This window comes from Enterobacter sp. SGAir0187 (assembly GCF_002952735.2).
Classification (GTDB): domain Bacteria; phylum Pseudomonadota; class Gammaproteobacteria; order Enterobacterales; family Enterobacteriaceae; genus Enterobacter; species Enterobacter quasiroggenkampii.
The window spans coordinates 1,651,170-1,881,855 of sequence record NZ_CP025034.2 but is presented as its reverse complement, the minus strand read 5'-3'; the positions used below and the strand labels follow the sequence as shown (position 1 = coordinate 1,881,855).

Annotated in this window: 202 protein-coding genes, 2 pseudogenes, 1 riboswitch and 1 other annotated feature (2 of these 206 only partly in view); of the genes and pseudogenes, 124 read left to right on the top strand and 80 right to left on the bottom strand. The window is 55.8% G+C overall.

The window, feature by feature from the left end; all coding sequences use genetic code 11:
- Window positions 1-347, bottom strand: partial view of a 16S rRNA (guanine(1207)-N(2))-methyltransferase RsmC gene (rsmC, locus tag CWR52_RS09030; RefSeq protein WP_104949442.1) — the 5' portion only. It extends 682 nt beyond the left edge of the window; only the first 347 of its 1,029 coding nucleotides appear in the window; it begins with the start codon at window positions 345-347; its stop codon lies beyond the left edge, outside the window.
- Window positions 348-449: 102 nt separating this feature from the next.
- Between rsmC and CWR52_RS09025 the strand changes: the two genes are divergently transcribed.
- The 8 genes from CWR52_RS09025 to CWR52_RS08990 all read left to right on the top strand — a co-directional run bounded on the left by CWR52_RS09025 (window position 450) and on the right by CWR52_RS08990 (window position 6,812).
- A complete protein-coding gene (locus CWR52_RS09025; RefSeq protein WP_024908270.1) occupies window positions 450-863 on the top strand; it encodes a DNA polymerase III subunit psi in 414 nt (137 codons plus the stop codon).
- Window positions 832-1,275 carry a ribosomal protein S18-alanine N-acetyltransferase gene (rimI, locus tag CWR52_RS09020; protein WP_008502078.1) on the top strand — a complete coding sequence of 148 codons (444 nt, stop codon included), beginning with the start codon at window positions 832-834 and terminating at the stop codon, window positions 1,273-1,275. Before CWR52_RS09025 ends, rimI begins: the two co-directional genes overlap by 32 nt.
- Before the next feature lie 20 nt (window positions 1,276-1,295).
- Window positions 1,296-1,973 (top strand): pyrimidine 5'-nucleotidase, encoded by a 678-nt coding sequence (yjjG, locus tag CWR52_RS09015; protein WP_045907737.1) that lies wholly within the window; start codon window positions 1,296-1,298, stop codon window positions 1,971-1,973.
- A 91-nt stretch (window positions 1,974-2,064) separates the two neighbouring features.
- Complete coding sequence (prfC, locus tag CWR52_RS09010; protein ID WP_008502076.1) at window positions 2,065-3,654, top strand: peptide chain release factor 3; 1,590 nt, start codon at window positions 2,065-2,067, stop codon at window positions 3,652-3,654.
- Window positions 3,655-3,953: 299 nt separating this feature from the next.
- The gene (gene osmY, locus CWR52_RS09005) at window positions 3,954-4,571 is read left to right on the top strand and encodes a molecular chaperone OsmY (protein ID WP_008502075.1); all 618 of its coding nucleotides are present in this window, start codon (window positions 3,954-3,956) and stop codon (window positions 4,569-4,571) included.
- 127 nt (window positions 4,572-4,698) lie between these two features.
- Window positions 4,699-4,860: a DUF1328 domain-containing protein gene (locus tag CWR52_RS09000; RefSeq protein WP_003856556.1), complete on the top strand. Its 162-nt coding sequence runs from the start codon at window positions 4,699-4,701 to the stop codon at window positions 4,858-4,860.
- Window positions 4,861-4,980: 120 nt separating this feature from the next.
- On the top strand, window positions 4,981-6,033 hold the full coding sequence (locus CWR52_RS08995) for a patatin-like phospholipase family protein (RefSeq protein ID WP_008502074.1): 1,053 nt from the start codon (window positions 4,981-4,983) through the stop codon (window positions 6,031-6,033).
- Entirely contained in the window at window positions 6,030-6,812 is a 783-nt protein-coding gene (locus CWR52_RS08990; protein WP_104949441.1) for a TatD family hydrolase, read from the top strand. Before CWR52_RS08995 ends, CWR52_RS08990 begins: the two co-directional genes overlap by 4 nt.
- Here CWR52_RS08990 and CWR52_RS08985 read toward each other — a convergent pair.
- Complete coding sequence (locus tag CWR52_RS08985) at window positions 6,807-7,667, bottom strand: YjjW family glycine radical enzyme activase (protein ID WP_104949440.1); 861 nt, start codon at window positions 7,665-7,667, stop codon at window positions 6,807-6,809. The genes CWR52_RS08990 and CWR52_RS08985 overlap by 6 nt on opposite strands.
- The gene (locus tag CWR52_RS08980) at window positions 7,642-9,189 is read right to left on the bottom strand and encodes a YjjI family glycine radical enzyme (protein ID WP_104949439.1); all 1,548 of its coding nucleotides are present in this window, start codon (window positions 9,187-9,189) and stop codon (window positions 7,642-7,644) included. The genes CWR52_RS08985 and CWR52_RS08980 overlap by 26 nt, the downstream gene beginning before the upstream one ends.
- A 262-nt stretch (window positions 9,190-9,451) precedes the next feature.
- Here CWR52_RS08980 and deoC point away from each other — a divergent pair, with 262 nt between their 5' ends.
- The 4 genes from deoC to deoD all read left to right on the top strand — a co-directional run bounded on the left by deoC (window position 9,452) and on the right by deoD (window position 13,766).
- Complete coding sequence (deoC, locus tag CWR52_RS08975; protein WP_003856543.1) at window positions 9,452-10,231, top strand: deoxyribose-phosphate aldolase; 780 nt, start codon at window positions 9,452-9,454, stop codon at window positions 10,229-10,231.
- A 109-nt stretch (window positions 10,232-10,340) separates the two neighbouring features.
- Window positions 10,341-11,663 (top strand): thymidine phosphorylase, encoded by a 1,323-nt coding sequence (deoA, locus tag CWR52_RS08970; protein ID WP_104949438.1) that lies wholly within the window; start codon window positions 10,341-10,343, stop codon window positions 11,661-11,663.
- Window positions 11,664-11,716: 53 nt separating this feature from the next.
- Window positions 11,717-12,940 carry a phosphopentomutase gene (gene deoB / locus CWR52_RS08965; RefSeq protein ID WP_014882457.1) on the top strand — a complete coding sequence of 408 codons (1,224 nt, stop codon included), beginning with the start codon at window positions 11,717-11,719 and terminating at the stop codon, window positions 12,938-12,940.
- Between the two features lie 103 nt (window positions 12,941-13,043).
- Window positions 13,044-13,766 (top strand): purine-nucleoside phosphorylase, encoded by a 723-nt coding sequence (gene deoD, locus CWR52_RS08960; RefSeq protein WP_045907741.1) that lies wholly within the window; start codon window positions 13,044-13,046, stop codon window positions 13,764-13,766.
- Window positions 13,767-13,849: 83 nt separating this feature from the next.
- Here the strand turns inward: deoD and CWR52_RS08955 are convergent.
- The 3 genes and pseudogenes from CWR52_RS08955 to CWR52_RS08945 all read right to left on the bottom strand — a co-directional run bounded on the left by CWR52_RS08955 (window position 13,850) and on the right by CWR52_RS08945 (window position 16,771).
- Window positions 13,850-14,945, bottom strand: a pseudogene (locus tag CWR52_RS08955) (integrase core domain-containing protein).
- Window positions 14,946-15,070: 125 nt separating this feature from the next.
- Complete coding sequence (gene lplA / locus CWR52_RS08950) at window positions 15,071-16,087, bottom strand: lipoate--protein ligase LplA (protein WP_104949437.1); 1,017 nt, start codon at window positions 16,085-16,087, stop codon at window positions 15,071-15,073.
- A gap of 39 nt (window positions 16,088-16,126) precedes the next feature.
- A complete protein-coding gene (locus CWR52_RS08945) occupies window positions 16,127-16,771 on the bottom strand; it encodes a YtjB family periplasmic protein (RefSeq protein WP_061715993.1) in 645 nt (214 codons plus the stop codon).
- A 117-nt stretch (window positions 16,772-16,888) separates the two neighbouring features.
- On the opposite strand from CWR52_RS08945, the gene serB reads away from it, so the two are divergent.
- From serB to nadR, 3 genes are all read left to right on the top strand, one after another.
- Complete coding sequence (gene serB, locus CWR52_RS08940; protein ID WP_008502066.1) at window positions 16,889-17,857, top strand: phosphoserine phosphatase; 969 nt, start codon at window positions 16,889-16,891, stop codon at window positions 17,855-17,857.
- A 74-nt stretch (window positions 17,858-17,931) separates the two neighbouring features.
- Complete coding sequence (gene radA / locus CWR52_RS08935) at window positions 17,932-19,317, top strand: DNA repair protein RadA (RefSeq protein ID WP_023293325.1); 1,386 nt, start codon at window positions 17,932-17,934, stop codon at window positions 19,315-19,317.
- A 35-nt stretch (window positions 19,318-19,352) separates the two neighbouring features.
- Entirely contained in the window at window positions 19,353-20,585 is a 1,233-nt protein-coding gene (nadR, locus tag CWR52_RS08930) for a multifunctional transcriptional regulator/nicotinamide-nucleotide adenylyltransferase/ribosylnicotinamide kinase NadR (protein ID WP_104949436.1), read from the top strand.
- A 42-nt stretch (window positions 20,586-20,627) separates the two neighbouring features.
- Here nadR and CWR52_RS08925 read toward each other — a convergent pair whose 3' ends face one another.
- Window positions 20,628-21,629 carry a zinc-binding alcohol dehydrogenase family protein gene (locus CWR52_RS08925; RefSeq protein WP_104949435.1) on the bottom strand — a complete coding sequence of 334 codons (1,002 nt, stop codon included), beginning with the start codon at window positions 21,627-21,629 and terminating at the stop codon, window positions 20,628-20,630.
- Window positions 21,630-21,737: 108 nt separating this feature from the next.
- Here CWR52_RS08925 and CWR52_RS08920 point away from each other — a divergent pair, with 108 nt between their 5' ends.
- A complete protein-coding gene (locus CWR52_RS08920; protein ID WP_104949434.1) occupies window positions 21,738-22,637 on the top strand; it encodes a LysR family transcriptional regulator in 900 nt (299 codons plus the stop codon).
- A 128-nt stretch (window positions 22,638-22,765) separates the two neighbouring features.
- On the opposite strand, the gene ettA is transcribed toward CWR52_RS08920, so the two are convergent.
- Window positions 22,766-24,433 carry an energy-dependent translational throttle protein EttA gene (gene ettA, locus CWR52_RS08915; protein WP_104949433.1) on the bottom strand — a complete coding sequence of 556 codons (1,668 nt, stop codon included), beginning with the start codon at window positions 24,431-24,433 and terminating at the stop codon, window positions 22,766-22,768.
- Between the two features lie 227 nt (window positions 24,434-24,660).
- Between ettA and sltY the strand changes: the two genes are divergently transcribed.
- Window positions 24,661-26,598 (top strand): murein transglycosylase, encoded by a 1,938-nt coding sequence (sltY, locus tag CWR52_RS08910; RefSeq protein ID WP_104949432.1) that lies wholly within the window; start codon window positions 24,661-24,663, stop codon window positions 26,596-26,598.
- A gap of 55 nt (window positions 26,599-26,653) precedes the next feature.
- On the top strand, window positions 26,654-26,980 hold the full coding sequence (trpR, locus tag CWR52_RS08905; RefSeq protein ID WP_047747961.1) for a trp operon repressor: 327 nt from the start codon (window positions 26,654-26,656) through the stop codon (window positions 26,978-26,980).
- Here trpR and yjjX read toward each other — a convergent pair.
- On the bottom strand, window positions 26,977-27,492 hold the full coding sequence (yjjX, locus tag CWR52_RS08900) for an inosine/xanthosine triphosphatase (RefSeq protein WP_008502058.1): 516 nt from the start codon (window positions 27,490-27,492) through the stop codon (window positions 26,977-26,979). The genes trpR and yjjX overlap by 4 nt on opposite strands.
- Before the next feature lie 50 nt (window positions 27,493-27,542).
- On the opposite strand from yjjX, the gene gpmB reads away from it, so the two are divergent.
- Complete coding sequence (gpmB, locus tag CWR52_RS08895; protein WP_104949431.1) at window positions 27,543-28,190, top strand: 2,3-diphosphoglycerate-dependent phosphoglycerate mutase GpmB; 648 nt, start codon at window positions 27,543-27,545, stop codon at window positions 28,188-28,190.
- On the opposite strand, the gene robA is transcribed toward gpmB, so the two are convergent.
- A complete protein-coding gene (gene robA / locus CWR52_RS08890) occupies window positions 28,187-29,056 on the bottom strand; it encodes an MDR efflux pump AcrAB transcriptional activator RobA (RefSeq protein WP_024907406.1) in 870 nt (289 codons plus the stop codon). The two genes, gpmB and robA, sit on opposite strands and share 4 nt — an antisense overlap.
- Window positions 29,057-29,267: 211 nt before the next feature.
- On the opposite strand from robA, the gene creA reads away from it, so the two are divergent.
- Window positions 29,268-29,741, top strand: coding sequence for a protein CreA (creA, locus tag CWR52_RS08885; RefSeq protein WP_104949430.1), 474 nt, complete (start codon window positions 29,268-29,270; stop codon window positions 29,739-29,741).
- 46 nt (window positions 29,742-29,787) lie between these two features.
- Here creA and arcA read toward each other — a convergent pair whose 3' ends face one another.
- Window positions 29,788-30,504 carry a two-component system response regulator ArcA gene (gene arcA, locus CWR52_RS08880; RefSeq protein WP_003856501.1) on the bottom strand — a complete coding sequence of 239 codons (717 nt, stop codon included), beginning with the start codon at window positions 30,502-30,504 and terminating at the stop codon, window positions 29,788-29,790.
- A 95-nt stretch (window positions 30,505-30,599) separates the two neighbouring features.
- Between arcA and yjjY the strand changes: the two genes are divergently transcribed.
- The 7 genes from yjjY to CWR52_RS08840 all read left to right on the top strand — a co-directional run bounded on the left by yjjY (window position 30,600) and on the right by CWR52_RS08840 (window position 37,422).
- Window positions 30,600-30,740, top strand: coding sequence for a protein YjjY (yjjY, locus tag CWR52_RS08875; protein WP_085928893.1), 141 nt, complete (start codon window positions 30,600-30,602; stop codon window positions 30,738-30,740).
- Between the two features lie 399 nt (window positions 30,741-31,139).
- Entirely contained in the window at window positions 31,140-31,826 is a 687-nt protein-coding gene (locus CWR52_RS08870) for a tRNA/rRNA methyltransferase (RefSeq protein WP_104949429.1), read from the top strand.
- A 211-nt stretch (window positions 31,827-32,037) separates the two neighbouring features.
- Entirely contained in the window at window positions 32,038-32,106 is a 69-nt protein-coding gene (gene thrL, locus CWR52_RS08865; RefSeq protein WP_015572623.1) for a thr operon leader peptide, read from the top strand.
- Window positions 32,045-32,162 (top strand) — a sequence feature (Thr leader region). Its footprint overlaps the gene before it by 62 nt.
- 24 nt (window positions 32,163-32,186) lie before the next feature.
- Window positions 32,187-34,649, top strand: a complete 2,463-nt coding sequence (thrA, locus tag CWR52_RS08860; RefSeq protein ID WP_104949428.1) for a bifunctional aspartate kinase/homoserine dehydrogenase I — start codon at window positions 32,187-32,189, stop codon at window positions 34,647-34,649.
- Window position 34,650: 1 nt separating this feature from the next.
- Window positions 34,651-35,580: a homoserine kinase gene (thrB, locus tag CWR52_RS08855; protein ID WP_045907756.1), complete on the top strand. Its 930-nt coding sequence runs from the start codon at window positions 34,651-34,653 to the stop codon at window positions 35,578-35,580.
- 3 nt (window positions 35,581-35,583) lie between these two features.
- Window positions 35,584-36,870, top strand: a complete 1,287-nt coding sequence (thrC, locus tag CWR52_RS08850; RefSeq protein WP_104949427.1) for a threonine synthase — start codon at window positions 35,584-35,586, stop codon at window positions 36,868-36,870.
- A gap of 249 nt (window positions 36,871-37,119) precedes the next feature.
- Complete coding sequence (locus tag CWR52_RS08840; protein WP_104949426.1) at window positions 37,120-37,422, top strand: DUF2502 domain-containing protein; 303 nt, start codon at window positions 37,120-37,122, stop codon at window positions 37,420-37,422.
- A 32-nt stretch (window positions 37,423-37,454) separates the two neighbouring features.
- Here the strand turns inward: CWR52_RS08840 and yaaA are convergent, their stop codons facing one another.
- Together yaaA and CWR52_RS08830 are read right to left on the bottom strand one after the other, a co-directional pair.
- The gene (gene yaaA / locus CWR52_RS08835; RefSeq protein ID WP_023334456.1) at window positions 37,455-38,228 is read right to left on the bottom strand and encodes a peroxide stress protein YaaA; all 774 of its coding nucleotides are present in this window, start codon (window positions 38,226-38,228) and stop codon (window positions 37,455-37,457) included.
- 66 nt (window positions 38,229-38,294) lie between these two features.
- Complete coding sequence (locus CWR52_RS08830) at window positions 38,295-39,725, bottom strand: alanine/glycine:cation symporter family protein (protein ID WP_104949425.1); 1,431 nt, start codon at window positions 39,723-39,725, stop codon at window positions 38,295-38,297.
- Window positions 39,726-39,987: 262 nt separating this feature from the next.
- Between CWR52_RS08830 and tal the strand changes: the two genes are divergently transcribed.
- The 3 genes from tal (at window position 39,988) to CWR52_RS08815 (ending at window position 43,084) form a co-directional block, all read left to right on the top strand.
- Window positions 39,988-40,941 carry a transaldolase gene (gene tal, locus CWR52_RS08825; RefSeq protein WP_104949424.1) on the top strand — a complete coding sequence of 318 codons (954 nt, stop codon included), beginning with the start codon at window positions 39,988-39,990 and terminating at the stop codon, window positions 40,939-40,941.
- A 110-nt stretch (window positions 40,942-41,051) separates the two neighbouring features.
- A complete protein-coding gene (gene mog, locus CWR52_RS08820; protein ID WP_008502044.1) occupies window positions 41,052-41,639 on the top strand; it encodes a molybdopterin adenylyltransferase in 588 nt (195 codons plus the stop codon).
- A 122-nt stretch (window positions 41,640-41,761) separates the two neighbouring features.
- Window positions 41,762-43,084 carry an MFS transporter gene (locus CWR52_RS08815; protein WP_048028554.1) on the top strand — a complete coding sequence of 441 codons (1,323 nt, stop codon included), beginning with the start codon at window positions 41,762-41,764 and terminating at the stop codon, window positions 43,082-43,084.
- Here the strand turns inward: CWR52_RS08815 and satP are convergent.
- Complete coding sequence (gene satP / locus CWR52_RS08810) at window positions 43,061-43,627, bottom strand: acetate uptake transporter (protein ID WP_104949423.1); 567 nt, start codon at window positions 43,625-43,627, stop codon at window positions 43,061-43,063. The genes CWR52_RS08815 and satP overlap by 24 nt on opposite strands.
- 296 nt (window positions 43,628-43,923) lie before the next feature.
- Between satP and dnaK the strand changes: the two genes are divergently transcribed.
- From dnaK to nhaR, 4 genes are all read left to right on the top strand, one after another.
- On the top strand, window positions 43,924-45,837 hold the full coding sequence (gene dnaK, locus CWR52_RS08805) for a molecular chaperone DnaK (RefSeq protein WP_045907761.1): 1,914 nt from the start codon (window positions 43,924-43,926) through the stop codon (window positions 45,835-45,837).
- A gap of 87 nt (window positions 45,838-45,924) precedes the next feature.
- A complete protein-coding gene (dnaJ, locus tag CWR52_RS08800) occupies window positions 45,925-47,070 on the top strand; it encodes a molecular chaperone DnaJ (RefSeq protein ID WP_008502040.1) in 1,146 nt (381 codons plus the stop codon).
- Between the two features lie 172 nt (window positions 47,071-47,242).
- Entirely contained in the window at window positions 47,243-48,418 is a 1,176-nt protein-coding gene (gene nhaA / locus CWR52_RS08795) for a Na+/H+ antiporter NhaA (protein ID WP_104949422.1), read from the top strand.
- Between the two features lie 58 nt (window positions 48,419-48,476).
- A complete protein-coding gene (nhaR, locus tag CWR52_RS08790) occupies window positions 48,477-49,376 on the top strand; it encodes a transcriptional activator NhaR (RefSeq protein WP_032660752.1) in 900 nt (299 codons plus the stop codon).
- A 59-nt stretch (window positions 49,377-49,435) separates the two neighbouring features.
- Here the strand turns inward: nhaR and rpsT are convergent, their stop codons facing one another.
- Complete coding sequence (gene rpsT / locus CWR52_RS08785) at window positions 49,436-49,699, bottom strand: 30S ribosomal protein S20 (protein ID WP_003856458.1); 264 nt, start codon at window positions 49,697-49,699, stop codon at window positions 49,436-49,438.
- Window positions 49,700-49,814: 115 nt separating this feature from the next.
- Between rpsT and CWR52_RS23415 the strand changes: the two are divergent.
- From CWR52_RS23415 to folA, 13 genes and pseudogenes are all read left to right on the top strand, one after another.
- Window positions 49,815-50,021, top strand: a pseudogene (locus CWR52_RS23415) (DUF2575 domain-containing protein); the annotation flags it as partial.
- 7 nt (window positions 50,022-50,028) lie between these two features.
- Window positions 50,029-50,955 carry a bifunctional riboflavin kinase/FAD synthetase gene (gene ribF, locus CWR52_RS08770; protein WP_104949421.1) on the top strand — a complete coding sequence of 309 codons (927 nt, stop codon included), beginning with the start codon at window positions 50,029-50,031 and terminating at the stop codon, window positions 50,953-50,955.
- Between the two features lie 45 nt (window positions 50,956-51,000).
- Window positions 51,001-53,817 carry an isoleucine--tRNA ligase gene (gene ileS, locus CWR52_RS08765; protein ID WP_104949420.1) on the top strand — a complete coding sequence of 939 codons (2,817 nt, stop codon included), beginning with the start codon at window positions 51,001-51,003 and terminating at the stop codon, window positions 53,815-53,817.
- Entirely contained in the window at window positions 53,817-54,317 is a 501-nt protein-coding gene (lspA, locus tag CWR52_RS08760; protein ID WP_008502034.1) for a signal peptidase II, read from the top strand. Before ileS ends, lspA begins: the two co-directional genes overlap by 1 nt.
- Before the next feature lie 117 nt (window positions 54,318-54,434).
- A complete protein-coding gene (gene fkpB, locus CWR52_RS08755; protein ID WP_003856450.1) occupies window positions 54,435-54,884 on the top strand; it encodes an FKBP-type peptidyl-prolyl cis-trans isomerase in 450 nt (149 codons plus the stop codon).
- A gap of 1 nt (window position 54,885) precedes the next feature.
- Window positions 54,886-55,836, top strand: a complete 951-nt coding sequence (ispH, locus tag CWR52_RS08750) for a 4-hydroxy-3-methylbut-2-enyl diphosphate reductase (protein WP_104949419.1) — start codon at window positions 54,886-54,888, stop codon at window positions 55,834-55,836.
- Between the two features lie 205 nt (window positions 55,837-56,041).
- Window positions 56,042-56,863, top strand: a complete 822-nt coding sequence (gene dapB, locus CWR52_RS08745; RefSeq protein WP_045907766.1) for a 4-hydroxy-tetrahydrodipicolinate reductase — start codon at window positions 56,042-56,044, stop codon at window positions 56,861-56,863.
- A 454-nt stretch (window positions 56,864-57,317) separates the two neighbouring features.
- A complete protein-coding gene (gene carA, locus CWR52_RS08740; RefSeq protein ID WP_104949418.1) occupies window positions 57,318-58,466 on the top strand; it encodes a glutamine-hydrolyzing carbamoyl-phosphate synthase small subunit in 1,149 nt (382 codons plus the stop codon).
- 18 nt (window positions 58,467-58,484) lie between these two features.
- Window positions 58,485-61,709, top strand: a complete 3,225-nt coding sequence (gene carB, locus CWR52_RS08735) for a carbamoyl-phosphate synthase large subunit (RefSeq protein ID WP_008502028.1) — start codon at window positions 58,485-58,487, stop codon at window positions 61,707-61,709.
- Between the two features lie 182 nt (window positions 61,710-61,891).
- On the top strand, window positions 61,892-62,125 hold the full coding sequence (locus CWR52_RS08730; RefSeq protein WP_104949417.1) for a YgdI/YgdR family lipoprotein: 234 nt from the start codon (window positions 61,892-61,894) through the stop codon (window positions 62,123-62,125).
- A gap of 103 nt (window positions 62,126-62,228) precedes the next feature.
- A complete protein-coding gene (gene kefF, locus CWR52_RS08725) occupies window positions 62,229-62,759 on the top strand; it encodes a glutathione-regulated potassium-efflux system oxidoreductase KefF (RefSeq protein WP_104949416.1) in 531 nt (176 codons plus the stop codon).
- Window positions 62,752-64,617 (top strand): glutathione-regulated potassium-efflux system protein KefC, encoded by a 1,866-nt coding sequence (gene kefC / locus CWR52_RS08720; RefSeq protein WP_104949415.1) that lies wholly within the window; start codon window positions 62,752-62,754, stop codon window positions 64,615-64,617. The genes kefF and kefC overlap by 8 nt, the downstream gene beginning before the upstream one ends.
- 114 nt (window positions 64,618-64,731) lie before the next feature.
- Window positions 64,732-65,211 (top strand): type 3 dihydrofolate reductase, encoded by a 480-nt coding sequence (gene folA / locus CWR52_RS08715; RefSeq protein ID WP_008502023.1) that lies wholly within the window; start codon window positions 64,732-64,734, stop codon window positions 65,209-65,211.
- A 36-nt stretch (window positions 65,212-65,247) separates the two neighbouring features.
- Here the strand turns inward: folA and apaH are convergent, their stop codons facing one another.
- The 6 genes from apaH to lptD are packed head-to-tail and all read right to left on the bottom strand — an operon-like array spanning window position 65,248 to window position 72,001.
- Window positions 65,248-66,096: a bis(5'-nucleosyl)-tetraphosphatase (symmetrical) ApaH gene (gene apaH, locus CWR52_RS08710; RefSeq protein WP_045907773.1), complete on the bottom strand. Its 849-nt coding sequence runs from the start codon at window positions 66,094-66,096 to the stop codon at window positions 65,248-65,250.
- Between the two features lie 4 nt (window positions 66,097-66,100).
- Window positions 66,101-66,478 carry a Co2+/Mg2+ efflux protein ApaG gene (apaG, locus tag CWR52_RS08705; protein WP_032644031.1) on the bottom strand — a complete coding sequence of 126 codons (378 nt, stop codon included), beginning with the start codon at window positions 66,476-66,478 and terminating at the stop codon, window positions 66,101-66,103.
- 3 nt (window positions 66,479-66,481) lie between these two features.
- Window positions 66,482-67,303 (bottom strand): 16S rRNA (adenine(1518)-N(6)/adenine(1519)-N(6))-dimethyltransferase RsmA, encoded by an 822-nt coding sequence (gene rsmA, locus CWR52_RS08700; RefSeq protein WP_008502020.1) that lies wholly within the window; start codon window positions 67,301-67,303, stop codon window positions 66,482-66,484.
- Window positions 67,300-68,286: a 4-hydroxythreonine-4-phosphate dehydrogenase PdxA gene (gene pdxA / locus CWR52_RS08695; protein ID WP_104949413.1), complete on the bottom strand. Its 987-nt coding sequence runs from the start codon at window positions 68,284-68,286 to the stop codon at window positions 67,300-67,302. The genes rsmA and pdxA overlap by 4 nt, the downstream gene beginning before the upstream one ends.
- Complete coding sequence (gene surA / locus CWR52_RS08690; protein WP_045907775.1) at window positions 68,286-69,572, bottom strand: peptidylprolyl isomerase SurA; 1,287 nt, start codon at window positions 69,570-69,572, stop codon at window positions 68,286-68,288. Before surA ends, pdxA begins: the two co-directional genes overlap by 1 nt.
- Window positions 69,573-69,625: 53 nt before the next feature.
- Complete coding sequence (lptD, locus tag CWR52_RS08685; RefSeq protein WP_104949412.1) at window positions 69,626-72,001, bottom strand: LPS assembly protein LptD; 2,376 nt, start codon at window positions 71,999-72,001, stop codon at window positions 69,626-69,628.
- 239 nt (window positions 72,002-72,240) lie between these two features.
- On the opposite strand from lptD, the gene djlA reads away from it, so the two are divergent.
- A complete protein-coding gene (gene djlA, locus CWR52_RS08680; RefSeq protein WP_023310366.1) occupies window positions 72,241-73,056 on the top strand; it encodes a co-chaperone DjlA in 816 nt (271 codons plus the stop codon).
- Between the two features lie 29 nt (window positions 73,057-73,085).
- Here djlA and rluA read toward each other — a convergent pair whose 3' ends face one another.
- The 6 genes from rluA to araB all read right to left on the bottom strand — a co-directional run bounded on the left by rluA (window position 73,086) and on the right by araB (window position 83,271).
- Window positions 73,086-73,745, bottom strand: a complete 660-nt coding sequence (gene rluA, locus CWR52_RS08675; protein WP_008502014.1) for a bifunctional tRNA pseudouridine(32) synthase/23S rRNA pseudouridine(746) synthase RluA — start codon at window positions 73,743-73,745, stop codon at window positions 73,086-73,088.
- Between the two features lie 12 nt (window positions 73,746-73,757).
- A complete protein-coding gene (rapA, locus tag CWR52_RS08670) occupies window positions 73,758-76,664 on the bottom strand; it encodes an RNA polymerase-associated protein RapA (protein ID WP_104949411.1) in 2,907 nt (968 codons plus the stop codon).
- A 128-nt stretch (window positions 76,665-76,792) separates the two neighbouring features.
- On the bottom strand, window positions 76,793-79,150 hold the full coding sequence (gene polB, locus CWR52_RS08665) for a DNA polymerase II (RefSeq protein WP_104949410.1): 2,358 nt from the start codon (window positions 79,148-79,150) through the stop codon (window positions 76,793-76,795).
- 116 nt (window positions 79,151-79,266) lie between these two features.
- Entirely contained in the window at window positions 79,267-79,962 is a 696-nt protein-coding gene (gene araD, locus CWR52_RS08660; protein ID WP_104949409.1) for an L-ribulose-5-phosphate 4-epimerase, read from the bottom strand.
- An 86-nt stretch (window positions 79,963-80,048) separates the two neighbouring features.
- Window positions 80,049-81,551, bottom strand: a complete 1,503-nt coding sequence (gene araA, locus CWR52_RS08655) for an L-arabinose isomerase (RefSeq protein WP_032649842.1) — start codon at window positions 81,549-81,551, stop codon at window positions 80,049-80,051.
- Between the two features lie 10 nt (window positions 81,552-81,561).
- A complete protein-coding gene (gene araB / locus CWR52_RS08650) occupies window positions 81,562-83,271 on the bottom strand; it encodes a ribulokinase (protein ID WP_104949408.1) in 1,710 nt (569 codons plus the stop codon).
- A gap of 337 nt (window positions 83,272-83,608) precedes the next feature.
- Here araB and araC point away from each other — a divergent pair, with 337 nt between their 5' ends.
- Both araC and CWR52_RS08640 read left to right on the top strand, forming a co-directional pair.
- On the top strand, window positions 83,609-84,454 hold the full coding sequence (gene araC / locus CWR52_RS08645) for an arabinose operon transcriptional regulator AraC (RefSeq protein ID WP_047346332.1): 846 nt from the start codon (window positions 83,609-83,611) through the stop codon (window positions 84,452-84,454).
- 128 nt (window positions 84,455-84,582) lie between these two features.
- The gene (locus tag CWR52_RS08640; RefSeq protein WP_104949407.1) at window positions 84,583-85,350 is read left to right on the top strand and encodes a DedA family protein; all 768 of its coding nucleotides are present in this window, start codon (window positions 84,583-84,585) and stop codon (window positions 85,348-85,350) included.
- Between the two features lie 28 nt (window positions 85,351-85,378).
- Here the strand turns inward: CWR52_RS08640 and thiQ are convergent, their stop codons facing one another.
- From thiQ to sgrR, 4 genes are all read right to left on the bottom strand, one after another.
- Window positions 85,379-86,077 (bottom strand): thiamine ABC transporter ATP-binding protein ThiQ, encoded by a 699-nt coding sequence (gene thiQ / locus CWR52_RS08635; protein ID WP_104949406.1) that lies wholly within the window; start codon window positions 86,075-86,077, stop codon window positions 85,379-85,381.
- The gene (gene thiP / locus CWR52_RS08630) at window positions 86,061-87,671 is read right to left on the bottom strand and encodes a thiamine/thiamine pyrophosphate ABC transporter permease ThiP (protein ID WP_104949405.1); all 1,611 of its coding nucleotides are present in this window, start codon (window positions 87,669-87,671) and stop codon (window positions 86,061-86,063) included. The genes thiQ and thiP overlap by 17 nt, the downstream gene beginning before the upstream one ends.
- Window positions 87,647-88,630, bottom strand: coding sequence for a thiamine ABC transporter substrate binding subunit (gene thiB / locus CWR52_RS08625; protein ID WP_104949404.1), 984 nt, complete (start codon window positions 88,628-88,630; stop codon window positions 87,647-87,649). Before thiB ends, thiP begins: the two co-directional genes overlap by 25 nt.
- 31 nt (window positions 88,631-88,661) lie before the next feature.
- Window positions 88,662-88,762: riboswitch (TPP riboswitch) on the bottom strand.
- 36 nt (window positions 88,763-88,798) lie between these two features.
- Window positions 88,799-90,454, bottom strand: a complete 1,656-nt coding sequence (gene sgrR / locus CWR52_RS08620; RefSeq protein ID WP_104949403.1) for an HTH-type transcriptional regulator SgrR — start codon at window positions 90,452-90,454, stop codon at window positions 88,799-88,801.
- Window positions 90,455-90,542: 88 nt separating this feature from the next.
- On the opposite strand from sgrR, the gene sgrT reads away from it, so the two are divergent.
- From sgrT to CWR52_RS08605, 3 genes are all read left to right on the top strand, one after another.
- The gene (gene sgrT, locus CWR52_RS08615; protein WP_104950902.1) at window positions 90,543-90,695 is read left to right on the top strand and encodes a glucose uptake inhibitor SgrT; all 153 of its coding nucleotides are present in this window, start codon (window positions 90,543-90,545) and stop codon (window positions 90,693-90,695) included.
- Window positions 90,696-90,815: 120 nt separating this feature from the next.
- Window positions 90,816-91,994, top strand: a complete 1,179-nt coding sequence (locus tag CWR52_RS08610) for a sugar efflux transporter (protein WP_104949402.1) — start codon at window positions 90,816-90,818, stop codon at window positions 91,992-91,994.
- A 217-nt stretch (window positions 91,995-92,211) separates the two neighbouring features.
- Window positions 92,212-92,364, top strand: a complete 153-nt coding sequence (locus CWR52_RS08605) for a Hok/Gef family protein (RefSeq protein WP_045907789.1) — start codon at window positions 92,212-92,214, stop codon at window positions 92,362-92,364.
- A gap of 91 nt (window positions 92,365-92,455) precedes the next feature.
- Here the strand turns inward: CWR52_RS08605 and leuD are convergent, their stop codons facing one another.
- The 5 genes from leuD to leuL all read right to left on the bottom strand — a co-directional run bounded on the left by leuD (window position 92,456) and on the right by leuL (window position 97,315).
- Window positions 92,456-93,061: a 3-isopropylmalate dehydratase small subunit gene (leuD, locus tag CWR52_RS08600; RefSeq protein WP_023616037.1), complete on the bottom strand. Its 606-nt coding sequence runs from the start codon at window positions 93,059-93,061 to the stop codon at window positions 92,456-92,458.
- Window positions 93,062-93,071: 10 nt separating this feature from the next.
- Window positions 93,072-94,472 (bottom strand): 3-isopropylmalate dehydratase large subunit, encoded by a 1,401-nt coding sequence (leuC, locus tag CWR52_RS08595; protein WP_008501999.1) that lies wholly within the window; start codon window positions 94,470-94,472, stop codon window positions 93,072-93,074.
- A gap of 2 nt (window positions 94,473-94,474) precedes the next feature.
- Window positions 94,475-95,566, bottom strand: coding sequence for a 3-isopropylmalate dehydrogenase (gene leuB / locus CWR52_RS08590; RefSeq protein WP_023310385.1), 1,092 nt, complete (start codon window positions 95,564-95,566; stop codon window positions 94,475-94,477).
- Window positions 95,566-97,137: a 2-isopropylmalate synthase gene (gene leuA, locus CWR52_RS08585; RefSeq protein ID WP_008501997.1), complete on the bottom strand. Its 1,572-nt coding sequence runs from the start codon at window positions 97,135-97,137 to the stop codon at window positions 95,566-95,568. The genes leuB and leuA overlap by 1 nt, the downstream gene beginning before the upstream one ends.
- Window positions 97,138-97,228: 91 nt before the next feature.
- Window positions 97,229-97,315: a leu operon leader peptide gene (leuL, locus tag CWR52_RS23585; protein ID WP_071530973.1), complete on the bottom strand. Its 87-nt coding sequence runs from the start codon at window positions 97,313-97,315 to the stop codon at window positions 97,229-97,231.
- 604 nt (window positions 97,316-97,919) lie between these two features.
- On the opposite strand from leuL, the gene leuO reads away from it, so the two are divergent.
- The 23 genes from leuO to mutT all read left to right on the top strand — a co-directional run bounded on the left by leuO (window position 97,920) and on the right by mutT (window position 125,107).
- On the top strand, window positions 97,920-98,864 hold the full coding sequence (gene leuO / locus CWR52_RS08575) for a transcriptional regulator LeuO (protein ID WP_104949401.1): 945 nt from the start codon (window positions 97,920-97,922) through the stop codon (window positions 98,862-98,864).
- A gap of 380 nt (window positions 98,865-99,244) precedes the next feature.
- A complete protein-coding gene (ilvI, locus tag CWR52_RS08570; RefSeq protein ID WP_104949400.1) occupies window positions 99,245-100,969 on the top strand; it encodes an acetolactate synthase 3 large subunit in 1,725 nt (574 codons plus the stop codon).
- Window position 100,970: 1 nt separating this feature from the next.
- Window positions 100,971-101,462, top strand: a complete 492-nt coding sequence (ilvN, locus tag CWR52_RS08565; protein ID WP_045907792.1) for an acetolactate synthase small subunit — start codon at window positions 100,971-100,973, stop codon at window positions 101,460-101,462.
- Window positions 101,463-101,641: 179 nt separating this feature from the next.
- Window positions 101,642-102,649, top strand: a complete 1,008-nt coding sequence (gene cra / locus CWR52_RS08560; protein ID WP_032644059.1) for a catabolite repressor/activator — start codon at window positions 101,642-101,644, stop codon at window positions 102,647-102,649.
- A gap of 600 nt (window positions 102,650-103,249) precedes the next feature.
- Complete coding sequence (gene mraZ / locus CWR52_RS08555) at window positions 103,250-103,708, top strand: division/cell wall cluster transcriptional repressor MraZ (RefSeq protein WP_047743407.1); 459 nt, start codon at window positions 103,250-103,252, stop codon at window positions 103,706-103,708.
- Between the two features lie 2 nt (window positions 103,709-103,710).
- Window positions 103,711-104,652: a 16S rRNA (cytosine(1402)-N(4))-methyltransferase RsmH gene (rsmH, locus tag CWR52_RS08550; RefSeq protein ID WP_104949399.1), complete on the top strand. Its 942-nt coding sequence runs from the start codon at window positions 103,711-103,713 to the stop codon at window positions 104,650-104,652.
- Window positions 104,649-105,014: a cell division protein FtsL gene (ftsL, locus tag CWR52_RS08545; RefSeq protein WP_008501989.1), complete on the top strand. Its 366-nt coding sequence runs from the start codon at window positions 104,649-104,651 to the stop codon at window positions 105,012-105,014. The genes rsmH and ftsL overlap by 4 nt, the downstream gene beginning before the upstream one ends.
- 15 nt (window positions 105,015-105,029) lie before the next feature.
- Window positions 105,030-106,796: a peptidoglycan glycosyltransferase FtsI gene (locus CWR52_RS08540; RefSeq protein ID WP_045907793.1), complete on the top strand. Its 1,767-nt coding sequence runs from the start codon at window positions 105,030-105,032 to the stop codon at window positions 106,794-106,796.
- Window positions 106,783-108,270: a UDP-N-acetylmuramoyl-L-alanyl-D-glutamate--2,6-diaminopimelate ligase gene (gene murE / locus CWR52_RS08535; RefSeq protein WP_104949398.1), complete on the top strand. Its 1,488-nt coding sequence runs from the start codon at window positions 106,783-106,785 to the stop codon at window positions 108,268-108,270. Before CWR52_RS08540 ends, murE begins: the two co-directional genes overlap by 14 nt.
- A complete protein-coding gene (gene murF / locus CWR52_RS08530) occupies window positions 108,267-109,625 on the top strand; it encodes a UDP-N-acetylmuramoyl-tripeptide--D-alanyl-D-alanine ligase (RefSeq protein WP_104949397.1) in 1,359 nt (452 codons plus the stop codon). Before murE ends, murF begins: the two co-directional genes overlap by 4 nt.
- Complete coding sequence (gene mraY / locus CWR52_RS08525; RefSeq protein ID WP_008501985.1) at window positions 109,619-110,701, top strand: phospho-N-acetylmuramoyl-pentapeptide-transferase; 1,083 nt, start codon at window positions 109,619-109,621, stop codon at window positions 110,699-110,701. The genes murF and mraY overlap by 7 nt, the downstream gene beginning before the upstream one ends.
- A gap of 2 nt (window positions 110,702-110,703) precedes the next feature.
- Window positions 110,704-112,020, top strand: coding sequence for a UDP-N-acetylmuramoyl-L-alanine--D-glutamate ligase (gene murD / locus CWR52_RS08520; protein WP_063620777.1), 1,317 nt, complete (start codon window positions 110,704-110,706; stop codon window positions 112,018-112,020).
- Window positions 112,020-113,264, top strand: a complete 1,245-nt coding sequence (gene ftsW / locus CWR52_RS08515; RefSeq protein WP_008501983.1) for a cell division protein FtsW — start codon at window positions 112,020-112,022, stop codon at window positions 113,262-113,264. Before murD ends, ftsW begins: the two co-directional genes overlap by 1 nt.
- Window positions 113,261-114,325, top strand: coding sequence for an undecaprenyldiphospho-muramoylpentapeptide beta-N-acetylglucosaminyltransferase (murG, locus tag CWR52_RS08510; protein ID WP_104949396.1), 1,065 nt, complete (start codon window positions 113,261-113,263; stop codon window positions 114,323-114,325). Before ftsW ends, murG begins: the two co-directional genes overlap by 4 nt.
- Before the next feature lie 56 nt (window positions 114,326-114,381).
- Window positions 114,382-115,857, top strand: a complete 1,476-nt coding sequence (gene murC, locus CWR52_RS08505; RefSeq protein ID WP_104949395.1) for a UDP-N-acetylmuramate--L-alanine ligase — start codon at window positions 114,382-114,384, stop codon at window positions 115,855-115,857.
- Entirely contained in the window at window positions 115,850-116,770 is a 921-nt protein-coding gene (locus tag CWR52_RS08500) for a D-alanine--D-alanine ligase (RefSeq protein ID WP_104949394.1), read from the top strand. Before murC ends, CWR52_RS08500 begins: the two co-directional genes overlap by 8 nt.
- Before the next feature lies 1 nt (window position 116,771).
- Window positions 116,772-117,614: a cell division protein FtsQ gene (ftsQ, locus tag CWR52_RS08495; protein ID WP_023293285.1), complete on the top strand. Its 843-nt coding sequence runs from the start codon at window positions 116,772-116,774 to the stop codon at window positions 117,612-117,614.
- The gene (gene ftsA, locus CWR52_RS08490) at window positions 117,611-118,867 is read left to right on the top strand and encodes a cell division protein FtsA (RefSeq protein ID WP_006173845.1); all 1,257 of its coding nucleotides are present in this window, start codon (window positions 117,611-117,613) and stop codon (window positions 118,865-118,867) included. The genes ftsQ and ftsA overlap by 4 nt, the downstream gene beginning before the upstream one ends.
- Before the next feature lie 63 nt (window positions 118,868-118,930).
- Window positions 118,931-120,082: a cell division protein FtsZ gene (gene ftsZ, locus CWR52_RS08485; protein ID WP_008501978.1), complete on the top strand. Its 1,152-nt coding sequence runs from the start codon at window positions 118,931-118,933 to the stop codon at window positions 120,080-120,082.
- Between the two features lie 101 nt (window positions 120,083-120,183).
- Window positions 120,184-121,101 carry a UDP-3-O-acyl-N-acetylglucosamine deacetylase gene (lpxC, locus tag CWR52_RS08480; RefSeq protein WP_010426966.1) on the top strand — a complete coding sequence of 306 codons (918 nt, stop codon included), beginning with the start codon at window positions 120,184-120,186 and terminating at the stop codon, window positions 121,099-121,101.
- Between the two features lie 279 nt (window positions 121,102-121,380).
- Window positions 121,381-121,884 (top strand): secA translation cis-regulator SecM, encoded by a 504-nt coding sequence (gene secM / locus CWR52_RS08475; protein WP_167213990.1) that lies wholly within the window; start codon window positions 121,381-121,383, stop codon window positions 121,882-121,884.
- Window positions 121,885-121,942: 58 nt separating this feature from the next.
- Complete coding sequence (gene secA / locus CWR52_RS08470; RefSeq protein WP_104949393.1) at window positions 121,943-124,648, top strand: preprotein translocase subunit SecA; 2,706 nt, start codon at window positions 121,943-121,945, stop codon at window positions 124,646-124,648.
- Between the two features lie 57 nt (window positions 124,649-124,705).
- Window positions 124,706-125,107, top strand: a complete 402-nt coding sequence (gene mutT, locus CWR52_RS08465) for an 8-oxo-dGTP diphosphatase MutT (protein ID WP_104949392.1) — start codon at window positions 124,706-124,708, stop codon at window positions 125,105-125,107.
- A 25-nt stretch (window positions 125,108-125,132) separates the two neighbouring features.
- On the opposite strand, the gene yacG is transcribed toward mutT, so the two are convergent.
- The 3 genes from yacG to coaE are packed head-to-tail and all read right to left on the bottom strand — an operon-like array spanning window position 125,133 to window position 126,700.
- Window positions 125,133-125,327, bottom strand: a complete 195-nt coding sequence (gene yacG / locus CWR52_RS08460; protein WP_023615920.1) for a DNA gyrase inhibitor YacG — start codon at window positions 125,325-125,327, stop codon at window positions 125,133-125,135.
- 9 nt (window positions 125,328-125,336) lie between these two features.
- Window positions 125,337-126,080 (bottom strand): cell division protein ZapD, encoded by a 744-nt coding sequence (zapD, locus tag CWR52_RS08455; protein WP_008501972.1) that lies wholly within the window; start codon window positions 126,078-126,080, stop codon window positions 125,337-125,339.
- The gene (gene coaE / locus CWR52_RS08450; RefSeq protein ID WP_104949391.1) at window positions 126,080-126,700 is read right to left on the bottom strand and encodes a dephospho-CoA kinase; all 621 of its coding nucleotides are present in this window, start codon (window positions 126,698-126,700) and stop codon (window positions 126,080-126,082) included. Before coaE ends, zapD begins: the two co-directional genes overlap by 1 nt.
- Before the next feature lie 228 nt (window positions 126,701-126,928).
- Here coaE and CWR52_RS08445 point away from each other — a divergent pair, with 228 nt between their 5' ends.
- Window positions 126,929-127,972: a GMP reductase gene (locus CWR52_RS08445; protein ID WP_008501970.1), complete on the top strand. Its 1,044-nt coding sequence runs from the start codon at window positions 126,929-126,931 to the stop codon at window positions 127,970-127,972.
- Window positions 127,973-128,013: 41 nt separating this feature from the next.
- Here the strand turns inward: CWR52_RS08445 and hofC are convergent, their stop codons facing one another.
- From hofC to nadC, 4 genes are all read right to left on the bottom strand, one after another.
- A complete protein-coding gene (gene hofC / locus CWR52_RS08440; RefSeq protein ID WP_104949390.1) occupies window positions 128,014-129,198 on the bottom strand; it encodes a protein transport protein HofC in 1,185 nt (394 codons plus the stop codon).
- Window positions 129,188-130,570, bottom strand: a complete 1,383-nt coding sequence (gspE, locus tag CWR52_RS08435; RefSeq protein WP_104949389.1) for a type II secretion system protein GspE — start codon at window positions 130,568-130,570, stop codon at window positions 129,188-129,190. The genes hofC and gspE overlap by 11 nt, the downstream gene beginning before the upstream one ends.
- 10 nt (window positions 130,571-130,580) lie before the next feature.
- Window positions 130,581-131,018, bottom strand: coding sequence for a prepilin peptidase-dependent pilin (gene ppdD / locus CWR52_RS08430; protein ID WP_104949388.1), 438 nt, complete (start codon window positions 131,016-131,018; stop codon window positions 130,581-130,583).
- Between the two features lie 174 nt (window positions 131,019-131,192).
- Window positions 131,193-132,086, bottom strand: coding sequence for a carboxylating nicotinate-nucleotide diphosphorylase (gene nadC / locus CWR52_RS08425; protein WP_104949387.1), 894 nt, complete (start codon window positions 132,084-132,086; stop codon window positions 131,193-131,195).
- An 87-nt stretch (window positions 132,087-132,173) separates the two neighbouring features.
- Between nadC and ampD the strand changes: the two genes are divergently transcribed.
- Together ampD and ampE are read left to right on the top strand one after the other, a co-directional pair.
- Window positions 132,174-132,725 carry a 1,6-anhydro-N-acetylmuramyl-L-alanine amidase AmpD gene (gene ampD, locus CWR52_RS08420; RefSeq protein WP_104949386.1) on the top strand — a complete coding sequence of 184 codons (552 nt, stop codon included), beginning with the start codon at window positions 132,174-132,176 and terminating at the stop codon, window positions 132,723-132,725.
- A 9-nt stretch (window positions 132,726-132,734) separates the two neighbouring features.
- Window positions 132,735-133,589 carry a beta-lactamase regulator AmpE gene (gene ampE / locus CWR52_RS08415; RefSeq protein WP_028015525.1) on the top strand — a complete coding sequence of 285 codons (855 nt, stop codon included), beginning with the start codon at window positions 132,735-132,737 and terminating at the stop codon, window positions 133,587-133,589.
- Window positions 133,590-133,607: 18 nt separating this feature from the next.
- Here the strand turns inward: ampE and CWR52_RS08410 are convergent, their stop codons facing one another.
- From CWR52_RS08410 to CWR52_RS08395, 4 genes are all read right to left on the bottom strand, one after another.
- Window positions 133,608-134,558, bottom strand: coding sequence for a family 43 glycosylhydrolase (locus CWR52_RS08410; RefSeq protein WP_104949385.1), 951 nt, complete (start codon window positions 134,556-134,558; stop codon window positions 133,608-133,610).
- Between the two features lie 10 nt (window positions 134,559-134,568).
- A complete protein-coding gene (locus tag CWR52_RS08405) occupies window positions 134,569-135,966 on the bottom strand; it encodes a glycoside-pentoside-hexuronide (GPH):cation symporter (protein ID WP_104949384.1) in 1,398 nt (465 codons plus the stop codon).
- Window positions 135,967-136,130: 164 nt separating this feature from the next.
- The gene (aroP, locus tag CWR52_RS08400; RefSeq protein WP_024907477.1) at window positions 136,131-137,501 is read right to left on the bottom strand and encodes an aromatic amino acid transporter AroP; all 1,371 of its coding nucleotides are present in this window, start codon (window positions 137,499-137,501) and stop codon (window positions 136,131-136,133) included.
- Window positions 137,502-137,547: 46 nt separating this feature from the next.
- Window positions 137,548-137,775 (bottom strand): hypothetical protein, encoded by a 228-nt coding sequence (locus tag CWR52_RS08395; RefSeq protein ID WP_104949383.1) that lies wholly within the window; start codon window positions 137,773-137,775, stop codon window positions 137,548-137,550.
- 263 nt (window positions 137,776-138,038) lie between these two features.
- On the opposite strand from CWR52_RS08395, the gene pdhR reads away from it, so the two are divergent.
- The 5 genes from pdhR to traT all read left to right on the top strand — a co-directional run bounded on the left by pdhR (window position 138,039) and on the right by traT (window position 146,027).
- Window positions 138,039-138,803: a pyruvate dehydrogenase complex transcriptional repressor PdhR gene (pdhR, locus tag CWR52_RS08390; RefSeq protein WP_008501960.1), complete on the top strand. Its 765-nt coding sequence runs from the start codon at window positions 138,039-138,041 to the stop codon at window positions 138,801-138,803.
- A 123-nt stretch (window positions 138,804-138,926) separates the two neighbouring features.
- Window positions 138,927-141,590 (top strand): pyruvate dehydrogenase (acetyl-transferring), homodimeric type, encoded by a 2,664-nt coding sequence (gene aceE / locus CWR52_RS08385; RefSeq protein ID WP_028015529.1) that lies wholly within the window; start codon window positions 138,927-138,929, stop codon window positions 141,588-141,590.
- A 14-nt stretch (window positions 141,591-141,604) separates the two neighbouring features.
- On the top strand, window positions 141,605-143,500 hold the full coding sequence (gene aceF, locus CWR52_RS08380) for a pyruvate dehydrogenase complex dihydrolipoyllysine-residue acetyltransferase (RefSeq protein ID WP_104949382.1): 1,896 nt from the start codon (window positions 141,605-141,607) through the stop codon (window positions 143,498-143,500).
- A gap of 175 nt (window positions 143,501-143,675) precedes the next feature.
- Window positions 143,676-145,100, top strand: coding sequence for a dihydrolipoyl dehydrogenase (gene lpdA / locus CWR52_RS08375; RefSeq protein ID WP_003856313.1), 1,425 nt, complete (start codon window positions 143,676-143,678; stop codon window positions 145,098-145,100).
- 195 nt (window positions 145,101-145,295) lie between these two features.
- Window positions 145,296-146,027 (top strand): conjugal transfer complement resistance protein TraT, encoded by a 732-nt coding sequence (gene traT / locus CWR52_RS08370; protein WP_048225655.1) that lies wholly within the window; start codon window positions 145,296-145,298, stop codon window positions 146,025-146,027.
- 55 nt (window positions 146,028-146,082) lie between these two features.
- Here traT and CWR52_RS08365 read toward each other — a convergent pair whose 3' ends face one another.
- Window positions 146,083-146,874, bottom strand: coding sequence for a DUF2950 family protein (locus CWR52_RS08365; protein ID WP_104949381.1), 792 nt, complete (start codon window positions 146,872-146,874; stop codon window positions 146,083-146,085).
- 10 nt (window positions 146,875-146,884) lie between these two features.
- Window positions 146,885-148,447: a DUF3300 domain-containing protein gene (locus CWR52_RS08360; RefSeq protein ID WP_104949380.1), complete on the bottom strand. Its 1,563-nt coding sequence runs from the start codon at window positions 148,445-148,447 to the stop codon at window positions 146,885-146,887.
- Window positions 148,448-149,340: 893 nt separating this feature from the next.
- On the opposite strand from CWR52_RS08360, the gene acnB reads away from it, so the two are divergent.
- Both acnB and yacL read left to right on the top strand, forming a co-directional pair.
- Window positions 149,341-151,938: a bifunctional aconitate hydratase 2/2-methylisocitrate dehydratase gene (gene acnB / locus CWR52_RS08355; protein WP_032645211.1), complete on the top strand. Its 2,598-nt coding sequence runs from the start codon at window positions 149,341-149,343 to the stop codon at window positions 151,936-151,938.
- Between the two features lie 190 nt (window positions 151,939-152,128).
- On the top strand, window positions 152,129-152,491 hold the full coding sequence (gene yacL / locus CWR52_RS08350; RefSeq protein ID WP_039024350.1) for a protein YacL: 363 nt from the start codon (window positions 152,129-152,131) through the stop codon (window positions 152,489-152,491).
- Window positions 152,492-152,522: 31 nt separating this feature from the next.
- Here the strand turns inward: yacL and speD are convergent, their stop codons facing one another.
- From speD to CWR52_RS08335, 3 genes are all read right to left on the bottom strand, one after another.
- Window positions 152,523-153,317, bottom strand: a complete 795-nt coding sequence (gene speD, locus CWR52_RS08345) for an adenosylmethionine decarboxylase (RefSeq protein WP_008501953.1) — start codon at window positions 153,315-153,317, stop codon at window positions 152,523-152,525.
- A complete protein-coding gene (gene speE, locus CWR52_RS08340) occupies window positions 153,318-154,187 on the bottom strand; it encodes a polyamine aminopropyltransferase (protein ID WP_104949379.1) in 870 nt (289 codons plus the stop codon).
- A 115-nt stretch (window positions 154,188-154,302) separates the two neighbouring features.
- Window positions 154,303-154,650, bottom strand: coding sequence for a YacC family pilotin-like protein (locus CWR52_RS08335; RefSeq protein ID WP_045327862.1), 348 nt, complete (start codon window positions 154,648-154,650; stop codon window positions 154,303-154,305).
- A 145-nt stretch (window positions 154,651-154,795) separates the two neighbouring features.
- Here CWR52_RS08335 and cueO point away from each other — a divergent pair, with 145 nt between their 5' ends.
- The gene (gene cueO / locus CWR52_RS08330; RefSeq protein ID WP_104949378.1) at window positions 154,796-156,364 is read left to right on the top strand and encodes a multicopper oxidase CueO; all 1,569 of its coding nucleotides are present in this window, start codon (window positions 154,796-154,798) and stop codon (window positions 156,362-156,364) included.
- A 136-nt stretch (window positions 156,365-156,500) separates the two neighbouring features.
- Here the strand turns inward: cueO and CWR52_RS08325 are convergent, their stop codons facing one another.
- Window positions 156,501-158,891 (bottom strand): glucose/quinate/shikimate family membrane-bound PQQ-dependent dehydrogenase, encoded by a 2,391-nt coding sequence (locus tag CWR52_RS08325; RefSeq protein WP_104949377.1) that lies wholly within the window; start codon window positions 158,889-158,891, stop codon window positions 156,501-156,503.
- Between the two features lie 208 nt (window positions 158,892-159,099).
- On the opposite strand from CWR52_RS08325, the gene hpt reads away from it, so the two are divergent.
- On the top strand, window positions 159,100-159,636 hold the full coding sequence (gene hpt, locus CWR52_RS08320; protein WP_008501948.1) for a hypoxanthine phosphoribosyltransferase: 537 nt from the start codon (window positions 159,100-159,102) through the stop codon (window positions 159,634-159,636).
- Between the two features lie 497 nt (window positions 159,637-160,133).
- Here the strand turns inward: hpt and can are convergent, their stop codons facing one another.
- On the bottom strand, window positions 160,134-160,796 hold the full coding sequence (gene can / locus CWR52_RS08315) for a carbonate dehydratase (protein WP_014882586.1): 663 nt from the start codon (window positions 160,794-160,796) through the stop codon (window positions 160,134-160,136).
- A 107-nt stretch (window positions 160,797-160,903) separates the two neighbouring features.
- Here can and CWR52_RS08310 point away from each other — a divergent pair, with 107 nt between their 5' ends.
- Window positions 160,904-161,830: an ABC transporter ATP-binding protein gene (locus CWR52_RS08310; protein WP_104949376.1), complete on the top strand. Its 927-nt coding sequence runs from the start codon at window positions 160,904-160,906 to the stop codon at window positions 161,828-161,830.
- Window positions 161,827-162,597: an ABC transporter permease gene (locus CWR52_RS08305; RefSeq protein WP_032675960.1), complete on the top strand. Its 771-nt coding sequence runs from the start codon at window positions 161,827-161,829 to the stop codon at window positions 162,595-162,597. The genes CWR52_RS08310 and CWR52_RS08305 overlap by 4 nt, the downstream gene beginning before the upstream one ends.
- Before the next feature lie 38 nt (window positions 162,598-162,635).
- Here CWR52_RS08305 and CWR52_RS08300 read toward each other — a convergent pair whose 3' ends face one another.
- The gene (locus tag CWR52_RS08300; RefSeq protein WP_104949375.1) at window positions 162,636-164,021 is read right to left on the bottom strand and encodes an RCC1 domain-containing protein; all 1,386 of its coding nucleotides are present in this window, start codon (window positions 164,019-164,021) and stop codon (window positions 162,636-162,638) included.
- 171 nt (window positions 164,022-164,192) lie between these two features.
- Between CWR52_RS08300 and CWR52_RS08295 the strand changes: the two genes are divergently transcribed.
- Together CWR52_RS08295 and CWR52_RS08290 are read left to right on the top strand one after the other, a co-directional pair.
- Entirely contained in the window at window positions 164,193-164,633 is a 441-nt protein-coding gene (locus CWR52_RS08295; protein WP_104949374.1) for a PTS sugar transporter subunit IIA, read from the top strand.
- Window positions 164,634-164,696: 63 nt separating this feature from the next.
- Window positions 164,697-165,944: a polysaccharide deacetylase family protein gene (locus CWR52_RS08290; RefSeq protein WP_104949373.1), complete on the top strand. Its 1,248-nt coding sequence runs from the start codon at window positions 164,697-164,699 to the stop codon at window positions 165,942-165,944.
- Between the two features lies 1 nt (window position 165,945).
- Here CWR52_RS08290 and CWR52_RS08285 read toward each other — a convergent pair whose 3' ends face one another.
- The 17 genes from CWR52_RS08285 to thpR all read right to left on the bottom strand — a co-directional run bounded on the left by CWR52_RS08285 (window position 165,946) and on the right by thpR (window position 180,248).
- Window positions 165,946-167,070: a fimbrial protein gene (locus CWR52_RS08285; RefSeq protein WP_161566064.1), complete on the bottom strand. Its 1,125-nt coding sequence runs from the start codon at window positions 167,068-167,070 to the stop codon at window positions 165,946-165,948.
- Window positions 167,071-167,094: 24 nt separating this feature from the next.
- Window positions 167,095-167,385, bottom strand: coding sequence for a hypothetical protein (locus CWR52_RS23410; RefSeq protein ID WP_252152187.1), 291 nt, complete (start codon window positions 167,383-167,385; stop codon window positions 167,095-167,097).
- Window positions 167,386-167,418: 33 nt separating this feature from the next.
- Window positions 167,419-167,697 carry a hypothetical protein gene (locus CWR52_RS23405; RefSeq protein WP_252152186.1) on the bottom strand — a complete coding sequence of 93 codons (279 nt, stop codon included), beginning with the start codon at window positions 167,695-167,697 and terminating at the stop codon, window positions 167,419-167,421.
- A gap of 23 nt (window positions 167,698-167,720) precedes the next feature.
- Window positions 167,721-168,290 carry a fimbrial protein gene (locus tag CWR52_RS08275; protein ID WP_104949371.1) on the bottom strand — a complete coding sequence of 190 codons (570 nt, stop codon included), beginning with the start codon at window positions 168,288-168,290 and terminating at the stop codon, window positions 167,721-167,723.
- An 18-nt stretch (window positions 168,291-168,308) separates the two neighbouring features.
- Window positions 168,309-168,884 (bottom strand): fimbrial protein, encoded by a 576-nt coding sequence (locus CWR52_RS08270; RefSeq protein WP_104949370.1) that lies wholly within the window; start codon window positions 168,882-168,884, stop codon window positions 168,309-168,311.
- Between the two features lie 27 nt (window positions 168,885-168,911).
- The gene (locus CWR52_RS08265; RefSeq protein ID WP_104949369.1) at window positions 168,912-171,518 is read right to left on the bottom strand and encodes an outer membrane usher protein; all 2,607 of its coding nucleotides are present in this window, start codon (window positions 171,516-171,518) and stop codon (window positions 168,912-168,914) included.
- A 63-nt stretch (window positions 171,519-171,581) separates the two neighbouring features.
- Entirely contained in the window at window positions 171,582-172,280 is a 699-nt protein-coding gene (locus CWR52_RS08260) for a fimbrial chaperone (RefSeq protein WP_414650401.1), read from the bottom strand.
- 83 nt (window positions 172,281-172,363) lie between these two features.
- A complete protein-coding gene (locus CWR52_RS08255; protein WP_104949367.1) occupies window positions 172,364-172,948 on the bottom strand; it encodes a fimbrial protein in 585 nt (194 codons plus the stop codon).
- Between the two features lie 339 nt (window positions 172,949-173,287).
- Complete coding sequence (gene panD / locus CWR52_RS08250; RefSeq protein WP_003856284.1) at window positions 173,288-173,668, bottom strand: aspartate 1-decarboxylase; 381 nt, start codon at window positions 173,666-173,668, stop codon at window positions 173,288-173,290.
- 57 nt (window positions 173,669-173,725) lie between these two features.
- Window positions 173,726-174,577, bottom strand: a complete 852-nt coding sequence (gene panC, locus CWR52_RS08245) for a pantoate--beta-alanine ligase (protein WP_104949366.1) — start codon at window positions 174,575-174,577, stop codon at window positions 173,726-173,728.
- Window positions 174,578-174,588: 11 nt separating this feature from the next.
- Complete coding sequence (gene panB / locus CWR52_RS08240) at window positions 174,589-175,380, bottom strand: 3-methyl-2-oxobutanoate hydroxymethyltransferase (RefSeq protein WP_104949365.1); 792 nt, start codon at window positions 175,378-175,380, stop codon at window positions 174,589-174,591.
- Between the two features lie 121 nt (window positions 175,381-175,501).
- Window positions 175,502-175,981, bottom strand: a complete 480-nt coding sequence (gene folK / locus CWR52_RS08235; RefSeq protein ID WP_104949364.1) for a 2-amino-4-hydroxy-6-hydroxymethyldihydropteridine diphosphokinase — start codon at window positions 175,979-175,981, stop codon at window positions 175,502-175,504.
- Window positions 175,978-177,375 carry a polynucleotide adenylyltransferase PcnB gene (pcnB, locus tag CWR52_RS08230; RefSeq protein WP_080347332.1) on the bottom strand — a complete coding sequence of 466 codons (1,398 nt, stop codon included), beginning with the start codon at window positions 177,373-177,375 and terminating at the stop codon, window positions 175,978-175,980. The genes folK and pcnB overlap by 4 nt, the downstream gene beginning before the upstream one ends.
- A 42-nt stretch (window positions 177,376-177,417) precedes the next feature.
- Window positions 177,418-178,308: a tRNA glutamyl-Q(34) synthetase GluQRS gene (gene gluQRS, locus CWR52_RS08225; RefSeq protein WP_104949363.1), complete on the bottom strand. Its 891-nt coding sequence runs from the start codon at window positions 178,306-178,308 to the stop codon at window positions 177,418-177,420.
- A gap of 59 nt (window positions 178,309-178,367) precedes the next feature.
- Complete coding sequence (gene dksA, locus CWR52_RS08220) at window positions 178,368-178,823, bottom strand: RNA polymerase-binding protein DksA (protein ID WP_001155232.1); 456 nt, start codon at window positions 178,821-178,823, stop codon at window positions 178,368-178,370.
- A gap of 176 nt (window positions 178,824-178,999) precedes the next feature.
- A complete protein-coding gene (gene sfsA / locus CWR52_RS08215) occupies window positions 179,000-179,704 on the bottom strand; it encodes a DNA/RNA nuclease SfsA (RefSeq protein WP_104949362.1) in 705 nt (234 codons plus the stop codon).
- The gene (thpR, locus tag CWR52_RS08210; RefSeq protein ID WP_104949361.1) at window positions 179,694-180,248 is read right to left on the bottom strand and encodes an RNA 2',3'-cyclic phosphodiesterase; all 555 of its coding nucleotides are present in this window, start codon (window positions 180,246-180,248) and stop codon (window positions 179,694-179,696) included. The genes sfsA and thpR overlap by 11 nt, the downstream gene beginning before the upstream one ends.
- A 73-nt stretch (window positions 180,249-180,321) precedes the next feature.
- Here thpR and hrpB point away from each other — a divergent pair, with 73 nt between their 5' ends.
- The 10 genes from hrpB (at window position 180,322) to fhuB (ending at window position 196,820) form a co-directional block, all read left to right on the top strand.
- Complete coding sequence (gene hrpB, locus CWR52_RS08205; RefSeq protein WP_104949360.1) at window positions 180,322-182,751, top strand: ATP-dependent helicase HrpB; 2,430 nt, start codon at window positions 180,322-180,324, stop codon at window positions 182,749-182,751.
- A gap of 192 nt (window positions 182,752-182,943) precedes the next feature.
- Complete coding sequence (mrcB, locus tag CWR52_RS08200; protein WP_104949358.1) at window positions 182,944-185,469, top strand: bifunctional glycosyl transferase/transpeptidase; 2,526 nt, start codon at window positions 182,944-182,946, stop codon at window positions 185,467-185,469.
- A gap of 330 nt (window positions 185,470-185,799) precedes the next feature.
- Entirely contained in the window at window positions 185,800-186,372 is a 573-nt protein-coding gene (locus tag CWR52_RS08195) for a fimbrial protein (RefSeq protein ID WP_167467777.1), read from the top strand.
- 42 nt (window positions 186,373-186,414) lie between these two features.
- On the top strand, window positions 186,415-187,128 hold the full coding sequence (locus CWR52_RS08190; protein WP_104949356.1) for a fimbrial biogenesis chaperone: 714 nt from the start codon (window positions 186,415-186,417) through the stop codon (window positions 187,126-187,128).
- 20 nt (window positions 187,129-187,148) lie between these two features.
- The gene (locus tag CWR52_RS08185; protein ID WP_104949355.1) at window positions 187,149-189,626 is read left to right on the top strand and encodes a fimbria/pilus outer membrane usher protein; all 2,478 of its coding nucleotides are present in this window, start codon (window positions 187,149-187,151) and stop codon (window positions 189,624-189,626) included.
- Between the two features lie 12 nt (window positions 189,627-189,638).
- Window positions 189,639-190,643 (top strand): fimbrial protein, encoded by a 1,005-nt coding sequence (locus CWR52_RS08180; protein ID WP_104949354.1) that lies wholly within the window; start codon window positions 189,639-189,641, stop codon window positions 190,641-190,643.
- Between the two features lie 204 nt (window positions 190,644-190,847).
- On the top strand, window positions 190,848-193,103 hold the full coding sequence (gene fhuA, locus CWR52_RS08175; protein ID WP_104949353.1) for a ferrichrome porin FhuA: 2,256 nt from the start codon (window positions 190,848-190,850) through the stop codon (window positions 193,101-193,103).
- Between the two features lie 50 nt (window positions 193,104-193,153).
- A complete protein-coding gene (gene fhuC, locus CWR52_RS08170; RefSeq protein WP_047346397.1) occupies window positions 193,154-193,951 on the top strand; it encodes a Fe3+-hydroxamate ABC transporter ATP-binding protein FhuC in 798 nt (265 codons plus the stop codon).
- Entirely contained in the window at window positions 193,951-194,841 is an 891-nt protein-coding gene (gene fhuD, locus CWR52_RS08165; RefSeq protein ID WP_104949352.1) for a Fe(3+)-hydroxamate ABC transporter substrate-binding protein FhuD, read from the top strand. Before fhuC ends, fhuD begins: the two co-directional genes overlap by 1 nt.
- Entirely contained in the window at window positions 194,838-196,820 is a 1,983-nt protein-coding gene (fhuB, locus tag CWR52_RS08160) for a Fe(3+)-hydroxamate ABC transporter permease FhuB (RefSeq protein ID WP_104949351.1), read from the top strand. Before fhuD ends, fhuB begins: the two co-directional genes overlap by 4 nt.
- A gap of 93 nt (window positions 196,821-196,913) precedes the next feature.
- Here the strand turns inward: fhuB and hemL are convergent, their stop codons facing one another.
- Window positions 196,914-198,194, bottom strand: a complete 1,281-nt coding sequence (gene hemL / locus CWR52_RS08155) for a glutamate-1-semialdehyde 2,1-aminomutase (protein WP_104949350.1) — start codon at window positions 198,192-198,194, stop codon at window positions 196,914-196,916.
- A 177-nt stretch (window positions 198,195-198,371) separates the two neighbouring features.
- On the opposite strand from hemL, the gene clcA reads away from it, so the two are divergent.
- Both clcA and erpA read left to right on the top strand, forming a co-directional pair.
- Window positions 198,372-199,772 (top strand): H(+)/Cl(-) exchange transporter ClcA, encoded by a 1,401-nt coding sequence (clcA, locus tag CWR52_RS08150; RefSeq protein WP_021240492.1) that lies wholly within the window; start codon window positions 198,372-198,374, stop codon window positions 199,770-199,772.
- A 79-nt stretch (window positions 199,773-199,851) separates the two neighbouring features.
- Complete coding sequence (gene erpA / locus CWR52_RS08145; protein ID WP_008501923.1) at window positions 199,852-200,196, top strand: iron-sulfur cluster insertion protein ErpA; 345 nt, start codon at window positions 199,852-199,854, stop codon at window positions 200,194-200,196.
- Window positions 200,197-200,254: 58 nt separating this feature from the next.
- On the opposite strand, the gene CWR52_RS08140 is transcribed toward erpA, so the two are convergent.
- From CWR52_RS08140 to mtnN, 3 genes are read right to left on the bottom strand one after another with little or no spacing between them, the layout of a single operon-like run.
- On the bottom strand, window positions 200,255-200,878 hold the full coding sequence (locus CWR52_RS08140; protein WP_045907828.1) for a TRIC cation channel family protein: 624 nt from the start codon (window positions 200,876-200,878) through the stop codon (window positions 200,255-200,257).
- A gap of 27 nt (window positions 200,879-200,905) precedes the next feature.
- Window positions 200,906-201,706, bottom strand: coding sequence for a vitamin B12 ABC transporter substrate-binding protein BtuF (gene btuF / locus CWR52_RS08135; protein WP_104949349.1), 801 nt, complete (start codon window positions 201,704-201,706; stop codon window positions 200,906-200,908).
- Window positions 201,699-202,397: a 5'-methylthioadenosine/S-adenosylhomocysteine nucleosidase gene (gene mtnN / locus CWR52_RS08130; RefSeq protein WP_008501920.1), complete on the bottom strand. Its 699-nt coding sequence runs from the start codon at window positions 202,395-202,397 to the stop codon at window positions 201,699-201,701. The genes btuF and mtnN overlap by 8 nt, the downstream gene beginning before the upstream one ends.
- A gap of 82 nt (window positions 202,398-202,479) precedes the next feature.
- Here mtnN and dgt point away from each other — a divergent pair, with 82 nt between their 5' ends.
- From dgt to cdaR, 3 genes are all read left to right on the top strand, one after another.
- On the top strand, window positions 202,480-203,994 hold the full coding sequence (dgt, locus tag CWR52_RS08125; protein WP_104949348.1) for a dGTPase: 1,515 nt from the start codon (window positions 202,480-202,482) through the stop codon (window positions 203,992-203,994).
- 131 nt (window positions 203,995-204,125) lie between these two features.
- Window positions 204,126-205,562 (top strand): serine endoprotease DegP, encoded by a 1,437-nt coding sequence (degP, locus tag CWR52_RS08120; RefSeq protein WP_104949347.1) that lies wholly within the window; start codon window positions 204,126-204,128, stop codon window positions 205,560-205,562.
- 146 nt (window positions 205,563-205,708) lie between these two features.
- On the top strand, window positions 205,709-206,866 hold the full coding sequence (cdaR, locus tag CWR52_RS08115) for a DNA-binding transcriptional regulator CdaR (protein ID WP_045907831.1): 1,158 nt from the start codon (window positions 205,709-205,711) through the stop codon (window positions 206,864-206,866).
- Between the two features lie 92 nt (window positions 206,867-206,958).
- Here cdaR and CWR52_RS08110 read toward each other — a convergent pair whose 3' ends face one another.
- The 4 genes from CWR52_RS08110 to map all read right to left on the bottom strand — a co-directional run bounded on the left by CWR52_RS08110 (window position 206,959) and on the right by map (window position 211,847).
- Window positions 206,959-207,345, bottom strand: a complete 387-nt coding sequence (locus tag CWR52_RS08110) for a DUF3461 family protein (protein WP_014168696.1) — start codon at window positions 207,343-207,345, stop codon at window positions 206,959-206,961.
- A gap of 111 nt (window positions 207,346-207,456) precedes the next feature.
- Window positions 207,457-208,281 (bottom strand): 2,3,4,5-tetrahydropyridine-2,6-dicarboxylate N-succinyltransferase, encoded by an 825-nt coding sequence (gene dapD / locus CWR52_RS08105; protein ID WP_008501915.1) that lies wholly within the window; start codon window positions 208,279-208,281, stop codon window positions 207,457-207,459.
- Window positions 208,282-208,313: 32 nt separating this feature from the next.
- A complete protein-coding gene (glnD, locus tag CWR52_RS08100; RefSeq protein WP_104949346.1) occupies window positions 208,314-210,989 on the bottom strand; it encodes a bifunctional uridylyltransferase/uridylyl-removing protein GlnD in 2,676 nt (891 codons plus the stop codon).
- A gap of 63 nt (window positions 210,990-211,052) precedes the next feature.
- A complete protein-coding gene (map, locus tag CWR52_RS08095) occupies window positions 211,053-211,847 on the bottom strand; it encodes a type I methionyl aminopeptidase (protein WP_045907833.1) in 795 nt (264 codons plus the stop codon).
- Between the two features lie 322 nt (window positions 211,848-212,169).
- Between map and rpsB the strand changes: the two genes are divergently transcribed.
- The 17 genes from rpsB to accA all read left to right on the top strand — a co-directional run.
- Window positions 212,170-212,895 (top strand): 30S ribosomal protein S2, encoded by a 726-nt coding sequence (rpsB, locus tag CWR52_RS08090; RefSeq protein ID WP_013095653.1) that lies wholly within the window; start codon window positions 212,170-212,172, stop codon window positions 212,893-212,895.
- Window positions 212,896-213,012: 117 nt separating this feature from the next.
- Window positions 213,013-213,864 carry a translation elongation factor Ts gene (gene tsf / locus CWR52_RS08085; RefSeq protein ID WP_014830708.1) on the top strand — a complete coding sequence of 284 codons (852 nt, stop codon included), beginning with the start codon at window positions 213,013-213,015 and terminating at the stop codon, window positions 213,862-213,864.
- Between the two features lie 149 nt (window positions 213,865-214,013).
- Complete coding sequence (gene pyrH / locus CWR52_RS08080) at window positions 214,014-214,739, top strand: UMP kinase (RefSeq protein WP_008501910.1); 726 nt, start codon at window positions 214,014-214,016, stop codon at window positions 214,737-214,739.
- A 167-nt stretch (window positions 214,740-214,906) separates the two neighbouring features.
- Entirely contained in the window at window positions 214,907-215,464 is a 558-nt protein-coding gene (frr, locus tag CWR52_RS08075) for a ribosome recycling factor (protein ID WP_008501909.1), read from the top strand.
- 93 nt (window positions 215,465-215,557) lie between these two features.
- Window positions 215,558-216,757 carry a 1-deoxy-D-xylulose-5-phosphate reductoisomerase gene (ispC, locus tag CWR52_RS08070; RefSeq protein WP_104949345.1) on the top strand — a complete coding sequence of 400 codons (1,200 nt, stop codon included), beginning with the start codon at window positions 215,558-215,560 and terminating at the stop codon, window positions 216,755-216,757.
- A gap of 186 nt (window positions 216,758-216,943) precedes the next feature.
- On the top strand, window positions 216,944-217,702 hold the full coding sequence (gene ispU, locus CWR52_RS08065; RefSeq protein ID WP_047651476.1) for a (2E,6E)-farnesyl-diphosphate-specific ditrans,polycis-undecaprenyl-diphosphate synthase: 759 nt from the start codon (window positions 216,944-216,946) through the stop codon (window positions 217,700-217,702).
- 12 nt (window positions 217,703-217,714) lie between these two features.
- A complete protein-coding gene (gene cdsA / locus CWR52_RS08060; protein ID WP_063620841.1) occupies window positions 217,715-218,572 on the top strand; it encodes a phosphatidate cytidylyltransferase in 858 nt (285 codons plus the stop codon).
- A gap of 11 nt (window positions 218,573-218,583) precedes the next feature.
- Window positions 218,584-219,936, top strand: a complete 1,353-nt coding sequence (gene rseP, locus CWR52_RS08055) for a sigma E protease regulator RseP (protein WP_024907524.1) — start codon at window positions 218,584-218,586, stop codon at window positions 219,934-219,936.
- 31 nt (window positions 219,937-219,967) lie between these two features.
- A complete protein-coding gene (gene bamA, locus CWR52_RS08050; protein ID WP_104949344.1) occupies window positions 219,968-222,385 on the top strand; it encodes an outer membrane protein assembly factor BamA in 2,418 nt (805 codons plus the stop codon).
- A 122-nt stretch (window positions 222,386-222,507) separates the two neighbouring features.
- The gene (gene skp / locus CWR52_RS08045; protein ID WP_023334576.1) at window positions 222,508-223,002 is read left to right on the top strand and encodes a molecular chaperone Skp; all 495 of its coding nucleotides are present in this window, start codon (window positions 222,508-222,510) and stop codon (window positions 223,000-223,002) included.
- 3 nt (window positions 223,003-223,005) lie between these two features.
- Entirely contained in the window at window positions 223,006-224,031 is a 1,026-nt protein-coding gene (lpxD, locus tag CWR52_RS08040; RefSeq protein WP_104949343.1) for a UDP-3-O-(3-hydroxymyristoyl)glucosamine N-acyltransferase, read from the top strand.
- 102 nt (window positions 224,032-224,133) lie between these two features.
- Complete coding sequence (gene fabZ, locus CWR52_RS08035; RefSeq protein WP_010426706.1) at window positions 224,134-224,589, top strand: 3-hydroxyacyl-ACP dehydratase FabZ; 456 nt, start codon at window positions 224,134-224,136, stop codon at window positions 224,587-224,589.
- 3 nt (window positions 224,590-224,592) lie between these two features.
- Window positions 224,593-225,381 (top strand): acyl-ACP--UDP-N-acetylglucosamine O-acyltransferase, encoded by a 789-nt coding sequence (gene lpxA, locus CWR52_RS08030; RefSeq protein WP_045907839.1) that lies wholly within the window; start codon window positions 224,593-224,595, stop codon window positions 225,379-225,381.
- Window positions 225,381-226,529 (top strand): lipid-A-disaccharide synthase, encoded by a 1,149-nt coding sequence (gene lpxB / locus CWR52_RS08025; protein WP_104949342.1) that lies wholly within the window; start codon window positions 225,381-225,383, stop codon window positions 226,527-226,529. Before lpxA ends, lpxB begins: the two co-directional genes overlap by 1 nt.
- The gene (gene rnhB / locus CWR52_RS08020) at window positions 226,526-227,122 is read left to right on the top strand and encodes a ribonuclease HII (protein WP_045907841.1); all 597 of its coding nucleotides are present in this window, start codon (window positions 226,526-226,528) and stop codon (window positions 227,120-227,122) included. The genes lpxB and rnhB overlap by 4 nt, the downstream gene beginning before the upstream one ends.
- Window positions 227,123-227,160: 38 nt before the next feature.
- Complete coding sequence (gene dnaE / locus CWR52_RS08015) at window positions 227,161-230,643, top strand: DNA polymerase III subunit alpha (RefSeq protein ID WP_045355195.1); 3,483 nt, start codon at window positions 227,161-227,163, stop codon at window positions 230,641-230,643.
- Between the two features lie 12 nt (window positions 230,644-230,655).
- Window positions 230,656-230,686 carry the start of an acetyl-CoA carboxylase carboxyl transferase subunit alpha gene (accA, locus tag CWR52_RS08010; RefSeq protein WP_008501895.1) on the top strand. The gene runs 929 nt beyond the window's last position, so 31 of the gene's 960 nt are visible here — the first part of the coding sequence; the start codon lies at window positions 230,656-230,658; the stop codon falls past the right edge of the window.

Sequence of the window (230,686 nt, the reverse complement as noted above, 5' to 3'; positions counted from 1 at the left end):
CTGCGGTTTTCACCGACCACGAAAATATCGCAGCCGACCGGCAGCAGGGAGAGCAGGTTCATCAGCTGGAACTGGGCTTCCGGTTTATTCTTCGGCCAGTAGTAGATCAGCGTATCGCAGTCGGCGATATCGCTCTGCTCTGCCACCAGGCTAAAGCGCGCGCGCTCGCCCATCTGGCGGCTCAGCACCTGCCAGTGGTGGTAGTATTGGGTGTGGGCACGGCTTTCAGCACAGTCGAAACGCGCGGGCAGGTCATCCTGCATATCTCCGGCAAACAGAATACGGCTTTCTTCGAAATCATCACTGTGACGCAGCAAGACTTCACTTGCCGGGGTAAATGCAGACATGAATTGTTCCTCAATAAACTCAGGCGGGGATTATAGTAGGTAGATGGCGCACTTTCGACACATTTGCTATATTTGCGCGCCTGAGAGACAGGAGTTTTCCCTATGACATCCCGACGAGACTGGCAGTTGCAGCAACTGGGCATCACCCAGTGGGCTTTGCGTCGCCCGACGGCGTTGCAGGGCGAAATCGCCATCTCCATCCCGGCGCACGTTCGTCTGGTGATGGTGGCGGAAGAACTGCCTGCCCTGAATGAACCCCTGATCGATGATGTCCTTCGCAGCCTGAAGCTGACGGCCGACCAGGTTTTACCGCTGACGCCAGAGCGTGTCGCGATGCTGCCTCCTGATAGCCGCTGTAACAGCTGGCGTATCGGAGAGACAAATGAGATCCCTCTCCAGGGGAGCCAGATCTGCTCGCCAGCGCTGGACGAACTGAAAGCCAACCCAAAAGCGCGCAGCGCGCTATGGCAACAAATCTGCGAATATGAACACGATTTCTTCCCTCACGACGCCTGACCTGTCCACAGCGTTCGCGATTGAAACACGCGCCCACGCGTTTCCGTGGAGCGAAAAAACCTTCGCCAGCAATCAGGGCGAACGGTATCTGAACTACCGCCTGGACGTTGACGGCACCATGGCCGCTTTCGCGATCACGCAGGTTGTTCTTGATGAGGCGACGCTGTTTAATATCGCGGTTGATCCCGCGTTTCAGCGCCGTGGGCTGGGAAGAGAACTGCTTGAGCACCTCATCCGTGAGCTCGAAACCCGTGACGTTTTCACCCTGTGGCTGGAGGTGCGCGCGTCGAATGTCGCCGCCATCGCGCTCTATGAAAGCTTAGGCTTTAACGAGGCGACAATCCGCCGTAACTACTACCCCACCGCAGAGGGACGTGAAGACGCCATCATAATGGCTCTGCCGATTGGATAATAAAAAATAAGGTTGTAACGATGAAATGGGACTGGATTTTCTTTGATGCCGACGAAACGCTGTTTACGTTCGACTCGTTCGGTGGCCTGCAGCGGATGTTTCTCGACTATAGCGTAACCTTCACCGCTGAAGATTTTCAGGACTATCAGGCGGTCAACAAACCGCTGTGGGTGGATTACCAGAACGGTGCCATCACCGCGTTACAGCTTCAGCACCAGCGCTTTGACGTCTGGGCGGAACGCTTAAAGGTCAGTCCGGGAACGCTGAACGAGGCTTTCCTCAACGCCATGGCCGATATTTGTGCGCCGCTGCCGGGCGCGGTTTCCCTGCTGAATGCATTGAAAGGTAAGGTGAAACTGGGGATCATCACTAACGGTTTTACCGCCCTGCAGCAGATCCGCCTTGAGCGTACCGGCCTGCGCGATCATTTTGACGCGCTGGTGATCTCGGAAGAGGTTGGCGTGCCGAAGCCGGATCCGCGAATTTTCGACTACGCGCTGGCGCAGGCCGGCAATCCCGACCGCGATCGTGTCCTGATGGTGGGGGATACGGCAGAGTCAGATATTCTGGGCGGCATGAAGGCCGGTCTGTCGACCGTGTGGCTCAATGCGCATGGCCGTGAGAAGCCTGACGGCATCGAGCCGACCTGGACCGTGACGTCGTTGAACGAACTGGAGCAACTCCTGTGTAAACAATGATTGCCTGCCCCCCGTTGATGGGTAAAATAGCCGCAATTTTGTATTCCATGATGCGTGGCGTGCTGCCGCGCTTATAAAAGAAGATTTAATTATGACGTTGTCTCCTTATCTGCAAGAGGTGGCCAAGCGCCGCACTTTTGCCATTATCTCGCACCCCGATGCCGGTAAAACGACCATCACTGAGAAGGTGTTGCTGTTCGGACAGGCGATCCAGACTGCGGGTACCGTTAAAGGCCGTGGCTCCAGCCAGCATGCAAAATCCGACTGGATGGAGATGGAAAAGCAGCGTGGTATTTCGATTACCACCTCCGTGATGCAGTTCCCGTATCACGACTGCCTGGTGAACCTGCTGGACACCCCGGGTCACGAAGACTTCTCCGAAGATACCTACCGTACCCTGACGGCGGTGGACTGCTGTCTGATGGTGATCGACGCCGCGAAAGGTGTAGAAGACAGGACCCGTAAGCTGATGGAAGTCACCCGTCTGCGCGATACGCCGATCCTCACCTTTATGAACAAACTCGACCGTGACATCCGCGATCCGATGGAGCTGATGGATGAAGTGGAAAACGAGCTGAAGATCGCCTGTGCGCCAATCACCTGGCCGATTGGCTGCGGTAAGCTGTTCAAAGGGGTGTATCACCTTTATAAAGACGAAACCTACCTGTATCAGACCGGTAAAGGCCACACCATCCAGGAAGTGCGCATTGTTAAAGGTCTGGACAACCCGGATCTGGACGCGGCGGTCGGGGAAGAGCTGGCCGCGCAGCTGCGCGACGAGCTGGAGCTGGTCAAGGGCGCGTCTCACGAATTCGACAAAGAGCTGTTCCTGAGCGGCGAAATTACCCCGGTCTTCTTCGGTACCGCGCTGGGTAACTTCGGCGTTGACCACATGCTGGACGGTCTGGTGGAGTGGGCACCTCAGCCGATGCCGCGCAAAACCGACACCCGCGAAGTGGAAGCGAAGGAAGAGAAGTTCACCGGCTTCGTCTTTAAAATTCAGGCCAACATGGACCCGAAACACCGCGACCGCGTGGCCTTTATGCGCGTGGTGTCCGGTAAGTATGAGAAGGGCATGAAGCTGCGCCAGGTGCGCATCGGTAAAGATGTCGTGATTTCCGACGCGCTGACCTTTATGGCGGGCGACCGTTCGCACGTTGAAGAAGCCTATCCGGGCGACATCATCGGTCTGCACAACCACGGTACGATCCAGATCGGCGATACCTTCACCCAGGGCGAGATGATGAAGTTCACCGGTATTCCGAACTTCGCGCCGGAACTGTTCCGTCGCATTCGTCTGCGCGATCCGCTTAAGCAGAAACAGCTGCTGAAAGGCCTGGTTCAGCTCTCCGAAGAGGGCGCCGTGCAGGTGTTCCGCCCGATTGCGAACAACGATCTGATCGTTGGCGCGGTCGGTGTGCTGCAGTTCGACGTGGTGGTTGCGCGCCTGAAGAGCGAATACAACGTGGAAGCGATTTACGAATCGGTGAACGTCGCGACCGCGCGCTGGGTTGAGTGTTCTGACGTGAAGAAATTCGAAGAATTTAAGCGTAAGAATGAAGTTCAGCTGGCGCTGGATGGCGGCGATAACCTGACCTATATTGCGCCAACAATGGTCAACCTGAACCTGACGCAGGAACGTTATCCGGACGTTCAGTTCCGCAAAACGCGCGAGCACTAATCCCCTCTCAGAGCACGGTATTCGCCGTGCTCTTCTTTTATTCCTGTCTTATTAATCCCTTGCGGAATGTTCTTAATTCAACGCAATTTCACGCTATTCGTCCATTTTTTACCCAATTCTGAAAGCGGCTCTGTGAGAGTGATCTATATTTAACTCAGTGTTTAACACCGGGTGTGGATAAATTAACTGTTCAATGCATGGCTTTAGGTTATCCATTTTGTCCGCGTGTTTATTCGCAATATATATCACTACTAAGGAAGTACGTAGCCCGAATAACGGGTCAACACAGGAATAGATCGATGAATATGACAAGACTGAAGATTTCTAAAACTCTGCTGGCTGTAACACTGGGTAGCGTTCTGGTGAGCGGCTCCGCCCTGGCGGAAAGCAGCACCATGGATAAAGCACAATCCACGGCTGACAGCGCAGGGCAAAAAATCGATAGCTCTATGAATAAAGTCGGCAATTTCATGGATGACAGCTCAATCACAGCAAAAGTGAAAGCCGCACTGGTGGATGATGAAGCCATCAAGAGCACCGATATTTCCGTTAAGACCGACAAAAAAGTGGTCACCCTGAGCGGCTTTGTTGAAAGCCAGGCTCAGGCAGAGCAGGCGGTGAAAGTGGCGAAAGGCGTCGAAGGCGTTGCCTCCGTTAGCGATAAACTGCACGTCCGTGACGGCAAAAACGCGTCGGTGAAAGGTTATGCCGGTGATGCAGCCACCACCAGCGAAATCAAAGCTAAACTTTTAGCAGATGACATCGTGCCGTCCCGTAAGGTGAAAGTGGAAACCACCGATGGTGTGGTTCAGCTTTCCGGTACGGTAGATTCGCAGGCGCAAAGTGAACGTGCCGAGTCCATTGCGAAAGCGATTGATGGTGTGAAAAGCGTTAAAAACGATCTGAAAACGAAGTAAATCTGGACCATTCGCCCGTCTGGCTAAAACCTGCGGGCGATATAAGAACGACTCTGGAAAAACGCCGGTGAGTGACCTGAGCGCTCACGTTTAGCGGCCGACATTAACTATGGTAAAGGAGAAGCTTATGTTTCGTTGGGGCATTATATTTCTGGTTATCGCGTTAATTGCCGCCGCATTGGGCTTTGGTGGACTGGCAGGTACAGCGGCATGGGCAGCTAAAATTGTCTTCGTTGTCGGTATTATTCTGTTCCTGGTCAGCCTGTTTACGGGGCGTCGACGTCCGTAGCAAACGCAATATTCCGTCAACAAAATAAAGCCAGTCACTGTGACTGGCTTTTTCTTATTTGCGTAACAGGTCGGGTGCGTTACTGTGGTGTTATAAAATAATCAAAACAGGAAAGCAGAGGTGGGGCAACGAATTCCCGTTACGCTCGGCAACATTGCGCCGCTGACGTTAAAACCGTTTCGCGCAGGTCAACTCGCGCTGGTCTGCGAGGGTGGCGGACAGCGCGGCATTTTCACCGCTGGCGTGCTGGACGAATTTATGCGCGCGCAGTTCAACCCGTTTGACCTTTACTTCGGCACGTCCGCCGGGGCGCAGAATCTCTCTGCCTATGTCTGTAACCAGCCCGGCTACGCGCGAAAGGTCATCATGCGCTACACCACGGCGAAAGAATTTTTTAATCCGGTGCGCTTTGTGCGCGGCGGTAACCTGATCGACCTCGACTGGCTGCTGGAATCAACTTCCAGCCAGATGCCGCTGGCCATGGACACCGCGGCCCGCCTGTTTGATAGCGGTAAAGAATTCTGGATGTGCGCCAGCCGGGGGGATGACTATTCGCCGGGCTATTTTTCTCCGCAGAAGGAGAACTGGCTGGACATCATCCGCGCCTCCAGCGCCATTCCCGGTTTTTATCGTACCGGTGCGCTGCTGGACGGCATTAGCTATCTGGACGGCGGGATCAGTGACGCGGTGCCGGTGCAGGAAGCCGCCCGTCGCGGGGCGAAAACCATTGTGGTGATCCGTACCGTACCGTCGCAAATGTATTACACCCCACAGTGGTTTAAGCGGATGGAGCGCTGGCTGGGCGACAGCAGCCTGCAGCCGCTGGTGAACATCGCGAAGCAGCATGAAACCACCTACGGCGCAATGCAGCGCTTCATTGAAAAACCGCCGGGTAAGCTGCGTATTTTTGAAATTTATCCGCCTAAGCCGCTGCTGAGCATGGCCCTGGGCAGCCGCGTCCCAGCGCTGCGCATGGATTACAAAACGGGACGGCTGTGCGGGCGCTACTTCCTGGCAACGGTAGGGAAAATGCTGGCAGAGCAGCCGCCGCTTCATCGCCATAAACGCATTATTACGCCGCCTGCGATTGTCGCCAACGATGCTCTGACGGTGCCCCTGGTAGACATTCCGCAGGCGAATGACGCTTTACTGGATAACGAGGATCTGGCGTGATGCACCGCTTTATCGATACCCACTGCCACTTTGATTTCCCACCGTTTACGGGAGATGAAGAACACAGTATTGCGAAAGCGGCTGACGCAGGCGTTCAGGCCATTATTGTGCCGTCAGTGGAAGCGGCTTACTTTTCCCGCGTGCTGGATCTTTCCACGCGTCACCCTGCGCTCTATGCGGCGCTCGGCCTGCATCCGATCGTGATTGAGCGGCATCGTGATGAGCACATTGAGAGACTTGATGAGATCCTGCAGACCGCAGGGGACAAGCTTGTCGCCATCGGGGAGATCGGCCTCGATCTTTATCGCGAGGATCCGCATTTTGAGCGCCAGCAGACGATCCTCGACGCGCAGCTCAGGCTGGCGAAGCGTCACGATCTGCCGGTGATCCTCCACTCCAGACGCACGCACGATAAGCTGGCGATGCACCTGAAACGCATCGATCTGCCGCGCAGGGGCGTCGTGCACGGTTTCTCCGGCAGCCTGCAGCAGGCGCAGCGTTTCATTGAACTGGGCTACAAAATTGGTGTGGGTGGCACCATCACCTATCCGCGCGCCAGTAAAACCCGTGACGTGATGGCACAGTTGCCGCTGTCGGCGCTTCTGCTGGAAACTGACGCGCCGGATATGCCGCTAAATGGTTTTCAGGGACAGCCGAATCGCCCGGAACAGGCGGCGCGCGTGTTCACCATCCTGTGTGAACTGCGACAGGAGCCGGAAGAGGTGATTGCCGATGCGCTGCTGGAAAATACGCGGTCGGTATTTGGCATCACGCTATAGATAAAGCGCCGGGCGGATCACCGTTATCCTATGTTTTTCCAGCGCCCGCGCCAGCGGTTCAACGTCTTCCGGCGTGGCGCTGCGCCATGACGCTGCCTCACCGTACACGCCATGCGCATGAAACGCGTTGAGGCGTACCGGCACGTTTCCCAGCCCGTGGATAAACGCCGTCAGCGGCTTCAGATGTTCCAGGTAATCACACTGCCCCGGAATGACCAGCAGGCGGAGCTCCGTTAAACGATTACGATCTGCCAGCCAGCGGATGCTCTGCTTGATCTGCGGATTGTCGCGCCCGGTCAGGAAGCGGTGGTGTTCGTTCCCCCATGCTTTCAGGTCCAGCATCGCGCCATCCAGTACCGGCAGCAGCTTTTGCCAGCCGGCTTCGCTTAACAAACCGTTGCTGTCGACCAGACAGGTTAGATGACGCAGGGCGGGATCGGTTTTGATCGCGGTGAACAGCGTCACTAAAAACGGTAATTGCGTTGTGGCTTCACCGCCGCTTACGGTGATCCCCTCGATAAACGGTGCGGATTTGCGGACCTGGGTGAGGATCTCCTCCACGCTGAAGCGGTGCGCCATAGGCGTTGCCTGCTGCTGACACAGGTGCAGGCAGGTGTCGCACTGCTGGCAGTCGCTCTCCTGCCACCAGACGCGCCCGGCCTGAATGGTCAGCGCGTCGTGCGGGCAGTGAGGCACGCAGTCCCCGCAGTCGTTGCAGCGGCCGATCGTCCACGGGTTGTGGCAGGTTTTACAGCGCAGGTTGCAGCCCTGCAGGAACAGGGCCAGGCGGCTGCCCGGCCCGTCCACGCAGGAAAAAGGAATGACCTGACTAACTAAAGCGCATCTGCTGTTCATGGCTAATCACGCGCGGTTGACGTTCCAGAATGCGGGTATTGCGTGCGGCTTCTTCCCCCAGCCACGTGGTGTTCGTTCTCGACCCTGCTTCCCGGTATTTCTCCAGATCCGATAGCCGCACCATATACCCGGTGACGCGCACCAGATCGTTACCCGCGACGTTGGCGGTAAACTCGCGCATCCCCGCCTGGAACGCACCCAGGCAGAGCTGGACCACCGCCTGCGGGTTACGTTTTACCGTCTCATCCAGCGTTAAAATATCGCTGATCCCAGAGTGATAGTGTTTATGGTGTGGTGCAACGGCCAGCAGATGGCTGATGGGATCCGGCTCATCGCCGTAGGGCAGGCGTGCGCCCGGTGTGGTGCCTGAATCAGAGCTGATCCCCGACTGCGCGTGGAGCATCGCGCGCTGCTTCCAGCCGTGCTTCACCGGCGTGTTTTCGACAAACGCCGCAAGCTGTTCGCTGATGCGATACCCCAGCGCGTTAGCTTGTTCATCCTTTCCGTAACGCCCAGACATCCCTGCTTTCTCACAGAGCACATTTACCGCTTCTGCCAGGCCGTACATGCCAAACATCGGCACAAACCGATCGGCATCTATCAGCCCCTCTTTCACCAGGAAGCTATTCTCAAAGAAGCCGGATTGTTGATACAGGAAATCGCAGCGGGCATTGATGATGGCGATTTGCTGCTGGCAGTAGTGCGAGAGCGTGCGGGTGAAGAAATCGTCAATGGATGTGCTGCGTTCAGCAATGGCCTTGAGGTTAAGGCGTACCAGCGTGCTGCCTCCGCCAGCCAGCGGCAGGGAGTTGTAACAGCTCACCACGCCATAACGGCCTTTTGTGAAAATTTTATCATTCACCGGGCCATTAGAAATATGCGGTTTGCTGCATTCACATATGTTTTTCGCCACCTCGAGCAGTAAATCATCCGGGGTGATCTCTGGATCATAAATAAAGGTCAGGTTCGGCGCGACCTGCTTCAGCTCTGCATCGGCACGCAGAATGGCACGAGTGATGGGCGTATCTTCCGGCCCGATATTGGCATGCATAAAGGCATCCGGCAGCGTACGGTCAAGATAGCGCCAGAAACGTTTTATTCGGCTATTGATTTCTTCTTGTGTTAGAATTCTAACATATGGTTGCAGCAGCGCATCAAGCTGGCCGAGATAGACCGGCATCGATGTGACGGACGGAACATGATGATAGAGGATGGTTAACAGCGAGAGGGCATCGTCGAGATCTTTTGCCCCCCCCAGCTCCAGCCATTCTGAACCGTTAGCCAGAAATTTTGCGTAATCCGGCAGAACGTAACGGGGTTTGTAAGGCGCATGGCCTTCGAACATGTCACAGATAAACCCCTCGTCCAGCGCGGCGCGCGCAGCGTCAGGAAGTGCCGGATACGGCAGGTTGTTTTCCGCTTCCAGCGCCAGAAAATGACGTTTTTGTTCCGGGGTTAACACCGGGCTTATCACAATCTGCTGGCAACGTTGCTGCAGGGCGTCGGGGCTGGAGTGAGGCATATTCGCTTCCTTGAATGTTCTGCGGATGATGAACGGATTGTAGAAAGCCTGCCTGTTGGCGCATTTGATCCCACAGGGGGTATTGCTGCTTTAGTCGGCAATGTGCGCGCTAAAGTTTGAAGAAGATCTCATTACAGTAATGCAAATTTGTACGCAGTTTTCATTAACTGTGATGAATGTCGAAGTGTGGATGCGGGTGGATGTTAGAATACTCACAGACCCGCAAGGTAAAATTTATACGGCACTGCCGTTGGAGAATGTTATGACCGATTTAACTGCAAGCAGCCTGCGCGCGTTGAAACTGATGGACCTGACTACCCTGAACGATGACGACACCAATGAGAAAGTCATCGCCCTGTGCCATCAGGCGAAAACGCCAGTGGGTAATACCGCAGCCGTTTGTATCTACCCGCGCTTTATCCCGATTGCCCGTAAGACGCTGAAAGAGCAGGGCACCCCGGACGTGCGCATTGCAACCGTCACTAACTTCCCGCACGGCAACGACGATATCGAGATTGCGCTGGCAGAAACCCGCGCGGCGATTGCCTACGGTGCAGACGAAGTTGACGTGGTGTTCCCGTACCGCGCGCTGATCGCCGGCAACGAGCAGGTCGGTTTTGACCTGGTGAAGGCCTGTAAAGACGCGTGTGCGGCGGCAAACGTGCTGCTGAAAGTGATCATCGAAACCGGCGAGCTGAAAGAAGAGGCGCTGATTCGTAAAGCCTCTGAAATCTCCATCAAAGCCGGTGCGGATTTCATTAAAACCTCTACCGGCAAAGTACCGGTAAATGCGACCCCGGAAAGCGCGCGCATTATGATGGAAGTCATCCGTGATATGGGCGTGTCCAAAACCGTTGGTTTCAAACCTGCGGGCGGCGTGCGTACCGCCGAAGACGCGCAGCAGTTCCTGGCGATTGCCGACGAACTGTTCGGCGCCGACTGGGCCGATTCCCGTCACTACCGCTTCGGTGCGTCCAGCCTGCTGGCCAGCCTGCTGAAGGCGCTGGGTCACGGCGACGGTAAGAGCGCAAGCAGCTACTGATTGCCAGACAACGCCGGATGACGCTTCGCTTATCCGGCCTACAGGATCGTAGGGCGGGTAAGCGTTGCGCCACCCGCCACAACTCCCCCGATTCCGCATGGAGGTTACCGTGTTTCTCGCACAAGAAATTATTCGTAAAAAACGTGATGGTCATGCATTAAGCGACGAAGAGATCCGCTTCTTCATCAACGGCATTCGTGATAACACCGTCTCAGAAGGGCAGATTGCGGCTCTGGCGATGACCATTTTCTTCCACGATATGTCGATGCCTGAGCGCGTGTCGCTGACCATGGCGATGCGAGATTCAGGAACCGTTCTGGACTGGAAAAGCCTCAACCTTAACGGCCCGATTGTGGATAAACACTCCACCGGCGGCGTGGGTGACGTGACCTCCCTGATGCTCGGCCCAATGGTGGCAGCCTGTGGCGGTTACATCCCGATGATCTCCGGGCGCGGCCTGGGCCACACTGGCGGTACGCTCGACAAACTGGAAGCCATTCCGGGCTTCGATATCTTCCCGGATGACAACCGCTTCCGCGACATTATTAAAGACGTTGGTGTGGCGATTATCGGCCAGACCAGCTCTCTTGCTCCGGCAGACAAGCGTTTCTACGCGACCCGCGATATCACCGCGACCGTTGACTCCATCCCGCTGATCACCGCCTCTATCCTGGCGAAGAAGCTGGCAGAAGGGCTGGACGCGCTGGTGATGGACGTGAAGGTAGGCAGCGGCGCGTTTATGCCAACCTATGAACTCTCTGAGGCGCTGGCCGAAGCGATCGTTGGCGTCTCCAACGGCGCGGGCGTGCGCACTACCGCACTACTCACCGACATGAACCAGGTGCTGGCCTCCAGCGCCGGTAACGCCGTCGAAGTGCGTGAAGCCATCCAGTTCCTCACCGGGGAATACCGTAACCCGCGCCTGTTCGACGTCACCATGGCGCTGTGCGTTGAGATGTTAATCTCCGGCAAGCTCGCCAAAGACGACGCCGACGCCCGCGCGAAGCTGCAGGCGGTGCTGGACAACGGCAAAGCGGCGGAGATCTTCGGCCGCATGGTCGCGGCGCAAAAAGGCCCGACCGATTTCGTCGAAAATTACGCGAAGTACCTGCCAACCGCGACGCTCAGCAAAGCGGTGTATGCCGATAGCGAAGGGTTTGTCTCCGCCATGGACACCCGTGCCCTCGGCATGGCGGTGGTCTCAATGGGCGGCGGTCGTCGTCAGGCCTCAGACACCATTGATTACAGCGTCGGCTTTACCGATATGGCCCGTCTGGGCGACAGCGTTGACGGCCAACGTCCGCTGGCGGTGATCCACGCCAAAGATGAAGCCAGCTGGCAGGAAGCGGCGAAAGCGGTGAAAGCGGCCATCACGCTTGACGATAAAGCACCGGAAACCACACCGACTGTCTATCGCCGTATCACCGAATAGCGGTATACTGATCTGATCGATAATTTTTGAAGCACTACGTACGGAGAACAATTATGAAACGTGCATTTATTATGGTGCTGGACTCATTCGGCATCGGCGCAACCGAAGATGCAGAACGTTTTGGTGACGTGGGTTCCGATACCATGGGTCACATCGCGGAAGCCTGTGCGAAAGGCGAAGCGGATAACGGTCGTAAAGGCCCTCTGACTCTACCCAACCTGACCCGCCTTGGTCTGGTGAAAGCGCATGAAGGCTCTACCGGTAAAATCGCAGCCGGTATGGACGGCAACGCGGAAGTCGTGGGCGCCTATGCCTGGGCGCACGAGCTCTCCTCCGGTAAAGACACCCCGTCTGGGCACTGGGAAATCGCCGGTGTGCCGGTGCTGTTCGACTGGGGCTACTTCTCCGATCACGAGAACAGCTTCCCGCAGGAGCTGCTCGATAAGTTGGTGAAGCGTGCCAACCTGCCGGGCTACCTCGGCAACTGCCACTCTTCCGGTACCGTGATTCTGGACCAGCTCGGCGAAGAGCATATGAAAACCGGCAAGCCGATTTTCTACACTTCTGCTGACTCCGTGTTCCAGATTGCCTGCCACGAAGAGACGTTTGGTCTGGATAAACTCTACGAGCTGTGCGAAATCGCCCGCGAAGAGCTGACCGAAGGCGGCTACAACATCGGCCGCGTGATCGCGCGTCCGTTTATTGGTGACAAAGCGGGTAACTTCCAGCGTACCGGTAACCGTCACGATCTGGCCGTTGAGCCGCCGGCACCAACCGTGCTGCAGAAGCTGGTCGATGAGAAAGACGGTCACGTGGTGTCCGTGGGTAAAATTGCGGATATCTACGCTAACTGCGGCATCACCAAAAAGGTCAAAGCGACCGGTCTCGATGCGCTGTTCGATGCCACCATCAAAGAGATGAAAGAAGCGGGCGACAAGACCATTGTCTTCACCAACTTCGTGGATTTCGACTCCTCCTGGGGTCACCGTCGCGACGTCGCGGGTTATGCTGCGGGTCTTGAGCTGTTCGACCGCCGTCTGCCGGAGCTGATGGAGCTGGTGGGTGAAGATGACATTCTGATCCTGACCGCGGACCACGGCTGTGACCCAACCTGGACCGGTACCGACCACACCCGCGAGCACATTCCGGTGCTGGTGTACGGCCCGAAAGTGAAGCCGGGCTCGCTGGGGCACCGTGAAACCTTCGCGGACATCGGCCAGACCCTGGCGAAATATTTTGGTACGTCTGACATGGAATATGGCAAGGCCATGTTCTGATGTCATTGCCCGGTGGCGCTTCGCTTACCGGGCCTACGGTTTTGTAGGCCGGGTAAGGCGTAGCCGCCACCCGGCAAAAACAACAATGTAAAAGGAACTGAAGATGGCAACTCCTCACATTAATGCAGAAATGGGTGATTTCGCTGACGTCGTGTTGATGCCGGGCGACCCGCTGCGCGCGAAGCACATTGCAGAAACCTTCCTCGAAGACGTGCGTGAAGTGAATAACGTACGTGGCATGCTGGGCTTCACCGGTACCTATAAAGGCCGCAAAATCTCCGTCATGGGTCACGGTATGGGTATCCCATCCTGCTCTATCTACACCAAAGAGCTGATCACCGACTTCGGCGTGAAGAAAATCATCCGCGTGGGCTCCTGTGGCGCGGTGCGTATGGACGTTAAGCTGCGCGACGTGGTTATCGGCATGGGTGCCTGCACCGATTCCAAAGTAAACCGCATGCGTTTCAAAGACCATGACTTCGCGGCGATCGCTGACTTCGGCATGGTGCGTGACGCGGTTGACGCGGCAAAAGCGCTGGGCGTTGATGCGCGCGTGGGTAACCTCTTCTCCGCCGATCTGTTCTATGCACCAGACGGCGGCGAGATGTTCGACGTGATGGAAAAATACGGTATTCTGGGCGTGGAAATGGAAGCGGCGGGTATCTACGGCGTTGCGGCTGAGTTTGGTGCGAAAGCGCTGACCATCTGCACCGTGTCCGACCATATCCGTACTCATGAGCAGACCACTGCCGCTGAGCGTCAGACCACCTTCAACGACATGATCAAAATCGCGCTGGAATCCGTTCTGCTGGGCGACAAAGCGTAATTCTGTCTCTTCCCTCCCTCTCCCTGTGGGTGTACGGTCCGGGGACATGGTAGACAGGTGTTCGGGGACATGGTGAACACTTTTTAACATCCTTTACCCATGGTGATCGACTTTTTCTTCAGGTCGATCACCCCCACTTTTGTGCTGTACCACCACACCTCGTAGCGGCTGTCTTCCTGCATTTCCTTCAGCCCGACCCGTTCTCCCCTGAACGCCTTGCCTGCGCTCAGACTGACACCCTGTATGCTCAGCTTTCCGCTGATATCCACTTTCCTGACCTTCACCCCTTCATCGTATTCAGGTGGTGTTACGCTGCCGCTGTACTGCCGCGCTGACGGCTGATACCGCGAGGCCGGTACCGCCATATCCAGCGCCTCGTGCGGGCGTTCAAGGTTATAGACCGTCCGCCAGTGGTCGAAGGCGCGCTGCAGTTCGCCCTCGTTCGCGAACCATTTTCCCTGCAGCACTTCCGTCTTCAGGCTGCGGTGAAAACGCTCCAGCTTGCCCTGCGTCTGCGGATGATACGGCCGGGAATGGCCCACCCGGATACCGTGGCGCATCAGCCACAGCTCCAGCGCCGTCCAGGTGCCGGTGGTGTCTCCCCACGGGGCGCCGTTGTCCATCGTCATGCACGGTCTCGCGCCGTTCATCGGTACAGTGCGCCAGGCACAGGGAAAAACGGGAGTGGTCGTCCAGCAGGGTGAGCGGATGGCAGCGGCCACCGCCAAAGGGAAAGTGGCCCTTAAAATCCATCTGCCAGAGCCGGTTCGGCGCGTCATGTTCGAAGCGTCCCGTGGCCGGAACGCCCGGTGATGCGCCCGGCAGCAGGCCGTGACGGGCCATCAGGTTATGAACGGTGCTGAAGGCGGGCATACGGTGTCCCTGGTCTTCAAGCCAGCGCTTAATCTTGCGTGCGCCCCAGCGTTCATGGCGGTCATGGGCCATACGCAGCAGGGCCGTGATGTCGTCAGATGAGCGGTTCGGGGAATGGTGCGGTATGCGCGGGCGGTCCTGAAGGCCGGAGGCACCTTCCTCCATCCAGCGGCGAAGCCACTTGTATCCGGTGGCAGGTGAAATGCCGAAGCAACGGCAGAGGGAACGGATGTTCGCCCCGTCCTGCGAGGCGAACAAAACAAACTCGGTACGTAATGACATGGTATCTCTCGCATCCCAGGGCATAAGCGACTCCATAGACGGGTTCTTATGCCTTAGTTGTAAGTGTCTACCATGTCCCCGAACAAGTGTTCACTATGTCCCCGGACCGTACAGTGGGAGAGGGCCGGGGTGAGGGCACCAAACCGCACTTAACGTACGGCCTGCGCAATCCATGCTGACAAATCCCTTAACTCTTTTTCCTGCTCCGGGAAATCCCCAATCAACGCGTCGCATTCCTGCTGCAGCATATCCGCCCGGTACAAACAGCCCTGCAAACGTGCCGCCAGCGCCTCTAACGGTGCCGGATTCAGGCTATCGGTAAACACCTGCGTGCGGGTGATATGGCCTTTCTCCACGTCAAAATGCAGCTCCACGCCGCCCCAGGTAAAACGCTCATCCAGCAGATGGGAAAACGCAGGAGCCTGGCCGAAGTTCCACTCCCAACTGCTCTGGCGGGCGAAGGTTTCGGGAAAGTTGGGCAGGTCCGGGGTTTTGTCAGGAGAGATCACTTCGGCTTCCACGCGCTCGCCGTAATGTTCAAAGAACGCGTCACGGATCGCATCGCAAATCTGCTCGTGCGTAATTCCCGGCAGCAGCTCCACCAAATTCGCCACGCGCCCGCGCACGGAGGTAATCCCCTTAGCCTGGAGCTTTTTCTTGTCCGGATTCAGGTAGTTCGCCAGACGGCTCAGATCGGCATTCAGCAACAGGGTGCCGTGGTGGAACCCACGATCCATCGTTTCGCGGTAGGCGGAGCCGGAGACCTTCCGGTCGCCCTCCGGGGTTTTGACCACCAGATCGTTACGTCCGGAAGCTTCAGCCTTCACGCCGAGTGAATTCAGCGCATTGAGGACAATGGAAGTAGAGATGGTTTTGTCGTACTCCGGTTTTCCTGCCATAAAGGTAAAGCAGGTATTGCCCAGATCGTGGAACACCGCGCCGCCGCCGCTGCTCCGGCGCGCCAGGCGGACGTTGTCCTCTTCCATACGCCGGGTGTTGCACTCTTTCCATGGGTTTTGCGCACGACCAATGACCACCGTATCGGCGTTACGCCAGAGAAACAGTACGCGCTGGGTAGCGGGCATCTGGCGGAAGATGCACTCTTCTACCGCGAGATTAAACCAGGGATCGTAAGAGTCAGAGATAAGCAGGCGTAACGTCGTCATGGCAAAGTTCCTTTTCCGAATCGTTCGCCTACTTTATCACTATTCTTTCTTCTCGCTCTCTTCGTCTTCAGGGACGGATTTGCTGGCGGTCAGCAAGAACGGGGATTGCTGCCAGCGCGAGCGCTTGCCCCGAAGCAGGGTGCGTGCCAGCACAACGCCGATGGCGAGTGAAAGCAGCAGCATCAGGCGCAGAATATTGGTGGTATTATCGACCTGTTTGGCTTCAGTGGGCAGGGTGTGGGTATCAAGCGTCAGGCGCAGATAGCCCAGCGGACCATTCTTTCCCTGAATAGGTTCGACGATCTGCTGGTTAAAATAGCCCCCGGCTTTTTTACCGTCCAGCGCCAGCCTGTCGCGCACGTCGACGTGCTCGCCCGCGCGGGCAATCAGGTTACCTTGCTCATCATAGACGCCGGCATCAAGAATGCGGCTGTTCTCCGTGAGCTGGCGTAAAACCTGGCCTATCCGCTTATCGTCCGGCGTTTCAGTACGCATGGACGGCGCGACGTTGAGCGTCACCTGGCGTGCCAGCGTGCGAGCCAGCTCTTCAAACTGCGGGTTGCGTTGCCGTTGATGATTCTGGCTAAACCACGATGCCCCTTGCATCAGCACCACTAAGAGTGCGAGACAGGAAAGGACAATCACGGCGCGATGGAGCCGGAATTTCAGTTTTGCGCGAGCCATATTCCACCTGCTGAAAATTTACGGCTTAATGTTGCCAGAAGTGATGGTTACAGGGTAGCCTCATGCGTTATTTTCCCTCTGCAACCTTCCGGCGCGAACGAAATTACAGGAGCTTTAATGCCGAACATTACCTGGTGTGACCTGCCAACGGATGTCTCTTTATGGCCAGGATTGCCGCTCTCTTTAAGTGGCGATGAGGTGATGCCTCTGGATTACCACGCCGGTCGTAGCGGCTGGCTGCTGTACGGACGCGGTCTGGATAAGCAACGCCTGACCCAGTATCAAACCAAACTGGGGGCCGCGATGGTTATCGTTGCCGCCTGGTGCGTGGAAGACTATCAGGTCATTCGTCTGGCGGGCTCTCTGACGCAGCGCGCCACGCGCCTGGCGCATGACGCCGGGCTGGACGTTGCGCCGCTGGGAAAAATTCCGCACCTGAAAACGCCCGGCCTGCTGGTCATGGACATGGACTCAACCGCCATCCAGATCGAGTGTATTGACGAGATTGCGAAGCTGGCGGGCAGCGGCGAGCTGGTGGCGGAAGTCACCGAGCGTGCGATGCGCGGCGAGCTGGATTTCACCGCCAGCCTGCGACAGCGCGTGGCGACCCTGAAAGGGGCCGATGCCAACATTCTGCGCCAGGTGCGCGACGTGCTGCCGCTGATGCCGGGGCTGACGCAGCTGGTGCTGAAGCTGCAGTCGCTGGGCTGGAAAGTGGCGATCGCCTCCGGTGGCTTCACCTTCTTCGCGGATTATCTGCGGGAAAAACTGCATCTGACCACCGTGGTGGCCAATGAGCTGGAGATCATGGACGGCAAGCTGACCGGCCAGGTGATCGGCGATATTGTGGATGCTCAATACAAAGCCAATACGCTGACGCGCCTCGCGGAAAAATATGAAATTCCGGTTGTCCAGACCGTCGCCATCGGGGACGGGGCGAACGACCTGCCGATGATCAAAGCGGCCGGCCTGGGCATTGCCTACCATGCCAAGCCAAAAGTGAATGAAAAGACGGAAGTGACTATCCGTCACGCTGACCTGATGGGGGTGTTCTGCATTCTCTCCGGCAGCCTTAATCAGAAATAACGGTCTGCTTTGTAGGCCGGGTAAGCGTAAGCGCCACCCGGCACGCAGGCCGCAGAGAAATAACGAGGTAAACCGTGGCGAAAGCTCCAAAACGCGCATTTGTCTGTAATGAATGTGGTGCGGATTATCCGCGCTGGCAGGGGCAATGCAGCGCCTGTCATGCCTGGAACACCATCACCGAAGTGCGTGGTGTGGCGGCTTCGCCGAGCGTGGCGCGCAACGAGCGCCTGAGCGGCTACGCGGGCAATGCGGGCGTAGCGAAAGTCCAGAAGCTCTCGGACATCAGCCTCGAAGAGCTGCCGCGCTTCTCCACCGGGTTTAAAGAGTTCGATCGCGTGCTCGGCGGTGGCGTGGTGCCGGGCAGCGCCATCCTGATCGGCGGTAACCCGGGGGCGGGAAAATCGACCCTGCTGCTGCAAACGCTCTGCAAGCTCGCCGAACAGATGAAAACCCTGTACGTCACGGGCGAAGAATCACTGCAACAGGTGGCGATGCGCGCGCACCGCCTGGGTCTGCCGACCGGTAATCTGAACATGCTGTCGGAAACCAGCATCGAGCAGATCTGCATGATCGCTGAAGAAGAGCAGCCGAAGCTGATGGTGATCGACTCCATCCAGGTAATGCACATGGCGGACATCCAGTCCTCGCCGGGCAGCGTCGCGCAGGTGCGTGAAACCGCGGCCTACCTGACGCGCTTTGCTAAAACACGTGGCGTGGCAATTGTGATGGTGGGCCATGTGACCAAAGATGGCTCGCTGGCGGGGCCGAAAGTGCTCGAACACTGTATCGACTGCTCCGTGATGCTCGACGGCGACGCGGACTCCCGCTTCCGCACTCTGCGCAGCCATAAAAACCGCTTTGGGGCGGTGAATGAGCTAGGCGTATTTGCCATGACCGAGCAGGGGCTGCGCGAGGTCAGCAACCCGTCGGCCATCTTCCTGAGTCGGGGAGATGAAATCACCTCCGGCAGCTCGGTGATGGTGCTGTGGGAAGGGACGCGCCCGCTGCTTGTCGAAATTCAGGCGCTGGTGGATCACTCGATGATGGGCAACCCGCGGCGCGTGGCGGTTGGTCTGGAACAGAACCGTCTGGCGATCCTGCTGGCGGTGCTGCACCGTCACGGCGGGCTGCAGATGGCCGATCAGGACGTCTTCGTGAACGTGGTGGGCGGCGTCAAAGTTACGGAGACCAGCGCTGACCTGGCGCTGCTGCTGGCGATGGTCTCCAGTCTGCGCGACAGACCGCTGCCGCAGGATCTGGTCGTCTTCGGCGAAGTGGGCCTTGCCGGGGAAATCCGTCCGGTGCCCAGCGGCCAGGAGCGTATCTCCGAGGCGGCAAAACACGGTTTCCGTCGCGCGATCGTTCCCGCCGCCAACGTGCCGAAAAAAATCCCGGAAGGGATGCAGGTTTTTGGCGTGAAGAAACTCGCAGATGCGTTAAATGTCTTTGACGACTTATAATTACGTATTCGATTTTGCAGGAGGCACCGTAATTTATGTCATCATTTGACTACATCAAGACCGCAATCCGCCAGAAGGGCTGCACGCTGCAGCAGGTGGCAGACGCCAGCGGCATGACCAAAGGCTACCTGAGCCAACTGCTGAACGCCAAAATCAAAAGCCCCAGCGCGCAGAAGCTGGAAGCGCTGCACCGCTTTCTGGGGCTGGAATTCCCGCGTATGCAAAAGAACATCGGCGTGGTGTTCGGCAAGTTTTACCCCCTGCATACCGGGCATATCTATCTGATCCAGCGCGCCTGTAGCCAGGTGGATGAGCTGCACATCATCATGGGGTACGACGAAACCCGCGATCGCCAGCTGTTTGAAGACAGCGCCATGTCGCAGCAGCCGACCGTGCCGGACCGCCTGCGCTGGCTGCTCCAGACCTTCAAGTACCAGAAAAACATTCGCATTCATGCCTTCAACGAAGAGGGCATGGAGCCGTACCCGCACGGCTGGGATGTGTGGAGCAACGGCATCAAAGCGTTTATGGAAGAGAAGGGCATTGCGCCTAACTGGATCTACACCTCTGAAGAGTCCGACGCGCCGCAGTTCCGCGAGCATCTGGGCATTGAGACGGTGCTGATCGACCCGAAACGCACCTTCATGAACATCAGCGGGGCGCAGATCCGCGAAAACCCGTTCCGCTACTGGGATTACATCCCGACCGAGGTGAAGCCGTTCTTTGTGCGCACCGTCGCCATCCTGGGCGGCGAGTCCAGCGGTAAGTCAACGCTGGTCAACAAGCTGGCGAATATCTTCAATACCACCAGCGCGTGGGAGTACGGGCGCGACTATGTCTTTTCCCATCTGGGCGGCGATGAGATGGCGCTGCAGTATTCCGACTACGACAAAATCGCGCTCGGTCACGCCCAGTACATTGATTTCGCGGTGAAATACGCCAACAAGGTGGCGTTTATCGATACCGATTTTGTCACCACCCAGGCGTTCTGCAAAAAGTACGAAGGGCGTGAACATCCGTTCGTGCAGGCGCTGATTGACGAATACCGCTTTGACCTGGTGATCCTGCTGGAAAATAATACCCCGTGGGTGGCCGACGGCATGCGCAGCCTCGGCAGCTCGGTGGACAGGCGGGAATTCCAGTCCATGCTGGTGGATATGCTCAACGAAAACAACGTTGAGTTTGTGCATGTGGAGGAGTCGGACTACGACTCCCGTTTCCTGCGCTGCGTCGAGCTGGTGAAGGAGATGATGGGGGAGCAGGGTTAAGCGTTAACCACCCTCTCCCACAGGGAGAGGGCACCAAACCACTCAGAACTCAACCACCACTTTCCCGCGCATATGCCCCTCCAGCACCTTACGGTGCGCTTCGGTAATGCTTTCCACGCTCAGCCCGTGCAGCGTTTCACTCAGTGAGCTTTCCACCACGCCGTTATCCACCAGCTTCGCCACCTCATTGAGGATCTCACCCTGACGCGCCATATCAGCGGTCTGGTACATGCTGCGGGTATACATAAATTCCCAGTGCAGCGCGGCGGATTTCGACTTCAGCTTGTCCTGGTTCAACGGGTGTTCATTCTCCACGATAGAACAGATATGCCCCTGCGGCGCAATCAGTTCGCTGACCGCCTCCCAGTGTCCGTCGGTGTCGTTGAGGATAAAAATGTAATCCACAAAGGTCAGCCCGTGCTTCGCCAGTTCGCCTTTCAGATCGCGGTAATTCACCACCACATCTGCACCGCGATCGCGGCACCACTGGGCGGAATCTTCACGGGACGCCGTTGCGATGACCTTTACCTTGCTGTTGTGCTTCGCAAACGGGATCGCCAGCGATCCCACGCCGCCCGCACCGCCGATGATCAGCAGGGTTTTGTCCGTACCGGCATCCTGAATATTCAGCCGTTCAAACAGGCCTTCCCACGCAGTGAGCGCGGTCAACGGTAGCGCAGCGGCAGCCGCCCAACCGAGGCTTGTCGGTTTGTGCCCGACAATGCGCGCGTCGATCAACTGGTGTGTGGTATTGCTGCCCGGGCGGGTGATGTCCCCTGCATACCACACCTCATCTCCCGGTTTGAATCCGGTGACGCCAGCGCCAGCGGCTTTGACGATCCCGCTGGCATCCCAGCCGAGCACGCGCGGCTCTTTCAGCCCGTTTTTGGCAATGCCCGCATGGACTTTGGTATCGACCGGGTTAACCGAGACGGCTTTGACCTCCACCAGCAGATCGTGCTCGCCGGGCTGCGGCATCGGCGAGGTGATTTCAGTGAAGGTGGACGGATTTTCCGGGTTCACGGCAATGGCTTTAACTGACATGGTGTGCTCCTCAATGGCATGCGTTTTGTTGAGGCTAGTCTATTAAGTGGCCAGCTGCATGATAAGATGGACAATCAAGAACTCAGCGTTCGTACAGGATGAACAATCATGTTTAAACAGCTGCAGGATATGGCGCTGTTCGCGCTGGTGGCGGAGATGGGCAGCTTTACCGCGGCGGCGCACAAGGCGGAACTGCCGAAATCCAGCGTCAGCCAGCGAATTAGCCAGCTGGAGCAGCAGGTGGGTATCCGCCTGCTTAACCGCACCACGCGCAGGCTGAACCTGACGTTTGCGGGCGAGCACTATCTGGTGCACTGCCGCGAAATGCTGGCGGCCAGCGAGCGGGCGGAGTATGCCATTCAGCGCCTGCGCGAAAACCCGAGCGGGCGGCTGCGCATCACCTGTCCGGCTGGGATTGGCGCGACGCTGCTGGCGCATATGAATGCCGAGTTCCAGCTTCGCTATCCTGAGGTTTCGCTGGACGTGTCGATCTCTGATGATGTGGTGGATCTGGTCGAGTCCGGCTTTGACGTGGCGCTGCGTACCGGCAAGCCGCAGGACTCCTCCCTGATTGGCCGAATGATCGGGCATTGTCCGCGCTACATGCTGGCCTCGCCGGACTATCTGGCGCGTCGGGAGCCGTTAATTCATCCCCGTCAGCTGGTGGAGCACCGCAGCATTACGCACAGAGCCTGGTCGGAGTGGCTTCTGCGAAGCGAGAATGAGGATTACCGCTACCTGCCGGATAACGCGCACATGACCGATAATCTGGTGTACGCCCGCGAGTGCGCGATGGCCGGGGCGGGGATCACGCTGCTTCCTGCATTTTTGCTGGAAGATAAGGTTGCAAAGGGCGCGCTGGTGCAGGTGCTGCCGGAGTGGAACGTTGAAGGCAACGACCTCTGGCTGGCCTACCCGAGCCGCAAGCTCAATTCGCCCGCGCTGATGAGCTATATCGAGTTTGCGATGCAGTTTGACGAGGTGAAGCGGTATTACGTGGGCAAATAAAAAAGCCGGGTGGCGGCTTCGCCTTACCCGGCCTACACACTGTGCGGCCTGATGCCCTCACCCTGACCCTCTCCCACGGGGAGAGGGAACAAACATAAAAAACGGCAACCGAAGTTGCCGTTTTGCTTTTATTTCGCAATACGCTTGTACTTAATACGCTTCGGCTCCAGCGCGTCGGCGCCCAGCGTGCGTTTCTTGTACTCTTCGTATTCGGTGAAGTTACCTTCGAAGAACTCCACTTTACCTTCATCCTGGTAGTCCAGAATGTGGGTCGCGATACGGTCAAGGAACCAGCGGTCGTGCGAGATAACCATCGCGCAGCCCGGGAACTCCAGCAGGGCGTTTTCCAGCGCGCGCAGGGTTTCGATATCCAGGTCGTTTGTTGGTTCATCGAGCAGCAGAACGTTACCGCCCACCTGCAGCAGCTTCGCCAGGTGCAGACGACCGCGCTCACCGCCGGACAGCTCGCCTACACGTTTGCCCTGATCGGTGCCTTTAAAGTTAAAGCGACCAACGTAGGCGCGGCTTGGCATCTCGGTGTTGCCGATACGCATGATATCCAGACCGCCGGAGACTTCTTCCCACACGGTTTTGCTGTTATCCATCGCGTCACGGAACTGGTCAACGGAGGCCAGCTTCACGGTTTCACCCAGGGTGATAGAGCCGCTGTCAGGCTGTTCCTGACCGGACATCATGCGGAACAGGGTCGATTTACCCGCGCCGTTCGGACCGATGATGCCAACGATAGCGCCTTTCGGTACGGAGAAGGTCAGATCGTCGATCAGCACGCGGTCGCCGTAGGACTTACGCAGGTTGGTCACTTCAACCACTTTATCCCCCAGACGTGCTCCAGGTGGAATAAACAGTTCGTTGGTTTCGTTACGTTTCTGGTATTCGGTGTTGTTCAGCTCTTCGAAGCGTGCCAGACGGGCTTTGCCCTTAGACTGACGGCCTTTCGCGCCCTGACGCACCCACTCCAGCTCTTTCTCGATAGACTTACGACGGGCCGCTTCCTGAGACGCTTCCTGAGCCAGACGCTGATCTTTCTGCTCCAGCCAGGAGGAGTAGTTGCCTTCCCATGGAATACCTTCACCGCGGTCCAGCTCCAGGATCCAGCCGGCGACGTTGTCGAGGAAGTAACGGTCGTGGGTAATCGCCACAACGGTGCCTTCGAAGTCGTGCAGGAAGCGCTCCAGCCACGCCACGGATTCCGCATCCAGGTGGTTAGTTGGTTCGTCGAGCAGCAGCATGTCTGGTTTTTCCAGCAGCAGGCGGCACAGCGCCACGCGGCGGCGTTCACCCCCGGAGAGGTTCACGATTTTTGCATCCCAGTCCGGCAGACGCAGGGCATCAGCCGCGCGCTCCAGCTGCACGTTCAGGTTGTGACCGTCGTGCGCCTGGATGATCTCTTCATACTTGCCCTGCTGTGCGGCCAGCTTGTCGAAGTCCGCATCCGGCTCGGCGTATTTGGCATACACTTCATCCAGGCCTTTCAGGGCGTTAACCACTTCGGATACCGCTTCTTCAACGGATTCGCGAACGGTGTGTTCCGGGTTCAGCTGAGGTTCCTGCGGCAGGTAGCCAATCTTGATGCCAGGCTGCGGACGGGCTTCACCTTCGATGTCTGTATCAATGCCGGCCATGATGCGCAGCAGGGTGGACTTACCGGCACCGTTGAGACCCAGAACACCGATTTTTGCGCCCGGGAAGAAGCTCAGCGAGATATTTTTAAGAATATGACGTTTCGGCGGGACAACTTTGCCGACACGATGCATGGTATAAACGAATTGAGCCACGTTGGACTTCGCCTCTTTTATCGTAATGAGAAGGAATTTCAGCCTCGAAGTGTAGCCTTTTTCCCGCCCTAATCCCAGCCAGGAACGTCGGGAGTGTTAAAACGCGCAAGAAAGGTAAAAAAGTGTCCATGACGTGGCGCGTTGAAGGATGCCTGGTTAGCATAAGTTAATTAGACTTTGACGTGGCAAGACGCTGCAATTGACGAAAAAACAATGAGGAAGAGCTTGTGGAAAAAGCCAAACGGGTGGTCTGGCGTCTGCTGGCTGCCAGCGTATGCGTAATGGCGGTAAGCCAGGCGGTGCATGCCGATTCACTGGATGAACAACGTAACCGCTACGCTCAGATTAAACAGGCGTGGGACAACAAGCAGATGGATACCGTGCAGGCGCTGATGCCGACGCTAAAGGATTATCCGCTGTATCCGTATCTGGAGTATCGCCAGATCACGGACGATCTCATGAACCAGCCCACCGTCACCGTGAATAACTTCATTCAGGCGAACCCGACCCTGCCGCCAGCCCGAAATCTCCAGTCTCGTTTTGTTAATGAGCTGGCGCGTCGCGAAGACTGGCGCGGGCTGCTGGCGTTTAGCCCAGAAAAGCCGAATACCACCGAAGCGCAGTGTAACTACTACTACGCAAAATGGGCGACCGGCCAGCAGGAAGAGGCCTGGGCCGGGGCGAAAGAGCTCTGGCTGACCGGGAAAAATCAGCCGAACGCCTGTGATTCCCTGTTTGGCGCGTGGCGTGCTTCCGGCAAGCAGGACCCGCTGTCCTATCTTGAGCGCATCCGTCTGGCGATGAAGGCAGGCAACACGCGGCTGGTGACCACGCTGGCGGGGCAGATGCCGTCCGATTACCAGACGATCTCCACGGCGGTTATCTCGCTGGCAAACGATCCCAACAGCGTGCTGACCTTTGCCCGCAGTACGGGCGCGACCGATTTTACCCGCCAGATGGCGGCGGTGGCTTTTGCCAGCGTGGCGCGTGACGATGTGGAAAACGCACGGCTGATGATCCCACAGCTGGTGCAGGCGCAGCAGCTTAATGAGGAGCAAACCCAGGAGCTGCGCGATATTGTGGCGTGGCGACTGATGGGCACCGATGTAACCGACGAGCAGGCGCGCTGGCGAGACGATGCCATTATGCGTTCAAACTCCACGTCGCTGGTGGAGCGCCGCGTGCGCATGGCGCTGGGTACGGGCGATCGTCGCGGGCTCAATACCTGGCTCGCGCGGTTGCCAATGGAGGCCAAAGAGAAAGACGAATGGCGCTACTGGCAGGCCGATCTGCTGATGGAGCGCGGTCGTGATGATGAAGCCAAAGAGATTCTCCATACGCTGATGCAGCAGCGCGGGTTCTATCCGATGGCGGCCGCGCAGCGCCTGGGCGAGGAGTACACCTTCCGCATTGATAAAGCGCCTGCTAACGCGAACCCGGCGCTGACGCAGGGGCCAGAAATGGCGCGCGTTCGCGAGCTGATGTACTGGAATATGGATAACACCGCACGCAGCGAATGGGCGAATCTGGTGACCAGCCGCACCACCGACGAAAAAGCCCAGCTTGCCCGCTATGCCTTTGATAACCACTGGTGGGATCTGAGCGTACAGGCGACGATCGCTGGCAAGCTGTGGGATCATCTCGAAGAGCGTTTCCCGCTGGCGTACAACGATCTGTTCGAACGCTATACCCGCGGCAAAGATATTCCGCAAAGCTACGCGATGGCCATTGCCCGTCAGGAGAGTGCCTGGAACCCGAAAGTCCGTTCCCCGGTGGGCGCCAGCGGCCTGATGCAGATCATGCCGGGCACGGCGACGCACACGGTGAAGATGTTTAACATCCCTGGATACAGCAGCCCGTCACAGCTTCTCGATCCGGATACCAACATCAATATCGGTACCAGCTATCTCCAGTATGTGTATCAGCAGTTCGGCAACAATCGCATCTTCTCATCGGCGGCATATAACGCGGGACCGGGTCGCGTGCGCACCTGGCTCGGCAACAGCGCCGGACGTATCGACGCCGTGGCGTTTGTCGAGAGCATCCCGTTCTCGGAAACGCGCGGCTACGTGAAGAACGTGCTGGCCTATGACGCCTACTATCGCTACTTCATGGGGCAGAAAGATACCCTGATGAGCGATGCCGAGTGGCAGAGACGTTACTGATCGGCGCGGGTTGTGTTATGCTGTACTCGCTAAAGAGTACAAGAGGCAGCATAACATGACCCAGCATTCCCCGTATTCCTCGGCAATGGCCGAACAACGTCATCAGGAGTGGCTTCGTTTTGTGGAGTTGCTTCGCCAGTCTTACGAGCAGGATTTGCATTTACCCCTGATGCAGCTGATGCTCACGCCGGACGAGCGTGAGGCGCTGGGCACGCGCGTGCGGATCATTGAAGAGTTACTGCGCGGCGAGATGAGCCAGCGCGAGCTGAAAAATGAGCTCGGCGCGGGCATCGCAACGATTACCCGCGGATCGAACAGCCTGAAGTCGGCGCCCGTTGAGCTGCGTCAGTGGCTGGAAGCGGTGTTGTTGAAAAATACCTAACGATAAATCGCGTTATGGAACGGGCTTAATGCCAGGATCACCGCCTGGTGGTAAACGCCTGAACGCGTCAGCGCCCCTGCGGTAAAGACGCCAATCGCCCCTTCTTTACGGCCAATCTCATCAATGCCGGTGTACTGTGACATCACCGGCCCGAGCGCTTCACCCGCACGCACTTTTTCCAGAATGATTTCCGGCAGGGGCAGGGTGGCCGAACGCGCTTCGCCGCGCTGTTCACGGCTTTCGATCACCACCCAGCTAAAGGTTGCGCCTTCGTCGATACCGGCTTCAATCGCCACCCAAAAGTCCGCATCCGGTGCCGCAGCCCTGGCATTTGCCACGCGATTCCGTGCGCCAGCGCGCGTTTCCTCGCTGCCAAACGGCTGTTCAGGAACGCCACTCTCGACGCCGATGGCCTCGATATGGCAGGATCCTGCGCCGAAGATCTCGTCAAATGCCCTTAGAATTGCCTGAATTTTGGCAGGATTAGTGGTAGCAGAGACAACATGGTGCATAATTAAGCTCGATTCAAAAAAAACTCATCGCAGTATAACGGAAAAAAAGCATGTTACAGGTATACCTTGTTCGCCACGGTGAAACGCAGTGGAACGCCGAGCGACGTATTCAAGGCCAGTCAGACAGTCCTCTCACTGAGAAGGGGGTGCAGCAAGCGTGGCAGGTGGCAGAGCGTGCCAGAACGCTGGGCATTACCCACGTGATTACCAGCGATTTAGGTCGCACACAACAGACGGCGCGCATCATCGCGGACGCCTGCGGCTGTGACGTCATGCTTGAGCCGCGCCTGCGCGAGCTGGATATGGGCGTGCTGGAAAAACGCCATATCGATACGCTGACGGAAACGGAAGAGGGCTGGCGCCGCACGCTGGTGAACGGTACCGAAGATGGCCGTATTCCTGAGGGCGAATCCATGCAGGAGCTCAGCGTACGTATGCATGCCGCCCTGGCGGAATGCCTGAAGCTTCCGACGGGAAGCCGTCCGCTGCTGGTGAGTCACGGGATTGCGTTGGGTTGCCTGGTGAGCACCATTCTGGGGTTACCGGCTTACGCTGAGCGCCGTCTGCGTCTGCGTAACTGCTCTATTTCCCGAATTGATTATCAGGAAAGCGCGTGGCTGGCGTCAGGTTGGGTCGTGGAGATGGCAGGGGACATTTCGCATCTTGATGCCCCTGCGCTTGACGAACTGCAGCGTTAACGGCGTATCGGAATCAAGAATTCCATACGCAGATTGATAGGGCCTTCTTCCGGTTTGGCATCCTGCGCCGGGTAGTAGCGCTCAATGTCCTGACCTTTACGGCGATTCAGATTCAGCATCGGCATGCAGGTTCCGTAAACGGTCAGGATAAACTCCTGCACCCCCGTTCCCAGCCCTTCATAGGCGAACATCACGTATTCGCCGCCTTCCAGCACGACAGGCTTCGAACCCTGAATGTAGCCATTGGCCATATCCGGCGTCAGCGCGGTGGTGTAGAACACCTCCTGCTCGTCGTCTTTTTCCTGGCTTGGGTGCGTTTCGTTGAGACCATACAGGATCGGCGGGATCGCCGGCGCGTGGCTCAGGAAGTCGCGCCAGAACTGGACGCGCATCTGATGACGGAATTCGGAAATCTGCTCCAGTGAACAGGAGTAGCTCTGCGTTGTGCCAATCAGATGGGTTTCCGGCAGGGTAATAATTTCATACTTCGGCATCGCGAATTCGCCCAGACGCAGCGGCGGACGCATGCCAAACGAGCTCCAGTCAGGCGAGCGACGATACAGCGCTGGCGTCAACGAGAACTGTTTTTTAAAGGCGCGGGTGAAAGTCTGCTGCGAATCGAAACGATATTGCAGGGCAATATCCAGAATCGGGCGCGCGGTCAGGCGCAGAGCCACAGCAGATTTCGATAAACGACGTGCGCGAATATAGGCCCCGATAGCATGACCGGTGACATCCTTGAACATCCTTTGCAGATGCCACTTGGAATAGCCTGCTTTAGCCGCCACATTATCCAGTGACAAAGGCTGGTCGAGATGACCTTCCAGCCAGGTGAGCAGGTCGCGAATAATTCCAGCCTGATCCATATACTATCCTCATCCTTAAAACAGCAGGTGCCTGATAACAGGTTAGCGGATAATAGCATTTTTTGATGTTTTAGCATTCAGTGTTTTTTTTGCGCATTCATGCTTTTTGCAGGGCATTATGGGCAAATATATTCTAATCCTGTGATCTTGCTACATTTTTGTCTAACGTGTTGAATAATCGCTCAGTGTAATTTTAAAGAATGGTAACAATATGAAATACAAGACTTTGCTCTTCACCGCGCTGATGTTGATGGCCGGGCGCGCTGCACAGGCGGAACAGATTGGTTCCGTCGATACCGTGTTCAAAATGTTTGGCCCGGACCACAAAATCGTGGTGGAGGCGTTTGACGATCCGGACGTGAAAAACGTCACCTGCTACGTCAGCCGCGCGAAAACGGGCGGTATCAAAGGCGGGCTGGGACTGGCGGAAGACACCTCCGATGCGGCGATTTCGTGTCAGCAGGTGGGGCCGGTTGAGCTAAGCGATAAAATTAAAAACGGCAAAGCGCAGGGCGACGTGGTATTCCAGAAACGGACCTCGCTGGTGTTTAAAAAGCTGCAGGTGGTGCGTTTTTATGATGCCAAACGCAATACGCTGGCTTACCTCGCCTATTCCGATAAAGTGGTGGAAGGCTCACCGAAAAACGCGATCAGCGCGGTGCCAATTATGCCTTGGCGGGAATAAAAAAAACGGCGCAAATGCGCCGTTTTTTAATGCGTTAACTGCGGGATTACTCCTGCAGGTCACCGCAAAAACGGTACCCTTCGCCGTGGATCGTGGCGATGATTTCCGGTGTATCTGGCGTAGATTCGAAGTGCTTACGAATACGACGGATGGTGACATCTACGGTACGGTCGTGCGGCTTCAGCTCACGGCCGGTCATTTTCTTCAGCAGCTCTGCACGGGACTGGATCTTGCCCGGGTTTTCGCAGAAGTGCAGCATCGCGCGGAATTCACTGCGCGGCAGTTTATACTGCTCGCCGTTCGGGCTAATCAGCGAACGGCTATTGATATCAAGTTCCCAGCCGTTGAATTTGTAGCTATCGACGCTACGACGCTCTTCGCTGACCGTGCCCAGATTCATGGTACGGGACAGCAGGTTGCGTGCACGAATGGTTAACTCGCGAGGATTGAACGGCTTGGTGATGTAATCATCCGCACCGATTTCCAGGCCAAGAATTTTATCAACTTCGTTATCACGGCCCGTCAGGAACATTAACGCGACGTTCGCCTGCTCGCGCAGTTCGCGCGCCAGAAGAAGACCGTTTTTGCCCGGCAGGTTAATATCCATGATCACCAGGTTGATATCATTTTCAGAAAGGATCTGATGCATCTCTGCGCCATCGGTCGCTTCAAAGACATCGTAGCCTTCTGCTTCGAAAATGCTCTTTAACGTGTTGCGTGTTACCAACTCGTCTTCAACGATAAGAATGTGCGGGGTCTGCATGTTTGCTACCTAAATTGCCAACTAAATCGAAACAGGAAGTACAAAAGTCCCTGACCTGCCTGATGCATGTCGCAAATTAACATGATCGGCTTAACGTGACTAAAGTACGTAATTGCGTTCTTGATGCACTTTCCATCAACGTCAACAACATCATTAGCTTGGTCTTGGGTACTTTCCCTTTGGACCCGACAGTGTCAAAAACGGCTGTCATCCTAACCATTTTAACAGCAACATAACAGGCTAAGTGACACCAGACACCCAATAAAACTACGCTTCGTTGACATATATCAAGTTCAATTGTAGCACGTTAACAGTTTGATGAAATCATCGTAGCCGAATGCTAGCCTTTGTCACAATTTTTCAATAAACCAACTAGTTGCGGACATTGATTTATAAACGAAGCGAATCCAATCAGAATAGGGTATTCATGTCGCTATTATCATTATAAAACATAAGGATAATAGTGTTCTGTTAACATTCTAACTGATTGTTCAGACACAGAATAGTTTAGCGTTTTTAATTTGTTATGAAACGCTATTTCGGTGATTTGTGTTGCAATTTTGTAAATTCGCGCTGCGTAATATGTTGAAGTGCATCACATTTTTACCGGCTAACTGATTAAAAAGAGAGCATAAATGCATCTGTCGATTGTACTGGTTGCCCCAGCCAGAGCAGAAAATATAGGCGCAGCGGCGCGTGCCATGAAGACCATGGGTTTTACCGATTTGCGTATTGTGGACAGCATGGTCCATCTGGAGCCAGCCGCCCGTTGGGTGGCGCACGGATCGGGAGATATTCTCGATAATATAACCACTTACGCTACGCTTGCCGATGCGCTGCACGATATTTCGTTTACCGTCGCAACCACGGCGCGCAGCCGGGCGAAGTTCCACTACTACGCCACTCCTGCCGAACTGGTGCCGATGCTCAGCGAGAAAAGCCAGTGGCTGGATAAAGCGGCGCTGGTGTTTGGGCGCGAAGATTCCGGATTAACCAATGAAGAGCTGGAACTGGCGGACGTGCTGACGGGGGCACCGATGGTCGCGGATTATCCGTCCCTCAATTTAGGCCAGGCGGTTATGGTGTATTGCTATCAATTAGCATCTTTAATACAAATTCCCCCGTCGCAAAATACAGGAACCGATGAAAATCAGCTTGCCGCACTTCGCGCGCGCGTAGAAAACCTGCTCGTGCATCTGGGAGTGGCGGACGATCAAAAAATGGCTGACTGGCTGCAGCAGCGTTTGGGGCGTCTTGAGCAGCGGGACACCGCCATGCTGCACCGTTTGCTGCACGATATTGAAAAAAAATTGGCCGAGTAAAACACTGCCATACGTTTTTACTATGGCGAATAAGTCTGTCTGGATGGGTTGCACATGGGGGAATCGGATGAAAATAAATCTGCACACAGCGGGACGTGAGAGTCTCCCGAATTGTGATCAAATTAAAAATTCGTTGACTTAAGGTGCCCGATCCTTTAACCCTAAAAGAATACAGCACAGACAGATAATAATGACAGAGTACACAACATCCATGAAACGCATCAGCATCACCACCATTACCACAACCATCATCATTACCACAGGTAACGATGCGGGCTGACGCGTACAGGAAAAACAGAAAAAAGCCCGCACCTGAACAGTGCGGGCTTTTTTTTCGGCTAAAGGAAACGAGGTAGAACCATGCGAGTGTTGAAGTTCGGCGGTACATCAGTGGCAAATGCAGAACGTTTTCTGCGTGTTGCCAATATCCTGGAAAGCAACGCCAGGCAGGGGCAGGTTGCGACCGTGCTCTCTGCCCCGGCAAAAATCACGAACCATCTGGTGGCGATGATTGAAAAAACCATCGGTGGCCAGGATGCACTCCCGAACATCAGCGACGCAGAGCGTATCTTTGCTGACTTACTGCAAGGGCTGGCAGAGGCGCTGCCCGGCTTCCCGCACGCTCAGCTGAAGTCCTTCGTAGAGCAGGAATTCGCGCAAATTAAACACGTCCTGCACGGCATCAGCCTCCTCGGCCAGTGCCCGGACAGCATCAACGCAGCGCTGATTTGTCGCGGCGAAAAACTCTCTATCGCCATCATGGCCGGCGTGCTGGAAGCGCGCGGCCATAGCGTGACCGTGATCGATCCCGTTGAAAAACTGCTGGCGGTGGGCCACTACCTCGAATCTACCGTTGATATTGCCGAATCAACCCGCCGTATCGCTGCCAGCAAAATCCCGTCTGACCACATGATCCTGATGGCTGGCTTTACTGCCGGGAACGAGAAGGGCGAGCTGGTGGTGCTGGGCCGTAACGGCTCCGACTACTCCGCCGCCGTGCTGGCTGCCTGCTTACGCGCGGACTGTTGTGAGATCTGGACTGACGTCGACGGCGTCTATACCTGCGACCCGCGCCAGGTACCGGACGCCAGGCTGCTGAAGTCGATGTCGTACCAGGAAGCGATGGAGCTTTCCTACTTCGGCGCCAAAGTGCTTCACCCGCGTACCATCTCCCCGATTGCCCAGTTCCAGATCCCTTGCCTGATTAAAAATACCGGTAACCCGCAGGCGCCGGGTACGCTGATTGGCGCGAGCACCGATGAGGACGGTCTGCCGGTGAAAGGCATCTCCAACCTCAACAACATGGCGATGTTCAGCGTCTCCGGTCCGGGGATGAAAGGGATGGTCGGCATGGCGGCGCGCGTGTTTGCGGCCATGTCCCGCAACGGTATTTCGGTGGTGCTGATCACCCAGTCCTCTTCCGAATACAGCATCAGCTTCTGCGTGCCGCAGGCTGACTGCCTGCGCGCCCGCCGCGCGCTGGAGGAAGAGTTCTATCTGGAGCTGAAAGAAGAGCTGCTGGAGCCGCTCGCGATTCAGGAGCGCCTGGCAATCATCTCCGTGGTGGGCGACGGTATGCGCACGCTACGCGGTATCTCCGCCAAATTCTTTGCCGCGCTGGCGCGCGCCAATATCAATATCGTGGCGATTGCCCAGGGCTCGTCAGAGCGTTCTATCTCAGTGGTGGTGGATAACGACGATGCCACCACCGGCGTTCGCGTGGTTCACCAGATGCTGTTCAACACCGATCAGGTCATCGAGCTGTTCCTGATTGGCGTGGGTGGCGTGGGCGGCGCGCTCCTGGAGCAGGTGAAGCGCCAGCAGGCGTGGCTGAAGAAGAAACACATCGACCTGCGCGTCTGCGGGATTGCGAATTCCAAAGCGCTGCTGACCAACGTCCACGGCCTGAACCTGGAAAACTGGCAGGCCGAGATGAAGGAGGCAAAAGAGCCGTTCAACCTGGGCCGCCTGATCCGTCTGGTAAAAGAGTATCACCTGCTTAACCCGGTCATCGTCGATTGCACTTCGAACCAGGCGGTGGCCGACCAGTACGCGGACTTCCTGCGTGAAGGTTTCCACGTGGTGACGCCGAACAAAAAGGCCAACACCTCGTCGATGGATTACTATCACCAGCTGCGTCTGGCGGCGAGCAAGTCGCGCCGCAAGTTCCTGTACGACACCAACGTGGGGGCGGGCCTGCCGGTTATCGAGAACCTGCAGAACCTGCTTAACGCGGGCGACGAACTGCAGCGTTTCTCCGGCATTCTCTCCGGCTCGCTGTCGTTTATCTTCGGCAAGCTGGATGAGGGGATGAGCCTGTCGGAAGCTACCCGCGCCGCGCGCGAGCTGGGCTATACCGAGCCGGATCCGCGTGACGACCTTTCCGGTATGGACGTGGCGCGCAAGCTGCTGATCCTCGCCCGCGAAACGGGCCGTGAGCTTGAGCTTTCCGATATCGTGATTGAACCGGTCCTGCCGGCAGAATTTGACAGCAGCGGTGATGTTGGCGCTTTTATGGCCAGGCTGCCGCAGCTTGACGACGCGTTTGCCGCGCGCGTTGCAAAAGCCCGTGATGAAGGTAAGGTATTGCGCTATGTTGGCAACATTGAAGAAGATGGCGTGTGCCGGGTGAAGATTGCCGAAGTGGATGGCAACGACCCGCTGTACAAAGTCAAAAACGGCGAAAACGCCCTCGCGTTTTACAGCCACTATTATCAGCCACTGCCGCTGGTGCTTCGCGGCTATGGCGCAGGGAACGATGTTACGGCGGCGGGTGTGTTTGCCGATCTGCTGCGTACCCTGTCATGGAAGTTAGGAGTTTAACATGGTCAAAGTTTATGCCCCGGCTTCCAGCGCGAATATGAGCGTCGGATTTGACGTGCTGGGTGCGGCGGTGACGCCGGTGGATGGTTCGCTGCTGGGTGATACGGTGACGGTGGAAGCGGCAGACAGCTTCAGCCTGAACAACGTGGGCCGCTTCGCCAGCAAACTGCCGTCTGAGCCGCGCGAAAATATCGTCTATCAGTGCTGGGAACGCTTCTGTCAGGAGATCGGCAAAAACGTGCCGGTCGCCATGACGCTGGAAAAAAGTATGCCGATCGGCTCGGGTCTGGGGTCCAGCGCCTGTTCGGTGGTCGCCGCGCTGGTAGCAATGAACGAGCACTGTGGCAAGCCGCTGAACAACAATCGCCTGCTGGGCTTAATGGGCGAGCTGGAAGGGCGTATCTCCGGCAGCATTCACTATGACAACGTGGCACCGTGCTTCCTCGGCGGCATGCAGTTGATGATCGAAGAAAATGGCATCATCAGCCAGCAGGTGCCAGGGTTTGATGAGTGGCTGTGGGTGCTGGCCTATCCGGGTATCAAGGTTTCAACCGCGGAAGCGCGTGCGATCCTGCCCGCGCAGTATCGTCGTCAGGACTGTATTGCCCACGGGCGTCATCTGGCGGGCTTTATCCACGCCTGCTACACCCGCCAGCCGCAGCTGGCGGCCAAACTGATGAAGGACGTCATTGCCGAGCCGTACCGCACGAAGCTGCTGCCCGGCTTTAACGAGGCGCGACAAGCCTCGATGGATATCGGCGCGCAGGCATGCGGCATCTCCGGCTCCGGCCCGACGCTGTTCGCCCTGTGCGACAAGGCAGACACTGCGCAGCGCGTGGCGGACTGGCTCTCTAAACACTACCTGCAAAATCAGGAAGGCTTTGTTCATATTTGCCGTCTGGACACGGCTGGCGCACGAGTACTGGGATAATCAATGAAACTCTATAACCTTAAAGATCATAACGAGCAGGTCAGCTTCGCGCAGGCGGTGACTCAGGGACTGGGCAAAAATCAGGGGCTGTTTTTCCCTCATGACCTGCCGGAATTCCAACTGACCGATATTGATGACCTGCTGAAGCAGGATTTTGTCACCCGCAGCACCAAAATTCTGTCCGCGTTTATCGGCGATGAAATTCCGCAGGAGCTACTGGAAGAGCGCGTACGCGCGGCATTCGCGTTCCCGGCGCCGGTTCAGCAGGTTGAGCCTGACGTCGGCTGTCTGGAGCTGTTCCACGGCCCGACGCTGGCGTTCAAAGACTTCGGCGGCCGCTTTATGGCGCAGATGCTGACCCACATCAGCGGCGACAAGCCGGTGACCATCCTGACCGCAACCTCCGGCGATACCGGCGCGGCGGTAGCCCACGCGTTCTACGGCCTGAAAAACGTCCGCGTGGTGATCCTCTATCCGAAAGGTAAAATCAGCCCGCTGCAGGAGAAATTGTTCTGCACCCTCGGCGGCAACATTGAAACCGTGGCAATTGACGGTGATTTCGATGCCTGCCAGGCGCTGGTCAAGCAGGCCTTCGACGACGAAGAGCTGAAGGTGGCGCTGGGTCTGAACTCCGCCAACTCCATCAACATCAGCCGTCTGCTGGCGCAGATCTGCTACTACTTCGAAGCGGTGGCGCAACTGCCGCAGGAAGCGCGCAACCAGCTGGTGATCTCCGTGCCGAGCGGTAACTTCGGTGACCTGACGGCGGGCCTGCTGGCGAAATCCCTGGGTCTGCCGGTGAAACGCTTTATCGCCGCCACCAACGCCAACGACACCGTGCCGCGCTTCCTGAAAGACGGGAAGTGGGCGCCGAACGCCACGCAGGCGACCCTCTCTAACGCAATGGATGTATCACAGCCAAACAACTGGCCGCGCGTGGAAGAGCTGTTCCGCCGTAAGATCTGGCGTCTGGGCGACCTGGGCTATGCCGCGGTGACGGACGAGACCACCAAATCCACCATGCGCGAGCTGAAGGCGGTGGGGTATACCTCTGAACCGCACGCGGCGATTGCCTACCGTGCGCTGCGCGACCAGCTTAATCCGGGTGAATACGGCCTGTTCCTGGGAACCGCACATCCGGCGAAGTTCAAAGAGAGCGTGGAGGCGATTCTGGGCGAAACGCTGCCGCTACCAAAAGAGCTGGCCGAGCGTGCCGACCTGCCGCTGCTGTCTCATGAGCTGCCGGCAGACTTTGCCGCGCTGCGTAAGCTGATGATGACGCGTGCGTGATTGTGTTGCCCGGTGGCGGCTTCGCCTTACCGGGCCTACAAAGACGAACAAACCTTAGGCCGGGTAAGCGCAGCGCCACCCGGCTTTTTTTATGGAGAAATTAAGGAGAAAAATAGCAGGGAAAAAGCAGAAATTCCCAATAAATGCGGTCACTTAGCGTTTAGGATTGCAGAGAATAACATCCCCCGTTCCCCTCGCGTACTCTCCTTACATCGGCCCACGTTGGGCAAAGATAATAAGGAGTCACCGATGTCTATACTGAAACCTGTGCTGATTGCGCTTTCACTGATGCTGGTCGCTCCCATGGCGGTACAGGCATCCGAAATCACCCTCGTGCCCGCGGTCAAACTGCAGATTGGCGACCGGGATAATAACGGGCATTACTGGGACGGCGGCCGCTGGCGTGACCACGACTGGTGGAAGGCGCATTATGACTGGCGCGATAACCACTGGCGTCCCCATGATGAGCATCGTAAACATGACGATCGCCATGATGACCATCACCACGATGACCACCGTGACGATCGTGGTCCGGACTGGAAACACCACTAATGCAAAACCCCGCCAGCCGGCGGGGTTTGTTTTTACTGCTCGTGGCGCTTAAACACCAGCTCGCCTTTCCCCGACGACGACTCGTCAAAGAAATAGCCTTCGCTGTTGAAGGCGGTCAGCTGCTCCGGCTTCGTCAGGCGGTTCTGGATGATGTAGCGGCTCATCAGGCCGCGCGCTTTCTTGGCGTAGAAGCTGATCACTTTGAACTTGCCGTTCTTCTCGTCGAGGAACACCGGTTTGATAATCTCCGCATCCAGCTTTTTCGGCTTCACCGACTTGTAGTACTCATCGGATGCCAGGTTAATCACCACGTTATCGCCCTGGGCGCGCAGCGCCGCGTTCAGCTTGTCGGTAATGATATCGCCCCAGAAATGGTACAGGTCTTTGCCTTTGGCATTCTCCAGACGAATCCCCATCTCCAGACGATAGGGCTGCATCAGATCCAGCGGGCGCAGTACGCCGTACAGGCCCGACAGCATGCGCAGATGCTGCTGGGCAAAATCGAAATCGGCTTCGCTAAAATCTTCCGCCTGCAGGCCGGTATACACGTCGCCTTTAAATGCCAGAATCGCCTGACGAGCGTTGGCAGGGGTGAAATCCGGATGCCATTCATGAAAGCGGGTCGCGTTAAGGTCTGCCAGCTTGTCGCTGATGCTCATCAGCGAGGCGATTTGCGGCGCAGAGAGCTTACGCGCTTCGCGGATCAGCTGTTGCGAATAGTCCAGCAGTTCAGGCTGGGTATAGCGCTCGGTGGCGAGCGGGCTCTGGTAGTCGAGCGTTTTTGCAGGTGAAATCAGAATCAGCATATCCAGTCCTTGCAGGAAATTTAGAGCGACTTTAGCAAAAAATCGCCCCGAATTGATCGATAGCTGTTATTGCCGCGGCAAATCATCCCACGTGCCGGGGGCAAGCTGCGCCTTAATATCGGGATAGCGGGCGGGATCAAATACCGGCGGAACACCCAGTTTGCGCTGACGAAGATAGTCTCTGGCAATCAGGGTCACCACGGGCGAGAGCAGCAGGATTGCCGTGAGGTTAGTGATCGCCATCAGCGCCATAATGATATCGGCCAGCTGCCAGACCAGCGGCATACTGAGCAGGGAGCCTGCTATCACCATCAGGACGACCCCGAGACGCAGGGTTCCGATTGCAGCGCGGGAGTCGAGCTTCAGGAAAATAAGGTTATTTTCGGCGTAGAGGTAATTCACCACTATCGAGCTGAAGGCAAACAAGATCAGAATGAGCGAGACAAACCCTGCACCCCAGCCGCCGGTCAGGTTCACCAGCGCCTGCTGGAGAAGCTGTATCCCGGCGGTTCCTGAGGAATGTGGGACGGGGCCTGCCAGCAGCAAAATCATGGCGCTGGCGGAACAGATGATAATGGTATCGGTAAAGACGCCAATCATCTGCACAATGCCTTGTGCGGCCGGGTGCGGCGGCCAGGAAGAGGCGGCGGCTGCCGCGTTGGGGGTTGACCCCATACCGGCTTCATTGGAGAACATTCCCCGTTGAAAACCCGCCATCAGCGCCTGGCTGAAGGTGTAGCCCAGCACCCCGGAGGCCACCTCGCGCCAGCCAAAGGCGCTTTTGACGATGGTGGCAATCACGCCCGGCACCTGGTCGAGATGCAGTGCGGCAACGAACAGGCTCGCGGCAACCCAGAGCAGCGCCATAATGGGCACCAGCCACTGCATCAGGCGGGCGATGCCCTTAAGACCGGCAGAAATGGTGAGCAGAACGATGAGGGCTAAAGCAATACCGGCGACCCACTCCGGGCAGGAGAAGGCGTAGCTCAGGGCATTGGCGACAGAATTTGCCTGGACGGTATTAAAAATGAGGCCGTACGCGAGCAGCAAAAAAACCGAGAACAGGACGCCCATCCAGCGCATCCCCAGGCCACGCGCCATGTACCAGGCAGGACCACCGCGAAACTGGCCGTGTTTATCTTTCTCTTTATAGAGTTGTGCAAGCGAACTTTCGGCAAAGGAGGTGGCCATTCCGAGAAGCGCCGTCACCCACATCCAGAAGACCGCGCCCGGCCCACCGGCGCTGATGGCCAGCGCAACGCCCGCCAGATTGCCGCTGCCGAGACGCGCCGCCAGGCTGGTACAGAGCGCCTGGAACGACGTTAATCCACCCGGCTGCGGCGTAACGCTGTTTTTCAGACTTCTGCCAAACTTGCGAATATAGCGAAACTGGATAAACCCACTGCGTAGCGTAAACCAAATACCTGCTCCCAGAAGCAGGTAAATCATTATCGAACCCCAGAGGACTTCGTTAATAAAGAAAAAGAAATCAGGCATTAACGTCCCTCTTGTTGATGCCAATGTGAATATGTAAGCGCTACCACTGATTGGGCATGCTGTTGCTTAGCAGCCTGTTAATATTTCCAGTTTATCATACTCTGCCTAAGCGCACTGTCTGCGGTTGCGCTACCCCTCCGTCGTGTTATCATCAGGGCAGACCGGTTACATCCCCCTAACAAGTAAACCTGTCATTTTTCCGCTGCAGGCATGCTGTCGGTAGCGTGAATTATCCAGGGCACGTTAAAAGAGAAACACTATCATGACGGATAAATTGACCTCCCTTCGTCAGTTCACCACTGTCGTAGCTGACACCGGAGATATCGCGGCAATGAAGCTGTACCAGCCGCAGGATGCCACAACCAACCCTTCTCTGATCCTTAACGCCGCACAGATCCCTGAGTATCGCAAACTGATTGACGACGCAGTGACCTGGGCGAAAGCGCAGAGCAATGACCGCGCGCAGCAGATTGTGGATGCCACTGACAAACTGGCAGTGAACATCGGTCTGGAGATCCTGAAACTGGTTCCTGGCCGTATCTCTACCGAAGTGGATGCGCGTCTCTCCTACGACACCGAAGCGTCTATCGCCAAAGCGAAACGTCTGATCAAAATGTACAACGACGCGGGCATCAGCAACGACCGTATCCTGATCAAACTGGCTTCTACCTGGCAGGGTATTCGCGCGGCAGAGCAGCTGGAAAAAGACGGTATCAACTGTAACCTGACCCTGCTGTTCTCCTTCGCGCAGGCGCGTGCTTGTGCAGAAGCGGGCGTATACCTGATTTCTCCGTTCGTAGGCCGTATTTTGGACTGGTACAAAGCCAACACCGATAAGAAAGAGTACGCACCGGCTGAAGATCCAGGCGTGATTTCTGTGACTGAAATCTACGAATACTACAAACAGCATGGCTATGAGACTGTGGTTATGGGCGCAAGCTTCCGTAACGTCGGTGAAATCATTGAGCTGGCTGGCTGTGACCGCCTGACCATCGCGCCTGCGCTGCTGAAAGAGCTGGCAGAAAGCGAAGGTACCCTGGAGCGTAAACTGTCCTACACTGGTGAAGTGAAAGCACGCCCAGAGCGCATCACTGAATCCGAGTTCCTGTGGCAGCACAACCAGGATCCAATGGCGGTAGACAAGCTGGCGGACGGTATCCGTAAGTTTGCTGTTGACCAGGGCAAACTGGAAAAAATGATCGGCGACCTGCTGTAATCATTCTGCGTGACCGGGCTCCCGGTCACGCGACTTCTTTCGTCCCCTGTCTGAATCCCCTCTCTGCGTGTATCATTCCCTTTAATCAGTACTCTTTGAATGGAATGGATATGAATACCTTACGCATCGGCTTAGTGTCGATTTCTGACCGCGCTTCCAGCGGTGTTTACCAGGATAAAGGCATCCCCGCTCTGGAAGCGTGGCTGGCCAGTGCACTGACTACCCCGTTTGAGATCCAGACTCGCCTGATTCCCGACGAACAGCCGATCATCGAGCAGACCCTGTGTGAGCTGGTGGATGAGATGAGCTGTCACCTGGTGTTAACCACCGGCGGAACCGGCCCCGCGCGCCGCGACGTGACGCCGGACGCGACGCTGGCGATTGCCGATCGTGAAATGCCTGGCTTCGGCGAACAGATGCGCCAGATCAGTCTACACTTTGTTCCGACGGCCATTCTTTCCCGCCAGGTGGGGGTGATCCGCAAGCAGGCGTTGATCCTGAACCTGCCGGGCCAGCCGAAGTCGATCAAAGAGACCCTGGAAGGGCTTAAAGCGGAAGACGGCAGCGTCATCGTTCACGGCATCTTTGCAAGTGTACCGTATTGTATACAGTTGCTTGACGGCCCGTATGTCGAAACCGATGAGAAAGTGGTAGCAGCTTTTCGTCCTAAAAACGCGCGTCGCGAAACAATCTCCTGAAATTAATCAATATGTGACATAAGCTGAAGCGGCGATAGCGTGGTAACGGTTTTACGGTATAGTAATTTTTTCTTTACGACCGCTGTAAAAATAAATCCACAATATATGCATAATGGTTCGCTATGTCACATAACACCCGACCTCTGAATCGACAGGATTACAAAACCCTCACGCTCGCGGCCTTAGGCGGCGCGCTGGAGTTTTACGATTTCATTATCTTCGTCTTCTTCGCTGCCGTGGTGGGGGAGCTCTTCTTCCCGGCAGATATCCCGGAGTGGCTGCGTCAGGTGCAAACCTTCGGCATTTTTGCCGCCGGGTATCTGGCGCGTCCGCTGGGCGGCATTATCATGGCCCACTTTGGCGATCTGGTCGGCCGTAAGAAGATGTTTACCCTTAGCATCCTGCTGATGGCAGTACCCACGCTGGCCATTGGTCTGCTGCCCACCTATGCCTCGATGGGCATTCTCGCGCCGTTGCTGCTGTTGCTGATGCGCGTCCTGCAGGGGGCGGCGATTGGCGGTGAAGTGCCGGGCGCGTGGGTGTTTGTCGCGGAGCATGTGCCGGCGCGCCGCATTGGTATCGCCTGCGGAACCTTAACGGCGGGTTTAACGGTCGGGATCCTGCTCGGCTCGGTGGTCGCAACCATTGTGAATACCAGCATGACGCAGCAGGCCGTGCACGACTGGGGCTGGCGTATTCCGTTCCTGCTGGGCGGGGCGTTTGGTCTGGTCGCGATGTACCTGCGCCGCTGGCTGCAGGAGACCCCCATTTTCCTCGAAATGCAGCAGCGTAAAGCGCTGGCGCAGGAGCTGCCGGTGAAGGCGGTCGTGGTACGCCATAAAAAAGCGGTGGTGGTATCGATGCTGCTCACCTGGCTGCTCTCGGCGGGCATTGTGGTGGTGATATTGATGTCCCCAGTCTGGCTGCAAAAGCAGTACGGTTTCGCCCCTGCCGTGACGCTACAGGCAAACAGTATCGCGACAATCATGCTTTGCTTTGGCTGTCTGGCCGCCGGGCTGGCGGCAGATCGTTTCGGTGCCAGCGTTACCTTTATTGTCGGCAGCCTGCTACTGGCCGCTTCAAGCTGGGCGTTTTACCATCTGGCAGGCAGCCATCCTGAACAGTTGTTCCTGCTGTACGGCGTGGTAGGGCTGTGCGTGGGCGTTGTCGGGGCGGTACCGTACGTGATGGTGCGCGCGTTCCCGCCAGAGGTTCGCTTCACCGGGATTTCGTTTTCCTACAACGTGTCGTATGCCATTTTCGGCGGGCTGACGCCGATTGCGGTGACGGTCCTGATGGGCGTGTCTCCCATGGCTCCGGCCTGGTACGTGCTGGCGCTGTCGGTGATGGGGCTGGGGTTAGGGATTTGGCTGGGGCAGAAGAAGGGATGTCGTGCCCGCGAGGCGGACACGACAGAAGGATCAGTGTTTTTCACCAATAGGTAGCACGGTGCGGTCAAACTGCTCGTTCAGCACTTCACCCATTGCCAGGTAGATAGCGCTTGCGCCGCAAACCAGACCAATCCAGCCTGCAACATGAACGATGCCTTCGTTATCCACGAGGTGACCAATCGCCAGCAGGGCGAACAGGACGGTCAGGCTCAGGAAGACGAACTGCAGCATGCGGTTGCCTTTCAGGGTACCGAAGAACATGAACAGGGTGAAGATGCCCCACAGGCCCAGATAAACGCCCAGGAAGTGGGCGTTTGCCGCCTCTGCCATGCCCATTTTAGGCAGCAGCAGAATGGCAACCAGGGTCAGCCAGAAAGAACCGTAAGAGGTGAAGGCGGTTAAGCCGAAGGTGTTGCCTTTCTTATATTCCAGCAGGCCCGCGAAGATTTGCGCGATACCGCCGTAAAAAATGCCCATCGCCAGGATGATGCCATCCATCGGGAACATCCCGATATTGTGCAGGTTCAGCAGAATAGTGGTCATGCCAAAACCCATCAGGCCCAGCGGAGCCGGATTAGCCAACTTAGTGTTGCCCATAAGTCCTCAAAAAAATCATCATTAATATGGTGAAATGGTTAAACCCGCGTCAGTTCTCCCTGACGGGGCGCGGCATCATAATGGGCGCAATCGATGGCGTCTATGATCTCATCAGGGTGAAATTAAAATTTTTTTTATCGTTCCCCCTTGATGGATGACGTTGCGACCCCATCTTGTAGTCAACCGCAGTGTGTGGACCTGAAAAAAATCAAATCAGGGCAGTTGAAAAAGCACGTTCTGCCCTTATTACAGGTACACAACCACATGTTGACTGAATTTTTAGTGGAGACGTTTAGATGGGTAAAATTATTGGTATCGACCTGGGTACTACCAACTCTTGTGTAGCGATTATGGATGGCACTACTGCACGCGTGCTGGAGAACGCCGAGGGCGATCGCACCACGCCTTCTATCATTGCTTATACCCAGGATGGTGAAACTCTGGTTGGTCAGCCGGCTAAACGTCAGGCAGTGACAAACCCGCAAAACACGCTGTTTGCGATTAAACGCCTGATCGGTCGCCGCTTCCAGGACGAAGAAGTTCAGCGTGACGTTTCCATCATGCCTTACAAAATCATCGCAGCAGATAACGGCGATGCATGGCTTGATGTGAAAGGCACCAAAACGGCACCACCGCAGATCTCTGCTGAAGTGCTGAAAAAAATGAAGAAAACCGCTGAAGATTACCTGGGTGAGCCAGTAACTGAAGCTGTTATCACCGTTCCGGCCTACTTCAACGATGCTCAGCGTCAGGCAACCAAAGATGCTGGCCGTATCGCAGGTCTGGAAGTAAAACGTATCATCAACGAACCAACCGCGGCTGCACTGGCTTACGGTCTGGATAAAGAAGTTGGCAACCGTACTATCGCGGTTTACGACCTGGGTGGTGGTACCTTCGATATCTCTATTATCGAAATCGACGAAGTTGACGGCGAAAAAACCTTCGAAGTTCTGGCAACCAACGGTGATACCCACCTGGGTGGTGAAGACTTCGATACCCGTCTGATCAACTACCTCGTTGACGAGTTCAAGAAAGATCAGGGCATTGACCTGCGTAACGACCCGCTGGCGATGCAGCGCCTGAAAGAAGCCGCTGAGAAAGCGAAGATCGAGTTGTCTTCCGCTCAGCAGACCGACGTGAACCTGCCGTACATCACCGCAGACGCGACCGGTCCTAAACACATGAACATCAAAGTGACCCGTGCGAAACTGGAAAGCCTGGTAGAAGACCTGGTGAACCGTTCTATCGAGCCGCTGAAAGTTGCTCTGCAGGACGCTGGCCTGTCCGTGTCTGATATCAACGACGTTATCCTCGTTGGTGGCCAGACCCGTATGCCAATGGTGCAGAAGAAAGTGGCTGAGTTCTTCGGTAAAGAGCCACGTAAAGACGTTAACCCGGACGAAGCGGTGGCAATTGGTGCTGCGGTTCAGGGTGGCGTACTGACCGGTGAAGTGAAAGACGTACTGCTGCTGGACGTTACCCCGCTGTCTCTGGGGATCGAAACCATGGGCGGTGTGATGACTGCGCTCATCAACAAAAACACCACCATCCCAACCAAGCACAGCCAGGTGTTCTCTACCGCTGAAGACAACCAGTCTGCGGTAACCATCCATGTGCTGCAGGGTGAGCGTAAGCGTGCGGCGGATAACAAATCTCTGGGTCAGTTCAACCTGGACGGTATTAACCCGGCACCGCGCGGCATGCCGCAGATCGAAGTCACCTTCGACATCGATGCTGACGGTATCCTGCACGTGTCTGCGAAAGACAAAAACAGCGGTAAAGAGCAGAAGATCACCATCAAGGCATCTTCTGGCCTGAACGAAGCAGAAATCGAAAAAATGGTTCGCGATGCCGAAGCTAACGCGGAATCCGACCGTAAGTTCGAAGAGCTGGTTCAGACCCGTAACCAGGGTGACCATCTGCTGCACAGCACCCGTAAGCAGGTTGAAGAAGCCGGCGATAAGCTGCCAGCGGAAGACAAAACTGCTATCGAAGCTGCACTGAGCGCACTGGAAACGTCTCTGAAAGGCGAAGACAAAGCGGACATCGAAGCGAAGATGCAGGAGCTGGCACAGGCTTCCCAGAAGCTGATGGAAATTGCTCAGCAGCAGCACGCACAGCAGCAGGCGGGCGCTGACGCTTCGGCGAACAACGCGAAAGACGACGACGTTGTCGACGCTGAGTTCGAAGAAGTTAAAGACAAAAAATAATCGCCCTGATGCAGGGTAATTAATCGGCACGGGCGTAGGAGAACTCTCCACGCCCGTGCTCGCATGTTAAGGGGCTTAAAAAAACCAATGGCAAAGCAAGACTATTACGAGATTTTAGGCGTTCCGAAAACTGCGGAAGAGCGTGAAATCAAAAAGGCGTATAAGCGCCTGGCCATGAAATTCCACCCGGACCGTAATCAGGGTGACAAAGAGGCTGAAGCCAAATTTAAAGAGATCAAAGAAGCCTACGAAGTCCTGACCGATGCACAAAAACGTGCGGCCTATGACCAGTACGGTCACGCAGCCTTTGAACAGGGCGGCATGGGCGGCGGTGGATTCGGTGGCGGCGGCTTTGGCGGCGGCGCTGACTTCAGCGATATCTTTGGCGATGTGTTTGGCGACATCTTCGGCGGCGGTCGTGGTCGTCAGCGCGCGGCGCGCGGCGCGGATCTGCGCTACAACATGGATCTGACGCTGGAAGAGGCCGTTCGCGGCGTCACCAAAGAGATCCGTATTCCGACGCTGGAAGAGTGTGACGTCTGCCACGGCAGCGGTGCGAAAGCGGGTACGCAGCCGCAGACCTGTCCAACCTGTCACGGCTCCGGCCAGGTGCAGATGCGTCAGGGCTTCTTCGCGGTACAGCAGGCCTGTCCGCACTGTCACGGTCGCGGTACGCTGATTAAAGATCCGTGCACCAAGTGCCACGGTCACGGTCGCGTTGAGAAAACCAAGACCCTGTCCGTTAAGATCCCAGCTGGCGTCGATACGGGTGACCGCATCCGTCTGGCGGGCGAAGGTGAAGCAGGCGAACACGGCGCACCAGCAGGCGATCTGTACGTTCAGGTGCAGGTGAAGCAGCACGCGATTTTCGAGCGTGAAGGGAACAACCTGTACTGTGAAGTGCCGATCAACTTCGCGATGGCGGCACTCGGTGGCGAAATTGAAGTACCGACGCTGGATGGTCGCGTCAATCTGAAGATCCCGGGCGAGACCCAGACCGGTAAGCTGTTCCGCATGCGCGGTAAAGGCGTTAAATCCGTTCGTGGTGGTGCGCAGGGCGACCTGCTTTGCCGTGTTGTCGTGGAAACGCCGGTTGGCCTGAATGACAAGCAGAAACAGCTGCTGAAAGAGCTGCAGGAAAGCTTTGGTGGCCCGACGGGTGAGAAAAACAGCCCGCGTTCCAAAAGCTTCTTCGATGGCGTCAAAAAATTCTTCGATGATTTGACCCGCTAATCGATCAGCTGGTTTTCATCCGCAAAAGCCCGGAAGCGATTCCGGGCTTTTTCTTTTTGTCGGTATTGCTCGGTTAAACTGAATCTATACTCAATATTAATCTGTTTTTGCCGAGTTATCTGGCTTGGTATTATGGTTTTATCGAGGTATTGTTGTAAAAGAGAGAACTAAAGTGAAATTACTACACCGTTTCTTTAGCAGTGAGGCATCCGGCGGCGTGATCCTGATTATGGCTGCTGCGGCCGCGATGGTACTGGCCAACGTCGGAATGACCCGCGATCTGTATCATGCTTTTCTGGAAACTCCCGTTGAACTGAAGGTCGGGGCGCTGGAAATCAACAAGAACATGCTGCTGTGGATCAACGATGCGCTGATGGCGGTGTTCTTCCTGCTTGTGGGGCTTGAGGTTAAGCGTGAGCTGGTGCTGGGTTCGCTTGCCAGCCGCCAGCGTGCGGCGTTCCCGGTCATTGCTGCGCTCGGCGGGATGGTGGTGCCGGCGCTGCTCTTTCTGGCGTTCACCTGGCAGGATCCGATCGCACGTCATGGCTGGGCGATCCCGGCTGCGACGGATATCGCTTTTGCGCTCGGGGTGCTGGCCTTGCTGGGAAGCCGCGTGCCGGTAGCCCTGAAAATCTTCCTGATGGCGCTGGCGATTATTGATGACCTTGGCGCCATTGTGATTATCGCGCTGTTCTACACCAGCGATCTGTCGATCCTGTCCCTGAGCGTGGCTGCCGGGGCGATTGCGGTGCTGGCGCTGCTGAACATCTTTAATGTGCGCCGCATCGGTATCTACATCCTCGTGGGGATGGTGCTGTGGACGGCGGTGCTGAAATCAGGCGTGCATGCCACGCTGGCTGGGGTGATCGTCGGCTTCTTCGTGCCGCTGAAGCCGCAGGACGGCAAGTCGCCTGCCAAACAGCTGGAGCATGTGCTGCACCCGTGGGTCGCCTTTATGATCCTGCCGCTGTTTGCGTTTGCCAACGCGGGCGTTTCCCTCGGCGGGGTGACGCTGGACGGGCTAACGTCCGTGCTGCCGCTGGGCATTGTTGCCGGGCTGTTTATCGGTAAGCCGCTGGGTATTAGTCTCTTCTGCTGGTTGGCGACGAAACTGAAGCTGGCGTCATTGCCGCACGGCACCACGTTTAAGCAGATTATGGCCGTCGGCGTGCTGTGTGGTATCGGGTTTACGATGTCGATCTTTATCTCGACGCTGGCGTTTGGCGCGCATGCGCCTGAGCTGATCGTCTGGGCGAAACTCGGCATTCTTATCGGGTCATTACTGGCCGCGGTAATCGGTTATACCTTGCTGAAGGTAAAATTGTCCGGACAGGCCGTCCAGGCATAACGGAACACCGGGAGGAGGCGATCCTTCTCCCGATACACACTCAGGGAGAGAAGACGCGATGTCTCATTTGAATTACAACCATCTTTATTATTTCTGGCACGTCTATAAACAGGGATCGGTGGTCGGGGCGGCAGAGGCGCTCTACCTGACGCCGCAAACCATCACCGGGCAAATTAAGGCGCTGGAAGAGCGTTTGCAGGGCAAGCTGTTCAAGCGTAAGGGGCGTGGGATTGAACCCAGCGAACTGGGTGAACTGGTTTTCCGCTACGCGGACAAGATGTTCACCCTGAGCCAGGAGATGCTGGATATCGTCAACTACCGCAAAGAGTCGAACCTGCTCTTTGATGTTGGCGTGGCGGATGCGCTGTCCAAACGGCTGGTGAGCGGCGTGCTGGACGCGGCGGTGGTTGAAGATGAACAAATTCATCTTCGCTGCTTTGAATCCACTCACGAGATGCTGCTGGAACAGCTAAGCCAGCATAAGCTGGACATGATTATCTCGGACTGCCCGATTGACTCCACGCAGCAGGAAGGGCTGTTCTCGGTGAAGATTGGGGAATGCGGCGTGAGCTTCTGGTGCATTAATCCGCCGCCGGAGAAACCCTTCCCGGCCTGCCTGGAAGAGCGTCGCCTGCTGGTGCCGGGAAGACGTTCCATGCTCGGACGCAAGCTGCTGAACTGGTTTAATTCCCAGGGGCTGAAGGTGGAAATCCTCGGTGAGTTCGACGATGCGGCGCTGATGAAAGCCTTTGGTGAAGCGCATAACGCCATCTTTGTTGCGCCGACGCTCTACGCGCACGATCTCTATTCGGATGACAAGATTACGGAGATAGGCAGAGTGGATAACGTGATGGAGGAGTATCACGCCATATTTGCCGAAAGAATGATTCAGCACCCCGCGGTACAGCGAATCTGTAACCGTGACTACTCGGCGCTGTTTACGCCACCGGCAATCTGAAGACATAAAAAAACCCGCGTTAAGCGGGTTCTTTTAAAACAAGCAACAACAAGCGGCGATTAAGCCAGTTTGTTGATCTGCGCGGTCAGGTTTGCTTTATGACGCGCTGCTTTGTTTTTGTGGATCAGACCTTTAGCAGCCTGACGATCCACGATTGGTTGCATTTCGTTAAATGCGTTCTGCGCAGCAGCTTTGTCGCCAGCTTCGATAGCTGCGTATACTTTCTTGATGAAGGTACGCATCATAGAGCGACGGCTTGCGTTGTGCTTACGAGCCTTCTCAGACTGTACGGCACGTTTCTTAGCTGATTTGATATTAGCCAAGGTCCAACTCCCAAATATGATCTATGTGGACAATTCAAAGGCCGAGGAATATGCCCTCTATACCTTCTTTTGTCAATGGATTTGTGCAAATAAGCGCCGTTAATGTGGCGACGCTACGTTACGTAGTGATGGCGCAGGATTCTACCAGCTTGTTGTTCGTGAATACAGCTTTTCGGCATAAAAATCGCAGTTCGCGAGCAGATTTTTTCGCTGCGAAAGGTCAGCCTGATGAAATCATTACGGCTTTCTGTTTTGCACGAACAATCGCCGGTTAACCTTAACCGCTGTACAAGGTATACTTTGGCGATTTTCACTGTTTTGAGCCAGACATGAAGCTGATACGCGGCATACATAATCTCAGCAGAGCCCCGCACGGGTGCGTGCTGACCATTGGTAATTTCGACGGCGTGCATCGTGGTCATCAGGCGCTGTTGCAGGGATTGCGTAAAGAAGGGGAGGCCCGCGGTCTGCCCGTTGTAGTGATGATTTTCGAACCGCAGCCGCTGGAGCTGTTTGCGGGCGATAAATCTCCCGCCCGTCTCACTCGTCTGCGCGAGAAGTTGCGCTACCTGGCAGAGTCCGGTGTGGACTACGTATTGTGCGTACGTTTCGATCGCCGCTTTGCCGCGCTGACAGCACAAAATTTCGTCAGCGACCTGCTGGTTAAGCGTCTTGGCGTGCAGTTTCTTGCCGTGGGTGATGATTTCCGCTTTGGCGCTGGTCGTCAGGGCGATTTCTTGCTATTACAGAAGGCTGGTCTGGAGTACGGTTTTGACGTCACCAGCGCGATGACCTTTTGTGAAGGCGGCGTGCGCGTCAGCAGCACGGCAGTGCGGCAGGCGCTGGCCAACGATGAACTGGATACGGCAGAAACCCTGCTGGGGCATCCGTTCACCATCTCTGGTCGCGTGGTTCATGGCGATGCGCTGGGCCGCACGATAGGTTTCCCGACGGCGAATATACCGCTGCGTCGTCAGGTTTCCCCGGTTAAAGGGGTCTATGCGGTGGAAGTAGCAGGACTGGGCGAAAAGCCGTTCTACGGCGTCGCCAATATTGGCACACGTCCGACCGTTGCCGGTGTGCGTCAACAGCTTGAAGTCCACCTGCTGGACGTTGTAATGGACCTGTATGGTCGCCATATAGATGTAATACTGCGTAAAAAAATACGCAATGAGCAGCGATTTGGTTCGCTGGATGAACTCAAAGCGCAAATTGCGCGAGATGAATTGACGGCCCGCGAGTTTTTTGGGCTTTAGAACCGGCTTAACTGCCTACGTGATAAATACGGAACCGAGAATCTGATGAGTGACTATAAATCAACCCTGAATTTGCCGGAAACAGGGTTCCCGATGCGCGGCGATCTCGCCAAGCGTGAACCGGGAATGCTGGCGCGTTGGACCGATGATGACCTGTACGGCATCATTCGTGCAGCCAAAAAAGGCAAAAAAACCTTCATTCTGCATGATGGCCCTCCCTATGCGAATGGCAGCATTCATATTGGTCACTCGGTTAACAAGATTCTGAAAGACATTATCGTGAAGTCCAAAGGACTCGCGGGATATGACTCGCCTTACGTTCCGGGCTGGGACTGCCACGGTCTGCCAATCGAGCTGAAAGTCGAGCAAGAGTTCGGCAAGCCAGGTGAGAAGTTCACCGCCGCCGAGTTCCGTGCGAAGTGCCGCGAATACGCAGCCACCCAGGTTGACGGTCAGCGCGCTGACTTCATCCGTCTGGGCGTGCTGGGCGACTGGTCGCATCCGTACCTGACCATGGACTTCAAAACCGAAGCCAACATCATCCGTGCGCTGGGCAAAATCATCGGTAACGGCCACCTGCACAAAGGCGCGAAGCCGGTGCACTGGTGCGTGGACTGCCGTTCTGCGCTGGCAGAAGCGGAAGTGGAGTATTACGACAAAACCTCTCCGTCTATCGACGTGGCCTTCCATGCGGTGGATCAGGATGCGGTAAAAGCCAAATTTGGCGTCGCCTCGGTAAACGGCCCGATCTCGCTGGTGATCTGGACCACCACCCCGTGGACCCTGCCAGCCAACCGTGCGATCTCCCTGTCCGGTGAGTTCGAATACGCGCTGGTGCAGATTGACGGTCAGGCGGTTATCCTGGCGAAAGATCTGGTTGAGAGCGTGCTGAAGCGCGCGCATATCACTGACTACACCGTGCTGGGCACCGTGAAAGGTGACGCCCTGGAGCTGATGCGCTTCAAACACCCGTTCCTGGACTTCGATGTTCCGGCGATCCTCGGCGACCACGTGACGCTGGACGCGGGTACCGGTGCGGTACATACCGCCGGTGGCCACGGTCCTGACGACTACAACATCAGCCTGAAGTACGGTCTGGAAATCGCTAACCCGGTTGGCCCGGACGGTTCTTACCTGCCTGGCACCTACCCGGCGCTGGACGGCATCAACGTCTTCAAAGCGAACGACATCATCGTCGACATGCTGCGCACCAGTGGCGCGCTGCTGCACGTTGAAAAAATGCAGCACAGCTATCCGTGCTGCTGGCGTCATAAGACCCCGATCATCTTCCGTGCGACCCCGCAGTGGTTCGTGAGCATGGATCAGAAGGGCCTGCGTGAGCAGTCTCTGAAAGAGATCAAAGGCGTGCAGTGGATCCCGGACTGGGGTCAGGCGCGTATCGAATCCATGGTGGCTAACCGTCCTGACTGGTGTATCTCCCGTCAGCGTACCTGGGGCGTACCGATGTCGCTGTTCGTGCATAAAGAGACGCAGGAGCTGCACCCGAATACCCTGGAACTGATGGAAGAAGTGGCGAAGCGCGTCGAAGTTGACGGCATCCAGGCGTGGTGGGATCTCGACGCCCGCGACATCCTGGGCGCTGATGCGGATAATTACGAGAAAGTGCCGGATACCCTGGACGTGTGGTTCGATTCCGGGTCTACCCACTCCTCCGTGGTTGACGTGCGTCCGGAGTTTGCCGGTCACGCTGCCGACATGTATCTGGAAGGGTCTGACCAACACCGCGGCTGGTTCATGTCATCTCTGATGATCTCTACCGCCATGAAGGGTAAAGCGCCTTACCGTCAGGTACTGACTCACGGCTTCACCGTGGATGGTCAGGGCCGTAAGATGTCCAAATCTATCGGTAACACCGTTTCTCCGCAGGACGTGATGAACAAGCTGGGCGCAGACATTCTGCGTCTGTGGGTGGCGTCGACCGACTACACCGGCGAAATGGCGGTGTCTGACGAGATCCTGAAACGCGCTGCCGACAGCTATCGTCGTATCCGTAACACCGCGCGCTTCCTGCTGGCGAACCTGAACGGGTTCGATCCGGCAAAAGACATGGTGAAACCGGAAGAGATGGTCGTTCTGGACCGCTGGGCGGTAGGCTGCGCGAAAGCGGCGCAGGAAGATATCCTGAAGGCCTACGAGTCTTATGACTTCCACGAAGTGGTGCAGCGCCTGATGCGCTTCTGCTCCATTGAGATGGGCTCGTTCTACCTCGACATCATCAAAGATCGCCAGTACACCGCGAAAGCGGACAGCGTGGCGCGTCGTAGCTGCCAGACCGCACTGTTCCATATCGCAGAAGCGCTGGTACGCTGGATGGCGCCGATCATGTCCTTCACCGCGGATGAAATCTGGGGTTACCTGCCAGGCGACCGTGAGAAGTATGTCTTCACCGGCGAGTGGTACGAAGGTCTGTTCGATCTCTCCAGCACCGAAGCGATGAACGATGCCTTCTGGGACGAGCTGCTGAAAGTACGTGGCGAAGTGAACAAGGTTATCGAGCAGGCGCGTGCTGATAAGAAAGTCGGCGGCTCTCTGGAAGCGGCAGTGACCCTGTACGCGGAGCCAGAGCTGGCGGCGAAGCTGACGGCGCTGGGCGATGAATTACGATTTGTCCTGTTGACCTCCGGTGCGAAAGTTGCGGATTATGCCGAGGCTTCTGCTGATGCTCAGCAGAGCGAACTGCTCAAAGGACTGAAGGTCGCGCTGAGCAAAGCCGACGGTGAGAAATGCCCGCGCTGCTGGCATTACACCACCGATGTCGGTCAGGTGGCGGAACACGCAGACATCTGCGGACGCTGTGTAAGCAACGTCGCCGGTGACGGCGAAAAACGTAAGTTTGCCTGATGAGTAAAACTCTCTGTTCAACAGGACTGCGCTGGCTGTGGCTGGTTGTGGTGGTGCTGATTATTGATCTGGGCAGCAAGTTCCTGATCCTCCAGAATTTTGCTCTGGGGGAGACGGTCCCGCTGTTCCCGTCGCTTAACCTGCACTACGCGCGCAACTACGGTGCGGCGTTCAGTTTCCTTGCTGACAGCGGTGGCTGGCAGCGCTGGTTCTTTGCGGGTATCGCTCTCGGTATCTGCGTGATCCTGGCGGTGCTGATGTACCGCTCGAAGGCAACGCAAAAGCTGAATAACATCGCCTACGCGCTGATCATTGGCGGCGCGCTGGGCAACCTGTTTGATCGCCTGTGGCACGGCTTTGTGGTCGATATGATCGACTTCTACGTCGGCGACTGGCACTTCGCGACCTTTAACCTCGCTGATAGCGCCATTTGCATCGGTGCGGCGTTAATCGTGCTGGAAGGCTTCTTGCCTAAACCCGCTGCGAAAGAGCAGGCGTAAGCATCAATGCCGGGTGGCGCTACGCTTACCCGGCCTACAGAATTTGTGGCTTCCCGTAGGCCCGGTAAGCGTAGCGCCACCGGGCAACAGGTGACCCAAAACAAGCGAGCAATTTGCATGTCTAAATCCGTACAGAGCAACAGCGCGGTTCTCGTTCACTTCACGCTGAAGCTGGATGATGGCTCCACGGCCGAATCCACCCGCAATAACGGCAAACCGGCCCTGTTTCGTCTTGGCGATACCTCCCTGTCTGAAGGTCTTGAGCAGCAGCTTCTGGGCCTGAAAGAGGGCGAGAAAAAAGCCTTTTCGCTGGAGCCGGATGCGGCATTTGGCGTGCCAAGCCCGGACCTGATCCAGTATTTCTCGCGCCGCGAGTTTATGGACGCAGGTGAACCGGAAATCGGCGCGATTATGCTCTTTACCGCTATGGACGGCAGCGAAATGCCTGGCGTGATCCGCGAAATCAACGGCGACTCGATTACCGTTGACTTCAACCATCCGCTTGCCGGGCGTACCGTTCATTTTGATGTTGAAGTGCTGGAAATCGATCCGGCACTGGAGGCCTGAAATGCAGATCCTGTTGGCTAACCCGCGCGGCTTCTGCGCCGGTGTAGACCGCGCTATCAGCATTGTTGAAAACGCGCTGGAGATTTACGGCGCGCCGATTTATGTACGTCACGAAGTGGTGCATAACCGCTACGTGGTCGACAGCCTGCGCGAACGTGGTGCCATCTTTATCGAGCAGATCAGCGAAGTGCCGGACGGTGCGATCCTGATCTTCTCCGCACACGGCGTCTCTCAGGCGGTCCGTAACGAAGCCAAAAGCCGCGATCTGACCGTCTTCGATGCCACCTGCCCATTGGTGACCAAGGTGCATATGGAAGTGGCGCGCGCCAGCCGTCGTGGTGAAGAGTCGATTCTGATTGGCCATGCCGGTCATCCGGAAGTTGAAGGCACCATGGGCCAGTACAGCAACCCTGAAGGGGGAATGTACCTGGTGGAGTCGCCTGAAGATGTCTTCACGCTGAACGTGAAAAACGAAGCGCGTCTGTCGTTTATGACCCAGACGACGCTCTCCGTAGACGATACCTCAGACGTGATTGACGCCCTGCGTCAGCGCTTCCCGAAAATCGTCGGGCCGCGCAAGGACGACATCTGCTACGCCACCACCAATCGTCAGGAAGCAGTGCGCGCGCTGGCTGAAAAGGCGGACGTGGTGCTGGTGGTCGGCTCTAAGAACTCCTCCAACTCTAACCGTCTGGCTGAACTGGCACAGCGAATGGGGAAGGCGGCGTTCCTGATCGACGATGCTACGGATATTCAGGAAGCGTGGGTTAAAGACGCGGCCTGTGTAGGCGTGACGGCCGGGGCATCCGCGCCCGATATTCTGGTACAAAACGTCATTTCCCGTTTGCAGGAGCTGGGCGGCGGCGAAGCGGTGCCGCTGGAAGGACGCGAAGAGAACATTGTTTTCGAAGTGCCGAAAGAGCTGAGAATCGACGCCCGCGAAGTCGAATAGTCCCTTTTCTGATGAAAGGCCAGCACCTCCTGTGCTGGCCTTTTTTTTACCCGTTACTTTATCGTGACGACAAAATCATGTCTTTTACTGATATTTAAGTCGGTTTCACGTTAAATTCTAATTATCGGTGTTTTCAGTTGGCAGTGCTCAGAAAGGCTGGTTAATCTGAAAACGGTTTACATCATTTTAACGTAAGAGAATAACTATGCATGATGCACAGATCCGTGTCGCCATTGCGGGCGCGGGTGGACGTATGGGCCGTCAGCTTATTCAGGCGGCACTTCAGATGGATGGCGTAGCACTTGGCGCGGCGCTGGAGCGTGACGGTTCATCACTTCTCGGGACCGACGCTGGCGAGCTGGCGGGCGCGGGAAAGACCGGCGTAACAGTACAAAGCAGCCTGGACGCGGTTAAAGATGACTTCGATGTGTTCATCGATTTTACCCGTCCTGAAGGGACGCTCACGCATCTGGCGTTTTGCCGTCAGCACGGCAAGGGGATGGTGATCGGCACTACCGGTTTTGACGATGCGGGCAAGCAGGCTATCCAGGATGCATCCAAAGAGATTGCGATTGTCTTCGCCGCAAACTTTAGCGTGGGCGTTAACGTCATGCTGAAGCTGCTGGAGAAGGCGGCGAAGGTGATGGGCAACTACACCGATATTGAGATTGTCGAAGCTCACCACCGCTATAAGGTTGATGCGCCATCAGGCACGGCGCTGGCAATGGGCGAAGCGATTGCTCATGCACTTGATAAAGATTTAAAAGACTGCGCGGTCTATGCCCGCGAAGGCCACACCGGGGAGCGCGTGCCGGGTACCATTGGCTTCGCAACCGTGCGGGCGGGTGACATCGTCGGCGAACATACCGCGATGTTCGCCGATATTGGCGAGCGCGTCGAAATTACGCATAAAGCGTCCAGCCGAATGACGTTTGCCAATGGTGCCGTTCGGTCCGCCTTGTGGCTGAAAGAGAAGAAAAATGGTCTTTTTGATATGAGAGATGTGCTTGATCTCAACAATTTGTAAGCATTATTACCCATCGTGATGTGGTTATTGCAGTCGTAATTATTTGATTGCATAGGGCAATAATTTATTGCCCTTTTATTTTATCTATTTCGTGATTGTTTTGTTCATTTAGCCTTGAAAGTATGGCTATTCCCCTTGTTTATCGTTACTGAAATGTAAATTTTGACCATTTGGTCCACTTTTTGATGCTGTGCCGACGAATTTTTCATTAAACCCGGCGCGCAAGCGTTTTCCGCAGTGATTTACCTGATCTTTTTGTCGCTTAAGCTTCACTCACCTCGTCAGATACGCAAAAGACTAAACAAAATATCGGTTTTAAGTTGACTTTTACCCACCAAATCTCCAGAATGCCGCCGTTTGCCAAAAATCCGCTGGCAACACATTTGCATTGATCCATGACATGGTTATGAATTAATATGCAAATAAAGTGAGTGAATATTCTCTGGAGGGTGTTTTGATTAAGTCAGCGCTATTGGTTCTGGAAGACGGAACCCAGTTTATCGGTCGGGCCATAGGGGCAACGGGTTCGGCGGTTGGGGAAGTCGTTTTCAATACTTCAATGACCGGTTATCAAGAAATCCTCACTGATCCTTCCTATTCTCGCCAAATCGTTACTCTTACTTATCCTCATATCGGCAATGTCGGCACCAATGCGGCTGACGAAGAATCCTCTCAGGTACATGCGCAGGGCCTGGTCATTCGTGACCTGCCGCTGATTGCCAGCAACTTCCGCAATACCGAAGACCTCTCTTCTTACCTGAAGCGCCATAACATCGTGGCGATTGCCGATATCGATACCCGTAAGTTAACGCGTCTGCTGCGCGAGAAGGGTGCACAGAACGGCTGCATCATCGCGGGTGATAACCTCGATGCGACGCTGGCGCTGGAAAAAGCGAAAGCCTTCCCGGGCCTGAACGGCATGGACCTGGCGAAAGAAGTGACTACCGCAGAAGCCTACAGCTGGACTCAGGGTAGCTGGCGGCTTTCAGGCGACCTGCCGGAAGCGAAAAAAGAGAGCGAGTTGCCGTTCCACGTGGTGGCCTACGATTTCGGCGCCAAGCGCAACATCCTGCGCATGCTGGTTGACCGCGGTTGCCGCCTGACGGTGGTGCCGGCACAAACGTCTGCTGAAGACGTACTGAAGATGAATCCGGACGGTATTTTCCTGTCCAATGGCCCTGGCGACCCGGCGCCATGCGATTACGCCATCGCTGCCATCAAGTCCTTCCTGGAAACCGACATCCCGGTATTCGGCATCTGCCTCGGCCATCAGCTGCTGGCGCTGGCGAGCGGTGCGAACACCGTCAAGATGAAGTTCGGCCACCACGGTGGTAACCACCCGGTGAAAGATATCGATAACAACACGGTGATGATCACCGCGCAGAACCACGGCTTTGCCGTCGATGAGGCCTCAATGCCGGCTAACCTGCGCGTGACCCATAAGTCGCTGTTCGATGGCACCCTGCAGGGGATTCATCGCACCGATAAGCCAGCGTTCAGCTTCCAGGGACACCCGGAAGCCAGCCCGGGCCCACACGACGCCGCGCCGCTGTTCGATCACTTCATCGAACTTATCGAGCAATACCGTAAGACCGCTAAATAATCAGGAGCCGAGAAGACAATGCCAAAACGTACAGACATAAAAAGCATCCTGATCCTTGGCGCTGGCCCGATCGTCATCGGCCAGGCCTGCGAATTCGACTACTCCGGCGCGCAGGCGTGTAAAGCCCTGCGTGAAGAGGGTTACCGCGTCATCCTGGTGAACTCTAACCCGGCGACCATCATGACCGACCCGGAAATGGCAGATGCAACCTACATCGAGCCGATTCACTGGGAAGTGGTGCGTAAAATCATCGAGAAAGAGCGTCCGGACGCGGTGCTGCCAACCATGGGCGGCCAGACAGCGCTGAACTGCGCGCTCGAGCTGGAGCGTCAGGGCGTGCTGGCCGAGTTCGGCGTGACCATGATTGGCGCGACCGCCGACGCGATTGATAAAGCCGAAGACCGTCGCCGCTTCGACGTGGCGATGAAGAAAATCGGCCTCGATACCGCGCGCTCCGGTATCGCACACAATATGGAAGAAGCGCTGGCCGTCGCGGCTGAAGTGGGCTATCCGTGCATCATCCGTCCATCCTTTACCATGGGCGGCACCGGCGGCGGTATCGCCTACAACCGCGAAGAGTTCGAAGAGATTTGCGAACGCGGTCTGGATCTCTCTCCAACCAAAGAGCTGCTGATTGATGAATCGCTGATTGGCTGGAAAGAGTACGAGATGGAAGTGGTGCGTGATAAAAACGACAACTGCATCATCGTCTGCTCTATCGAAAACTTCGATGCGATGGGTATCCACACCGGTGACTCCATCACCGTTGCGCCAGCTCAGACCCTGACCGACAAAGAGTATCAAATCATGCGTAACGCCTCGATGGCGGTACTGCGTGAAATCGGCGTGGAAACCGGTGGTTCAAACGTGCAGTTTTCCGTGAACCCGAAAACCGGCCGCCTGATTGTTATCGAAATGAACCCGCGCGTGTCCCGCTCCTCCGCGCTGGCCTCTAAAGCGACCGGCTTCCCGATTGCGAAAGTGGCGGCGAAACTGGCGGTGGGTTATACCCTCGACGAGCTGATGAACGACATCACCGGTGGCCGCACCCCTGCGTCCTTCGAGCCGTCCATCGACTACGTTGTGACCAAAATTCCACGTTTTAACTTCGAGAAATTTGCAGGCGCGAATGACCGTCTGACCACCCAGATGAAATCCGTCGGTGAAGTGATGGCGATTGGCCGCACGCAGCAGGAATCCCTGCAGAAAGCGCTGCGCGGTCTGGAAGTGGGCGCGACCGGCTTTGACCCGAAAGTGAGCCTGGACGACCCGGAAGCGCTGACCAAAATCCGCCGCGAGCTGAAAGACGCGGGCGCCGAGCGCATCTGGTACATCGCCGATGCCTTCCGTGCCGGCCTGTCTGTCGACGGCGTGTTCAACCTGACCAACATCGACCGCTGGTTCCTGGTACAAATTGAAGAGCTGGTGCGTCTGGAAGAGAAAGTGGCAGAGCTGGGCATCAACGGCCTGGACGCAGACTTCCTGCGCATGCTGAAGCGTAAAGGCTTCGCCGATGCGCGTCTGGCTAAGCTGGCGGGCGTGCGCGAAGCGGAAATCCGCAAGCTGCGCGACCAGTATGACCTGCACCCGGTCTACAAGCGCGTGGACACCTGTGCGGCTGAATTTTCGACCGACACCGCGTACATGTACTCCACCTATGAAGACGAGTGCGAAGCGAATCCGTCCGTCGACCGCGACAAGATTATGGTGCTGGGCGGTGGTCCAAACCGTATCGGCCAGGGCATCGAGTTCGACTACTGCTGCGTACACGCCTCGCTGGCGCTGCGCGAAGACGGTTACGAGACCATCATGGTCAACTGTAACCCGGAAACCGTCTCCACCGACTACGACACCTCTGACCGCCTCTACTTCGAGCCGGTGACGCTGGAAGACGTGCTGGAAATCGTGCGCATTGAGAAGCCAAAAGGCGTTATCGTGCAGTACGGTGGCCAGACTCCGCTGAAGCTGGCGCGCGCGCTGGAAGCAGCAGGCGTACCGGTTATCGGTACCAGCCCGGATGCGATTGACCGCGCGGAAGACCGTGAACGTTTCCAGCAGGCGGTTGACCGTCTGAAGCTGAAACAGCCAGCGAACGCCACGGTGACGGCCATCGAACAGGCCGTAGAGAAGGCGAAAGAGATTGGCTACCCGCTGGTCGTGCGTCCTTCCTACGTGCTGGGAGGCCGCGCAATGGAAATCGTTTATGACGAAGCCGACCTGCGCCGCTACTTCCAGACCGCGGTGAGCGTCTCCAACGATGCGCCAGTGCTGCTCGACCGCTTCCTCGATGACGCGGTAGAAGTGGACGTTGACGCCATCTGCGACGGCGAAATGGTGCTGATTGGCGGCATCATGGAGCACATCGAGCAGGCGGGGGTGCACTCCGGTGACTCAGCCTGTTCTCTGCCAGCCTACACGCTGAGTCAGGAGATTCAGGATGTGATGCGCCAGCAGGTGCAGAAGCTGGCCTTCGAGCTGCAGGTTCGCGGTCTGATGAACGTTCAGTTCGCGGTGAAAGATAACGAAGTCTACCTGATTGAAGTGAACCCGCGTGCGGCTCGTACCGTACCGTTCGTCTCCAAAGCCACCGGTATTCCGCTGGCGAAAGTGGCGGCGCGCGTGATGGCGGGCCAGACGCTGGCACAGCAGGGCGTGACCAAAGAGATCATTCCACCGTACTACTCGGTGAAAGAAGTGGTGCTGCCGTTCAACAAATTCCCGGGCGTTGACCCACTGTTAGGGCCAGAAATGCGCTCAACCGGGGAAGTGATGGGCGTAGGCCGTACCTTCGCAGAAGCGTTTGCGAAGGCGCAGCTGGGCAGCAGCTCAACCATGAGAAAATCGGGCCGTGCGCTGCTCTCCGTTCGCGAAGGCGACAAAGAGCGCGTGGTTGACCTGGCCGCCAAGCTGCTGAAGCAGGGCTTTGAGCTGGACGCGACCCACGGTACGGCGATTGTGCTGGGTGAGGCGGGTATCAATCCGCGTCTGGTGAACAAGGTGCATGAAGGTCGTCCGCACATTCAGGATCGTATCAAGAATGGCGAATACACCTACATCATCAACACCACCGCAGGCCGCCAGGCGATTGAAGACTCCAAGCTGATTCGCCGCAGCGCGCTGCAGTACAAAGTGCACTACGACACCACCCTGAACGGCGGTTTCGCAACGGCCATGGCGCTGAACGCGGATGCCACCGAGAAGGTGATTTCAGTACAGGAAATGCACGCGCAGATTAGCAAGTAATCTGCGTAGGCCCGGCAAGCGGTAGCGCCGCCGGGCAAATGGCGGGTGGCGCTTCGCTTACCCGCCCTACTTTTTTTCTTTATCCATCTTCAGAACCTTCTGGTTTTTCATCCGCTTTCAGTCAGTTAGCCTAAAATCATTAGGTCGATAACGAAATTCAACTGAGAGCAGGGGAAAACACCATGCAAAATAAATTACTGATCGCCACCCTTCTTGCCGCCACTGCAACGTTTACCGTCGCGGGCTGTTCCTCTAACCAGGCAGTGAAAACCACCGATGGCAAAACCATTGTCACCGACGGAAAACCACAGATCGATGATGATACCGGTCTGGTGTCGTATAAAAATGCGGAAACGGGTCAGACCGAGCAGATCAACCGCGATCAGGTTAAATCCATGGGCGAGCTGGATAACTAATTCAGAATTCTGACGTAAGCGCGTCAATAATATTCACTATTAGCCTGTTGAATTACTGACTACACTCTTTTGTTAAAAGAAAGCAGTAACAACAGGCTAATCAATGATTCTGATAATTTATGCCCATCCTTATCCGCAGCACTCGCATGCGAATAAGCGGATGCTTGAGCAGGTAAGGACGCTTGATAACGTAGAGATACGTTCCCTCTATCAACTCTATCCCGACTTTAATATCGATATCGCCGCCGAACAGGAGGCGCTCTCCCGTGCCGATCTGATTATCTGGCAGCATCCCATGCAGTGGTACAGCACGCCCCCGCTGCTGAAGCTGTGGATTGATAAAGTCTTCTCCCACGGCTGGGCGTATGGCCACAATGGTCATGCGCTAAAAGGGAAAAGCCTGATGTGGGCGGTCACCACGGGCGGAGGAGAAAGCCACTTTGATATTGGTTCCTTCCCGGGTTTTGAGGTCCTGGCACAGCCGCTGCAGGCGACCGCGCTGTATTGCGGCCTGAACTGGCTCCCGCCGTTTGCGATGCACTGCACCTTTGTCTGCGATGACGAAACGCTGCAGGCGCAGGCTCGCCATTATAAACAACGCTTACTTGAGTGGCAGGAGGCGCACCATGGATAGCCATACGCTGATACAGGCGCTGATATACCTCGGCGCGGCGGCGCTGATTGTGCCCGTGGCGGTACGCCTGGGGCTGGGCTCTGTTCTCGGCTACCTGATTGCGGGCTGCGTCATTGGACCGTGGGGCTTTCGACTGGTGACGGATGCAGAGGCGATCCTGCATTTCGCTGAAATTGGCGTTGTGCTGATGCTCTTTGTGATTGGTCTGGAACTCGATCCGCAGCGGCTGTGGAAGCTTCGCGCCTCGGTATTTGGCGGCGGTGCCCTGCAGATGGTGGCCTGCGGCCTGCTGCTGGGTGGGTTCTGCATCCTGCTGGGCATGGACTGGAAAGTGGCAGAGCTTATCGGCATGACGCTGGCGCTCTCCTCGACCGCCATTGCCATGCAGGCCATGAACGAGCGCAATCTGACGGTCTCGCAGATGGGACGCAGCGCGTTCTCGGTGATGCTGTTCCAGGACATTGCCGCTATCCCACTGGTGGCGATGATCCCGCTGCTGGCGGCCAGCGGTTCCTCCACGACGCTGGGGGCGTTCGCGCTGTCGGCATTAAAAGTCGTGGGGGCGCTGGCGCTGGTGGTGCTGCTTGGTCGCTACGTCACCCGCCCGCTACTGCGGTTTGTTGCCCGCTCGGGCCTTCGCGAAGTGTTCAGTGCCGTGGCGCTCTTCCTGGTGTTTGGCTTTGGTCTGCTGCTGGAGGAAGCTGGTCTGTCGATGGCGATGGGGGCCTTCCTGGCCGGCGTTCTGCTGGCGAGTTCCGAATACCGTCACGCGCTGGAAAGCGATATCGAGCCGTTCAAAGGCTTGCTGCTGGGGCTGTTTTTCATCGGCGTAGGAATGTCCGTCGACTTCGGCACGCTGGTGACGCACCCGCTGCGGATCGTCGTCCTGCTGGTCGGCTTTCTGATCATTAAAATGGCGATGCTGTGGCTGATTGCGCGTCCGCTGAAGGTGCCGAATAAGCAGCGCAGCTGGTTTGCGGTTCTGCTGGGGCAGGGGAGTGAATTTGCGTTCGTGGTCTTTGGCGCGGCGCAGATGGCAAACGTCCTCGATTCCGAGTGGGCGAAAGCGCTGACGCTGGCGGTCGCACTGTCGATGGCCGCGACGCCCGTTCTGCTGGTGGTGCTGACGCGTCTGGAAAAATCAGGTAGCGAGCAGGAGCGTGAAGCCGATGAAATTGACGAAGAGCAGCCGCGCGTCATCATCGCCGGATTTGGCCGCTACGGGCAGATCGTTGGTCGTCTGTTGCTGTCCAGCGGGGTGAAAATGGTTATCCTCGATCACGACCCCGACCATGTCGATACCCTGCGTAAATTTGATATGAAGGTGTTTTACGGCGATGCAACGCGCGTCGATCTATTGGAATCCGCCGGGGCGGCGAAAGCGGAGGTATTGATTAACGCGATTGACGATCCGGAGACCAGCCTGCAGATGGTGGAAATGGCGAAAGAGCATTTTCCGGATCTGACCATCATTTCCCGCGCGCGCGATGTAGATCACTATATCCGGCTACGGCAGGCAGGGGTAGAAGCACCGGAGCGTGAAACGTTTGAAGGGGCGCTGAAGTCTGGCCGCATGGCGCTGGAAAACCTGGGGCTCGGCGCGTATGAAGCCCGCGAACGGGCGGATCTGTTCCGTCGCTTTAATACCGAAATGGTGGAAGAGATGGCGGCGATGGCGGGCAGTACGGCCACGGAGCGTGCGGCAGTGTTTAAACGCACCAGCGCCATGCTGACGGAAATCATCAATGAGGATCGCAATCACCTGTCGCTGATCCAGCGTCATGGCTGGCAGGGCACGGAAGAGGGCAAGCATACCGGCGATCCGTCTGACGAACCGGAGAGTAAACCTTCCGCGTGAAGTGGAGTTGCCAGCAATATTAAAAAATTTCTGTATCTTTACTCTGCCGCCAGTCGACGAAAGATTAAGCTTTCCGTATAGTGGCGGCAATTTTTTGCATCCGGGAAATTTTCAATGATCAGTCTGATTGCAGCGCTGGCGGTGGACCGCGTTATCGGTATGGAAAATGCCATGCCGTGGAACCTGCCTGCCGATCTCGCATGGTTTAAACGTACTACGTTAAACAAGCCGGTAGTGATGGGCCGCCTGACCTGGGAGTCGATTGGTCGTCCATTGCCGGGTCGTAAAAATATCGTTATCAGTAGCCAGCCGGGTACTGACGATCGCGTCGAATGGGTAAAATCCGTCGACGAGGCGATTGCTGCATGCGGCAATGCGGAAGAGATCATGGTGATTGGCGGCGGGCGCGTGTACGAGCAGTTCCTGCCTAAAGCGCAGAAGCTGTATCTGACCCATATTGATGCAGAAGTGGAAGGGGATACCCATTTTCCTGACTACGATCCGGACGAGTGGGAATCGGTATTCAGCGAATTCCACGATGCGGATGCACAGAACTCCCACAGCTACTGCTTCGAGATCCTGGAACGTCGTTAAGTGATTTGCCCTCTCCCGCTCGGGAGAGGGCATGATTCAGGAGGCGACGGCCTCACTTTCCCCTAAGTCCAGCTGTCGGTTGGACGGCTGCACAAAGTAAGCTTTATCTTCCCAGCGCAAGCAGGTTAACTCTCCGCCCCAGCAGCATCCGGTATCCAGACCGTAAATCCCGTCCGGCGTCCCTTTTCCTTCCAGTGCCGCCCAGTGACCAAATACCACGCTGTACTCGCTGGTCACCGGTCCCGGAATGGCAAACCACGGTTTGAGCGGGGCCGGCGCGCTTTCCGGCGTCTCTTTGGAATACATGTCCAGCTGTCCGTTCGGGAAGCAGAAACGCATGCGGGTGAAGGCGTTAGTGATAAAGCGCAGACGGGCCAGACCGCTGAGATCCTCGCTCCAGTGGTTCGGCATGTCGCCGTACATGGCATCGAGGAAGAAAGGATACGAGTCGCTTGCCAGCACTGCCTCAACGTCACGCGCACAGGTTTTCGCCGTTTCAAGATCCCATTGTGGCGTGATCCCGGCATGCGCCATGACCAGCTTTTTCTCTTCGTCGACCTGAAGCAGGGGCTGACGGCGCAGCCAGTTAATCAGATCGTCCGCGTCCGGCGCATCCAGCAGCGGGGTGAGACGATCTTTAGGTTTGTTACGGCTGATCCCGGCGAACACCGCCAGCAGATGCAGATCGTGATTGCCCAGCACCATGCGCACGCTGTCGCCCAGTGATTTGACGAAACGTAATACCTCCAGCGAGCCGGGGCCACGTGCGACTAAATCGCCCGTCAGCCAGAGCGTGTCCTGTTCTGGCGTAAAGTCGACCTGTTTTAATAATGCGATCAGTTCATCGTAGCAACCGTGAACGTCGCCAATCAGATATGTAGACATTAGATTAATGAATAAGTGTGGTTACGGCGAGACGGAACACGGGAATGGCAACGCGGAAGCCATTGCCATCGACATCGACCATTTCATAATGGCCTTGCATGGTACCCATCGGCGTTTCAATCACCGCGCCGCTGGTGTACTGGTACTCTTCGCCAGGGGCGATGTGGGGCTGTTCACCGACCACACCTTCCCCCTGAACTTCGATTTCGCGGCCATTGCCGTTGGTGATAAGCCAGTAGCGTCCGCGCAGCTGCACGGGCGTCCGCCCCAGGTTGCGAATGGTCACGGTGTAAGCAAAGACAAAGCGTTCTTCGTCGGGCGAGGACTGTGATTCAACATAGACGCTTTGTACATGGACACATACGCGGGGCGAATCAATCATGGCTTAACTCTCCTTCGGCGGCGCATTTTCGCTGATGTAATTAGCCAGCTTGCAGTACTGCTCTACGGAAATGTTCTCCGCACGCATTGCCGGGTCGATCCCCAGTTCAGCTAATACCTCAACGGTGAACGAATTGCTGAGGCTGTTACGGATCGTTTTACGACGCTGGTTAAAGGCTTCAGTGGTAATGCGGCTCAGTACACGCAGATCTTTAACCGGATACGGTTTCGTTTTGTGCGGCACAAGGCGCACAACCGCTGAATCCACTTTCGGTGGCGGTGTGAACGCTGACGGCGGTACTTCGAGTACCGGGATCACGTTGCAGTAATATTGTGCCATCACGCTTAAACGACCATACGCTTTACTGTTCGGGCCTGCAACCAGACGGTTAACCACCTCTTTTTGCAACATGAAGTGCATATCGGCAATGGCATCAGTATAGCTAAAGAGGTGGAACATGAGCGGCGTGGAGATGTTATACGGCAGGTTGCCGAATACGCGCAGCGGCTGGCCCATTTTTTCCGACAGTTCGCCGAAGTTCATGGTCATGGCGTCCTGCTGATAGATAGTCAGCTTCGGCCCGAGGAACGGGTGCGTTTGCAGGCGTGCGGCCAGATCGCGGTCCAGTTCGATGACGGTCAGTTCGTCGAGGCGTTCGCCTACCGGTTCGGTCAGTGCAGCAAGGCCCGGGCCGATTTCGACCATCGCCTGGCCTTTTTGTGGATTAATAGCCGAGACAATGCTTTCGATCACGAACTGATCGTTAAGGAAGTTTTGCCCGAAACGTTTACGGGCTAAGTGGCCCTGATGGACTCGATTAGTCATTGAGTATTAACAATCATTTTGATGGCGAGATTAAGCGCCGTAATAAAACTGCCGACATCCGCTTTCCCCTGGCCTGCCAGATCCAGCGCAGTACCGTGGTCAACGGACGTTCGAATAAAGGGTAAACCGAGGGTGATATTCACCCCGCGGCCAAAGCCCTGGTATTTTAGCACGGGCAGGCCCTGATCGTGGTACATCGCGAGCACGGCGTCGGCATTATCCAGGTATTTCGGCTGGAAAAGAGTATCAGCAGGCAGCGGACCGCTGAGGTTCATTCCCTTCGCCCGCATTTCGTTGAGTACCGGAATGATGGTGTCGATCTCTTCGGTGCCCATGTGCCCGCCTTCGCCCGCGTGTGGATTCAGGCCACAAACCAGCACATGCGGCTGCGGGATCCCAAATTTTGTCTGCAGATCGTGATGTAAAATCCCGATGATCTCGCGCAGGAGATCGGGGGTGATCGCATCCGGAATCGCTTTGATCGGCAGATGGGTGGTCACCAGGGCAACGCGCATCGCTTCGGTCGCCAGCATCATCACCACTTTCGGACTGTGCGATCGCTCTTCGAAGAACTCCGTATGCCCGGTAAACGGTATACCCGCTTCGTTGATCACGCCTTTGTGGACGGGGCCGGTAATGAGGGCGGCAAATTCGCCCTTAAGGCAACCGTCGCAGGCGCGCGCAAGGGTTTCAACCACATAGTGGCCGTTTTCCGTGCTGAGCTGGCCTGGAACGACCGGCGTACGAAGGGGAACAGAAAGAAGGGTGAGGGTACCGGCTTGCTGCGGTGCAGGCTGTTGGCCTTCAACGTAAGGGATGAGCGTTAAAGGCAGACCGAGCAGCGTTGCCCGGTCCTGTAACAGTGTTGCATCCGCGCAGACAACCAGTTCTACTGGCCAGCTGCGCTGGGCGAGCTGGACAACGAGGTCAGGCCCAATCCCGGCGGGTTCGCCGGGCGTGATAACAACACGATGCTGTTTCATTAGTTGCTCAGCACTTTCACGTAAGCACTGGCGCGTTGTTCCTGCATCCAGGTGGCTGCTTCTTCTGAGAACTTACGGTTAAACAGCATACGGTAGGCTCTGTCTTTCTGCGCCGCATCCGTTTTATCAACGTTACGGGTGTCCATCAGCTCGATCAGATGCCAGCCAAACGAAGAGTGGACCGGTGCGCTAATCTGGCCTTTGTTCAGCTTCATCAGCGCGTCACGGAAGGCAGGATCGTAGATATCCGCTGCCGCCCAGCCCAGATCGCCGCCCTGGTTAGCAGAGCCAGGATCCTGAGAGAACTCTTTTGCTGCTTTCGCAAACGAGGTTTTACCGCTCTTAATGTCTGCTGCAATCTGTTCCAGCTTCGCACGCGCCTGATCGTCAGTCATGATCGGTGACGGCTTCAGCAGAATATGGCGAGCGTGAACTTCGGTAACGGAGATATTTTGGCTCTGGCCGCGCAGATCGTTCACTTTCAGAATGTGGAAGCCCACGCCCGAACGAATTGGACCGACGATATCCCCTTTCTTCGCCGTGCTCAGGGCCTGGGCAAAGATGGATGGCAGCTCCTGAATACGTCCCCAGCCCATCTGGCCGCCTTTCAGCGCCTGCTGGTCTGCGGAGTAGGTGATGGCCAGCTTGCCAAAGTCGCCGCCGTTACGCGCCTGTTCGACAATTGAACGCGCCTGACTTTCTGCTTCTGCAGCCTGATCGGACGTTGGGTTCTCTGGCAGTGGGATCAGAATGTGGCTCAGATTCAGCTCCGTGCTCGCATCGTTCTGGTTACCCACCTGTTTTGCCAGCGCGTCCACTTCCTGAGGCAGGATAGTGACGCGGCGACGCACTTCGTTGTTACGCACTTCCGAAATCAGCATCTCTTTACGGATCTGATTACGGTAGGTGGCGTAGCTGATGCCGTCATAGGCCAGACGGCTGCGCATCTGGTCTAAAGACATGTTGTTCTGCTTCGCGATGTTAGCGATCGCCTGATCGAGCTGCTCGTCAGTGACCTTCACACCCATTTTCTGCCCCATCTGCAGAACGATCTGATCCATGATCAGACGCTCCAGGATCTGATGGCGCAGCGTGGCGTCATCCGGAAGCTGCTGACCCGCTTCGCCCGAATTGAGCTTCACCGATTTCATCAGGCCGTCAACGTCACTTTCAAGCACGACGCCGTTGTTAACCACCGCGGCGACTTTATCAACAACCTGGGGGGCCGCGAAGCTGGTATTCGCAACCATAGCGACACCGAGCAGCAGCGTTTTCCAGTTCTTCATACTTTTTCCATTTCAATTAACCGCAAAGCGGATTACGTTGCAAATCAAGCACATTACAAGGAACTGCGGTAAGGCAGAATATTCGAGCGCAGCATTTTCTGCGTACCCAGACCGTAGTTGGAACTCAGGCCGCGTAACTCGAAGTTAAAGCCAATCACGTTATCGTATTTGCTTTGATTGTTTTCCCAGCCGTTAAGCTTACGTTCGTAACCGACACGCAGCGCGTAGCAGCAGGAGTTATATTGCAGCCCCACCATCTGGTCAGCAGCTTTATTCGCGTTAGTGTCAAAGTAGTAAGCGCCTACGATTGACCAACGGTCGGCGATGGGCCAACTCGCTGCCGCACCGACCTGAGAAATACCATCCGAATATTGTGGCGATTTCCAGTAGTTGATGCTGTTCTGATCATTGCTTTTCGGTAGCGTTGCCTGAATATATTCTGGGCTAGCGTAACGATAGCTTACCTGAATCATGCGATCTTCATCGCGACGATACTCTATGGCTGCACTACTGTTAGCAACGTTGTCGAGACGCGTGTCATACTGCACACCGCCACGCAGGCCCCAACGGTCAGTCATACGCCAGTAGGTATCTCCCGCCCACACTATCGATCCCGTTTTGTTGTCTTTCTCCCACTGAATATTGTCATCGCCCGTGCGAGACTCTGTGAAGTAGTAGATTTGACCCACAGAAACGTTAAAACGTTCAACAGCGGCATCATCATAAACACGTGTTGTGACGCCGGTCGTTAACTGGTTCGCTGAGGCGATGCGGTCCAGACCGCCGTAAGTACGGTCGCGGAACAGGCCACTGTAGTCAGACTGCAGTAAAGAGGAGTCGTAGTTTTGAATGTTGCTCTGATCGCGGTATGGCACGTACAAATACTGCATACGCGGTTCAAGCGTCTGGGTATACCCATCCGCCAGCAGGGCCATATCACGCTCGAAGATCAGCTTGCCGTCCATTTTAAACTGAGGGAGCGTTCGGTTAACCGACTCTTCCAGATGCGCACTGTTCGTTGCGTTGTAATTATCAAGATTTTTTTGCTGATAGTGCGTCGCCATCAGCTTGGCTTCGGTATTCAGGCTTGCCCAGTCGTTAGACCACGGCAGATTGATCGTCGGCTCAAGGTGAACACGCGTGGCTTCAGGCATGTCCGAATCCGTGTTCACGAAATGCACCGCCTGAGCGTAAACCCGGGTGTCGAAGGGACCTACATCATTCTGGTACCAGTTGACGTCCAGCTGTGGCTCAGCGCCATAGGTAGGCGTGGACTGGTCAGAAAACACCTGGAATTTCTTGGTCGAGACGGTTGCATCAAAGTTCTGCACCGCATAGCCTACGCTGAATTTCTGCGTGGCATAGCCATCGGTACTCGAGCCGTATTTGGACGAGAAGTCATTAAAATAAGCCGAATCGCTGACTTTGGTGTAGTCAACATTAAAGCGCCACACCTGATCCATCACCCCGGAATGCTGCCAGTAGTACAGCCAACGGTGACGGTTATCACCCGAGACGTTTCTGGCGTCGTCCTTGTAAACGTTATCCGACGGCAGATAATCCAGCTCCATCAGACCCGCACCGGCGTGGGTCAGATAGCGGAATTCGTTCTCCCACATGACGTTGCCGCGCTTGTGGATATAGTGCGGCGTGATCGTCGCATCCATGTTGGGCGCGATGTTCCAGTAATACGGCAGGTAGAACTCAAAGTAGTTCGTAGTGCTGTATTTGGCATTCGGGATCAGGAAACCGGAGCGACGTTTGTCACCCACGGGAAGCTGCAGATAAGGGCTGTAGAATATGGGGACCGGACCCACCTTGAAGCGGGCGTTCCAGATCTCTGCGACCTGCTCTTCGCGGTCATGGATCACTTCGCTCCCGACCACGCTCCAGGTATTTGAACCCGGCAGACACGACGTGAACGTGCCATTTTCCAGGATGGTATAGCGGTTTTCTCCGCGCTGTTTCATCAGGTCTGCGTCACCGCGCCCCTGGCGACCCACCATCTGGTAATCACCTTTCCAGACGTTAGTGTCTTTGGTATTCAGGTTTGACCAGGCTTTCGGACCTTTCAGGATGACCTGATTGTCGTCATAGTGCACATTACCCAGCGCATCCACCGTTCGTACCGGCTCGGCCGCACCTTCCGGCTGCTTCTGGTGCAACTGCACTTCATCTGCCTGCAGGCGGCTATTGCCCTGGTTAATATCCACATTACCTGTAAATGTGGCATTGTCAGGGTAAGTCCCTTTCGAACTGTCGGCAGTAATGGTTACCGGCAAGCTATTGGTATCGCCACTCACCAGTGGGCGATTATAACTTGGGACGCCAAGCATACACTGCGAGGCGAGATCGGCCGCCAGTCCCTGTTGACTGTACAGGGCGGAGCCAATCATTGTGGCCAGGAGGGTGGGGATACGTTTTTTCATACGTTGTATTTTATTGTTCCGTCATCAGTGGCTACGGCTTACAAACGCTCAGAGACTATCTTACTCATCTGCGCAGTACCAGCGTTAATCCTGCCCGTTTGCGTGCCAGAGTGTTAGGCTCGCTATCGAATGACGAGTATGATAAAGCAAATTATAGGCGATGTCCTTCAATTGACCGTGACTTGAACACAGTGATGATGACGTTGCGTCGGCCAGGAATATGACTATCCGGGGAGTATATGCAGTATTGGGGTAAAATAATCGGCGTTGCGTTCGCCATCATCATGGGTGCCGGGTTCTGGGGAATAGTGCTGGGGCTTATTATTGGCCATATGTTTGATAAGGCGCGCAGCCGTAAAATGGCCTGGTTTGCCAACCAGCGCGAGCGCCAGTCACTCTTTTTCTCCACCACTTTTGAGGTGATGGGGCACTTAACCAAATCCAAAGGGCGTGTCACAGAAGCCGATATTCAGATTGCCAGCGTCTTTATGGATCGCATGAACCTGCACGGTGATTCCCGTCTGGCAGCACAAAATGCGTTTCGCATCGGTAAATCGGATAATTATCCGCTTCGCGAAAAAATGCGTCAGTTCCGCAGCATCTGCTTCGGACGTTTTGATTTAATTCGGATGTTTCTGGAAATTCAGATTCAGGCGGCCTTCGCCGACGGGTCACTTCACCCTAATGAACGTGACGTGCTGTACGTCATTGCGGAAGAGCTGGGCATCTCCCGCATGCAGTTCGATCAGTTCCTGCGCATGATGCAGGGCGGGGCGCAGTTTGGCGGCGGCTATCACCAGCAGTCGTCCGGCGGCGCCTGGCAGCAGGCGCAGCGTGGTCCGACGCTGGAAGATGCCTGCAACGTGCTTGGCGTAAAGCCCTCTGACGATCAGACCACAATTAAACGTGCCTATCGTAAACTCATGAGCGAGCATCATCCGGACAAGCTGGTCGCGAAAGGCCTGCCGCCGGAAATGATGGAGATGGCGAAGCAAAAGGCGCAGGAAATCCAGAAGGCGTACGAGCTCATTAAAGAGAAGAAAGGTTTTAAATAAGAAAAAGCCCGACGGTGTCGGGCTTTTTTTTAGAAGTCCACCGGGGCTTTAAACGTCATCGCGTTACCGAAGGCCGGATGGGTGATGGTGAGCGTCTGCGCGTGCAGCTGCAGACGTGGCGCTAAGGCCAGCGCTTCGGGCGGCGCGTAGAAGCGGTCGCCCAGAATCGGATGACCCAGGGCGAGCATATGCACGCGCAGCTGGTGTGAACGTCCGGTAATCGGCTTAAGCAGGACGCGCGCGGTATTATCCGGCGCATACTCCAGCACTTCATACTCGGTCTGCGCGGCCTTGCCGGTTTCGTAGCACACCTTCTGCTTTGGCCGGTTCGGCCAGTCGCAGATCAGCGGTAAATCCACCAGCCCTTCCGCCTGCGCGGGGTGACCCCAGACGCGGGCGACATACTGCTTTTTCGGCTCGCGCTCGCGGAACTGGCGCTTCAGCTCACGTTCCGCCGCCTTATTTAGCGCCACCACAATCACACCGCTGGTGGCCATGTCCAGGCGATGGACAGACTCCGCCTGCGGATAATCGCGCTGAATGCGCGTCATCACGCTGTCTTTGTGCTCATCCAGACGCCCCGGCACGGACAATAGCCCGCTGGGCTTGTTAACCACCATAATGTGTTCATCCTGATACAGAATGACCAGCCAGGGATCCTGCGGCGGATTGTACGGCTCCATCACCATCTTGCGCTCCGGTTACTGATGCGTCACAACAATAAGACGCAGGGCATCCAGACGCCAGCTCGCCTGGTTGAGGCTTTCCAGCACCTGCTGACGGTTGCTTTCGATCGCCGCCAGCTCGTCGTCACGGATGTTAGGGTTGACGGCCTTCAACGCTTCCAGACGCGACAGCTCCGCAGACAGTTTCTCGTCGGCTTCCGCGCGCGCGGCATCAATCAGCGCTCTGGCCGCTTTCTCAATCTGGGTTTCGCCCTGCTGCAGAATCGCGTGCACGTCCTGCTGGACCGCGTTAACCAGCTTGCTGCCTGTATGGCGGTTCACTGCGCTCAGCTGTCGGTTGAAGCTTTCGAACTCGACCTGTCCGGCCAGGTTCGTGCCGTTTTTATCCAGCAGCAGACGGACCGGCGTCGGCGGCAGGAAACGGGTGAGCTGCAGCTGCTTCGGCGCCTGTGCTTCCACAACGTAAATCAGCTCCAGCAGCAGCGTCCCCACCGGCAGCGCCTTGTTCTTTAACAGGGAGATGGTGCTGCTGCCGGTATCACCGGAGAGGATCAGGTCCAGCCCGTTGCGGATCAGCGGGTGTTCCCAGGTGATGAACTGGGCATCTTCACGGGACAGCGCCACGTCACGCTCGAAGGTGATCGTACAGCCATCTTCCGGCAGGCCAGGGAAATCCGGTACCAGCATGTGATCGGACGGGGTCAGGACTATCAGGTTCTCACCACGATCGTCCTGGTTGATACCGACGATATCGAACAGGTTCATCGAGAAGCTAATCAGGCTGGTGTCGTCATCCTGCTCTTCGATGCTCTCTGCCAGCGCCTGTGCTTTCTCGCCACCGTTGGAATGGATCTCCAGCAGGCGATCGCGGCCCTGCTCCAGCTGCGCTTTCAGCGCGTCGTGCTTCTCGCGGCAGGACTTAATCAGATCGTCAAAGCCGTCGGTATTTTCCGGTGCGGCCAGGTAACCGATCAGATCGCCATGCACCTGATCGTAAATGGTGCGGCCCGTCGGGCAGGTATGTTCAAACGCATCCAGACCTTCGTGGAACCAGCGCACGAGCACGGACTGGGCCGTTTTTTCCAGATACGGCACGTGGATCTGAATATCATGGGCCTGACCGATACGGTCCAGACGGCCGATACGCTGCTCCAGCAGATCGGGGTTAAACGGCAGATCGAACATCACCAGGTTGCTGGCAAACTGGAAATTACGGCCTTCGGAGCCGATTTCCGAGCACAGCAGAACCTGCGCGCCGCTGTCCTCTTCGCCAAACCACGCCGCGGCACGGTCGCGTTCAACGATGGACATGCCTTCGTGGAACACGGCGGCGCGAATACCTTCGCGCTCGCGCAGGACCTGCTCCAGCTGCAGCGCGGTAGCCGCCTTGGCGCAGATCACCAACACTTTCTGGGAGCGGTGTGCAGTCAGGTAGCCCATCAGCCACTCCACGCGCGGATCGAAGTTCCACCAGGTGCCGGTATCGCCTTCGAACTCCTGGTAGATCTGTTCCGGGTAAAGCATGTCGCGGGCGCGCTCTTCCTGCGTTTTGCGCGCGCCCATAATGCCGGAGACTTTAATCGCCGTCTGATACTGCGTCGGCAGCGGCAGTTTAATGGTGTGCAGCTCGCGTTTCGGGAACCCTTTCACGCCGTTACGGGTGTTGCGGAACAGCACGCGGCTGGTGCCGTGGCGATCCATCAGCATGTCGATCAGCTCTTTGCGCGCGGATTCCGCGTTGTCGCTCTCGCTGTTCGCAGCCTGCAAAAGCGGCTCGATATCCTGCTCGCCGATCAGTTCGCTCAGGGTGTTGAGTTCGTCATTAGAAAGACGCTTGCCCGCCAGCAGCAGGGCGACGGCATCCGCCACCGGACGGTAGTTATTCTGTTCTTCCACAAACTGCTCAAAATCGTGGAAACGGTTGGGATCGAGCAGGCGCAGACGGGCGAAGTGGCTTTCGAGACCCAGCTGTTCTGGCGTTGCGGTCAGCAGCAGGACGCCAGGCACGCGTTCGGCAAGCTGTTCGATAGCCATATATTCGCGGCTCGGCGCATCTTCGCTCCAGACCAGGTGGTGCGCTTCGTCGACCACCATCAGGTCCCACTCGGCATCGCACAGATGCTCAAGACGCTGCTTGCTGCGGCGCACGAAGTCCAGGGAGCAAATCACCAGCTGTTCGGTTTCAAACGGGTTGTCCGCATCATGCTGCGCTTCGGCGTAGCGTTCGTCGTCGAACAGAGAGAAACGCAGGTTGAAGCGGCGCAGCATCTCAACCAGCCACTGATGCTGCAGGGTTTCTGGCACCACGATCAACACGCGCTCGGCGGCGCCGGAAAGCAGTTGCTGATGCAGGATCATACCCGCTTCAATGGTTTTACCCAGGCCCACTTCATCTGCCAGCAGCACACGTGGCGCGTGGCGACGGCCCACGTCATGGGCAATGTTGAGCTGGTGGGGGATCAGGCTGGTGCGCTGGCCGCGCAGGCCGCTCCACGGCATGCGGTACTGTTCACTCTGGAACTTACGCGCGCGATAGCGCAGCGAGAAGCGATCCATGCGGTCGATTTGCCCGGCAAACAGGCGGTCCTGCGGCTTGCTGAACACCAGCTTGCTGTCGAGCAGCACTTCGCGCAGGATGACATTGGCCTCGTCGGTGTCCAGGCGAGTGCCGATGTAGGCGAGCAGTCCATTCTCTTCTTTTACGTCTTCAATCTTGAGCTGCCAGCCGTCGTGGCTGGTCACGGTGTCACCCGGATTAAACATCACGCGGGTTACAGGGGAGTCATTGCGGGCGTACAGGCGGTTTTCACCAGTGGCAGGGAAGAGGAGGGTAACCATGCGCGCATCAACGGCAACGACGGTTCCTAATCCAAGTTCGCTTTCTGTATCGCTGATCCAGCGTTGACCAAGTGTAAAAGGCATAGTTGTTCGGCTCTAATCTTTAATTGCAGGCAATAGTTCGACCACCGTCAAAAAAGACGGTCATCGAAAAATGGGTCCGGGAATGGAAAGGGCGCTATGGTACTGGATGGCAGCCATTTCGTCACGCGTCAAAATAGGCCAAGTTGCCCTGTAACCAGTGTAGCAAAGTCGTCGTCGATGAAGGGCAAAATTCCGTCGGCAACCGGCTGAAGCTGACGCGTCAGATAGTGTTCGTAATCCAGAGGCGAGTGCTGATAATCCACCGGTTCCGGACCGTTTATCGTCCAGACGTATTTGATGGTTCCCCGGTTCTGATACTGCGGCGCGCGGCCACGGCGGACGTTTTCTTCATCCGCGAGGCGCGCGGCACGCACGTGCGGAGGAACGTTGCGCTGGTACTCCGCGAGCGGGCGGCGCAGGCGTTTGCGATACACCAGCTGCGCGTCAAGTTCGCCCGCCATCAGGCTGGCTATCGTCTCGCGCACGTAGTCCTGATACGGTTCATTGCGAAACACCCGCAGATAGAGCGTTTGCTGGAACTGTTGCGCCAGCGGCGTCCAGTCGGTACGTACCGTCTCGAGCCCTTTAAACACCATCCGCTGCGCGTCGCCGTCCTGAATCAGCCCGGCGTAGCGCTTCTTGCTGCCCTGATCGGTACCGCGAATGGTGGGCATCAAAAAGCGGGCGAAATGGGTTTCAAATTCCAGCTCCAGCGCGCTGGTTAAACGCGCTTTCTGAAGATGTTCCTGCCACCAGTCGTTCACGAATGCGACCAGCGCTTTGCCGATTTGCGCGGCGTCTTCTTCTGAATGCGCGCCCTTAAGCCACACAAAGGTGGAATCGGTGTCGCCGTAGATGACGTCATAGCCCCGGGACTCAATCAGCGCTTTGGTCTGACGCATGATCTCGTGCCCGCGCATGGTGATCGACGACGCCAGCCGCGGGTCGAAGAAGCGGCAGGCGCTGGTACCCAGCACGCCGTAGAAGGCGTTCATGATAATTTTCAGCGCCTGCGAGAGCGGCTTGTTGCCGTGGCGCTTGGCCTCATCGCGGCCGTGCCAGATGTTTCCCACGATGTCGGGCAGGCAGTGTTTTTCCCGCGAGAAGCGTGCGCCGAGGAAGCCTTCGGTGCTGTGTTCATCATCCGGCTGGGCCAGGCCCTCAACCAGCCCGACGGGATCGATCAGGAAGGTGCGGATTATCGACGGGTAGAGGCTTTTGTAGTCCAGCACCAGAACGGAATCATACAATCCTGGCCGGGAATCCATGACGTAGCCGCCGGGGCTGGCCTGCGGCGGTACCTCTCCGAGGTTAGGGGCGACATATCCTGCCCGGTGCATTCGGGGAAAGTAGAGATGGCTAAAGGCGGCAACCGATCCACCATGCCTGTCGACCGCAAGGCCGTTCACCGTCGCGCGCTCCAGCAGGAAGGGCATAATTTCGGTTTTGTGGAAAATCTGCGTGACCAGCTCACAGTCTTTCAGGTTATAGGTGGCGAGCGCGGGCTTGTCTTCGTTAAAGCGCCGGTCGATCTCGTCCATTCTGTCCCAGGGGTTGTCGATGGATTTGCCTTCGCCAAGCAGCTCCTGCGCCACCGCTTCCAGAGAGAATGAAGAGAAGTTCCAGAAGGCGGACTTGAGCGCCTCGATGCCGTCGATAATCAGGCGACCGTTCGCCTGGGCGAAGAAAACGCCGTTCTTAAAACCATGCTCGCGCCATTCCAGCTCGCTGTTGCCGCGCCCGAGCATCAGCGGGATGCGGTAACGCTCGGCGTGTTTTTGCAGCACGCGCAGGTCGAACTGCACCACGTTCCAGCCGATCAGGACGTCGGGATCGTAGTCGGCAAACCACTGGTTGAGCTTCTCCAGCAGCTGCGGGCGGCTGTTGACGTACTCAAGTCGGAAATCCAGCGCGGAGGCATCACCATTCGGTGGCCCGAGCATATAGACAACCCGATCGCCACAGCCTTCCAGGCCTATGCAGTACAGCTCGCCGTGACGGGTGGTTTCGATATCCAGGGAGACCCACTTCAGCGGCGGGCGATAGTGCGGATTCGGCTTCAGGCGCGCGTTAACGAGGCTGCCGCTATGCGCGGTGCCGTCGACCCAGACGGGGGCGGTAATAAACCGCTCCATCAGAAAGCGTTCCGGTGGGCGGATATCCGCTTCGTAGAGCGTCACACCCGCCTCGCGGAGCAGTTTTTCATAGCGCATCAGCTGACGATGGGCGCGACAGTAAAGCCCATAAACCGGCTGGCGGTGGAAATCTTTCAGTTCAAGCGGGGTGATGCGCCAGCCGTTTTCCCCGCGCAGCAACTGCTTCACCTTCTCGACGTGGGCTTCAGGAATAAAGGCCACGGAGTCCTGCGGGGGCAGCGTAACGTGCAGCGGACCGTTGTCGGTTGCCAGCCAGAACGCGACCTCGGTGCCCTGAGGGGTATCCCGCCAGTGTCGGGTCAGTAAAAAACCTTCTTGCGCCTGCGCCACGCCGTTATCCCATAAAACAAAACCAGGCCTGATTATAGCCTGGTTAAGGTTGTTTTGCTGGGGTTTTATACAGTGTCTGTTTTGCCGGATGGCGCTGCGCTTATCCGGCCTACAGGCTACTGTCCGTAATAGGCCTTCGCACCGTGCTTGCGCAGGTAATGCTTATCCAGCAGGGTTTGCTGCATATCCGGCAGCTGCGGCGCCAGCTGGCGACAGAAGATCCCCATATAGGCGATTTCCTCCAGCACGATCGCGTTATGCACCGCGTCCTCCGCGTTTTTCCCCCAGGCAAACGGGCCGTGGGAGTGCACCAGCACGCCGGGCATTTGCGCCGCGTCGATCCCCTGTTTTTCGAAGGTTTCGACAATCACGTTCCCCGTTTCCCACTCGTACTCACCGTTAATCTCAGCATCGGTCATCAGACGCGTGCAGGGAATGGTGCCGTAAAAGTAGTCCGCGTGGGTGGTGCCGGTCGCCGGGATGGACTGGCCCGCCTGCGCCCAGATGGTGGCGTGGCGCGAATGAGTATGCACGATGCCGCCGATGCTCGGGAATGAGCGGTACAGCAGGCGGTGAGTCGGCGTATCGGAGGACGGTTTTTTCTTACCTTCGACCACTTCGCCGGTCTCGAGGCTGACAACGACCATATCGTCTGCGGTCATCATCGTGTAATCCACGCCGGAAGGCTTAATCACGAACACGCCTTTTTCCCGGTCAACGGCGCTGACGTTGCCCCATGTCAGGGTGACCAGATTATGTTTAGGCAGCGCCAGGTTGGCTTCGAGCACCTGACGTTTGAGATCGTCTAACATTGTTATCTCCTGCCGGATGGCGCTTCGCTTATCCGGCCTACGGTTCCGTAGGCCCGGTAAACGCAGTGCCACCGGGCATTCAGGGCTTAGCGTTTTGAACCGTAATAGACTTCGTTCCAGCGCAGCGCGTCTTTAAAGGCTGGCAGACGGGTGTCATTATCAATCACGGTCAGTTCGATATCGTGCAGCTCGGCAAACTGGCGCATATCGTTCAGATCCAGCGCGTGGCTGAAGACGGTATGGTGCGCGCCACCGGCCAGGATCCAGGCTTCTGACGCGGTCGGCAGGTCCGGCTGTGCTTTCCACAGGGCGTTGGCGACCGGCAGTTTCGGCAGAGAATGTGGCGTTTCAACCGCATCGACGCAGTTCACCAGCAAGCGGAAACGATCGCCCAGATCGATCAGGCTGGCGTTGATGGCCGGACCCGTGCGGGTGTTGAAGATCAGACGCGCCGGATCGGCTTTACCGCCAATGCCGAGGTACTGCACGTCGAGGATTGGTTTTTCCTCTACCGCGATGGAAGGACACACTTCCAGCATGTGCGAGCCGAGCACCAGGTCATTGCCGTTCTCGAAGTGGTAGGTGTAGTCCTCCATAAAGGAGGTGCCGCCCTGCAGACCGGTCGACATCACCTTCATGATGCGAAGCAGAGCGGCAGTTTTCCAGTCGCCTTCGCCGGCAAAGCCGTAGCCCTGCTGCATCAGACGTTGCACTGCCAGACCCGGCAGCTGTTTCAGACCGTGGAGATCTTCAAAAGTGGTGGTAAAGGCGTGGAAGCCGCCCTGTTCCAGGAAGCGCTTCATGCCCAGCTCAATGCGCGCCGCATCCAGCACGTTCTGACGCTTGTCGCCGTTGATCTGTGCCGCAGGCGTCAGGCGGTAACTGCTTTCGTACTCGTCCACCAGCGCGCTCACGTCGCCATCGCTGATTTCATTCACTACCTGCACCAGGTCGCCCACGGCCCAGGTATTCACGGAAAAGCCGAACTTGATCTGCGCGGCCACTTTGTCACCGTCGGTGACCGCCACTTCACGCATGTTGTCGCCGAAACGCACCACTTTCAGGTGGCGGGTATCCTGCTTCGAAACCGCCTGGCGCATCCAGGATCCGATACGCTGTTGCGCCTTGCCATCCTGCCAGTGGCCGGTGACCACCGCGTGCTGCTGACGCATGCGCGCGCCGATGAAGCCGAACTCGCGGCCGCCGTGTGCGGTCTGGTTCAGGTTCATAAAGTCCATGTCGATGCTGTCCCATGGCAGGGAGGCGTTGAACTGGGTATGGAACTGCAGCAGCGGTTTGTTGAGGATAGACAGGCCGTTGATCCACATTTTTGCCGGTGAGAAGGTGTGCAGCCACACCACCAGACCGGCGCATTTATCATCGTAGTTCGCGTCGCGGCAGATATGGGTAATCTCATCCGGCGTTGTGCCCAGCGGTTTCAGCACCAGCTTGCACGGCAGTTTGGCTTCCGCGTTCAGCGCGTTAACGACGTGCTCCGCGTGTTTTGTTACCTGCTGCAGCGCTTCCGGTCCGTACAGATGCTGGCTGCCAATCACAAACCACACTTCATAGTTATTAAAAATGGTCATCATCGTGTCCTTAATGGGTCAGGGTTGCCGTAGTGTCCGCGGTGCTTTTGGCCGGGGCGGCGACAGGGAGATAGTGAAGTTCGGCGCTTTTTGCCCACTGCTGGTAGCGCTGATAAAGCTGTTCAAAGCGTTGTGCCTGCTGAGCACGCGGCTGAAGGGTGTTTTCGACGGCGCTCGCCATGTGCTGCTGCGCGGTGGGGATATCCGCATGGACGCCCGCGGCGACGGCGGCGAAAATCGCCGCGCCCAGCGCGCAGCACTGATCGGACGCCACAATCTGCAGCGGACGGTTCAGCACGTCGCAGCAGGCCTGCATGATCACCGGGTTTTTACGGGCGATGCCGCCCAGCGCCATCACGTTATTCACGTCGATGCCCTGCTCGGTGAAGCACTCCATAATGGCGCGGGCACCGAAGGCCGTTGCGGCAATCAGGCCGCCGAACAGCGCGGGCGCGTCGGTCGCGAGGTTGAGATCGGTAATCACCCCTTTCAGGCGCTGGTTGGCAAACGGTGTGCGACGACCGTTAAACCAGTCCAGCACCACCGGGAGGTGGTCGAGAGAGGGATTTTTGGCCCAGGCTTCGGTAAGCTGCGGCAGAAGCTGCTTTTTGCTCTCGGCGATCTGGGTTTTCAGTTCAGGATGCGCCGCCGCCAGCCGATCCAGCGGCCAGCCCAGCACGCGACCAAACCAGGCGTAGATATCGCCAAACGCGGACTGACCGGCTTCGAGGCCGATGAAGTCCGGTACCACGCTGCCGTCAACCTGGCCACAGATGCCTTTTACCGCGCGGTCGCCGACGGTGGCTTTATCCGCCGTCAGGATGTCGCAGGTGGAGGTGCCGATGACTTTGACCAGCGTGTTTGGCTGCGCGCCCGCGCCCACGGCGCCCATATGGCAGTCAAACGCGCCGCCGGAGATCGCCACGTTTTGCGGCAGGCCGAGGCGCGTCGCCCACTCCTCACAGAGGGTGCCGACGGGAATATCGGCGGTAAAGGTGTCGGTAAACAGCGGGTATGTCAGGCTCTTGTTGATGATCGGGTCGAGTTCATCGAAGAAGGCTGCCGGAGGCAGGCCGCCCCAGCTTTCATGCCACAAGGATTTATGCCCGGCGCTGCAGCGACCGCGGCGGATATCCTGTGGACGCGTGGTGCCGGAGAGCAGAGCAGGCACCCAGTCGCACAGCTCAACCCATGACGCTGCCGCCTGCGCAACGGTTGCGTCGGCACGGGTGACGTGCAGGATCTTGGCCCAGAACCATTCGCTGGAGTAAATTCCGCCGATGTAGCGCGAGTAGTCCGTTTTGCCCGGCTGATGGCACAGGCGGGTGATGGCTTCGGCCTCTTCCACGGCGGTATGGTCTTTCCACAGCACGAACATGGCGTTCGGGTTGTCGGCAAACTCAGGACGCAGCGCCAGCACGCGGCCATTGGCATCCACAGGGGCAGGCGTGGAGCCGGTACTGTCGACGCCAATCCCAACAATATCCGCCCGCTGGGCGTCGGTCAGTTCGGCCAGAACGGTTTTAATGGCCGCTTCCATCGACTCAATGTAGTCACGCGGGTGATGCCGAAACTGGTTGTTCGGCGCATCGCAGTAGCGCCCCTCTTGCCAGCGCGGGTACCACTCAACGCTGGTTGCTATCTCCTGGCCGGACGTACAGTCCACTGCCAGCGCGCGAACCGAATCGCTGCCAAAATCGAGGCCAATCGCAATTGCCATGGTGTTGCTCCATCGAAAAAAGAGGTATGGAAGAACATTAGAGACTGGGGACAAAAGTCGTCAGGCAGGATCCGCTAATCTTATGGACTAAATTGCTGTTACAACGGAAAGTGTGACGCCGTGCAAATATTCAATGTGGACATTTCTGCCGCAGTTATAGACACTTTTGTTACTGCTTATCTGCCTGCTCAGGCGGAGAAATCAGGGGGAAAGGCTGAAACATGGCGGACGTAAAAGCGGCGTGATGCTTTTTGGATCTTTTCGCGGGCCATTTTTAACCTGCTTTTAGTGATATGGACAATTGGTTTCCTTGAGGACCCTTGGGAGAACTGAATCTATGGCCGAAACGCAAAACGATCCTCTGCTGCCGGGATACTCGTTTAACGCGCACCTTGTGGCGGGACTGACTCCTATCGAGGCTGAAGGATATCTCGACTTTTACGTCGACCGACCGCTTGGAATGAAAGGATATATCCTCAACCTGACCGTGCGAGGGGAAGGGATCATCAAAAACGGCGACCAGCAGTTTATCTGCCGCCCGGGGGATATCCTGCTGTTCCCGCCGGGGGAGATCCACCACTATGGCCGTCATCCGGATGCCAAAGAGTGGTATCACCAGTGGGTCTATTTCCGTCCGCGCGCCTACTGGCAGGAGTGGCTTTCCTGGCCGGCTATTTTTGCGCACACCGGTTTTTATCGCCCGGATGAGGTGCATCTGGCGCAGTTTCGCGAGCTTTTTGCGCAGATTATCGAGGCGGGACAGGCCGGTGGGCGCTACGCTGAACTGCTGGCGATTAACCTGCTTGAGCAGCTGCTGCTGCGACGGATGGAGGCGATTAACGCGTCGCTTAACCCGCCGCTGGATAACCGCGTGCGCGACGCCTGCCAGTACATCAGCGACCACCTTGCCGATAGCCAGTTTGATATCGCCAGTGTTGCCCAGCACGTCTGCCTGTCACCGTCGCGTCTGTCGCATCTGTTCCGCCAGCAGCTGGGCGTCAGCGTGTTGAGCTGGCGCGAGGATCAGCGCATCAGCCAGGCGAAGCTGCTGCTCAGCACCACCCGGATGCCCATCGCCACCGTGGGGCGCAACGTGGGCTTTGAGGATCAGCTCTATTTCTCCCGGGTATTTAAAAAATGCACCGGTGCCAGCCCCAGTGAATTCCGCGCTGGATGTGAATAAACGGTAAAAAAAGATAAACAAACAGGTGAATGCGGGAAGCAACCTGTAAACTATTCAGACAATTGTTGCCTTGACGCGGTGCGGGGCGCTAAGCAGAATCGCTGATTCGTTTTCTGACCGGAATAGTTATGCAGGCATTGCTGGAACACTTTATTACCCAGTCCGTTATGTACTCGCTCATCGCCGTGGCGCTGGTGGCGTTTCTGGAGTCGCTGGCACTCGTCGGGTTAATCCTGCCCGGTACCGTAATGATGGCAGGGCTTGGGGCGCTGATCGGCAGCGGTGAGGTCAATTTCTGGCAGGCGTGGCTGGCGGGAATGATCGGCTGCCTGCTCGGCGACTGGATCTCCTTCTGGCTGGGCTGGCGCTTTAAGAAGCCGCTGCACCGCTGGTCGTTCATGAAAAAGAACAAAGCCTTGCTGGATAAGACCGAGCATGCGCTGCACCAGCACAGCATGTTTACCATCCTCGTTGGCCGCTTCGTTGGGCCAACGCGTCCGCTGGTGCCGATGGTGGCCGGAATGCTGGATCTGCCCGTTGCGAAATTCGTGGTGCCAAACATTATCGGCTGCGTCTTCTGGCCGCCGTTCTACTTCCTGCCGGGGATCCTTGCAGGGGCCGCCATCGATATTCCTGACGGTATGCAAAGCGGTGAGTTTAAGTGGCTGCTGCTGGGCACGGCGCTGCTGCTGTGGCTGGCGGCATGGCTCTGCTGGCGACTGTGGCGCAGCGCGAAAGCGAGCGTCGATCGCCTGACGCGCTATCTCCCGCGTACTCGCCTGCTCTGGCTGGCCCCGCTGACGCTGGGTGTAGCGTTGGTGGCGGTAGTGGCGCTGATTCGTCACCCGCTAATGCCGGTGTACGGTGAGATCCTGTTGAAAGTTGTGAGCCGTTAAGCGCCGGGCGGCACTGCGTTTGCCCGGCCTACGGTTTTATACCCAATAATCCAGAAGCGCTTTCTTTTCCGCTCATTAATGCTTCTGTTGCTCCATCCCACAAAATGCGTCCCTTCGCGATCACCACCGATCGCGGGGCAATCCGTGCGGCATCCTCAATACTGTGCGAAACCATCAGCATCGTCAGCTGCTGGTGCTGACAGACGTCCTGCACCAGGGCCAGCATCTCCTGACGCAGCGCGGGATCGAGCGCCGAGAACGGCTCATCCAGCAGCAGTATCGGCTGCTCGCGCACCAGACAACGTGCCAGCGCCACGCGCTGACGCTGCCCGCCGGAGAGCTCGCCCGGCAGCCTGTCGATGAATTCGGTGATCCCCATCTGCGCGGCAATGACCTCCAGCTTATGGCGCTGATCATCGTTCAGCCTGAGTCCCGGGTGCATTCCCAGCGCGATGTTTTGCCGCACCGTCAGGTGGGTAAACAGGTTGTTTTCCTGAAACAGCATTGAGACAGGACGTTTAGCCGGAGGGGCGCTGGTGAAATCACGATTATCGATGGCTATCGACCCGCTGGCAGGTTGCAGAAAACCGGCGATCAAATTGAGCAAGGTGCTTTTCCCGGCACCGCTTGGGCCAAGCACGGCGATCATCTCTCCCTGGCGCACGGAGAGCGTGAAGCGCATCGGCAGATGCTGATAAAGCCAGGTTACATCAGTCAGTTTTAACATCACGCCCCGGAAGTTTTTCGATAACGGTAAATAAGGCAAAGCACAGCAGCAGCAGTAACAGTGCGGTCACCGCGCCGTCCTGACTGCGGTAAGAGCCGATTTGCTGATAGAGCCAGTATGGCAGCGTGCGGAAATCGTCATTGCCGAACAGCGCCACGACCCCAAAGTCTCCAATAGAGAGCACGCAGGCAAACGCCAGCGCCTGTGCCAGCGGACGCTTTAGCGCGCGCAGTTCAACCACCTTCAGTCGCTGCCAGCCCTGCATGCCCAGCGACTGGCACAGCAAACTGTAGCGGCTGTTGACGTCGCGCATCGGGTTTTCCAGCACCTTGAGCGCGTAAGGAATAGCCATTAAGGCGTTGGTAAAGATCACAATGCCGTCGGCCCTTTCGGGCAGGCCGAGGGTGCTGTTGAACAGTAAAAAGAAGCCCGTTGCCAGTACAATCCCCGGCATAGCAAGAATCAGCATGCCCGTCAGCTCCAGCATTTGTCCGGCTTTTTGCGCCTGGCGGGCGTAAAGCTCACGGCTGCTCCACAACAGCATCATGGTCAGGATGACGCACAGTAATCCGGCAGCCAGAGCGATACGCAGCGAGGTCCAGGTGGCCTGCCAGAGGACGGGCTGTTGCAGGACAGACATGAGATTGAGGTTCAGTCCGTCAACGATAACGGCCAGCAGCGGCGGCAACAGCAGCAGGAGCGCCAGCCCGATCAGGATAACATCGCTGACGCGGCTGTGCAGGCTGTCCTGCGGATCGCGCCAGCCGGTTATTTGATGACTGCCAGCGGGAATGGCTTTACTCAGCCGCTGGCTCAACAGTACCAGTGCAAGGCAGCACGCCATCTGGACTATCGCCAGCAGTGCGGCGCGACCGGGATCGTAGTCGTAACTCAGCGCCTGGTAAATCGCCAGCTCAATGGTGGTGGCCTGCGGCCCGCCGCCAAGTGACAGCACGGTGGCAAAGCTGGCGAAGCAGAGCATGAAGATTAATGCCGCTACGGGCGGGAGCTGGCGGCGCAGCCACGGCCATTCGACAAAGCGGAAGAACGACCAGCCGCGCATGCCGAGCTGGGCGGCAATCTGCCGCTGTTCGCCGGGAATGTTCTCCAGCGCCTGCAAAAAGAGGCGCGTTGCCATCGGCATATTGAAAAAAACGTGTGCCAGCAGGATGCCCTGCAGTCCGTAAGGCGAGAATGACCATTCCAGACCAAGCTGGCCGAACAGCGAAGCCAGCCACCCCTGGCGACCGTAAACACTCAGAATACCAAATACCGCCACCAGCACGGGCAGGATCAGCGTCATGGCGCACAGGCGCAGCAGAGCCTGCCTGCCAGGGAAACGCCGCCGATACAGCGCGCGTGCAAGAAAAATAGCCGGGAGCACCGACATCAGGGCAGAAAGAAACGCCTGCCAGAAGGAGAACCGAATGACGTGCCAGAGGTAGCTGTCGTGCCAGAGAGCGAGCAGGTCGCTCTCTGGCGCGTTAAACCACAGCGCAAGAAAAGCCCCCAGACTGACAGCCACCATTACGACGGCGGCGAGCAGCCCGGGAAGCAACCAGCCGGGAATTAACGGCTGACGGCGCGTTGCCATTCACTTACCCATGCGGCACGCTGCGCGGCGACCTGCTGCGGTGTAAACTCCAGCGAGGTTTTCGGTTTGGTCAACTGTTCAAAACCTGCAGGCAGTGCAACGCTGGTGACCGGATACATCCAGTTGCCTGCGGGAATGGCATTCTGGAATGCCGGCGAAACCATAAACTTCAGGAACTTCTCGGCCAGCTCAGGCTGCTTGCTGGCAGCGGTACGCGCGGCCACTTCCACCTGCAGATAGTGCCCTTCCGCAAAATCTGCGGCAGCATAGTTATCTTTCTTCTCGGCGATAATGTGGTAGGCCGGGGAGGTGGTGTAGCTCAGCACCAGGTCGCTTTCGCCTTTGAGGAACAGGCCATAGGCTTCGCTCCAGCCTTTGGTCACGGTCACGGTTTTGGCGGCCAGCTTCTGCCACGCTTCCGGCGCCTTATCGCCGTAGACTTTCTGCATCCACAGCAGCAGACCCAGGCCCGGCGTGCTGGTCCGCGGATCTTCATAAATCACGCGCCACTTCTGGTCGCTTTCCACCAGCTCTTTCAGGCTCTTCGGCGGGTTTTTCAGCTTGTTTTTGTCGTAAACAAAAGCAAAGTAGCCGTAGTCGAACGGCACAAAGGTGTCGTTCTTCCAGCCGCCAGGCACGTTAACGGCCTCTGCTGCGACGCCGCTTTTGGCAAACAGTTTGGTCTGCGAGGCGGCGTCCAGCAGGTTGTTATCCAGACCGAGCACTACGTCAGCCTTGCTGTTTTTCCCTTCCATGCGCAGACGGTTGAGCAGTGAAACGCCATCTTCCAGCGCCACGAACTTCAGCTCGCAGTTGCAGTCAGCTTCAAAGGCTTTTTTGACAACCGGGCCAGGGCCCCAGTCGGCAGAGAAGGAGTCGTAGGTGTAGACCGTCAGGACGGGTTTGGCTAAAGCGGGCAGCGCGAAAAGCGCCAGCAGGGGGAGAACTTTTTTTAACACTTTGCACCTCAGGGTTGAGTGGCAAAGGATTTTGAGCGACAGCCTCAAATCCCTTCGCCGGCGTTATCCGGATCAGGTTCGACGGGTATTATCTCAGCGCACATCTGTGATGCAGCACCCCGTTGAGAACGGCGCTATTGTAATGATTTGGTGAATATTACGAAAGCGTTATGGCTCCGGGGGCGCAAACCAGGCGGATTTGAAATCAAACCAGCCCAGGGTGTTCATCCGCAGGCCGCGCATGCTGCGCTGGCCCTGAATCATCAGCCAGTGGTGGATCAACGGGACGATGGCCTGTTCGGCCAGCAGTTGCTGGCACCACACGGCAAGATTCATTTCGCCTGCACGCCACAGGGCGGCATCCTGCTGCCAGTCCCGGTCGATGCAGTGCTGGATCAACGGGACTTCAAACAAATGCGAGAAAAGGGAAAAATCGAGCGGCAGGGTAAAATTAGCGCTGTTGAGCCAGATATCGCTGGCGATCTCCCCCTGATGCCATTCGTCATAGTCCACTTCCCTGATGTCCAGCCTGACCCCCTCGGCTGCCAGCAGGCGGGTCATTATCCTCGCGATAAAACGATGCTCAACATGCTCGCGGTAGTAGGTCAGGGTGATGGACTCCAGCCCTGCGGGTTTGTCGCAGTGTGACGGTCGGGCGTGGTGCCAGCGCGGAAGCAGGCCGTACGCCGGGAACCAGTATGTCTGGTACTGCGCTTCCGCATGGTAGATCAGATTGGAAGGGGACAACACGTGGCTGATCCACTTGCGGACATCCTGGTTTGCCCCGCGGTGGGTGCGGCGGTCAAAGAGGAGATAGTAGCATCCCTCCTCCAGGCGGCTCTCCACGGCTTTTTCTCCCGTGGTGGGGCCTTCAAGCGTCAGCCCGCAGCTCAGGTCTTCATTGAGATCCGGCAATACCCACACGTTGACTTCGTCGATCAGCGCCCGATAGCCAAAGTAGTCATCGAACGCGCGGATTTTCAGCTGGTTGCTGTTATTGCGGGACACGGCGTAGGGGCCGGTGCCAATTGGCTGGCTGGCAAAATTGTTCATCGATTCCCACTCGCCGGGCAAAATCATCGACGGTACATAGCCCAGCAGCCAGGGAAGCCACTTGTCCTGCTGCGACAGCTCAATATCCAGCGTCCAGGCCGTGGGGGAGTGGATGCGCGAAATATGCGAGTAGAGCGGCAGCCTGCGGGCGCGTTCCAGAGAGGCGATGACGTCGTGCATCTCCAGTTCGCGACCGTGGTGAAAGTGGATGCCGGGGCGTAAGAAAAAGCGCCAGTGAAGCGGGGAAACCTGCTGCCAGTGGTGCGCGATATCCGCCTCCAGTTCCCCGTTTTCCTCATTTATCCGCGTCAGGCCGCTGAAGATTTGTCGGGCCATATGGGTTTCTGAGCGGCGTAACGCCGTGCCGGGCAACAGATTTTTCATTGGCCGATAGTAGAGTACCCGCAGAATGTGTCGGCCCTGACGAAAACTGCGTCCGAGATGGGAGACCAGCATCTGGCGCACGGCGGCTTTGTCGCCCACCAGCTGGACCAGCTGATCGATGCGGTCCTGCTCGAGCAGGTCTTCTGCTCGCTGCTGCTGCAATGCCAGCCCGGTGTAGAGAAAGGTCAGCCGCGAGCGTTTCCCGCGTCCCGCTTCCGCTTCCCAGCTTAACCACCCCTGCTGCTGCATGGTGTTGAGCAACGTGCGCATATGACGGCGGGAACAGCTAAGCAGGTCAGCCAGCTCGTTGAGCGTCGTTTCCTGCGATTGCCCCTCGCAGCACTGCCAGAGGCGGATAAATTGTTGCTGCAGACGACCGGAAGGCATAAAAGGGGAACTCCTGACAAAAAACCAGCAATTTATTAATCCCTATATTAGGCCAATAATGCTTCCCGATGAAGCGAGGAGGTAAATGATGAAGAGGTCTACCGCACGTCAGTTTTATCAGCAGTACTTTTCAGCGACAAAAGGATCGTCCTGGCTGGCCCGCCAGTGTGCAGAGCAACGGCTGAAAATGTTAGAAGAACTGATGCAGTGGGATGTTACGAAACCGGCCTCTTCTTGCTGACTCGCCTCGATCATGTGTGACTGAGTATTGGTGCTTATCACCCGCCAGCAAAATGTTTTTGCTGGCTTTTTTCGTTTATTCTTTCACCCAATTTCGATTCGCTTTCACAAGGACTTGCTCATGCTGTGGTTGATGACGATGGGGCGACGCCTGAACGGCGTGTATGCCGCTTTTATGCTGGTGGCCTTTATGATGGGTGTGGCGGGGGCGCTGCAGGCGCCGACGCTGAGCCTGTTTCTCAGCCGCGAGGTGGGGGCGCAGCCGTTTTGGGTGGGGCTGTTTTATACCGTCAACGCGATTGCCGGGATCCTGGTCAGCCTGTGGCTGGCAAAACGATCCGACAGTCAGGGTGACAGGCGCAGGCTGATCCTCTTTTGCTGCGCCATGGCGGTGGGCAACGCGCTGCTCTTTGCTTTCAACCGTCATTATCTGACGCTCATTACCTGCGGCGTGCTGCTGGCATCACTGGCGAACACCGCCATGCCGCAACTGTTCGCCCTGGCGCGGGAATATGCGGATAGCTCGGCAAGGGAAGTGGTGATGTTCAGCTCGGTGATGCGTGCCCAGCTCTCGCTGGCGTGGGTCATTGGTCCGCCGCTGGCCTTTATGCTGGCGTTGAACTACGGCTTTACCACCATGTTCACCATCGCGGCCGGGATTTTTGTCATCAGCCTGGCGCTGATAGCCTTTGCGCTGCCGTCCGTGGCGCGCGTCGAACAGACAACGGATAAACCGCTCACCCAGGTGAGCGGCTGGCAGGACAAAAACGTCCGTATGCTGTTTATTGCCTCCACGCTGATGTGGACCTGCAACACCATGTACATCATCGACATGCCGCTGTGGATCAGCAGCGATCTGGGCTTACCGGACAAGCTTGCGGGGATCTTAATGGGGACCGCTGCCGGGCTGGAAATTCCGGCAATGATTCTGGCGGGATATTACGTAAAGCGTTTCGGTAAACGCAAAATGATGGTGGTTGCGGTTGCAGCCGGGGTGTTGTTTTATCTTGGGCTGATCTTATTCCACTCGCGCGAAGCGCTGCTGGCGCTGCAGCTGTTTAATGCTGTGTTCATTGGGATCGTCGCCGGAATCGGCATGCTCTGGTTTCAGGATCTGATGCCCGGACGCGCGGGATCGGCCACGACGCTCTTTACGAACAGTATTTCAACCGGGGTGATTCTGGCCGGTGTGATCCAGGGCGCGCTGGCGCAAAGCTATGGTCATACGTCGGTTTACTGGATGATTGCGGCGATATCCGTCGTGACGCTCCTCCTGACCTGCCGGGTAAAAGACGTCTGATTCTGGAAGACGGCTTCACAAAATGGAACGACATTCTGACAGAGATCACGAAGGGGAATAGAGTGCGTGGCGGGTGCTTGAGGCTGTTTGCCTCAGGCTTTCGCAAGAGGCAAACAGTGGAGAGTCCCACATCAAAAAAACTGATGGGGAGACAAACTTCACAACGATCATTGCGAGGTTAGTCTCTTCATTGCCGAAAAGCAATAAGGAGGCTGGAATGCCAAAACGTACTCTGCTGTTAGGTTTGTTTCTGATCTGTACGACGTTATTGATCTTCACCTGGATGGTCCGTGATTCGTTGTGTGAATTGCATTTCAGACAGGAGAAAACAGAGATGGCGGCAGTGTTGGCTTACGAAGCAAAACGTTAGCGGTATGGGCGGGGAAGTTTCCCCGCCTCTCCAGAGTGGTTGAGCCTCAACGCACCCTTATCAATGGCCCGCATTTCGCGGGCCATTGCCTTTAGCCCATAAACGCAGGCTGTTTTTTCTCGTACGCTGAGATGGCGTCTTCGTGCTGTAGCGTCAAACCAATGCTGTCCAGACCGTTCAGCATGCAGTGACGGCGGAATGCATCAATGCTAAAGCTGTAGGTCTTATCCCCGGCTTTCACCACTTCCGCTTCCAGATCCACTTCAAACGACATGCCCGGATTGGCCTTAACCAGCGCAAACAATTCATCGACCTGCTCATCGCTCAGCGTCACCGGCAGCAGCTGGTTGTTGAAGCTGTTGCCGTAGAAGATATCCGCAAAGCTTGGGGCAATGACCACCTTAAAGCCGTAGTCGGTGAGCGCCCATGGCGCATGCTCACGCGACGAGCCGCAGCCAAAGTTTTCCCGCGCCAGCAAAATGGAGGCACCTTTGTATTCCGGGAAGTTCAGAACGAATTCCGGATTAGGCACTTCGCCTTTGTCGTCCAGGAAACGCCAGTCGTTGAACAGGTGCGCGCCAAAGCCGGTACGCGTCACCTTCTGCAAAAACTGCTTAGGAATAATGGCGTCAGTATCGACGTTCGCGGCGTCCAGCGGGACAACCCGGCCCGTATGTTGGGTAAATTTCTCTGCCATGATTGTCTCCTTATTTCAGGCTGCGAATGTCGGCGAAATGGCCGGTGACTGCCGCAGCGGCGGCCATTGCCGGGCTGACCAGATGGGTGCGCCCACCGCGGCCCTGACGGCCTTCAAAGTTACGGTTGCTGGTGGAGGCACAGCGCTCACCCGGATTCAGGCGATCGTTGTTCATGGCCAGACACATGGAACAGCCTGGCAGGCGCCACTCGAAGCCTGCTTCGATAAAGATCTTATCCAGACCTTCGGCTTCCGCCTGGGCTTTCACCGGACCGGAGCCTGGAACCACCAGCGCCTGCACGCCCGGCGCGACTTTACGGCCTTTGGCAATCTCTGCCGCCGCACGCAAATCTTCGATACGAGAGTTGGTGCAGGAGCCGATAAACACTTTATCAATGGTCACGTCGGTCAACGGCACGCCGGGCTTCAGCCCCATATAGGCCAGCGCTTTTTCCGCACTGGCGCGCTCGACCGGATCGGCGAAGGAAGCCGGATCGGGAATGGCGTCGTTGACGGAAATCACCTGACCCGGGTTGGTCCCCCAGGTCACCTGAGGGGCAATCTCTTCTGCCTGCAGCGTGACAACGGTATCAAACGTTGCCCCGTCGTCGGTTTTCAGGGTTTTCCAGTAGGCTACCGCGTCGTCAAAATCCTGCCCTTTCGGCGCGTGCAGACGGCCCTTCACATAGTTAAAGGTCGTTTCATCTGGCGCGACCAGCCCGGCTTTGGCACCCATCTCAATGGCCATGTTGCACAGGGTCATGCGACCCTCCATGCTCAGCGCCTGAATAGCGTCGCCGCAGAACTCAACGACGTGGCCTGTACCGCCTGCGCTGCCGGTTTTACCGATAATCGCCAGCACGATATCTTTCGCGGTAATGCCAGGCGCCGCTTTGCCCTTCACTTCAATCTTCATCGTTTTGGCGCGGCCCTGCTTCAGGGTCTGCGTTGCCAGCACATGTTCCACCTCGGAAGTGCCAATCCCGAACGCCAGGGCGCCAAACGCGCCGTGGGTTGCGGTATGGGAGTCACCGCAGACGATGGTCATGCCCGGCAGGGTAATCCCCTGCTCAGGGCCCATCACGTGGACGATGCCCTGATACGGATGGTTCAGGTCGTACAGCTCAACGCCAAATTCATTGCAGTTCTTAATCAGCTCCTGCATCTGGATACGCGCCATCTCACCCGAGGCGTTAATGTCTTTAGTCTGGGTGGAAACGTTGTGATCCATCGTCGCGAAGGTTTTACCCGGCTGGCGAACCGGACGCTTGTGCGCGCGCAGGCCGTCAAATGCCTGAGGAGAGGTCACCTCGTGTACCAGATGTCTGTCGATATACAGCAGTGGGGTTTCGTTTGGTGCTTCGTAGACAACGTGCGCATCAAACAACTTTTCATATAACGTCTTAGCCATGATTACACCCCTTCAGCGACATAGCGGGCAATGATGTCGCCCATTTCATCGGTACTGACTGCCGCCGTGCCGCGTGCTAAATCACCGGTACGGACGCCTTCTTCTAACGCCCGGTTAATGGCGTTTTCTATTGCGGTTGCTGCATCGCCTGCATCCAGGCTGTAGCGCAGCAGCAGGGCCAAAGAGAGGATCTGCGCAATCGGGTTGGCAATGTTTTTGCCGGCGATATCCGGTGCGGAGCCGCCCGCAGGCTCGTACAGGCCGAAGCCTTCTTCATTCAGGCTGGCGGATGGCAGCATGCCCATCGAGCCGGTGATCATCGCGCACTCGTCAGAGAGAATATCGCCGAACAGGTTGGAGCACAGCAGCACGTCAAACTGGGACGGATCCTTAATCAGCTGCATGGTCGCGTTGTCGATGTACATGTGCGACAGCGCAACGTCCGGGTACTGTTTAGCGACTTCACTGACGATCTCACGCCACAGAATGGAAGACTGCAGCACGTTCGCTTTATCAATAGAGGTCACCTTATGGCGGCGTTTGCGCGCCGACTCAAACGCGATATGGGCGATACGTTCAATTTCGAAGCGGTGATACACCTCGGTATCGAACGCTTTTTCATGCTGACCGCTGCCTTCGCGCCCTTTTGGCTGACCGAAATAGATCCCGCCGGTCAGTTCACGTACGCACAGAATGTCGAAACCGTTGGCGGCGATATCGGCGCGCAGCGGGCAAAACTCTTCCAGACCCTGGTACAGCTTCGCCGGACGCAGGTTACTGAACAGTTTGAAATGTTTACGCAGCGGCAGCAGCGCGCCGCGCTCTGGCTGCTCTGCTGGCGGCAGATGTTCCCATTTTGGACCACCGACGGAACCAAACAGCACGGCATCGGCATTTTCACAGCCTTCCACGGTCGCTTTTGGCAGTGGCGTACCGTGGTTATCAATCGCAATACCGCCCACATCGTAGTGGCTGGTGGTGATTTTCATCGCAAAACGTGCGCGAACGGCTTCCAGTACTTTCAGCGCCTGTGCCATCACTTCCGGGCCAATACCGTCGCCCGGTAACACAGCAATATGGTAATTCTTCGACATTACACGGTTTCCTTGTTGTTCTCTTTATTCTGAGCTTTGCGTTGCAACTCTTTTTCGACTTCGGCGGCACGCCAGATGTTATTCAGCACATGCACCATCGCTTTCGCGGAGGATTCAACGATATCGGTCGCCAGACCCACGCCATGGAAGCGGCGGCCATTGTGGGTCACAACAATGTCGACCTGGCCCAGTGCATCTTTGCCGTGGCCCTTAGCTGTCAGGTCATATTTGACCAGCTCAACGTCGTACTCGGTAACGCGGTTGATGGCCTGGTAAATCGCATCGACAGGTCCATTACCGTTAGCTGCCTCTGCTTTAATTTCATCTCCGCAGGCCAGCTTGACCGAGGCGGTGGCGATGTCGCTGGATCCGGACTGCACGTTGAAGTAATCCAGACGGAAGTGCTCTGGCTCTTCCTGCTGTTTGTTAATAAAGGCCAGCGCTTCCAGGTCATAGTCGAACACCTGCCCTTTTTTGTCGGCCAGCTTCAGGAACGCGTCATAAAGCTGATCCATGTTGTAATCGCTGTCCTTATAGCCCATCTCTTCCATGCGGTGCTTCACTGCCGCGCGACCGGAACGGGAGGTCAGGTTCAACTGGACCTGGTTCAGGCCAATGGATTCCGGGGTCATAATTTCGTAGTTTTCACGGTTCTTCAGCACGCCATCCTGATGAATACCGGAGGAGTGCGCGAAGGCGCCAGTGCCGACAATCGCTTTGTTGGCCGGAATAGGCATGTTGCAAATCTGGCTGACGGTCTGGCTGGTGCGCCAGATCTCGTTGTGATTGATGCGGGTGTGCACGTCCATGATGTCTTTGCGCACTTTGATCGCCATGATCACTTCTTCCAGCGAACAGTTGCCCGCGCGTTCGCCGATGCCGTTCATCGCGCCTTCTACCTGACGCGCGCCAGCGTGGACGGCGGCGATAGCATTGCCCACCGCCAGACCCAAATCATCGTGGGTGTGGACGGAGATAATCGCTTTATCAATGTTCGGAACGCGGTCATACAGGCCGGTGATGATGTTGGCGAACTCAAACGGCATGGTGTAGCCGACGGTGTCCGGGATGTTGATGGTTTTGGCACCCGCGTTAATGGCGGCTTCCACGACGCGCGCCAAATCGTCGATTGGCGTACGGCCCGCATCTTCACAGGAGAATTCAACGTCATCGGTGTAGTTACGTGCGCGTTTCACCATGTACACCGCGCGCTCGATCACCTCATCCAGCGTGCTGCGCAGCTTGGTGGCGATGTGCATGGGCGAGGTGGCAATAAAGGTGTGGATACGGAACGCTTCGGCCACTTTCAGCGACTCGGCTGCAACGTCGATATCTTTTTCTACACAGCGCGCCAGACCACATACGCGGCTGTTTTTAATGGTGCGGGCGATGGTCTGGACGGATTCGAAATCACCCGGAGACGAGACCGGGAAACCCACCTCCATCACGTCGACACCCATACGTTCGAGAGCCAGCGCGATCTGCAGTTTCTCTTTTACACTCAGGCTTGCCTGTAATGCCTGTTCACCGTCACGTAAAGTAGTATCGAAAATAATGACTTGCTGGCTCATGGGTTAGGTCCTTGTCAGTCTTAGGGCGCCTTGCTACGAGCATAAAAAAACCCGCGCAGTGGCGCGGGTTTTTAGTCTTACTGGTGACGATTCAACGCTGAATTTCGCCCGCCAGTCTACCGCGCACAGTGGATGCGTTTAGTAGTAGTAGACCGGTGAAACGAATGGTGCGAATCATGAATCGTGCTCCGTTAAATTCAATATGCTTTAGTGGTACTGGATACGGCAGTTGATGTCAACCCCTGACGATAAAAACGGACCCGACGGGCGGAACGGGCAGGAGTTTACTTTAGCTAATTGTGCTGGTTATGGCTTTTGCGAGCCGACTAATTGTCTAATTTTGGACTGAAGAAAACAGTTGCAGAAATAAATAAATATAATTGTTTAAAATGAGTGACGCGCGTTACAGAGAGTATTCTGTACATAAAGGGGTTTACTATCATTAAGTTATAATTTCGGTGAATCTATTACGCGTCGCTAAAAAATGAACAGAGGTAACATGTTATTAACTAACTGATGAGCGGTGGCGATAACAGTTTAATAATACTTAAGTCATCATTAATCTGGCGGTCATTGTGTATTTGCTTGGTTTATGGTTTCATTTAAATCCTAAAGTCAAACATATCATTTGCGCTCTTTAGATTTCGTTAATATAGCGTCTTTATATATTCCGAATTTTAAATAATTCTCTTTCGCTGATCGTATTTGCATGATAAATCATATTTTCCGAGATTATTACCGTACGGCGGCAAAGGGAGTGTAGCGTGACAGTGGAGTCAGAAGTGCCAGAAAATAATATTAAACAACCTCAAGCTACTGACGGGATTAAACCGCAGTTACGCACGGTGGATCTAAATCTTCTGACGGTATTTGATGCGGTCATGCAGGAGCAAAACATCACCCGCGCGGCCCAGGCGTTGGGGATGTCACAACCTGCTGTGAGTAACGCCGTTGCCAGGCTTAAGGTCATGTTTAACGACGAATTGTTTGTTCGTTACGGAAGAGGGATCCAGCCTACTGCGCGCGCATTCCAGCTGTTCGGCTCAATCCGTCAGGCGTTGCAGCTGGTACAAAACGAGCTGCCGGGATCGGGCTTTGAACCTTTAAGCAGCGAGCGCACATTTCATCTATGTGTCTGCAGTCCATTAGATAATTATTTAACCTCAATTATCTATAATAAAGTTGAAGAGATCGCGCCAAATATTCATCTGGTTTTTAAATCATCCCTGAACCAAAGTACAGAGCATCAGTTACGCTATCAGGAGATTGAATTCGTCCTGGGGTATGAAGAGTTCCGTCGTCCTGAATTTTCCTGCGTACCGCTGTTTAAAGATGAAATGGTTCTGGTAGCCAGTAAAAATCATCCTCGGCTGAAATATCCGCTACGCGAAAATGATGTCTATAACGAGCAGCATGCCGTTGTTGCCCTCGACAGATATGCTTCCTTCAGCCTGCCATGGTATGACTCTGCGGATAAGCAGGCGAGCGTGGCTTATCAGGGGATGGCTATGGTCAGCGTATTAAACGTTGTCTCCCAAACACATCTGGTGGCGATTGCACCGCGCTGGCTGGCAGAAGAGTTTTCTGACCCGTTAGATCTGCAAATTTTGCCTCTGCCGCTTAAGTTAAATAGCCGAACCTGCTATCTCTCCTGGCATGAAGCGGCCGGAAGGGATAAAGGGCACCAATGGATGGAAGAGTTGCTGGTCGGTATCTGCCGCCGGTAAACGCATCAGGATAAATCGCATCGGATTGTGTGATTTATCCTGAATTTTTTTAGATAATCACTATTTTGTTCTGTGATGCATTTTTTTGTGCCGCTCTTCGGTACGTAAAAATAGATGATTTCCTGCATTGCCGCGCTTTTCAGCGATGATTTATCACACCGTCCTCTATTCCCAGAGGAATTAACCATATCTTTAGTTAACGGCTGCTTTTTCTGCTTTACGCACCGTTTATCTCACCGGGTTTGCTAATTGCCTGCCTCATAACGAGCGGTTAAGGTAAAGAACACTCTGCAAAATATAAGATTGGTTCATCCCGATCGTAAGACGGCGCGGAAATGAATTCGGCAGTCCGTCTATAACAAAATGCCTGGAGGCAAAGCATGGAGATGTTGTCTGGCGCGGAAATGGTCGTGCGGTCGCTGATCGATCAGGGCGTAAAGCAAGTGTTCGGCTACCCTGGCGGCGCGGTCCTGGATATTTATGATGCGCTGCATACGGTAGGGGGCATTGACCATGTTCTGGTACGTCACGAGCAGGCGGCTGTACACATGGCCGACGGTCTGGCGCGTGCGACGGGTGAAGTGGGCGTGGTCTTAGTCACGTCCGGCCCCGGCGCGACAAACGCCATTACCGGTATTGCGACGGCGTATATGGACTCTATCCCGCTGGTGATCCTCTCCGGGCAGGTAGCAACCTCGCTGATTGGCTACGATGCTTTTCAGGAGTGTGACATGGTCGGGATTTCCCGTCCCGTTGTGAAGCACAGCTTTCTGGTCAAGCAAACCGAAGACATTCCCGGCGTACTGAAAAAAGCCTTCTGGCTGGCAGCAAGCGGACGCCCGGGACCGGTGGTGGTCGATCTGCCTAAAGACATTCTGAACCCGGCAAACAAGCTGCCGTATGTCTGGCCTGACTCGGTGAGCATGCGTTCTTACAACCCGACGACGCAGGGGCATAAAGGACAGATCAAGCGGGCGTTGCAAACGCTTCTGGCAGCCAAAAAACCGGTCGTTTATGTCGGGGGTGGAGCGATCAACGCTGCCTGTGAAGCCCAGCTTCGCGAGCTGGTTGAAAAACTCAACCTTCCTGTGGCGTCGTCGCTGATGGGGCTGGGGGCGTTTCCCGCCACACACCGCCAGGCGCTGGGCATGCTGGGTATGCACGGTACCTATGAAGCCAACATGACGATGCATCACTCCGATGTGATCTTTGCCGTCGGCGTGCGTTTTGACGATCGCACCACCAACAACCTGGCGAAGTATTGCCCGAATGCCACCGTGCTGCACATTGATATCGATCCAACGTCCATTTCAAAAACGGTGTCGGCTGATGTGCCGATCGTCGGTGATGCTCGTCAGGTTCTGGAACAGATGCTGGATCTGCTGACGCAGGAGAACGCGACCCAGCCGCTGGATGAGATCCGCGACTGGTGGCAGCAGATTGAACAGTGGCGAGCGCGTCAGTGCCTGAAATATGACACACAAAGCGAAAACATTAAGCCGCAGGCGGTCATCGAAGCGGTGTGGCGACTGACGAAGGGTGAGGCGTATGTAACCTCAGACGTGGGCCAACACCAGATGTTTGCCGCCCTGTATTACCCGTTTGATAAACCGCGTCACTGGATCAACTCGGGTGGCTTAGGCACCATGGGCTTCGGTCTGCCTGCCGCGCTGGGCGTGAAGCTGGCGTTGCCGAATGAAACCGTCGTCTGCGTGACCGGAGACGGCAGCATTCAGATGAACATTCAGGAGCTGTCTACCGCACTGCAGTATGAGTTGCCGGTTCTTGTGCTGAACCTGAATAACGGCTACCTCGGCATGGTGAAGCAGTGGCAGGATATGATTTATTCTGGCCGTCATTCGCAGTCCTATATGCAATCGCTGCCGGATTTTGTTCGTCTTGCTGAAGCTTATGGCCATATTGGGATGCGGGTGACCGATCCGGCCGAGCTGGAAACGAAGCTCGCACAAGCGCTTGAGCACGTTAAAAACAACCGCCTCGTCTTTATGGATGTGATTGTTGATGGAACCGAACACGTTTATCCGATGCATATTCGGGGGGGCGGTATGGATGAAATGTGGTTAAGCAAAACGGAGAGAACCTGATATGCGCCGGATATTATCGGTTTTACTGGAAAACGAGTCTGGCGCACTGTCGCGCGTCATTGGTCTTTTTGCGCAGCGCGGTTATAACATTGAAAGCCTGACCGTCGCGCCGACGGAGGATCCCACGCTGTCGCGCATGACGATTCAAACCGTTGGCGACGCCAAAGTGCTTGAACAAATTGAAAAACAGCTGCATAAACTGGTTGATGTGCTGCGCGTGAGCGAGCTGGGGCAGGGGGCCTACGTTGAACGTGAGGTCATGCTGGTGAAAATCCAGGCCAGCGGCTACGGGCGTGAAGAAGTTAAACGCAATGCGGATATTTTCCGCGGACAGATTATCGATGTCACGCCTTCTCTTTATACGGTTCAGCTGGTCGGGACGAGTGACAAGCTGGATGCGTTCCTGACGTCCGTGCGGGATGTGGCAAAAATTGTTGAGGTCGCAAGATCGGGTGTCGTCGGCCTGTCACGCGGCGAGAAAATCATGCGTTAGCTGTCAAAAAGGTTCGCCTCTTTCTGCCCGGTCACCAAAGCCGGGCTTTTTTTTGCGTAATCAGCCGACAACGCAAACAAAAGCGGTTGCCGCGAAGGCTTTTCTGCGTTTAGATGTTAAAAGATTTAACCATAACCTTGACAGGGCCATGGACTCTTTTCTTTTTTTAAGGGGCAATTGTGAAACTGGATGAAATCGCCCGGCTAGCCGGCGTGTCACGAACAACGGCCAGCTATGTGATTAACGGTAAAGCAAAGCAGTACCGTGTCAGCGACAAGACCGTTGAAAAAGTGATGGCGGTGGTTCGTGAGCATAACTACCATCCGAATGCTGTCGCTGCCGGCCTGCGTGCCGGGCGCACCCGCTCTATTGGTCTGGTGATCCCTGACCTCGAAAACACCAGCTATACCCGTATCGCCAACTATCTTGAACGTCAGGCGCGCCAGCGCGGCTATCAATTGCTGATTGCCTGCTCGGAAGACCAGCCTGACAACGAGATGCGCTGCATTGAGCATCTGCTCCAGCGCCAGGTGGATGCCATCATCGTGTCGACCTCTTTGCCGCCAGAGCATCCTTTTTACCAGCGCTGGGCGAACGACGCGTTCCCAATCGTAGCGCTGGATCGCGCGCTCGATCGCGAGCACTTCACCAGCGTCGTGGGGGCGGATCAGGATGATGCCGAAATGCTGGCCGCGGAGCTGAGAACCTTCCCTGCTGAAACGGTGCTGTATCTTGGCGCGCTGCCCGAGCTTTCCGTGAGCTTCCTGCGTGAGCAGGGGTTCAGAACCGCCTGGAAAGACGATCCGCGCGAGGTGCACTACCTCTACGCCAACAGCTACGAGCGTGAAGCAGCCGCGCAGCTGTTCGAGAAATGGCTTGAAACGCACCCGATGCCTCAGGCGCTGTTCACCACCTCATTTGCGCTCCTGCAGGGCGTCATGGATGTGACCTTACGCCGTGAAGGTAAACTGCCCTCCGACCTGGCGATTGCCACGTTCGGGGATAACGAGCTGCTCGACTTCCTTCAGTGCCCGGTGCTGGCGGTTGCACAGCGCCACCGCGATGTGGCTGAACGCGTGCTGGAGATTGTGCTGGCGAGTCTGGATGAACCCCGCAAGCCAAAGCCGGGCCTGACGCGTATCAAACGTAATCTCTACCATCGCGGAATTTTAAGCCGCCAAAAATGAAATGACCGGGGCGGCGAAATCTGCCCCTTTTTGCTGCAATAATTCGTGCGGATAATTCCCGGAGAGAAATTAGGATAATTCTTGGGAGATCATAATCGCCTATTTTTCATTATTCATTTTGGCTTTTAAATTGCCCTTTAAACAACATCTCAGCGATTTTAAACGGCACTCTTTGTATTATTTTGTTACAAACCCTCTTCGGTCGATGAATATTCAGACGTTTTTTCCTCTTCCTTTGCCAGCTTACGTGCTAACCACTGCGCTTACCGCTCGCCTGAGTGAATCTGGCGCTGTCATCCCCTGAGAATCTGTCATAAAATGCTGCCCGCGTCGCAAACTGACACTTTATATTTATCTGCGATGATATTGAGTGAGCCTTAACGCTAGTGTGCATATTCGGTTTTTTTCTTACAAATATTCATAACGTTAATTTTGCCTCGCCAGTTGTGCAGTTATTAACCAGGACTGTTTATCTCTGTAAATAGAGGGCTTCCGAGTCCTTACAGGGAGAGTCCTGGCTTGACAAGCTTTTCCCTCGCTCCGTAAACTCCTTTAGGTGGGAATTTGTGGGTTAAAGTGGTGAGGAGGGGTGAGACTGGCATGTTCCGTGGAGCTACGTTAGTCAATCTCGACAGCAAAGGGCGTTTATCGGTACCAACCCGATATCGCGACCAGCTGATTGAGAACGCTGCGGGTCAAATGGTTTGCACCATTGACATTAACTCCCCCTGCCTGCTGCTTTACCCCTTACCTGAATGGGAAATTATTGAGCAAAAGCTGTCGCGACTGTCGAGCATGAACCCGCAGGAACGCCGCGTGCAGCGGCTGTTATTGGGACATGCCAGTGAATGTCAGATGGATAGCGCAGGTCGATTATTGATTGCCCCTGTGTTGCGGCAGCATGCCGGTCTGACAAAAGAAGTGATGCTGGTCGGGCAGTTCAACAAGTTTGAACTGTGGGATGAAACGACCTGGTATCAACAGGTCAAGGAAGATATCGACGCTGAGCAGTCTGATTCCGCGACATTATCGGAACGACTGCAGGACTTGTCTCTATAAATATGATGGAAAATTATAAACATAAAACGGTGTTACTGGACGAGGCCGTTAACGGCCTGAATATTCGTCCGGATGGCATCTACATTGATGGCACGTTTGGTCGCGGTGGCCACTCGCGTTTGATCCTCTCCCAACTGGGTGAGGAGGGACGTCTGCTGGCAATCGATCGCGATCCGCAGGCAATTGCCGTTGCACAGACCATCAATGACCCACGCTTTTCCATCGTGCATGGACCTTTCTCTGCGCTCGCGGACTATGTGGCTGAGCGCGGCCTGACGGGCAAGATCGACGGGATTCTTCTCGATCTTGGCGTCTCTTCACCCCAACTTGACGACGCTGAACGCGGTTTCTCCTTTATGCGTGATGGTCCGCTGGACATGCGGATGGACCCGACGCGCGGACAATCCGCCGCCGAGTGGCTACAGACCGCTGACGAAGCCGATATTGCATGGGTCATTAAAACGTTTGGCGAAGAGCGTTTTGGTAAACGTATTGCGCGCGCCATTGTTGAGCGCAACCGCATTGAGCCAATGACCCGCACCAAAGAGTTGGCCGAGGTGATCGCGGCAGCGACCCCGGTGAAGGATAAGCACAAACATCCCGCGACCCGTACCTTCCAGGCGGTTCGCATCTGGGTAAACAGTGAACTGGAGGAAATAGAGCTGGCGCTAAAAAGCTCGCTCGACGTGCTTGCCCCGGGTGGGCGGTTATCCATCATCAGCTTCCATTCGCTGGAAGACCGTATTGTGAAACGCTTTATGCGTGAACAAAGTCGCGGTCCACAGGTGCCAGCGGGGCTGCCGATGACGGAAGAACAACTCAGGAAGCTGGGTGGCCGTCAGTTGCGAGCATTAGGCAAGTTGATGCCGGGCGAAGAAGAAGTGGCAGAGAATCCACGCGCCCGTAGTTCAGTGCTGCGTGTTGCAGAGAGGACGAACGGATGATCGGCAGAGTGACAGAGACCCTAAGCAAAGTTAAGGATTCGTTAGGAAGCAACGAGCGCCATGCCTTGCCTGGCGTGATCGGCGACGATCTTTTGCGGTTTGGGAAACTGCCACTCTGTCTGTTCATTTGCATCATTGTCACGGCAGTAACGGTGGTGACGACAGCCCACCATACACGTTTATTGACTGCGCAACGCGAGCAGATGGTACTGGAACGCGATGCGCTGGATATTGAATGGCGAAATCTGATCCTTGAAGAAAACGCGCTCGGCGATCACAGCCGGGTTGAACGGATCGCAACGGAAAAGCTGCAGCTGCAGCATGTTGATCCTTCACAGGAAAATATCGTAGTACAAAAATAAGGGAAAACGCGACGCATGAAAGCAGCGGCAAAAACGCTAAAACCAAAACGTCAGGAAGAACAGGCCAACTTTATCAGTTGGCGTTTTGCGTTGCTTTGCGGCTGCATTTTACTGGCGCTGGGTTTTCTGCTGGGCCGCGTGGCATGGCTGCAGATCGTCGCCCCTGACATGCTGGTACGCCAGGGCGATATGCGCTCTCTGCGCGTTCAGGAGGTCTCCACCTCCCGCGGGATGATCACCGACCGCTCCGGTCGTCCGCTGGCGGTGAGCGTGCCGGTGAAAGCTATCTGGGCCGATCCGAAAGAGCTGCACGACGCCGGTGGCATTACCCTTGATAACCGCTGGAAGGCGCTGGCTGATGCGCTGAAAATGCCGCTGGATCAGCTGGCGTCCCGCGTTAATGCGAACCCGAAAGGGCGTTTTATCTATCTGGCGCGTCAGGTTAACCCTGACATGGCGGACTACATTCGCAAACTGAAGCTGCCGGGCATTCATCTGCGTGAAGAATCCCGTCGTTACTATCCATCCGGCGAAGTAACCGCTCACCTCATTGGCTTCACCAACGTCGACAGCCAGGGGATTGAGGGCGTTGAAAAAAGCTTCGATAAGTGGCTCACCGGTCAGCCGGGCGAGCGAATCGTGCGTAAGGACCGCTACGGGCGCGTCATCGAAGATATCTCCTCTACGGACAGTCAGGCAGCGCACAACCTGGCCCTGAGTATCGACGAGCGCCTGCAGGCGCTGGTCTACCGCGAGCTGAACAACGCCGTGGCGTTCAACAAGGCGGAGTCAGGCAGCGCTGTGCTGGTGGATGTCAGCACCGGTGAAGTGCTGGCGATGGCCAACAGTCCATCCTACAACCCGAACAACTTTACCGGCACCGCAAAAGATGCCATGCGTAACCGGGCGATTACCGACGTGTTCGAACCTGGCTCCACGGTGAAGCCGATGGTGGTGATGACCGCGCTCCAGCGCGGAATCGTCAATGAAAACACGGTTCTGAACACTATCCCATACCGTATTAACGGCCACGAGATAAAAGACGTGGCGCGCTACAGCGAATTGACCCTGACCGGGGTGTTACAGAAGTCGAGTAACGTCGGTGTTTCAAAGCTGGCGTTAGCGATGCCGTCCTCAGCGTTAGTAGAGACTTACTCACGTTTTGGACTGGGAAAGGCGACCAATTTGGGGTTGGTCGGAGAACGCAGTGGCTTATATCCTCAAAAACAACGGTGGTCTGACATAGAGAGGGCCACCTTCTCTTTCGGCTACGGGCTAATGGTAACCCCGTTACAGTTAGCGCGAGTCTACGCAACGATTGGCAGCTATGGCGTCTATCGCCCGCTGTCGATTACCAAAGTTGATCCACCGGTCCCGGGCGAGCGTATCTTCCCGGAATCCATCGTTCGTACCGTGGTGCACATGATGGAAAGCGTGGCGCTGCCGGGCGGTGGCGGCGTGAAGGCGGCGATTAAAGGCTATCGTATCGCCATTAAAACCGGTACAGCGAAAAAAGTGGGGCCAGACGGCCGCTACATCAACAAATACATTGCCTATACCGCAGGCGTTGCGCCTGCAAGCAATCCGCGTTTTGCGCTGGTGGTCGTGATAAACGATCCACAGGCGGGTAAATACTACGGCGGCGCCGTCTCCGCGCCTGTGTTCGGGGCCATCATGGGCGGCGTGTTACGCACCATGAACATTGAACCGGATGCGCTGGCGACGGGCGAAAAAAGTGAATTTGTAATTAATCAAGGCGAGGGTACAGGTGGCAGATCGTAATTTGCGCGACCTTATCGCTCCGTGGGTGCCAAATGCACCGGAGCGAGCACTGCGAGAGATGGTACTGGACAGCCGCGTGGCTGCTTCTGGCGATCTTTTTGTGGCGGTGGTCGGTCATCAGGCGGACGGGCGTCGTTATATCCCGCAGGCGATTGCGCAAGGTGTGGCTGCCATTATTGCTGAGGCTAAAGATGAGGCAACCGACGGTGAGATCCGTGAAATGCACGGCGTGCCGGTCATCTATCTCAGTCAGTTAAACGAACGTCTTTCCGCACTGGCGGGACGTTTTTATCACGAACCTTCCGACCAGCTGCGTCTGGTTGGCGTAACGGGTACGAACGGTAAAACCACCACCACGCAGCTGATGGCGCAGTGGGCCCAACTGCTGGGTGAAACCGGTGCGGTGATGGGAACCGTAGGTAACGGTCTGCTGGGCAAAGTGAGCCCGACGGAAAACACCACCGGCTCCGCGGTTGACGTACAGCACGTGCTTGCCGGTCTGGCAGGGCAGGGCGCAACCTTCGCCGCGATGGAGGTCTCTTCGCACGGTCTGGTACAGCACCGCGTCGCGGCGCTGAAATTTGCTGCATCCGTGTTTACCAACCTGAGCCGCGACCATCTTGATTATCATGGCGATATGGAGCACTACGAAGCCGCGAAATGGCTGCTGTTCTCTACTCACCATTACGGTCAGGCCATCATCAACGCCGACGACGAAGTGGGCCGCCGCTGGCTGGCGAAGCTGCCAGATGCGGTTGCCGTCTCGATGGAAGATCATATCAATCCGAACTGCCATGGCCGCTGGCTGAAGGCGGTTGAGGTGAATTATCACGACAGCGGGGCGACCATCCGCTTTGCCTCTTCCTGGGGGGAAGGCGAAATTGAAAGCCGCCTGATGGGCGCGTTTAACGTCAGCAACCTGCTGCTGGCGCTGGCAACGCTGCTGGCGCTGGGTTATCCGATGGCGGAACTGCTGAAAACGTCAGCGCGTCTCCAGCCGGTTTGTGGCCGTATGGAAGTATTTAGCGCGCCGGGTAAGCCGACCGTTGTGGTTGATTATGCCCACACGCCGGATGCGCTGGAAAAAGCGCTGGAAGCGGCGCGCCTGCACTGTACCGGTAAGCTCTGGTGCGTGTTTGGCTGCGGCGGCGATCGCGACAAAGGCAAACGCCCGCTGATGGGCGCGATTGCGGAACAGTTCGCGGATATTCCGGTTGTCACCGATGACAACCCGCGTACGGAAGAGCCGCGCGCCATCATTAATGACATTCTGGCGGGTATGCTGGACGCAGGCCGCGCGCGCGTCGTGGAAGGCCGTGCTGAAGCCGTGACCAACGCCATTATGCAGGCGCAGGAGAATGATGTTGTTCTGCTGGCGGGTAAAGGCCATGAAGATTATCAGATTGTTGGCAATCGCCGTCTGGATTACTCGGATCGCGTAACGGCAGCTCGCCTGCTGGGAGTTGTCGCATGATTAGCCTCTCGTTAAGCCAGGCCGCTGCGGTACTGCATGGCGACCTGCACGGGCAAGACCTGACCATTGATGCCGTGACGACGGACACCCGCAAAGTCACCGCTGGCTGTCTGTTCGTGGCGCTGAAAGGCGAGCGTTTTGACGCGCATGATTTTGCCGAACAGGCCAAAGAGAACGGCGCCGGTGCGCTGCTGGTCAGCCGCAAGCTTGATATCGATCTGCCGCAGGTTGTGGTGAAAGATACGCGTCTCGCGTTCGGTGAGCTGGCTGCCTGGGTTCGTCAGCAGGTACCGGCTCGCGTCGTCGCCCTGACCGGATCCTCAGGCAAAACGTCAGTGAAAGAGATGACGGCAGCGATCCTCAGCCAGTGCGGCAATACGCTTTTTACCGCGGGCAACCTCAATAATGACATCGGCGTGCCGATGACATTGCTTCGCCTGACCAAAGAGCATGACTATGCGGTGATCGAGTTAGGCGCAAACCACCAGGGTGAAATCGCCTGGACCGTGAGCCTGACTCGCCCGGAAGCGGCGCTGGTGAATAACCTCGCGGCAGCGCATCTGGAAGGCTTTGGCTCGCTGGAAGGCGTGGCGAAAGCGAAAGGCGAGATTTACACCGGCCTGCCGGAAAACGGTATCGCCATTCTGAACGCCGATAACAACGACTGGCTGAACTGGCAGAGCATCATTGGTGCGCGTAAAACCTGGCGCTTCTCGCCAAATGCGGCCAACAGTGATTTTACGGCGACCAATATCCATGTGACGTCGCACGGCACTGAGTTCACCCTCACTACCCCAACGGGTGGCGTGGAGGTGCTGTTGCCGCTGCCGGGTCGCCATAACATCGCCAATGCCCTTGCGGCGGCGGCGCTGGCAACGGCGGTGGGCGCTTCACATGAGGCGATCAAAGCCGGGCTGGCGAACCTGAAAGCCGTGCCGGGTCGTCTGTTCCCGATTCAGCTTTCGGAAAACAAGCTGCTGCTGGATGACTCCTACAACGCGAACGTTGGCTCGATGACGGCGGCGGTGCAGGTGTTATCTGAAATGCCAGGCTACCGAATCATGGTGGTTGGCGACATGGCAGAGCTGGGCGACGAAAGCGAAGCCTGTCATACCCAGGTCGGTGAAGCGGCGAAAGCGGCGGGGCTGGACTGTGTACTGAGCGCAGGAAAACTGAGCCAGGCGATTAGCCAGGCCAGCGGCGTTGGCGAGCATTTTGCCGATAAAGCCGCGTTGATTGAGCGCCTTAAGGCATTAATGACAAAAAAACAAATTGTGACAGTGTTAGTGAAAGGTTCACGTAGTGCCGCCATGGAAGAGGTTGTGCACGCATTACAGGAGAACGGGACATGTTAGTTTGGCTGGCCGAACATTTGGTCAAATATTACTCAGGCTTTAACGTCTTTTCGTATCTGACGTTTCGCGCCATCGTCAGCCTGCTGACTGCACTGTTCATCTCGTTGTGGATGGGCCCGCGCATGATTGCCCGTCTGCAAAAGCTCTCTTTCGGCCAGGTTGTGCGTAACGACGGCCCGGAATCGCACTTCAGCAAGCGCGGCACCCCGACCATGGGCGGGATCATGATCCTGACTGCCATCGTCGTTTCCGTGCTGTTGTGGGCGTACCCGTCCAACCCGTACGTCTGGTGTGTGCTGACGGTACTGGTGGGTTACGGGATCATTGGTTTCGTCGATGATTACCGCAAAGTCGTCCGCAAAGACACTAAGGGCCTGATTGCCCGCTGGAAGTATTTCTGGATGTCGGTGATCGCGCTGGGCGTGGCCTTCGCACTGTATCTTGCCGGGAAAGACACGCCAGCGACCGAGCTGGTCGTGCCGTTCTTTAAAGACGTGATGCCGCAGCTGGGTCTGTTCTACATTCTGCTGGCGTACTTTGTGATTGTCGGCACCGGTAACGCCGTTAACCTGACCGACGGTCTGGATGGCCTGGCAATCATGCCTACCGTCTTCGTGGCGGCCGGTTTTGCGCTGGTGGCCTGGGCGACCGGTAACATGAATTTCGCGAACTATCTGCACATCCCTTATCTGCGCCACGCGGGTGAACTGGTGATCGTCTGTACGGCGATTGTCGGTGCAGGGCTGGGCTTCCTGTGGTTCAACACCTATCCGGCTCAGGTCTTTATGGGTGATGTCGGTTCACTGGCGTTAGGCGGCGCGCTGGGCATTATTGCCGTGCTGCTGCGTCAGGAGTTCCTGCTGGTGATCATGGGCGGCGTGTTTGTGGTTGAGACGCTGTCGGTGATTTTGCAGGTCGGCTCCTTCAAGCTGCGCGGTCAGCGCATCTTCCGTATGGCGCCGATTCACCACCACTATGAACTGAAAGGCTGGCCGGAGCCGCGCGTTATTGTGCGCTTCTGGATTATTTCGCTGATGCTGGTGCTGATTGGCCTGGCAACGCTGAAGGTACGTTAATCATGGCAGATTACCAGGGCAAAAAAGTCGTTATCATCGGGTTAGGCCTCACGGGCCTGTCCTGCGTGGACTTTTTCCTCGCACGTGGCGTGACGCCGCGCGTGATGGATACGCGTGTCTCTCCGCCGGGTCTGGATAAACTACCGGAACAGGTTGAACGCCACCTTGGTGGTCTGAATGATGACTGGCTGCTGGCAGCCGATCTGATTGTCGCCAGCCCGGGTATGGCGCTGGCGCATCCTTCCCTGAGCGCTGCCGCAGATGCAGGCGTTGAGATTGTCGGCGATATCGAGCTGTTCTGCCGCGAAGCGCAGGCGCCCGTTATCGCGATTACCGGTTCTAACGGTAAAAGCACCGTCACCACCCTAGTGGGGGAAATGGCAAAAGCGGCGGGCATGAACGTCGGCGTTGGCGGTAATATTGGTTTGCCTGCTCTGATGCTGCTGGACAAAGGCTGTGAACTGTATGTTCTCGAGCTTTCCAGCTTCCAGTTGGAAACGACCTCCAGCCTGCATGCTGCCGCTGCGACGATCCTCAACGTGACTGAAGATCACATGGACAGATATCCATTTGGTCTGCAGCAGTACCGTGCTGCCAAGCTGCGCGTTTATGAGAATGCCAAAGTCTGCGTAGTGAACGCCGATGATGCACTGACTATGCCGGTGCGTGGCGCAGACGACCGCTGCATTAGTTTTGGCATCACCATGGGTGATTATCATCTGAACCGCCAGCTGGGTGAAACCTGGCTGCGCGTGAAAGGTGAGAAAGTGCTGAACGTGAAAGAGATGAAGCTCTCTGGTCAGCACAACTATACCAATGCGCTGGCGGCGCTGGCGCTGGCGGACGCAGTGGGGCTGCCGCGCTCCTCAAGCCTGAAAGCGTTAACCACGTTTTCCGGCCTGGCACACCGTTTCCAGCTGGCGCTGGAGCACAACGGCGTGCGCTGGATCAACGACTCCAAAGCCACCAACGTGGGCAGCACGGAGGCCGCGCTGAACGGCCTGCACATTGACGGTACCTTGCATCTGCTGCTGGGCGGTGACGGTAAATCAGCGGATTTCTCGTCCCTGAAGCCGTATCTCTCCGGCGATAACGTCCGTCTCTACTGCTTCGGCCGTGACGGCAGCGAGCTGGCTGCACTGCGCCCTGAGGTCGCCGAGCAAACCGAAACCATGGAACAGGCGATGCGGCTGATTGCCCCTCGCGTGAAGCCGGGCGATATGGTGCTGCTCTCTCCGGCCTGTGCCAGCCTCGATCAATTCAAGAATTTCGAACAGCGTGGTGATGTCTTTACCCGCCTGGCGAAGGAGTTAGGCTGATGCGTTTATCTCTCCCTCGCCTGAAAATGCCGCGCCTGCCAGGATTTGGGATCCTGGTGTGGTTGTTTGCGGCACTCAAAGGCTGGGTGATGGGCTCTCGTCAAAAAGATAACGACAGCCTGATCATGTACGACCGCACGCTGTTCTGGCTCACGATGGGGCTCGCGGCGGTCGGCTTTATTATGGTGACGTCAGCGTCAATGCCCGTCGGGCAGCGTCTGGCGAACGATCCTTTCCTGTTTGCCAAGCGTGATGGTCTGTACATTATCCTGGCATTTTGCCTGGCGCTGGTGACCTTGCGTCTGCCGATGGAGTTCTGGCAGCGGCACAGTACGGCGATGCTGATCGCGTCGATCATTATGCTGCTGATCGTTCTGGTGGTGGGGAGTTCCGTAAACGGGGCATCACGCTGGATCGCCTTTGGCCCGCTGCGTATTCAGCCTGCGGAATTTACCAAGCTCTCCCTGTTCTGCTACCTGGCGAACTACCTGGTGCGTAAGGTAGATGAAGTGCGTAATAACCTGCGCGGCTTCTTAAAACCGATGGGCGTGATTCTGGTGCTGGCGGTATTACTGCTGGCGCAGCCTGACCTCGGTACCGTGGTGGTACTGTTTGTCACCACGCTGGCCATGCTGTTCCTGGCGGGGGCGAAGCTGTGGCAGTTCATCGCCATTATCGGGATGGGGATTTCAGCGGTTGTGCTGCTGATCCTCGCCGAGCCTTACCGTATTCGCCGCGTGACCTCGTTCTGGAACCCGTGGGAAGACCCGTTCGGCAGCGGCTATCAGCTGACGCAGTCACTTATGGCCTTTGGGCGCGGTGAGCTCTGGGGGCAGGGGCTGGGTAACTCGGTACAGAAACTGGAGTATTTACCGGAAGCGCATACTGACTTCATCTTCTCCATTATTGCGGAAGAACTGGGTTATATCGGTGTGGTATTAGCGCTATTAATGGTATTCTTCGTCGCTTTCCGCGCCATGTCCATCGGCCGGAAAGCGCTGGAGATCGATCACCGTTTCTCAGGCTTCCTGGCCTGCTCAATTGGTATCTGGTTTAGCTTCCAGGCATTGGTTAACGTCGGGGCCGCAGCAGGTATGTTGCCGACCAAAGGTCTGACGTTGCCGTTGATCAGTTATGGTGGTTCGAGTCTGTTGATTATGTCGACGGCCATCATGCTGTTGTTGCGCATAGATTATGAGACGCGTCTGGAAAAAGCCCAGGCGTTTACACGAGGTTCACGATGAATCAACCGAAGCGGTTAATGGTGATGGCAGGCGGTACCGGCGGACATGTGTTCCCGGGACTGGCGGTTGCGCACCATTTAATGGATCAGGGCTGGCAGGTACGCTGGCTGGGAACCGCAGACCGCATGGAGGCCGACCTGGTACCGAAACACGGTATCGAGATCGACTTTATTCGTATTTCTGGCCTTCGGGGCAAAGGCCTCAAGGCAATGCTGCTGGCACCGGTGCGCATTTTTAACGCCTGGCGTCAGGCGCGCACCATCATGAAGCGCTTTAAGCCCGATGTGGTGCTGGGCATGGGCGGCTATGTCTCGGGTCCAGGTGGGTTAGCCGCGTGGTCGCTAGGTATTCCCGTCGTGCTGCATGAGCAGAACGGTATTGCGGGTCTGACCAACAAATGGCTGGCGAAAATCGCCACCAAAGTCATGCAGGCGTTTCCCGGCGCGTTCCCGAAAGCGGACGTGGTGGGAAATCCGGTGCGTGTGGACGTGCTGGCACTGCCGCTGCCGGAGGCTCGGCTGGCAGGCCGTGAAGGGCCGGTGCGTGTGCTGGTCGTCGGCGGTTCTCAGGGCGCACGTATTTTAAACCAGACGATGCCGCAGGTTGCCGCAAAGCTGGGTGATACCGTTACCATCTGGCACCAGAGTGGAAAAGGCGCTCAGCAGACCGTTGAGCAGGCTTACGCCGAGGCGGGGCAGCCGCAGCATAACGTGACGGAATTTATCGACGACATGGCGGCAGCGTACGCCTGGGCCGATGTCGTGGTCTGTCGTTCTGGCGCCTTAACGGTAAGCGAAATCGCTGCCGCGGGGCTGCCGGCTCTGTTTGTGCCTTTCCAGCACAAAGACAGACAGCAGTACTGGAATGCCCTGCCGCTTGAGAAAGCCGGTGCGGCGAAAATTTTTGAGCAGCCACAATTTACCGCCGACGCGGTCGCCACCACCCTGGCGGGCTGGAACAGAGGCGTATTGCTTGAGATGGCTGAACGCGCGCGCGCGGCAGCTATCCCTGATGCGACGGAACGGGTGGCAAAAGAAGTGAGCCTGGCAGCCCAGGCTTAACCCTCGCAGCGCGTGAAGCGCTGCACGAATTTTAAGTAGTCGATGGCGTTTAGAGAATGAATACACAACAACTGGCAAAACTGCGTTCAATCGTGCCCGAGATGCGTCGCGTCCGGCACATTCACTTTGTTGGCATCGGTGGTGCTGGCATGGGCGGTATTGCCGAAGTGTTAGCTAACGAAGGCTATCAGATCAGCGGGTCTGACCTGGCGCCAAACCCTGTAACGCAGCAACTGGCGTCTCTTGGGGCGACTATCTATTTTAACCATCGCCCGGAAAACGTGCGCGATGCGAGCGTGGTGGTGGTATCGAGCGCCATCTCCTCTGACAACCCGGAAATCGTTGCCGCGCATGAAGCGCGCATTCCGGTGATCCGCCGTGCAGAAATGCTGGCGGAACTGATGCGTTTCCGTCACGGCATTGCTATTGCCGGGACCCACGGTAAAACCACGACCACGGCGATGGTCTCCAGTATTTATGCGGAAGCGGGTCTCGACCCGACCTTTGTCAACGGCGGTCTGGTCAAAGCCGCGGGCGTGCATGCGCGTCTGGGCCACAGTCGTTATCTGATTGCTGAAGCGGATGAGAGCGACGCGTCGTTCCTGCACCTGCAGCCGATGGTGGCGATTGTCACCAACATCGAAGCGGACCATATGGATACCTACCAGGGTGACTTCGAGAATTTAAAGCAGACCTTTATCAACTTCCTGCACAACCTGCCGTTCTACGGGCGCGCGGTGATGTGCGTAGACGATCCGGTGATCCGCGAGCTGCTGCCGCGCGTGGGTCGTCAAATCACCACATACGGTTTCAGTGAAGACGCTGACGTGCGCGTGGAAGAGTACAAACAGATTGGCGCGCAGGGGCACTTCACGCTGGCGCGTCAGGACAAAGAGCTGCTGCACGTGACGCTGAATGCGCCAGGGCGCCATAACGCGCTCAATGCCGCAGCGGCAGTCGCTGTTGCGACGGAAGAAGGCATTGATGATGAGGCGATCCTGCGCGCGCTGGAAAGCTTCCAGGGTACCGGTCGTCGTTTCGACTTCCTCGGTGAATTCCCGCTGGATCCGGTGAACGGTAAAGCCGGTACGGCGATGCTGGTGGACGACTACGGTCACCATCCAACCGAAGTGGACGCCACTATTAAAGCCGCACGTGCGGGCTGGCCGGACAAGAATCTGGTGATGGTGTTCCAGCCGCACCGTTTCACGCGTACGCGCGATCTGTATGACGATTTCGCCAGCGTCCTGTCCCAGGTCGATACCCTGTTAATGCTGGATGTTTATTCAGCGGGCGAAACTCCGATTCCTGGCGCAGACAGCCGTTCTTTGTGTCGCACCATTCGTGGACGCGGTAAAGTTGACCCTATTCTGGTTTCTGACCCTGCACAGGTGGCGGAAATTCTGGCGCCGGTCCTGACAGGTAACGATTTGATTCTGATTCAGGGGGCGGGAAATATCGGCAAAATCGCCCGTACCTTAGCTGAAATCAAACTGAAGCCGCAAAACCAGGAGGATGAGCATCATGGCTGATAAGATTGCTGTCCTGTCTGGCGGCACCTCCGCCGAGCGCGAGGTTTCCCTGAATTCCGGCGCGGCTATACTGGCGGGCCTGCGTGAAGGTGGCGTCAATGCGCACCTTGTTGACCCAAAAGAGGTCGACGTGACGCAGTTAAAAGCCATGGGCTTCGATAAAGTCTTTATCGCTTTACACGGTCGTGGCGGTGAAGACGGTACCCTGCAGGGGCTTCTGGATCTGCTCGGCCTGCCGTACACCGGCAGCGGCGTGATGGCTTCCGCTATCTCTATGGATAAACTGCGCAGCAAGCTGCTGTGGCAGGGTGCAGGGTTACCTGTCGCACCATGGGTAGCGCTGACGCGACGCGAATTTGAATTGGGGCTGTCGGATAGCGTTAATGCACGCATTGCTGAACTGGGCTTACCGGTTATTGTAAAGCCCAGCCGGGAAGGCTCCAGCGTGGGAATGTCCAAAGTCGACAAAGTTGACGATCTAGCGTCCGCTTTAGCGCTGGCATTTCAACATGATGATGAAGTTCTGGTAGAAAAATGGCTTAGCGGGCCGGAATTTACCGTCGCGATGCTTGGCGAAGAAATTTTACCGTCAATCCGTATCCAACCCGCCGGAGTCTTCTATGATTATGAGGCGAAGTATCTCTCTGATGAGACGCAATATTTCTGCCCAAGTGGTCTTGAAGCTGAGCGTGAAGCCCATTTACAGTCCCTGGTGCTTAAAGCCTGGCATGTTCTGGGCTGCCAGGGCTGGGGTCGCATCGACGTGATGCAGGACCGGGATGGACAATTTTATCTGCTGGAAGCCAATACCTCGCCGGGTATGACGAGCCACAGCCTTGTGCCGATGGCTGCGCGTCAGGCGGGGATGAGCTTCTCGCAGTTAGTCGTACGCATTCTGGACCAGGCGGGCTGATATGTCTCAGGCTGCATTGAACACGCGCAACCGCGATGACGAGGAAGAATACACCTCTTCACGCCGCAGTAATGGAACGCGTCTTGCAGGCATCATTTTCCTGCTCGGGGTGCTGTGCACCGTGTTTATCAGCGGCTGGATGGTCCTGGGCTGGATGGAAGATGCGCAGCGGTTGCCACTTTCTAAACTGGTGGTCACCGGTGAGCGTCACTACACGCGTAACGACGATATTCGCCAGTCGATACTGGCACTGGGCTCGCCTGGCACCTTTATGACTCAGGATGTCAATATTATCCAGAGCCAGATTGAACGTCTGCCATGGATTAAACAGGCGAGCGTAAGAAAGCAATGGCCTGATGAATTGAAGATTCATCTGGTTGAATATGTGCCCATTGCGCGTTGGAATGATCAGCACATGGTTGACGTCGACGGAAATTCCTTCAGCGTCCCTGCCGATCGTGTCAACAAGCAAAATTTACCGATGTTGTATGGCCCTGAAGGCAGCGAAAACGAAGTGTTACAGGGTTTTCGTGAAATGGGTCAAGTGCTGGCGAAGGACAGGTTTACGTTAAAAGATGCTGCCATGACGGCGCGCCGTTCCTGGCAGCTTACGTTAACGAACGGCATTAAGCTCAACCTGGGGCGCGGGGACACCATGAAGCGTCTGGCGCGTTTTGTCGAACTTTACCCGGTTTTACAGCAGCAGGCACAGACTGACGGCAAACGGATAAGCTACGTTGATTTGCGCTATGACTCAGGCGCAGCAGTCGGTTGGGTACCGGCTCCGGTCGAGGAACCTAATCAGCAACAGAATCAGGCACAGGTACAGGCAGAACAACAATGATCAAGGCGACGGACAGAAAACTGGTAGTTGGACTGGAGATTGGCACCGCGAAGGTTGCCGCTTTAGTAGGGGAAGTTCTGCCCGACGGTATGGTCAATATCATTGGCGTGGGCAGCTGCCCGTCCCGTGGTATGGATAAAGGTGGGGTAAACGATCTTGAATCGGTGGTGAAATGCGTTCAGCGCGCCATCGATCAGGCTGAATTGATGGCAGATTGCCAGATTTCTTCTGTCTATCTGGCCCTTTCTGGTAAGCACATTAGCTGCCAGAACGAAATCGGTATGGTGCCGATTTCCGAAGAAGAAGTGACGCAGGAAGACGTTGAAAACGTTGTGCATACGGCGAAATCCGTGCGTGTCCGCGATGAGCATCGCGTGTTGCACGTGATCCCGCAGGAATATGCGATTGACTACCAGGAAGGGATCAAGAACCCGGTTGGTCTGTCAGGCGTTCGTATGCAGGCAAAAGTGCACCTGATCACATGTCACAACGATATGGCGAAGAACATTGTAAAAGCCGTTGAACGTTGTGGCCTGAAAGTTGACCAACTTATTTTCGCCGGTCTGGCGGCAAGTTATTCCGTGCTGACCGAAGATGAACGTGAACTGGGTGTCTGTGTGGTCGATATTGGTGGTGGTACAATGGACATGGCCGTGTATACCGGCGGTGCGTTGCGCCACACCAAAGTGATCCCGTACGCAGGGAACGTCGTGACCAGCGATATTGCTTACGCTTTTGGTACGCCACCGAGCGATGCAGAAGCGATTAAAGTGCGCCACGGCTGTGCGCTGGGCTCTATTGTTGGCAAAGATGAGAGCGTTGAAGTGCCAAGCGTCGGTGGTCGTCCACCGCGCAGCCTGCAGCGCCAGACGTTGGCAGAGGTGATCGAGCCGCGCTATACCGAGCTGCTCAACCTGGTCAACGAAGAGATTTTACAGTTACAGGAACAGCTTCGTCAGCAGGGCGTTAAGCATCATCTTGCGGCGGGGATTGTATTAACCGGCGGTGCAGCGCAAATTGAAGGTCTTGCGGCCTGTGCACAGCGCGTGTTCCATACGCAGGTGCGTATTGGTGCGCCGCTGAATATCACCGGTTTAACGGATTATGCTCAGGAGCCGTATTATTCAACGGCTGTGGGCCTGCTCCACTACGGGAAGGAATCTCATCTCAGTGGTGAAGCGGAAGTGGAAAAACGCGTCTCAGTGGGGTCGTGGGTCAAACGACTGAACAACTGGTTGCGAAAAGAGTTTTAATTTTTTTAAGAGACCGGAGAGAATTAGCGGTCTCGGGCGACAGGCACAACGGAGAGAGAAATTATGTTTGAACCTATGGAACTGACCAACGACGCGGTGATTAAAGTCATCGGCGTCGGTGGCGGCGGCGGTAACGCCGTAGAGCATATGGTGCGTGAACGCATCGAAGGTGTTGAATTCTTTGCAGTTAACACCGATGCACAGGCACTGCGTAAGACGGCTGTAGGCCAGACTATCCAGATCGGCGGTGGCATCACCAAAGGGCTGGGCGCTGGGGCTAACCCGGAAGTCGGTCGCAACGCGGCTGAAGAAGATCGTGAAGCCCTGCGTGCTGCACTGGAAGGCGCGGACATGGTCTTCATTGCAGCGGGTATGGGCGGCGGTACCGGTACCGGTGCAGCACCTGTTGTCGCTGAAGTAGCTAAAGATTTAGGTATCCTGACCGTTGCTGTCGTGACCAAGCCTTTCAATTTTGAAGGCAAGAAGCGTATGGCCTTCGCGGAGCAGGGTATCACCGAGCTGTCCAAGCATGTGGACTCGCTGATCACCATCCCGAACGACAAGCTGCTGAAAGTTCTGGGTCGCGGTATTTCCCTGCTGGACGCCTTCGGCGCAGCAAACGACGTGCTGAAAGGCGCGGTTCAGGGTATCGCTGAACTGATCACCCGTCCTGGCCTGATGAACGTTGACTTTGCAGACGTTCGCACCGTGATGTCCGAAATGGGCTACGCGATGATGGGCTCTGGCGTGGCGAGCGGTGAAGACCGTGCGGAAGAAGCGGCTGAAATGGCTATCTCTTCTCCACTGCTGGAAGATATCGATCTGTCCGGTGCGCGCGGCGTGCTGGTCAACATTACCGCTGGTTTTGACCTGCGTCTGGATGAGTTCGAAACCGTGGGTAATACCATCCGCGCGTTCGCCTCTGACAACGCGACCGTGGTAATCGGTACTTCCCTTGACCCGGAAATGAATGACGAGCTGCGTGTTACCGTTGTTGCGACCGGTATCGGTATGGACAAGCGTCCTGAGATCACCCTCGTGACCAACAAACAGACTCAGCAACCGGTAATGGATCGTTACCAGCAGCACGGTATGTCTCCTCTGACTCAGGAGCAAAAACCGGCCGCGAAAGTGGTGAACGACCCAACGCCGCAAACGGCAAAAGAGCCAGATTATCTGGACATCCCGGCGTTCCTGCGTAAGCAAGCTGACTAAGAATTGGCTGGAATTTGGGGATTTGCGCTCTTTGTGCTAAACTGGCCCACCGTTAGTGATATACACTCTCGGTTGGATAGTTAATTTGGCGAGATTATACGATGATCAAACAAAGGACACTTAAACGTATCGTTCAGGCGACGGGTGTCGGTTTACATACCGGCAAGAAAGTCACGCTGACGTTACGCCCTGCGCCGGCCAATACCGGGGTCATCTATCGTCGCACCGACTTGAATCCACCGGTAGATTTTCCGGCCGATGCCAAATCTGTGCGTGATACTATGCTCTGTACTTGTCTGGTGAACGAGCATGACGTGCGGATTTCTACCGTAGAGCACCTGAACGCCGCCCTGGCGGGGCTGGGTATCGACAACATTATTGTTGAAGTCGATGCGCCAGAAATCCCGATTATGGATGGCAGTGCTGCACCGTTCGTCTATCTGTTGCTGGATGCCGGCATCGAAGAACTGAACTGCGCGAAGAAATTTGTTCGCATCAAAGAGACCGTTCGCGTCGAAGATGGCGACAAGTGGGCTGAATTCAAACCGTACAATGGTTTCTCGTTGGACTTTACCATCGACTTTAACCATCCGGCGATTGATTCCAGCACCCAGCGCTACGCGATGAACTTCTCTGCTGATGCGTTTATGCGCCAGATCAGCCGAGCCCGTACGTTTGGCTTCATGCGTGATATCGAATATCTGCAGTCCCGCGGCCTGTGCCTGGGCGGCAGCTTCGATTGTGCCATCGTTGTTGACGATTATCGCGTACTGAACGAAGACGGCCTGCGTTTCGAAGATGAATTCGTTCGTCACAAAATGCTGGACGCTATCGGCGACCTGTTTATGTGTGGTCACAATATCATTGGTGCATTTACCGCTTTCAAATCCGGTCATGCGCTGAACAACAAACTGTTGCAGGCCGTCCTGGCAAAACAGGAAGCCTGGGAATATGTGACCTTCGAAGACGAAGCAGAACTGCCGCTGGCTTTCAAAGCGCCAAACATGGTTCTTGCGTAACGGTTCACGCCGTTTCGTAAAAAATCGACTGGTTAACCTGGTACTCTCTCCGACCAGGAAGACCAGTCGTTTTTATTTTTGCCCTTCTTCGTTTGCCCCAGTGTTATCTCTTGTTTGTCTTGCGCAGAAAATGCGTGCGTTAGCTGCATTCTTGACCGTTTTTCCCCGCGGTGGCACCTCATTCCTGCTGATGTGCATTGGCTTTAGTGGTAATATCTGGGCGCTTAAAAAAATAACTTAAAAGTAGCCTGTTACAGGCTGACTTATGTGGTGGAGCAAGTGAGCGGAATACTGACGCGCTGGCGACAATTTGGCAGACGTTACTTCTGGCCGCATCTCTTATTAGGGATGGTCGCGGCGAGTCTCGGCTTGCCTGCGCTCAGCAACAGTGCCGAAGCGGCGACGCCAGCGAAGACCTCTACCACCAAACATGATCTCAACACGCGGGTTAACTTTACAAACCTCGCGTGGCTTGAAGCCAGCCGCCGCCCGAATTTCTCCGTTGATTACTGGCACCAGCACGCTATCCGCACGGTTATCCGCCATCTCTCCTTCGCGATGGCGCCCCAGGCAATGCCTGTGGCGGAAGAGACGCTGCCGGTGCAGGCCCAGCATCTTGCCCTACTGGACACGCTTAATGCACTGCTTACGCAGGACAGCCAGCCGCCGGTCATGGTGCGCGAGACGGCGCAGCGCGCGCTCGTTCCTCCTGTTTCATTCTCTGTATCAACCTGGATTAGCCAGGTTCACGGCATTCGCGCCGGGCCTCAACGCCTCAGCTAAATTAACTTTTTCAATACCTTAATTTATCTGCCCATGATGGGGCGTTTGAGAATTTATTATGCTAATCAAATTATTAACTAAAGTTTTTGGTAGTCGTAACGATCGTACCCTGCGCCGTATGCGCAAAGCTGTTGCCGTCATCAACGGTATGGAACCGGCGATGGAGAAGCTCTCTGATGATGAGCTGAAAGCGAAAACGGCGGAATTCCGTGCGCGTCTGGAAAAAGGTGAAACCTTAGAAAGCCTGATCCCGGAAGCGTTTGCTGTCGTGCGTGAAGCAAGTAAGCGCGTGTTCGGCATGCGTCACTTCGACGTTCAGCTGCTGGGCGGTATGGTGCTTAACGAGCGCTGCATCGCGGAAATGCGTACCGGTGAAGGTAAAACCCTGACCGCAACGCTGCCGGCTTACCTGAATGCGTTGACCGGTAAAGGCGTTCACGTCGTTACCGTCAACGACTATCTGGCGCAGCGTGACGCCGAAAACAACCGTCCACTGTTCGAATTCCTCGGCATGACGGTCGGCATCAACATGTCTGGCCTGCCTGCACCCGCCAAGCGTGAAGCGTATAACGCGGACATTACCTACGGTACCAACAACGAATACGGCTTCGACTACCTGCGTGACAACATGGCGTTCAGCCCTGAAGAGCGCGTCCAGCGTAAGCTGCACTACGCGCTGGTGGATGAGGTGGACTCCATCCTGATCGATGAAGCGCGTACTCCGCTTATCATCTCCGGCCCGGCTGAAGACAGCTCCGAGATGTACCGTAAAGTCGACAAAATCATTCCACACCTGCTGCGTCAGGAGAAAGAAGACTCGGATACCTTCCAGGGTGAAGGCCACTTCTCCGTGGATGAAAAAGCGCGCCAGGTGAACCTGACCGAACGTGGTCTGGTGAAAATTGAAGAGCTGCTGGTGGCTGAAGGCATTATGGAAGAGGGCGAGTCTCTGTACTCCCCGAGCAACATCATGCTGATGCACCACGTGACCGCCGCGCTGCGTGCCCACGCGCTGTTCACCCGTGACGTCGACTACATCGTAAAAGACGGCGAAGTGATCATTGTCGATGAGCACACCGGCCGTACCATGCAGGGGCGTCGCTGGTCTGACGGTCTGCACCAGGCTGTAGAAGCCAAAGAAGGCGTGGATATTCAAAACGAAAACCAGACGCTGGCCTCTATCACCTTCCAGAACTACTTCCGTCTGTACGAGAAGCTGGCGGGCATGACCGGTACTGCCGATACCGAAGCGTTTGAATTCAGCTCTATCTACAAGCTGGATACCGTGGTCGTTCCAACCAACCGTCCGATGATCCGTAAGGATATGCCGGACCTGGTGTACATGACCGAAGCGGAAAAAATTCAGGCAATCATCGAAGATATCCGCGAGCGTACTGCCAAAGGCCAGCCGGTTCTGGTGGGGACCATCTCCATTGAAAAATCCGAAGTGGTTTCTCACGAGCTGACGAAAGCGGGTATTAAACACAACGTACTGAACGCCAAATTCCACGCCAAAGAAGCGGACATTGTTGCGCAGGCAGGTTATCCGGCTGCGGTAACCATCGCCACCAACATGGCGGGTCGTGGTACCGATATTATGCTGGGCGGTAGCTGGCAGGCCGAAGTGGCTGAGCTGGAAAACCCAACGCCTGAACAGATTGCGCAGATCAAGGCCGACTGGCAGGTGCGTCATGACGCGGTGCTGGCATCCGGTGGTCTGCACATTATCGGTACCGAGCGTCATGAATCGCGTCGTATCGATAACCAGCTGCGTGGACGTGCGGGTCGTCAGGGGGATGCCGGTTCTTCCCGCTTCTACCTGTCGATGGAAGATGCGCTGATGCGTATTTTCGCCTCCGACCGCGTGTCCGGCATGATGCGCAAGCTGGGCATGAAGCCAGGCGAAGCCATTGAGCACCCGTGGGTCACCAAAGCGATCGCGAACGCCCAGCGTAAAGTGGAAAGCCGCAACTTCGATATTCGTAAGCAGTTGCTGGAATATGACGACGTGGCTAACGATCAGCGTCGTGCGATCTACACCCAGCGTAACGAACTGCTGGACGTGTCCGACGTGAGCGAAACCATCAACAGCATCCGCGAAGATGTGTTTAAAGCCACGATTGATGCGCATATTCCGCCGCAGTCTCTGGAAGAGATGTGGGACATCGAAGGCCTGCAGGAACGTCTGAAAAATGACTTTGACCTCGATCTGCCAATCAAAGAGTGGCTGGATAAAGAGCCTGAGCTGCACGAAGAGACCCTGCGCGAGCGTATCTACGAAACCGCGCTGGATGTTTACAAGCGTAAGGAAGAGGTCGTTGGCGCTGAGATGATGCGTCACTTCGAAAAAGGCGTGATGCTGCAGACGCTGGATTCCCTGTGGAAAGAGCACCTGGCGGCGATGGACTACCTGCGTCAGGGTATCCACCTGCGTGGCTATGCGCAGAAAGATCCGAAGCAGGAATACAAGCGTGAATCCTTCGCCATGTTTGCCTCTATGCTTGAGTCGCTGAAGTATGAAGTCATCAGCACCCTGAGCAAGGTTCAGGTGCGTATGCCGGAAGAAGTAGAAGCGATGGAGCAGCAGCGTCGTGAAGAAGCCGAGCGTCTGGCACAAATGCAACAGCTGAGTCATCAGACCGACGACAGCGAAGCTGCAGCGGCGATCGCCGCGCAGACTGGCGATCGTAAAGTGGGTCGTAACGATCCGTGCCCATGTGGCTCCGGTAAAAAGTACAAGGCGTGCCACGGGCGTCTGAGCTAAGTTCATAAAAAAACAAAAAGGCGCAGACATCTGCGCCTTTTTTATGGAAGTAACAATATGAAAATACTGCAAATTGCCGTCGGGATTATTCGCAACCCGCAAAACCAAATCTTTATCACCCAGCGTGCTGCCGACGCCCATATGGCGAACAAATGGGAGTTTCCTGGCGGAAAAATTGAGGCTGGTGAAACCCCGGAAGCGGCGCTGGTTCGCGAGCTTCAGGAAGAAGTCGGGATTACCCCGCTTGGCGCAACGCTGTTTGATAAGCTCGAATACCAGTTCCCGGACAGACACATCACGCTGTGGTTCTGGCTGGTGGAAAACTGGGAAGGTGAACCCTGGGGGAAAGAGGGGCAGCCGGGTAACTGGGTGGCGCTTCAGGCAAGTGATGCCGAAAAATTCCCGCCAGCCAACGAGCCTGTGATCCTGCGGTTAGTCGAACAACCGAAGACCTGCTAAGCGACGCGCCAGCAGGCTTTACAGATTACTGCTGGTTTTCACTCCAGTCGTCGCTGTCCGAGAGATCGCCTTTACTCGGAATACGTTTCTCTTCCGCCGCCCATTCGCCCAGGTCAATAAGCTGGCAGCGTTTGCAGCAGAATGGGCGGAACGGACTCACTTCGCCCCAGACAACGGTTTTGCCACAGGTCGGGCAGTTTACGGTGGTGACATCAGACATCGGCACTCCTTAACAACAGGCCAGTTCAAAATCGAGGCGTTCCGGCACGGTGCCATTTTCGCTGTCCAGCGGCATAAAGCGAATCGCAAAGCGGCTCTTATGCCCGGAAATTTGCGGATAAAGCTGTTCGCCAAGCGATAAATTCAGGCGCAGAAGATCGGCATCATCACCGTTGTCCTGGTAGAAACCGTTCAGGCTGGTTTGCTTGCGGAACGGCGCTGAGTTACGGATCAGATCGAGGATCAGCGACAGCGTCTGGTGCATCGGCTCCAGGCTTGCCAGCCAGCTGTTCACCTGCGCGTCACGCTGGGCTTGTGGCATATGGAGCCACATATGCAGCGTCGGCAGGTCGAAGCTACAGCAACCGCCAGGGATGCTCAGGCGCTGGCGCACCAGGCCAATCAGGCGGTCCTCACGCAAAAACTGCCCGACGCGCGGTGCGGCCATCAGGATGCTGCTGCTGGTTTTAAGCTGCTGGCGAAGGGAATCGATACGGCTTACGTCCACCCCCGGAACCTCAGCCCATGCCTGCAATTTACGCTGCTGGCGCTCCAGCTCTTTAAGCAATTCTGTGCGGACATCGCCGCGTTCAATCACATCCAGCAGATCGCCTACATTGCGGAAGAAGTGCAACGCCGTAGCGTGATCGTTAACCGGCAGATGTTGTGAAAGCTGCTGAATGAGGAATTCGATGCGCAGCCAGGTACGCATTTTTTCGTTGAGCGGATGCTCAAAAAGGATGTGAGTCGACATTATGGTTTTTCCTGTGCAACGGCCTGCCCGGCTAACGTCAGATACTGCGCGTGCAGACGGGCAACATCCGATGCAATAGCATCTGGTGCGCCGTTATTATCAATAACATCATCCGCCACGGCAAGGCGCTGAGCGCGCGTGGCCTGAGCGGCGAGAATATGTTCAGCATGCTCGCGCGAGACATGGTCTCGCATCATGGTTCTCTGGATTTGTGTCTCGGGTGTGACATCAATCACCAGTACCCGGTCGGCTTTCTTCTGCAGCTGATTTTCCACCAGCAGCGGAACCACCCACAAGACATAGGGCGAGCGGGCTTCGGCTATCTGACGCTGTGTTTCCTGGTGGATAGTGGGATGGAGCAGGGCATTAAGCCAGGCTTTTTCCGCTGAATCGGAAAAAATGCATTCGCGAAGCTGACGGCGATTTAGCGTGCCATCGGCATTGATGATTGCCTGACCAAAATGTTCTGCGATGGCCTTAAGCGCGGGTGTATTGGGCTCTACCACCTGGCGGGCAATAATATCGGCATCGATAATCGTGATACCCAAACGAGAAAACGCGTCCGCAACGGTACTTTTGCCACTACCGATGCCGCCGGTTAATGCAACGATATACCCCATTAAATCAAATCCTGGGAATTATTCATTATAAAAATCAGTTGATTAAAAATCACAGATGCGCCAGTCACTGTTTAGCCCTGTTTACCGGCTTTTTACCAGGTAAATTTATAGGATTGTAGCGTAAAAAAAGAGAATTTCGCAGTCTTGCGGAGCAGGTATTAGTGCGTATGATAGCGTCACTGGAGTTGTGCTTTTAACATATTTGCCTCTAACCCCAGGAATCCGCACATGCGTATCGAAGAAGATCTGAAGTTAGGTTTCAAAGACGTTCTTATCCGCCCTAAACGCTCTACACTGAAAAGTCGCTCAGACGTTGAACTCGAACGTCAATTCACCTTTAAGCATTCCGGTCAGACCTGGTCTGGCGTGCCGATCATCGCTGCCAACATGGATACTGTGGGAACCTTTGAGATGGCAACCGCGCTGGCACAGTTCGACATCCTCACCGCCGTGCACAAACATTACAGCCCTGAAGAGTGGAATGCGTTTGTGGCGTCCGCTTCTGCTGATGTGGTGAAGCACGTGATGGTCTCCACCGGCACCTCCGATGCGGATTTCGAGAAGACCAAACAGATCCTGAAGGCTAACCCGGCGCTGAACTTCGTTTGTATTGATGTGGCGAACGGTTACTCCGAGCACTTCGTACAGTTCGTCAGCAAGGCGCGTGAGGCCTGGCCGACGAAAACCATCATCGCGGGCAACGTGGTGACAGGTGAAATGTGTGAAGAGCTGATCCTCTCCGGTGCCGATATCGTGAAAGTGGGCATTGGCCCGGGCTCCGTATGCACCACGCGCGTCAAAACCGGCGTCGGTTATCCGCAGCTCTCTGCCGTCATTGAATGTGCCGACGCGGCGCACGGGCTGGGCGGTCAAATCATCAGCGACGGCGGTTGCACCATGCCGGGTGATGTTGCAAAGGCCTTCGGCGGCGGCGCGGACTTCGTGATGCTCGGCGGTATGCTGGCAGGCCATGAAGAGAGCGGCGGTACCGTCGTTGAAGAGAACGGCGAGAAATTTATGCTGTTCTACGGCATGAGCTCTGAGTCTGCGATGACCCGTCACGTCGGTGGTGTGGCAAAATACCGCGCGGCAGAAGGTAAAACCGTCAAGCTGCCTCTGCGCGGCCCGGTTGAAAACACCGCGCGCGACATCCTGGGCGGCCTGCGCTCAGCCTGTACCTACGTGGGTGCATCCCGCCTGAAAGAGCTGACGAAACGCACAACGTTTATTCGCGTTCAGGAGCAGGAAAACCGCGTATTCAATAGCCTGTAATGGCTTTCGCTGGCGCATGCTTGTGCGCCAGCGCTACTGCACTATCCCGCGCTCATCGCATCACCCAGATGGAATATCGGCAGGTACATTGCCACCACCAGCGTGCCGATGATAACCCCCGTAACAACCAGGAGCAGCGGCTCCAGAAGCGCCGCCAGGTTATCTGCTCGTTGAAAGGTCTGTTCCGTGTGATGACGGGCAAGGTTTGCCAGCATGATGTCCAGCGCACCTGACATCTCACCGGTGCGTAAAAGCTGAATACAGAGCGGGGTAAACAATGCCGCCTTCTGAAAGGATGACCAGACGGGCAAACCTTTTTCAATGTCCTCCCGCACGTTGCGAAGTATCCCTTGCCAGTACCGGCTCTCAACAGTTTCTTCTGCACTCTCCAGACCCTGTAAAAAAGGGATGCCCGCCTGTTGCGTGAGTGACAGCACGGTAAAGATGTGTCCCAGCTTTTGGCCTTTTGCCAGTGCGCCCATCACGGGCGTCTGCATCAGGATTTGCTGCCAGCGAGGGTTCTGCCGCAGAGCCCAGGCGACGGCAAAGGGGGTTAGTAGCAGGGCGAACAACGCGAGAGCATATGACTGCATAAAGGCGGCCATTCCCATGACCATCTGTGTCAGCACAGGAAGCGGGGTATTAAACGTTTTGTAGATCGCGGCAAACTCGGGCAGGACCAGGGTGACCATCGCCAGCACAACCACTACGGCCAGCGTCAGGACGATCGCCGGGTAGCGCAGCGCCTTTTTCACTTTTGCACTGAGCTGCTGCTGCGCTTTTTGTTGCTGCGCGAGCTGACGACAGCACGCCTCCAGCTTCCCTGTCAGCTCCCCGGTTTTCACCATCGAGACATGCAGCGGGCTAAAAACGGCTGGCCACTTTTTTAGCGACGCCGAAAACGGGCATCCTTCACTGAGCTCATCGGCAATGCTTTGCAGCAGCGCCTGCCACGGTTTTAACGGATGCTGCTCTGCCAGCATTTGCAGACTGTGGGATAATGTCAGTCCAGCCTGCAGAAGCGTGGCGAGCTGATCAAACATCTCGTCGCGGTGGTGTTGCCGCCAGCGGTGTCGCTGCGCGCATCGGGTTAGCGTCAGAGGATGGAGGTCGTTACGCATTAGCCGGGTGAAGGCCGCATTGCGGTCCGTGGCCCACAGTGTCCCGCTTCGGGGTTCTCCATCTTTGGTGAGCGCACGCCAGCGCCATAACTGATTAGCCGCCATTGGGCATTCCCAGGACGCGCAGCAACTCTTCAATCGTGGTTAGCCCCTGTTCGACGGCCATGCAGCCGTGTTCAAAAAGAGAAATCATCCCTGCCTGGTGGGCGCTCGCCTCGATGGCGTCTGTTCCCGCCCCGCTGGCAATGGCCTGGCGCAGGGCATGGTCGATCCCAAGTACTTCAAAAATGGCCACGCGGCCATAAAAACCGTGGTAACAGCGATCGCAGCCGGTGGGCTGCCAGCGTGGAAGCGGTCTGGGCCATACTGAGCGAGGTAAGTCCGCATGCTCCCCGCTTTTCTGTCGGCAGTACGGGCACAGACGTCGAACCAGCCTCTGGGCAATCACCATCGTCAGTGCGGAGGAAATCATCCAGCGTGCGACGCCCATCTGCTCCAGGCGAACCAGCGTTTCCGTCGTCGAGTTGGTATGCAGGGTCGACAGTACCAGGTGCCCGGTCTGGGCAGCATTAATCGCAATCCCGGCCGTTTCACCGTCACGGATTTCGCCGACCATAATAATGTCGGGATCCTGACGCAGCAGCGCCCGCAGCACGCTCTGGAAGGTTAAACCCGCCCGGGGATTAATCTGCGTCTGGTTTAATCCGGCAAGGGGGATCTCAATAGGATCTTCGACGCTGCAGATGTTGACGTCAGGGGTGTTACGCGACTGCAGCGCACTGTACAGCGTCACGGTTTTGCCGCTGCCGGTAGGCCCGGTGACCAGAATCAGCCCCTGCGGCTGGTGGAGAACCGCATTAAAACAGGCCAGTTGCTCAGCATTCATGCCAAGCGCTTTCGGCTCAAGGGCCTGCGGAACCTGCTGCAGGAGACGCAGCACAATTTTCTCGCCGCCGCTGCAGGGAAGCGTCGCTATCCTAAACGAAACCGGCTCGTTGGCCAGCTCAATCGTAAACTGGCCGTCCTGGGGTAAACGGCGCTCAGCAATATCCAGATTACCCAGCACTTTTAAACGCGCGCTGAGCAGGTTAGCCAGTTCCGCCGCAAGCGGAGGCTGCGGGCAAAGTACGCCGTCGATACGTAAACGAATCTGACACGCGTGCTCCATCGGTTCGATATGAATATCAGAGGCGCGTTGGTTGATTGCCTGCTGCAGCGTGTGGTTGAGGATATCTACCGTTGAATGCGTTTGCGAAACACCGGGCAAATGCGATTGTGACGTGAGCTGCCGGTGTTTTTCCATGCGCTCAGCGCTCCAGCACTCAATATCAATCCGTTTCTGAGTCGCGAAACGCAGCGCCTCCATGAGTTCGGCCGCGGGATTGCCCACGACGGCAATGCTGACCATTTCACTGTCGCTGGTAAGCAGCAGTGCGTGATGGCGAAGGCAAAGCGCCACGAGTTGATCGGTCTTCATTTTCCGCTCCTCAGTTATTGTCGAAGCGGAAAACGTCTTCGCAGGCCTGCTTCAGGGCGCTATCAGCGCTGATGTTGCAGAGACGCGTCCAGCCCGTCATACCGTTAGCGTCATTCCACTGCGGCGTCATGACCACTTCCAGCCCGTTAAGACTTTCCTGTCCTGTTAAGGTCACGATCCCTTTCGCTACGCTCATTCCCGACACGTAGCGTGTCGTGGTGGAGGAAGGGATGCCGTTGCTGCCGGCATCGCAGCTTTCCACACCACCGTGATCCAGCGCGCAAAGCTCGATGGCGGTGCGGTAGGGAACGAAGGTTTGCAGCATATCGGTCAGCGCCGCCTTGCGCAGGTAATTCTGATAGGCAGGGACGCCGATGGCGCTCAGAATCGCAATAATGCCGATGACCACCATCAGCTCAATGAGAGTAAAGCCTTGTTGTCTGTCCATATCTGCTCCTTATGCAAAGTGGCGCTACTCTGTCAGCGCGAAAGAGCAGAAACGAGGGGCAAAAAAAGGAACGGGAAGGGGGCTTCAGAGAATTTATTCAGAATTGCAGGGAAGAACAGCGGATCTGCGAGCGGGGCAGAAATTCCCCTCTCCGGGTGGAGAGGGGAGAATGCGTTATTTAAAGCGCATTGAGAGGTCGAGAGCGCGAACGTGTTTGGTTAGCGCACCGACGGAGATGTAATCCACGCCGGTTTCGGCGAATTCACGGATCGTTTCGAAAGTGACGTTTCCGGATACTTCAAGCTGAGCCCGGCCGTTTGTCAGTTTTACCGCCTCGCGCATCTGCTCGGTTTCGAAGTTATCGAGCATGATGATATCGGCCCCGGCCTTAATCGCCTGCTCCAGCTCTTCCAGGCTTTCGACTTCCACCTCAACCGGCACATCCGGATGCAGCCAGAATGCCTTCTCCACCGCCTGACGTACGGAGCCAGAAGCAATAATGTGGTTCTCTTTAATCAGGAAAGCATCGGATAAGCCCAGACGATGGTTTGCGCCGCCGCCGCAGAGCACCGCGTACTTCAGCGCCGTGCGCAGGCCCGGCAGCGTTTTGCGGGTATCAAGCAGCTGGGTTCGGGTGCCGGCCAGCAGGTCAACGTAGCGGCGCACTTCACTGGCGACGCCAGAGAGCGTTTGGACAAAATTGAGCGCGGTACGCTCGCCGGTCAGTAATACGCGGGAAGGACCGTCCAGCTCGAACAGCGGCTGATTGGCGGTCACTGCATCACCATCATCAACGTGCCATGTCACCTGTACATCGTCACCCGCCAGCTGGGTAAAGACCTCTTCAACCCAGCGCTTGCCGCAAAAAACACCCTCTTCGCGGGTGATAATGACCGCGTGGGAGCGTGTCTCTTTTGGCAACAATTGTGCGGTAATATCCTTTTCAGCATTAACGTCACCGCCCAGGTCTTCTTTCAACGCATGGGCGACGCTTGCCGGAATATCCATATTAATACGTTCCAGAAGCGCTTCACGTCGGTGGTCGGGGTTGTAGCGGCGAGGCGGCATGATAAAACTCCAAATTGGTAACGAATCATAATATTGAAACATGCTACTCTGAACCGAGTCATTGCACCATACAGAAGGAGTTCCAGCATGTTGTTAGAAAACGGATGGCTGGTGGATGCGCGGCGTGTGCCCTCGCCTCACCACGATTGCCGCCCGGAGGATGAAAAGCCCACACTGCTGGTGGTTCATAATATTAGCCTCCCACCGGGTGAGTTTGGCGGCCCGTGGATCGATGCGTTATTCACGGGAACGATAGATCCCAATGCTCATCCCTTCTTCGCTGAGATTGCGCATCTGCGCGTGTCGGCTCACTGCCTGATTCGCCGTGATGGTGAGGTGGTTCAGTATGTTCCTTTTGATAAGCGCGCCTGGCATGCCGGGGTATCGATGTATCACGGGCGCGAACGGTGCAACGATTTCTCGATTGGGATTGAGCTGGAAGGCACGGATACTACCCCCTACACCGATGCCCAGTATCAGCAGCTGATTGCTATTACCCACACGCTTATCGGACTCTACCCGGCAATCGCCGACAATATAACCGGGCACAGCGATATCGCTCCGGCGAGAAAAACCGATCCCGGCCCGGCATTTGACTGGCCGCGGTTTCGCGCCATGCTTGCCGCGTCGTCAGAATAAGGAGATACCATGACGTTGTTTACCATGCTGCTGGTTATCATCGCTGAACGCCTGTTCAAGCTCGGCGAGCACTGGCAACTGGATCACCGGCTGGAGGTGTTATTCCGCCGCATCAAGCACTTTTCCATGCTGCGCACGCTGCTGATGATGGCGGGCGTCATGCTTATTACCTTCCTGCTGCTGCGCTCGCTGTACGGACTCTTTTTCAACGTGCCGCTGCTGGTGGTGTGGATCCTGCTCGGCGTGCTGTGCATTGGTGCGGGCAAGGTGCGCTTGCACTATCACGCCTACCTGAAAGCCGCCTCCCGTGACGATGCCCATGCGCGCGGTGCCATGGCGAGCGAGTTGACGATGATCCACGGCGTGCCGCCGGACTGCGACGAGCGCGAGTTTCTGCGCGAACTGCAGAATGCGCTGCTGTGGATTAACTTTCGTTACTACCTGGCACCGCTGTTCTGGTTTGTGGTGGGCGGCCCGTGGGGACCGGTTTTGCTGATGGGGTATGCGTTCCTGCGCGCCTGGCAGACCTGGCTTGCCCGTTACCTGACGCCGCATGAACGTTTGCTGTCCGGCATTGATGCCATCCTGCACGTGCTCGACTGGCTCCCGGTACGTCTGGTGGGCGTGGTGTACGCCTTAATTGGCCACGGTGAAAAAGCGCTGCCCGCATGGTTCGCTTCTCTTGGGGACCGCCATACGTCCCAGTACCAGGTGTTGACGCGCCTGGCGCAGTTCTCGCTGGCTCGTGAGCCGCATACCGACAAGATTGAAACACCGAAAGCCGCTGTTTCCATGGCGAAGAAAACGTCGTTTGTGGTGGTGGTTATCGTGGCGCTGCTGACGATCTACGGCACGCTGGTGTAAGCCAGCGCGCCGCAAAGACTAAAGCGAATCCGCAGGCGGGATGCCGAAATCAGGCATCCCGTTTTCATTCCAGCGGACGCGCTTCAGGCGGGTATGACGGTTCGGATCGTACAGCGGATCGCCCTCAATTTCGGTGTAGTTCCGCGCGTGATACACCAGCACATCTTCCCCTTCCGGCGTTTGCGTAAAGCTGTTGTGTCCTGGGCCGTACTGGCGGTTCTCGTAGCTGGTGACGAAAACCGGGCGAGGGGATTTGTGCCAGTTTGCTGGGTTTTGCGGATCGGCATTCAGGTCTATCCACAGCAGTCCCATGCAGTAGTTCTCGTCGGTGGCGCTGGCGGAATAGCTGATAAACAGCTTATCGCCGTGAACCAGCACCGCCGGACCTTCGTTGACCCAGAAACCACGGCATTCCCAGTCATACTCCGGTTTGCTGAGCATCATCGGCTCGCCTTTTAGCGTCCACGGGTTCGCCATTTCGCACAGATAAAGGTTGGAGTTCCCGGTGATATCCGGTGCCTTTTGCGCCCACAGGTACCATCGTTTGCCCTGATGAACAAAGGTGGTGGCGTCCAGGGCGAAGGTGTCGAACGGGGTGTTGATTTGCCCTTTCTCGATCCAGGTACCGCTGAGCGGATCGCGGTCCGCACACTCAATCGCAAACATACGGTGCTGGAACATCCCGAGCGCGTCGAGCGCCTGGGTGTGCGTCGCGGCAAAATAGATGTACCACTTTCCGTCGATATGATGCAGTTCCGGCGCCCAGATGAGCTGGCTCATCGGGCCGGTCTCGGGTTTGCGCCAGACCACTACCTCTTCAGCGTCGCGTAGTCCTTCCAGCGAGTCCGCGCGGCGGATCGCCAGCCTGTCGTACTGCGGCACGGAGGCAATAAAATAGTACTGTCCCTCATGGCGTAAAATGTACGGGTCGGCGCGTTGTTCGATAAACGGGTTTGGCCAGTTATGCATGCGGCTTTCCTTATTTAGTCTCAGCGGCTTTGAGTTCCTGATAGTCGTTCAGTTCGCGGTAGTTGGTACGGCGCTTTTCCAGATCGGCCTGGATCTGCTTCATGGTCTCACGGTCCACCTTCAGCAGACGTACCACGCCCGCGGTAATCAAATAACCCACGCCCGGAATGACGGTAAAGAGCAGCACGATCCCGTTAAGGGCGTCCGCGCTTTGCGCTTTTGCGGCCGCGTCATAACCGTACCAGGAGAGCAGGAACCCGACCATCGCCCCGGCAATCGCCAGCCCCAGCTTCAGGAAGAAGATGTTGCCCGAGAAGCTGATCCCGGTGATGCGCTTCCCGGTTTTCCACTCGCCGTAGTCGTCCACGTCGGCCATCAGCGACCAGTGCAGCGGAGACGGGATCTGGTGCAGGATGTTCAGCAGGACGTAGAGCACCACGATGGTGACGGTGGCTTTCGGGTCGAAGAAATAGAAGGCGCAGGAGAAAATCGCCAGCACGATATTGGTCCAGAAGAAGACCTTCAGCTTACACCAGCGGTCGGTCAGCACTTTTGCCAGCACGCTGCCGAGCATCATGCCCACCACGCCCAGGCTGATAAACAGCGTGGCGAAGTGGGTGCTCTGGCCCATCACCCAGGTGACGTAATACATGGTCGCCGCCATGCGGATAAAGCCCGGGCAGACGTTGCAGAGCGTCAGCAGCAGAATGCGCACCCACTGGTCGTTTTTCCACACGTCTTTCAGGTCGTTTTTCAGTTCGTCGTTGGTTTGCACTGCCGGACGCACGCGCTCGCGCACGGTGGCGAAGCAGAACAGGAACATACAGGTGCCAATCAGCGCCAGCACGGTCATCGCCATCTGGTAGCCTTTGGCTTTGTTGTCCCCGCCAAACCAGTCGGCCATCGGCAGCAGCGTTAATGAGAGCAGCAGCGTGGCAATGCCGACCAGCACGAAGCGATACGACTGGCAGGCCACGCGCTCTTTTGGATCGTTGGTGATCACTCCACCTAACGAGCAGTAAGGGATGTTGATGGCCGTATAGGTTAACGACAGCAGGAAGTAGGTGACAAACGCATAGATAACTTTGCTGTTATAGCTCCACTCTGGCGTGGTGAACATCAGGATGCTGAACAGCGCGTAGGGGAAAGCAATCCACAGCAGCCATGGACGAAACCGGCCATATTTACTGCGGGTACGGTCGGCAATCGCCCCCATGATCGGGTCCGTTACGGCGTCAATCACGCGGACGGACAGCAGCAGCACGCCGACCAGCGCAGGTGCCAGGCCAAAAATATCCGTATAGAAATAGTTAACAAACAGCATGATGGCGCCGAAGATGATGTTACATCCGGCGTCGCCCATCCCATAGCCGATCTTTTCTTTTACTGACAGCTTTGCGTTATCCATAGACTGCTCTCCGGGTTACGGTATGGAGAGAATTATTCGCTGGCAAAGGAATATATGCGTTGCAGTATCAGGGCGGTGATATGGATAAATGTGCTGTGGGCGTGAAAGTGTGAAGGAGGTAACAACGCGCGGCACCCGCAAAAGCAGGTACCGCGGCGAGAGGTTTAGTGCGCCTTCATGGCATTACGGCTTTTCTGGCTGAAGAGATAGCCCACGCCCAGGATCGCAATCCAGACCGGGATCAGGTAGACGGAAATCGCCATACCCGGCGTGATCAGCATGATCACCAGCACGGCCGCCATAAACAGCAGGCAGATCCAGTTACCCAGCGGATAGAGCAGGGCAGGGAAGCGCGTGGTGACGCCCTGCTGCTGTTTCGCGCGGCGGAACTTGATGTGTGCCAGGCTGATCATCGCCCAGTTGATGACCAGGGCAGAGACCACCAGCGCCATCAGCAGGCCAAACGCCGATTCCGGTGCCATGTAGTTAATGAGCACGCACAGGGCGGTCACGATGGCGGAAACAATGATGGTATTCACCGGCACGCCGCGTTTATCAACGTTAAGCAGCATCTTCGGCGCGTTGCCCTGTTGGGCGAGGCCGAACAGCATACGGCTGTTGCAGTATACGCAGCTGTTGTATACGGAGAGCGCAGCGGTCAGCACCACGATATTCAGCGCGTTGGCGACAAAGGTGTCGCCCAGCTCGTGGAAGATGAGAACAAACGGGCTGGTGTCAGCGGTCACGCGCGTCCACGGCAGCAGGGAGAGCAGCACGGCCAGTGAGCCCACATAGAAGATCAGAATACGGTAGATGACCTGATTTGTGGCTTTCGGAATGCTTTGCTCCGGGTTATCGGCTTCGGCAGCGGTAATACCCACCAGCTCCAGGCCGCCGAAGGAGAACATAATGATCGCCATCATCATCACCAGACCGGTCATGCCGTGAGGCAGGAATCCACCCTGTTCCCAGAGGTTACGCACCGTGGCCTGCGGGCCGCCGTTGCCGCTGAACAGCAGCCAGCCGCCGAAGATAATCATCGCCACCACGGCAATGACCTTGATGATGGCAAACCAGAACTCCATCTCCCCGAACACTTTAACGTTGGTCAGGTTAATGGCGTTGATAATGACGAAGAAGGCTGCAGCAGAAGCCCAGGTTGGGATTTCGGGATACCAGAACTGAATGTATTTCCCGACGGCGGTCAGTTCGGCCATGGCAACCAGAACGTACAGCACCCAGTAGTTCCAGCCCGAGGCGAAACCGGCAAAGCTGCCCCAGTACTTATAGGCAAAGTGGCTGAAGGAGCCTGCGACCGGCTCTTCCACGACCATTTCGCCCAGCTGGCGCATGATCAGAAAAGCAATGAAACCCGCAATCGCGTAACCCAAAATAATGCCCGGACCGGCAGACTGGATAACGGATGCGCTGCCCAGAAACAGGCCGGTACCAATCGCACCGCCCAGTGCGATGAGCTGAATATGGCGGTTTTTAAGCCCGCGCTTTAGCTGATCGCCGTGCTGTTGAGCTTCCATTTGAAACCTCGTGTGTGGTTGTTATGTTCACGCTGAGCGTGTGTAATTATGAAAATCCATATTCTGTATTTATTTCTTTACGGTTAACGAGACCGAAAAAAGCGGAGATGGCTTCCGTAAGCGCCAGAATAGTGGTAAGTGCCTGCGAATGCACCTGCTTTATGAAGGGGGGATGACGACTTGAATAAAAAGAAAGCATTTGTAAATCGGCCCGCTCGTTGTTCCTCACCCAACCTATAGAATAGAAATGCGCCTTAAGTGGGCGAATTTTCATTATTTGCCTTGTTGAATCGCTTCAGATTGCTAAAACCCTCGTTTCATTATGGTCAAAACTGCCTCTTTGGGGGTAATCAACTCATTTGTGCAAAGTTACATTTCTGAAACGTTATTTCTGTAAGGTTGTTAAAATGTGCAGGGTTTACTGATTTCAATCAAAACCAATATGGACAGAAGGTGAATACTTTGTTACTTTAGCGATACGAAATAGAAATTGGTAAGACCAATTGACTCCGGGCAAAAAGGCGTAAGACAGGGAATATGGCCTACAGCAAAATTCGCCAACCAAAACTATCTGATGTGATTGAGCAGCAGCTGGAGTTTTTAATCCTCGAAGGGACTCTGCGCCCGGGTGAGAAACTTCCGCCAGAACGCGAGCTGGCAAAACAGTTCGACGTTTCACGTCCTTCTCTGCGTGAGGCGATTCAACGTCTCGAAGCAAAGGGCTTGCTGCTTCGTCGCCAGGGCGGCGGAACCTTTGTGCAAAACAGCCTGTGGCAGAGCTTCAGCGATCCGCTGGTAGAACTTCTCTCTGACCACCCAGAATCCCAGTTTGACCTGCTTGAGACCCGTCACGCGCTGGAAGGTATTGCGGCCTATTACGCCGCCCTTCGCAGCACTGATGAAGATCGCGTGCGTATCCGCGAACTGCATCAGGCCATTGAACGGGCACAGCAGTCCGGCGATTTAGACGCCGAGTCCAGCGCCGTCGTCCAGTATCAAATCGCCGTTACCGAAGCGGCACACAATGTGGTGCTCCTCCATCTGCTACGCTGCATGGAGCCGATGCTGGCCCAGAACGTTCGTCAAAATTTTGAATTGTTGTATGCCCGTCGGGACATGCTCCCACTGGTAAGCAACCATCGCACCCGAGTATTCGAGGCGATAATGGCCGGGGAACCGGAGCAGGCGCGCGAAGCGTCGCACCGCCATCTGGCTTTCATTGAGGAAATCTTGCTGGACCGCAGCCGTGAACAATCGCGTCGCGAACGTTCATTACGCCGCATACAGCAACGAAAGGATTAAGCGCCAGGTACTTTTAGAGCGCGGCAACTAAACGCAGAACCTGTCTTATTGTGTTCTTGCCCAAGAGCACAATGGGACAGGTTCCAGACAAATCAACGTATTAGATAGATAAGGAATACCCCCATGTCAGAACGTCTCCAAAATGACGTGGATCCGATCGAAACTCGCGACTGGCTACAGGCGATCGAATCGGTCATCCGTGAAGAAGGTGTTGAGCGCGCTCAGTATCTGATTGATCAGCTGCTTTCTGAAGCCCGCAAAGGCGGCGTGAAGGTTGCTTCAGGTGCAGGGGCTAGCAACTACGTAAACACGATTGCCGTTGAAGACGAACCGGAATACCCGGGCAATCTGGATCTGGAACGTCGTATCCGTTCTGCAATTCGCTGGAACGCCATCATGACCGTTCTGCGCGCCTCCAAGAAAGACCTGGAGCTGGGTGGCCACATGGCGTCCTTCCAGTCTTCTGCGACCGTTTACGAAGTGTGCTTCAACCACTTCTTCCGTGCAGCGAACGAGAAAGACGGCGGCGATCTGGTGTACTTCCAGGGCCATATCTCTCCGGGCATCTATGCACGTGCATTCCTGGAAGGTCGTCTGACTGAAGAGCAGATGAATAACTTCCGTCAGGAAGTTCACGGTAAAGGTCTGTCTTCTTACCCGCACCCTAAACTGATGCCTGAATTCTGGCAGTTCCCGACCGTATCAATGGGTCTGGGCCCAATCGGTGCGATCTACCAGGCGAAATTCCTGAAGTATCTGGAACACCGTGGTCTGAAAGACACCTCTGAGCAGACCGTATACGCCTTCCTGGGCGACGGCGAAATGGATGAGCCAGAATCCAAAGGCGCGATCACCATCGCGACCCGTGAGAAGCTGGACAACCTGTGCTTCATCATCAACTGTAACCTGCAGCGTCTGGATGGTCCGGTAACCGGTAACGGCAAGATCATCAACGAACTGGAAGGCATCTTCGCAGGTGCTGGCTGGAACGTGATCAAAGTCATGTGGGGTTCCCGTTGGGACGAACTGCTGCGTAAAGACACCAGCGGTAAACTGATCCAGCTGATGAACGAAACCGTTGACGGTGACTACCAGACCTTCAAATCCAAAGACGGTGCCTACGTGCGTGAGCACTTCTTCGGCAAATATCCAGAAACTGCAGCCCTGGTTGCAGACTGGACTGATGAGCAGATCTGGGCCCTGAACCGTGGTGGTCACGATCCGAAGAAAATCTACGCTGCACTGAAAAAAGCGCGTGAAACCAAAGGTAAAGCGACTGTAATCCTGGCTCACACCATCAAAGGTTACGGCATGGGTGATACCGCAGAAGGTAAAAACATCGCTCACCAGGTTAAGAAAATGAACATGGACGGCGTGCGCTATATCCGCGACCGTTTCAACGTTCCAGTTACCGATGAGCAGGTCGAAAACCTGTCTTACATCACCTTCCCGGAAGGGTCTGAAGAGCACAAGTACCTGCACGAACGTCGTCAGGCGCTGAAAGGCTACCTGCCAGCTCGCCAGCCTAACTTCACCGAGAAGCTGGAACTGCCAGCGCTGGAAGACTTCTCTCAGCTGCTGGAAGAGCAGAACAAAGAGATCTCTACCACTATCGCTTTCGTTCGTGCCCTGAACGTGATGCTGAAGAACAAGTCGATCAAAGATCGCCTCGTGCCAATCATTGCCGACGAAGCGCGTACTTTCGGTATGGAAGGTCTGTTCCGTCAGATCGGTATCTACAGCCCGAACGGCCAGCAGTACACCCCGCAGGACCGTGAGCAGGTTGCTTACTACAAAGAAGACGAGAAAGGTCAGATCCTGCAGGAAGGTATCAACGAGCTGGGCGCAGGCGCATCCTGGCTGGCTGCTGCGACCTCTTACAGCACCAACAACCTGCCGATGATCCCGTTCTACATTTACTACTCCATGTTCGGGTTCCAGCGTATCGGTGACCTGTGCTGGCAGGCAGGCGACCAGCAGGCTCGCGGCTTCCTGATCGGTGGTACTTCCGGTCGTACGACCCTGAACGGTGAAGGTCTGCAGCACGAAGATGGCCACAGCCACATTCAGTCTCTGACTATCCCTAACTGTATCTCTTACGACCCGTCTTACGCGTACGAAGTGGCAGTCATCATGCATGACGGTCTGCAGCGCATGTACGGTGAAGCGCAGGAGAACATTTACTACTACATCACCACCCTGAACGAAAACTACCACATGCCGGCAATGCCAGCAGGTGCCGAGGAAGGTATCCGTAAAGGTATCTACAAACTCGAAACCATTGAAGGTAGCAAAGGTAAAGTTCAGCTGCTGGGCTCCGGTTCTATCCTGCGTCACGTACGTGAAGCAGCACAGATCCTGGCGAAAGACTACGGTGTCGGTTCCGATGTGTACTCTGTGACCTCCTTCACTGAACTGGCGCGTGATGGCCAGGATTGTGAGCGCTGGAACATGCTGCACCCAATGGAAACCCCACGCGTTCCGTACATCGCTCAGGTGATGAACGACGCGCCAGCGGTGGCGTCTACTGACTATATGAAACTGTTCGCTGAGCAGGTTCGTACTTACGTTCCAGCTGATGATTATCGCGTTCTGGGTACTGACGGCTTCGGTCGTTCTGACAGCCGCGAAAACCTGCGTCACCACTTCGAAGTTGATGCTTCTTACGTGGTTGTAGCAGCACTGGGCGAACTGGCTAAACGTGGCGAAATCGATAAGAAAGTGGTTGCGGACGCAATCACCAAATTCAACATCGATGCAGAAAAAGTTAACCCGCGTCTGGCGTAAGAGGTAAAAGAATAATGGCTATCGAAATCAATGTACCGGACATCGGGGCTGATGAAGTTGAAATCACCGAGATCCTGGTCAAAGTTGGCGACAAAGTTGAAGCTGAACAGTCGCTGATCACCGTAGAAGGCGACAAAGCCTCTATGGAAGTCCCGTCTCCTCAGGCTGGCATCGTTAAAGAGATCAAAGTCTCTGTTGGCGATAAAACCGAGACTGGCAAACTGATCATGATTTTCGATTCCGCCGACGGTGCAGCAGCAGCTGCACCTGCGCAGGAAGAGAAGAAAGCCGCTCCGGCCGCCGCTGCTCCAGCCGCTGCCGCGAGCGCGAAAGACGTCAACGTGCCTGACATCGGCGGTGACGAAGTAGAAGTCACTGAAATCCTGGTGAAAGTGGGCGACACCGTTGCGGCCGAGCAGTCACTGATCACCGTAGAAGGCGACAAAGCCTCTATGGAAGTGCCAGCGCCGTTCGCCGGTACCGTTAAAGAGATCAAGATCAACACCGGTGACAAAGTGTCTACTGGCTCCCTGATTATGGTCTTCGAAGTGGCAGGTGCAGAAGGCGCTGCCGCGCCTGCACAGGCCGCTGCTCCGGCACCAGCCGCAGCACCAGCCGCTGCTGGCGGCGCGAAAGACGTTAACGTACCGGACATCGGCGGTGATGAAGTTGAAGTCACCGAAGTGATGGTAAAAGTGGGCGACAAAGTTGCCGCTGAACAGTCACTGATCACCGTTGAAGGCGACAAGGCTTCTATGGAAGTCCCTGCGCCATTCGCGGGTACCGTTAAAGAGATCAAAATCAGCACCGGCGACAAAGTGTCTACCGGCTCTCTGATCATGGTCTTCGAAGTGGAAGGCGCTGCGCCTGCTGCAGCTCCGGCTGCCGCGGCTGCTCCAGCACCGACTGCTGCACCGGCTCAGGCTGCTAAACCAGCCGCTGCCCCTGCTGCAAAAGCAGAAAAATCAGAGTTCGCTGAAAACGACGCTTACGTCCACGCGACGCCGCTGATTCGTCGCCTGGCGCGCGAATTCGGTGTTAACCTGGCGAAAGTGAAAGGGACCGGCCGTAAGGGTCGTATCCTGCGCGAAGACGTTCAGACCTACGTGAAAGACGCGGTGAAACGCGCCGAAGCTGCACCAGCTGCAGCCGCTGGCGGCGGTATCCCGGGCATGCTGCCATGGCCGAAAGTGGACTTCAGCAAGTTCGGCGAGATCGAAGAAGTGGAACTGGGCCGTATCCAGAAAATCTCTGGTGCGAACCTGAGCCGTAACTGGGTGATGATCCCGCACGTTACGCACTTCGATAAGACCGATATCACCGATCTGGAAGCGTTCCGTAAACAGCAGAACGCCGAAGCTGAGAAGCGTAAACTGGACGTGAAATTCACCCCAGTGGTCTTCATCATGAAGGCGGTTGCTGCGGCTCTGGAACAGATGCCACGCTTCAACAGCTCCCTGTCCGAAGACGGCCAGAAGCTGACGCTGAAGAAATACATCAACATCGGTGTTGCGGTTGATACGCCAAATGGTCTGGTTGTTCCGGTCTTCAAAGACGTGAACAAGAAGAGCATCACTGAGCTGTCCCGTGAACTGACCACCATCTCCAAGAAAGCGCGTGATGGTAAGCTGACTGCCGGCGAAATGCAGGGCGGCTGCTTCACCATCTCCAGCATCGGCGGCCTGGGTACCACCCACTTCGCGCCGATTGTGAACGCGCCGGAAGTGGCTATCCTCGGTGTGTCCAAGTCCGCGATGGAGCCGGTGTGGAATGGCAAAGAGTTCGTACCGCGTCTGATGATGCCAATCTCTCTGTCCTTCGACCACCGCGTGATCGACGGTGCTGATGGTGCGCGTTTCATCACCATCATCAACAACATGCTGAGCGACATTCGCCGCCTGGTGATGTAATCGAAAAGCCGGCCAGTCGGCCGGCTTTTTTCTGATAATCTCATGGCGTTTGTGAGGTTATTGGCGAAAGCGACAATTCGTGAGCCGTTTGTTGTTTCAAAATTGTTAACAATTTTGTAAACTGCGGGCGGATAGAACGACCCGGTGGACGACGGGTATAAACTAAGAGGTCATGATGAGCACAGAAATCAAAACTCAGGTCGTAGTACTTGGGGCAGGCCCGGCAGGTTACTCCGCAGCATTTCGCGCAGCGGATTTAGGTCTGGAAACCGTCATCGTAGAACGTTACAGCACCCTCGGCGGTGTTTGTCTGAACGTCGGCTGTATCCCTTCTAAAGCGCTGCTGCACGTAGCGAAAGTTATCGAAGAAGCCAAAGCGCTGGCTGAACACGGTATCGTCTTCGGCGAGCCGAAAACCGACATCGACAAAATTCGTACCTGGAAAGAGAAAGTTATCACTCAGCTGACCGGCGGGCTGGCGGGTATGGCCAAAGGCCGTAAAGTGAAAGTGGTAAACGGTCTGGGTAAATTCACCGGTGCGAATACCCTGGAAGTGGAAGGCGAAAACGGCAAAACCGTGATCAACTTCGACAACGCGATCATCGCGGCAGGCTCTCGCCCAATCGAACTGCCATTCATTCCACATGAAGATCCACGCGTGTGGGATTCCACCGATGCGCTGGAGCTGAAAACCGTGCCTAAGCGTCTGCTGGTTATGGGCGGCGGTATCATCGGTCTGGAAATGGGTACCGTGTACCATGCGCTGGGTTCAGAGATCGACGTGGTTGAAATGTTCGACCAGGTTATCCCGGCTGCTGACAAAGACATCGTTAAAGTCTTCACCAAGCGCATCAGCAAGAAATTCAACCTGATGCTGGAAACCAAAGTGACTGCCGTTGAAGCGAAAGAAGACGGTATTTACGTTTCCATGGAAGGCAAAAAAGCCCCATCCGAACCACAGCGTTACGACGCCGTGCTGGTGGCTATCGGTCGTGTACCGAACGGTAAAAACCTCGACGCGGGCAAAGCTGGCGTGGAAGTGGACGACCGTGGCTTCATCCGCGTTGACAAACAGCTGCGTACTAACGTGCCGCACATCTTTGCTATCGGCGATATCGTCGGTCAGCCAATGCTGGCGCACAAAGGTGTTCACGAAGGCCACGTTGCCGCTGAAGTTATCGCCGGCATGAAGCACTACTTCGATCCGAAAGTGATCCCATCTATCGCGTACACCGAGCCAGAAGTGGCATGGGTTGGTCTGACTGAGAAAGAAGCGAAAGAGAAAGGCATCAGCTACGAAACCGCCACCTTCCCGTGGGCTGCTTCTGGCCGTGCTATCGCGTCCGACTGCGCAGACGGTATGACCAAACTGATCTTCGACAAAGAGACTCACCGCGTAATCGGTGGTGCGATTGTCGGTACCAACGGCGGCGAGCTGCTGGGTGAAATCGGTCTGGCTATCGAAATGGGTTGTGACGCTGAAGACATCGCGCTGACCATCCACGCACACCCGACTCTGCACGAGTCCGTGGGCCTGGCGGCAGAAGTGTTTGAAGGCAGCATCACCGACCTGCCAAACGCGAAAGCGAAGAAGAAATAAGTTTCTTCCCTGATTGCTAACGCCTCCTCTGGAGGCGTTTTTTTTGCCTGAAAACTACCCATTATGGTAGGTAACTTATTGTTATTTCCTCTAAAAATTTTCATCTGTCTGCCGATACCTTTTGCACCATTGTGTAGCTACTGGCCGCACGGTTAACGATTCTGGACTTTTGATTACACACAAAAAGGAAATAACATGTCTTTGAAGAAAGTGATGGGGATTGGCTTATTAGCGGCAGTGATGACGCTGACCGGGTGCGGTGCGATGACGACGGCGGTGAAAAAACGCAACCTGGAAGTAAAAACGCAGATGAGTGAAACCATCTGGCTTGAGCCATCCAGTGAAAAAACGGTCTACATTCAGGTTAAAAACACTTCTGATAAAGACATGAGCAACCTGCAGACGCTGCTGGCAAACGATCTGAGTGCCAAGGGATACAAGGTCACCAGCTCTCCTGACAGCGCATACTATTGGGTGCAGGCTAACGTTCTGAAAGCAGACAAAATGGACCTGCGTGAATCTCAGGGCTACCTGAAAACCGGCTATGAAGGTGCCGCTGTGGGTGCCGCGCTGGGTGCCGGTATCACGGCCTACAACAGCAACTCCTCCGGCGCAGCGCTGGGCGTGGGACTGGCTGCGGGGCTGATCGGCATGGCGGCAGATGCGATGGTGGAAGACGTAAACTATACCATGGTGACCGACCTGCAGATCTCCGAGCGCAGCAAGGCGAAGGTGACCACGGACAACATCGCGGCGCTGCGTCAGGGAACGTCTGGCGTGAAGCTGCAAACCAGCTCCGAGCAGGGCGACCGTGCGAAGTATCAAACCCGCGTGGTGTCGAACGCTAACAAAGTAAACCTGAAGTTTGAAGAAGCCAAACCGGTTCTGGAAGCTCAGCTGGCGAAATCTGTCGCCAATATTCTGTAAGTTAAAAAGCCGGGGGGCGGCTTCGCCTTACCCGGCCTGCAGGCAGAGCGGGTATTCAGGGTTCGACGGGCTGCCAGGTTTTATCAGGCGCGTATGAGGCTAGCGCCCGGGCCTTTTGCTCCGACTCGCTGCCGAGATCGGACTGGTACACTTTGTCGTCCTGGTTTATCACAAAGCTCATCACGCCCGTCTGGCCGTAGCTGACCGGCCAGGCGACCATCGCGAAACCGTTTTTATCCGGCAGGATCCGGAAGCGATAGCCGTGATAGCCGGTCCCCGGCTCTTTTGGGCTAAATGCCGGTCCGAGCGGACTGGGCGCTTCGCCGGGAGAGGCGGGCCAGTACAAACCATCTTTTTTGCCCTTCGAGCTGACAATCTTCTGCGCGTATTTCTGGTTCATCGCAAAGTAGCTTTGCTGCGCATCAACATAGGCATGTAAGGCTTCAATGGCGGCAAGTTCGTTACGCCCGATTTCGCGGGTCAGGATCTCTTCCGCCCCTTCTTTGATATCGAATTGCCAGCCGGCGGCGGTTTTGATCACCGGGATGGGAAGCTGCCAGTCGTTATCTCCAACAACAAGATGCGCCGTATCCCCTTCGACAACGGTGTTATGACGAACTTTCCAGTCGCGCAGGAAACGATCGACGGCATCCGGATCAACGCCTTCGGGGGGCAGAAAATCGCGCCAGTTCTCTCCAAGCAGGTTGCTCATTGCGCGCTCATTATGCTCACTAATGGCGCTAGCCAGCGCATCGGTCGCCTGGTCGGGCGTGCTAAAGGACTGCTGCGCCATCGCCGAGGCCGAAAGCATGAACAACACCATTCCACTGAGTAATTTACGTTTCATGTCGGTTCCCTTAGCGATGTCTAAATTCACGGCGTTCAGCGCGTCCACCAGACGCCTGACGCGGCTGCTGCTGGCGAGCCGCAAGTTGTCTGCTTTGCGCACCGCGCTGCTGCTGCGCCTGCCAGTTCGCGGAGCGGCTGTCGTTGCCGCTCAGGGCATTGGCCCGGGGCTGGCTGTTCCGCTGCTGCAGAGCGCGTTGCTGCGCGGGCTGCGAAACCCGTTTCTCTTGTCTCTGCGCGGTGGCCTGGCGATTTTCTCGCTGCTGCGTGGTGGTCCGCTTCGCCGTCTGCGGTTTGGTGTCGTAGCCACGGTAGTTATTGCGCTGGGAAATCTGCTTCAGCTGTTCACTTGAGGCCTGACGCTGCACGTCTTTCGTGCCGGGACGTGCCATTTGCGGGAAGGTTTTACCCGTGGATTTCTCCATCTGGTTCAGGGCCGCCTGACGCTGGCTGTCCCGGTTAACCGGTTTTTGCTGCGTTGAGCTTAGCCCGGTAGCCGTGCTGGTGGAGTGGAAACGGGTGTTGAGCTGGTTAGTCGGATAGGGCACACCTTCCCGATAGGCCGGGTTATGCTGCCAGGTACGGTTGGCGTCCGTCAGACGCTGTCCGCTGATTTTATTGAAGTTCTCAACGTTGATATTGATGTTGTTATCACCGTTGCGGTTATAGCCGCCGTGATTATCCCAGTCACCGTCATGATGGTAATCCCAGTCATCGTCGTCATCCCAGTCGATATTGCTGAAAATGGCATAGGTTGTGGCGACACCCAGGCTGAAGCCTAAGCCGTTGACGAAGCTGTTGCCAAACTGCTCCCCGGGTGTAGGCGGGAGATAGGTGGGCGGATAGGCGGTGTTGGGCCAGGTACCGTAAACCGTATTAGGGTTATAGGTGGGGACGTACACAACCTGCGGGTCGGCAGATTCAATTTTGATCACCGTTGGCGCGGGCGCAGACGTGGTTGTTGTCGTTGTCTCGGTGGCGCTGGTTTTAGCCGGAGCCGGTTTAGTCACGGTGGTGACCGTCTGCTGAGGCGTGGATTGTAACGCGCCTGTCTTCTGTGCCAGCGCGCGCAGGCGCTGAACAGAATCCATTACGTCCTTCGGCTGCGCGAGAAACGCATCGCCCAGATTTTGTACCCACGGCGGGTTTTCACCCATCAGGGACATCAGCTGAGGAAATGCAACCAGCGATTTGACGCTGGGATCCCAGGGCTGGCTGGCAACGGCCTGAATGGCGGCGTCTCCTTCCATTTTAGGGTTGTCTTTTGACCACTGCGCCGCCTGAATCACGTTGGCCGGGTAAGTCGAGGCCATCAAGATCTGTGACAGCAGGGCGTCCGGGTAGAGCGCGATAGGGGCAACCCACTGATCGATTTGCGCGGCAGTGTAGGCTGGCGCGACGACAGGGGCGGGCGTTGCTGCTGCCGGTGCAGCGGGGGCCGCCGGTTGTTGAGCGACGGGGACGGGCGCAACGGGTTCCGTTGCGCGGCTTTTGACAAACATGACGCCTGAGGCGGCAAGCAGCCCGGCACTGCACAGAAGGACGAGCAGATGTGGCTTAAAGGGCAACTTCATAAAATAACTCCAACGAGACAAGCGCTGTGCCGTGAGGCGTTACGGTTGGCGTGAGTATTATTCACCCGTCTTTTACTGTTTTGACTTTTATTGGGAAGCGTCCGGTACGTCCGGATAAAGATTGTGAGTATTTATTACACAATTATATGCGATGCGGTAAAAACCGCAGGGAATTCAGAAGGCCGCTCTTACGAGCGGCCAGCAGCTAGTTGCCGAGGTTGACGACAAACAGCACCGTGATGTCGGATATGTTCCAGCCACCGTGCAGCGCGGTTAGCAGTAAACCAGTCACAACGATCAGCGCAGTGATTCGCATCTCCATTGCGTGCGTTCCTGTACAGGCTACGCGGGTTCATTCTCCACCGGGAAAGGCAGAACCTGGCAAATGAGTACATTGCCGCGTAGGTTACGGAACTGCTCCCGGGCCCGGTGACTGGTTGCTACACCAGCGAAGCAGGCCGGGGGCAACAGTATTACAGCCTAAATGGACTGAAAAGAGGTGAAATGCAGTTTCATTCTTTTTCATTCGAAACTGGATGGCGGCTCGTAAACACAAAATATGGACTTGCGTATCTAATTACTCAGGAGCATTATTCATGACGAGTGCATTGCCGCAAATCTGCCAACCCGGTGTGCTACCACCGCAAGGCAACAAATAAACCGCTATCAGGCGGTTTTTTTGTCCCCAAAATTCACCTCCTCACCCCGCTACACCATGCTTAACGATTCAGCAAATTTTTTAATGTTGCTTTTTTGTAAACGGATTAACACTGTGCAGAAATCCTGCTATGCTGCCCGACGCGGTATCGGGCATTTACCCTACAAACTGCTGTCTCACAGGAGCGTGAAGAGAACGCCCGCCGCATATGACAATGAGAGCGAGGAGAACCGTCGTGCTAGAAGAATACCGTAAGCACGTAGCAGAACGTGCCGCCGAGGGAATTGTACCCAAACCTTTAGATGCAACCCAAATGGCCGCGCTCGTCGAGCTGCTGAAGAACCCGCCTAAGGGCGAAGAAGAATTCCTGTTAGATCTGCTGATCAACCGCGTACCGCCTGGCGTAGATGAAGCTGCCTACGTAAAAGCCGGATTCCTTGCTGCTATCGCCAAAGGCGAAGCCACCTCCCCACTGGTTACTCCTGAAAAAGCCATTGAACTGCTCGGCACCATGCAGGGTGGTTACAACATTCATCCGCTGATTGACGCGCTGGATAACGACAAGCTGGCACCGATTGCCGCTAAAGCGCTCTCTTCCACGCTGCTGATGTTCGATAACTTCTACGATGTAGAAGAAAAAGCCAAAGCAGGCAACGTCTATGCGAAGCAGGTGATGCAGTCCTGGGCGGATGCCGAATGGTTCCTGAACCGTCCTGCGCTGGCTGAAAAAATCACCGTTACCGTCTTCAAAGTGACCGGTGAAACCAACACCGATGACCTCTCTCCGGCACCGGACGCGTGGTCTCGTCCGGATATCCCTCTGCACGCCCTGGCGATGCTGAAAAACGCCCGTGAAGGCATTGAGCCGGATCAGCCGGGCAGCGTTGGCCCGATCAAACAGATCGAAGCCCTGCAGAAAAAAGGCTTCCCGCTGGCCTACGTGGGTGACGTTGTGGGTACCGGTTCTTCCCGTAAATCCGCGACTAACTCCGTGCTGTGGTTTATGGGTGACGACATCCCGCATGTGCCAAACAAGCGCGGTGGCGGCCTGTGCCTCGGCGGTAAAATTGCACCGATCTTCTTCAACACCATGGAAGATGCGGGCGCACTGCCGATCGAAGTGGACGTCTCCAACCTGAACATGGGCGACGTGATTGACGTTTACCCGTACAAAGGTGAAGTGCGTAACCACGAAACCAACGAGCTGCTGGCGAGCTTTGAGCTGAAAACCGACGTGCTGATCGACGAAGTGCGTGCCGGTGGCCGTATTCCGCTGATCATCGGCCGTGGCCTGACCACCAAAGCGCGTGAAGCGCTGGGTCTGCCGCACAGTGATGTATTCCGTCACGCGAAAGACGTGGCGGAGAGCAATCGCGGTTACTCTCTGGCACAGAAAATGGTCGGTCGCGCCTGCGGCGTCGCCGGTGTTCGTCCTGGCGCATACTGCGAGCCGAAGATGACCTCCGTAGGCTCTCAGGACACCACTGGCCCAATGACCCGTGACGAACTGAAAGACCTGGCGTGCCTGGGCTTCTCGTCTGACCTGGTAATGCAGTCCTTCTGCCACACGGCGGCCTATCCGAAGCCGGTTGACGTGACCACGCACCACACGCTGCCAGACTTCATCATGAACCGCGGCGGCGTTTCTCTGCGTCCGGGTGACGGCGTCATCCACTCCTGGCTGAACCGCATGCTGCTGCCGGATACCGTGGGTACCGGCGGTGACTCCCATACCCGTTTCCCAATCGGTATCTCTTTCCCGGCGGGCTCCGGTCTGGTGGCGTTTGCTGCGGCGACGGGCGTGATGCCGCTGGATATGCCGGAATCGGTGCTGGTGCGCTTCAAAGGTAAAATGCAGCCGGGTATTACCCTGCGCGACCTGGTTCACGCGATCCCGCTGTATGCGATTAAACAGGGTCTGCTGACCGTTGAGAAGAAAGGGAAGAAAAACATCTTCTCTGGCCGTATCCTGGAAATCGAAGGTCTGCCGGATCTGAAGGTTGAGCAGGCGTTCGAGCTGACCGATGCCTCCGCTGAGCGTTCAGCTGCGGGCTGTACCATCAAGCTGAACAAAGAGCCGATTATTGAGTATCTGAACTCTAACATCGTGCTGCTGAAGTGGATGATTGCAGAAGGCTATGGCGACCGTCGTACGCTGGAGCGTCGTATCCAGGGCATGGAAAAATGGCTGGCCGATCCGCAGCTGCTGGAAGCCGATGCTGACGCAGAGTACGCGGCGGTGATCGACATCGATCTGGCGGATATCAAAGAGCCAATCCTGTGTGCACCGAACGATCCGGACGACGCGCGTCCGCTGTCCGAAGTTCAGGGCGAGAAGATCGACGAAGTGTTCATCGGTTCGTGCATGACCAACATCGGCCACTTCCGTGCGGCCGGCAAGCTGCTGGATACCCACAAAGGCCAGCTGCCAACCCGTCTGTGGGTGGCGCCGCCAACCCGTATGGACGCGGCTCAGTTGACCGAAGAGGGTTACTACAGCGTGTTTGGTAAGAGCGGGGCGCGTATTGAAATTCCTGGCTGTTCCCTGTGTATGGGCAACCAGGCGCGCGTCGCCGACGGCGCGACGGTGGTCTCCACCTCGACCCGTAACTTCCCGAACCGTTTAGGTACCGGTGCGAACGTCTTCCTGGCCTCTGCGGAGCTGGCGGCGGTTGCGGCGCTGATTGGCAAACTGCCAACGCCGGAAGAGTACCAGACCTTTGTGGCTCAGGTGGATAAGACCGCGGTGGATACCTATCGCTACCTGAACTTCGACCAGCTCTCTCAGTATACCGAGAAGGCTGACGGGGTGATCTTCCAGACGGCAGTATAAACAGCAAAACCGTCTCTACGAGACGGTTTTTAGTGTTTGCACCCTCTCCCGTGGGAGAGGGACGGGGTGAGGGCATCAGGCCGCAGGGTCTTGCTCTCACCTTTTTATTTTCATTCCTCCCACCTCTCACGCTTTTTTTCTTCCTCTCTGCTGCGATAATTACCCTAATGGCTTTGCAGAGGAAAACACTATGGATTACGAATTTCTGCGCGACATCACCGGAGTGGTGAAAGTGCGTATGTCGATGGGCCACGAAGCCGTTGGACACTGGTTTAACGAAGAGGTGAAAGAAAATCTCGCCCTTCTTGATGAGGTTGAACAGGCGGCAAAAACGGTAAAAGGCAGTGAACGCTCCTGGCAACGTGCCGGGCACGAATACACGCTGTGGATGGACGGTGAAGAGGTCATGGTGCGTGCCAACCAGCTCGAGTTTTCAGGCGACGAGATGGAAGAGGGGATGAGCTACTATGACGAAGAAAGCCTGTCGCTGTGCGGCGTAGAAGACTTCCTTCAGGTGGTGAATGCCTACCGCGAGTTCATGAAACAGCGGTAACTTCCCGAAGCGTCCCTGCTCCGGGCAACACTTACACGGCCGGAATATTACGGCCGTAGTAAATCTCGCGCATTTCTTTCCAGAGCAGGTCAGTAATCGCCTTACGCTCTTCTTCGCTCAAATCTTCCGGCTTCGTGTGGAACATATAGTGCTTAAGGTCGAATTCCTTAAGTAACATCTTGGTATGGAAGATGTTTTCCTGATACACGTTCACGTCCATCATGTCATACAGTGATTTCATGTCCTCGGACATAAAGTTCTGAATAGAGTTGATCTCGTGGTCGATGAAGTGCTTCATGCCGTTGACGTCACGGGTAAAACCGCGCACGCGATAATCAATCGTGACGATATCCGATTCCAGCTGGTGGATGAGATAGTTCAGCGCGTTGAGCGGGGAAATCACGCCGCAGGTCGACACTTCAATATCGGCGCGGAACGTACACAGCCCACCTTCCGGGTGACTCTCCGGGTAGGTATGGACGCAGATATGGCTCTTATCCAGGTGGGCAACCACCACTTCCGGCAGCGGGCCCGGATGTTCCGTTTTGTCGATAAGCTTCGGGTCGACCGGCTCTTCGCTGACCAGGATGGTCACGCTGGCGCCCTGAGGTTCATAATCCTGTCGGGCGATATTCAGGATGTTGGCGCCGATTATGGAACAGGTTTCTGACAGGATCTCGGTCAGACGGTTGGCGTTGTAGAGTTCGTCGATATAGGCGATGTAACCATCGCGTTCTTCCGCTGTTTTGGCATAGCAGATATCGTAAATACAAAAACTCAGGCTTTTGGTCAGGTTGTTAAAGCCATGTAGTTTAAGCTTTTTCAATTAGCTCACCCCCTTAGTGGATAATGCGTCTTGCAGGTACTGCGGCAGAGCAAACGCTGCGGTATGAATAGCCGGATTGTAGTAGCGGCACGTGAGCCCGGCCTGATGGAAGCGGGCCTGAATAATTTCGGTGGAGAGATGACGCAGCACGTCGTTATCCGTTGCCCATGCAAAGGTCATGATCCCGCCGTAGTACGTTGGAATGGCCGCCTGATAGAAGCTGACATCATCGAAATAGGTGCTGAGCTTACGATGGCTGTCGAGCGCTTCATCCTGCTGCAGGAAGCAGACGCCATTTTGGGCGACGAAGATCCCGCCCGGGTTCAGACAGCGCTTGCAGCCTTCGTAGAACGAGGAGGTAAACAGCGACGCGCCGGGACCGATAGGGTCGGTGCAGTCGGAGATAATCACGTCAAAGGTCTGCGAGGTCTGGTTAACAAAGTTAACGCCGTCGTCAATCACCAGGCTAAAGCGCGGGTCGTCATAGCTGCCGGCATTGTGGTTGGGCAGATACTGGCGGCAGAAAGAGACGACGCCCGCATCGATTTCCACCATGGTGATGGTTTCAATGGAACGATGGCGGGAAACTTCACGCAGCATTGCGCCATCGCCACCGCCGATAATCAGGACATGCTTCGCGTGGCCGTGCGCCAGCAGCGGGACGTGGGTCATCATCTCATGATAGATAAACTCGTCGCGCTCGGTCGTTTGCACGACGCCGTCCAGCGCCATCACGCGGCCAAAGGCAGCATTCTCGAAGATGATCAGATCCTGGTGATCGGTTTTCTCATGATAGAGCACGTTATCAACGGCAAAGTACTGACCAAACTGGTCATGCAGTGTTTCATGCCACAACGTGTGGTCGGCCATACGCGGACTCCTCCTTTGTTAACATCCGTTACGCTCACAAAAAATGAGCGAAACATGATAGCTAACTATAACCGTGGTTGCACGGCTATAGGTTCAACAGGGGGCGTCGGGAAGGTTATTTGACGTAGGCGAGCAGGCTGAGTGAGTCGCGAGCCAGCGCTTTGCATTTTTTAGAAGTGGGAATGCCAATACCGCTTAGGTCACGGTAGCTGTCTTCGCCGAGCGCCTTCATGTCAAAGCTGTCGTAGTTGCTAAGATCCCACTGGTTCTGCTGGGCGAAAAAGACCAGCGCGCGGCGAATTTGCCCGTTGGGTAAATTCTGGTAGCCACAATCATTTTTCAGGAATACAAAAACCGCCGTTAAATCGGCCATATCTTCCGCTTCATTTTCACTTAGCGCATAGCTGTTCGCACACATTGCCATCAGGCTACCGAACAAAATTGTCCTGAAAAACGTCTTCATTGCTTCTACCACTTCTTCACGGAAAATTAACGTTAGCATACTTGATGCCAGTGCGACGATCTTTATTATTGCCGCTTGACTTGACCTTCCGGTAAGGGGAGGGTTTATGCTCAAAAGATCGCCTGCTGGAAATAAGGAAATGAACATGCAACGTCGTGATTTTTTAAAATATTCCGTGGCGCTGGGTGCTGCCAGCGCATTGCCTCTCTGGAGCCGCGCGGTTTTTGCGGCTGACAGGCCAGCCTTACCCATCCCTGATTTGCTGACCGCGGATGCCCGTAGCCGTATCAAGCTTGTTGTTCAGTCCGGCAGCACGCTGTTCGGTGCGCACAATGCGACAACCTGGGGCTATAACGGCAATCTGCTCGGCCCGGCGCTGCAGCTGCGCAAAGGGAAGGCGGTGACGGTGGATATCCACAATACGCTTACTGAAGAGACGACGGTGCACTGGCACGGACTGGAAGTGCCGGGCGAGGTAGACGGCGGGCCGCAGGGCATCATCAAAGCAGGCGGTTCGCGCAGCGTCACCTTTACGCCCGACCAGCATGCGGCGACCTGCTGGTTCCATCCGCATCAGCATGGCAAAACGGGCCATCAGGTGGCGATGGGGCTGGCGGGACTGGTGCTGATTGAAGACGACGAAAGCCGCCTGCTGCGCCTGCCGAAGCAGTGGGGCATCGACGATGTGCCGGTGATTGTGCAGGACAAGAAATTCACCGCTGACGGGCAAATTGACTACCAGCTGGACGTGATGAGCGCGGCGGTAGGCTGGTTTGGCGACACGCTGTTGACCAACGGCGCCATTTATCCTCAGCACGCCGCGCCGAAAGGCTGGCTGCGTCTGCGTCTGCTTAACGGCTGTAACGCGCGTTCCCTCAACTTCGCCACCAGCGATAAGCGTCCGCTGTACGTGGTCGCCAGCGACGGCGGCCTGCTGCCGGAGCCGGTGAAAGTGAGCGAACTGCCGATGCTGATGGGGGAACGCTTTGAGGTGCTGGTGGATATCAGCGACGGCAAGGCGTTTGATCTTGTGACCCTGTCGGTTAGCCAGATGGGGATGGCGGTCGCGCCGTTTGACAAGCCGCATCCGGTGCTGCGTATTCAGCCGTTACAGGTGACCGCTTCCGGCACGCTGCCTGATACGTTAACCACTCTGCCGGCACTCCCGTCACTTGATGGGCTTACGCAACGCAAACTGCAGCTCTCCATGAACCCGATGCTCGATATGATGGGCATGCAGGCGCTGATGGCGAAATATGGTGATAAGGCGATGGCGGGGATGCATCACGGGCAGATGATGGGCCACATGAATATGGACCACGGCAAAATGGGTGGCATGGGGCACATGAATCACGGCGACCATGGCTTTGATTTCCATAACGCCAATATGATCAACGGTAAAGCGTTCGACATGAACACGCCGATGTTTGCAGCGACAAAAGGGCAGTTTGAGCGCTGGGTGATTTCAGGTGAAGGGGACATGATGCTGCATCCGTTCCATATTCACGGTACGCAGTTCCGCATTCTTTCTGAGAACGGCAAAGCGCCGGACGCGCATCGCGCGGGCTGGAAGGATACGGTGAAGGTGGAAGGCGGCGTCAGCGAGGTGCTGGTGAAGTTTGACCACGATGCGCCGAAGGAGTTTGCCTACATGGCGCACTGCCATCTGCTGGAACATGAAGATACGGGGATGATGCTCGGTTTCACTGTTTAAAACAGTGCGGCCTGATGCCCTCACCCTGGCCCTCTCCCACGGGGAGAGGGAACAAACACAACAACGGCAACAGAGGTTGCCGTTTTGCATCTTTCCGTAGGCCGGGTAAGGCGTAGCCGCCACCCGGCTTTTTCAGTTACTTGTTTTCGTCAGGCAGTGCATACGCGACAATATAGTCGCCCATCTTCGTGCCAAACGAACCGTGACCGCCCGCAGAGATGACAACATACTGCTTGCCATTCACTTCATAGGTCATCGGCGTGGCTTGCCCACCCGCAGGCAGACGGCCTTGCCACAGTTTTTCACCGTTAGTCATGTTGTACGCGCGCAGGTAGTTATCTGCGGTTGCCGCGATGAACAGCACGTTACCGGCGGTGGAGATTGGGCCACCCAGCATTGGCATACCCATATTGAACGGCACCGGAACCGGCATCGGGGACGGCATGCTGTCCTGCGGGGTACCAATACGTTTTTTCCACACGATCTGGTTGGTTTTCAGATCCAGACCGGAGATGTAACCCCAGGCAGGCTGTTTACACGGCAGACCAAACGGCGACAGGAACGGGTTCAGCGTTACGCCGAACGGTACGCCATACTGCGGCTGAATACCGGCTTCGGTACCGCTGCCTTTCGCGTCTTTCGGCTGCTCCATTGGGTTGCCCGGACCGCGTGGGATTAGACGGGAAACGAACGGCAGCGCCATTGGGTTAGCGATAGCGACCTGACGGTTAGGGTCAACGGAGATCCCGCCCCACTCGAACATCCCCAGGTTACCCGGGAAGACCAGCGTGCCCTGCTCAGAAGGCGGCGTGAAGATGCCTTCATAGCGCAGTTGATGGAACATCACGCGGCACACCAGCTGGTCAAACATCGTGGCACCCCACATGTCTGCCCCGCTGAGGTCTTTCTTCGGACGGAAGCTCAGATCGGAGAACGGCTGGGTTTTGCTGACGTAATCACCTTTCGCTGCACCCTGCGGAACCGGTTTTTCCGGTGCAGGCACAACCAGCTTGCCGTTGCTGCGATCCAGTACGAAGATGTTGCCAGTTTTCGCCGGGGCGTAAATCACCGGAACGGTTTTGCCGTTAACGGTAATGTCCGCCAGCGTCGGCTGGGACGGCATATCCATATCCCACAGATCGTGGTGAACGGTCTGATAGCTCCAGGCCAGCTTACCGGTGGTCGCGTTCAATGCCACGATAGCGCTGGCATAACGTTCCTGCTCCGGCGTGCGGTTACCGCCCCAGATATCTGGCGTAGTAACACCCATCGGCAGGTAGACCAGGTCCAGCTTCGCGTCATACGCAGCAGGTGCCCAGGAGTTTGGCGAGTTAAAGGTAAAGGTGTGCTCGTCCGACGGGATCGCATTCGGATCTTTCGCGCCCGGGTCGAAGGCCCACAGCAGCTTACCGGTATTCACGTCGAAACCACGGATAACGCCGGAGGTTTCACGGGTGGAGAAGTTATCCGTTACCGAACCGGCAATCACGATGGTTTTATCAGTGATGATTGGCGGCGAGGTTGGCTCGTACAGACCCGGCGTGGTGTCCGGCATATTGGTCTGCAGATTCAGGATACCTTTGTTGGCAAAGGTTTCACACAGCTTGCCCGTTTCGGCATTGATGGCGAACAGACGACCATCGTTGACCGGCAGCATAATACGGCGCGGACAGTCGGCAACCACTTCCGGGCTCGCGTTATCGGCGCGCGCTTCGTGATAAGAGACGCCACGGCAGGTCACGTGCTGGAAGGACGGGTTGGAGTTCAGCTGCGGATCGAAGTGCCATTTCTCTTTACCGGTGGCCGCGTCGAGCGCGAACAGACGCTGGTGCGCCGTACACAGATAAAGCATATCGCCGACTTTAATTGGCGTCACTTCGTTGGTCAGTTCGCCCGGATCGTTTGGCATCTTCACATCACCGGTACGGAATACCCAGGCTTCTTTCAGGTTCTTAACGTTATCCGCGTTGATCTGCTTCAGCGGAGAGTAACGCTGGCCTTCCTGGTTACGACCATAGGCAGGCCAGTCGCCGTCAGCGACCTGTGAGATCGCTGCCGCAGGCGTGGATTCTGCGTTCAGCGTACCGTTGATCTCCTGCGGGTCGTTAAAGCCAGCCCATGTCAGGATACCGCCGCTGATCAGCAGCGCCACCACCAGCGCCGCAACGGCACCGCTGGACGGCACGATCAGGCGACGCCAGACGAACGGCAGGATCAGCCAGATACCGAAGAAGACCAGGATGTCGCTGCGCGGCGTCAGCGCCCAGAAGTCAAAGCCGACTTCCCAGACGCCCCAGATCATGGTGGCAAGAAGGAGTGCGGCATACAGCCACAGTGCAGATTGTTTTCTACGCCAGAGCAGGACGGTTACGCCAAGCATAACCAGGCCCGCAATCGGGTAGTACCAGGAGCCGCCGATCGCGACCAGCCAGACGCCACCGATTAACAGATACAGTGCGCAGAAGGCTGCGAACGCGGCTGTTAATGTCACCAGTAGACGCGGCTGTTTAGAGTTTGTTTCAGCCATAGAAAGTGTACTCGTCAGTTTTTGTTAATAATTTGCTAGCAACTAATTATAGGTATTAACAAGTGTGATCGGAATCACAATATTTGCTTTTTATAACTCATACGCCAGGGTTATCCATTTGCTGATATAATGGCTGGCTTGCGTATCAGTGCTGGATATTAACTCATCCGTATTGAGAGATTTTCATTAAAATCATTTGGTTAGTAATATGAAACATACTGTTGAAGTGATGATCCCGGAAGCCGAGATCAAAGCGCGTATCGCCGAACTGGGTCGTCAAATCACCGAACATTACAAGGACAGCGGCAGCGAAATGGTGCTGGTCGGTCTGTTGCGCGGCTCTTTCATGTTCATGGCCGACCTGTGCCGTGAAGTGCATGTGCCCCATGAGGTCGATTTTATGACCGCCTCCAGCTACGGCAGCGGCATGTCCACCACCCGTGATGTGAAAATCCTGAAAGATCTGGATGAAGATATTCGTGGTAAAGATGTGTTGATCGTTGAGGACATCATCGACTCCGGCAACACGCTGTCAAAAGTGCGCGAGATCCTGAGCCTGCGTGAGCCAAAATCGCTGGCGATTTGCACCCTGCTGGATAAACCTGACCGCCGTGAAGTGCAGGTGCCGGTAGAGTTCGTGGGCTTCTCTATCCCGGACGAATTCGTGGTCGGCTACGGCATCGATTACGCGCAGCGTTATCGCCATCTGCCGTATGTTGGGAAAGTGGTATTGCTGGACGAGTAATTGCGGGCTAATGCCCTCACTCCGACCCTCTCCCACGGGGCTGAGGGATCCCCACAAAATAAAGCCAGCACGGACGACCCCCTCTCCCTTGAGGGAGAGGGCTGGGGTGAGGGGGAACATACGGCTCTGGTGGTCATTCCGTTCACTTTATGTTCCTTGCTACTCTGTAAGGACATGACCTGTGAACGTGCCAGGGCGGCTCAATCGCCGCCGCCCTGGCGACCCGGGCTCCCGGCGGTAAATCGCCGCTTCGCGGTGCCTTCGGCTTATTCCTTCCGGCTTGTCGGGGGCGGGCGGAGGTAACGTCCCTGTAAAGCCCGCCCTCTCGGCGCATCCATGCGCCTCGCCCCGGCCGGAAGGCAAACGCCTCAGCGATTTACAGCCGGACCAGGACATCGCTGTAAGTTATTCATTTCTATGAAGCAATGTTCATCGCTTCAGGAAAAAAATTACTGGGGATTCCTCAGCCCACGGGGAGAGGGCGAAAACCCCCAGCTTTATTTATGGTTCACATGCTTAAGCTTGAGGTTGGCAATCCCCGAACGGTAACGCTGCTCCAGCGTTTCGCGGTTGGTGGCGGTCACTTCCAGGTTGCGCAGCAGACCGTCGTGAATACCGTACGCCCAGCCGTGGATCGAGACCTTCTGCCCGCGCTTCCACGCCGACTGCATGATGGTTGAATGCCCGAGGTTATACACCTGCTCCATCACGTTGAGTTCGCACAGGGTATCCATGCGTCGCTCCTGCGGCATTTCGCCCAGCAGTGAGCTATGTTTGAACCAGATATCGCGGATGTGCAGCAGCCAGTTGTCAATTAAACCCAGTTCCGGATTTTCAACCGCCGCCTGCACGCCGCCGCAGCCGTAGTGGCCGCAAATGATGATGTGCTCGACTTCCAGAACGTCAACGGCATACTGAACCACTGAAAGACAGTTGAGATCGGTGTGAATCACCAGGTTGGCGACGTTGCGGTGAACAAACAGTTCGCCGGGCTCAAGGCCGGTCAGGCGCTCCGCCGGTACGCGGCTGTCGGAGCAACCAATCCAGAGAAAGCGTGGATTCTGAGCCTGCGCGAGTTTACCAAAAAATCCGGGGTCTTCCTCCACCAGCATTTTTGACCATAGTGCATTGTTGCTAATGAGTGTATCTATGTCGTTCATGGAGGTTAGCGACCTGTAACCGAGTAATTGCGTTGCGCTACTATAGGGTAACCCGACTTTTAATGAAACCACACAACGTGTGTCAGAACTGAAGGTAAGTTAAATTCATGGCAATTGCACTGGAGCTTGAGCAGCTTAAAAAAACCTATTCGGGCGGCGTTCAGGCGCTGCGCGGGATAGATCTCAAAGTAGAGGCCGGTGATTTTTACGCGCTTCTGGGGCCAAACGGGGCGGGGAAATCGACCACCATTGGGATTATCAGCTCGCTGGTCAATAAAACGTCCGGCCGGGTGAGCGTATTTGGGTACGACCTGCAAAAAGACGTGGTCAACGCCAAGCGCCAGTTGGGGCTGGTACCGCAGGAGTTCAACTTCAACCCGTTTGAGACGGTGCAGCAAATTGTTGTTAACCAGGCGGGTTATTACGGCGTTGAGCGTAAAGAGGCGCTTGAGCGCAGCGAAAAGTATCTAAAACAGCTCGATTTATGGGAAAAGCGTAACGAACGTGCGCGGATGTTATCCGGCGGGATGAAGCGCCGCCTGATGATTGCCCGCGCGCTGATGCATGAACCAAAACTGTTGATCCTCGATGAACCAACCGCCGGTGTGGACATTGAGCTTCGTCGCTCAATGTGGGGGTTCCTGAAAGATCTTAACGATAAAGGCACCACCATTATTCTGACGACCCACTATCTCGAAGAAGCCGAAATGCTCTGTCGCAATATCGGTATCATCCAGAACGGTGAGCTGGTGGAAAACACCTCGATGAAGAACCTGCTCTCCAAGCTGAAATCAGAAACCTTTATTCTCGATCTGGCGGCAAAGAGCCCGCTGCCGAAGCTCGAAGGCTATCAATACCGCCTCGTCGATACCTCGACGCTGGAAGTGGAAGTGCTGCGCGAGCAGGGGATTAACAGCGTGTTCTCCCAGCTGAGCGCGCAGGGTATTCAGGTCTTAAGTATGCGTAACAAAGCGAACCGACTGGAAGAGCTGTTTGTCTCTCTGGTGCAGGATAAACAAGGAGACAAGGCATGACGCATCTTTACTGGGTCGCGCTGAAAAGTATCTGGGCGAAAGAGATTAACCGCTTTATGCGCATCTGGGTGCAAACCCTGGTGCCGCCGGTGATCACCATGACGCTCTATTTCATCATCTTCGGCAACCTGATTGGTTCCCGCATTGGTGAGATGCACGGCTTTACCTACATGCAGTTTATCGTGCCGGGATTGATCATGATGGCGGTGATCACCAACGCCTATGCCAACGTGGCGTCCTCGTTCTTTAGCGCCAAGTTCCAGCGCAATATTGAAGAGTTGCTGGTGGCCCCGGTGCCGACGCACGTCATTATTGCCGGTTACGTCGGCGGCGGCGTGGCGCGCGGTCTGTGCGTGGGGATCCTGGTCACGGCGATTTCGCTGTTCTTTGTCCCGTTCCAGGTGCACTCCTGGCTGTTCGTCGCGCTGACGCTGCTCCTGACGGCAATCCTCTTCTCGCTGGCCGGTTTGCTGAACGCCGTGTTTGCCAAAACGTTTGACGACATCAGCCTGATCCCGACCTTCGTGCTGACGCCGCTGACCTATCTTGGCGGGGTGTTCTACTCCCTGACGCTGCTGCCGCCGTTCTGGCAGGCGCTGTCGCACCTGAACCCGATCGTCTACATGATCAGCGGCTTTCGCTTTGGCTTCCTCGGCATCACTGATGTGCCGTTGTTTACCACGGTGGCGGTGCTGGCGGTGTTCATCATCGTCTTCTACCTGCTGTGCTGGTACCTGATCCAGCGCGGACGCGGTCTGCGCAGCTAATGTAAATTCCCGGCAACGTTGGTTGCCGGGATCGCACTTTACTCCCAAGCGTAGCTGATATTGTTCTGAAGTTCAGGAGGGAGAGGGCTCATATCACTTTCGTTTCTTCCCCAGAAAATGACTTTGCCATCGTCACGAAGGGCACAGAATCCGTATGTGGATGGGTAAATCGCTCTGATATTGAACAGTTCACTCGCGACAGACGTCGTATCGCCGCCACCTTCTGTAGTGCTACCCCAAGCGACAACGCTACCGTCTTTTTTTATCACAGCGACGCTTTCTGGAGCGGCACAGATTAGTATGACATCTGATAAGTCTTTCGGCTGTTGTACGTAGTAGGGATTTTCCACTTTCCCCCAAGAGACAACCTTGCCGTCAGGAAAAAGTACGACAGGAATGTGGCTACTACCGACCTGAACATCGACGAAATCAGAGCGTGAGGCTACTTCTGGTGGAATCGAGTTTCCATACCACCCCCATTCGACAAGCGTGTTATTGGCTCTCAACGCCATAAAGCCGCCAAAATAAGGGTAGATCTTTATAATATCGCTGAGAGCAGAAATATCGGCTGGTATTTCACCTCCGCTCTGGCTATCTCCCCAAGCTGAGACTTTGCCGCTTTCATGTAAAACGACAAAACAATAATTGTTTCCGAAGATTTTTCTGGCATCTGAAATATCGTTTAAATGCTCAGGAATTTGACCGCCCCTCTCGGGATCACCCCACGCAACGACGTGTCCGTTCTCTTTTATTGCAGCAAATGCCCCCTCCGTGGCTTCAATGGCGACAATATCTTTCATTTCCGCGATATGCTCAGGTATTGACCACGGCCATCCCTCGTCACCCCACTGCACAATCTGTTTGTTTTCTCTTAATGCGACGAAAACGCGATATGACGCTGTGTCCCAACTTGTGAAAGCTTTTACAACGCTGACATCATTTAGTGCCGCGATATTCTCGGGTATGGGGTCGTCAGAAGTTCTGCCCCAGACAAAAATTTGCTTCAGGTTATTTATACCTATAGACGTGTCTTCGGAACCATAAACCACTTTGACATCATGATTACGGTCGCTGGTTGGCGTGACCCCCCCTTGGCTTAATAACCCCCAAGCAACAACGTTTCCATTATCCTGAATAGCGGCGAAGGCGGCACCTGCACCGCCTATATTACTGATATTGACCAAGCTACCGCGAACATAGAGTTCTGAGTTGACCAGGAGCCTTTTGGTCGGTTTAGTGTCGGTAAAAATATGAGTGGTAGTTATTTCTTCTGGCGCATCTTCATAGCTCCAATCGGCGACCACCGGTTCGAGCGTGTTTTTATCCAGCGCTACCAATTTTCGTTCATTGTTCGCCCATCCCATACCAACCCGGGTACGTGCGCCCATTATTTTTAAATCAAAACTCTCATTACTATTTTCCATTTGAATTACCTTTGTTTGAGAAACGCTATCACCTTTTCACGTAAGAACATCCTTTAAAAGTTAGTAATAATTAAATGTGATTAATGGAAAAATGAATTTTTAACCTTGATCGCTATCACGCTTACCCGAGCAGTTAGAGGCTATTATATTGCCCTCCTAAGGAGAGATACGATGCTGGGATGGGTTATCACCTGCCACGATGAACAGGCGCAGGATATGCTGGACAAACTTGCAGCCAGGTTTGGCCCGCTGGCGCAATGCCGTGCGGTCAACTACTGGCGTGGATTAAGCACCAACATGCTCAGCCGCATGATGTGCGATGCCCTGCATGAAACGGACACCGGTGATGGCGTGATTTTTCTGACCGATAAATCGGGGGCTGCTCCTTACCGCGCCGCCGCGCTGCTGAGCCACAAGCATGATAATTGTGAAGTGATCTCCGGTATCAGTCTGCCTTTACTCGAAGCCATGCATTCCCTTCGCGCCTCATTAAGCAGCGCTGAGTTTCGTCACGCTATTGTGGCGGAGGGCGTACCGGGGGTGAGCAGTTTGTGGCATCAGCAGCAGAAGCACCCACCTTTCGTTCTGCTTCACGATCTGTATAAGCATTAAACATTGGTATTGATGTCGCTTTTGCTACAATGGCGACTGATTTTCCGTGTCGATTTATATCCTATGTTCATGCGCGTTATCTTTATCTTTTTGCTGCTGGTTTCCGGCGGGGCGTCTGCAAGCCTGATAACTCAGCAAGGGCTCCCTGCTCAATATATGCAAACCACTGAGGATGCAGCCATCTGGGCTCAGGTGGGTAATGATGTGGTTAACGTTGGCAATATTCGTGCCGGGCAGATCCTCGCGGTTTTTCCGGCCGCGGCGGATTATTACGAATTTCGTTTCGGATTTGGTACGGGGTTTATCGACAAAGCGCACCTTGAGAAAGTGCAGGGCAAACAGCGCGTTGAGGACAGTCTGGGCGATCTGAACAAGCCGCTCAGTAACCAAAACCTCATCACCTGGAAAGACACGCCCGTCTATAACGCGCCCAATAGCGGAAGTGCGCCTTTTGGCACCCTTAGCGCTAATCTGCGTTATCCCATCCTGAATAAACTCAAAGACCGGTTGAATCAGACCTGGTATCAGATCCGCATCGGCAATCGCCTGGCGTGGATCAGCAGCCTCGATGCGCAGGAAGATAACGGCATTCCGGTACTGACCTACCACCATATCCTGCGCGATGAAGAGAACACCCGTTTTCGTCATACCTCCACGACCACCAGCGTGCGCGCGTTCAGCAACCAGATGACCTGGCTTCGCGATCAGGGTTACACCACGCTGACGATGTACCAGCTGGAAGGGTACGTGCGTAACAAAATGAACCTGCCTGCAAAATCGGTGGTGATTACCTTTGATGACGGGCTAAAGTCGGTGAGTCGCTACGCGTATCCTGTATTGAAAGAGTATGGTCTCCATGCCACGGCGTTTATCATATCGTCACGTATTAAAGGCCATGCGCAGAAGTGGGATCCTAAATCGCTGCAGTTTATGAGCGTTCAGGAAATTAAGGGTATTCAGGATGTGTTCGACATTCAGTCTCACACCCATTTCTTGCACCGCGTCGATGGCAACAAACACCCGATTTTATTGAGCCGTAGTGAGCATGTGATTCTGTTTGATTTTGAACGTTCCCGGCGCGCGCTGTCACAGTTCAACCCACGCGTGCTATACCTTTCCTATCCGTTTGGTGGCTATGACAACAAAGCGATAAAGGCCGCGAATGACGCAGGTTTTCATCTGGCGGTCACGACCGTGAAAGGGAAGGTAAAACCGGGGGATAATCCGTTCTTACTCAAGCGTCTATATATCTTAAGAACGGATTCGCTGGAGACGATGTCGCGGCTGATCAGCAATCAGCCGCAGGGGTAAATCAGTAATAGGTCATCTGGAAGGTCGTTAACGCTTTAAAGTTGCCTGCTCTCAACTGATTGCCATCCTTGATCAACTGAGCCTCGAAGGTTAGCATTCCCAGACCAGTGCCAGCACCCGTATCGTTACTGTAGATAGTTGTATCAAGACCGTTAGCAGGAATATCTCTTCCTAAATTGGTGGCATGAATTTTCACACCCACACCTGTTGCTGCGTCACTATTTTCCAGAACGTTACCAAGCAGCTCATTCTGGGAACCGGTAACTTTGTTGGTTGTCATTTTAAAATCGACGGCATAAACGTTATCACATCCTAATAACTGTATCCTGAAAGGATGCGTGCGCGGCGAAGCCTTGAACTCAGATATCATGTAATCGCCTAAGTCGACAGTGTTGGTGCCGCTGTCCAGTTGGGCAGTCTGACACGTAGATGGCACAATCGGTATCTGGAAGGACGATGGCGTAACGTTAAATGTCCAGGGGCGGTTATTACTGTCTCCAGGGTCCCCCAAACTCATTTGCCCTAACGTAAATGAAGCTTTAGGTGTGATATAGCTTGCGTTTGCCTTGTTGCCACCAGCATTCATAAATTCACCAGTATCTTGCCAGAGCGTCACTTCAGCTCTCCAGTCCTGGCCATCCCACATATCTGAAGAGGTATCAACCAGCGTAGTCCAGCCTGGAACTTGCTCTGAACCATCGCCACCGAAATACCCACCACCAGCAGGTGAGACTATTTTTACTGAAAAAAGAATGCCCGGGACGTTGGTTAAGAAATACACGCCCATTTTTCCGTCAGGTTGGGGGCCGCGACCAGAAGTATAGGTATAGTCACTGGTCACTTTTTCTAACAGACTGTGTCCGTCATTACCCGCACTGCAATGCGATGTCAGGGCAGGACTAAGGTTTACGGTGAACGTCGTTAATTTCACAATGGTAGAATAGGTATTCCACGCAAACCAGTGGACACCAAACGCTGAACCGCCCGTCAATACGGTAGTGTTGCCACCACCATCGCCAAAGCGACACTCATCAGCATAGGCTTGCCCCTGTAGCACAAGCCAGCCTGCCAGCGCTATTTTCACTAGCGAACGAAACGTTAAACGTCCTGTAATTTGTCTGAACATTCTCATCCTGTTTCCTGTTCTGTTTTATTGATAGGTTGCATTGACCAGCACGCGGCTGGTCACTTTCCCTGATGTCACCGGACCAGTATTTTGCAGGCGTGCGTAGAAATCGTATTCTGTTGCCCACTCGGTTCCGGCGTCTAACGCCACATTTGAGGTGCCGTCAGAATTTAATACATTGGTATTTAAAGCCTTCGAAAAAATAACAACACCAGTGTTATCTGCGCCGCCTTCAGTAACCGATGTCTCGTTAATAAAGACCTGTCGACTACCAATAGGCCACTGTTTCGTCTGCGGCTGAAAACTAAAATCCATTTTGCTTGCGGTCGTGCCATCTCCGGGGCAGCTTTACACTTTCACCGTGAACGCGGTACCGGAAGCGGCATCGGTGGGTTGCAGGCGCGAACTCCCATCGGTGTTGTAAAACCAGCTTTTCCCTACCGTAGGCAGATGTACCTTTCCCTCACCCGGAATAGAGATTTGGCAGGTATTTTCTACAATATTAGCGTTGAGTGTTATATCCATGCCTGTCTCTGCTGACAGGCATGGGGCAGACCAGCTTCCGATTATAAGTCCTGCCAGAATCGATAAATTTTTCAGGACGCTAAGGTTTGTTGTTTTCATCATGGCGGTACTGCCCCTGAGCTTATTTACTGATAGGTCACGACAAAAGTAACAGGTGCGGAGGCGTCGCCTGGTGTTACATCGTTAATATTTTTGGTCTTGGCCAGAACGATTCGAGCCGTCATATCAACATTTGTCGTTGAGCCGCTGATTGTAACCACCTGAGGCACTCTTCTGGGGCTATCACAGATCATCAACGTGCCGTTATCGGCATCACCTTTCCAGACTTCAAAACCTGTGGAGTGACCGGCAGCGAAAGAATTGTCATCCGAATTTGGGCCGGCACATCCTCCCCCTGAACCAGGCGTCGCTGTTATGGTGGCAGATTTCACGCCCGCGCAGCCAGTAAAGGCAATTTTGAAAGGCTCTTTGCGGGTTTGGGCTGCCACTTCGGATTTAAACACGTCACCAAACGCCAGTGTGCTAATAGGCTGACCCCCTGCGTTCTGAATTTGTGCGGTACAGGTACCTGCGCTAATCGTCGAAGTGAAGGTGGCCTGCACGCTGCTCGTACCGGTGATGGCGTTAGCACCCATTGAATAAAGCCCGGCGGAAACAGCCAGAGCAAGCAGTGCGGAATTCCAGTTAGTTTTCATGAATGCGTTTCCTTTCGCTTATTCGTAGGTAAAGTTAAAAGTAGCAATTGCGCTGAAATCACCCGTGGTGGCGCTGTCGGTTTTGGTCTCAACCAGACGGGCGAGCAGTGCCACTTCTTTGGTACTAATTTCTGCTGGGGTCCAGACCAGGCGCTTGCTGTCCTCAGCTGAGTTAGGGGTAAAGGCGCTAGCCGGTGCGGACGCCCGGGCGATGGTTACCCCCGTGTACGCTGCTGGGCCTGCGGATGATGCGTTGGCAAACGCTGTCGGCATATCCGTGGATGCGTTCCCTGTGATGGTGGTTTTTATGGCAGCCAAACCCGCTGGGCACTCGACAATCTTGAGTTTAAAGGGTGCTGTAACCGTATCTGCACCGCTGATGATATCTGCCAGCGATGTTTGACCTGATGTACCGATAGGAATGGTGTTGTTCTGACCATTCCCGGTACCACCTTCGATTTGTATGTCACAGGTGGTTTCACGCAGTGTGGCGGTAAAGGTGACGTCCAGATTGGTGCTACCTGCCATCGCCTGTGAGCTCAGCATCAACGCCAGCAGTGCACCAGGGCGCATAAGTGACTTAGCATATTTCATTAAAATAACTCCCTGTTATAAAAAGTATTACATATGGCAAATTTGATTGTTCAGCATGGTGGTCAGGCCAACTTTCTGAGCGGATGGCAGGATGCGATACGTGACGGTGCATGAAGAATTGGCCTCATTACCCCATACCACGCGCAGCGTACCGGTCTCTTCAATGCCACGGACATAGGCTTGCCCGGCCTGGCCAACAGCGCCGACGGACAACCCTTTTTCGTTGATAACGTCAGCACCCAATGGGATAAAGCCGTTATCAGAGCGATGGAGATCAAGCAACAACGAACGTCCCTGATCGGTTTCGAAATCGACGCGAACAATTGACCCGCTACGCGGAACGGTAACGGTGCTGGTGTTCTTCACCTCTACGTCGGCTTCCAGTTTTGAAATATCAATGCCGACTGTGTTTTCACGGTAGGCAGACAGGTAAGGCATGATGGCGTAGCCAGCGCTGCCGATAATGCCGTCACCTACGGAAAGGCGAGCGCCTTTCGCCCCCGGCGCGCTGACCAGTGCCAGCGTATCGGTATCCCCGATGCTGCCTGGTGCCAGCGTAATCCCGCCTGAGTGCACCAGCATTCCGCCGCTGTAGCTCAGGGAATATTGCTGGCTGCTATCGTCAGAGGCGGAAGCCGACAGGCTGAGTGGGCCATAGGCGCTGCTATAGCTGCCGTAGCCACCTATCTGGCTGAGATCGCCTGTATCTGAATGTGTGATACCGGCGTTGACGCTATAACTGAAGCGATAGTCATCGGTATTGCCGTTCGCACTGGTGTTGTATGCAGTGTTATTTTTGAAGTCTGAGTTCACACTCATGTTGACGCTGCTGAAACCTGCCGGATGGTTGTTGCGCCCCAGCAGGTTTTCCAGCGGGATATTCAGGTTCAGATAGACGCTGTCATCTTTCTCGCCGTACTCGTCGTAGCTGCGTTGAAGCGAAATACTGTAGCTTCCCAGCCAGAACGAGCTGTTATACCCCACGGAGTATTGAGAGGTGGAATCCGATTCGGTCCAGTAATCCTGCCAGCTACCTGTAACATACAACGAGCCATAGTTCTCTTTCCCGGAAGTGAGTGGTTGGCTGATGTTGATTTGCACCTGGTTTTTCATACGCTCAAAGCTGTTATAGACATCTTTGTTGGTATGATCGGGGTTACGCTCACGGTCGCGGTATTTCACATCTTCCGACAGTGAGGCGGCATCATTCAGCGTCAGGTAGTCTTCGGTAGAGAAGCGATAGGCCGCCACGTTAAAGGAGGTATTGGTGTCCTCAATGAGCTTACTCCAGGATAGACGATAGCTCTGCCCGGTAAGGGTACCCACACCGTCCACGTCAGCATCGGAATGGGTCACATCCAGTGCGAAGGCACCGATGCCGGTGTTCATGGCAATACCCAACAGACCAGAAACATAACCGGCATCCATGTACTGGAAACCTGTGTAGCCGGTAAAGGTATTACTCAGACCGTAATAACCTGTGGCGTAGCCAACGCGCGGTTTGTCGCGCAGGCCATTGTCATGTAGCTCGCCCACGCCGATATCCCAGCGGCTATAGCCGGGACGCAACAGCTGGCTTACGGAGGAGTAAGGGACGGAAAACGTTCGGGTACTGCCGTCAGACTCCTCGATGGTAACCACCAAATCGCTGCCGTATCCGGTGGTGCTCAGATCGTTGATTTCGAAAGCGCCCGGCGGAACGGAGCTTTCATAAATTTTATTACCGCTCTGGGTAATACTGACTTTAGCGTTGCTCTTCGCGACGCCGCGAATGGTTGGCGCATAGGTTGAGATACCGCCAGGAAGCATACGATCGTCGTTATACATACGCAGGCCGCGCAGGCTGAACGAGTTAAACGTGTCGCCGCGCGTATAGGAATCACCCATCAGCAGCTGGGCGCGTAACGGAGTGATGTCGCGCTGTAAATAGATATCCTGGCTGGAATAGTCGGTACCGTCATCCTGATCCCAGTTGAGCGTACCGCGCGAGCGCAACCGCCAGGGCCCCAGATTCAGGCCATATTTCAGACCAGCATAGGCGGTGTCGTGCGAGCCGTCTGTGCCATCGGTATGCCAGGTGTTGAGATCGTAAGACAACATTCCTGCGTTGATACCGTCTTCCCAGAGTGAGGGATCGACGTAACCGTTAGGACGACGTTCAATAAAGATCTGCGGGACAACAAGCCCCAGTTCCTGTTTTCCCATATCAAATTCCCATGACGAACCCTGGAGCGTGCGGCTGATATCAATGCAGGCGTTAGCTTTTTCGTCATCGGAATTTTCATCATAGGGTGGGGGATTAATGTAATCGGCTTTAATACCAATCTGCATTAATACTTTGGATGTAAAGCAAGGGGTTGCTCGCGGCGTCCCGTTATCTTTAAACGTGAACTCTGTGAGCAACTTTTTCTGACCATTTAAAATTATTTGTGTTTTGAAGGTGCCCGGAACGACCGGATTACCTCTGGAAAAGCGGCTAACGTCAATATTGCCTCCTGTATTGAACAGGAATTGATCGTTGAATTCGACCTCCTGGCTTCCAGAGATTGGCGCAGCATTTTTTTCCTCCGCAAACGCGGAAGTTTGAATGGCTACGCATATGGCAAGACAAAGCATTGAGCGACGAAATAACATTGTTATCACTAATCCGTTAGCTGCTAATAATCAGAATTTATTAATCTGTAATTATTTTGTGGCTTAATTCACCGTAGCGTCGTGAACGTCCGAGCCACCGAAATCGTTGATTGCGGTATAGGTGACTTTGCTGACACGAGCTGCCCCGTTCTGTTTCAGGCTGTATGACTGGCTGGCGAACGGTTCAACATAATGCGGTTCAACTTCCACTTTTTTGCCGTTAACGGTGGCATCGATTTTGGCGACCGACACGTAGTAAGGTGAGTCGTTGCGGGCAACCAGCGTGGCGTTCTGCTGGGACCATTTCAGTTGACCCGCTGCTACTGCTGGGTCGCCCTTCAGGCCATCCGGACGGAAGAACATTTTGATGCGCGTGCGGAATGCCAGCTGGAGTACGTTATCGCTATCTGCACCTTTGGCTTTTGGCGGGACTTCGAGCACGTTAAACCAGTACATGGTCTCTTTGTCCTTCGGCATAGCCTGGCCTAACCAGGTAATGCGTACAGTCTGCCCTTTAGCTGGGTCGACGCGGGAAACAGGTGGCGTAACGATGAATGGCAGTTTTAATTCTTGTGGGTTAGTGGTATCACGACCATCGTCCAGCCAGCTTTGTACCAGCAACGGCTTATTACCACGGTTTTCCATATTAACCGTGACATCTTTGGCAGATTGCGGGTAAATCACGCGCGTGCCGGAGATCACAATATCCGCCAGCGCAGAGTGAGAAACAGAAAAAGCCGCACTAAAAAGGAGTGCGGTCATACCGATTTTATAAAGGCGCATTTTATTCATCCATTAAAAAAAGCGCCCACCTCATCCGTGAGCGCATGCAATAAACTAAACGATTATTCGTAGCTCATGGTAAAGGTAACGTTGCTGTTCACTTTACCTGCGGTTACCGGGTTAGTTCCTGCAACCCAGCTAGCTGCTGGCACGTATGCAACACGGTAAGCCAGCACACCGGTACCGTCAGTCAGAGTTGCTTTCTGAGTGTTGTTATCTGGCTGACCAACTTTGATGCGGTCAGTGCTGGTGGTGGTGTTGTTGAACAGCGCCAGGCTTACGTTACTTGCGTGGCCCGCAACGGTTGGGTCAGCTTTCAGAGTACCGTTAGACAGTTCAGCGAACTGCTGGGAGGTGAAGGTTGCTGATGCTTTAGCTTTTTCTGCTGGGCATTCGCTCAGGTGCAGTTCGAACTCTTTAGAACCTACACCCGCATCAACGGTGGTACCTTCAACATCGGCTTTTTTCACAACTGGCATGGTGATGGTGACGTTGTTTGCGTCTACACCGTTGCTGGTAGTGATAACGCAAGTAGTATCAGTTACCGCGCCATCGAATGTGATCAGGCCAACGTCATCAGCCATTGCAGATACAGAACCCATTGCCATTGTGGCTACAGATGCAGCCAGAATTGTTTTCTTAAACATATTTAAAATATCCATTTATTAAATAAAATTATTCATGTCGATTATGGTTGTCTCCCATAAAGCTTAATTAATATAATGTTGTTTATTGATGGGGAGTAATTAATAAAAATTCATATTGATTTTAGATATGATTAATTGACTGATTTTTTTATTTAAATTTAATAGGTTGGGTTGTTTTTAAAAATGTCAGATATCAATATTACGATTGTTTTTTAATGATAATATTAATGTTTATTTAGATAGGCTAATTTGTGGATGTATCTTTAGCAGGCAAATAACGCGAAATCAATAGTTACAATAAAAACAGGGCTGCCATTGAGAGGCAGCCCTGTGAAAGGGTCAGGCAACCTGTACCGGAATGGCTTTCGCCGTACGTTTCATCTCGTTGTCGCCTTCGAAGTAGGCCACTTTTGGCTGCCAGCGGCGCGCTTCTTCATCGGACATCATCACGAAGCTGGCGATGATAACAATATCACCCACGTCAGCGCAGTGCGCTGCAGCGCCGTTAACGGAGATGATTTTGGAACCGCGTTCAGCCGCAATGGCGTAAGTAGAGAAGCGTTTGCCGTTGTTCACGTTCCAGATATCAATAGCTTCGTTTTCAAGAATACCCGCCGCGTCGAGGAAATCCTGATCGATCGCGCAGGAGCCTTCATAGTGCAGGTCGGCCTGAGTGACTTTCACACGGTGAAGTTTACCTTGCAGCATTTTGCGAATCATTACGTTTACCTTTAATCATGCGTTAACCCCCCTGTGAAAGAGGGGAGGGTGATAAAACTACGCCAGCTCAACCACTTTATTGTCAATCAGACGAGCCTGGCCGAGCCATGCTGCCACCAGAAGCACCGCACGTTTGCTGGCGTCTGTCAGCTCCAGCAACGTATCAGCATCGCGAATTTGTACGTCGTCAGAGCGGAATCCTTTATCGTTCAGCGCCTGCTCTGCGAGGGCAATGATCTCTTCAGAAGTCAGCTCTTTGGCAAGAAGTTGTTCGGCCATGGTGTTCATGACCTTGCTCAGACCTGGGGCTATCTTACGTTGCTCGGCGGTCAGATAACCGTTACGGGAGCTCAGTGCCAGGCCATCTTTGGCACGCACAATCGGCACGCCAACGATTTCAATGTCGTAACCCATATCCGCAACCATCTTGCGGATCAGTGCCAGCTGCTGGAAGTCTTTCTCGCCAAAGCAGGCGATATCCGGCTGGACCAGGTTGAACAGCTTGCTGACGATGGTTGAGACACCGCGGAAATGACCTGGACGGCTTGCGCCTTCCAGCATGGTCGAAATCCCCGGGACATCCACGTAGGTTGCTTCTTCTGTCCCCTGCGGGTACACATCGGCAGGTGCCGGAGAGAAGACGATGTCCGTATGGCGTTTCTTCAGTTTTTCGCAATCTTCCTGAAGGGTGCGCGGGTAGCGCGCCAGGTCGTCAGAGCGGTCAAACTGCATTGGGTTAACGAAAATACTGACCACCACGATGTCTGCACGGGCTCTCGCTTCATCGACCAGCTTCATGTGGCCGTCATGCAGGTTGCCCATGGTGGGGACCAGTGCGATACGTTTACCTTCCTGACGTGCTCTGCGGATATGCTGGCGCAGCAGCGGCAGGGTTTCAATGATTAGCACAACGAGACTCCTTAATGGAAACTGTGTTCTTCACCCGGATACACACCGGATTCAACGTCGGCAATATACTGCCTGACTGCCGTGCGCATGTCGCCCGCATCGGTCAGGAAATTTTTGGCAAATTTAGGGATATGTCCACCCGTAATGCCAAAGGCGTCGTGCATGACCAGGATCTGACCATCGGTGACGTTGCCTGCGCCAATTCCGATAACTGGAATGGAGAGCGCCTCGGTAATGCGTTTTGCCAGCTCGACAGGAACGCACTCCAGCACCAGTAGCTGCGCCCCCGCGGCTTCCAGCGCCACGGCATCATCAAACAGCGTCTGCGCGGCATCGCCACGGCCTTGTACTTTGTAACCGCCAAAGATGTTAACCGACTGCGGCGTCAGGCCCAGGTGCCCGCACACGGGCACGGCACGCTCGGTCAGCATTTTTACGGTGTCCACAAGCCAGGCACCGCCTTCAATTTTGACCATGTTGGCGCCAGCGCGCATCACTGCCGCTGCATTTTCAAACGCCTGCTCAGGTGTGGCATAGGCCATAAACGGCAGGTCGGAAAGAAGCAGACAAGCCGGTGCGCCACGACGCACAGCGCGGGTGTGGTAAGCAATATCCTCTACCGTTACCGGCAGGGTGGAATCATGTCCCTGTACCGTCATCCCTAACGAGTCTCCGACCAGCATGACGTTGATCCCTTCTTCGGCAAACAGTTTGGCGAAGCTGTAGTCATATGCAGTGATGGTAGCGAAGCGTCTCTTTTCCTGTTTGCATTTTTGCAGCAAGGAGATGGTGGTTGGTTTCATACGGTTTCCTGATAGCCAAAGCGAATCTTTGCGCATTCTATCAGTAACATTCGAGGGAACAATGATTTTAGGCAATCGATTAACCACAATTGTTTAGCGGTTAATCGATAAAAAAACAGGGTTACCAGCGGGCGGGTTTTTCCGCGTTAAGGCTTTCCAGAACGGCTTTCAGGGAAATGCCATCGGGGAAGGTCAGGTCAGGGGCAACTTCAGACAGCGGCCAGAGCATAAACCCGCGGTTTTTCATATCGTAATGCGGCACTGTCAGACGTTCAGTGGTAATAACATCATGGCCGAACAGCATAATATCGAGATCCAGCGTCCGCGGCCCCCAGCGTTCGGCTTTGCGCACGCGACCCTGCTGCAATTCGATTCGCTGGGTGTTGTCCAGCAGCGTTTCGGCGGTAAGGGCGGTTTCCAGCACCACGGCGGCATTCAGGTAATCGGGTTGATCCTGCGGCCCCAGCGGCGGTGTGCGGTAGAACGAGGAGACCGCCACGATCCGACTCTGTGGGATGTCGCCCAGCGCCTGTACGGCAGCATTCACCTGCTCCAGCGGAGAGGCTAAATTGCTGCCGATGGCGATATACGCGAGGGTCATGCTGTTCCTTCACGACGCGGCGCGCGTTTGCGCGGGCGACGATGACGGCGACGCGGTTCCGGCTCTTCATCCAGCCCGGTCAGCATATCTTTCTGCTCTGGCGGGGCGGAGACCTGGAATTCAGCCCACCACTGCGCCAGACGCTGCAGCTCCTGGTTGCGTTCAATTTCCGCACGCAGCGACAGGAGATCGAAGGCCGCGCGGAATTTAGGATGCTCCATCAGCTTCCAGGCGCGTTTGCCCTGACGACGGGACATGCGCAGCTGAAGCTGCCAGATGTCGCGCACCAGGGTGGTAATCCGTTTCGGAATGGCGAGCGTGCGGCAGCCTTCGTCCAGCACGTCGTTGGCGGCCAGCGCGAACGCATCGTAATAGGCGAGCCCGCTCTCCTGGGTAATACGCTGTGCCGTTTCCAGCAGCGGATACCAGAACATCGCGGCAAAGAGGAACGCCGGGTTCACGCGCATATCGTTGCGAATGCGGGTATCGGTATTTTTCAGCACCTGCGCAATCATCCGCTCCATTGGGCTGTCACCGTTTTCGGTAAAGTAGCGGGTAATGGTCGGGAACAGCGGCTGGAACAGGTTGTATTCGCGCAGAAGTTTGTAGGTTTCAAAACCGTGGCCGGCCTGCAGCAGCTTCAGCGCCTCTTCAAACAGGCGAGCAGGCGGCACGTCGTTAATCAGCGTCGCCAGACGCGGGATTGGCTCTGCCGTTTCCGGGCTGATGCGCATATTCAGCTTGGCGGCGAAACGCACGGCGCGCAGCATACGCACGGGATCTTCACGGTAGCGCGTTTCCGGCGTGCCGATCAGGCGGATCAGACCTTCTTTCAGGTCCTGCATGCCGCCGACGTAATCGCGTACGGTGAAATCCGCGACGCTGTAATAGAGGCTGTTGATGGTGAAGTCGCGACGCTGGGCATCTTCTTCGATAGAACCGAAGATATTGTCGCGCAGCAGCATACCGTTCTGGCCGCGCTGCGACGTCGTGCGATCGGACGCGCCCGCTTCGTGGTGGCCGCGGAAGGTCGCCACTTCGATGATTTCCGGCCCAAACATAACGTGAGCCAGACGGAAACGGCGGCCAACGAGACGGCAGTTACGGAATAATTTGCGCACCTGCTCAGGCGTGGCGCTGGTCGTCACGTCGAAATCTTTGGGTTTTTTGCCCAGCAGTAAATCACGCACTCCACCGCCCACGAGATAGGCCTCGTAGCCCGCTTTATTCAGACGATAGAGCACCTTGAGGGCATTTTCACTGATATCTTTGCGGGAAATAGTGTGCTGCTCACGCGGAATAACCGACATGTGTGGCTGTGCAATAGCATCGTTCGCCATGCTCTCTTCGCGGCTTAGCACTTTACGGCAAAAATTAGCGACTCGGGTAAAAATGGTACACCTCGTAGTGTGTTTTGTTATGAAAAAAGCGGCTAATCATAGCTCAGCGCAACGCATTTGAGAATGCTGGATTTTTGGCACTGCCGCGAGCGTCCAGTTAGCAATGGCCATTTTCAGCAGTTCGTCAATACGCAGATCCTGCCATTCGTTGGTTACATTCTGGTTGAGAAATCGCAGCGCGTCGATCAAAACAGGACGTGGATCGCCCTCTGGCAGGGCCGGGGCGTGGTTCTGCTTTGACAATTTTAAGCCCTGCGCATTGACCGCCAGCGGCAGATGAATGTAACCCGGTGCCGTCCAGCCAAACTGATGATACAGCGAGATTTGTCGCACGGTCGGCTCGACCAGATCCGCTCCGCGTACAATTTCCGTTACGCCCTGAAAATGATCGTCCACCACCACCGCCAGGTTATAGGCAAACAGGCCATCACGGCGGTGAATAATAAAATCCTCACGCGCCAGACGTTCATCGGCATGAATTTCACCGGAGAGTAAATCGTTAAAGTGCGTCACCGGGGAGTGCTGTCTGATGCGCACGGCGGCATTTTCAGGACCGTTGTTCAACGTGCGGCAGTGGCCGTCATAAACGCCACCTGCGCTCTGGATACGCGCGCGGGTGCAGGTGCAGTTATAGGAGAGCCCCTGAGCGCGAAGCCAGGCCAGACGTTCCCGATAGGCCTCGTGACGTGTTGACTGCCACAGAACCTCGTCATCCCAGTGAAGACCGTAATGTTCCAGCTGACGCAGAATGGTCTCTGCTGCACCGGGAACTTCACGCGGAGGGTCAATATCTTCAATGCGGACGAGCCATTTTCCCTGGCGGGCGTGAGCCTGCAGGTAGCTGCCGAGCGCGGCAATTAATGAGCCGAAGTGTAATTCACCGGAAGGAGATGGCGCGAAGCGCCCAATATAGTGTGATTCAGACATATCAACAGTAACAAGGCGGGAGAGACTCCCGCCTTTGGAGTGTGTAAACAGCGCTGGTGTTAACCGGCCATCTGTTTTTCGCGGATTTCGGCCAGCGTTTTGCAGTCGATGCACAGATCGGCGGTTGGACGCGCTTCCAGGCGACGAATGCCAATTTCAACACCGCAGGATTCGCAGTAGCCAAAATCTTCGTCTTCGACTTTTTTCAGCGTTTTCTCGATCTTTTTGATCAGTTTGCGTTCGCGGTCACGGTTACGCAGTTCGAGGCTGAACTCTTCTTCCTGAGCGGCACGGTCTACCGGATCCGGGAAGTTAGCAGCTTCATCCTGCATATGAGTAACGGTGCGATCGACTTCATCCCTGAGTTGATTACGCCATGCTTCAAGAATACGCTTGAAGTGCGACAGCTGGGCTTCGTTCATATACTCTTCGCCCGGTTTCTCTTGATACGGCTCCACCCCAGCGATGGCGAGAATACTCAGGGACGATGTTTTACGGTTTTGCCCTTCTTGCATGTTGCTTCTCCTTAACACGCACTATCGATCCCCGTGTTGGGGGAAAAATCAGGTCGCTATAAATAGCAGATGCTTTTCCGTATGGCAATTATCTAAACGTAACACTTGACAAGCCTGTGAGGAAAAGCGTATTTGCGCACGCGGCCAGAACACTTAATCGTCAATCGTCTAATCCCTTATAAGACAATGGGAAGAGAGGATCTCAGAGTCATATTATCGGCAGAAAGTTCCGCTTTATAAGCGAAAACCTCTACCCCCTGCTTTTGTGCCTCATTCAACAATTGCGCGTATTTAGGATCAATATGGCGGGCAGGGGAGAAACGTTCAATGGCTGAATGCAACACTGCAAACAGCAATACGGCGCGTTTGCCCGCCGCCGCCGCACTCATTAGCTCTCGCAGATGCTTCTGGCCACGTAGCGTTACCGCATCCGGGAAGTAGCCATTTTCCTGTTCCGCTAACGTCACTGATTTCACTTCAATATAGCACTCCGGCCTGTCTTCCGCCTGTAACATGAAGTCAATTCTGCTGCCTTCATCGCCATATTTCACTTCGCTTTTATGCGTGCCATAACCAACCAGTTCAGGAATTACGCCATGGGTCAGCGCTTCCTTAACCAGTTGATTGGCGCGCAGAGTATTAACGCAAATAAATGCCCCGTTCTGGGTTTCGGTCATTTCCCAGGTATGGGCATATTTGCGTTTAGTATTTTCTGATGTGGAATACCAGACCCTGTCACCCGGCGTCGCGCATCCCGTCATGGCACCGGTATTGGGGCAGTGCAGGGTGAGCGGTTCGCCTTCAGGCGTGATCACATCGGCGAGGAAGCGTTTGTAGCGTTGGATAAGCGTAGCGTGCTGCAGGGGAGGACTAAACTTCATCAGACTTCCTTTCGGTGTTGCCCAGCGTCCAGCGCTGTAGCGGCGTATAGCGGGTGCGTCCCTGTGCAAAGACGGATTCGTAAAGCGCGAATCCGTTGACCGGAAAGGCCCAGTGAAAACCTGGTGCCGGGATGGCAACGGCCTGACCGGCATCGCGCAGCAGGGTAATGTGCGGATGAAACGGCTGCGGGCTTTGATAACAGCCGCTGCGCGCCGCCTGCGCGCGCAGCATGTTCGCCAGCTGTAATAATCCGCGCGGAGGCTGGCGTGTCCCCAGCCAGACCACGCGCGAACGCAGCCACTGACCCGCGTCGTCGAGATGCAGCGTAAATTCCGGCTGGACAATACGCCCGGCCATTGCGGCTAACGCCCGCTGTTTTTCGGCACTGACATCGCCCAAAAAGGCCAGCGTCAGGTGCAGGTTAGCCGCCGCGACCGGGCGACCGGCTTCCGGCGGGAAGCGATCGGCGCGCCAGCGAACAATTTGACGCTGTAGTGTTGTGGGCAATTCAATGGCAAAAAACAGCCGTTTCGACTCAGGCATACGGAGGACTCGGTAATGATATGCGCCGATGCTACAATGTACGCCGACTAATGTTAACCCTCTGGAGCTGTTAGTGTCCTCATTGCCGGTCGCCGTCGTTCTTCCTGACCTTCTCGCTGCCTTACGTCATGCCCCGCAGGTTTTGCTGAATGCCCCGACGGGGGCGGGTAAGTCCACCTGGCTGCCGCTGCAAATTCTGAAAGACGGGAATATCAGCGGGAAAATAATCCTGCTGGAGCCGCGCAGGTTGGCCGCGCGCAACGTGGCGCAGCGCCTGGCAGAATTGCTGAATGAAAAACCGGGTGAAACGGTAGGTTACAGGATGCGCGCCGAGACCTGCGTGGGCCCGACCACGCGCCTTGAGGTGGTCACCGAGGGGATTCTCACCCGCATGCTGCAAAACGATCCGGAGCTGACCGGCGTTGGGCTGGTGATCCTGGATGAATTCCACGAGCGCAGCCTGCAGGCGGATCTGGCGCTCGCGCTGTTGCTGGACGTTCAGCAGGGGCTGCGCGACGATCTCCGTCTGCTGATAATGTCGGCCACGCTGGACAATGTGCGGCTACGCCAGGCGCTACCTGATGCGCCGGTCATCAGCTCTGAAGGGCGGGCGTTTCCTGTTGAACGCCGCTATCAACCGCTTCCCTCCCACCCGCGTTTTGACCAAGCAATCGCCATTGCCACCGTTGAACTGCTGCGCCAGGAGCCCGGTTCCCTGCTGCTGTTTTTGCCGGGTGTCGGTGAGATCCAGCGCGTTCAGGAGCAGCTTTCCTCTCGCGTAGGCGGTGATGTACTGCTGTGCCCGCTCTATGGCGCGCTGTCGCTACAGGAGCAGCGTAAAGCTATCCTTCCAGCCCCGGTGGGGCAGCGCAAGGTGGTGCTGGCAACCAACATCGCTGAAACCAGTTTGACCATCGAAGGTATTCGCCTGGTGGTGGATAGCGCGCAGGAGAGGGTGGCAAGCTTTGACCCGCGCACCGGGTTGACTAAACTCCTGACGCAGCGCATCAGCCAGGCGTCAATGGTGCAGCGCGCGGGCCGTGCGGGGCGTCTTGAGCCGGGGATCTGCCTGCATTTGACCAGCGCGGAACAGGCAGAACGCGCGGCGCAGCAAAGCACGCCGGAAATTTTACAAAGTGATTTGTCGGGCCTGGTGATGGATCTGCTGCAGTGGGGCTGTCCGGATCCTGGACAGCTTACCTGGCTTGATGCTCCGCCTGTCATTAACCTCGCCGCTGCGCGCAGTCTGTTGACTGAGCTTGGCGCGCTGGAGGGCGAACGTCTGACGGTACGCGGCCAGAAAATGGCGGCGCTGGGCAACGATCCGCGTCTGGCCGCGATGCTGGTGGCCGCGCAGGGGGACGATGAGATTGCCACGGCGGCTAAACTGGCGGCTATCCTTGAGGAGCCGCCACGCGGAGGCAGCAGCGATCTGGGGCAGGCGTTTTCGCGCAATCAGGGGAACTGGCAGCAGCGGGCGCAGCAGCTGTGCAAACGGCTTAACAGCCGCGGCGGCGTGCCAGACAGCGGGAGGATTTCCCGGCTGTTAGCGCAGGCGTTTCCGGATCGAATTGCACGTCGACGCGGGCTGGACGGCCGCTATCAACTGGCAAACGGCATGGGGGCGATGCTGGACAGCGATGACGCCCTGACGCGTCATGAGTGGCTGATTGCGCCGCTCCTGCTGCAGGGGAGCAACTCCCCCGATGCGCGTATCCTGCAGGCGATTGCCGTCGATATCGATGCCCTGACCCATAGCTATCCGCAGTTGCTTAAGCAATCGGACATCGTCGAGTGGGATGACGCACAGGGCACGCTCAAGGCGTTTCGTCGTAGCCAGATTGGGAAACTGACGCTCGGGACGAAGCCGCTGGCGAAGCCGTCGGAAGACGAGCTCCATCAGGCTATGCTGAACGGCATTCGGGAAAAAGGGCTGAGCGTGCTGAACTGGACGCCGGAGGCGGAACAGTACCGCATTCGCCTGCACTGCGCCGCAAAGTGGCTACCGGAGCATGGCTGGCCAGCGGTGGATGACGAGACGCTGCTGGCTACGCTTGAACGCTGGCTACTGCCGCAGATGAGCGGCGTGCACTCTCTGCGCGCCCTTAAGGCGCTTGATGTTAAGAGTGCGTTACAGAATTTACTGGACTGGTCATTGCGTCAACGTCTGGATAGTGAACTGCCAGGGCATTACACTGTGCCGACCGGAAGCCGGATTGCCATCCGTTATCATGAGGATAATCCGCCGGCGCTGGCGGTTCGGATGCAGGAGATGTTTGGGGAAGCAACCACGCCGTCTATTGCTGAAGGGCGCGTGCCGCTCGTGCTTGAGCTGCTGTCTCCTGCGCATCGCCCCTTGCAGATCACCCGAGATTTAGGGGCGTTCTGGGCGGGGAGCTACCGTGACGTGCAGAAAGAGATGAAGGGGCGGTACCCCAAACACGTCTGGCCGGACGATCCGGCGAATACGGCGCCGACGCGGCGGACGAAGAAATATTCGTGAAAGGGGAGTGCGGCCTGACGCGTGCGGCCTGTTGCCCTCACCCCAGCCCTCTCCCACGGGGAGAGGGAGAAAACCCTAAAGACTTTCCTGACAGGAAAGTCTTGCTGTTTATTTTGAGAGATTTCTTCTTTCACAGGCCTGTGAAAGAAAAGAAAATCTGGCCTTTGCGCCTGAAAGTTGCGGAGAAAAAGCATGGCGGGGAATGACCGCGAGCCAATAGGACGTAAGGGAAAACCCACGCGTCCGGCGAAAGAAAAAGTAAGCCGTCGTCGCCTCAGAGATGAGGACTATGACGATGACTATGAAGACGATGATGAGGATGAAGAACCGATGCCGCGTAAAGGGAAAGGCAAAGGGCGTAAGCCTCGGGGCAAGCGCGGCTGGTTCTGGCTGCTGCTGAAGCTCTTTATTGTTTTTGTTGTGCTGATGGCAATTTACGGCGTGTATCTGGATCAGAAGATCCGCAGCCGTATCGACGGTAAAGTCTGGCAGTTACCTGCGGCAGTGTATGGCCGTATGGTGAACCTTGAGCCAGATATGTCCATCACGAAAAACGAAATGGTAAAACTGCTGGAAGCCACCCAGTATCGTCAGGTGTCAAAAATGACGCGGCCTGGCGAATTCACCGTGCAGTCCAACAGCATTGAGATGATCCGTCGTCCGTTTGATTTCCCGGACAGCAAAGAGGGGCAGGTGCGCGCGCGTCTGACCTTTGACGGCGATCGTCTGGACACTATCGAGAACATGGATAACAACCGTCAGTTCGGTTTCTTCCGTCTCGATCCGCGTCTGATCACCATGCTTTCGTCGGCAAACGGCGAGCAGCGCCTGTTCGTGGCGCGTAATGGCTTCCCGGATCTGCTGGTCGATACGCTGCTGGCGACCGAAGACCGTCATTTCTACGAGCACGACGGCATCAGCCTCTACTCGATTGGTCGTGCGGTGCTGGCGAACCTGACTGCCGGTCGTACCGTGCAGGGAGCGAGTACGCTGACCCAGCAGCTGGTGAAAAACCTCTTCCTCTCCAGCGAGCGCTCCTACTGGCGTAAAGCGAACGAAGCCTATATGGCCGTGCTGATGGATGCGCGCTACAGCAAAGATCGTATCCTTGAGCTGTACATGAACGAGGTGTACCTCGGTCAGAGCGGCGATAACGAAATCCGCGGTTTCCCGCTGGCGAGTCTGTACTACTTTGGTCGTCCGGTGGAAGAGCTGAGCCTGGACCAGCAGGCGCTGCTGGTGGGCATGGTGAAAGGGGCGTCCATTTATAACCCGTGGCGTAACCCGAAACTGGCCCTGGAGCGTCGTAACCTCGTTCTGCGTCTGCTGCAACAGCAGCAGGTGATTGACCAGGAGCTGTACGATATGCTGAGCGCGCGTCCGCTTGGCGTTCAGCCGCGTGGTGGGGTGATCTCGCCTCAGCCTGCGTTTATGCAGCTGGTGCGTCAGGAGCTGCAAAGCAAGCTTGGCGATAAGGTCAAAGATCTCTCCGGCGTGAAGATCTTCACCACCTTTGACTCCGTGGCGCAGGATGCGGCAGAAAAAGCGGCGGTGGAAGGCATTCCGGCGCTGAAGAAACAGCGTAAGCTCTCCGATCTTGAAACCGCGATGGTGGTGGTTGACCGCAACACCGGTGAAGTTCGTGCGATGGTGGGCGGTGCCGAGCCGCAGTTTGCAGGCTACAACCGTGCCATGCAGGCGCGTCGCTCGATCGGTTCTCTGGCAAAACCGGCGACCTATCTGACTGCCCTGAGTCAGCCAAACCAGTATCGTCTGAATACCTGGATTGCGGATGCGCCTATCTCCCTGCGCCAGCCTAACGGCCAGGTGTGGTCACCGCAGAACGACGATAAGCAGTTCAGCGGTCAGGTGATGCTGGTGGATGCGTTGACGCGCTCCATGAACGTGCCGACGGTGAACCTGGGCATGTCGCTGGGTCTGCCGGCCATTGTCGATACCTGGCAGAAGCTGGGCGTGGCGAAAGATCAGCTGCACCCGGTCCCGGCGATGATCCTCGGGGCGCTTAACCTGACGCCGATTGAAGTGGCGCAGGCGTTCCAGACCATCGCCAGCGGCGGTAACCGCGCGCCGCTGTCCGCCCTGCGTTCGGTGATTGCGGAAGATGGCTCCGTGCTGTATCAGAGCTTCCCGCAGGCGGAACGCGCCGTTCCTGCTCAGGCGGCCTACATGACGTTGTGGACGATGCAGCAGGTGGTGCAGCGCGGTACGGGTCGTCAACTGGGTGCGAAGTATCCGGGCCTGCATCTGGCAGGTAAAACCGGGACCACCAACAACAACGTCGATACCTGGTTTGCCGGTATTGATGGCCGTGAAGTGGTGATCACCTGGGTGGGACGCGATAACAACCAGCCGACCAAGCTGTACGGGGCGAGCGGGGCGATGTCGATTTACCAGCGTTATCTGGCGAATCAGTCACCGGTACCGCTGAACCTTGTCGCGCCGGAAGATATCGTCGATATGGGCGTGGACAGCTCCGGTAACTTCGTCTGCGGCGGCGGAATGCGTACTCTGCCGGTCTGGACAACCAACCCGGATTCCCTGTGCCAGCAGAGCCAGCCTGAACAGCCGACCGGCAACCCGTTCGACCAGTCTTCTCAACCTCAGCAGCCGCAGCAGCAACAGCCGCAGCAGCAGAATGAGAAGAAAGACAGCGATGGCGTAGCTGGCTGGATTAAGGACATGTTTGGCGGGAACTGATTAATTTTCTAAATAAAAAAGCCGCTTCAATATAAAGCGGCTTTTTTTTATCTTTTTCAATTTGAAATCCTTTAAAAAAATTAAATCTTGAATTAAGAATTTTTAAGTTTAACTATTTTTCATTTAAAACATGCAGTTGAAGTAAGTTGCGCATCGCGCTTCATTGTCTACTCTGGACACAATCAAGAAAAATCTGATGTAATCGCCTTAAGAAATTCTCGAGATCAAGGAATTTCTCTCGAGCCAATGACTCACAGCTGGATAACATTCTAACGCAAAATATTTATGGCGAGAATGAATGCCTCTTTCATCATCTATAAGGATATTATTATGAATAAGTCTGTTATTTCACCGTTATTAGCCGGAAGCATTATGGTGGCGCTTTCTCTGCCTGTATTTGCATCGGATGATTCCGGTACGGTGAACTTTGCCGGAAAAATCGTTGCCGATACCTGCGAAATTAACGTTGATGGCTCCGGGACTAACACTTCCACCGTGACTTTCGCCGATACCTACCCTTCGGACTTTGGTGCTGACGGCACGGTTGGCACCTCAAAGGCCTTTAAGATTGAAGTGAAAAAATGCGACCCCCTTGTTGCAAAACTGAACCTCAAGTTCAGTGGCACGACCACAGATGCGGCCTATAAGCGCCTCCAGAACGATCTTAGTGGCGCAGGTAATGCCACCAACGTAGGGATCATCGTCAGCAATGAGAACGGCGCGAAAGGCGATGTGGTTTTCGATGGCTCAGTACCGGATGCGGGTACGGATGTGAATAACGACGCGACGGGGGCGACGGCTTCTGTCTTTAACTATACCGCGAAAGTGATCCAGGTGGGTGATACCGCGCCAACTGCGGGCCATTACTCCTCCTCAGCAACATTTGAGGTTGTATATCGCTAAGTAATGACAGGCAGCCTGTACGGCTGCCTTTTGGAACGTTGTATGAAGACTTTATTGAATTTATTATGTTGTTGCTTAATTGTTTCCTGCGGTTCAGTGCAGGCAAGTGTTGTTCTCGGCGGCACGCGAATTATTTATTCGTCGAATAAATCAGAAGTTCAGATTGCCCTTAAAAATAAAGATCCGCATACGCGCTATCTGGTACAAAGCTGGGTCAGTTATCCTGATGATAAAAAAGCGCCCTTCATTATTACGCCCCCTGTTTATAAATTACAGGAAAATCGTCAAACCCTTTTACACGTTATTTTTACCGGCGATAAAAAAAGTCTTCCGGCGGACCGGGAATCCCTGTTTCTGGCGAACGTGAAATCCGTCTCTGCCCTGTCTCCCGAACTGAAAGAAAAAAACACGCTGCAATTTGCGATGAAAACGCGGCTGAAACTTTTCTGGCGTCCTGCTCAGCTGAAAGAAACCGATGCCCTGAGCGCCTATGAAAAAATCACTTTCCATCGTCAGGGTGACACGCTTATCGCAAACAACCCCACGCCTTTTTACGTCTCGTTTGGCGAACTGTCCGTTGGCGGGAAAAGTGTACCGGTGAAAGAGACCAAAACTACGCCGGGTGCCATTTCAATGATGGTTGCACCGTATAGCAAGCAGAATTTTGCGTTACCAAAAGCGGCAAATGGTGCGGTAACCTGGACGGCTATCAATGATTTTGGTGCCCAGACTCCTCAACGCAAGCAGGCTCTTTAAATCGATCATGTTGGTAAGTTATGTCGTCATCTTTACTTCACAAGCAGGTACTGTCCGGGATCGCGCTGGCGCTGCTCGCCGCGATCCAGCCTGCAAATGCAGATGACGAATTCAACCTGCGGATCCTTGAGCTGGATACGCCTCTCGAAAATACCTCTACGTTAGAAAGCTTCATCAAGGATAACGGGTTACTTGCTGGCAGTTACCTCACGACAATTATGTGGGACCAGGATGTTCTGGATAAACGTAGCGTCTCCTGGGTACTTTCTGAGGATAAACAGCATCTGCTGCCGGAACTGACCAAAGCAGACCTGCGTGAATACGGGGTTAAAGTCGACACGATCCCTGACTTAAAGGATCTGGATGACGAGGCTTATGTTCGGGACATCTCTCATTTCATCGAAAATGCACGCTACGATTACAACCAGGATAGCCAGACCCTGAAGCTGGTTATTCCGCAGATCTATCGCGATCGCGCCGCAGCTGGGGCGATTAACCCGAAATTCTGGGATGACGGTGCGCCTGCCGCCTGGACAAGCTATCAGCTCAGCGGTTCTCAGCAGCACTATAGCGCGGGCAAAACCTCTTCAACCTGGCTGGGGCTGGAATCGGGGATTAACCTTGGGGCCTGGCGACTGCGGAATAACAGTACCTGGAGTGACGCTTCCGGCTGGGAAGCCATTGCCAGTACTTTACAACGTGACATCAAAGCGTTGAAAAGCCAGCTTGAGATGGGCCAGACGTATACCAATGGCGAGCTTTTTGACAGCGTCCAGATGACCGGCGTGAAGCTGGAAACGGACATTGCTATGCTGCCCGTCAGCCAGCAAGGCTTTGCCCCCGTCGTGCGCGGTATTGCTAACAGCGACGCGAAAGTCACCATTAAACAAAATGGCTACACCCTCTATCAAACAAACGTCTCGCCGGGGCCTTTTGAGATCCGTGACTTAAGCCAGGTGACCTCCGGAGCCGATCTGGAAGTGACCGTCGAAGAGGCGGATGGCAGCGAGCATAGCTTCATCCAGGCCAGCGCGTCGGTGCCGGTATTGCAGCGCGAAGGCGGGTTTAAGTATTCACTGGCAGCAGGGCGTTATCGCGGTAATGAAGGTGAAGAAGAACCGACCTTTGCCCAGGGCACCGCAATCTATGGCCTGCCTTACGGCGTCACGGCGTATACCGGTGTGCTGGGGGCATCACTGTATCATGCGCTGCTGCTTGGGCTCGGTGCCGATCTGGGGCACTTTGGTTCCGCTTCTGTCGATCTCACCACCGCGCGTACCGCGTTTGATGACGGGCGTGACGATGCCAGCGGTTTATCCTGGCGGGCTCAGTATTCAAAAGATATCCCCGACACGGATACGACGGTTACGCTTGCCAGCTATCGTTACTCCACTTCGGGATTTTATACCTTTCAGGAAGCGATCGATCAGCGTGACAGCGAGATCGATGACGGCATTTATACCTACCGCAGAACCAACAACCGCCGTAGCCGCATGCAGTTAAACCTGTCCCAGCGTATTTCAGACTGGGGCTCGGCTTATCTCAACGGGTATCAGCAGGATTACTGGGATATGGATGGCCATGAGCGTAGCGTCAGTGCGGGGTTGAGCTCCAGCTGGCGCAATATCACCTGGTCGATAAGCTACAACCTGACCCGCACGCCGGACGCTGATACCGACCGGCAAATGGCGTTGACGGTCAACATTCCTTTATCAACTTGGCTGCCTGATTCATGGGTAACCTACAGCGCCAACACCGCCAGCGGCGGGTTTGTCTCGCACCAGGTCGGGCTCGGCGGTACCGCGCTTGAGGACAATAAGCTGAGCTATAACCTCCAGCAGACCTATGCCAACCAGGATACGGGCTACGGCGGCAGCCTGTCAGGACGTTATCGCGGCTCTTCCGGTGAGGTGGGGATGGGCTACAGCTATGGTGGCGACAGTCGACAATGGAACTACAATGCGCAGGGCTCAATCGTTGCCCATGAGCATGGTGTAACGCTGGGACAACCCGTCCGCGACGCATTCGCCATTGTGCACATTAAGGATGGCGATAACGTCAAAGTGCAAAACGGACGCGGCATCTCTACGGACCGTTTTGGTAACGCCATTGTTCCTTCCCTGAGCGCCTATCGACACAACATCGTCACGGTCAATACCCAGGATCGGGAAGATATAGATATCGACGCGGCAACGGTGGATCTCGTGCCGACAAAAGGCGCTGCGCTGAACGCAACCTTCGATGCGCGCGTTGGACGACGCGCGCTGGTGACTCTGCGTTACGCGGGTAAGCCCGTGCCGTTTGGTGCCGTGGTGGCGCTGGATAACACCTCGGCCATCGTCGGGGATGACGGCGAGGTTTACCTCACCGGGCTGTCCGGCAAAACAACGTTTAGCGTGCAGTGGGGAGAAGAGCGCGATCGGCAGTGCCAGGGGACGCTGGACATTTCCACGCAGAGCCCGACAGGGATCGTGAAAGCCACGGTCAACTGCTATTAACAGAGGTATTTCATGCATCTACGTCGTTCGGTCAACACTTTTCTTTTACCCGTTCTGCTCGTGCTAACGGGGGCCTTTTTCCATACAGCCAGAGCAGACTGCACCTTTAACGGCAGTTCTGACGTGGATGCCGTGGTGACGTTTCAACTTCCTCCGGTGATCGTTGTTGCGCCCGACACGCCCGTCGGCACCGTCATTTATGACGCCAGCGTTGAGAGTAAAGCGGTGACGGTGGACTGTAGCGGTGATGCGCAAGTACGGCGAGGGTATCTGTACCTCACGGATACCGATGCACGAGAAGATGTCATGCCCGGTGTTTATCAGACCAATGTGCCGGGGATTGGCATCCGCGCGGCTGCGTCGAGCGAACACTTTCCCGGTTACAATGAAGAGGATATTGTCCGGCCTATCCACTATCTGGGTTCGATACATGGTTATTCGCAGAGCACATCGACGTTTCGCGCCGCTGCACAACTGGTCGTGACGGGCGATATCCAGGAGGGAGATTTGGATACGTCGCGATTAACGTCAATGGATATCCTGGGCAACGCGGCGATCGGTGAAATGCGCTTTTCTCCTGCCAGCGTTCACATTACGACCAATACCTGTAATGTGGTCGATCGGAACATCTATGTGCCGCTGAAAACGGTCAATACGCAGGATTTTACCGGTCAGTACTCCGACATACTCACTGACGGTAGCTTTAAGATTGAAATCACCGACTGCGCGGCAGGGACGAAGGTCGATTATCAGTTCACCAGCGCGGGTTCGACGGGGGTGACGAACGGCAATATTTTGGGCATCGCCAGCGGAGACTCTGCCGCCGAGGGCGTTGGCATTCAGATCCTGGACCAGAATAATACCGTGCTGCAGTTTGATCGGAACTACACGGCGATTACCAGCACGCAGGACAAGGTTCCTGTCGAAATCCCCCTCAAAGCCCGCTACATCAAGACCGGGGAGGTTAAAGCCGGCAAAGTCGATTCTGTCGCGACGTTTGAGGTCTTTTACCGCTAATCCCTACAGCCCGCTCTGGTGGGCTTTAACGATCATTTCTCTAACCTTATTAACCCTCTGTTTTCATCTGGTTAATTCCTAAACCCTTAAATCTCGTAGGGTCGCTTACTGCTTGCTATGCAACCCGCGTTTCGCATATTATTCTGCGGTCATAATAATAATTCTCGTTTACGTTATCATTCACTTTTCCATCAGAGAAACACCATGGCGCTTTCCAATACTGCTCAGCCAATGAACACGTCGCTGCGTAAAATCGCGGTCGTCGTCGCCACAGCGGTTGCCGGCATGTCTGCATTTGCTCACGCTGCCGAAACCCCTAAAAAAGAAGAAACCATTACCGTTACTGCCGCACCTGCTGCACAGGAAAGTGCCTGGGGACCTGCTGCGACTATCGCCGCTCGCCAATCTGCGACCGGTACCAAAACAGACACCCCAATTCAAAAGGTTCCACAGTCTATTTCTGTGGTAACTGCCGAAGAGATGGCGCTGCATCAGCCACGTTCGGTGAAAGAAGCCCTGAGCTACACGCCGGGCGTTGCGGTGGGTACCCGAGGTGCTTCGAATACCTATGACTACCTCGTGATCCGCGGTTTCGCGGCCGACGGCCAGAGCCAGAATAACTACCTCGACGGCATGAAGCTGCAGGGCAACTTCTACAACGACGCGGTGATTGACCCGTATATGCTGGAGCGCGCTGAAATCATGCGCGGTCCGGTTTCCGTTCTGTACGGTAAAAGCAGCCCGGGCGGCCTGCTGAACATGGTAAGTAAGCGCCCAACAACCGAGCCGTTGAAAGAGATCCAGTTTAAAGTGGGTACGGACAGCCTGTTCCAGACCGGCTTTGACTTTAGCGATGCGATCGACGATGACGGCGTCTATTCATACCGCCTGACGGGTGTTGCGCGCTCGAACAATTCCCAGCAGGAAGGTAAAGGCGAACAGCGTTACGCTATCGCGCCATCGTTCTCCTGGCGTCCGGATGATAAAACTACCTTCACGTTCCTCTCCTACTTCCAGAACGAGCCTGAAACGGGCTACTACGGCTGGCTGCCAAAAGAGGGGACGGTTGACCCGCTGCCAAACGGCGATCGTCTGCCGACGAACTTCAATGAAGGCGCGAAGAACAACACCTATTCCCGAAACCAGAAAATGGTGGGATACAGCTTCGACCACGAATTCAACGACACTTTCACCGTGCGTCAGAATCTGCGCTTTGCCGAGAACAAAACCTCGCAAAACAGCGTTTACGGCTACGGCATGTGTTCCGATCCGCTCTATTCGAGTAATCCGGCATCCAGCCCTTGCGCGAGCATTCCTCAGTCACAATGGGGGCATACGCTGACTCGCCAGTATGTGATCGATGACGAGAAGCTGCAAAACTTCACCGTTGATACGCAGCTTCAGAGCAAGTTCGCGACGGGGGCTCTCGACCATACTCTGCTGACAGGCGTTGATTTCATGCGCATGCGTAATGACATTAACTCCTGGTTCGGCTACGCCGGCTCCGTTGCGCCATCCGATATTTACGATCTCGATCGTGGCGATTTCGATTTCGGTTCACACCCTGGACCGTCTGGTGCTTACCAGGTGCTGAACAAGCAGAAGCAGACCGGCGTTTACGCTCAGGATCAGATCGAATGGGATAGAGTGCTGGTGACACTGGGCGGCCGTTACGACTGGGCCGATCAGGAGTCCTACAACCGCGTATTAAATACCACCGCCAAGCGTGATGATACTCAGTTCACCTGGCGTGGCGGCGTTAACTACCTGTTCGACAACGGGGTAACTCCTTATTTCAGCTACAGCGAATCCTTCGAACCGGCTTCTCTGACCGATGCTCAGGGTAAACCGTTCTCGCCGTCTAAAGGCAAACAGTACGAAGCGGGCGTGAAATACGTGCCGAACGATCGTCCGATCGTGATCACCGGTGCAGTGTATCAGTTGACCAAAACCAACAACCTGATGGCTGACCCGGCGGGCTCACCCTTCTCCGTTGAGGGTGGTGAGATCCGTGCCCGTGGCGTAGAGCTGGAAGCGAAAGCGGCGCTCTCTGCAAGCGTTAACGTTGTAGGTTCTTATACCTATACCGATGCTGAGTACACCACTGACACCAACTACAAAGGCAACACGCCGGCGCAGGTACCAAAACATATGGCATCCCTGTGGGGTGATTACACGATGTTTGACGGTCCACTGTCTGGCCTGACGCTGGGTACCGGCGTGCGTTATACCGGCTCCAGCAAAGGTGACCCGGCGAATAGCTTCACTGTTGGAAGCTATACACTGGTTGATGCACTGGTCAGATACGATCTGGCGCGTGTAGGCATGGCCGGATCAAACGTCGCGCTTCACGTGAACAACCTGTTCGATCGTGAGTACGTTGCCAGCTGCTTCAACACCTACGGTTGCTTCTGGGGTGCTGAACGTCAGGTTGTTGCCACCGCGACCTTCCGCTTCTAATCTTTGTCCGGGCACGGTTCGCCGTGCCCTTTTTATTTAAGTTGGCTGATATGCAGGATAATCAAACGCAACCCGACACCACCTTTACGCTCAATCATCTCTCCTTTCGCGTACCCGGGCGCACCTTGCTGCATCCGCTCTCTTTGACGTTTCCCGCAGGTAAAGTCACTGGCCTGATTGGTCACAACGGTTCCGGTAAATCCACGCTGCTCAAGATGCTGGGGCGCCATCAGCCGCCGTCAGAGGGCGATATTCTGCTGGATGATCAACCGCTGGAGAGCTGGAGCAGTAAAGCGTTTGCCCGCAAAGTGGCGTATCTGCCGCAGCAGCTGCCGCAGGCGGAGGGGATGACGGTGCGAGAGCTGGTGGCGATTGGGCGTTATCCGTGGCATGGGGCGCTTGGACGATTTGGCGTGGCCGACAGAGAGAAGGTGGAAGAGGCGATTGCGCTGGTCGGGCTAAAACCGCTGGCGCACCGTCTGGTGGATAGCCTGTCCGGCGGCGAACGTCAGCGCGCGTGGATTGCGATGCTGGTGGCCCAGGACAGCCGCTGCCTGCTCCTTGATGAACCCACCTCCGCGCTCGATATCGCCCATCAGGTCGATGTCCTGGCGCTGGTGCACCGCTTAAGCCAGCAGCGTGGTCTGACGGTCATTGCGGTCCTGCACGATATCAACATGGCCGCGCGTTATTGTGACTACCTCGTCGCGCTGCGCGGGGGCGAGATGATTGCGCAGGGAACGCCGTCCGAGCTGATGCGCAGCGAAACGCTGGAACATATTTACGGTATTCCGATGGGTATTCTGCCTCACCCTGCCGGGGCTGCACCGGTGAGCTTTGTCTACTGATGCTGGATAACACACGCATTAGCCGCCGTCGCCTGCTGACGGCGATGGCGCTCTCACCGCTGCTGTTAAAAATGAACACGGCGCGTGCCGCCGCCGTCGATCCGCACCGTATTGTGGCCCTGGAGTGGCTGCCGGTTGAGCTGATGATGGCGCTCGGCGTCACGCCCTATGGCGTGGCGGACATCCCTAACTATAACCTCTGGGTAAACGAGCCGAAGTTGCCGGACTCGGTGATCGACATCGGCCTGCGTACGGAGCCAAACCTTGAACTGCTGACCCAGATGAAACCGTCATTCCTGTTCTGGTCCGCAGGCTACGGTCCGTCAGAGGAGATCATGGCGCGCATTGCACCAGGACGTGGATTCGCCTTCAGCGACGGTAAAAAACCACTGGCGATGGCGAAAAACTCGATTAACGAGATGGCGCATTTCCTCAACCGCGAGGTCGAGGCCAAAAAACATCTCGACGAATTTGATGCCCTGATTGACGCCCTGAAGCCGCGGTTTGCTCACCGGGGCGAGCGTCCGCTGCTGATGGTGACGCTGCTGGATGCCCGCCATATGCTGGTTTTCGGTAAAAACTGCCTGTTCCAGGAAGTCCTCGACAGTTTTGGTATTCGTAATGCCTGGGAAGGGGAGATGACGTTCTGGGGCAGTACCGCCGTGGGTATCGATCGTCTGGCGGCGTTTCGCGATGTCGATGTGCTGTGCTTCGATCACGGCAACGAGCGCGCCATGCAAACCCTGATGGCGACGCCGCTCTGGCAGGCGATGCCGTTTGTCCGTGAGCAACGCTTCCAGCGCGCTCCGGCGGTCTGGTTCTACGGCGCGACGCTGTCGGCCATGCATTTTGCCCGCGTGCTGGATAACGCCCTGGGAGGTAAAGCATGAGTACGCGTATCGCCCGCTTCCCGGCGCTGCTGTTATCCCTGCTTTTTCTGGTTGCGCTGGTATTCACCGGGTTCAACCTCTCGGCCGCATTACCGCGCGCGCAGTGGGGTGCCGCGCTGGCCTCGCCGGATATCGACAATATTCAGCAGATGCTGTTCCACTACAGCCTGCTGCCGCGTCTGGCAGTCTCCCTTTTAGTCGGCGCCGGTTTAGGGCTGGTGGGCGTGCTGTTCCAGCAGGTTTTGCGTAACCCGCTGGCAGAGCCAACCACGCTCGGCGTCGCAACCGGCGCCCAGCTAGGGATCACCATCACCACGCTGTGGGCGCTGCCGGGAGCGTTAACCTCGCAGTTTGCGGCGCTTGCGGGAGCGTGCGTGGTGGGCGCGCTGGTCTTTGGCGTGGCCTGGGGCAAGCGCCTTTCTCCGGTGACGCTGATTCTGGCCGGGCTGGTGGTGAGCCTCTACTGTGGCGCGATTAACCAGCTGCTGGTGCTGTTCCACCACGATCAGCTGCAAAGTATGTTCCTGTGGAGTACCGGCACGCTCACCCAGACCGACTGGAGCATTGTGCAGCGCCTGTGGCCGCAATTGGCTGGCGGCGTTGTGCTGACGCTGCTGCTGCTGCGTCCTCTGACGCTCATGGGGCTGGATGATGGCGTGGCCCGTAACCTGGGGCTGGCGCTGTCGCTGGCTCGCCTGGCGGCGCTGACGCTGGCGATTGTATTGAGCGCCCTGCTGGTGAACGCGGTCGGCATCATCGGGTTTATCGGCCTGTTTGCGCCGCTGCTGGCGAAGATGCTCGGAGCGCGTCGTTTACTGACGCGTCTGATGCTGGCGCCGCTGATTGGGGCGCTGATCCTCTGGCTTTCCGATCAGCTTATTCTCTGGCTGGCGCAGGTCTGGCGGGAAGTCTCCACCGGCTCTGTGACCGCGCTTATCGGGGCGCCGCTGCTGCTGTGGCTGCTCCCGCGGCTGCGCAGCATGAGCGCACCGGCGATGGACGCGGGCGATAAAGTCCATGCTGAGCGTCAGTCGGTACTGTGGTTTAGCCTTGTTGGGCTGGCGGTGCTGATTATCGCCTCGTTCGCGGCGCTTTCATTCGGACGCGATGCCGCGGGCTGGCACTGGGCAACGGGTGATTTACTCAACGCCCTGTTGCAGTGGCGCTGGCCGCGTATCCTCGCTGCGCTGATCGCAGGCGTGATGCTGGCGGTGGCCGGGTGCATTATTCAACGTCTGACCGGCAACCCGATGGCAAGCCCGGAAGTGCTTGGGATCAGCTCTGGCGCCGCCTTTGGCGTGGTGCTGATGCTGTTCTTCGTGCCGGGCAATGCGTTTGGCTGGCTGATGCCTGCCGGCAGTATTGGCGCGGCAGTCACGCTGATGATTATCCTCATAGCCGCCGGTCGCGGCGGGTTTTCACCGCACCGTATGCTGCTGGCGGGGATGGCGCTCAGCACCGCATTCACGATGCTGCTGATGATGCTGCAGGCAAGCGGCGATCCGCGAATGGCGAAGATCCTGACCTGGATATCCGGCTCAACGTACGGCGCGACCGGCAGCCAGGCGATCGGGTCTGGGATCGTGATGATCGTACTGCTGGCGATGGTGCCGCTGTGCCGTCGCTGGATGACCATTCTGCCGCTTGGCGGGGAAACCGCGCGCGCGGTGGGAATGGCCCTGACGCCAGCGCGTGTCGCGTTGCTGCTGCTCGCTGCGTGCCTGACGGCGACGGCGACCATGACGATTGGCCCGCTGAGTTTTGTGGGGCTAATGGCGCCGCACATTGCCAGAATGATGGGGTTCCGCCGGACGATGCCGCATATCGTGATGTCGGCCCTGACGGGCGGGGTGATGCTGGTATTTGCGGACTGGTGCGGAAGAATGGTGCTGTTCCCGTATCAGATCCCGGCGGGTCTGCTGTCGACCTTTATCGGTGCACCGTATTTTATTTATCTGTTGAGAAAGCAGAGTCGGTAATAAAAGCAAACGGCAATCTTTAGATTGCCGTTTTAGTGTTTGCTCCCTCTCCCTGTGGGAGAGGGTTGGGGTGAGGGCATCAAGCCGCACATCTTATAGCTTCGCAAACACCTTACGCGCCGCGTCGATGGTGTTATTGATATCTTCTTCGCTGTGCGCCACGGACATAAAGCCCGCTTCGAACGCGGACGGCGCCAGATACACGCCTTCTTCCAGCATCAGGTGGAAGAAGCGCTTGAAGCGCTCAACGTCGCACTTCACTACGTCCTGATAGCAGGTCACGGTTTTCGCATCGGTGAAGAAGATCCCGAACATGCCGCCCACATGGTTAACCACCAGCGGAATACCGGCTTCCTCTGCCGCTTCAAGCAGCCCGCTTGCCAGCTGTGTCGTCAGGTCGGTCAGGGTTTCGTGGATGCCTGGCTGAGCCACTTCGGTCAGGCAGGCAAAGCCCGCCGCCATGGCGATAGGGTTACCGGAGAGCGTGCCCGCCTGGTAAACCGGGCCGGTGGGTGCCAGCGCTTCCATCACGTCCTTACGTCCACCGAACGCGCCGACCGGCATGCCGCCGCCGATGATTTTACCCAGGCAGGTCAGGTCCGGCTCGACGCCGTAATAAGACTGGGCACCCGCCAGCGCTACGCGGAAGCCGGTCATCACTTCATCGATGATCAGCAGCGCGCCGAACTCGTCGCACAGGGCGCGCAGGCCCGGCAGGAAGTCAGGCTGCGGTGGGATGCAGTTCATGTTGCCCGCAACCGGCTCAACGATGATGCAGGCGATCTCCTGCGGATACTGCTCGAACGCCGCGCGAACGGTGTCCAGATCGTTGTAGGTGCAGGTCAGGGTATGCTTCGCGAAATCTGCCGGTACGCCAGGTGAGTTTGGCTGGCCGAGCGTCAGCGCGCCGGAACCGGCTTTCACCAGCAGGCAGTCCGCATGGCCGTGGTAGCAGCCTTCAAACTTGATGATTTTATCGCGACCGGTAAAACCACGCGCCAGGCGGATGGCGCTCATGGTGGCTTCGGTACCGGAGTTCACCATGCGCACCATGTCCATGGTAGGCACCAGTTCGGTCACCAGCTCCGCCATTTTCACTTCCATTTCGGTTGGCGCGCCGAAGCTCAGGCCGCGCTGAGCGGCTTCAATCACCGCGTTACGAATGGCCGGGTGGTTGTGCCCCAGCACCATCGGGCCCCAGGAGCCGACATAATCGATATAGGCTTTGCCATCGACATCATACAGATACGCGCCGTCAGCACGTTCGATAAACAGCGGCGTGCCGCCCACGCCGGTAAAGGCGCGCACAGGTGAGTTCACGCCACCCGGAATAAGCTCGCGGGCTGCACTGTAGAGGTTTTCAGACTTGCTCATGGCGTCGTTCCTGGTTCGTATAAAATGATTAAGCCCACTATTCTAAGTGATTCGGGGAAGGTTATGAAATTTTTAGCCGGGTAATGCTTTAAGATTTGTTAAGTAATTTTCAGGAGACGGTGGGGCTGTCTCTGGTAAAATCCTCGCGGCTTTTTGTATGACGAATAAGTACAGGACATGAAATCAGATTCTCCGTCTTTTGAAGAACAACAGTTTACGCGCGCCCAGCATCGAATCAGTATTCGACGGCTGCTCAATCGTGATAAAACGCCGCTGGCGATCCTGCTGGCCGCTGCCGTGGTGGGAACACTCGCCGGTCTGGTGGGCGTGGCGTTTGAAAAAGCGGTTAATGCCGTGCTCAACTGGCGAGTGGGCACCGTGGCCGGTTTCGCCGACAGTCGATGGCTGGTCTGGGTTGCGGCGTTCGGGCTGTCGGCGCTGTTTGCCATGGTAGGGTATTTTCTGGTGCGTAAATTTGCGCCCGAGGCGGGCGGGTCCGGCATCCCTGAAATTGAAGGGGCGCTGGAGGAGTTGCGTCCTGTGCGCTGGTGGCGGGTGATTCCGGTTAAATTTATCGGCGGCATGGGGACACTGGGCGCGGGGATGGTGCTCGGCAGGGAAGGGCCGACGGTACAGCTGGGCGGGAACGTCGGCCGCATGGTGGGCGATCTGTTTCGCATGCGCAGCGCCGAAGCGCGCCATACGCTGTTGGCCACCGGTGCGGCGGCGGGGTTATCGGCAGCCTTTAACGCGCCGCTGGCGGGCATTTTGTTTATCATCGAAGAGATGCGCGCGCAGTTTCGCTACAACCTGATTTCCATTAAAGCGGTGTTTACCGGCGTCATCATGTCGAGCATTGTCTTTCGCCTCTTTAATGGCGAAGGGGCGGTGATTGAAGTCGGTAAACTGACGAATGCGCCGGTCAACACCCTCTGGCTTTACCTGATCCTCGGCATGATTTTTGGCGTGGTGGGGCCACTGTTTAATACCTTTATCCTACGCGCTCAGGATATGTTCCAGCGCATCCACGGTGGGAATACGACCAAATGGGTGCTGATGGGCGGCCTGCTGGGCGGGATCTGTGGCGTGCTCGGGTTTATCGAGCCGAATGCCGCAGGCGGCGGGTTCGGGCTGATCCCCATTGCGGCGGCGGGGAACTTTAGCGTGGGTCTGCTGCTGTTTATGTTTATCTCCCGCGTCATCACGACGGTGCTCTGTTTTTCCTCCGGTGCGCCTGGTGGGATATTTGCCCCGATGCTGGCGCTGGGAACCTTGCTGGGTACCGCGTTTGGTATGGCGGCTGAAGCGGGCTTTCCCGCCTATCACCTTGACGCCGGGACCTTTGCGGTGGCCGGAATGGGGGCGCTGCTGGCCGCCTCCCTGCGTGCGCCCTTGACCGGGATCGTGCTGGTGCTGGAGATGACGGATAATTACCAGCTCATTTTGCCAATGATCATTACCTGTCTCGGGGCGACACTATTAGCCCAGTTCCTGGGGGGTAAACCGCTATACTCCACCATCCTCGCGCGTACTCTGGCAAAACAAGAGGCGGAGCGGGCCGCTGCGCAGAATACTTGAATGAATTACCAGGGTATTAGATAATGACGAAAAGAATTGGGCGAATTTTACCCAATAGCAGTATTCATGGGAGCATAAGATGAGTGATGACGTAGCTGTGCCGCTGGAGTTTACCGAAGCAGCAGCCAACAAAGTGAAAACCCTGATTGCCGACGAAGACAATCCGGATCTGAAACTGCGTGTCTATATTACCGGCGGCGGCTGCAGCGGCTTCCAGTACGGTTTTACCTTTGACGATCAGGTTAACGATGGCGATATGACCATCGAGAAACAGGGCGTTGCGCTGGTGGTTGACCCGATGAGCCTGCAATATCTGGTGGGTGGTTCGGTGGATTACACCGAGGGTCTGGAAGGTTCGCGCTTTGTGGTCACCAACCCGAACGCAACAAGCACCTGCGGGTGTGGTTCTTCGTTCAGCATTTAAGCCTGAATGCGTATTGTAGGCCCGGTAAGCGAAGCGCCACCGGGCTTATAAACGACGCCTATCTTGAATTTTCATCCAGCGCAAACGTCGGCAGCTTCAGGTGCCAGCGTATCGCCGCTAAACGTATCACCAGCGTCACGACCATCCCCAGCATCGCGGCGTTTTCCAGCGGAAGTGCAAACGTGTAGTACGCGGTCGCATGGACAATGCCCCCCGCGATACAGGCCGTCGCGTAAATTTCAGTACGCAGGATCATCGGTACCTCACGCGCCAGAATATCGCGAATGATCCCGCCGCCTACGCCGGTTAATACGCCCATGCAGATCGCCACCATCGGACCGGTGCCCGCATTAAACGCCTTATTGACGCCAATGCCGACAAACACGGCCAGACCGACGGCATCCAGTACCGGCAATATCCATTTTGGTAATCGGCGGGGCTGGCGAACCAGCACTATGGTTAACAGGCAGGTGACCATCGCGACCACCAGATCGGTCGGATCTTTCACCCAAAACACCGGTCCATTGGCCAGCGCCATATCGCGGATTGTCCCGCCGCCCACGGCGGTCACGACGCCCAGCACCAGCACGCCAAACGGATCCATGCGTAGTTTTCCGGCGAGCAGGACGCCGGAGATAGCAAAAACGGCTGTGCCAAGAATATCCAGCCAATAAACGAGCATCGTTAAATCCTCGAAAAGGGTCTTATGTTAGTGACTCTCTGCCAGCGCGGCACAGAGCTGTTTTGCGGCGAGGATAATACGCGGGCTGGCGCGTTCAAACCAGTCGCTGTTGAGGGGTATTACCGGTATTTTTAGCTGCTTTTGCCAGAATTGCTCAATTTTGGGAATTTCACTCGCATTTCCGACCACGACGATGGCCTGTGGCTGGCGCGCCAGAACCTGCTCACGGCTTACCTGAGGCCACGGCACCCGGCTGGCAGCAAAGATGTTTTCCCCGCCACACACTTCCAGTACCTGGTTCTGAATCGACCCTTTACCGGTGGTGAACAGCGGCTGGCTGCCAAACTGCAGGAAGATGCGCTTTTTAACTGGGGTATCGTACCGGGATTTCAGCGCGGCATAGTCGCTCAGCATCTGTTTCGCCGCAGCCTCGGCTTTTTGGGGGGTAGGGCTATAGGGTGCCAGGGCGCGTAGCGCCTGTGCGACCTGTTCAATGCTGACGGCATCAATCCACATGACCTTGATGCCAAGGGAAGTGAGCTGGTTAACCTGGCGCTCGGCGTTGCCGCCACGCCAGGCCAGCACGAGATCCGGTTTCAGCGCCACGATGCGCTCAAGGTTCATCCCTTGCCAGGTGGCCACTTGCTCAATCCCCGCGGCATGCGGCGGATAATCGGAAAAGCTGCTCACGCCGACGGGCGTGATGCCGGCGGCAAACGCCAGCTCCGTATTGGCGGGAGAGAGCGTAATCACGCGCGGTACGGCATAGAGCCACAGCGGAGCGAGCAGAAGCAGGGCGGCAAGCGCCCTGAGGGGATGTTTAGCCACGTGCCAGATTCTGCACCAGGCGTTCCACCATCACGGTGGACTGTTTTGCCGCAACGGTCAGGAACTCGTCGAAGCTGATGTGGGACTGCTGGTCAGCCACGTCAGAGATGGCGCGAACCACCACGAACGGTACGTTGAAGTTATGGCAAACGTGCGCAATCGCAGTCGCTTCCATCTCAACGGCCACCGCCTGAGGGAAATTATGACGGATTTTCGCCAGACCCACGGAACCATTGATGAACGCATCACCGCTGACAATCAGACCGCGTACCGCGTTGAGGTTGAGCTCCGCAATGCAGGTCTCTGCCGCCGCAATCAGTTTGTCGTCCGCTTTAAACCCTGCCGGGCAGCCCGGAAGCTGGCCGTACTCGTAACCGAACGCAGTGACGTCAGCATCGTGGTAACGCGCTTCGTCGGAAACAACGATGTCCCCCACCTTCAGCGTCGGCGCCAGGCCGCCCGCAGAGCCGGTATTCACGATCACGTCCGGCTTGCAGCGCTCAAGCAGCAGGGTGGCACCCAGCGCCGCAGCGACTTTACCGATGCCTGATTTCAGCAGAGCCACGTCAACACCGTTTAGCTGACCGGTATAGATCTCACAACCCCCCAGAGAGAGGGTCTGACGGTTCTCAATTTTGTCACGCAGGAGCGTAACTTCTTCTTCCATTGCACCAATAATGCCGATTTTCATAGATTTACTCGCGATGTGCCTTGTTAAGATGCATAGTCTATCATGCGGTTAAGGGGAAACGCATTCTCACGCGGGGGAGCACATGTCACCAATCGATTTTCGCACCAAAATTAACTGGCACCGACGTTTCCGTTCGCCGCAGGGCGACAAGAGCGAACATGAGATCCTGCGTATCTTCGAAAGCGATCGCGGGCGGATCATTAACTCGCCCGCCATCCGCCGTCTGCAGCAAAAAACCCAGGTCTTTCCGCTGGAGCGTAACGCCGCGGTGCGCACGCGCTTAACCCACTCTATGGAGGTGCAGCAGGTCGGGCGCTATATAGCTAAAGAGATTTTGAGCCGTCTCAAAGAGCAGCGCTTGCTGGAAACCTATGGTCTGGACGAGCTGACGGGGCCTTTTGAGAGTATCGTTGAGATGGCCTGCCTGATGCATGACATCGGCAACCCGCCTTTCGGTCATTTTGGTGAGGCGGCAATCAATGACTGGTTTAAACAACGGCTTTACCCTTCGGACGCGGTAAGCCAGCCGCTGAGCGACGACCGCTGCATCGTACGCGATTTACGCCTGCGTGAAGGCGAAGAGGGGCTGAACGATTTGCGCCGCAAGGTGCGCCAGGATCTCTGTCATTTTGAGGGCAACGCGCAGGGGATCCGGCTGGTCCACTCCCTGATGCGTATGAACCTGACCTGGGCACAGGTCGGCTGCATTCTGAAATATACGCGCCCCGCGTGGTGGATGGGGGAGACGCCCGCGTCCCACAGTTATTTAATGAAAAAACCGGGCTATTATCTTTCCGAAGAGGCCTATATTGAACGGCTACGTAAAGAACTTTCATTGACGCCAAACGGCCGCTTTCCATTGACCTGGATTATGGAAGCCGCCGATGATATTTCCTATTGCGTGGCCGATCTGGAAGACGCGGTTGAGAAAAGAATCTTCAGCGTCGAGGAGCTTTATCAGCATCTTTATACGGCCTGGGGCACCCATGAAAAAGGCTCGCTGTTTGCGCAGGTTGTCGAAAATGCCTGGGATAAATCGCGCTCAAATACATTAAGCCGCAGTACGGAAGACCAGTTCTTTATGTATTTGCGGGTCAATACATTAAATAAGCTGGTGCCGTACGCGGCGTCGCGCTTTATTGATAATTTGCCGCTGATTTTCAGCGGGGAATTCAACCATGCGCTACTGGAAGATGACAGCAGTTTCAGCCAGCTCCTCGAGCTTTATAAACATGTGGCGATGCGGCATGTCTTCAGCCATCCGGATGTCGAACAGTTAGAGCTGCAGGGCTACCGGGTGATCAGCGGGTTACTGGAAATTTATGCCCCGCTGCTCCAGCTGTCCGTCGACGAATTCAGCGAGCTGGTGGAACACGAGCGCGTGCGCCGCATCCCCATCGAATCCCGACTTTATCAGAAACTCTCTACCCGACACCGTCTGGCGTATGTCGAAGCGATTAGCAAGCTGGATCGCCATTCCCCCCAGTGGCCGGTGATGGAATATTATTATCGCTGCCGTCTTATCCAGGACTATATCAGCGGCATGACGGATTTGTATGCCTGGGATGAATACCGCAAGCTGATGGCGGTGGAATAACGCCGGAGTTTTGTAAAGACGGCCAATAAATTTTTACCTTTTCCATAAACTTATCGCCGGAACTAAGCGGTATAAAACGAATCTGAGTTACACAGCAATTTTGCGTTACCTGTAAATCGAGATTGAGAAACATGAAAAAAACCACATTAGCAATGAGTGCACTGGCTCTGAGTTTAGGTTTAGCGCTGTCTCCTCTGACTGCTACTGCAGCCGAGACCGCGTCGTCGGCAGCAACCGCGCAGCAGATGCCAAGCCTGGCACCGATGCTCGAAAAAGTGATGCCATCGGTGGTGAGTATTAACGTTGAGGGTAGCACGACCGTCAATACGCCGCGCATGCCGCGTAACTTCCAGCAGTTCTTCGGCGACAACTCGCCGTTCTGCCAGGACGGTTCGCCATTCCAGAGCTCTCCGTTCTGTCAGGGCGGTGGCGCAGGGGATGACGGCCAGGGCGGCGGCCAGCAGCAGAAATTCATGGCGCTTGGCTCGGGGGTAATCATTGATGCAGCGAAAGGCTACGTCGTCACCAACAACCACGTTGTCGATAACGCGAACAGCATTAAGGTTCAGCTGAGCGATGGCCGTAAGTTCGACGCCAAAGTGGTGGGTAAAGACCCGCGCTCCGATATCGCGCTGATCCAGATCCAGGATCCGAAAAACCTGACGGCGATTAAAATTGCCGACTCCGATGCGTTGCGCGTGGGCGACTATACCGTGGCGATCGGTAACCCGTTCGGTCTGGGTGAAACCGTGACCTCGGGTATCGTCTCTGCGCTGGGCCGTAGCGGTCTCAATGCCGAGAACTATGAGAACTTCATCCAGACGGATGCGGCGATCAACCGCGGTAACTCCGGCGGTGCGCTGGTCAACCTGAACGGCGAACTGATCGGTATTAACACCGCGATCCTTGCCCCGGACGGCGGCAATATCGGGATCGGTTTTGCTATCCCAAGTAACATGGTGAAAAACCTGACCGCGCAGATGGTGCAGTATGGCCAGGTGAAACGCGGTGAACTGGGTATCCTCGGTACGGAGCTGAACTCCGAACTGGCGAAGGCGATGAAGGTTGACGCCCAGCGCGGGGCATTCGTCAGCCAGGTGATGCCGAACTCCTCTGCCGCTAAAGCGGGCATTAAAGCGGGGGATGTGATCACCTCCCTGAACGGTAAACCGATCAGCAGCTTTGCCGCCCTGCGTGCGGAAGTCGGCTCTATGCCGATTGGCAGCAAAGTGACTCTTGGTCTGCTGCGCGACGGTAAAGCGGTTAACGTGAGCCTGGAGCTGCAGCAGAGCAGCCAGAATCAGGTGGACTCCAGCACCATCTTCAACGGGATTGAAGGTGCCGAGATGAGCAACAAAGGCGCAGACAAAGGCGTGGTGGTGAACAACGTGAAAGCGAATTCACCGGCAGCCCGTATCGGCCTCAAGAAAGGCGATGTGATCATGGGCGCTAACCAGCAGCCGGTGAAAAATATCGCTGAACTGCGTAAAATTCTCGACAGCAAGCCTTCCGTGCTGGCGCTGAATATCCAGCGTGGTGATACCTCTATTTACCTGCTGATGCAGTAATCCTCTGAAGCCCCTGTTCGCAGGGGCTTTCTCGTTTCTGTGACCCTTCCCACAAGTCCATACTTCTTCCTCTCTCTTTGTGCATTCGCACAATGCAGCCGTCGCTGAACATCCCTATGCTTGAGCTCTGCTCACAGGAGGGTTCTATGGCTGGCTGGCATCTTGATACCAAAATGGCGCAGGATATCGTGGCGCGCACCATGCGCATCATTGATACCAATATCAACGTAATGGATGCCCGCGGGCGCATTATTGGCAGCGGCGATCGCGAGCGTATTGGGGAATTGCACGAAGGCGCGCTGCTGGTGCTCTCTCAGGGGCGCGTGGTCGATATCGACGATGCGGTAGCGAAACACCTGCACGGCGTCCGTCAGGGCATCAATTTACCGCTGCGCCTTGAAGGCGAGATTGTGGGGGTCATCGGCCTCACCGGCGAGCCCGAGTCACTGCGAAAATACGGTGAGCTGGTCTGCATGACGGCGGAGATGATGCTCGAGCAGTCGCGCCTGATGCACCTGCTCGCTCAGGACAGCCGCCTGCGTGAGGAGCTGGTGATGAACCTTATTCAGGCGGAAGAGCATACGCCTGCACTCAGTGAATGGGCGCAGCGTCTGGGGATCGATCTGAATCAGCCGCGCGTGGTGGCGGTGATTGAAGTCGATAGCGGCCAGCTGGGTGTAGACAGCGCGATGGCCGAGCTGCAGCAGCTGCAAAATGCACTGGCGACGCCGGAGCGCGATAACCTGGTGGCGATCGTTTCTCTGACGGAGATGGTGGTGCTCAAACCGGCGCTCAATGCGTTTGGCCGCTGGGATGCGGACGATCATCGCCGTCGCGTGGAGCTGCTGATCGCCCGAATGAAGGAGAATGGTCAGCTGCGTTTTCGTGTTGCGTTGGGCAACTACTTTACCGGGCCGGGCAGTATCGCCCGCTCCTGGCGTACCGCACGCACCACCATGATGGTGGGCAAGCAGCGTATGCCGGAGAGCCGTAGCTATTTCTATCAGGACCTGATGCTGCCGGTGCTGCTCGACAGCCTGCGCGGTGGATGGCAGGCCAATGAGCTGGCTCGGCCATTGGCGCGCCTGAAAGCCATGGACAATAACGGCCTGCTGCGCCGGACCCTGCAGGCGTGGTTCCGTCATAACGTGCAGCCGCTGGCGACGTCAAAAGCGCTGTTTATCCACCGCAATACCCTGGAGTATCGGTTAAACCGAATTTCAGAGCTGACGGGGCTGGATCTGGGGAATTTCGACGACAGGCTGCTGTTGTATGTGGCGCTGCAGTTGGATGAACAGAGATGACTGAGTGCGGTCTGGTGCCCTCACCCCATCCCTCTCCCACGGGGAGAGGGCGCAAACACTAAAAACGGCAATCAAGGATTGCCGTTTTGCTTTTATTTCCGGGTTAACTTCTCAAGATCCGCTTCAATCTCGCTGATCTTATTGGTAACAACGCTTTCAAGGTGACGCAGGTCGTCAAGGATCTTACGCTTGAGATCGACTTCGGTGCGGTCGCGCTGGCAGATCTGATCGAGTTCATCGATCACATAGCGCAGGTTAGGGCTGATTTCCTGTACTTCTTTGTATCCCTGTCCTACACCGTCAGCAACAACGGTCTTACGCTGGCGTGGGTATTTAAACTTCACGCTTTTGGCGAAAAACTCTCCTTTGTCCTTGTGAAAATAGATTTTCAAAATATCGTTGTTGGCTTCCTGGCGGAGGCTGTAACGATCAATTTCATCAGGATTGGTAATGCCCAGACTTTTCAGATTATCGTACATAGCGGTACCCTTGATCTCAACATAACCTTTGAATAATTAACGAAAAAATCTATTTTCGCCACCCTCAGATACAAAAAAAGCGGGGTTGCCCCCGCTTTTTGTTATACCCGATTAATCGATGGTGCGCAGCAATTCGTTGATGCCCACTTTACCGCGCGTTTTCGCATCCACTTTCTTCACGATAACCGCACAGTACAGGCTGTATTTGCCATCTTTTGACGGCAGGTTGCCGGACACCACGACGGAGCCCGCCGGAACACGGCCGTAATGCACTTCGCCGGTTTCACGATCGTAAATACGGGTGCTCTGGCCGATGTAAACGCCCATGGAGATCACGGAGCCTTCTTCAACGATCACGCCTTCAACCACTTCAGAGCGCGCGCCGATGAAGCAGTTGTCTTCGATGATGGTCGGGTTAGCCTGCAGTGGCTCCAGAACACCACCGATGCCCACGCCGCCGGACAGGTGAACGTTTTTACCGATCTGCGCGCAGGAACCGACAGTTGCCCAGGTGTCGACCATGGTGCCTTCGTCAACGTAGGCCCCGATGTTCACGTAGGATGGCATCAGCACGGTGTTGCGTGCGATGAAGGCACCCTGACGCACCGCCGCAGGCGGCACCACGCGGAAACCTTCTTTCTGGAAACGCGCTTCGTCGTAGTCAGCGAACTTCATTGGCACTTTATCGAAGTAGCGGCTTTCTGCTCCGTCGATAACCTGGTTATCGTTGATGCGGAAAGAGAGCAGCACGGCTTTCTTCAGCCATTGATGAGTGACCCACTGACCGTCGATTTTTTCTGCCACGCGCAGCGCGCCGGAATCCAGCAGGGAAATCACCTGGTTTACCGCTTCACGGGTCACGGTATCCACATTTGCCGGGGTAATCTCGGCGCGACGCTCAAAAGCGGACTCAATAACGTTCTGTAACTGCTGCATTGTTTACTCTTTCCATTTCACTAAAAAACATATCACCCTTTATCGTTTGGATTGAGGGCTGCTGTCAACCGTTGTTGCACTTCAAGCTGCAGGTCATTATTAAGGGCACGCCGGTCGGCGGTGGCGATTATAAATAAATCTTCTACTCGCTCGCCAATGGTTGTAATTCGGGCTCCATGAAGCGAAATTCCCAGATCGGCAAAAACCTGGCCGACGCGGGCGAGCAGCCCCGGCTGGTCGAGCGCGATCAGCTCAAGGAACGATTTACGATCGGTGTGGGTTGGCAGGAAATTGACCTCGGTATCCACGGTGAAGTGGCGCAATTTCGCCGGCTGGCGACGCGGCTGCGGCGGTTGCCAGCTGCGCTGGGTGATCGCCTGCTCCAGACCAAAACGTATCCCTTCATGCCTGTCCGACGACAGCGGGCTGCCGTCCGGCTCCAGCACGATAAAGGTGTCCATTGCCATGCCGTCGCGGGTGGTGAAAATCTGCGCGTCGTGCACGCTCAGGTTACGCCTGTCCAGCTCGGCGCAGACCGCAGCAAACAGATAAGGGCGGTCCGGGCTCCAGATGAAAATCTCCGTCCCGCCGCGGGTGGCCTGCGGGCTCAGCAGGATCATCGGCTGGGACAGATCGTGCTTGAGCAGATGCCGCGCGTGCCACGCAAGCTGGTTTGGGCTGTGGCGGACAAAATAGTTGGCGCGGCAGCGGGCCCAAATCTGATGTAGCGCCTCTTCATCAATGTTATCCATCCGCAGCAGCGCCAGCGCCTGAAGCTGGTGGTGACGCACGCGCTCGCGCATGTCTGGCGTGTTCTGCATCCCGCGACGCAGCTGTTTTTCGGTAGCGAAGTACAACTCGCGCAGCAGGCTCTGCTTCCAGCTGTTCCACAGGGTTTCGTTGGTGGCGCAAATATCCGCCACGGTCAGGCAGACCAGATAGCGCAGACGGTTTTCCGTCTGAACCTCTTCCGCGAACTGCTTAATGACTTCCGGGTCCTGTATGTCCCGACGCTGCGCGGTGACCGACATCAGCAGGTGATGGCGCACCAGCCAGGCCACCAGCTGCGTTTCACGTGAGTTCAGGCCGTGCAGCTCGGCAAATTTCAGCACGTCCTGCGCGCCGAGCACCGAGTGGTCGCCGCCGCGGCCTTTGGCGATGTCGTGGAACAGGGCAGCAATCAGGATCAGTTCCGGATGGGTCAGGCGCGGCCACAGCTCGACGCACAGCGGATGGCGGGAGCGCGTCTCTTCTTTTGCAAAGCTTTCCAGCTTGAGCATCACGCGGATCGTGTGTTCATCCACCGTGTAGGCGTGGAACAGGTCGAACTGCATTTGGCCGACAATGTGCGACCACTGCGGCATATAGGCCCACAGCACGCTGTGGCGGTGCATCGGCAGCAGCCCACGGCTTACGGCACCCGGGTGGCGGAGCATGCTCAGGAACAGCGAACGGGCTTCCGGGATATAGCACAGCGGCTCAGTCAAATGGCGGCGCGCGTGGCGCAGATGGCGCAGGGTGGTGGAGTAGATCCCGGTGATGGTGCTGTTGCGCACCATGGTATAGAACATTCGCAGAATCGCTTCCGGCTCGCGGATAAACAGCGTTTCGTCGCGGAGATCGATAAGCGTGCCGCGCAGCTGGAATTCGTCATCAATCGGGCGCGGCTTTTCGTCGGCCGTCAGGGCCAGAATGGCCTCGTCGAACAGCTGCAACAGCATCTGGTTCAGCTCGGTCACCCGGCGTGTGACGCGGAAGAAATCCTTCATCATGTGCTCAACCGGCTCGTTACCCTCGCCCTGGTAATTCAGGCGCTGCGCCACGCTGAGCTGGCGGTCAAACAGCAGACGGTTATCGTAGCGCGAAACTTCCAGATGCAGGGCAAAGCGGATGCGCCAGAGCAGGTGCAGACACTCGTTAAGCTCGTTACGCTCCGCCTCGGTTAAAAAGCCGAAGCCAACCATTTCGTCCAGCGAGGTGGCGCCAAAATGGCGACGGGCGACCCACTGTAAAGTGTGGATGTCGCGCAGGCCGCCGGGGCTGCTTTTAATGTCAGGCTCAAGGTTATAGCTGGTGCCGTGGTAGCGCTGGTGGCGCTGGTTTTGCTCCTCGACCTTCGCGGCGAAGAACTTTTCTGACGGCCAGAAGCCGTCGCTGAAGATGTGTTTTTGCAGCTCCAGGAACAGCGCGACGTCGCCGATAAGCAGGCGGGTTTCAATCAGGTTGGTGGCGACGGTCAGGTCCGACAGCCCCTCCAGCAGACACTCTTCCAGGGTACGCACGCTGTGGCCGACTTCCAGCTTCACGTCCCAGAGCAGGGTCAGAAGCTCGCCGATTTTTTGCGCCTGTTCGTCCGGCAGCTTTTTGCGGCTTAGGATCAGGAGATCGATATCGGAAAGCGGATGCAGCTCACCGCGGCCATAGCCCCCGACGGCAACCAGCGCGACGTCGCTAACCTGACCGAAACCGTAGTCGATCCACAGACGCTGCAGGAGCTGGTCGATAAACTCGGTGCGCGCCTCAATGAGCTGCTCGGCAGATACGCCTGCGTCGAACGCGCTACCCAGCCAGCGATGGAAAACATCCATATGGGCTTTAATATGCGCGCAAGTCAGCTCGTGCGGCGGCCAGACGCCCGGGTTATCGGGCTGGTCGGGGAGGGTGGGAAGGGCTGTGTTAGCATACTGTTCGGGTAAAAGATTACTCATCGTGCGCCACCCATAAGAAAAAGCTATCGCCATTAAAAAAGCCGGCATTTGCCGGCTTTTTTATCATTCGTCGTGCGTCAGTATCGCCGGGATGGTGTCATCCTTGCGCAACGTCATAATTTCGCAGCCGTTGTCTGTTACCACAATAGTATGCTCGTACTGCGCAGACAAGCTTCTGTCTTTGGTTTTCACTGTCCAGCCGTCTTTCATGGTACGGATGCGGTAATCACCCGCGTTGACCATTGGCTCAATGGTAAAGGTCATGCCTTTTTGCAGCACCACGCCGCCGTCATCGGCATCATAGTGCAGAACCTGCGGCTCTTCGTGGAAGACGCGGCCAATGCCGTGACCGCAGTACTCGCGTACCACGGAGAACCCTTCTGCTTCGACAAATTTCTGGATTGCCGCGCCGATGGTGCGCAGGCGAATACCCGGTTTCACCATTTTCAGCGCCAGGTAGAGGCTTTCCTGGGTAACTTTGCACAGACGCTCGCCAAGAATGGTCGGCTTGCCAACGATGAACATTTTTGAGGTGTCACCGTGGTACTCGTCTTTAATGACGGTCACGTCGATGTTAACGATGTCGCCGTCTTTCAGCAGTTTTTCATCGTCCGGAATACCGTGACACACCACTTCATTAATAGAGATGCAGACGGATTTCGGGAAACCGTGGTAGCCGAGGCAGGCGGAAACCGCGTGCTGCTCGTTCACGATATAGTCGTTACAGATGCGGTCCAGTTCACCGGTGCTGACGCCCGGCTTCACGAACGGCTCGATCATTTCCAGCACTTCCGCGGCCAGACGACCGGCGATGCGCATCTTTTCAATTTCTTCAGGTGTCTTAATAGAGATAGCCATGTAATCTGTCCATCGGTGTCGATTTTTTTCGACAATACTAGTCTAAGTGTCGTCAATGGTATCAGTCTGGCACGCTTCGTGCCAAATTGAGAATCATTAACAGCACACTCCGCCAACAACTGTTGGTTTCTGGTCGTGTTTTGTGGTATAAAGCGCGCCGGACTTCCGATCCATCTCAGATACACAGGCTGGACGGGAGCGACAAATCTCACTTTGTGTAACAACACACACGTATCGGCACATATTCCGGGGTGCCCTTCGGGGTCGGTAATATGGGATACGTGGAGGCATAACCCCAACTTTCAATATAGAGGTTTTAAACATGGCAACTGTTTCCATGCGCGACATGCTCAAGGCTGGTGTTCACTTCGGTCACCAGACCCGTTACTGGAACCCGAAAATGAAGCCTTTCATCTTCGGCGCACGTAACAAAGTTCACATCATCAACCTTGAGAAGACTGTACCAATGTTCAACGAAGCCCTGGCTGAGCTGAACAAGATCGCTTCCCGTAAAGGTAAGATTCTGTTCGTTGGTACTAAGCGCGCTGCAAGCGAAGCTGTGAAAGATGCTGCTAACAGCTGCGATCAGTTCTTCGTGAACCATCGCTGGTTGGGCGGCATGCTGACCAACTGGAAAACCGTTCGTCAGTCCATCAAGCGCCTGAAAGATCTGGAAACCCAGTCTCAGGACGGTACTTTCGATAAGCTGACTAAGAAAGAAGCGCTGATGCGCACTCGTGAACTGGACAAGCTGGAAAACAGCCTGGGCGGTATCAAAGATATGGGCGGCCTGCCAGACGCGCTGTTCGTAATCGATGCAGACCACGAGCACATCGCAATCAAAGAAGCTAACAACCTGGGTATCCCGGTATTCGCTATCGTTGATACCAACTCCGATCCGGACGGTGTTGACTTCGTTATCCCGGGTAACGACGACGCAATCCGTGCTGTTAGCCTGTACCTGAGCGCTGTAGCTGCTACCGTTCGTGAAGGCCGTTCCCAGGATCTGGCTTCTCAGGCGGAAGAAAGCTTCGTAGAAGCTGAATAATAAGGTTTTACCCCTTATTAGTACCGTGTATGAATAGGGGCCCATTACCGGCCCCTTTTTTCAATTTACACTGTTTGGCCCCCGGCCGGGCAGTTCACATCTCCCGAGGATTTAAGAATGGCTGAAATTACCGCATCCCTGGTAAAAGAGCTGCGCGAGCGTACTGGCGCAGGCATGATGGATTGCAAAAAAGCGCTGACTGAAGCGAACGGCGACATCGAGCTGGCAATCGAAAACATGCGTAAATCCGGTGCGATCAAAGCAGCTAAAAAAGCAGGCAACGTTGCTGCTGACGGCGTGATCATCACTAAAATCGACGGCACCTACGGCATCATTCTGGAAGTTAACTGCCAGACTGACTTCGTTGCTAAAGATGGTGGTTTCCAGGCATTTGCTAACAAAGTTCTGGACGCAGCGGTTGCTGGCAAAATCACTGACGTTGAAGTTCTGAAAGCACAGTTCGAAGAAGAACGTGTTGCGCTGGTTGCTAAAATCGGTGAGAACATCAACATCCGTCGTGTTGCTTCTCTGGAAGGCGACGTTCTGGGCTCTTACCAGCACGGTGCACGTATCGGTGTTCTGGTTGCGGCTAAAGGCGCTGACGAAGAGCTGGTTAAACAGCTGGCAATGCACATCGCTGCAAGCAAGCCAGAATTCGTTAAGCCAGAAGACGTGTCTGCTGAAGTGGTAGAGAAAGAGTACCAGGTTCAGCTGGACATCGCGATGCAGTCTGGTAAACCAAAAGAAATCGCAGAGAAAATGGTTGAAGGCCGCATGAAGAAATTCACCGGCGAAGTTTCTCTGACTGGCCAGCCATTCGTTATGGATCCAAGCAAGTCTGTTGCTCAGCTGCTGAAAGAGCACAACGCTGACGTAACTGGCTTCATCCGCTTCGAAGTGGGCGAAGGCATCGAGAAAGTTGAGACTGACTTCGCAGCAGAAGTTGCTGCAATGTCCAAGCAGTCTTAATGATTGAAAAGGAGCCGCCTGAGGGCGGCTTCTTTTTGTCACCCGTCACAGGAAATCAGACAGGCTCCAGTATCGCTGTACTGATTTGCGGCATATCATGTCGCCAGAATAAACCCCATCTTAATCGTTGACAGTCTCAGGAAAGAAACATGGCTACCAATGCAAAACCCGTGTACAAACGCATTCTGCTTAAGCTGAGTGGCGAAGCGCTGCAGGGATCGGAAGGCTTCGGTATTGACGCAAGCATCCTTGATCGCATGGCACAGGAAATCAAAGAACTGGTCGAACTGGGCATCCAGGTTGGCGTGGTCATTGGCGGTGGCAACCTTTTCCGTGGTGCTGGTCTGGCGAAAGCGGGGATGAACCGCGTTGTGGGCGACCACATGGGTATGCTGGCAACCGTGATGAATGGCCTGGCAATGCGTGATGCGCTCCATCGCGCCTATGTGAATGCCCGCCTGATGTCCGCGATCCCCCTGAATGGCGTATGCGATAATTACAGCTGGGCAGAAGCCATCAGCCTGCTGCGCAATAACCGCGTGGTGATCCTCTCCGCCGGTACGGGTAACCCGTTCTTTACAACCGATTCCGCTGCCTGCCTGCGCGGTATCGAGATCGAAGCCGATGTGGTACTGAAAGCGACCAAAGTCGATGGCGTGTTTACTGCCGACCCGGCAAAAGATCCTTCTGCCACCATGTACGATCAGCTGAGCTACAGCGAAGTGCTGGATAAAGAGCTGAAAGTGATGGATCTTGCCGCCTTCACGCTGGCTCGCGACCACAAACTGCCGATCCGTGTCTTCAACATGAACAAGCCTGGCGCACTGCGTCGCGTGGTCATGGGCGAAAAAGAAGGCACTTTGATCACGGAATAATTTCCGTTGACGATAAATACAGGTAAGATTCCGCTTTATTTTGTAGTGGTATCTTACCCGGGCGCGCCTTTGGCGTTGTCATGAATTAAACGCGACTATACTTAGCACACCTGTAGCGCTGTGCTGGCGGATAGTCTGCCTGAGACAAGTTTTCAAGGATTCGTAACGTGATTAACGACATCAGAAAAGATGCTGAAGTACGCATGGAAAAATGCGTAGAAGCGTTCAAAACCCAAATCAGCAAAATCCGTACTGGCCGTGCTTCCCCAAGCCTGCTGGATGGCATCATCGTCGAGTACTACGGTACGCCAACCCCTCTGCGTCAGCTGGCGAGCGTGACGGTAGAAGATACCCGTACGCTGAAAATCAACGTATTCGATCGTTCTATGGGCCCGGCGGTTGAGAAAGCGATCATGGCGTCTGACCTCGGTTTGAACCCAAGCTCTGCGGGTGCTGACATCCGCGTTCCACTGCCACCGCTGACCGAAGAGCGTCGTAAAGACCTGATCAAAGTGGTGCGTGGCGAAGCTGAGCAGGGGCGTGTCTCCGTGCGTAACGTTCGCCGCGACGCGAACGATAAAGTCAAAGCGCTGCTGAAAGAAAAAGAGATCAGTGAAGATGACGATCGTCGTTCCCAGGACGACATTCAAAAAATGACTGACGCTGCCATCAAGAAAATTGATGCGGCGCTGGCAGATAAAGAAGCGGAACTGATGCAGTTCTGATTTCTGTCGTACACTGATAAACGCCGTTCAGAGAGACTTAGGGTCTTGCTGGCGGCGTTTTGCTTTTATCTGGTCTAACTTTTCGGGCATCTCATGAAGCATTTAACACTCCTCGGCTCAACCGGCTCTATCGGTTGCAGTACTCTCGACGTCGTTCGCCATAATCCTGAACTTTACACCGTGACAGCGCTGGTGGCCGGTAAGAATGTGCAGCGAATGGTTGAGCAGTGCCTGGAGTTTACACCCCGCTATGCGGTGATGGATGACGAAGAGAGCGCGCGCCTGCTGAAAGCACAGCTGCTTGAGAAGGGCAGCCGAACCGAGGTGCTGAGTGGTCAACAGGCGGCCTGCGAGATGGCGGCGCTGGATGACGTGGATCAGGTGATGGCGGCCATCGTCGGGGCGGCAGGATTATTGCCGACGCTTGCCGCGATTGATGCCGGTAAGGACGTTCTGCTGGCCAATAAAGAGTCGCTGGTGACCTGCGGACGCCTGTTTATGGAGGCGGTGAAGCAGCATGGGGCGCGTCTTTTGCCGGTCGATAGCGAGCACAACGCGATTTTTCAGAGTTTACCGCAACCTTTTCAACAGAACCTGGGGTACGCTGACCTGGAGCAGAATGGCGTCGTGTCGATTCTGCTTACCGGGTCTGGTGGCCCGTTCCGTGAAACGCCACTGTCTGAACTGCGCGCCATGACGCCGGATCAGGCGTGCCGGCATCCGAACTGGTCGATGGGGCGTAAAATCTCCGTTGACTCTGCCACCATGATGAACAAAGGTCTGGAATACATTGAAGCGCGCTGGCTGTTCAATGCGTCAGCGAAACAGATGGAAGTACTGATTCACCCGCAATCGGTGATTCATTCGATGGTGCGTTATCAGGATGGCAGCGTGCTGGCGCAGTTGGGCGAACCGGATATGCGTACGCCAATTGCCCATTCCATGGCGTGGCCGAATCGAGTGAAGTCCGGCGTGAAGCCGCTTGATTTCTGCAAGTTAAGTTCCCTGACGTTCAGTGAGCCAGACTATGACCGCTACCCTTGTCTGAAGCTTGCGATGACGGCCTTTGACCAGGGGCAGGCGGCGACAACGGCACTGAATGCAGCCAATGAAATTACCGTTGAAGCATTTCTGAGTCAGCAAATTCGTTTTACCGATATCGCGGCGTTGAATTTAGCGGTACTGGAGATGATGGATTTGCGCGAACCACAGAGCGTGGAAGAGGTGCTGGCGGTGGATGCAGCTGCGCGTAATATTGCGCGCCAACAGGTGACACGTCTCGCAAGCTGGTGATAAAGCAACCACTAGTCGTCGTGCTATTTGTTAGCGTTGGGCTTCAGTGATATAGTCTGCGCCACCTGATCGCAGGTATTTGACTTAATGTGGTCAGGTGAGCCGTGGTTTGACACGGCTTTTTTATGTATCGGCTTCAGTATTCCTGAGTACCGTTAAATCCTTTTCAGGGACAAAAAACGCGTTATGTTGTCTGCGAATCAACCAATAAGCGAAAACTTGCCAGCGCATGGCTGCCGTCATGTAGCAATCATTATGGATGGCAATGGCCGCTGGGCGAAAAGACAAGGGAAGATACGAGCCTTTGGGCATAAAGCTGGGGCGAAATCTGTTCGCCGCGCCGTTTCTTTTGCCGCCAATAACGGCATTGATGCGTTAACGCTCTATGCTTTTAGCAGTGAAAACTGGAATCGACCACTGCAGGAAGTGACTGCGTTGATGGAATTGTTTGTGTGGGCGCTAGACAGCGAAGTAAAAAGCCTGCACCGCCACAACGTCCGCCTGCGTATCATTGGCGATACCAGTCGTTTTAACTCACGTTTGCAGGAACGGATTCGCAAAGCAGAAGCGCTGACGGAAAATAATACCGGACTGACGCTGAATATTGCGGCGAATTACGGCGGACGCTGGGATATTATCCAGGGCGTTCGGCATCTGGCCGAACAGGTTCAGGAAGGGCTGTTGAGACCCGACCAAATTGATGAAGAGGCGCTGAGCAAGCAAATCTGCATGAATGAACAGGCACCTGTGGATTTGGTAATTAGGACAGGGGGGGAACATCGCATAAGTAACTTTTTGATATGGCAAATTGCCTATGCTGAACTTTACTTTACGGATGTTCTTTGGCCCGATTTTGATGAACAAGACTTTGAAGGTGCGCTGCATGCCTTTGCCAATCGAGAGCGTCGTTTCGGCGGCACCGAGCCTGGTGGCGATAACGCCTGATGGGGGTAGCTTTTGCTGAAGTATCGCCTGATTTCCGCTTTTGTATTAATACCCATTGTCATTGCGGCGCTGTTTTTACTGCCCCCGGTGGGATTCGCTATTGTTACGCTGGTGGTGTGCATGCTCGCCGCGTGGGAATGGGGACAGTTTAGCGGCTTTACCTCGCGCACGCAGCGAGTATGGCTTGCGGTACTGTGTGGCTTTATCCTGGCCATCATGCTGTTTATGTTGCCTGAATATCATCATGATATTCATCAGCCCCTGGTGGCCGGTTCCTTGTGGATATCGTTGGCCTGGTGGGTGGCCGCGCTGTTGCTGGTGCTGTTTTATCCCGGCTCCGCGGCGTTATGGCGTCATTCAAAAGTGCTGCGACTGATTTTTGGTTTGCTCACCATTATTCCTTTTTTCTGGGGTATGGTTGCGCTGCGCGCCTGGCACTACGACGAAAACCACTACAGCGGTGCGATCTGGCTGCTTTATGTGATGATTCTCGTCTGGGGGGCTGACTCCGGGGCCTATATGTTTGGTAAACTGTTTGGCAAACATAAGCTGGCACCGAAGGTTTCTCCGGGCAAAACCTGGCAAGGATTTATCGGCGGTTTGTTTACGGCCGCGATCATCTCCTGGGGCTACGGCGTCTGGGCGAATCTTGAAGTGGCACCGTCAATACTGCTGGTGTGCTCGATTTTTGCTGCGCTTGCCTCCGTGCTCGGTGATTTAACCGAAAGTATGTTCAAGCGTGAAGCAGGGATTAAGGACAGTGGACACCTGATTCCAGGGCATGGCGGTATACTGGATCGCATTGATAGCCTGACAGCGGCGGTTCCCGTGTTTGCGTGTTTGCTTTTACTGGTATTCGGGACGATTTAACGGAAGGTTTTATGCTGAGCATTCTCTGGAATCTGGCGGCGTTCATAGTTGCACTGGGTGTACTGATTACCGTGCATGAATTTGGCCATTTCTGGGTTGCTCGCCGCTGTGGCGTGCGCGTAGAGCGCTTTTCCATCGGTTTTGGTAAATCACTCTGGACGCGCACCGATCGCCACGGCACGGAATTTGTCATCGCCCTTATCCCGCTGGGCGGCTACGTCAAAATGCTCGACGAACGCGTCGAGCCTGTCGCGCCTGAGCTGCGACACAGCGCATTCAACAATAAAACCGTTGGACAACGCGCCGCCATCATCGCTGCCGGACCGGTAGCCAACTTCATCTTTGCGATTTTCGCTTACTGGCTGGTGTTTATCATCGGCGTCCCTGGCGTACGTCCGGTGGTCGGTGAAATTGCCCCCAACTCCATTGCGGCGAGTGCGCAAATTACATCCGGGATGGAACTTAAAGCGATTGATGGTATCGAAACCCCTGATTGGGATGCCGTGCGACTGCAGTTGGTTGCTAAAATTGGCGATCCGCAGACCACCATCAGCGTATCGCCGTTTGGGTCAGACGCCCGTCAGGACAAAGTGCTCGATTTACGTCACTGGCGTTTCGAGCCAGACAAAGAGGATCCCGTCGCTGCGCTGGGCATTCGTCCACGCGGCGCACAGATCGAGCCGGTATTAGCCGAAGTCCAGGCCAACTCGGCGGCGAGCAAAGCGGGTTTGCAAGCAGGCGACAGGATCGTTAAAGTCGATGGTCAACCATTAACAGAGTGGATGACCTTTGTTACTCTGGTGCGCGATAATCCGGGGACGTCTCTCGCGCTGGAAGTTGAAAGGCAGGGCAGTCCGCTTTCGCTGACGCTGATCCCGGATACGAAGTCGGTCGGCAAGAAGGCAGAAGGGTTTGCAGGCGTTGTGCCAAAAGTGATCCCGCTGCCAGATGAGTACAAGACAATACGCCAGTATGGGCCGTTCAGCGCCATCCTTGAAGCCACGGATAAAACATGGCAACTGATGAAGCTGACGGTCAACATGTTGGGGAAATTGATAACCGGTGATGTGAAACTGAACAACCTCAGTGGGCCAATTTCGATTGCTCAGGGGGCTGGGATGTCAGCGGAATTCGGGGTGATTTACTATCTCATGTTCCTCGCGCTCATTAGCGTGAACCTTGGGATAATCAACCTGTTCCCGCTTCCCGTTTTAGACGGGGGTCATCTGCTGTTTTTAGCGATTGAAAAGCTAAAAGGCGGACCGGTATCCGAGCGAGTTCAAGACTTTAGTTATCGCATTGGCTCGATTTTGCTGGTGCTGTTAATGGGGCTTGCACTTTTCAATGATTTCTCTCGGTTGTAAGAGAGTTAGTTAGGAAGAACGCATAATAACGATGGCGATGAAAAAGTTGCTCATAGCGTCGCTGCTGTTTAGCAGCGCCACCGTATACGGTGCTGACGGGTTCGTAGTGAAAGACATTCATTTCGAAGGCCTTCAGCGTGTCGCCGTTGGTGCGGCCCTCCTCAGTATGCCTGTGCGCCCCGGCGATACGGTTAATGATGATGATATCAGTAACACCATCCGTGCTCTGTTTGCCACCGGCAACTTCGAGGATGTCCGCGTCCTGCGCGATGGTGATACGCTGCTGGTACAGGTAAAAGAACGTCCAACGATCGCCAGTATCACTTTCTCCGGCAACAAGTCGGTGAAAGATGACATGCTCAAGCAAAACCTTGAAGCATCCGGTGTTCGTGTGGGGGAGTCTCTGGACCGCACAACTCTTTCAGACATTGAAAAAGGTCTGGAAGACTTCTACTACAGCGTCGGTAAATACAGCGCCAGCGTGAAAGCGGTTGTCACTCCGCTGCCGCGTAACCGTGTTGACCTGAAGCTGGTCTTCCAGGAAGGTGTTTCTGCGAAGATCCAGCAGATCAACATTGTTGGTAACCACGCGTTCAGCACCGACGAACTGATCTCCACCTTCCAGCTGCGCGATGAAGTGCCGTGGTGGAACGTGGTAGGCGATCGCAAATACCAGAAACAGAAACTGGCGGGCGACCTGGAAACCCTGCGCAGCTACTATCTGGATCGTGGTTACGCGCGTTTCAATATCGACTCGACTCAGGTGAGTCTGACGCCGGACAAGAAAGGCATCTACATTACGATCAACATCACGGAAGGCGATCAGTACAAGCTTTCGGGTGTTGAGGTGAGTGGTAATCTGGCGGGGCATTCTGCTGAAATCGAATCGCTGACCAAAATTCAGCCAGGCGATCTCTATAGCGGATCCAAGGTCACCAAAATGGAAGACAGCATTAAGAAGCTGCTCGGCCGCTATGGTTATGCCTATCCGCGCGTACAGACTCAGCCGGAAATCAATGACGCGGATAAAACCGTTAAGCTGCACGTGAATGTTGACGCGGGTAACCGTTTCTACGTGCGTAAGATCCGCTTCGTCGGTAACGACACCTCTAAAGACTCCGTTCTGCGTCGCGAAATGCGTCAGATGGAAGGTGCATGGTTAGGTAGCGATCTCGTTGATCAGGGTAAAGAGCGTCTGAACCGTCTGGGCTATTTTGAAACGGTGGATACCGACACCCAGCGCGTACCGGGCAGCCCGGATCAGGTTGATGTCGTTTATAAAGTGAAAGAGCGTAACACCGGTAGCTTCAACTTCGGTGTGGGCTACGGTACCGAAAGCGGCGTCAGCTTCCAGGTCGGCGTGCAGCAGGATAACTGGCTGGGTACGGGTTACTCTGTCGGAATTAACGGTACCAAAAACGACTACCAGACCTACTCTGAGTTCTCTGTAACGAACCCATACTTCACCGTTGACGGTGTGAGCCTGGGCGGTCGTGTCTTCTATAACGACTTTAAAGCAGACGATGCGGATCTGTCCTCGTACACCAACAAGAGTTACGGTGTGGACGGTACGCTTGGCTTCCCGATTAACGAATACAACACCCTGCGTGCGGGCTTAGGTTACGTGCATAACGACCTGTCCAATATGCAACCGCAGGTGGCGATGTGGCGTTATCTGGATTCTATTGGCCAGTCGGCTAGCAAAAACAGCGATAACAACGGTTTCGCTGCGGATGACTTCACCTTCAACTACGGCTGGACCTATAACCGTCTCGACCGTGGCTACTTCCCAACGGAAGGTTCTCGCGTCAACCTGAACGGTAAAGTCACCGTGCCGGGCTCCGATAACGAGTTCTATAAGGTGACGCTGGATACCGCGTCCTACTTCCCGATCGATGACGATCATAAGTGGGTGGTTCTGGGACGTACCCGCTGGGGCTATGGTGATGGTTTAGGCGGCAAAGAGCTGCCGTTCTATGAAAACTTCTATGCGGGTGGTTCGAGCACCGTTCGTGGCTTCCAGTCCAACAACATTGGTCCGAAAGCGGTCTATTACGGCGGGAACGACAAAGATAACTGCGATAAGTCTTCCTCATCTGAAGTCTGTAGTTCTGACGATGCGGTGGGCGGTAACGCGATGGCCGTTGCCAGCCTGGAGTTCATCACCCCAACGCCGTTTATCAGCGATAAATATGCGAACTCCGTCCGTACGTCCTTCTTCTGGGATGCGGGCACGGTGTGGGATACCAACTGGCAGAATACGGCCCAGATGCGTGCGGCAGGTGTTCCTGACTACAGCGATCCGAGCAATATTCGCATGTCTGCCGGTATCGCATTACAATGGATGTCACCGCTGGGGCCGTTGGTCTTCTCTTACGCCCAGCCGTTTAAGAAATATGATGGAGATAAGTCGGAGCAATTCCAGTTTAACATTGGTAAAACCTGGTAATAATCCGCAGCAAAGGAATGCGTTGGCAGTGTAGCGCTGACAACTGGCGATCGGTAAAACGATCGCCTTGCCACGCAAAGAACGGTACCTTCTGGTGCCAATGGGATGGTAAGGAGTTAATTGTGAAAAAGTGGTTATTAGCTGCAGGTCTCGGTTTAGCGATGGCAACTTCTGCTCAGGCAGCAGACAAAATTGCAATCGTCAACATGGGTAATTTGTTCCAGCAGGTTGCACAGAAAACAGGTGTTTCTGCGACTCTGGAAAACGAATTCAAAGGCCGTGCAAGCGAACTGCAGGGTATGGAAAACGATCTTCAGTCCAAAATGCAGCGTCTGCAGCGTGATGGTTCTACCATGAAAGCAAGCGACCGCAGCAAGCTGGAAAAAGACGTAATGGCTCAGCGCCAGGCGTTCTCCCAGAAAGCGCAGGCTTTCGAGCAGGATCGTCAGCGTCGTTCTAACGAAGAACGCGGCAAGCTGGTGACTCGCATTCAGACCGCTGTTAAAGCAGTGGCTGCCGATCAGAGCATCGATCTGGTTGTTGATGCGAACGCCGTTGCTTTCAACAGCAGCGATGTTAAAGACATCACCGCTGATGTTCTGAAACAGGTTAAATAAGTAATGCCTTCAATTCGACTGGCTGATTTAGCTCAGCAGTTGGATGCTGAATTACACGGTGATGGCGATATCGTCATCACCGCTGTTGCGTCCATGCAATCTGCTAAAGCTGGCACGATTACCTTCATGGTAAGCCCTAAGTACCGTGAGCAACTGGCTCAATGCCAGGCGTCTGCTGTTGTTCTGACGCAGGACGATCTTCCGTTTGCCACTAGCGCGGCACTGGTAGTGAAAAATCCCTACCTGACGTATGCACGCATGGCTCAAATTCTTGATACCACGCCGCAGCCGGCCCAGAACATTGCTGCCAGTGCAGTGATTGATCCCACGGCGCAGCTGGGTAACAACGTTGCCGTGGGCGCCAACGCGGTTATTGAGTCCGGCGTCGTGCTGGGTGATAACGTCGTCATTGGCCCAGGTTGCTTCGTTGGGAAAAATACGAAAATCGGCGCGGGGACCCGTTTATGGGCCAATGTGTCCGTATACCATGACGTTGAAATTGGCGAAAACTGCCTCGTCCAGTCCAGCACCGTGATTGGTTCTGATGGCTTTGGTTACGCTAACGATCGCGGTAACTGGGTTAAGATCCCGCAGCTTGGTCGCGTGATTATTGGCGATCGCGTGGAGATCGGTGCCTGTACCACCATTGACCGTGGCGCGCTTGACGACACGATCATTGGCAATGGTGTTATCATCGATAACCAGTGCCAGATTGCGCATAACGTTGTGATTGGCGACAATACCGCAGTTGCGGGTGGCGTCATCATGGCGGGCAGCCTGAAAATTGGCCGTTATTGCATGATTGGCGGTGCGAGCGTGATTAATGGCCATATGGAAATCTGCGACAAGGTGACCGTGACGGGAATGGGCATGGTAATGCGTCCTATCACTGAACCTGGCGTCTATTCTTCCGGCATTCCGCTTCAGCCCAACAAGGTATGGCGTAAAACAGCAGCTCTGGTGATGAACATTGATGATATGAGCAAGCGCCTCAAGTCCCTTGAGCGTAAGATCGATCAACAAGACTAAGCGTCATCCGTTTAACGCTATTTTTCCCGGCCTGTCGGCTTTCTAATAAACCGGCAGGCCGTGTTATTATTGTTATCAGTACATTTTGACAGGAAGAGTATTTTGACTACTGACACTCATACTCTGCATATTGAAGAGATTTTAGAACTTCTGCCGCACCGCTACCCGTTTCTGCTGGTAGACCGTGTGCTGGATTTTGAAGAAGGTCGTTTTCTGCGCGCAGTGAAAAATGTTTCCGTGAACGAGCCGTTCTTCCAGGGGCACTTCCCTGGTAAGCCTATCTTCCCGGGTGTGTTGATTCTGGAAGCAATGGCTCAGGCTACCGGTATTCTGGCGTTCAAAAGCGTCGGCAAACTGGAGCCAGGTGAGCTGTATTACTTCGCGGGTATTGATGAAGCGCGCTTTAAGCGCCCTGTCGTGCCTGGTGATCAGATGATCATGGAAGTCACTTTTGAAAAAACGCGTCGTGGCCTGACTCGCTTCAAAGGCGTAGCGCTGGTTGACGGCAAAGTTGTTTGCGAAGCGACGATGATGTGTGCTCGTAGCCGGGAGTCCTGATACGTGATTGATAAATCCGCCTTTATTCATCCTACCGCGATTGTGGAAACCGGTGCCATCATTGGTGCTAACGTCCACATTGGCCCGTTTTGTATTGTTGGACCCCATGTCGAAATTGGTGAGGGTACAGTACTGAAATCTCACGTTGTCGTGAATGGTCACACGACCATTGGCTGCAATAACGAGATCTATCAGTTCGCCTCCATCGGCGAAGTTAACCAGGATCTGAAATATGCTGGTGAGTCGACCCGTCTGGAAATTGGCGATCGTAACCGTATTCGCGAAAGCGTCACCATTCATCGTGGAACAGTACAGGGTGGTGGGTTGACGAAGGTGGGCAGCGATAACCTGTTTATGGTGAATGCGCATATCGCGCACGACTGTACCGTGGGTGACCGCTGTATTCTTGCCAACAACGCCACGCTGGCAGGACACGTATCGGTTGATGACTTCGCCATTATTGGCGGCATGACCGCAGTCCATCAGTTCTGCATCATTGGTGCGCACGTGATGGTCGGTGGATGCTCCGGTGTGGCGCAGGACGTCCCACCGTATGTGATTGCGCAGGGCAACCATGCCACGCCGTTTGGCGTGAACATCGAAGGCCTCAAGCGTCGTGGCTTTAGTCGCGAAGCGATTACTGCCATCCGCAACGCGTACAAACTGCTGTACCGCAGCGGTAAAACGCTGGAAGAGGCGAAGCCGGAAATTGCCGAACTGGCGAAAAAGCACCCGGAAGTGGACGCGTTCATGGAGTTCTTTGACCGTTCAACAAGGGGTCTGATTCGTTAATGGTCGACAGTCGTCCGCTTACGATAGCCCTGGTCGCCGGAGAAACCTCCGGCGATATTCTTGGTGCAGGTCTCATCCGTGCGCTTAAGGCGCGTGTACCCAATGCTCGCTTTGTCGGCGTTGCTGGCCCGCTGATGCAGGCCGAAGGCTGTGAAGCCTGGTACGAAATGGAAGAGCTGGCCGTGATGGGTATCGTTGAGGTGCTGGGACGGCTGCGCCGTTTGCTGCACATTCGTGCCGATCTCACCCGCCGCTTTACCGAACTCAAACCCGATGTGTTTGTCGGTATCGATGCACCTGATTTCAATATTACCCTCGAAGGGAACCTGAAAAAGCAGGGTATTAAAACCATTCACTACGTCAGTCCGTCCGTCTGGGCGTGGCGACAGAAACGCGTTTTCAAAATCGGACGGTCCACCCACCTGGTGCTGGCTTTCCTGCCTTTCGAAAAAGCGTTTTACGACAGATTTAATGTTCCGTGCCGTTTTATCGGTCATACCATGGCGGATGCAATGCCACTGGATCCGGATAAAAACGCGGCGCGCGACGTGCTGGGTATCCCCCATGATGTGCACTGTCTGGCCTTGCTGCCGGGCAGCCGTGGCGCAGAAGTGGAGATGCTGAGCGCTGATTTCCTCAAGACAGCGCAAATTCTCCGCCAGACGTACCCCGATCTCGAAGTGGTCGTGCCGCTGGTGAATGCCAAACGCCGCGAGCAGTTTGAGCGCATCAAAGCAGACGTCGCCCCGGATCTTCACGTCCGTCTTCTGGACGGGCAAGGGCGGGAAGCAATGTATGCGAGCGATGCCGCACTGCTGGCCTCCGGCACGGCGGCGCTGGAGTGTATGCTGGCGAAATGCCCGATGGTGGTCGGTTATCGCATGAAGCCGTTTACCTTCTGGCTGGCAAAACGTCTGGTGAAAACGGATTATGTCTCCCTGCCAAACCTGCTTGCCGGGCGCGAGCTGGTGAAAGAGCTGTTGCAGGATGAGTGCCAGCCGCAGGCGTTGGCGGAGGCGCTGCTGCCGCTACTCGCCAACGGTAAAACCAGCCACCAGATGCACGATACCTTCCGCGAACTGCATCAACGGATCCGCTGTCATGCTGATGAGCAAGCGGCCGATGCGGTGCTGGAGTTAGCAAAATGATGGAATTTGTTTATCCTCACACCCACCTTGTGGCGGGCGTGGATGAAGTGGGTCGTGGTCCGTTAGTGGGAGCCGTGGTGACCGCTGCGGTGATCCTCGATCCGGCTCGGCCGATCGTCGGGCTGAACGATTCTAAAAAATTGTCTGAAAAGCGCCGGCTGGCGCTGTTTAGTGAGATTCAGGAGAAAGCGCTGGCCTGGAGTCTCGGGCGCGCTGAACCGCATGAGATAGACGAGCTGAATATTTTGCACGCCACGATGCTGGCGATGCAGCGTGCGGTAGCGGGGCTGAAAATCGCCCCTGAATATGTCCTGATTGACGGCAACCGCTGTCCGGCATTGCCCATGCCTTCAATGGCAGTGGTCAAGGGCGATAGCCGGGTCGCAGAAATTAGCGCAGCTTCTATTATTGCCAAAGTGACACGCGACGCCGAAATGGCCGCGCTGGACCTCACTTACCCTCAGTATGGTTTCGCCCAGCATAAGGGATATCCCACACCTTTCCACCTGGAGAGGCTGGCTGAACATGGCGCAACCGAACACCATCGGCGCAGTTTTGGCCCGGTGAAACGCGCCCTGGGACGGGTGTCCTGAATCATTACGCAAGCAATTAAGTAACGCGGAATCTGAAGATGGCTGAACCACGTTTCGTACACCTGCGGGTGCATAGCGACTACTCCATGATCGATGGGCTGGCGAAGACCGGGCCGCTGGTAAAAAAGGCGGCCTCCCTTGGCATGCCCGCGCTGGCGATCACCGATTTTACCAACCTGTGTGGCCTGGTGAAGTTCTACGGAACGGCGCACGGCGCGGGGATGAAGCCCATCGTCGGTGCAGATTTTCATGTGCAGAGCGATCTCATCGGCGATGAAATGACGCAAATCTCCGTGCTGGCGATGAACAACACGGGTTATCAAAACCTCACCCTGCTTATCTCAAAAGCCTATCAGCGCGGCTATGGCGCGCTGGGGCCGTGGATCGACCGTGACTGGCTGGCCGAGCTGAACGAAGGGCTGCTGCTGATCTCGGGTGGCCGTATGGGTGACGTCGGCAAATGTCTGCTGCGCGGCAATAGCGCGCTGGTGGATCAATGCGTCTCGTTCTATGAAGAATATTTCCCGAATCGTTATTACCTGGAGTTGATCCGTACCGGCCGTCAGGATGAAGAGAGCTATCTTCATGCAGCGGTGGCGCTCGCAGAAGAGCGCGGGTTGCCCGTGGTGGCCACCAACGACGTGCGGTTCCTTGAGGCGGGTGATTTCGACGCGCATGAGATTCGCGTGGCGATCCATGATGGTTTCACCCTCGACGATCCGAAGCGACCGCGTAATTACTCTGCACAACAGTACATGCGCAGCGAAGAGGAGATGTGTGAGCTCTTCTCCGATATCCCCGAAGCGCTGGAAAACAGCGTAGAGATTGCCAAGCGCTGCAACGTCACCGTCCGCCTCGGCGAATACTTCCTGCCGCAGTTCCCGACGGGAGACATGACCACGGAAGATTTCCTGGTCGCGAAATCAAAAGAAGGTCTGGAAGAGCGTCTGGAATTCCTGTTCCCGGATGAAGAAGAGCGTAAAAAGCGTCGCCCTGAATATGACGAACGCCTGGACATTGAACTCCAGGTGATCAACCAGATGGGCTTCCCGGGCTACTTCCTGATCGTTATGGAGTTTATCCAGTGGTCGAAGGATAACGGCGTGCCGGTAGGTCCGGGGCGTGGCTCCGGTGCAGGTTCGCTGGTGGCGTATGCGCTAAAAATTACCGACCTCGATCCGCTGGAATTCGACCTGCTGTTCGAACGTTTCCTCAACCCGGAACGTGTCTCGATGCCCGACTTCGACGTTGACTTCTGTATGGAGAAACGCGACCAGGTGATTGAGCACGTGGCCGATATGTACGGCCGTGACGCAGTATCGCAGATCATTACGTTCGGTACGATGGCGGCGAAAGCGGTTATCCGTGACGTGGGCCGCGTGCTGGGCCACCCGTACGGGTTTGTCGATCGCATCTCTAAACTGGTGCCGCCGGATCCGGGCATGACGCTGGCAAAAGCCTTTGAGGCTGAACCGCAGCTGCCGGAAATTTACGAAGCGGACGAAGAAGTCAAAGCGCTGATCGACATGGCGCGCAAGCTGGAAGGCGTCACGCGTAACGCCGGTAAGCATGCAGGGGGCGTGGTTATCGCCCCGACTAAAATTACGGATTTTGCACCGCTTTACTGCGATGAAGCGGGGCAACACCCGGTTACCCAGTTTGACAAGAACGACGTAGAATACGCCGGGCTGGTGAAGTTTGACTTCCTTGGCCTGCGTACGTTGACCATCATTAACTGGGCGCTGGAGATGATCAACGCCCGCCGCGAGAAGAACGGCGAGCCGCCGTTGGATATCGCGGCCATCCCGCTGGATGACAAGAAAAGTTTCGACATGCTGCAGCGCTCGGAGACCACCGCCGTCTTCCAGCTTGAATCCCGCGGCATGAAAGATCTGATTAAGCGTCTGCAGCCCGACTGCTTCGAAGATATGATCGCACTGGTTGCCCTGTTCCGTCCGGGCCCGCTGCAGTCAGGGATGGTAGATAACTTTATCGACCGTAAGCACGGGCGCGAAGAGATTTCCTACCCGGACGTTCAGTGGCAGCACGAAAGCCTGAAGCCGGTGCTGGAGCCCACCTACGGCATCATCCTGTACCAGGAACAGGTGATGCAGATCGCCCAGGTGCTTTCCGGCTATACCCTCGGCGGCGCGGACATGCTGCGTCGTGCGATGGGTAAGAAAAAGCCGGAAGAGATGGCCAAGCAGCGCTCTATCTTTGAAGACGGTGCGAAGAAAAATGGCGTCGACGGCGAGCTGGCGATGAAAATCTTCGACCTGGTGGAGAAATTCGCCGGGTACGGATTTAACAAATCTCACTCCGCCGCCTATGCTTTGGTGTCGTATCAAACGCTGTGGCTGAAGGCGCACTATCCTGCTGAGTTTATGGCTGCGGTAATGACCGCGGACATGGACAACACCGAGAAGGTGGTAGGGCTGGTGGATGAGTGCTGGCGCATGGGACTGAAGATCCTGCCGCCGGATATCAACTCGGGTCTTTACCATTTCCACGTCAATGACGACGGGGAGATCGTCTACGGGATCGGCGCGATCAAAGGCGTGGGTGAGGGGCCGATCGAGGCGATCATCGAAGCGCGTAACAACGGCGGCTATTTCCGCGAGCTGTTCGATCTTTGCGCCCGTACCGATACCAAAAAACTGAACCGCCGCGTGCTGGAAAAACTGATCATGTCCGGCGCGTTCGACAGGCTGGGGCCGCATCGCGCCGCGCTGATGAACTCGCTGGGCGACGCCCTGAAAGCGGCGGATCAGCACGCGAAAGCGGAAGCCATTGGCCAGGCGGATATGTTCGGGGTGCTGGCGGAAGAGCCGGAGCAGATTGAACAGTCGTATTCCAACTGCCAGCCGTGGCCAGAACAGGTGGTGCTGGACGGCGAGCGTGAAACGTTAGGCTTGTACCTGACGGGTCACCCGATCAACCAGTACATTAAAGAAATTGAGCGCTATGTCGGCGGCCACAGGCTAAAAGACATGCATCCGACAGAACGTGGTAAAATCACCACGGCTGCGGGGCTCGTGATTGCTGCAAGGGTTATGGTCACCAAGCGCGGCAATCGTATCGGCATCTGTACGTTGGATGACCGTTCCGGGCGTCTGGAGGTGATGCTGTTCACCGACGCGCTGGATAAATACCAGCAATTGCTGGAAAAAGACCGCATACTTATCGTCAGCGGACAGGTCAGCTTTGATGACTTCAGTGGGGGGCTTAAAATGACCGCCCGCGAAGTGATGGACATTGACGAAGCCCGGGAAAAATATGCTCGCGGGCTTGCTATCTCGCTGACGGACAGGCAAATTGATGACCAGCTTTTAAACCGACTCCGTCAGTCTCTGGAACCCCACCGCTCGGGGACAATTCCAGTACATCTCTACTATCAGAGGGCGGATGCACGTGCGCGGTTGCGCTTTGGTGCAACGTGGCGTGTCTCTCCGAGCGATCGTTTACTGAACGATCTCCGTGGCCTCATTGGTTCGGAGCAGGTGGAACTGGAGTTTGACTAATACAGGAATACTATGAGTCTGAATTTCCTTGATTTCGAACAGC

Bases quoted from the DNA above. Each gene is read 5' to 3' on its own strand.
- rpsB (WP_013095653.1), top strand. From the start codon at position 212,170: ATGGCAACTGTTTCCATGCGCGACATGCTCAAGGCTGGTGTTCACTTC.
- CWR52_RS08185 (WP_104949355.1), top strand. From the start codon at position 187,149: ATGTCGTCATCTTTACTTCACAAGCAGGTACTGTCCGGGATCGCGCTG.
- dnaJ (WP_008502040.1), top strand. From the start codon at position 45,925: ATGGCAAAGCAAGACTATTACGAGATTTTAGGCGTTCCGAAAACTGCG.
- araA (WP_032649842.1), bottom strand. From the start codon at position 81,551: ATGACCATTTTTAATAACTATGAAGTGTGGTTTGTGATTGGCAGCCAG.
- dapD (WP_008501915.1), bottom strand. From the start codon at position 208,281: ATGCAGCAGTTACAGAACGTTATTGAGTCCGCTTTTGAGCGTCGCGCC.
- CWR52_RS08610 (WP_104949402.1), top strand. From the start codon at position 90,816: ATGCTGTGGTTGATGACGATGGGGCGACGCCTGAACGGCGTGTATGCC.
- CWR52_RS08295 (WP_104949374.1), top strand. From the start codon at position 164,193: ATGCTGGGATGGGTTATCACCTGCCACGATGAACAGGCGCAGGATATG.
- murF (WP_104949397.1), top strand. From the start codon at position 108,267: ATGATTAGCCTCTCGTTAAGCCAGGCCGCTGCGGTACTGCATGGCGAC.
- cueO (WP_104949378.1), top strand. From the start codon at position 154,796: ATGCAACGTCGTGATTTTTTAAAATATTCCGTGGCGCTGGGTGCTGCC.
- leuC (WP_008501999.1), bottom strand. From the start codon at position 94,472: ATGGCTAAGACGTTATATGAAAAGTTGTTTGATGCGCACGTTGTCTAC.
- CWR52_RS08305 (WP_032675960.1), top strand. From the start codon at position 161,827: ATGACGCATCTTTACTGGGTCGCGCTGAAAAGTATCTGGGCGAAAGAG.
- sgrR (WP_104949403.1), bottom strand. From the start codon at position 90,454: ATGCCTTCCGGTCGTCTGCAGCAACAATTTATCCGCCTCTGGCAGTGC.
- rsmH (WP_104949399.1), top strand. From the start codon at position 103,711: ATGATGGAAAATTATAAACATAAAACGGTGTTACTGGACGAGGCCGTT.
- lpxC (WP_010426966.1), top strand. From the start codon at position 120,184: ATGATCAAACAAAGGACACTTAAACGTATCGTTCAGGCGACGGGTGTC.
- CWR52_RS08265 (WP_104949369.1), bottom strand. From the start codon at position 171,518: ATGTTATTTCGTCGCTCAATGCTTTGTCTTGCCATATGCGTAGCCATT.
- CWR52_RS23405 (WP_252152186.1), bottom strand. From the start codon at position 167,697: ATGATGAAAACAACAAACCTTAGCGTCCTGAAAAATTTATCGATTCTG.
- ftsL (WP_008501989.1), top strand. From the start codon at position 104,649: ATGATCGGCAGAGTGACAGAGACCCTAAGCAAAGTTAAGGATTCGTTA.
- lpxD (WP_104949343.1), top strand. From the start codon at position 223,006: ATGCCTTCAATTCGACTGGCTGATTTAGCTCAGCAGTTGGATGCTGAA.
- lspA (WP_008502034.1), top strand. From the start codon at position 53,817: ATGAGTAAAACTCTCTGTTCAACAGGACTGCGCTGGCTGTGGCTGGTT.
- thpR (WP_104949361.1), bottom strand. From the start codon at position 180,248: ATGCCTGAGTCGAAACGGCTGTTTTTTGCCATTGAATTGCCCACAACA.
- map (WP_045907833.1), bottom strand. From the start codon at position 211,847: ATGGCTATCTCTATTAAGACACCTGAAGAAATTGAAAAGATGCGCATC.
- yaaA (WP_023334456.1), bottom strand. From the start codon at position 38,228: ATGCTGATTCTGATTTCACCTGCAAAAACGCTCGACTACCAGAGCCCG.
- dapB (WP_045907766.1), top strand. From the start codon at position 56,042: ATGCATGATGCACAGATCCGTGTCGCCATTGCGGGCGCGGGTGGACGT.
- CWR52_RS09000 (WP_003856556.1), top strand. From the start codon at position 4,699: ATGTTTCGTTGGGGCATTATATTTCTGGTTATCGCGTTAATTGCCGCC.
- CWR52_RS09025 (WP_024908270.1), top strand. From the start codon at position 450: ATGACATCCCGACGAGACTGGCAGTTGCAGCAACTGGGCATCACCCAG.
- pdxA (WP_104949413.1), bottom strand. From the start codon at position 68,286: ATGAAACAGCATCGTGTTGTTATCACGCCCGGCGAACCCGCCGGGATT.
- rsmA (WP_008502020.1), bottom strand. From the start codon at position 67,303: ATGACTAATCGAGTCCATCAGGGCCACTTAGCCCGTAAACGTTTCGGG.
- sgrT (WP_104950902.1), top strand. From the start codon at position 90,543: ATGAAGAGGTCTACCGCACGTCAGTTTTATCAGCAGTACTTTTCAGCG.
- mraZ (WP_047743407.1), top strand. From the start codon at position 103,250: ATGTTCCGTGGAGCTACGTTAGTCAATCTCGACAGCAAAGGGCGTTTA.
- ispH (WP_104949419.1), top strand. From the start codon at position 54,886: ATGCAGATCCTGTTGGCTAACCCGCGCGGCTTCTGCGCCGGTGTAGAC.
- araC (WP_047346332.1), top strand. From the start codon at position 83,609: ATGGCCGAAACGCAAAACGATCCTCTGCTGCCGGGATACTCGTTTAAC.
- leuB (WP_023310385.1), bottom strand. From the start codon at position 95,566: ATGTCGAAGAATTACCATATTGCTGTGTTACCGGGCGACGGTATTGGC.
- mtnN (WP_008501920.1), bottom strand. From the start codon at position 202,397: ATGAAAATCGGCATTATTGGTGCAATGGAAGAAGAAGTTACGCTCCTG.
- ampE (WP_028015525.1), top strand. From the start codon at position 132,735: ATGACGTTGTTTACCATGCTGCTGGTTATCATCGCTGAACGCCTGTTC.
- fkpB (WP_003856450.1), top strand. From the start codon at position 54,435: ATGTCTAAATCCGTACAGAGCAACAGCGCGGTTCTCGTTCACTTCACG.
- fhuB (WP_104949351.1), top strand. From the start codon at position 194,838: ATGAGTACGCGTATCGCCCGCTTCCCGGCGCTGCTGTTATCCCTGCTT.
- thrA (WP_104949428.1), top strand. From the start codon at position 32,187: ATGCGAGTGTTGAAGTTCGGCGGTACATCAGTGGCAAATGCAGAACGT.
- nadR (WP_104949436.1), top strand. From the start codon at position 19,353: ATGTCATCATTTGACTACATCAAGACCGCAATCCGCCAGAAGGGCTGC.
- satP (WP_104949423.1), bottom strand. From the start codon at position 43,627: ATGGGCAACACTAAGTTGGCTAATCCGGCTCCGCTGGGCCTGATGGGT.
- ftsW (WP_008501983.1), top strand. From the start codon at position 112,020: ATGCGTTTATCTCTCCCTCGCCTGAAAATGCCGCGCCTGCCAGGATTT.
- pdhR (WP_008501960.1), top strand. From the start codon at position 138,039: ATGGCCTACAGCAAAATTCGCCAACCAAAACTATCTGATGTGATTGAG.
- CWR52_RS08830 (WP_104949425.1), bottom strand. From the start codon at position 39,725: ATGCCTGATTTCTTTTTCTTTATTAACGAAGTCCTCTGGGGTTCGATA.
- lptD (WP_104949412.1), bottom strand. From the start codon at position 72,001: ATGAAAAAACGTATCCCCACCCTCCTGGCCACAATGATTGGCTCCGCC.
- glnD (WP_104949346.1), bottom strand. From the start codon at position 210,989: ATGAGTAATCTTTTACCCGAACAGTATGCTAACACAGCCCTTCCCACC.
- CWR52_RS08110 (WP_014168696.1), bottom strand. From the start codon at position 207,345: ATGTACGATAATCTGAAAAGTCTGGGCATTACCAATCCTGATGAAATT.
- deoC (WP_003856543.1), top strand. From the start codon at position 9,452: ATGACCGATTTAACTGCAAGCAGCCTGCGCGCGTTGAAACTGATGGAC.
- CWR52_RS08405 (WP_104949384.1), bottom strand. From the start codon at position 135,966: ATGGATAACGCAAAGCTGTCAGTAAAAGAAAAGATCGGCTATGGGATG.
- leuA (WP_008501997.1), bottom strand. From the start codon at position 97,137: ATGAGCCAGCAAGTCATTATTTTCGATACTACTTTACGTGACGGTGAA.
- CWR52_RS08840 (WP_104949426.1), top strand. From the start codon at position 37,120: ATGTCTATACTGAAACCTGTGCTGATTGCGCTTTCACTGATGCTGGTC.
- creA (WP_104949430.1), top strand. From the start codon at position 29,268: ATGAAATACAAGACTTTGCTCTTCACCGCGCTGATGTTGATGGCCGGG.
- mutT (WP_104949392.1), top strand. From the start codon at position 124,706: ATGAAAATACTGCAAATTGCCGTCGGGATTATTCGCAACCCGCAAAAC.
- degP (WP_104949347.1), top strand. From the start codon at position 204,126: ATGAAAAAAACCACATTAGCAATGAGTGCACTGGCTCTGAGTTTAGGT.
- CWR52_RS08335 (WP_045327862.1), bottom strand. From the start codon at position 154,650: ATGAAGACGTTTTTCAGGACAATTTTGTTCGGTAGCCTGATGGCAATG.
- aroP (WP_024907477.1), bottom strand. From the start codon at position 137,501: ATGGAAGCTCAACAGCACGGCGATCAGCTAAAGCGCGGGCTTAAAAAC.
- araD (WP_104949409.1), bottom strand. From the start codon at position 79,962: ATGTTAGACGATCTCAAACGTCAGGTGCTCGAAGCCAACCTGGCGCTG.
- djlA (WP_023310366.1), top strand. From the start codon at position 72,241: ATGCAGTATTGGGGTAAAATAATCGGCGTTGCGTTCGCCATCATCATG.
- hpt (WP_008501948.1), top strand. From the start codon at position 159,100: ATGAAACATACTGTTGAAGTGATGATCCCGGAAGCCGAGATCAAAGCG.
- aceE (WP_028015529.1), top strand. From the start codon at position 138,927: ATGTCAGAACGTCTCCAAAATGACGTGGATCCGATCGAAACTCGCGAC.
- dksA (WP_001155232.1), bottom strand. From the start codon at position 178,823: ATGCAAGAAGGGCAAAACCGTAAAACATCGTCCCTGAGTATTCTCGCC.
- apaG (WP_032644031.1), bottom strand. From the start codon at position 66,478: ATGATTGATTCGCCCCGCGTATGTGTCCATGTACAAAGCGTCTATGTT.
- ribF (WP_104949421.1), top strand. From the start codon at position 50,029: ATGAAGCTGATACGCGGCATACATAATCTCAGCAGAGCCCCGCACGGG.
- thrB (WP_045907756.1), top strand. From the start codon at position 34,651: ATGGTCAAAGTTTATGCCCCGGCTTCCAGCGCGAATATGAGCGTCGGA.
- nhaR (WP_032660752.1), top strand. From the start codon at position 48,477: ATGTCTCATTTGAATTACAACCATCTTTATTATTTCTGGCACGTCTAT.
- CWR52_RS08730 (WP_104949417.1), top strand. From the start codon at position 61,892: ATGCAAAATAAATTACTGATCGCCACCCTTCTTGCCGCCACTGCAACG.
- yjjX (WP_008502058.1), bottom strand. From the start codon at position 27,492: ATGCACCATGTTGTCTCTGCTACCACTAATCCTGCCAAAATTCAGGCA.
- ispC (WP_104949345.1), top strand. From the start codon at position 215,558: ATGAAGCATTTAACACTCCTCGGCTCAACCGGCTCTATCGGTTGCAGT.
- CWR52_RS08140 (WP_045907828.1), bottom strand. From the start codon at position 200,878: ATGCTCGTTTATTGGCTGGATATTCTTGGCACAGCCGTTTTTGCTATC.
- CWR52_RS08500 (WP_104949394.1), top strand. From the start codon at position 115,850: ATGGCTGATAAGATTGCTGTCCTGTCTGGCGGCACCTCCGCCGAGCGC.
- lpxB (WP_104949342.1), top strand. From the start codon at position 225,381: ATGGTCGACAGTCGTCCGCTTACGATAGCCCTGGTCGCCGGAGAAACC.
- dnaE (WP_045355195.1), top strand. From the start codon at position 227,161: ATGGCTGAACCACGTTTCGTACACCTGCGGGTGCATAGCGACTACTCC.
- CWR52_RS08190 (WP_104949356.1), top strand. From the start codon at position 186,415: ATGAAGACTTTATTGAATTTATTATGTTGTTGCTTAATTGTTTCCTGC.
- osmY (WP_008502075.1), top strand. From the start codon at position 3,954: ATGAATATGACAAGACTGAAGATTTCTAAAACTCTGCTGGCTGTAACA.
- mrcB (WP_104949358.1), top strand. From the start codon at position 182,944: ATGGCGGGGAATGACCGCGAGCCAATAGGACGTAAGGGAAAACCCACG.
- rnhB (WP_045907841.1), top strand. From the start codon at position 226,526: ATGATGGAATTTGTTTATCCTCACACCCACCTTGTGGCGGGCGTGGAT.
- gluQRS (WP_104949363.1), bottom strand. From the start codon at position 178,308: ATGTCTGAATCACACTATATTGGGCGCTTCGCGCCATCTCCTTCCGGT.
- fhuD (WP_104949352.1), top strand. From the start codon at position 193,951: ATGCTGGATAACACACGCATTAGCCGCCGTCGCCTGCTGACGGCGATG.
- yjjG (WP_045907737.1), top strand. From the start codon at position 1,296: ATGAAATGGGACTGGATTTTCTTTGATGCCGACGAAACGCTGTTTACG.
- CWR52_RS08410 (WP_104949385.1), bottom strand. From the start codon at position 134,558: ATGCATAACTGGCCAAACCCGTTTATCGAACAACGCGCCGACCCGTAC.
- dnaK (WP_045907761.1), top strand. From the start codon at position 43,924: ATGGGTAAAATTATTGGTATCGACCTGGGTACTACCAACTCTTGTGTA.
- CWR52_RS08445 (WP_008501970.1), top strand. From the start codon at position 126,929: ATGCGTATCGAAGAAGATCTGAAGTTAGGTTTCAAAGACGTTCTTATC.
- ilvN (WP_045907792.1), top strand. From the start codon at position 100,971: ATGCGCCGGATATTATCGGTTTTACTGGAAAACGAGTCTGGCGCACTG.
- kefF (WP_104949416.1), top strand. From the start codon at position 62,229: ATGATTCTGATAATTTATGCCCATCCTTATCCGCAGCACTCGCATGCG.
- deoB (WP_014882457.1), top strand. From the start codon at position 11,717: ATGAAACGTGCATTTATTATGGTGCTGGACTCATTCGGCATCGGCGCA.
- CWR52_RS08310 (WP_104949376.1), top strand. From the start codon at position 160,904: ATGGCAATTGCACTGGAGCTTGAGCAGCTTAAAAAAACCTATTCGGGC.
- ftsQ (WP_023293285.1), top strand. From the start codon at position 116,772: ATGTCTCAGGCTGCATTGAACACGCGCAACCGCGATGACGAGGAAGAA.
- CWR52_RS08270 (WP_104949370.1), bottom strand. From the start codon at position 168,884: ATGAAATATGCTAAGTCACTTATGCGCCCTGGTGCACTGCTGGCGTTG.
- leuD (WP_023616037.1), bottom strand. From the start codon at position 93,061: ATGGCAGAGAAATTTACCCAACATACGGGCCGGGTTGTCCCGCTGGAC.
- ppdD (WP_104949388.1), bottom strand. From the start codon at position 131,018: ATGGACAGACAACAAGGCTTTACTCTCATTGAGCTGATGGTGGTCATC.
- ftsA (WP_006173845.1), top strand. From the start codon at position 117,611: ATGATCAAGGCGACGGACAGAAAACTGGTAGTTGGACTGGAGATTGGC.
- pyrH (WP_008501910.1), top strand. From the start codon at position 214,014: ATGGCTACCAATGCAAAACCCGTGTACAAACGCATTCTGCTTAAGCTG.
- CWR52_RS08985 (WP_104949440.1), bottom strand. From the start codon at position 7,667: ATGAACAGCAGATGCGCTTTAGTTAGTCAGGTCATTCCTTTTTCCTGC.
- panD (WP_003856284.1), bottom strand. From the start codon at position 173,668: ATGATTCGCAAAATGCTGCAAGGTAAACTTCACCGTGTGAAAGTCACT.
- zapD (WP_008501972.1), bottom strand. From the start codon at position 126,080: ATGTCGACTCACATCCTTTTTGAGCATCCGCTCAACGAAAAAATGCGT.
- ampD (WP_104949386.1), top strand. From the start codon at position 132,174: ATGTTGTTAGAAAACGGATGGCTGGTGGATGCGCGGCGTGTGCCCTCG.
- CWR52_RS08395 (WP_104949383.1), bottom strand. From the start codon at position 137,775: ATGAAAATTCGCCCACTTAAGGCGCATTTCTATTCTATAGGTTGGGTG.
- can (WP_014882586.1), bottom strand. From the start codon at position 160,796: ATGAACGACATAGATACACTCATTAGCAACAATGCACTATGGTCAAAA.
- hemL (WP_104949350.1), bottom strand. From the start codon at position 198,194: ATGAGCAAGTCTGAAAACCTCTACAGTGCAGCCCGCGAGCTTATTCCG.
- mog (WP_008502044.1), top strand. From the start codon at position 41,052: ATGAATACCTTACGCATCGGCTTAGTGTCGATTTCTGACCGCGCTTCC.
- dgt (WP_104949348.1), top strand. From the start codon at position 202,480: ATGTCACCAATCGATTTTCGCACCAAAATTAACTGGCACCGACGTTTC.
- CWR52_RS08640 (WP_104949407.1), top strand. From the start codon at position 84,583: ATGCAGGCATTGCTGGAACACTTTATTACCCAGTCCGTTATGTACTCG.
- fhuA (WP_104949353.1), top strand. From the start codon at position 190,848: ATGGCGCTTTCCAATACTGCTCAGCCAATGAACACGTCGCTGCGTAAA.
- CWR52_RS08285 (WP_161566064.1), bottom strand. From the start codon at position 167,070: ATGTTCAGACAAATTACAGGACGTTTAACGTTTCGTTCGCTAGTGAAA.
- leuL (WP_071530973.1), bottom strand. From the start codon at position 97,315: ATGATTCGCACCATTCGTTTCACCGGTCTACTACTACTAAACGCATCC.
- carB (WP_008502028.1), top strand. From the start codon at position 58,485: ATGCCAAAACGTACAGACATAAAAAGCATCCTGATCCTTGGCGCTGGC.
- ftsZ (WP_008501978.1), top strand. From the start codon at position 118,931: ATGTTTGAACCTATGGAACTGACCAACGACGCGGTGATTAAAGTCATC.
- CWR52_RS08255 (WP_104949367.1), bottom strand. From the start codon at position 172,948: ATGTTTAAGAAAACAATTCTGGCTGCATCTGTAGCCACAATGGCAATG.
- panB (WP_104949365.1), bottom strand. From the start codon at position 175,380: ATGAAACCAACCACCATCTCCTTGCTGCAAAAATGCAAACAGGAAAAG.
- coaE (WP_104949391.1), bottom strand. From the start codon at position 126,700: ATGGGGTATATCGTTGCATTAACCGGCGGCATCGGTAGTGGCAAAAGT.
- apaH (WP_045907773.1), bottom strand. From the start codon at position 66,096: ATGTCTACATATCTGATTGGCGACGTTCACGGTTGCTACGATGAACTG.
- fhuC (WP_047346397.1), top strand. From the start codon at position 193,154: ATGCAGGATAATCAAACGCAACCCGACACCACCTTTACGCTCAATCAT.
- trpR (WP_047747961.1), top strand. From the start codon at position 26,654: ATGACCCAGCATTCCCCGTATTCCTCGGCAATGGCCGAACAACGTCAT.
- CWR52_RS08365 (WP_104949381.1), bottom strand. From the start codon at position 146,874: ATGAAACGTAAATTACTCAGTGGAATGGTGTTGTTCATGCTTTCGGCC.
- araB (WP_104949408.1), bottom strand. From the start codon at position 83,271: ATGGCAATTGCGATTGGCCTCGATTTTGGCAGCGATTCGGTTCGCGCG.
- speE (WP_104949379.1), bottom strand. From the start codon at position 154,187: ATGGCCGACCACACGTTGTGGCATGAAACACTGCATGACCAGTTTGGT.
- folK (WP_104949364.1), bottom strand. From the start codon at position 175,981: ATGACCCTCGCGTATATCGCCATCGGCAGCAATTTAGCCTCTCCGCTG.
- hofC (WP_104949390.1), bottom strand. From the start codon at position 129,198: ATGGCGGCTAATCAGTTATGGCGCTGGCGTGCGCTCACCAAAGATGGA.
- CWR52_RS08360 (WP_104949380.1), bottom strand. From the start codon at position 148,447: ATGAAGTTGCCCTTTAAGCCACATCTGCTCGTCCTTCTGTGCAGTGCC.
- CWR52_RS08260 (WP_414650401.1), bottom strand. From the start codon at position 172,280: ATGACCGCACTCCTTTTTAGTGCGGCTTTTTCTGTTTCTCACTCTGCG.
- tal (WP_104949424.1), top strand. From the start codon at position 39,988: ATGACGGATAAATTGACCTCCCTTCGTCAGTTCACCACTGTCGTAGCT.
- CWR52_RS08275 (WP_104949371.1), bottom strand. From the start codon at position 168,290: ATGAAAACTAACTGGAATTCCGCACTGCTTGCTCTGGCTGTTTCCGCC.
- CWR52_RS08300 (WP_104949375.1), bottom strand. From the start codon at position 164,021: ATGGAAAATAGTAATGAGAGTTTTGATTTAAAAATAATGGGCGCACGT.
- CWR52_RS08980 (WP_104949439.1), bottom strand. From the start codon at position 9,189: ATGCCTCACTCCAGCCCCGACGCCCTGCAGCAACGTTGCCAGCAGATT.
- thiP (WP_104949405.1), bottom strand. From the start codon at position 87,671: ATGGCAACGCGCCGTCAGCCGTTAATTCCCGGCTGGTTGCTTCCCGGG.
- gpmB (WP_104949431.1), top strand. From the start codon at position 27,543: ATGTTACAGGTATACCTTGTTCGCCACGGTGAAACGCAGTGGAACGCC.
- aceF (WP_104949382.1), top strand. From the start codon at position 141,605: ATGGCTATCGAAATCAATGTACCGGACATCGGGGCTGATGAAGTTGAA.
- sfsA (WP_104949362.1), bottom strand. From the start codon at position 179,704: ATGAAGTTTAGTCCTCCCCTGCAGCACGCTACGCTTATCCAACGCTAC.
- CWR52_RS08540 (WP_045907793.1), top strand. From the start codon at position 105,030: ATGAAAGCAGCGGCAAAAACGCTAAAACCAAAACGTCAGGAAGAACAG.
- arcA (WP_003856501.1), bottom strand. From the start codon at position 30,504: ATGCAGACCCCGCACATTCTTATCGTTGAAGACGAGTTGGTAACACGC.
- rapA (WP_104949411.1), bottom strand. From the start codon at position 76,664: ATGCCTTTTACACTTGGTCAACGCTGGATCAGCGATACAGAAAGCGAA.
- CWR52_RS23410 (WP_252152187.1), bottom strand. From the start codon at position 167,385: ATGGATTTTAGTTTTCAGCCGCAGACGAAACAGTGGCCTATTGGTAGT.
- CWR52_RS08920 (WP_104949434.1), top strand. From the start codon at position 21,738: ATGTTTAAACAGCTGCAGGATATGGCGCTGTTCGCGCTGGTGGCGGAG.
- CWR52_RS08290 (WP_104949373.1), top strand. From the start codon at position 164,697: ATGTTCATGCGCGTTATCTTTATCTTTTTGCTGCTGGTTTCCGGCGGG.
- gspE (WP_104949389.1), bottom strand. From the start codon at position 130,570: ATGAAGACCGATCAACTCGTGGCGCTTTGCCTTCGCCATCACGCACTG.
- tsf (WP_014830708.1), top strand. From the start codon at position 213,013: ATGGCTGAAATTACCGCATCCCTGGTAAAAGAGCTGCGCGAGCGTACT.
- surA (WP_045907775.1), bottom strand. From the start codon at position 69,572: ATGAAGAACTGGAAAACGCTGCTGCTCGGTGTCGCTATGGTTGCGAAT.
- cdaR (WP_045907831.1), top strand. From the start codon at position 205,709: ATGGCTGGCTGGCATCTTGATACCAAAATGGCGCAGGATATCGTGGCG.
- thrC (WP_104949427.1), top strand. From the start codon at position 35,584: ATGAAACTCTATAACCTTAAAGATCATAACGAGCAGGTCAGCTTCGCG.
- murG (WP_104949396.1), top strand. From the start codon at position 113,261: ATGAATCAACCGAAGCGGTTAATGGTGATGGCAGGCGGTACCGGCGGA.
- ispU (WP_047651476.1), top strand. From the start codon at position 216,944: ATGTTGTCTGCGAATCAACCAATAAGCGAAAACTTGCCAGCGCATGGC.
- secA (WP_104949393.1), top strand. From the start codon at position 121,943: ATGCTAATCAAATTATTAACTAAAGTTTTTGGTAGTCGTAACGATCGT.
- murD (WP_063620777.1), top strand. From the start codon at position 110,704: ATGGCAGATTACCAGGGCAAAAAAGTCGTTATCATCGGGTTAGGCCTC.
- robA (WP_024907406.1), bottom strand. From the start codon at position 29,056: ATGGATCAGGCTGGAATTATTCGCGACCTGCTCACCTGGCTGGAAGGT.
- prfC (WP_008502076.1), top strand. From the start codon at position 2,065: ATGACGTTGTCTCCTTATCTGCAAGAGGTGGCCAAGCGCCGCACTTTT.
- clcA (WP_021240492.1), top strand. From the start codon at position 198,372: ATGAAATCAGATTCTCCGTCTTTTGAAGAACAACAGTTTACGCGCGCC.
- CWR52_RS08195 (WP_167467777.1), top strand. From the start codon at position 185,800: ATGAATAAGTCTGTTATTTCACCGTTATTAGCCGGAAGCATTATGGTG.
- ileS (WP_104949420.1), top strand. From the start codon at position 51,001: ATGAGTGACTATAAATCAACCCTGAATTTGCCGGAAACAGGGTTCCCG.
- CWR52_RS08925 (WP_104949435.1), bottom strand. From the start codon at position 21,629: ATGTCAGTTAAAGCCATTGCCGTGAACCCGGAAAATCCGTCCACCTTC.
- murC (WP_104949395.1), top strand. From the start codon at position 114,382: ATGAATACACAACAACTGGCAAAACTGCGTTCAATCGTGCCCGAGATG.
- rluA (WP_008502014.1), bottom strand. From the start codon at position 73,745: ATGGTGATGGAGCCGTACAATCCGCCGCAGGATCCCTGGCTGGTCATT.
- rimI (WP_008502078.1), top strand. From the start codon at position 832: ATGAACACGATTTCTTCCCTCACGACGCCTGACCTGTCCACAGCGTTC.
- bamA (WP_104949344.1), top strand. From the start codon at position 219,968: ATGGCGATGAAAAAGTTGCTCATAGCGTCGCTGCTGTTTAGCAGCGCC.
- CWR52_RS08945 (WP_061715993.1), bottom strand. From the start codon at position 16,771: ATGGCTCGCGCAAAACTGAAATTCCGGCTCCATCGCGCCGTGATTGTC.
- CWR52_RS08605 (WP_045907789.1), top strand. From the start codon at position 92,212: ATGCCAAAACGTACTCTGCTGTTAGGTTTGTTTCTGATCTGTACGACG.
- CWR52_RS08325 (WP_104949377.1), bottom strand. From the start codon at position 158,891: ATGGCTGAAACAAACTCTAAACAGCCGCGTCTACTGGTGACATTAACA.
- nadC (WP_104949387.1), bottom strand. From the start codon at position 132,086: ATGCCGCCTCGCCGCTACAACCCCGACCACCGACGTGAAGCGCTTCTG.
- yacG (WP_023615920.1), bottom strand. From the start codon at position 125,327: ATGTCTGATGTCACCACCGTAAACTGCCCGACCTGTGGCAAAACCGTT.
- traT (WP_048225655.1), top strand. From the start codon at position 145,296: ATGTCTTTGAAGAAAGTGATGGGGATTGGCTTATTAGCGGCAGTGATG.
- mraY (WP_008501985.1), top strand. From the start codon at position 109,619: ATGTTAGTTTGGCTGGCCGAACATTTGGTCAAATATTACTCAGGCTTT.
- folA (WP_008502023.1), top strand. From the start codon at position 64,732: ATGATCAGTCTGATTGCAGCGCTGGCGGTGGACCGCGTTATCGGTATG.
- CWR52_RS08815 (WP_048028554.1), top strand. From the start codon at position 41,762: ATGTCACATAACACCCGACCTCTGAATCGACAGGATTACAAAACCCTC.
- CWR52_RS08870 (WP_104949429.1), top strand. From the start codon at position 31,140: ATGCATCTGTCGATTGTACTGGTTGCCCCAGCCAGAGCAGAAAATATA.
- lpdA (WP_003856313.1), top strand. From the start codon at position 143,676: ATGAGCACAGAAATCAAAACTCAGGTCGTAGTACTTGGGGCAGGCCCG.
- ilvI (WP_104949400.1), top strand. From the start codon at position 99,245: ATGGAGATGTTGTCTGGCGCGGAAATGGTCGTGCGGTCGCTGATCGAT.
- yacL (WP_039024350.1), top strand. From the start codon at position 152,129: ATGGATTACGAATTTCTGCGCGACATCACCGGAGTGGTGAAAGTGCGT.
- rseP (WP_024907524.1), top strand. From the start codon at position 218,584: ATGCTGAGCATTCTCTGGAATCTGGCGGCGTTCATAGTTGCACTGGGT.
- kefC (WP_104949415.1), top strand. From the start codon at position 62,752: ATGGATAGCCATACGCTGATACAGGCGCTGATATACCTCGGCGCGGCG.
- erpA (WP_008501923.1), top strand. From the start codon at position 199,852: ATGAGTGATGACGTAGCTGTGCCGCTGGAGTTTACCGAAGCAGCAGCC.
- CWR52_RS08180 (WP_104949354.1), top strand. From the start codon at position 189,639: ATGCATCTACGTCGTTCGGTCAACACTTTTCTTTTACCCGTTCTGCTC.
- deoD (WP_045907741.1), top strand. From the start codon at position 13,044: ATGGCAACTCCTCACATTAATGCAGAAATGGGTGATTTCGCTGACGTC.
- serB (WP_008502066.1), top strand. From the start codon at position 16,889: ATGCCGAACATTACCTGGTGTGACCTGCCAACGGATGTCTCTTTATGG.
- lplA (WP_104949437.1), bottom strand. From the start codon at position 16,087: ATGACGACGTTACGCCTGCTTATCTCTGACTCTTACGATCCCTGGTTT.
- thiQ (WP_104949406.1), bottom strand. From the start codon at position 86,077: ATGTTAAAACTGACTGATGTAACCTGGCTTTATCAGCATCTGCCGATG.